At 38.7% G+C, this 230,686-nt stretch carries 217 protein-coding genes, 19 tRNA genes, 3 rRNA genes, 1 riboswitch and 1 other annotated feature (2 of these 241 only partly in view); of the genes, 167 read left to right on the forward strand and 72 right to left on the reverse strand.

All coding sequences use genetic code 11. The features are described 5' to 3' along the window. Nucleotides 1-370, reverse strand: the beginning of a protein-coding gene (locus tag NST66_RS01170; RefSeq protein ID WP_034268071.1) for an RluA family pseudouridine synthase. 542 nt of this gene lie to the left of the window's left edge; only the first 370 of its 912 coding nucleotides appear in the window; its start codon is at nt 368-370; its stop codon lies off the left edge, out of view. A 155-nt stretch (nt 371-525) separates the two neighbouring features. Between NST66_RS01170 and NST66_RS01175 the strand changes: the two genes are divergently transcribed. The 11 genes from NST66_RS01175 (at nt 526) to NST66_RS01225 (ending at nt 13,264) form a co-directional block, all read left to right on the forward strand. After that, nucleotides 526-918 (forward strand): YhcU family protein, encoded by a 393-nt coding sequence (locus NST66_RS01175; RefSeq protein ID WP_013081630.1) that lies wholly within the window; start codon nt 526-528, stop codon nt 916-918. Nucleotides 919-948: 30 nt separating this feature from the next. Beyond that, the gene (locus tag NST66_RS01180; protein ID WP_047751692.1) at nt 949-1,176 is read left to right on the forward strand and encodes a hypothetical protein; all 228 of its coding nucleotides are present in this window, start codon (nt 949-951) and stop codon (nt 1,174-1,176) included. 168 nt (nt 1,177-1,344) lie between these two features. Beyond that, a complete protein-coding gene (locus NST66_RS01185; RefSeq protein WP_028412595.1) occupies nt 1,345-2,337 on the forward strand; it encodes a Gfo/Idh/MocA family protein in 993 nt (330 codons plus the stop codon). Nucleotides 2,338-2,596: 259 nt separating this feature from the next. Continuing rightward, nucleotides 2,597-3,391, forward strand: a complete 795-nt coding sequence (locus NST66_RS01190) for a SurA N-terminal domain-containing protein (protein ID WP_033580669.1) — start codon at nt 2,597-2,599, stop codon at nt 3,389-3,391. Between the two features lie 189 nt (nt 3,392-3,580). Further along, complete coding sequence (locus NST66_RS01195; RefSeq protein WP_033580668.1) at nt 3,581-4,351, forward strand: L,D-transpeptidase; 771 nt, start codon at nt 3,581-3,583, stop codon at nt 4,349-4,351. Between the two features lie 357 nt (nt 4,352-4,708). Continuing rightward, nucleotides 4,709-6,247, forward strand: coding sequence for a carbon-nitrogen hydrolase family protein (locus NST66_RS01200; protein WP_013055260.1), 1,539 nt, complete (start codon nt 4,709-4,711; stop codon nt 6,245-6,247). Nucleotides 6,248-6,360: 113 nt separating this feature from the next. Further along, on the forward strand, nt 6,361-6,915 hold the full coding sequence (locus NST66_RS01205) for a glycerol-3-phosphate responsive antiterminator (protein WP_033580667.1): 555 nt from the start codon (nt 6,361-6,363) through the stop codon (nt 6,913-6,915). A gap of 177 nt (nt 6,916-7,092) precedes the next feature. Beyond that, complete coding sequence (locus NST66_RS01210; RefSeq protein WP_033580666.1) at nt 7,093-7,920, forward strand: MIP/aquaporin family protein; 828 nt, start codon at nt 7,093-7,095, stop codon at nt 7,918-7,920. A gap of 67 nt (nt 7,921-7,987) precedes the next feature. Next, nucleotides 7,988-9,478, forward strand: coding sequence for a glycerol kinase GlpK (glpK, locus tag NST66_RS01215; protein WP_033580665.1), 1,491 nt, complete (start codon nt 7,988-7,990; stop codon nt 9,476-9,478). A 186-nt stretch (nt 9,479-9,664) separates the two neighbouring features. Then, nucleotides 9,665-11,344, forward strand: coding sequence for a glycerol-3-phosphate dehydrogenase/oxidase (locus NST66_RS01220; protein WP_034268068.1), 1,680 nt, complete (start codon nt 9,665-9,667; stop codon nt 11,342-11,344). Nucleotides 11,345-11,509: 165 nt separating this feature from the next. Further along, complete coding sequence (locus NST66_RS01225) at nt 11,510-13,264, forward strand: phospho-sugar mutase (RefSeq protein ID WP_340843030.1); 1,755 nt, start codon at nt 11,510-11,512, stop codon at nt 13,262-13,264. A 34-nt stretch (nt 13,265-13,298) separates the two neighbouring features. Here the strand turns inward: NST66_RS01225 and NST66_RS01230 are convergent, their stop codons facing one another. After that, nucleotides 13,299-13,907 (reverse strand): biotin transporter BioY, encoded by a 609-nt coding sequence (locus NST66_RS01230; RefSeq protein WP_014461709.1) that lies wholly within the window; start codon nt 13,905-13,907, stop codon nt 13,299-13,301. A 211-nt stretch (nt 13,908-14,118) separates the two neighbouring features. Next, entirely contained in the window at nt 14,119-14,370 is a 252-nt protein-coding gene (locus NST66_RS01235; RefSeq protein ID WP_013055267.1) for a YhdB family protein, read from the reverse strand. A 321-nt stretch (nt 14,371-14,691) separates the two neighbouring features. On the opposite strand from NST66_RS01235, the gene NST66_RS01240 reads away from it, so the two are divergent. From NST66_RS01240 to NST66_RS01250, 3 genes are all read left to right on the forward strand, one after another. After that, the gene (locus NST66_RS01240) at nt 14,692-16,101 is read left to right on the forward strand and encodes a SpoVR family protein (protein ID WP_033580662.1); all 1,410 of its coding nucleotides are present in this window, start codon (nt 14,692-14,694) and stop codon (nt 16,099-16,101) included. Nucleotides 16,102-16,226: 125 nt separating this feature from the next. Next, nucleotides 16,227-16,556: an antibiotic biosynthesis monooxygenase family protein gene (locus tag NST66_RS01245; protein ID WP_033580661.1), complete on the forward strand. Its 330-nt coding sequence runs from the start codon at nt 16,227-16,229 to the stop codon at nt 16,554-16,556. Between the two features lie 66 nt (nt 16,557-16,622). Further along, nucleotides 16,623-17,054 (forward strand): Rrf2 family transcriptional regulator, encoded by a 432-nt coding sequence (locus tag NST66_RS01250; RefSeq protein WP_013081642.1) that lies wholly within the window; start codon nt 16,623-16,625, stop codon nt 17,052-17,054. Nucleotides 17,055-17,106: 52 nt separating this feature from the next. Here NST66_RS01250 and NST66_RS01255 read toward each other — a convergent pair whose 3' ends face one another. Beyond that, nucleotides 17,107-18,102: an NADPH:quinone oxidoreductase family protein gene (locus tag NST66_RS01255; protein ID WP_028412585.1), complete on the reverse strand. Its 996-nt coding sequence runs from the start codon at nt 18,100-18,102 to the stop codon at nt 17,107-17,109. A 179-nt stretch (nt 18,103-18,281) separates the two neighbouring features. On the opposite strand from NST66_RS01255, the gene NST66_RS01260 reads away from it, so the two are divergent. Continuing rightward, on the forward strand, nt 18,282-19,226 hold the full coding sequence (locus tag NST66_RS01260) for a nucleoside hydrolase (RefSeq protein ID WP_033580660.1): 945 nt from the start codon (nt 18,282-18,284) through the stop codon (nt 19,224-19,226). Nucleotides 19,227-19,260: 34 nt separating this feature from the next. Here NST66_RS01260 and NST66_RS01265 read toward each other — a convergent pair whose 3' ends face one another. From NST66_RS01265 to NST66_RS01275, 3 genes are read right to left on the reverse strand one after another with little or no spacing between them, the layout of a single operon-like run. Continuing rightward, the gene (locus tag NST66_RS01265) at nt 19,261-19,995 is read right to left on the reverse strand and encodes an amino acid ABC transporter ATP-binding protein (protein WP_034268049.1); all 735 of its coding nucleotides are present in this window, start codon (nt 19,993-19,995) and stop codon (nt 19,261-19,263) included. 30 nt (nt 19,996-20,025) lie between these two features. Then, nucleotides 20,026-20,730, reverse strand: a complete 705-nt coding sequence (locus tag NST66_RS01270; RefSeq protein ID WP_034268046.1) for an amino acid ABC transporter permease — start codon at nt 20,728-20,730, stop codon at nt 20,026-20,028. Next, the gene (locus tag NST66_RS01275) at nt 20,714-21,535 is read right to left on the reverse strand and encodes an amino acid ABC transporter substrate-binding protein (RefSeq protein ID WP_034268043.1); all 822 of its coding nucleotides are present in this window, start codon (nt 21,533-21,535) and stop codon (nt 20,714-20,716) included. The genes NST66_RS01270 and NST66_RS01275 overlap by 17 nt, the downstream gene beginning before the upstream one ends. Nucleotides 21,536-21,876: 341 nt before the next feature. On the opposite strand from NST66_RS01275, the gene NST66_RS01280 reads away from it, so the two are divergent. The 9 genes from NST66_RS01280 (at nt 21,877) to thiD (ending at nt 27,866) form a co-directional block, all read left to right on the forward strand. Next, on the forward strand, nt 21,877-22,275 hold the full coding sequence (locus NST66_RS01280; protein ID WP_028412581.1) for a fluoride efflux transporter FluC: 399 nt from the start codon (nt 21,877-21,879) through the stop codon (nt 22,273-22,275). Further along, the gene (gene crcB, locus NST66_RS01285) at nt 22,276-22,662 is read left to right on the forward strand and encodes a fluoride efflux transporter CrcB (RefSeq protein ID WP_028412580.1); all 387 of its coding nucleotides are present in this window, start codon (nt 22,276-22,278) and stop codon (nt 22,660-22,662) included. Nucleotides 22,663-22,713: 51 nt separating this feature from the next. Continuing rightward, nucleotides 22,714-22,929: a hypothetical protein gene (locus tag NST66_RS01290; protein WP_013055279.1), complete on the forward strand. Its 216-nt coding sequence runs from the start codon at nt 22,714-22,716 to the stop codon at nt 22,927-22,929. 158 nt (nt 22,930-23,087) lie between these two features. Further along, nucleotides 23,088-23,189, forward strand: a riboswitch (TPP riboswitch). 121 nt (nt 23,190-23,310) lie between these two features. Further along, entirely contained in the window at nt 23,311-23,934 is a 624-nt protein-coding gene (locus NST66_RS01295) for a thiamine phosphate synthase (protein WP_028412579.1), read from the forward strand. Next, nucleotides 23,918-25,045, forward strand: a complete 1,128-nt coding sequence (gene thiO, locus NST66_RS01300) for a glycine oxidase ThiO (RefSeq protein ID WP_340843031.1) — start codon at nt 23,918-23,920, stop codon at nt 25,043-25,045. The genes NST66_RS01295 and thiO overlap by 17 nt, the downstream gene beginning before the upstream one ends. Then, nucleotides 25,042-25,245 carry a sulfur carrier protein ThiS gene (gene thiS, locus NST66_RS01305; RefSeq protein WP_028412577.1) on the forward strand — a complete coding sequence of 68 codons (204 nt, stop codon included), beginning with the start codon at nt 25,042-25,044 and terminating at the stop codon, nt 25,243-25,245. Before thiO ends, thiS begins: the two co-directional genes overlap by 4 nt. A 5-nt stretch (nt 25,246-25,250) precedes the next feature. Then, entirely contained in the window at nt 25,251-26,018 is a 768-nt protein-coding gene (locus NST66_RS01310) for a thiazole synthase (RefSeq protein WP_013055283.1), read from the forward strand. Then, nucleotides 26,015-27,034 carry a thiazole biosynthesis adenylyltransferase ThiF gene (locus tag NST66_RS01315; RefSeq protein WP_028412576.1) on the forward strand — a complete coding sequence of 340 codons (1,020 nt, stop codon included), beginning with the start codon at nt 26,015-26,017 and terminating at the stop codon, nt 27,032-27,034. Before NST66_RS01310 ends, NST66_RS01315 begins: the two co-directional genes overlap by 4 nt. 22 nt (nt 27,035-27,056) lie before the next feature. Beyond that, nucleotides 27,057-27,866: a bifunctional hydroxymethylpyrimidine kinase/phosphomethylpyrimidine kinase gene (gene thiD, locus NST66_RS01320; RefSeq protein WP_028412575.1), complete on the forward strand. Its 810-nt coding sequence runs from the start codon at nt 27,057-27,059 to the stop codon at nt 27,864-27,866. Nucleotides 27,867-27,896: 30 nt separating this feature from the next. Here the strand turns inward: thiD and gpmA are convergent, their stop codons facing one another. Continuing rightward, nucleotides 27,897-28,622, reverse strand: a complete 726-nt coding sequence (gene gpmA, locus NST66_RS01325; protein WP_028412574.1) for a 2,3-diphosphoglycerate-dependent phosphoglycerate mutase — start codon at nt 28,620-28,622, stop codon at nt 27,897-27,899. Between the two features lie 181 nt (nt 28,623-28,803). Between gpmA and NST66_RS01330 the strand changes: the two genes are divergently transcribed. Further along, a complete protein-coding gene (locus NST66_RS01330) occupies nt 28,804-29,001 on the forward strand; it encodes a hypothetical protein (protein ID WP_016762958.1) in 198 nt (65 codons plus the stop codon). 38 nt (nt 29,002-29,039) lie between these two features. On the opposite strand, the gene NST66_RS01335 is transcribed toward NST66_RS01330, so the two are convergent. Then, on the reverse strand, nt 29,040-29,660 hold the full coding sequence (locus NST66_RS01335; RefSeq protein WP_049162840.1) for an NAD(P)-dependent oxidoreductase: 621 nt from the start codon (nt 29,658-29,660) through the stop codon (nt 29,040-29,042). A 184-nt stretch (nt 29,661-29,844) separates the two neighbouring features. Between NST66_RS01335 and NST66_RS01340 the strand changes: the two genes are divergently transcribed. After that, a complete protein-coding gene (locus NST66_RS01340; protein WP_340843032.1) occupies nt 29,845-31,110 on the forward strand; it encodes a hemolysin family protein in 1,266 nt (421 codons plus the stop codon). A gap of 65 nt (nt 31,111-31,175) precedes the next feature. Here the strand turns inward: NST66_RS01340 and NST66_RS01345 are convergent, their stop codons facing one another. After that, complete coding sequence (locus tag NST66_RS01345; protein WP_013055290.1) at nt 31,176-31,394, reverse strand: alpha/beta-type small acid-soluble spore protein; 219 nt, start codon at nt 31,392-31,394, stop codon at nt 31,176-31,178. Nucleotides 31,395-31,686: 292 nt separating this feature from the next. Between NST66_RS01345 and NST66_RS01350 the strand changes: the two genes are divergently transcribed. Beyond that, nucleotides 31,687-31,929, forward strand: coding sequence for a hypothetical protein (locus NST66_RS01350; protein ID WP_034268022.1), 243 nt, complete (start codon nt 31,687-31,689; stop codon nt 31,927-31,929). Nucleotides 31,930-31,952: 23 nt separating this feature from the next. Here the strand turns inward: NST66_RS01350 and NST66_RS01355 are convergent, their stop codons facing one another. The 7 genes from NST66_RS01355 to NST66_RS01385 form a co-directional block, all read right to left on the reverse strand. After that, entirely contained in the window at nt 31,953-33,062 is a 1,110-nt protein-coding gene (locus NST66_RS01355) for an ABC transporter ATP-binding protein (protein WP_340843033.1), read from the reverse strand. Between the two features lie 139 nt (nt 33,063-33,201). Continuing rightward, on the reverse strand, nt 33,202-34,104 hold the full coding sequence (locus tag NST66_RS01360; protein ID WP_033580652.1) for a PucR family transcriptional regulator: 903 nt from the start codon (nt 34,102-34,104) through the stop codon (nt 33,202-33,204). 29 nt (nt 34,105-34,133) lie between these two features. After that, nucleotides 34,134-34,343 (reverse strand): YheE family protein, encoded by a 210-nt coding sequence (locus tag NST66_RS01365; protein WP_028412569.1) that lies wholly within the window; start codon nt 34,341-34,343, stop codon nt 34,134-34,136. A gap of 66 nt (nt 34,344-34,409) precedes the next feature. Continuing rightward, complete coding sequence (locus NST66_RS01370) at nt 34,410-35,570, reverse strand: YheC/YheD family endospore coat-associated protein (RefSeq protein ID WP_028412568.1); 1,161 nt, start codon at nt 35,568-35,570, stop codon at nt 34,410-34,412. Then, nucleotides 35,567-36,916 (reverse strand): YheC/YheD family endospore coat-associated protein, encoded by a 1,350-nt coding sequence (locus tag NST66_RS01375; RefSeq protein ID WP_028412567.1) that lies wholly within the window; start codon nt 36,914-36,916, stop codon nt 35,567-35,569. Before NST66_RS01375 ends, NST66_RS01370 begins: the two co-directional genes overlap by 4 nt. A gap of 4 nt (nt 36,917-36,920) precedes the next feature. Then, nucleotides 36,921-38,000 carry a YheC/YheD family endospore coat-associated protein gene (locus NST66_RS01380; protein WP_028412566.1) on the reverse strand — a complete coding sequence of 360 codons (1,080 nt, stop codon included), beginning with the start codon at nt 37,998-38,000 and terminating at the stop codon, nt 36,921-36,923. Continuing rightward, the gene (locus tag NST66_RS01385; protein WP_033580651.1) at nt 37,997-39,343 is read right to left on the reverse strand and encodes a YheC/YheD family endospore coat-associated protein; all 1,347 of its coding nucleotides are present in this window, start codon (nt 39,341-39,343) and stop codon (nt 37,997-37,999) included. Before NST66_RS01385 ends, NST66_RS01380 begins: the two co-directional genes overlap by 4 nt. Nucleotides 39,344-39,530: 187 nt before the next feature. On the opposite strand from NST66_RS01385, the gene NST66_RS01390 reads away from it, so the two are divergent. The 6 genes from NST66_RS01390 to NST66_RS01415 all read left to right on the forward strand — a co-directional run bounded on the left by NST66_RS01390 (nt 39,531) and on the right by NST66_RS01415 (nt 45,709). Continuing rightward, nucleotides 39,531-39,881 carry a YlbF family regulator gene (locus NST66_RS01390; RefSeq protein ID WP_013055299.1) on the forward strand — a complete coding sequence of 117 codons (351 nt, stop codon included), beginning with the start codon at nt 39,531-39,533 and terminating at the stop codon, nt 39,879-39,881. 179 nt (nt 39,882-40,060) lie between these two features. After that, nucleotides 40,061-40,939 (forward strand): Cof-type HAD-IIB family hydrolase, encoded by an 879-nt coding sequence (locus NST66_RS01395; protein ID WP_028412564.1) that lies wholly within the window; start codon nt 40,061-40,063, stop codon nt 40,937-40,939. 344 nt (nt 40,940-41,283) lie between these two features. Beyond that, nucleotides 41,284-42,786, forward strand: a complete 1,503-nt coding sequence (locus NST66_RS01400; RefSeq protein WP_182029536.1) for a coproporphyrinogen III oxidase — start codon at nt 41,284-41,286, stop codon at nt 42,784-42,786. A gap of 114 nt (nt 42,787-42,900) precedes the next feature. Beyond that, on the forward strand, nt 42,901-44,514 hold the full coding sequence (locus NST66_RS01405; RefSeq protein WP_049162849.1) for a long-chain fatty acid--CoA ligase: 1,614 nt from the start codon (nt 42,901-42,903) through the stop codon (nt 44,512-44,514). Between the two features lie 6 nt (nt 44,515-44,520). After that, nucleotides 44,521-45,324, forward strand: a complete 804-nt coding sequence (locus NST66_RS01410; protein ID WP_028412561.1) for an enoyl-CoA hydratase — start codon at nt 44,521-44,523, stop codon at nt 45,322-45,324. Between the two features lie 112 nt (nt 45,325-45,436). Continuing rightward, a complete protein-coding gene (locus tag NST66_RS01415) occupies nt 45,437-45,709 on the forward strand; it encodes an HU family DNA-binding protein (protein ID WP_013055305.1) in 273 nt (90 codons plus the stop codon). A gap of 40 nt (nt 45,710-45,749) precedes the next feature. On the opposite strand, the gene NST66_RS01420 is transcribed toward NST66_RS01415, so the two are convergent. After that, on the reverse strand, nt 45,750-45,935 hold the full coding sequence (locus NST66_RS01420) for a YhzD family protein (RefSeq protein ID WP_049162851.1): 186 nt from the start codon (nt 45,933-45,935) through the stop codon (nt 45,750-45,752). Between the two features lie 141 nt (nt 45,936-46,076). On the opposite strand from NST66_RS01420, the gene NST66_RS01425 reads away from it, so the two are divergent. The 4 genes from NST66_RS01425 to NST66_RS01440 all read left to right on the forward strand — a co-directional run bounded on the left by NST66_RS01425 (nt 46,077) and on the right by NST66_RS01440 (nt 49,881). Then, nucleotides 46,077-46,976 carry an ABC transporter ATP-binding protein gene (locus NST66_RS01425; RefSeq protein ID WP_028412559.1) on the forward strand — a complete coding sequence of 300 codons (900 nt, stop codon included), beginning with the start codon at nt 46,077-46,079 and terminating at the stop codon, nt 46,974-46,976. Then, nucleotides 46,969-48,222, forward strand: coding sequence for an ABC transporter permease (locus tag NST66_RS01430; RefSeq protein WP_048020592.1), 1,254 nt, complete (start codon nt 46,969-46,971; stop codon nt 48,220-48,222). Before NST66_RS01425 ends, NST66_RS01430 begins: the two co-directional genes overlap by 8 nt. A gap of 469 nt (nt 48,223-48,691) precedes the next feature. Further along, nucleotides 48,692-49,633: a 3'-5' exoribonuclease YhaM gene (gene yhaM / locus NST66_RS01435; RefSeq protein ID WP_013055309.1), complete on the forward strand. Its 942-nt coding sequence runs from the start codon at nt 48,692-48,694 to the stop codon at nt 49,631-49,633. A gap of 65 nt (nt 49,634-49,698) precedes the next feature. Beyond that, a complete protein-coding gene (locus tag NST66_RS01440; RefSeq protein WP_013055310.1) occupies nt 49,699-49,881 on the forward strand; it encodes a sporulation YhaL family protein in 183 nt (60 codons plus the stop codon). A gap of 42 nt (nt 49,882-49,923) precedes the next feature. On the opposite strand, the gene NST66_RS01445 is transcribed toward NST66_RS01440, so the two are convergent. Next, the gene (locus tag NST66_RS01445) at nt 49,924-50,847 is read right to left on the reverse strand and encodes a peptidylprolyl isomerase (protein WP_013055311.1); all 924 of its coding nucleotides are present in this window, start codon (nt 50,845-50,847) and stop codon (nt 49,924-49,926) included. A gap of 307 nt (nt 50,848-51,154) precedes the next feature. On the opposite strand from NST66_RS01445, the gene NST66_RS01450 reads away from it, so the two are divergent. Both NST66_RS01450 and NST66_RS01455 read left to right on the forward strand, forming a co-directional pair. After that, on the forward strand, nt 51,155-51,244 hold the full coding sequence (locus tag NST66_RS01450; protein ID WP_074682953.1) for a YjcZ family sporulation protein: 90 nt from the start codon (nt 51,155-51,157) through the stop codon (nt 51,242-51,244). A gap of 36 nt (nt 51,245-51,280) precedes the next feature. After that, nucleotides 51,281-51,376 carry a YjcZ family sporulation protein gene (locus NST66_RS01455; RefSeq protein ID WP_016762974.1) on the forward strand — a complete coding sequence of 32 codons (96 nt, stop codon included), beginning with the start codon at nt 51,281-51,283 and terminating at the stop codon, nt 51,374-51,376. Between the two features lie 35 nt (nt 51,377-51,411). Here the strand turns inward: NST66_RS01455 and NST66_RS01460 are convergent, their stop codons facing one another. Continuing rightward, entirely contained in the window at nt 51,412-51,591 is a 180-nt protein-coding gene (locus NST66_RS01460) for a hypothetical protein (protein ID WP_013055312.1), read from the reverse strand. 476 nt (nt 51,592-52,067) lie between these two features. Here NST66_RS01460 and NST66_RS01465 point away from each other — a divergent pair, with 476 nt between their 5' ends. After that, nucleotides 52,068-52,412, forward strand: a complete 345-nt coding sequence (locus NST66_RS01465; protein ID WP_028412557.1) for a DUF1878 family protein — start codon at nt 52,068-52,070, stop codon at nt 52,410-52,412. A gap of 3 nt (nt 52,413-52,415) precedes the next feature. Here the strand turns inward: NST66_RS01465 and NST66_RS01470 are convergent, their stop codons facing one another. The 4 genes from NST66_RS01470 to serC form a co-directional block, all read right to left on the reverse strand. Then, nucleotides 52,416-53,012 (reverse strand): HTH-type transcriptional regulator Hpr, encoded by a 597-nt coding sequence (locus NST66_RS01470; RefSeq protein WP_014461677.1) that lies wholly within the window; start codon nt 53,010-53,012, stop codon nt 52,416-52,418. 113 nt (nt 53,013-53,125) lie between these two features. Then, complete coding sequence (locus NST66_RS01475) at nt 53,126-53,521, reverse strand: YtxH domain-containing protein (RefSeq protein ID WP_028412556.1); 396 nt, start codon at nt 53,519-53,521, stop codon at nt 53,126-53,128. Between the two features lie 549 nt (nt 53,522-54,070). Next, the gene (locus NST66_RS01480) at nt 54,071-54,601 is read right to left on the reverse strand and encodes a tryptophan transporter (RefSeq protein ID WP_033580647.1); all 531 of its coding nucleotides are present in this window, start codon (nt 54,599-54,601) and stop codon (nt 54,071-54,073) included. 124 nt (nt 54,602-54,725) lie between these two features. Then, entirely contained in the window at nt 54,726-55,823 is a 1,098-nt protein-coding gene (serC, locus tag NST66_RS01485; protein WP_340843034.1) for a 3-phosphoserine/phosphohydroxythreonine transaminase, read from the reverse strand. Nucleotides 55,824-56,076: 253 nt separating this feature from the next. Here serC and NST66_RS01490 point away from each other — a divergent pair, with 253 nt between their 5' ends. From NST66_RS01490 to NST66_RS01500, 3 genes are all read left to right on the forward strand, one after another. Continuing rightward, a complete protein-coding gene (locus NST66_RS01490; protein WP_028412553.1) occupies nt 56,077-56,631 on the forward strand; it encodes a PadR family transcriptional regulator in 555 nt (184 codons plus the stop codon). Between the two features lie 17 nt (nt 56,632-56,648). Next, entirely contained in the window at nt 56,649-57,092 is a 444-nt protein-coding gene (locus tag NST66_RS01495; protein ID WP_034267989.1) for a GNAT family N-acetyltransferase, read from the forward strand. 302 nt (nt 57,093-57,394) lie between these two features. Then, on the forward strand, nt 57,395-59,290 hold the full coding sequence (locus NST66_RS01500) for an acyltransferase family protein (protein WP_340843035.1): 1,896 nt from the start codon (nt 57,395-57,397) through the stop codon (nt 59,288-59,290). Between the two features lie 85 nt (nt 59,291-59,375). Here the strand turns inward: NST66_RS01500 and NST66_RS01505 are convergent, their stop codons facing one another. Then, on the reverse strand, nt 59,376-59,810 hold the full coding sequence (locus NST66_RS01505; protein ID WP_014461670.1) for an HIT family protein: 435 nt from the start codon (nt 59,808-59,810) through the stop codon (nt 59,376-59,378). A gap of 691 nt (nt 59,811-60,501) precedes the next feature. Here NST66_RS01505 and NST66_RS01510 point away from each other — a divergent pair. Together NST66_RS01510 and NST66_RS01515 are read left to right on the forward strand one after the other, a co-directional pair. Then, nucleotides 60,502-61,245 (forward strand): ABC transporter ATP-binding protein, encoded by a 744-nt coding sequence (locus tag NST66_RS01510; protein ID WP_034267986.1) that lies wholly within the window; start codon nt 60,502-60,504, stop codon nt 61,243-61,245. Continuing rightward, entirely contained in the window at nt 61,238-62,443 is a 1,206-nt protein-coding gene (locus NST66_RS01515; protein WP_328132352.1) for an ABC transporter permease, read from the forward strand. Before NST66_RS01510 ends, NST66_RS01515 begins: the two co-directional genes overlap by 8 nt. A 37-nt stretch (nt 62,444-62,480) precedes the next feature. On the opposite strand, the gene NST66_RS01520 is transcribed toward NST66_RS01515, so the two are convergent. Both NST66_RS01520 and NST66_RS01525 read right to left on the reverse strand, forming a co-directional pair. Beyond that, the gene (locus tag NST66_RS01520) at nt 62,481-63,200 is read right to left on the reverse strand and encodes an EcsC family protein (RefSeq protein WP_154992348.1); all 720 of its coding nucleotides are present in this window, start codon (nt 63,198-63,200) and stop codon (nt 62,481-62,483) included. A 113-nt stretch (nt 63,201-63,313) separates the two neighbouring features. After that, a complete protein-coding gene (locus NST66_RS01525; RefSeq protein ID WP_340843036.1) occupies nt 63,314-64,522 on the reverse strand; it encodes a M20 family metallopeptidase in 1,209 nt (402 codons plus the stop codon). Nucleotides 64,523-64,746: 224 nt separating this feature from the next. Here NST66_RS01525 and NST66_RS01530 point away from each other — a divergent pair, with 224 nt between their 5' ends. After that, complete coding sequence (locus tag NST66_RS01530) at nt 64,747-65,412, forward strand: phosphatase PAP2 family protein (RefSeq protein WP_028412547.1); 666 nt, start codon at nt 64,747-64,749, stop codon at nt 65,410-65,412. A gap of 47 nt (nt 65,413-65,459) precedes the next feature. Here NST66_RS01530 and NST66_RS01535 read toward each other — a convergent pair whose 3' ends face one another. Both NST66_RS01535 and NST66_RS01540 read right to left on the reverse strand, forming a co-directional pair. After that, the gene (locus NST66_RS01535; RefSeq protein ID WP_047751678.1) at nt 65,460-66,848 is read right to left on the reverse strand and encodes a hypothetical protein; all 1,389 of its coding nucleotides are present in this window, start codon (nt 66,846-66,848) and stop codon (nt 65,460-65,462) included. 83 nt (nt 66,849-66,931) lie between these two features. After that, a complete protein-coding gene (locus NST66_RS01540; RefSeq protein WP_013055327.1) occupies nt 66,932-67,438 on the reverse strand; it encodes an antibiotic biosynthesis monooxygenase family protein in 507 nt (168 codons plus the stop codon). A 185-nt stretch (nt 67,439-67,623) separates the two neighbouring features. On the opposite strand from NST66_RS01540, the gene NST66_RS01545 reads away from it, so the two are divergent. The 5 genes from NST66_RS01545 (at nt 67,624) to NST66_RS01565 (ending at nt 74,313) form a co-directional block, all read left to right on the forward strand. Next, complete coding sequence (locus tag NST66_RS01545; RefSeq protein WP_033580640.1) at nt 67,624-69,753, forward strand: transglycosylase domain-containing protein; 2,130 nt, start codon at nt 67,624-67,626, stop codon at nt 69,751-69,753. Between the two features lie 195 nt (nt 69,754-69,948). Next, nucleotides 69,949-70,992 (forward strand): uroporphyrinogen decarboxylase, encoded by a 1,044-nt coding sequence (gene hemE, locus NST66_RS01550; protein WP_013055329.1) that lies wholly within the window; start codon nt 69,949-69,951, stop codon nt 70,990-70,992. 97 nt (nt 70,993-71,089) lie between these two features. Then, on the forward strand, nt 71,090-72,022 hold the full coding sequence (gene hemH, locus NST66_RS01555; RefSeq protein WP_028412544.1) for a ferrochelatase: 933 nt from the start codon (nt 71,090-71,092) through the stop codon (nt 72,020-72,022). 137 nt (nt 72,023-72,159) lie between these two features. Beyond that, nucleotides 72,160-73,581: a protoporphyrinogen oxidase gene (gene hemY / locus NST66_RS01560; protein ID WP_013055331.1), complete on the forward strand. Its 1,422-nt coding sequence runs from the start codon at nt 72,160-72,162 to the stop codon at nt 73,579-73,581. Between the two features lie 162 nt (nt 73,582-73,743). Then, complete coding sequence (locus NST66_RS01565) at nt 73,744-74,313, forward strand: TetR/AcrR family transcriptional regulator (RefSeq protein ID WP_028412542.1); 570 nt, start codon at nt 73,744-73,746, stop codon at nt 74,311-74,313. Between the two features lie 52 nt (nt 74,314-74,365). Here the strand turns inward: NST66_RS01565 and NST66_RS01570 are convergent, their stop codons facing one another. Beyond that, a complete protein-coding gene (locus NST66_RS01570) occupies nt 74,366-76,543 on the reverse strand; it encodes a peptidoglycan D,D-transpeptidase FtsI family protein (RefSeq protein WP_033580639.1) in 2,178 nt (725 codons plus the stop codon). Between the two features lie 281 nt (nt 76,544-76,824). Here NST66_RS01570 and NST66_RS01575 point away from each other — a divergent pair, with 281 nt between their 5' ends. The 3 genes from NST66_RS01575 (at nt 76,825) to NST66_RS01585 (ending at nt 81,646) form a co-directional block, all read left to right on the forward strand. Continuing rightward, nucleotides 76,825-78,114, forward strand: coding sequence for an ABC transporter substrate-binding protein (locus tag NST66_RS01575; protein ID WP_033580638.1), 1,290 nt, complete (start codon nt 76,825-76,827; stop codon nt 78,112-78,114). A gap of 150 nt (nt 78,115-78,264) precedes the next feature. Further along, nucleotides 78,265-80,085, forward strand: a complete 1,821-nt coding sequence (locus NST66_RS01580) for a cache domain-containing sensor histidine kinase (protein ID WP_028412540.1) — start codon at nt 78,265-78,267, stop codon at nt 80,083-80,085. Beyond that, nucleotides 80,063-81,646 carry a response regulator gene (locus tag NST66_RS01585; RefSeq protein ID WP_033580637.1) on the forward strand — a complete coding sequence of 528 codons (1,584 nt, stop codon included), beginning with the start codon at nt 80,063-80,065 and terminating at the stop codon, nt 81,644-81,646. Before NST66_RS01580 ends, NST66_RS01585 begins: the two co-directional genes overlap by 23 nt. A 39-nt stretch (nt 81,647-81,685) precedes the next feature. On the opposite strand, the gene yhfH is transcribed toward NST66_RS01585, so the two are convergent. After that, the gene (yhfH, locus tag NST66_RS01590) at nt 81,686-81,817 is read right to left on the reverse strand and encodes a protein YhfH (RefSeq protein ID WP_013055337.1); all 132 of its coding nucleotides are present in this window, start codon (nt 81,815-81,817) and stop codon (nt 81,686-81,688) included. Nucleotides 81,818-82,045: 228 nt separating this feature from the next. Here yhfH and NST66_RS01595 point away from each other — a divergent pair, with 228 nt between their 5' ends. From NST66_RS01595 to aceA, 28 genes are all read left to right on the forward strand, one after another. After that, nucleotides 82,046-82,777, forward strand: coding sequence for an MBL fold metallo-hydrolase (locus NST66_RS01595; RefSeq protein WP_028412538.1), 732 nt, complete (start codon nt 82,046-82,048; stop codon nt 82,775-82,777). A gap of 15 nt (nt 82,778-82,792) precedes the next feature. Next, nucleotides 82,793-83,782, forward strand: coding sequence for a lipoate--protein ligase (locus NST66_RS01600; RefSeq protein ID WP_049162875.1), 990 nt, complete (start codon nt 82,793-82,795; stop codon nt 83,780-83,782). Between the two features lie 169 nt (nt 83,783-83,951). Beyond that, nucleotides 83,952-85,484, forward strand: a complete 1,533-nt coding sequence (locus NST66_RS01605) for a fatty acid--CoA ligase family protein (protein WP_028412536.1) — start codon at nt 83,952-83,954, stop codon at nt 85,482-85,484. 35 nt (nt 85,485-85,519) lie between these two features. After that, the gene (locus NST66_RS01610; protein ID WP_033580635.1) at nt 85,520-86,296 is read left to right on the forward strand and encodes an enoyl-CoA hydratase-related protein; all 777 of its coding nucleotides are present in this window, start codon (nt 85,520-85,522) and stop codon (nt 86,294-86,296) included. Between the two features lie 411 nt (nt 86,297-86,707). After that, nucleotides 86,708-88,259: ribosomal RNA gene (locus NST66_RS01615) — 16S ribosomal RNA — on the forward strand. 258 nt (nt 88,260-88,517) lie between these two features. After that, nucleotides 88,518-91,453: ribosomal RNA gene (locus NST66_RS01620) — 23S ribosomal RNA — on the forward strand. Nucleotides 91,454-91,516: 63 nt separating this feature from the next. Then, a 5S ribosomal RNA gene (gene rrf, locus NST66_RS01625) occupies nt 91,517-91,632 on the forward strand. The 16S, 23S and 5S rRNA genes sit together here with 19 tRNA genes alongside, the layout of an rRNA operon. 106 nt (nt 91,633-91,738) lie before the next feature. Beyond that, nucleotides 91,739-91,814 (forward strand) — tRNA-Val (locus NST66_RS01630). Between the two features lie 4 nt (nt 91,815-91,818). Then, nucleotides 91,819-91,894, forward strand: a tRNA-Thr gene (locus NST66_RS01635). Nucleotides 91,895-91,902: 8 nt separating this feature from the next. Then, nucleotides 91,903-91,986: transfer RNA gene (locus NST66_RS01640), tRNA-Tyr, on the forward strand. A 6-nt stretch (nt 91,987-91,992) separates the two neighbouring features. Next, nucleotides 91,993-92,067 (forward strand) — tRNA-Gln (locus NST66_RS01645). Nucleotides 92,068-92,071: 4 nt separating this feature from the next. After that, a tRNA-Lys gene (locus NST66_RS01650) sits at nt 92,072-92,144 on the forward strand. Nucleotides 92,145-92,153: 9 nt separating this feature from the next. Further along, nucleotides 92,154-92,228 (forward strand) — tRNA-Gly (locus NST66_RS01655). Between the two features lie 6 nt (nt 92,229-92,234). Next, a tRNA-Arg gene (locus tag NST66_RS01660) sits at nt 92,235-92,311 on the forward strand. Between the two features lie 4 nt (nt 92,312-92,315). After that, a tRNA-Pro gene (locus NST66_RS01665) sits at nt 92,316-92,392 on the forward strand. A 5-nt stretch (nt 92,393-92,397) separates the two neighbouring features. After that, nucleotides 92,398-92,473, forward strand: a tRNA-Ala gene (locus NST66_RS01670). A gap of 30 nt (nt 92,474-92,503) precedes the next feature. Then, a tRNA-Met gene (locus NST66_RS01675) sits at nt 92,504-92,580 on the forward strand. A 27-nt stretch (nt 92,581-92,607) separates the two neighbouring features. Next, nucleotides 92,608-92,700: transfer RNA gene (locus NST66_RS01680), tRNA-Ser, on the forward strand. Between the two features lie 25 nt (nt 92,701-92,725). Continuing rightward, a tRNA-Met gene (locus tag NST66_RS01685) sits at nt 92,726-92,802 on the forward strand. Between the two features lie 4 nt (nt 92,803-92,806). Further along, nucleotides 92,807-92,882 (forward strand) — tRNA-Asp (locus tag NST66_RS01690). An 8-nt stretch (nt 92,883-92,890) separates the two neighbouring features. Beyond that, nucleotides 92,891-92,966: transfer RNA gene (locus NST66_RS01695), tRNA-Phe, on the forward strand. A 10-nt stretch (nt 92,967-92,976) separates the two neighbouring features. Further along, nucleotides 92,977-93,052: transfer RNA gene (locus NST66_RS01700), tRNA-His, on the forward strand. An 11-nt stretch (nt 93,053-93,063) separates the two neighbouring features. Beyond that, nucleotides 93,064-93,137, forward strand: a tRNA-Gly gene (locus NST66_RS01705). Between the two features lie 6 nt (nt 93,138-93,143). Further along, nucleotides 93,144-93,220, forward strand: a tRNA-Ile gene (locus NST66_RS01710). Nucleotides 93,221-93,223: 3 nt separating this feature from the next. Further along, nucleotides 93,224-93,298 (forward strand) — tRNA-Asn (locus tag NST66_RS01715). 4 nt (nt 93,299-93,302) lie between these two features. Then, nucleotides 93,303-93,374, forward strand: a tRNA-Glu gene (locus NST66_RS01720). A 209-nt stretch (nt 93,375-93,583) separates the two neighbouring features. Then, entirely contained in the window at nt 93,584-94,843 is a 1,260-nt protein-coding gene (locus NST66_RS01725; protein WP_033578011.1) for a M48 family metallopeptidase, read from the forward strand. Nucleotides 94,844-95,235: 392 nt separating this feature from the next. Further along, entirely contained in the window at nt 95,236-96,519 is a 1,284-nt protein-coding gene (gene aceA / locus NST66_RS01730; protein WP_028412422.1) for an isocitrate lyase, read from the forward strand. A gap of 195 nt (nt 96,520-96,714) precedes the next feature. On the opposite strand, the gene NST66_RS01735 is transcribed toward aceA, so the two are convergent. Next, nucleotides 96,715-96,951, reverse strand: a complete 237-nt coding sequence (locus tag NST66_RS01735) for an IDEAL domain-containing protein (RefSeq protein WP_028412421.1) — start codon at nt 96,949-96,951, stop codon at nt 96,715-96,717. 176 nt (nt 96,952-97,127) lie between these two features. On the opposite strand from NST66_RS01735, the gene NST66_RS01740 reads away from it, so the two are divergent. From NST66_RS01740 to NST66_RS01775, 8 genes are all read left to right on the forward strand, one after another. Continuing rightward, nucleotides 97,128-99,107: a S9 family peptidase gene (locus NST66_RS01740; RefSeq protein WP_033578012.1), complete on the forward strand. Its 1,980-nt coding sequence runs from the start codon at nt 97,128-97,130 to the stop codon at nt 99,105-99,107. Nucleotides 99,108-99,271: 164 nt separating this feature from the next. After that, nucleotides 99,272-99,889 carry a TVP38/TMEM64 family protein gene (locus NST66_RS01745; RefSeq protein WP_028412419.1) on the forward strand — a complete coding sequence of 206 codons (618 nt, stop codon included), beginning with the start codon at nt 99,272-99,274 and terminating at the stop codon, nt 99,887-99,889. A gap of 580 nt (nt 99,890-100,469) precedes the next feature. Then, nucleotides 100,470-101,210: a 3-oxoacyl-ACP reductase FabG gene (gene fabG / locus NST66_RS01750; RefSeq protein ID WP_014461644.1), complete on the forward strand. Its 741-nt coding sequence runs from the start codon at nt 100,470-100,472 to the stop codon at nt 101,208-101,210. A 263-nt stretch (nt 101,211-101,473) separates the two neighbouring features. Further along, nucleotides 101,474-104,974 carry a helicase-exonuclease AddAB subunit AddB gene (gene addB / locus NST66_RS01755; protein ID WP_340843037.1) on the forward strand — a complete coding sequence of 1,167 codons (3,501 nt, stop codon included), beginning with the start codon at nt 101,474-101,476 and terminating at the stop codon, nt 104,972-104,974. After that, nucleotides 104,967-108,704 carry a helicase-exonuclease AddAB subunit AddA gene (gene addA / locus NST66_RS01760; protein ID WP_049162883.1) on the forward strand — a complete coding sequence of 1,246 codons (3,738 nt, stop codon included), beginning with the start codon at nt 104,967-104,969 and terminating at the stop codon, nt 108,702-108,704. The genes addB and addA overlap by 8 nt, the downstream gene beginning before the upstream one ends. Before the next feature lie 53 nt (nt 108,705-108,757). Then, nucleotides 108,758-109,942 carry an exonuclease SbcCD subunit D gene (locus tag NST66_RS01765; protein WP_033578015.1) on the forward strand — a complete coding sequence of 395 codons (1,185 nt, stop codon included), beginning with the start codon at nt 108,758-108,760 and terminating at the stop codon, nt 109,940-109,942. After that, nucleotides 109,939-113,331: an SMC family ATPase gene (locus tag NST66_RS01770; RefSeq protein WP_340843038.1), complete on the forward strand. Its 3,393-nt coding sequence runs from the start codon at nt 109,939-109,941 to the stop codon at nt 113,329-113,331. Before NST66_RS01765 ends, NST66_RS01770 begins: the two co-directional genes overlap by 4 nt. Before the next feature lie 14 nt (nt 113,332-113,345). Further along, complete coding sequence (locus NST66_RS01775; RefSeq protein WP_033578017.1) at nt 113,346-113,651, forward strand: HNH endonuclease; 306 nt, start codon at nt 113,346-113,348, stop codon at nt 113,649-113,651. A gap of 46 nt (nt 113,652-113,697) precedes the next feature. Here the strand turns inward: NST66_RS01775 and NST66_RS01780 are convergent, their stop codons facing one another. From NST66_RS01780 to NST66_RS01805, 6 genes are all read right to left on the reverse strand, one after another. Beyond that, nucleotides 113,698-113,916 carry a spore germination protein gene (locus NST66_RS01780; protein WP_013055353.1) on the reverse strand — a complete coding sequence of 73 codons (219 nt, stop codon included), beginning with the start codon at nt 113,914-113,916 and terminating at the stop codon, nt 113,698-113,700. Nucleotides 113,917-113,976: 60 nt separating this feature from the next. Then, the gene (locus tag NST66_RS01785) at nt 113,977-114,408 is read right to left on the reverse strand and encodes a spore germination protein GerPE (RefSeq protein WP_028412413.1); all 432 of its coding nucleotides are present in this window, start codon (nt 114,406-114,408) and stop codon (nt 113,977-113,979) included. A 12-nt stretch (nt 114,409-114,420) separates the two neighbouring features. Then, nucleotides 114,421-114,597, reverse strand: coding sequence for a hypothetical protein (locus NST66_RS01790; RefSeq protein WP_013055355.1), 177 nt, complete (start codon nt 114,595-114,597; stop codon nt 114,421-114,423). Then, a complete protein-coding gene (gene gerPC, locus NST66_RS01795; protein WP_047751663.1) occupies nt 114,594-115,310 on the reverse strand; it encodes a spore germination protein GerPC in 717 nt (238 codons plus the stop codon). Before gerPC ends, NST66_RS01790 begins: the two co-directional genes overlap by 4 nt. A gap of 89 nt (nt 115,311-115,399) precedes the next feature. Next, complete coding sequence (locus NST66_RS01800) at nt 115,400-115,675, reverse strand: spore germination protein GerPB (protein WP_029324687.1); 276 nt, start codon at nt 115,673-115,675, stop codon at nt 115,400-115,402. A gap of 30 nt (nt 115,676-115,705) precedes the next feature. Beyond that, nucleotides 115,706-115,927, reverse strand: coding sequence for a spore germination protein (locus tag NST66_RS01805; RefSeq protein ID WP_028412411.1), 222 nt, complete (start codon nt 115,925-115,927; stop codon nt 115,706-115,708). Between the two features lie 198 nt (nt 115,928-116,125). Here NST66_RS01805 and NST66_RS01810 point away from each other — a divergent pair, with 198 nt between their 5' ends. Together NST66_RS01810 and NST66_RS01815 are read left to right on the forward strand one after the other, a co-directional pair. Continuing rightward, entirely contained in the window at nt 116,126-117,298 is a 1,173-nt protein-coding gene (locus tag NST66_RS01810) for a DUF418 domain-containing protein (RefSeq protein WP_340843039.1), read from the forward strand. 78 nt (nt 117,299-117,376) lie between these two features. Then, nucleotides 117,377-117,724 carry a DUF1516 family protein gene (locus tag NST66_RS01815; RefSeq protein WP_014461635.1) on the forward strand — a complete coding sequence of 116 codons (348 nt, stop codon included), beginning with the start codon at nt 117,377-117,379 and terminating at the stop codon, nt 117,722-117,724. A gap of 41 nt (nt 117,725-117,765) precedes the next feature. On the opposite strand, the gene NST66_RS01820 is transcribed toward NST66_RS01815, so the two are convergent. Continuing rightward, nucleotides 117,766-118,326, reverse strand: coding sequence for a DUF2777 domain-containing protein (locus tag NST66_RS01820; protein ID WP_033578020.1), 561 nt, complete (start codon nt 118,324-118,326; stop codon nt 117,766-117,768). Between the two features lie 171 nt (nt 118,327-118,497). Here NST66_RS01820 and asnB point away from each other — a divergent pair, with 171 nt between their 5' ends. From asnB to NST66_RS01880, 12 genes are all read left to right on the forward strand, one after another. Continuing rightward, nucleotides 118,498-120,345 carry an asparagine synthase (glutamine-hydrolyzing) gene (gene asnB, locus NST66_RS01825; RefSeq protein WP_028412408.1) on the forward strand — a complete coding sequence of 616 codons (1,848 nt, stop codon included), beginning with the start codon at nt 118,498-118,500 and terminating at the stop codon, nt 120,343-120,345. Nucleotides 120,346-120,660: 315 nt separating this feature from the next. Beyond that, nucleotides 120,661-122,193: a phytoene desaturase family protein gene (locus NST66_RS01830; protein WP_034267744.1), complete on the forward strand. Its 1,533-nt coding sequence runs from the start codon at nt 120,661-120,663 to the stop codon at nt 122,191-122,193. After that, nucleotides 122,190-123,647 carry a phytoene desaturase family protein gene (locus NST66_RS01835; RefSeq protein WP_028412406.1) on the forward strand — a complete coding sequence of 486 codons (1,458 nt, stop codon included), beginning with the start codon at nt 122,190-122,192 and terminating at the stop codon, nt 123,645-123,647. Before NST66_RS01830 ends, NST66_RS01835 begins: the two co-directional genes overlap by 4 nt. Before the next feature lie 59 nt (nt 123,648-123,706). Further along, the gene (locus NST66_RS01840; RefSeq protein WP_034267741.1) at nt 123,707-124,555 is read left to right on the forward strand and encodes a phytoene/squalene synthase family protein; all 849 of its coding nucleotides are present in this window, start codon (nt 123,707-123,709) and stop codon (nt 124,553-124,555) included. A 185-nt stretch (nt 124,556-124,740) separates the two neighbouring features. Continuing rightward, complete coding sequence (locus NST66_RS01845) at nt 124,741-125,082, forward strand: P-II family nitrogen regulator (RefSeq protein ID WP_340843040.1); 342 nt, start codon at nt 124,741-124,743, stop codon at nt 125,080-125,082. 37 nt (nt 125,083-125,119) lie between these two features. After that, entirely contained in the window at nt 125,120-126,520 is a 1,401-nt protein-coding gene (locus NST66_RS01850) for an ammonium transporter (protein ID WP_034327384.1), read from the forward strand. Nucleotides 126,521-126,669: 149 nt separating this feature from the next. After that, nucleotides 126,670-128,184, forward strand: a complete 1,515-nt coding sequence (locus NST66_RS01855) for an alpha-amylase family glycosyl hydrolase (RefSeq protein ID WP_340843041.1) — start codon at nt 126,670-126,672, stop codon at nt 128,182-128,184. 57 nt (nt 128,185-128,241) lie between these two features. After that, nucleotides 128,242-129,276: a LacI family DNA-binding transcriptional regulator gene (locus tag NST66_RS01860; protein ID WP_028412401.1), complete on the forward strand. Its 1,035-nt coding sequence runs from the start codon at nt 128,242-128,244 to the stop codon at nt 129,274-129,276. A 345-nt stretch (nt 129,277-129,621) separates the two neighbouring features. Next, nucleotides 129,622-131,169, forward strand: coding sequence for an L-glutamate gamma-semialdehyde dehydrogenase (gene pruA, locus NST66_RS01865; RefSeq protein ID WP_028412400.1), 1,548 nt, complete (start codon nt 129,622-129,624; stop codon nt 131,167-131,169). Nucleotides 131,170-131,192: 23 nt separating this feature from the next. After that, the gene (locus NST66_RS01870; RefSeq protein WP_154991744.1) at nt 131,193-132,398 is read left to right on the forward strand and encodes an ornithine--oxo-acid transaminase; all 1,206 of its coding nucleotides are present in this window, start codon (nt 131,193-131,195) and stop codon (nt 132,396-132,398) included. A 103-nt stretch (nt 132,399-132,501) separates the two neighbouring features. Continuing rightward, entirely contained in the window at nt 132,502-134,181 is a 1,680-nt protein-coding gene (locus NST66_RS01875) for a M20/M25/M40 family metallo-hydrolase (RefSeq protein WP_154991742.1), read from the forward strand. A gap of 23 nt (nt 134,182-134,204) precedes the next feature. Continuing rightward, nucleotides 134,205-135,623, forward strand: coding sequence for an amino acid permease (locus NST66_RS01880; RefSeq protein WP_028412397.1), 1,419 nt, complete (start codon nt 134,205-134,207; stop codon nt 135,621-135,623). A 27-nt stretch (nt 135,624-135,650) separates the two neighbouring features. On the opposite strand, the gene NST66_RS01885 is transcribed toward NST66_RS01880, so the two are convergent. The 3 genes from NST66_RS01885 to NST66_RS01895 form a co-directional block, all read right to left on the reverse strand. Next, nucleotides 135,651-137,063, reverse strand: a complete 1,413-nt coding sequence (locus tag NST66_RS01885) for a sigma-54 interaction domain-containing protein (RefSeq protein ID WP_071276891.1) — start codon at nt 137,061-137,063, stop codon at nt 135,651-135,653. Between the two features lie 104 nt (nt 137,064-137,167). Then, a complete protein-coding gene (locus NST66_RS01890; RefSeq protein ID WP_028412395.1) occupies nt 137,168-138,031 on the reverse strand; it encodes an SDR family oxidoreductase in 864 nt (287 codons plus the stop codon). Nucleotides 138,032-138,169: 138 nt separating this feature from the next. Next, nucleotides 138,170-138,661: a YajQ family cyclic di-GMP-binding protein gene (locus NST66_RS01895; protein WP_014461618.1), complete on the reverse strand. Its 492-nt coding sequence runs from the start codon at nt 138,659-138,661 to the stop codon at nt 138,170-138,172. 255 nt (nt 138,662-138,916) lie between these two features. Between NST66_RS01895 and NST66_RS01900 the strand changes: the two genes are divergently transcribed. Next, complete coding sequence (locus NST66_RS01900; RefSeq protein WP_028412394.1) at nt 138,917-139,780, forward strand: CvfB family protein; 864 nt, start codon at nt 138,917-138,919, stop codon at nt 139,778-139,780. Nucleotides 139,781-139,814: 34 nt separating this feature from the next. On the opposite strand, the gene NST66_RS01905 is transcribed toward NST66_RS01900, so the two are convergent. Next, nucleotides 139,815-139,946, reverse strand: coding sequence for a DUF3941 domain-containing protein (locus NST66_RS01905; RefSeq protein WP_013055378.1), 132 nt, complete (start codon nt 139,944-139,946; stop codon nt 139,815-139,817). A 52-nt stretch (nt 139,947-139,998) separates the two neighbouring features. Next, complete coding sequence (locus tag NST66_RS01910; RefSeq protein ID WP_028412393.1) at nt 139,999-140,859, reverse strand: DegV family protein; 861 nt, start codon at nt 140,857-140,859, stop codon at nt 139,999-140,001. 255 nt (nt 140,860-141,114) lie between these two features. On the opposite strand from NST66_RS01910, the gene NST66_RS01915 reads away from it, so the two are divergent. Further along, complete coding sequence (locus NST66_RS01915; RefSeq protein ID WP_025749916.1) at nt 141,115-141,954, forward strand: YitT family protein; 840 nt, start codon at nt 141,115-141,117, stop codon at nt 141,952-141,954. Nucleotides 141,955-141,991: 37 nt separating this feature from the next. On the opposite strand, the gene NST66_RS01920 is transcribed toward NST66_RS01915, so the two are convergent. From NST66_RS01920 to NST66_RS01930, 3 genes are all read right to left on the reverse strand, one after another. Further along, nucleotides 141,992-142,753: a DUF3813 family protein gene (locus tag NST66_RS01920; RefSeq protein WP_028412392.1), complete on the reverse strand. Its 762-nt coding sequence runs from the start codon at nt 142,751-142,753 to the stop codon at nt 141,992-141,994. Nucleotides 142,754-142,756: 3 nt separating this feature from the next. Next, nucleotides 142,757-142,906, reverse strand: coding sequence for a hypothetical protein (locus tag NST66_RS01925; protein WP_162200718.1), 150 nt, complete (start codon nt 142,904-142,906; stop codon nt 142,757-142,759). Nucleotides 142,907-143,027: 121 nt separating this feature from the next. Then, a complete protein-coding gene (locus NST66_RS01930; RefSeq protein ID WP_028412391.1) occupies nt 143,028-143,840 on the reverse strand; it encodes a Cof-type HAD-IIB family hydrolase in 813 nt (270 codons plus the stop codon). A 235-nt stretch (nt 143,841-144,075) separates the two neighbouring features. On the opposite strand from NST66_RS01930, the gene NST66_RS01935 reads away from it, so the two are divergent. After that, nucleotides 144,076-144,384 (forward strand): metal-sulfur cluster assembly factor, encoded by a 309-nt coding sequence (locus tag NST66_RS01935; RefSeq protein ID WP_013055384.1) that lies wholly within the window; start codon nt 144,076-144,078, stop codon nt 144,382-144,384. Between the two features lie 31 nt (nt 144,385-144,415). Here the strand turns inward: NST66_RS01935 and NST66_RS01940 are convergent, their stop codons facing one another. Further along, nucleotides 144,416-145,114, reverse strand: coding sequence for a Crp/Fnr family transcriptional regulator (locus NST66_RS01940; RefSeq protein WP_033578032.1), 699 nt, complete (start codon nt 145,112-145,114; stop codon nt 144,416-144,418). A 352-nt stretch (nt 145,115-145,466) separates the two neighbouring features. Between NST66_RS01940 and argC the strand changes: the two genes are divergently transcribed. The 11 genes from argC (at nt 145,467) to NST66_RS01995 (ending at nt 159,162) form a co-directional block, all read left to right on the forward strand. Next, nucleotides 145,467-146,510: an N-acetyl-gamma-glutamyl-phosphate reductase gene (argC, locus tag NST66_RS01945; RefSeq protein ID WP_033578033.1), complete on the forward strand. Its 1,044-nt coding sequence runs from the start codon at nt 145,467-145,469 to the stop codon at nt 146,508-146,510. A gap of 45 nt (nt 146,511-146,555) precedes the next feature. After that, nucleotides 146,556-147,791 carry a bifunctional ornithine acetyltransferase/N-acetylglutamate synthase gene (gene argJ / locus NST66_RS01950; RefSeq protein WP_033578034.1) on the forward strand — a complete coding sequence of 412 codons (1,236 nt, stop codon included), beginning with the start codon at nt 146,556-146,558 and terminating at the stop codon, nt 147,789-147,791. Nucleotides 147,792-147,803: 12 nt separating this feature from the next. Then, on the forward strand, nt 147,804-148,628 hold the full coding sequence (gene argB / locus NST66_RS01955; protein ID WP_033578035.1) for an acetylglutamate kinase: 825 nt from the start codon (nt 147,804-147,806) through the stop codon (nt 148,626-148,628). Further along, nucleotides 148,594-149,748: an acetylornithine transaminase gene (locus NST66_RS01960; protein ID WP_028412386.1), complete on the forward strand. Its 1,155-nt coding sequence runs from the start codon at nt 148,594-148,596 to the stop codon at nt 149,746-149,748. Before argB ends, NST66_RS01960 begins: the two co-directional genes overlap by 35 nt. A gap of 70 nt (nt 149,749-149,818) precedes the next feature. Then, nucleotides 149,819-150,892: a carbamoyl phosphate synthase small subunit gene (locus tag NST66_RS01965; RefSeq protein ID WP_033578036.1), complete on the forward strand. Its 1,074-nt coding sequence runs from the start codon at nt 149,819-149,821 to the stop codon at nt 150,890-150,892. Further along, nucleotides 150,885-153,995, forward strand: coding sequence for a carbamoyl phosphate synthase large subunit (locus tag NST66_RS01970; RefSeq protein WP_033578037.1), 3,111 nt, complete (start codon nt 150,885-150,887; stop codon nt 153,993-153,995). Before NST66_RS01965 ends, NST66_RS01970 begins: the two co-directional genes overlap by 8 nt. Further along, entirely contained in the window at nt 153,992-154,942 is a 951-nt protein-coding gene (argF, locus tag NST66_RS01975) for an ornithine carbamoyltransferase (protein WP_028412383.1), read from the forward strand. The genes NST66_RS01970 and argF overlap by 4 nt, the downstream gene beginning before the upstream one ends. Nucleotides 154,943-155,044: 102 nt before the next feature. Further along, the gene (locus tag NST66_RS01980) at nt 155,045-155,689 is read left to right on the forward strand and encodes an SDR family oxidoreductase (RefSeq protein ID WP_028412382.1); all 645 of its coding nucleotides are present in this window, start codon (nt 155,045-155,047) and stop codon (nt 155,687-155,689) included. Nucleotides 155,690-155,822: 133 nt separating this feature from the next. After that, nucleotides 155,823-156,002, forward strand: coding sequence for a YjzC family protein (locus NST66_RS01985; protein ID WP_013055394.1), 180 nt, complete (start codon nt 155,823-155,825; stop codon nt 156,000-156,002). 115 nt (nt 156,003-156,117) lie between these two features. Then, nucleotides 156,118-158,721 carry an ATP-dependent chaperone ClpB gene (gene clpB, locus NST66_RS01990; RefSeq protein WP_033578038.1) on the forward strand — a complete coding sequence of 868 codons (2,604 nt, stop codon included), beginning with the start codon at nt 156,118-156,120 and terminating at the stop codon, nt 158,719-158,721. Nucleotides 158,722-158,910: 189 nt separating this feature from the next. Continuing rightward, nucleotides 158,911-159,162, forward strand: a complete 252-nt coding sequence (locus NST66_RS01995; protein WP_014461601.1) for a hypothetical protein — start codon at nt 158,911-158,913, stop codon at nt 159,160-159,162. Between the two features lie 28 nt (nt 159,163-159,190). On the opposite strand, the gene NST66_RS02000 is transcribed toward NST66_RS01995, so the two are convergent. Then, entirely contained in the window at nt 159,191-160,084 is an 894-nt protein-coding gene (locus NST66_RS02000) for a helix-turn-helix domain-containing protein (RefSeq protein WP_013081740.1), read from the reverse strand. A gap of 339 nt (nt 160,085-160,423) precedes the next feature. On the opposite strand from NST66_RS02000, the gene NST66_RS02005 reads away from it, so the two are divergent. After that, entirely contained in the window at nt 160,424-161,602 is a 1,179-nt protein-coding gene (locus NST66_RS02005) for a galactokinase (RefSeq protein ID WP_033578039.1), read from the forward strand. Nucleotides 161,603-161,632: 30 nt separating this feature from the next. Beyond that, complete coding sequence (gene galT, locus NST66_RS02010; protein ID WP_033578040.1) at nt 161,633-163,156, forward strand: UDP-glucose--hexose-1-phosphate uridylyltransferase; 1,524 nt, start codon at nt 161,633-161,635, stop codon at nt 163,154-163,156. Between the two features lie 42 nt (nt 163,157-163,198). Here the strand turns inward: galT and NST66_RS02015 are convergent, their stop codons facing one another. Further along, nucleotides 163,199-164,083: an NAD(P)-dependent oxidoreductase gene (locus NST66_RS02015; RefSeq protein WP_033578041.1), complete on the reverse strand. Its 885-nt coding sequence runs from the start codon at nt 164,081-164,083 to the stop codon at nt 163,199-163,201. A 203-nt stretch (nt 164,084-164,286) separates the two neighbouring features. Then, nucleotides 164,287-164,475, reverse strand: a complete 189-nt coding sequence (locus NST66_RS02020; RefSeq protein WP_028412377.1) for a YjzD family protein — start codon at nt 164,473-164,475, stop codon at nt 164,287-164,289. Between the two features lie 209 nt (nt 164,476-164,684). On the opposite strand from NST66_RS02020, the gene NST66_RS02025 reads away from it, so the two are divergent. The 3 genes from NST66_RS02025 (at nt 164,685) to NST66_RS02035 (ending at nt 166,762) form a co-directional block, all read left to right on the forward strand. Continuing rightward, on the forward strand, nt 164,685-165,425 hold the full coding sequence (locus tag NST66_RS02025; RefSeq protein ID WP_013055401.1) for a hypothetical protein: 741 nt from the start codon (nt 164,685-164,687) through the stop codon (nt 165,423-165,425). Between the two features lie 181 nt (nt 165,426-165,606). Further along, a complete protein-coding gene (locus NST66_RS02030; protein ID WP_328157109.1) occupies nt 165,607-166,491 on the forward strand; it encodes an NAD-dependent epimerase/dehydratase family protein in 885 nt (294 codons plus the stop codon). A 76-nt stretch (nt 166,492-166,567) separates the two neighbouring features. Continuing rightward, entirely contained in the window at nt 166,568-166,762 is a 195-nt protein-coding gene (locus tag NST66_RS02035) for a ComZ family protein (RefSeq protein ID WP_013081746.1), read from the forward strand. Between the two features lie 28 nt (nt 166,763-166,790). Here the strand turns inward: NST66_RS02035 and NST66_RS02040 are convergent, their stop codons facing one another. Beyond that, complete coding sequence (locus tag NST66_RS02040) at nt 166,791-166,991, reverse strand: hypothetical protein (RefSeq protein WP_028412375.1); 201 nt, start codon at nt 166,989-166,991, stop codon at nt 166,791-166,793. Nucleotides 166,992-167,247: 256 nt separating this feature from the next. Here NST66_RS02040 and NST66_RS02045 point away from each other — a divergent pair, with 256 nt between their 5' ends. From NST66_RS02045 to NST66_RS02090, 10 genes are all read left to right on the forward strand, one after another. Then, nucleotides 167,248-168,186, forward strand: coding sequence for a beta-ketoacyl-ACP synthase III (locus tag NST66_RS02045; protein ID WP_013081747.1), 939 nt, complete (start codon nt 167,248-167,250; stop codon nt 168,184-168,186). Nucleotides 168,187-168,225: 39 nt separating this feature from the next. Further along, on the forward strand, nt 168,226-169,467 hold the full coding sequence (fabF, locus tag NST66_RS02050; protein WP_028412374.1) for a beta-ketoacyl-ACP synthase II: 1,242 nt from the start codon (nt 168,226-168,228) through the stop codon (nt 169,465-169,467). Between the two features lie 106 nt (nt 169,468-169,573). Next, nucleotides 169,574-170,347: a DUF2268 domain-containing protein gene (locus NST66_RS02055; protein WP_016763040.1), complete on the forward strand. Its 774-nt coding sequence runs from the start codon at nt 169,574-169,576 to the stop codon at nt 170,345-170,347. Nucleotides 170,348-170,573: 226 nt separating this feature from the next. Further along, entirely contained in the window at nt 170,574-171,596 is a 1,023-nt protein-coding gene (locus tag NST66_RS02060) for an ABC transporter ATP-binding protein (protein WP_028412372.1), read from the forward strand. Next, nucleotides 171,596-172,579: an ABC transporter ATP-binding protein gene (locus NST66_RS02065; protein WP_328157107.1), complete on the forward strand. Its 984-nt coding sequence runs from the start codon at nt 171,596-171,598 to the stop codon at nt 172,577-172,579. The genes NST66_RS02060 and NST66_RS02065 overlap by 1 nt, the downstream gene beginning before the upstream one ends. A 43-nt stretch (nt 172,580-172,622) precedes the next feature. Continuing rightward, a complete protein-coding gene (opp4A, locus tag NST66_RS02070; protein WP_328157106.1) occupies nt 172,623-174,362 on the forward strand; it encodes an oligopeptide ABC transporter substrate-binding protein in 1,740 nt (579 codons plus the stop codon). Between the two features lie 28 nt (nt 174,363-174,390). Then, complete coding sequence (opp4B, locus tag NST66_RS02075; protein WP_013055410.1) at nt 174,391-175,356, forward strand: oligopeptide ABC transporter permease; 966 nt, start codon at nt 174,391-174,393, stop codon at nt 175,354-175,356. A gap of 11 nt (nt 175,357-175,367) precedes the next feature. Next, on the forward strand, nt 175,368-176,282 hold the full coding sequence (gene opp4C / locus NST66_RS02080) for an oligopeptide ABC transporter permease (protein ID WP_013081753.1): 915 nt from the start codon (nt 175,368-175,370) through the stop codon (nt 176,280-176,282). Nucleotides 176,283-176,394: 112 nt separating this feature from the next. Next, complete coding sequence (locus NST66_RS02085) at nt 176,395-176,553, forward strand: hypothetical protein (RefSeq protein ID WP_155017005.1); 159 nt, start codon at nt 176,395-176,397, stop codon at nt 176,551-176,553. Between the two features lie 28 nt (nt 176,554-176,581). Then, the gene (locus NST66_RS02090) at nt 176,582-177,331 is read left to right on the forward strand and encodes a YjbA family protein (RefSeq protein ID WP_028412368.1); all 750 of its coding nucleotides are present in this window, start codon (nt 176,582-176,584) and stop codon (nt 177,329-177,331) included. Nucleotides 177,332-177,358: 27 nt separating this feature from the next. On the opposite strand, the gene trpS is transcribed toward NST66_RS02090, so the two are convergent. Further along, on the reverse strand, nt 177,359-178,348 hold the full coding sequence (trpS, locus tag NST66_RS02095; protein WP_028412367.1) for a tryptophan--tRNA ligase: 990 nt from the start codon (nt 178,346-178,348) through the stop codon (nt 177,359-177,361). A gap of 76 nt (nt 178,349-178,424) precedes the next feature. Continuing rightward, nucleotides 178,425-178,629: a binding site (T-box leader), on the reverse strand. Between the two features lie 666 nt (nt 178,630-179,295). Here trpS and NST66_RS02100 point away from each other — a divergent pair. From NST66_RS02100 to NST66_RS02120, 5 genes are all read left to right on the forward strand, one after another. Then, entirely contained in the window at nt 179,296-180,942 is a 1,647-nt protein-coding gene (locus tag NST66_RS02100) for a peptide ABC transporter substrate-binding protein (RefSeq protein ID WP_014461587.1), read from the forward strand. Between the two features lie 97 nt (nt 180,943-181,039). Further along, nucleotides 181,040-181,975 (forward strand): ABC transporter permease, encoded by a 936-nt coding sequence (locus NST66_RS02105; protein WP_013055415.1) that lies wholly within the window; start codon nt 181,040-181,042, stop codon nt 181,973-181,975. 2 nt (nt 181,976-181,977) lie between these two features. Beyond that, nucleotides 181,978-182,904, forward strand: a complete 927-nt coding sequence (locus NST66_RS02110; protein WP_014461585.1) for an ABC transporter permease — start codon at nt 181,978-181,980, stop codon at nt 182,902-182,904. A gap of 14 nt (nt 182,905-182,918) precedes the next feature. Beyond that, on the forward strand, nt 182,919-183,989 hold the full coding sequence (locus NST66_RS02115; protein WP_028407470.1) for an ABC transporter ATP-binding protein: 1,071 nt from the start codon (nt 182,919-182,921) through the stop codon (nt 183,987-183,989). A 1-nt stretch (nt 183,990) separates the two neighbouring features. Beyond that, nucleotides 183,991-184,908: an ABC transporter ATP-binding protein gene (locus tag NST66_RS02120; protein WP_028412364.1), complete on the forward strand. Its 918-nt coding sequence runs from the start codon at nt 183,991-183,993 to the stop codon at nt 184,906-184,908. A 280-nt stretch (nt 184,909-185,188) separates the two neighbouring features. On the opposite strand, the gene NST66_RS02125 is transcribed toward NST66_RS02120, so the two are convergent. After that, on the reverse strand, nt 185,189-185,764 hold the full coding sequence (locus NST66_RS02125) for a GNAT family N-acetyltransferase (protein ID WP_028412363.1): 576 nt from the start codon (nt 185,762-185,764) through the stop codon (nt 185,189-185,191). A 435-nt stretch (nt 185,765-186,199) separates the two neighbouring features. Here NST66_RS02125 and NST66_RS02130 point away from each other — a divergent pair, with 435 nt between their 5' ends. The 6 genes from NST66_RS02130 (at nt 186,200) to madM (ending at nt 192,737) form a co-directional block, all read left to right on the forward strand. Beyond that, on the forward strand, nt 186,200-187,564 hold the full coding sequence (locus tag NST66_RS02130; protein WP_028412362.1) for an amino acid permease: 1,365 nt from the start codon (nt 186,200-186,202) through the stop codon (nt 187,562-187,564). Between the two features lie 487 nt (nt 187,565-188,051). Next, nucleotides 188,052-189,455 carry an amino acid permease gene (locus tag NST66_RS02135; protein ID WP_034267651.1) on the forward strand — a complete coding sequence of 468 codons (1,404 nt, stop codon included), beginning with the start codon at nt 188,052-188,054 and terminating at the stop codon, nt 189,453-189,455. 418 nt (nt 189,456-189,873) lie between these two features. Continuing rightward, on the forward strand, nt 189,874-190,272 hold the full coding sequence (spxA, locus tag NST66_RS02140) for a transcriptional regulator SpxA (protein WP_013055422.1): 399 nt from the start codon (nt 189,874-189,876) through the stop codon (nt 190,270-190,272). 201 nt (nt 190,273-190,473) lie between these two features. Next, nucleotides 190,474-191,370, forward strand: a complete 897-nt coding sequence (locus NST66_RS02145; protein WP_033578047.1) for a LysR family transcriptional regulator — start codon at nt 190,474-190,476, stop codon at nt 191,368-191,370. Between the two features lie 195 nt (nt 191,371-191,565). Then, a complete protein-coding gene (madL, locus tag NST66_RS02150) occupies nt 191,566-191,979 on the forward strand; it encodes a malonate transporter subunit MadL (RefSeq protein ID WP_033578048.1) in 414 nt (137 codons plus the stop codon). Further along, nucleotides 191,976-192,737, forward strand: coding sequence for a malonate transporter subunit MadM (gene madM / locus NST66_RS02155; RefSeq protein ID WP_049162932.1), 762 nt, complete (start codon nt 191,976-191,978; stop codon nt 192,735-192,737). The genes madL and madM overlap by 4 nt, the downstream gene beginning before the upstream one ends. 96 nt (nt 192,738-192,833) lie before the next feature. Here madM and NST66_RS02160 read toward each other — a convergent pair whose 3' ends face one another. Further along, the gene (locus NST66_RS02160; protein ID WP_028412357.1) at nt 192,834-193,499 is read right to left on the reverse strand and encodes a TerC family protein; all 666 of its coding nucleotides are present in this window, start codon (nt 193,497-193,499) and stop codon (nt 192,834-192,836) included. A 360-nt stretch (nt 193,500-193,859) separates the two neighbouring features. On the opposite strand from NST66_RS02160, the gene mecA reads away from it, so the two are divergent. From mecA to pepF, 4 genes are all read left to right on the forward strand, one after another. Further along, nucleotides 193,860-194,540 carry an adaptor protein MecA gene (mecA, locus tag NST66_RS02165; RefSeq protein ID WP_013055427.1) on the forward strand — a complete coding sequence of 227 codons (681 nt, stop codon included), beginning with the start codon at nt 193,860-193,862 and terminating at the stop codon, nt 194,538-194,540. A gap of 214 nt (nt 194,541-194,754) precedes the next feature. Continuing rightward, nucleotides 194,755-196,272 (forward strand): cardiolipin synthase, encoded by a 1,518-nt coding sequence (gene cls, locus NST66_RS02170; protein ID WP_025749882.1) that lies wholly within the window; start codon nt 194,755-194,757, stop codon nt 196,270-196,272. A gap of 119 nt (nt 196,273-196,391) precedes the next feature. Then, nucleotides 196,392-197,573 carry a competence protein CoiA gene (locus tag NST66_RS02175; protein ID WP_221817860.1) on the forward strand — a complete coding sequence of 394 codons (1,182 nt, stop codon included), beginning with the start codon at nt 196,392-196,394 and terminating at the stop codon, nt 197,571-197,573. Between the two features lie 163 nt (nt 197,574-197,736). Beyond that, the gene (gene pepF / locus NST66_RS02180) at nt 197,737-199,554 is read left to right on the forward strand and encodes an oligoendopeptidase F (RefSeq protein ID WP_049162938.1); all 1,818 of its coding nucleotides are present in this window, start codon (nt 197,737-197,739) and stop codon (nt 199,552-199,554) included. A 505-nt stretch (nt 199,555-200,059) separates the two neighbouring features. On the opposite strand, the gene NST66_RS02185 is transcribed toward pepF, so the two are convergent. From NST66_RS02185 to NST66_RS02200, 4 genes are all read right to left on the reverse strand, one after another. Then, the gene (locus tag NST66_RS02185) at nt 200,060-200,911 is read right to left on the reverse strand and encodes a ClpXP adapter SpxH family protein (RefSeq protein ID WP_028412354.1); all 852 of its coding nucleotides are present in this window, start codon (nt 200,909-200,911) and stop codon (nt 200,060-200,062) included. 26 nt (nt 200,912-200,937) lie between these two features. Beyond that, nucleotides 200,938-201,348 (reverse strand): globin domain-containing protein, encoded by a 411-nt coding sequence (locus NST66_RS02190; protein WP_013055433.1) that lies wholly within the window; start codon nt 201,346-201,348, stop codon nt 200,938-200,940. Between the two features lie 286 nt (nt 201,349-201,634). Beyond that, nucleotides 201,635-202,324, reverse strand: coding sequence for a lytic transglycosylase domain-containing protein (locus NST66_RS02195; protein WP_049162940.1), 690 nt, complete (start codon nt 202,322-202,324; stop codon nt 201,635-201,637). A 4-nt stretch (nt 202,325-202,328) separates the two neighbouring features. Further along, nucleotides 202,329-202,919 carry a CYTH domain-containing protein gene (locus NST66_RS02200; RefSeq protein WP_033578053.1) on the reverse strand — a complete coding sequence of 197 codons (591 nt, stop codon included), beginning with the start codon at nt 202,917-202,919 and terminating at the stop codon, nt 202,329-202,331. Nucleotides 202,920-203,135: 216 nt separating this feature from the next. Between NST66_RS02200 and NST66_RS02205 the strand changes: the two genes are divergently transcribed. The 4 genes from NST66_RS02205 to NST66_RS02220 all read left to right on the forward strand — a co-directional run bounded on the left by NST66_RS02205 (nt 203,136) and on the right by NST66_RS02220 (nt 205,952). Further along, on the forward strand, nt 203,136-203,522 hold the full coding sequence (locus NST66_RS02205) for a UPF0738 family protein (protein WP_014461567.1): 387 nt from the start codon (nt 203,136-203,138) through the stop codon (nt 203,520-203,522). A gap of 27 nt (nt 203,523-203,549) precedes the next feature. Continuing rightward, the gene (locus tag NST66_RS02210; RefSeq protein ID WP_014461566.1) at nt 203,550-204,185 is read left to right on the forward strand and encodes a GTP pyrophosphokinase; all 636 of its coding nucleotides are present in this window, start codon (nt 203,550-203,552) and stop codon (nt 204,183-204,185) included. Nucleotides 204,186-204,246: 61 nt separating this feature from the next. Then, nucleotides 204,247-205,044 carry an NAD kinase gene (locus NST66_RS02215; RefSeq protein WP_025749877.1) on the forward strand — a complete coding sequence of 266 codons (798 nt, stop codon included), beginning with the start codon at nt 204,247-204,249 and terminating at the stop codon, nt 205,042-205,044. Nucleotides 205,045-205,058: 14 nt separating this feature from the next. Beyond that, on the forward strand, nt 205,059-205,952 hold the full coding sequence (locus NST66_RS02220; protein WP_028412351.1) for an RluA family pseudouridine synthase: 894 nt from the start codon (nt 205,059-205,061) through the stop codon (nt 205,950-205,952). 33 nt (nt 205,953-205,985) lie between these two features. Here the strand turns inward: NST66_RS02220 and prpE are convergent, their stop codons facing one another. Then, complete coding sequence (gene prpE, locus NST66_RS02225) at nt 205,986-206,726, reverse strand: bis(5'-nucleosyl)-tetraphosphatase PrpE (RefSeq protein WP_033578054.1); 741 nt, start codon at nt 206,724-206,726, stop codon at nt 205,986-205,988. 177 nt (nt 206,727-206,903) lie between these two features. On the opposite strand from prpE, the gene mgtE reads away from it, so the two are divergent. The 4 genes from mgtE to NST66_RS02245 all read left to right on the forward strand — a co-directional run bounded on the left by mgtE (nt 206,904) and on the right by NST66_RS02245 (nt 211,741). Continuing rightward, complete coding sequence (mgtE, locus tag NST66_RS02230; RefSeq protein ID WP_014461563.1) at nt 206,904-208,280, forward strand: magnesium transporter; 1,377 nt, start codon at nt 206,904-206,906, stop codon at nt 208,278-208,280. Nucleotides 208,281-208,438: 158 nt separating this feature from the next. Beyond that, nucleotides 208,439-210,298, forward strand: a complete 1,860-nt coding sequence (locus tag NST66_RS02235; protein ID WP_033578055.1) for a monovalent cation:proton antiporter family protein — start codon at nt 208,439-208,441, stop codon at nt 210,296-210,298. 517 nt (nt 210,299-210,815) lie between these two features. Then, nucleotides 210,816-211,328, forward strand: coding sequence for a CotO family spore coat protein (locus tag NST66_RS02240; protein ID WP_047751645.1), 513 nt, complete (start codon nt 210,816-210,818; stop codon nt 211,326-211,328). 77 nt (nt 211,329-211,405) lie between these two features. Continuing rightward, on the forward strand, nt 211,406-211,741 hold the full coding sequence (locus NST66_RS02245) for a DUF1360 domain-containing protein (RefSeq protein ID WP_033578057.1): 336 nt from the start codon (nt 211,406-211,408) through the stop codon (nt 211,739-211,741). 47 nt (nt 211,742-211,788) lie between these two features. Here the strand turns inward: NST66_RS02245 and NST66_RS02250 are convergent, their stop codons facing one another. Beyond that, complete coding sequence (locus NST66_RS02250; RefSeq protein ID WP_033578058.1) at nt 211,789-212,622, reverse strand: hypothetical protein; 834 nt, start codon at nt 212,620-212,622, stop codon at nt 211,789-211,791. 139 nt (nt 212,623-212,761) lie between these two features. Then, nucleotides 212,762-213,499 carry a hypothetical protein gene (locus NST66_RS02255; RefSeq protein WP_028412344.1) on the reverse strand — a complete coding sequence of 246 codons (738 nt, stop codon included), beginning with the start codon at nt 213,497-213,499 and terminating at the stop codon, nt 212,762-212,764. A gap of 261 nt (nt 213,500-213,760) precedes the next feature. Here NST66_RS02255 and NST66_RS02260 point away from each other — a divergent pair, with 261 nt between their 5' ends. The 5 genes from NST66_RS02260 (at nt 213,761) to NST66_RS02280 (ending at nt 215,233) form a co-directional block, all read left to right on the forward strand. Beyond that, nucleotides 213,761-214,147 carry a hypothetical protein gene (locus NST66_RS02260; protein WP_098625915.1) on the forward strand — a complete coding sequence of 129 codons (387 nt, stop codon included), beginning with the start codon at nt 213,761-213,763 and terminating at the stop codon, nt 214,145-214,147. 67 nt (nt 214,148-214,214) lie between these two features. Next, nucleotides 214,215-214,391, forward strand: coding sequence for a hypothetical protein (locus NST66_RS02265; protein WP_167387307.1), 177 nt, complete (start codon nt 214,215-214,217; stop codon nt 214,389-214,391). Between the two features lie 61 nt (nt 214,392-214,452). Further along, a complete protein-coding gene (locus tag NST66_RS02270) occupies nt 214,453-214,632 on the forward strand; it encodes a hypothetical protein (protein WP_098625917.1) in 180 nt (59 codons plus the stop codon). Between the two features lie 87 nt (nt 214,633-214,719). Next, nucleotides 214,720-214,842, forward strand: a complete 123-nt coding sequence (locus NST66_RS02275; RefSeq protein ID WP_013055448.1) for a YjcZ family sporulation protein — start codon at nt 214,720-214,722, stop codon at nt 214,840-214,842. 133 nt (nt 214,843-214,975) lie between these two features. Next, nucleotides 214,976-215,233 (forward strand): stage VI sporulation protein F, encoded by a 258-nt coding sequence (locus NST66_RS02280; RefSeq protein ID WP_013055449.1) that lies wholly within the window; start codon nt 214,976-214,978, stop codon nt 215,231-215,233. Between the two features lie 47 nt (nt 215,234-215,280). Here the strand turns inward: NST66_RS02280 and NST66_RS02285 are convergent, their stop codons facing one another. Further along, nucleotides 215,281-216,069, reverse strand: a complete 789-nt coding sequence (locus NST66_RS02285) for a M48 family metallopeptidase (RefSeq protein WP_028412342.1) — start codon at nt 216,067-216,069, stop codon at nt 215,281-215,283. 342 nt (nt 216,070-216,411) lie between these two features. Further along, nucleotides 216,412-218,730, reverse strand: a complete 2,319-nt coding sequence (locus tag NST66_RS02290) for an ATP-dependent helicase (protein WP_340843042.1) — start codon at nt 218,728-218,730, stop codon at nt 216,412-216,414. Nucleotides 218,731-219,107: 377 nt separating this feature from the next. Here NST66_RS02290 and NST66_RS02295 point away from each other — a divergent pair, with 377 nt between their 5' ends. Next, nucleotides 219,108-219,359 carry a hypothetical protein gene (locus tag NST66_RS02295; RefSeq protein WP_033578061.1) on the forward strand — a complete coding sequence of 84 codons (252 nt, stop codon included), beginning with the start codon at nt 219,108-219,110 and terminating at the stop codon, nt 219,357-219,359. 75 nt (nt 219,360-219,434) lie between these two features. Here the strand turns inward: NST66_RS02295 and NST66_RS02300 are convergent, their stop codons facing one another. The 6 genes from NST66_RS02300 to NST66_RS02325 form a co-directional block, all read right to left on the reverse strand. Further along, nucleotides 219,435-220,112: a DUF421 domain-containing protein gene (locus NST66_RS02300; protein WP_154989573.1), complete on the reverse strand. Its 678-nt coding sequence runs from the start codon at nt 220,110-220,112 to the stop codon at nt 219,435-219,437. An 89-nt stretch (nt 220,113-220,201) separates the two neighbouring features. Continuing rightward, nucleotides 220,202-220,636 (reverse strand): GNAT family N-acetyltransferase, encoded by a 435-nt coding sequence (locus tag NST66_RS02305; RefSeq protein WP_154989571.1) that lies wholly within the window; start codon nt 220,634-220,636, stop codon nt 220,202-220,204. A 5-nt stretch (nt 220,637-220,641) separates the two neighbouring features. Beyond that, the gene (locus tag NST66_RS02310) at nt 220,642-221,154 is read right to left on the reverse strand and encodes a YjcG family protein (RefSeq protein WP_013055455.1); all 513 of its coding nucleotides are present in this window, start codon (nt 221,152-221,154) and stop codon (nt 220,642-220,644) included. Nucleotides 221,155-221,236: 82 nt separating this feature from the next. Further along, nucleotides 221,237-221,962: an alpha/beta hydrolase gene (locus NST66_RS02315; RefSeq protein WP_028412337.1), complete on the reverse strand. Its 726-nt coding sequence runs from the start codon at nt 221,960-221,962 to the stop codon at nt 221,237-221,239. Nucleotides 221,963-222,033: 71 nt separating this feature from the next. Further along, complete coding sequence (locus tag NST66_RS02320) at nt 222,034-222,300, reverse strand: hypothetical protein (RefSeq protein ID WP_154989570.1); 267 nt, start codon at nt 222,298-222,300, stop codon at nt 222,034-222,036. A gap of 95 nt (nt 222,301-222,395) precedes the next feature. Then, nucleotides 222,396-222,782: a hypothetical protein gene (locus NST66_RS02325; RefSeq protein ID WP_033578065.1), complete on the reverse strand. Its 387-nt coding sequence runs from the start codon at nt 222,780-222,782 to the stop codon at nt 222,396-222,398. A 172-nt stretch (nt 222,783-222,954) separates the two neighbouring features. On the opposite strand from NST66_RS02325, the gene NST66_RS02330 reads away from it, so the two are divergent. After that, nucleotides 222,955-223,491, forward strand: coding sequence for a phosphatidylglycerophosphatase A family protein (locus tag NST66_RS02330; RefSeq protein ID WP_028412335.1), 537 nt, complete (start codon nt 222,955-222,957; stop codon nt 223,489-223,491). Between the two features lie 125 nt (nt 223,492-223,616). Here the strand turns inward: NST66_RS02330 and NST66_RS02335 are convergent, their stop codons facing one another. Together NST66_RS02335 and NST66_RS02340 are read right to left on the reverse strand one after the other, a co-directional pair. Next, the gene (locus NST66_RS02335; protein ID WP_154989568.1) at nt 223,617-224,096 is read right to left on the reverse strand and encodes a GNAT family N-acetyltransferase; all 480 of its coding nucleotides are present in this window, start codon (nt 224,094-224,096) and stop codon (nt 223,617-223,619) included. A gap of 169 nt (nt 224,097-224,265) precedes the next feature. Next, nucleotides 224,266-225,111: a MurR/RpiR family transcriptional regulator gene (locus tag NST66_RS02340; protein ID WP_014461544.1), complete on the reverse strand. Its 846-nt coding sequence runs from the start codon at nt 225,109-225,111 to the stop codon at nt 224,266-224,268. 150 nt (nt 225,112-225,261) lie between these two features. Here NST66_RS02340 and gnd point away from each other — a divergent pair, with 150 nt between their 5' ends. The 4 genes from gnd to NST66_RS02360 all read left to right on the forward strand — a co-directional run. Continuing rightward, on the forward strand, nt 225,262-226,161 hold the full coding sequence (gene gnd / locus NST66_RS02345) for a phosphogluconate dehydrogenase (NAD(+)-dependent, decarboxylating) (protein ID WP_034269374.1): 900 nt from the start codon (nt 225,262-225,264) through the stop codon (nt 226,159-226,161). 25 nt (nt 226,162-226,186) lie between these two features. Next, a complete protein-coding gene (gene gntK, locus NST66_RS02350) occupies nt 226,187-227,728 on the forward strand; it encodes a gluconokinase (RefSeq protein WP_028412332.1) in 1,542 nt (513 codons plus the stop codon). Nucleotides 227,729-228,006: 278 nt separating this feature from the next. After that, on the forward strand, nt 228,007-229,533 hold the full coding sequence (locus NST66_RS02355; protein ID WP_033578068.1) for an NCS1 family nucleobase:cation symporter-1: 1,527 nt from the start codon (nt 228,007-228,009) through the stop codon (nt 229,531-229,533). A gap of 269 nt (nt 229,534-229,802) precedes the next feature. Beyond that, a protein-coding gene (locus NST66_RS02360) for a GntT/GntP/DsdX family permease (protein ID WP_034269380.1) crosses the window boundary here: on the forward strand, nt 229,803-230,686 show its 5' portion. The gene runs 445 nt beyond the window's last position; only the first 884 of its 1,329 coding nucleotides appear in the window; its start codon is at nt 229,803-229,805; its stop codon lies off the right edge, out of view.

Genomic DNA, 230,686 nt, shown 5'->3' on the forward strand with positions numbered 1-230,686 from the left:
TTTGAAAATAAGCAGCTACAGCATTTAAAAGAGTTTTTTGGTCCTGCTCTGATGAAGGATGAGTATTTAGGTTTATTGGTTTGTTTACAATTAGCACGTGTTCATCTTCAAACAAAATCTCTATATTAACATTGTAAGGTGTTATTTCATCAGGTTCTGCTTCAAAAAAAGGGAGTGACACTCTATCATTTTCCTTAAGAGTGTTCCTCCATGGTAAAGGTTCACCGTTTATAAGCACATTTTTATTCATCCGAAACTGATGCAGCGTTTTTTTAGGAATACGCCATTTCGTTTTTAAATAATCTTCAATTGTTTGCCCTGCATCATTTTTTGCAATTTTATCTCCTAGCCATTGGCCGTGTATACTCATATTTAATCCCTTCCTTACATACTAGTAAATATCCTTTAATCTTTAAAAAGAACTTGTAAATAATTAGGAGGAAATAACTACCTGAAGTTCTCGTTTTATGTTTATGTTATGCTAAATAAAGAGACATAAGTTAAGAGAAAAAAGGGGGGGTAACCATGAAAATTGCCCAAGCAGCTCCGCCAGAAATGGAGAATTACATAGAAGAGTTGACTGAACAGCTTCGCTATGACTTGTTACCTCGGTATGTATCTGTAGATAAGCTTAATCCTGATGAATTATTAAATCCAGATTATTGTACAGACCATTTATATAATGGCTTACTCGATGAAGCATTGCAAGTCATTAGTAGCCTTCAGACAATAATTGCCGTAATTGAAGCGATTCAACATCGGCCGATTGAAGAAAGCGACTGCGAGCAATTCGAAAAAAATATTGCAATTTTAAAAAAATACGGGTTTTTATTTCCTGTTTCCATTGAGTGTTTTGCAAAAGAAAACAATTTGATTACGTATTCGTATGAATCGTTTTATAATTCATACATAAATTAAAGAGGCTGGGAGAAAAGTATTTTAGCCTAAGTGAAAAACGAACTATTGATCAGCAAGTTTGATGAGTGGTTCGTTTTTTTTATGGTGAATACAACTTCATCTGTTTCGTCCTTCCAGCAGTTGATTGAAGGGCAAGGCGAAGACTCTTGCGGAAAAAGCGGGACAGATGAGACCCCGCAGGAGCGCAAGCGACGAGGAGGCTCAGCGCCCGCCCGCGGAAAGCGAAGCCTTGCATGGAAATCAACGGCGGTGTCATAAGCGGTTCAGTTCATGTATCTGATTTGTTCGTCTTTAGGTTGGATTCATTTAGTTCTGTACCGGCCTCTTTTTAATCATATATTTCAGACTTCTATTGGACATTCAAAAAGAGCTTGTGATATGGTCAAACTTGTATAAATCCATCAAAAAATAAATAGGAGCGAAAACATGACAAAAGCAAAATTATGTTTTATCGGTGCAGGCTTTCACGCATCAACGAACATTTACCCCTCTGTTATTGAAGCGGGAGCAGAAATTAAAGCAATTTCCACACGCAGTATCGAAAGATCAAAAACTGCTCTTCAACGATTTGGGAGCAGCGGTACGCCGTACGATGATTATAAGAAAATGCTAAAGCAAGAAAAGTGCGATGGAGTAGTGGTTGTGGCACAGCCTGAAGATCATCCTGCTTTGGTGCTGGATTGCATTCGAGCAGGACAAAATGTTTATGTGGACAAGCCTTTGGGGATGAATGAAAGAGAAGCAAAAGAGATTTCAGATGCTGCTAAGCAAGCTGGCGTAAAAGTTATGGTAGGTTTTATGAAGCGCTATGCGCCTTGTTATATGAAGTTAAAAGAATTAATTGAAGAAGGTAGCCTAGGAAGTGTCCGTTCATTTCAAGCAAGATTTGCTGTAGACAGTACCCCTTTTTGTAAAGATGAAGAGCAGTTTATGAAGCTTGCTGCCATACATATTGTTGATCTCGTCCGTCACTTGTTCGGCGAAGTCGTTCACGTGACAGGGTTCAGAAATAATCATGGTGAATATATTTCAAATAGTATTTCGCTGAAGTTTGACAATGGCACTGTAGGGAGCCTGTATTTTACTGGCATGACAGCATGGTCTCGAGAAAGTGAAAACTTATTAGTGACATTTGACGATGGCTTTGCTTTTGTTGACGAAATAAATTCATTAACTATTCATGAATCCCAGACTTTTGATGAATTACCGTGGAAATCATTAAAAGAAAACGATCGTGTGTTTACACCTTCTGCTTCACCGATGTCGGGAGCTTATCGAGATCTTTACCTTCGTGGTTTTGTTGGAGAGATGGCTCATTTTATTGAGTGTTGTACAAATGACCAAGAACCTCTTTCCAGTGGGAGCGACAATGTAAAAACGATGAGATTATGTGATCAAATACTGTCATCTTTAATGTAAAGAAAGCTTTAAAGAAAAGAATGTACGATGAATAGCTTACTGCAAATTATGTAAATCATACTAAATAATGTTATGATTAGACAGGTCGTATAAACGAAAGCATTTACCTTTCATAAGATTACAAAACGTTTCAATCTTATTACATATGTTTAAAATGAGCCTAAATGGTTTCTTTTTACGCCTATATCATATACAATGCCCCCTAGATGATTTTTTCGAATAGCTAATAATCGTTTGGGATTATGAAAGGAGATTAATCATGAGAAAACTGATGTATACATTGCTCATTGGGTTAATTGCTGCAGCTTTAACAGCTTGTGGTTCAAACGATGATGCAAAGCAATCAAAGAACGATGATCAAAAAACTGCACAAACTGAGAAGCAAAAAGAGGCTCAGGAAAAGCAGGAAAAGCAAGCAAAAGAAATGCAGAAGAAATTAGATAAACAAAAAGTAGATGAAAAGAAAACCGTAGCAGTTGTAAACGGTAAAAAAGTTTCGGGTGAAGAATATAATGCAGCCCTGGCTACATCACAAAATCAGTACCAACAAATGGGACAAGACCCAACTTCTAAAGAAGCAGCTAAACAAGTAAAGCAGCAAACAATTGACAATTTAGTAGGTCAAACGCTGCTATTGCAAGAAGCTGAAAACAAAGGCTATAAAGCAACTGATGAAGAAGTAAATAAAAAGTTAAAAGAAACGAAAAAGCAGTTCAAGACAGATAAACAGTTCAAAGCGGCTTTAAAAGATGCAGGAATCACTCAATCACAATTAAAGTCTGAGCTGGCTGACAGCATTAAATATCAGCAGTACGTAGATAAAGATATCCAAACACCTGAAGTAACAGATAAGGAAATTCAAGATTATTACGATCAATTTGCAAAACAAAGCCAAAGTCAAGCAAGCGGCAGTAAAGAACAATCTCAAATGCCAAAGCTTGAAGACGTAAAGCCTCAAATTAAGCAGCAGCTTGAACAACAAAAGAAACAAGAAGCATTACAGAAAAAAGTTGAAGAACTTAAGAAAAATGCAAAAGTTGAAGTGAAGCTTTAAATACAAATGAAACGGCCCTTTAAAGGGCCGTTTTTTTGTTATGTACATTTATTGCTTCTTGTCAGTAAAAAGGGGTGCGTGAAAGATTTTAATGTATTTTGACTTATAAGGTAAAAAGTGTTCTGATGGTTTGCCTTTCATCCTATACTTTTCTTATATAGATATAAGAGAAATTGGGGGAGTCGATAAATGAAAAAGGTGGCTGTTTTTTTTGTTGGGCTTGTTTTTTTACTCGCAGGGATGGGTCTGACAGGCAATGCTTCTGCGGCGTCAAATCAACTTATTATCATTAATAAATCTACTAACACCCTTGCTTTTTATAATGGAGGAAAATTAGTAAAGACGTTCAAAGTTGCGACAGGGAGGCAGATGAGTTATACACCAGAGGGTACTTTTAGCATTGTGAATAAAATTAAAAACCGGCCTTATTATAAAGACAACATTCGGGGAGGAGATCCTAGGAATCCACTAGGTGATCGCTGGCTAGGATTAAATGCGCGCGGAACGTATGGCACCACGTACGCTATTCATGGAAATAATAATCCAAGTTCTATCGGAACCTACGCAAGTTCAGGGTGCATTCGTATGTATGATGAAGAGGTACGCTGGCTGTTTGACCGCGTTCAAACCGGTACAAAAGTGGTTATTGGTCAATTTCATTCTCAAAGTTTTGATTCAATCGCTATGAAAAACAAATACAAAATAAGCAGTACTCCAGTTGCCCAGAATCTTTGTAAAACGAAAAAGCTCTCAAAAGGCCAAATTGGTTTTGTAACGATTCAATCACCGATGGTTTTGTTAAAAGAAGAACAAGGAAAATGGGTAAAGATTCGTACGTTAAATCGCGGTGAACGTTATAATGTATATAAAATAGATGGCATTAAAGTCTCTTTAGGACCAGGATTTATTGAAAATTATCCTAATAAAAAAACATCCATAAAATTAGATATTTGCAAATAGAAAATGAGGCTGGGACAAAAGTATTTTAGCCTAAGTGAAAAACGAACCATTGATCAGAATTTTGATTCTTGATTCTTGGTTCGTTTTTTTATTATGGTGAACGCCGGTTTCATCTGTTTCGTTCCTTCTAGCAGTTGATGGGAGGGTGAAGACTCCTACGGCCGCCCGCGGAAAGCGAAGTCTTGCAAGGAAGTCAACAGTGGTGTCACAAGCTAATGTATCCATTTGTTCGTCTTTAGATTGGATTTATTTCGTTATGTCTCAACCTCATTTTTTGAATTTTTAATAATGTTTATTATAATAAAAAACAGGGAAACTAATTGCCTAATGAAGAGAGAGAAAGGGTTGTTTTAGCGTATGTCTACAATAGATTTATCAAAATTCGAGAAAAAAATGATTATTCGTAACATCAAACCGGACGATATAGATGAAATTTTAGCACTTCAAAAGCTATCATTCCCGGGAATGGATCCGTGGAAAAAAGAACAGCTTGAAAGTCATCTGGCTATTTTTCCAGAAGGACAAATATGTGCAGAGTACGACGGGGAAATTATCGGATCTTGTTCAAGCTTGATTGTGAACTTTGATGAGTACGATGATCAGCATACGTGGGACGATATTACAGACGAAGGATACATTACAAATCATAACCCCGAAGGCTACAATCTGTATGGAATTGAAGTAATGGTTCATCCAAAGTATCGCGGCATGAAAATAGGACGCCGCTTATATGAAGCGCGTAAAGATTTAGCACGTGAATTGAACCTTAAAAGTATCATCATCGGAGGAAGAATTCCTAATTACCATAAGCATTCAGCTGAAATGTCGCCTAGAGAGTATGTAGAGCAAGTTATTCATCATAAAATTTATGATCCAGTACTATCTTTTCAGCTAATGAACGGATTTACGCTTATGCGTATAAACCCTGGTTATCTTCCTGATGACCTAGCTTCTAATAAGTATGCAACGCTGATGGAATGGAACAACGTAGATTATGTTCGCCGTTCAAAACGCCATTTTAAAACATCATTCCCAGTGCGTATTTGTGTTGTTCAGTATATGATGAAACAGATCAATTCATTTGAAGAGTTTGCAACACAGGTAGAATATTATACAGATGTTGCTTATGATGCAAAAGCCGACTTCTGCGTATTCCCGGAAATTTTCACAACTCAGCTCATGTCTTTCTTGAATGAAAAGATTCCAAGCAAAGCGGTTCAGCGCGTAGCAGAATATACGGAAGAGTACATTGAGTTATTTACTAACTTAGCGGTTAAATATAACGTGAATATTATTGGAGGATCCCACTTCGTCGAAGAAGATAATGGAGATATCTTTAATATTGCCTATCTATTCCGCCGAGATGGAACAATTGAAAAGCAGTACAAAGTGCATATTACACCTAATGAAAGAAAATGGTGGGGAATTAGCCCAGGAGATAAAGTTGAAGTGTTTGATACAGATTGCGGGAAAATTGCGATCCAAATTTGCTATGACATTGAATTTCCTGAGCTTGCTCGTATTGCTACAGATAAAGGTGCAAATATTATTTTTACACCATTCTGTACGGAAGATCGTCAAGGCTATCTGCGCGTAAGATACTGCTCTCAGGCTCGTGCGATCGAAAACCAAATTTATACGGTTATCGCAGGTACGGTTGGAAACCTGCCTGAAACAGAAAATATGGATATTCAGTACGCTCAGTCTGCTATTTTTGCACCGTCTGACTTTGAATTTGCACGAGACGGTATTGTAGGAGAATGTAACCCTAATATTGAAATGGTGGTTATTGGAGATGTAGATTTAGAAATTCTTCGTCGCCAGCGTCAATCAGGAACGGTTCGTCAATTAAAAGATCGACGCCATGACGTTTACAATATTAAATATAAAAAATAACGCAGTTTCTAAAAACATCATGCAAATGCATGGTGTTTTTTATTTCAACTTTTGCCATAATAAAAACTATTACAATGAATTTTGTGGACTAACCATGGAAAAGAGGGGAAAACATGAGTTTTCATGGACAATCGGTATTACCCGCTGTTCGAGATATGAAGCAATTGGAAAATTTTTTAGTAAGCAATTACGAGTACGGAGTTCTTTTAGACAATCAAGTGGGCATGCTAAAAGGAATTATGAGAGAGGTTCATAAGCATGAAAAAAAGCTAATCATTCATTTAGACTTAATTCATGGCTTAAAGCACGATGAGTATGCGGTTGATTTTTTGTGTCAGGAGTTTAAGCCTGCGGGGATTATTTCGACAAGAACAAACGTCATTTTAAAAGCTAAACAAAGAGGAATCTATGCCATTCAACGGGTCTTTTTATTAGACAGCACGGCTTTGAAGAAAAGCTACGAGTTAATGAAGAAAGTAAAACCCGATTATATTGAGCTTCTTCCTGGAATTGTGCCCACTTTAATCCAAGAAGTCAAAGCTGAAACAGGCATTCCGGTGTTAGCCGGAGGTTTAATACGAACCGAAGAAGAAGTTCGTAATGCTTTAGGAGCCGGGGCTTCTGCTGTTACAACATCAAATAGAGAACTGTGGAGTATTTCAACTTAAAAAAACTGTTTGACAACGCTTTCATCATCTAGTAAACTTCTAGATAAGTTAATAGTTGTGAGGGAGAATAGGAGATCCACGGTATAGCCTTTTAATGATTTTATTAGGGGGATGTATGGTGGATTTTCTTATTTTCTTGTAATGTTAACCGTGTTTATACAAAGGGGAGGTATTTATATGCAAGCATTTTTAGGAGAAGTAATTGGAACAATGATACTAATTATCCTTGGCGCTGGTGTATGTGCGGGCGTCAATTTAAAAAAATCGTTTGCTGCTAATTCAGGATGGATTGTTATCACAATGGGGTGGGGAATGGCAGTAGCCATGGCAGCATATGCGGTTGGTAATATGAGTGGAGCACACTTAAACCCAGCGCTAACAGTAGCGCTTGCTATTACAGGTGATTTTCCATGGTCGCAAGTACCGATGTACATTTTAGCTCAGTTTATTGGAGCGATTCTTGGTGCAACAGTTGTTTATTTACACTATCTTCCACACTGGAAAGAAACAAAAGATGCTGGTACAAAACTAGGCGTATTTGCAACGGGGCCAGCAATTGCGAACCCATTTGCAAACGTTTTAAGTGAGGCGATTGGAACATTTGTATTAGTAGTAGGAATTTTAGCAATTGGAGCAAATAAATTTACAGATGGATTAAATCCTTTAGTAGTAGGATTTTTAATCGTAAGTATTGGTTTATCATTAGGAGGAACAACAGGGTATGCTATCAACCCTGCTCGTGATTTAGGACCTCGTATTGCTCATGCTATCTTGCCGATACCTGGTAAAGGCAGCTCGAACTGGAAATATGCTTGGGTGCCAGTAGTGGGGCCTCTATTAGGGGGATCAATTGGCGCAGTCTTTTATCAAGCAGCATTCTTAAATAAAATGTCTAACAGCTTATGGATTGTCTTAAGTATTGCAGTGATTGTTTTAGCGGTTATCTACGCGGTTTCTAAACAAAAAGCAGCGCAAATTCAATCAGCAGTAGTACCGAAAAAATGAATGCGCTTTACCATCTAACTATGTACAATAAAGAAACGACACTATACAGAGAATAGGGGATATTGATATGGAAAAATTTATTTTATCTTTAGACCAAGGAACAACGAGCTCACGAGCAATGTTATTTAATAAAAAAGGTGAAGTTGTGCATGTAGCTCAAAAAGAGTTTACGCAGTACTTTCCAAAACCAGGTTGGGTAGAGCATAATGCAAGTGAAATTTGGGGTTCTATCCTTGCTGTTATCGCATCTTGTTTATCTGAGTCAGGCGTTCACGCGGACCAAATTGAAGCAATTGGGATTACGAATCAGCGTGAAACAGCCGTAGTATGGGAAAAAGCAACAGGAAAACCCGTGTATAATGCTATCGTATGGCAGTCTCGTCAAACGTCTGGTATTTGTGAAGAATTAAAGGCAAAAGGATTAAACGATACGTTCCGCGACAAAACGGGGTTATTAATTGACGCATACTTCTCTGGAACGAAAGTAAAGTGGATTTTAGATAACGTAGAAGGTGCACGAGAAAAAGCAGAAAACGGTGAATTGTTATTTGGAACAATTGATACATGGTTAATTTGGAAGTTATCAGGCGGAAAAGCGCATGTAACGGATTACTCAAATGCCTCTCGCACGCTTATGTTCAATATCTACGATTTAAAATGGGATGATGAACTACTAGATATTTTAGGAGTACCAAAATCTATGCTTCCGGAAGTAAAGCCTTCTTCTGAAGTATACGCTCATACCGTAGATTATCATTTCTTTGGTCAAAACATTCCAATTGCTGGAGCAGCAGGGGATCAGCAAGCCGCTTTATTTGGACAAGCGTGCTATGAAAAAGGAATGGCGAAAAACACGTATGGAACAGGTTGCTTCATGTTAATGAATACGGGTGAAAAAGCAGTTAAGTCGGATCACGGTTTGTTAACTACATTAGCATGGGGGATCAACGGCAAAGTAGAATACGCGCTTGAAGGCAGTATTTTTGTAGCAGGATCTGCTATTCAGTGGCTTCGCGACGGTTTGAGAATGTTTAAAAATGCGGCTGAAACTGAAAACTATGCAACACGAGTAGAGTCTACAGACGGCGTATATATTGTGCCAGCTTTCGTAGGACTTGGAACACCTTATTGGGATAGCGATGTACGTGGAGCGATGTTTGGATTAACTCGAGGTACAAAAAAAGAACACTTTATCCGTGCAACGCTTGAATCATTAGCTTATCAAACAAGAGACGTATTAAGCGCGATGGAAGCAGACTCTGGAATTACATTAAAAACATTGCGTGTAGACGGAGGAGCAGTTAAAAATAATTTCTTAATGCAGTTCCAAAGTGATGTGTTAGATGTTCCTGTTGAGCGTCCTCAAGTGAATGAAACAACCGCTCTTGGGGCAGCATATTTAGCGGGTCTTGCGGTCGGCTACTGGAAAGATTGTGATGAAATTGCGCAGCAGTGGAATATGGAAAAATCTTTCGAACCAAATATGGAAGAAGAACAACGTGAAGAATTATATAGCGGCTGGAAAAAAGCCGTACATGCAACAATGGCTTTTAAGTAATTATTTGATGAAAATCCTTTAATTAAAAGCGCATGTATGATATAATGTATCCAAGTTAATAAATTGGTTGGAGAATCGGAGAGACCACAGATCCATATGTAGGCATACTATATATGTGATTTGTGGTCTCTCTTTTTGTATATTGGAAAATTTTGATATCTTTGAAAAATGAAAGGGGAATGACGTATGTTTTCAAGTCAAACACGTTCGAATAAATTGGTAGACATGACACAAAATCAATATGATTTATTAGTAATTGGTGGGGGAATTACTGGGTCAGGTATTGCACTTGATGCGACTCATCGAGGCATGAAAACGGCATTAGTTGAAATGCAGGATTTCGCAGCAGGAACATCTAGTCGTTCAACGAAGCTTGTTCACGGTGGTCTACGCTATTTAAAACAGTTTGAAGTTAAAATGGTAGCCGAAGTTGGTAAAGAACGTGCCATTGTATATGAAAATGGCCCTCATGTAACGACTCCGGAGTGGATGCTGTTACCTTTCCATACGGGTGGAACATTTGGGAAATTCTCAACTTCAATTGGATTGCGCGTATATGATTTCTTAGCAGGAGTAAAACGTGCAGAGCGCCGCAAAATGTTTAGCGCAGAAGAAACGCTTAGACGCGAGCCACTAGTGAAATCTAAAGAGTTAAAAGGCGGCGGTTACTACGTTGAATATAAAACAGATGATGCACGTTTAACGATTGAAGTAGCTAAAGAAGCTGCCGCAAGAGGAGCAGATTTAGTCAATTACACAAAAGTGGAAAACTTCATCTACGATAAAGGAAAAGTAGTAGGGGCTGTTGTTCGCGATCAGCTTACGAATAAAGAATATAATATCTATGCAAAAAAAATCGTCAATGCTGCAGGTCCATGGGTGGACACGCTGCGTGAAAAAGATAATTCAAAAAAAGGCAAGCAGCTTCAATTAACAAAAGGAATTCACTTAGTTATTGATCAAGAGCGCTTTCCGTTAAAACAAGCCATTTACTTTGATACACCTGACGGACGTATGGTATTTGCAATTCCGCGTGATGGAAAAACATACGTAGGCACAACAGACACGGTCTATAAAGAAGACGCTAGACATCCGCGTATGACTGTAAAAGACCGTCAATATGTTATTGATGCGATTAACTATATGTTCCCAACGGTTGATATTACAGTAGACGACGTAGAATCAAGCTGGGCGGGTGTTCGTCCACTTATTCACGAACAAGGAAAAGATCCTTCTGAAATTTCGCGTAAAGATGAAATCTGGACATCAGAATCAGGTTTAATTACAATCGCTGGAGGGAAATTAACTGGGTACCGTAAAATGGCTGAAATTGTCGTAAATCGCGTAGCTGAAGATTTTAAAGCAGAAGGACGCGAATTTGAAAGCTGTCAAACTAAACATTTACCGATTTCTGGAGGTAATGTAGGAGGTTCAGGCGGGTTCCCAACGTTTGTAGAGCAAAAAGTCAAAGAAGGCATCAAACTAGGGTTATCACGTGACGCTGCTGAAAAGCTTGTAAAACGCTATGGCTCAAACGTAGACAAAGTATACCGCTACATGATTGAACGTCCGGATCAGCTAAAAAACAGCGACCTTCCAGCTAGTGTATTTTTGCAAATTCAATATGGCATAGAAGAAGAAATGGTTTCAAAACCAGTGGACTTCTTCATTCGACGTACGGGCGCTTTATTCTTTGATATCAACTGGGTAAGAAGCTGGAAAAAACAAGTGATTGCTCATATGGCCGAAGAGTTAAAGTGGACGCCTGAGCAAACAAAAGCTTATACCGATGAATTAGAACAGCACCTTCATGACGCAGTTGTACCAGTAGATGAAAAAGTTAACCGTATGACAGGTATTTCATGATAAAATAAAAAAGTACCTCAAAATTTGTCAATACAGCCATAATATAATAGCAGGAAGTCAAATTTTGACGAAGAAATATAATATGACTGTTAAAAAAAGAGAAAGACGATTACTCGTTTTTCTCTTTTCATACATATTTACATTTATATAAGGGGGCTTTTTTTTATGAGTTGGAAAGAAACGTATACATCTTGGATTAATCACCCAAATTTAGATCCTGAATTACGTCAAAATTTGGATGCAATCAAAGGTGATGAAAAACAATTAGAAGATAGTTTTTACAAAACATTGGAATTTGGAACAGGCGGAATGCGTGGAGAAATTGGAGCGGGTACAAACCGTATGAATACGTATACAATCCGAAAAGCTTCTGAAGGCTTTGCTGAGTACATTAAACAAGCTGGCGAAGAAGCTATCAAGCAAGGCGTAGTCATTGCATATGATTCTCGCCACAAATCGCCTGAATTTGCGATGGAAGCAGCAAAAACATTAGCAAGTCACGGAATTAAAACGTATGTATTTGAAGAGCTAAGACCAACACCTGAACTTTCATTTGCAGTGCGTGAGTTAAACGCATTTGGAGGTATTGTTATTACAGCGAGCCACAATCCTCCTGAATATAATGGATACAAAGTATATGGTCCAGACGGTGGTCAGCTGCCGCCAAAAGAAGCTGATGAACTAGTTGGCTTTGTAAATGCTGTGGAAAATGAACTTACATTAGCTGTTCAATCTGAAGCGGAGCTAAAAGAAAAAGGTTTTATTGAAATGATTGGTTCAGCGATTGACGAAGCATACAATGAGAAACTAAAAACGATTTTAATTAACCCAGAGCTAGCTTCTGAAACAGGTAAAAACTTAAAGGTAGTTTTTACACCTCTACATGGTACAGCTAATAAGCCAGTTCGCAACGCGCTTCAATCCATCGGTTACGAAAATGTTACGGTTATTGAAGAACAAGAACTTCCTGATCCGAATTTTTCGACGGTTAAATCTCCGAATCCTGAAGAGCCGGCTGCATTTGAATATGCTGTTCGTAAAGGAAAAGAAATTGATGCAGATCTCTTAATCGCAACGGATCCAGATGCAGACCGTTTAGGAATTGCTGTCAAAGATCCAAGCGGCGAATATGCGTTATTAACAGGAAATCAAACCGGTGCTTTATTGCTTCACTATTTGCTTTCTCAAAAGAAAGAAAAAGGCGTGCTGCCTGCTAATGGCGTTGTGTTAAAAACGATTGTAACGTCAGAAATCGGCGCACAAATTGCTCGTTCATTTGGATTGCAAGTTGTTGACACTCTAACAGGTTTTAAATTTATCGGTGAAAAAATTAAGCAATATGAGCAAACGGGCGAGTATACATTCCAATTCGGTTATGAAGAAAGCTACGGCTATTTAATTGGTGACTTTGCTCGTGACAAAGACGCTGTACAAGCAGCCATTCTAGCGGTAGAAGCTTGTGCTTATTATAAAAAGCAGGGCATGACGCTATATGAAGCGCTTCAGCAAGTGTTTACTAAATATGGTTTCTATCGTGAAGGTCTGAAATCTTTAACGCTTAAAGGAAAAGAAGGATCTGAGCAAATTCAGCATATTTTGGCTACATTTAGAAATGAGCCTCCTACTGACATTGCAAGGTTAAATGTTTCGGTTGTAGAGGATTATACATTAAGTGAGCGCCAGCATATTAAAGCAGGAAAAGTAGAAGAGATTACATTACCAAAATCAAATGTATTAAAATATATCTTAGAGGACGGTTCTTGGTTCTGCCTTCGTCCGTCTGGTACAGAGCCAAAGGTGAAGTTCTATTTTGGCGTTGTGTCAGAAGATGAAGCAACGAGCATTGCCCATTTAGAAGCTGTACAAACAGCTGTAATGGGTGAAGTGGAGCGTGTACTAGATAAAGTGAAAACGGTATAAAAATAAAGCCTGCTCAAACTTGAGCAGGCTTCTTTTATGATACTTTATTTGATTGCGTATTTGACAAATATGAAGAAGATCGTAGAGCTTTATAAATTCTCGGAGCAAGCATAGCCCCAAGAACAGTGAAAATAAGATCCTTTACAGCAAACCACGACATAATCTTCCAAGCAGCTGCATATGTCATTGCAGGAGCTTCAAGCCAGTAGTTAACCGCTATATACATATACGTAGTACCAATTAAATAAATAACGGCAATACCAACCAGCGATGAAATTAAAAAGATAGAAAAAGTCGGCTTGCCGCGCATTTCCATAATTTTTCCTGTGATAAATGCAGCGACAATATAAGAAAGCAAAAAGCCGCCGGTGCTTCCAAATAAAATACCAATTCCTGCTTTAAATTGAGCAAATACCGGAGCGCCGGCAATGCCAATTAATACATATACAATCATCGAAATAGAACCCATTCGGCTCCCAAGTAAAAGTCCTGCTAATATAACAAAAAAAGGCTGAAGCGAAAGAGGCACGCCGCCTACTTGTAAAAAAGGTGCCCAAGAAGTAATGTTTGCACCAATAGCCATAAGAGCTGCAAACATACCGGCTAATGTTAAATCTAATGTGCGAAACCTTTTAGTATTCATATATGTTCCTCCCAGTATGTACTGAAATATCTTAGCGTATGTACTGAAGATTGTACGTCGAATTCGCTTTTATGTCAACGATAAAAATAAATATGTTTACATATATTTATTTGATGTTTTTTGAAATGAAATATGCATATTTTTAATGCAACATAAAAAAATAAAGAAGGGAATTCATCCCTTCTTTGTCCAAGTGTGTGTATCAAAAATACTAGTACAATGATTCTTCCAGAAGCTCCGGGTTGTGCTCCGAATATTCCGTTGCATGATCAATGTAGCGTAGTAAAGAATAAAGCTCTTCTTGAATGATGCGGTAGTTTCGTTCAAAATTGTAGGCGTGCAAAAAATGTTCAATCTTTTTTGAAAGAAAATCGTCGTCTGTTCGAACCATTAAAATTAATAAGTTATCCCATTGTGAACGGTGTGTGTAATATAAAGCTCGATCATAATCAATTACATCCATTAATAACGTTCCTCCTTTTGAGGAGTTGAAATTAGTGTATGATATTTGCGGGAATTCTTACGCTGTAAATGTTGGGCAAAAGACCAGTGCATAATTAAAAGAGGTTGTAGTCATTATGTAAGAAGAATAAACGTACAGCACCGGATAAATGATAAGAAAGGCAAAGAATAACGAAGCGTAACAGTTACATTACATCCATTATTTAAGACAACTAAATAAAAATCCCCTTTTCTTGAAAAAATAAAGCTTCTTTTTGATGAAAACACATGAATTGACATGTTTGTACATAGATTGAAGTAAGGAGTGAAAGGGGGAGCTGTCGTGAAAGAAGCAGATTATAAGCAATTATACCGTGCGATTGATGAAATTACGGAAATAGCTAGCGGTTTCGGTTTGGATTTTTATCCGATGCGCTATGAAATTTGCCCGGCAGATATTATTTATACGTTTGGTGCATATGGGATGCCAACTCGTTTTTCACATTGGAGCTTTGGAAAACAATTTTACAAAATGAAATTACACTACGATCTTGGATTGAGTAAAATTTATGAATTAGTTATCAATTCAGATCCTTGTTATGCATTTTTATTGGATTCCAATGCGCTTATTCAGAATAAATTAATTGTAGCTCACGTGTTAGCTCACTGTGACTTCTTTAAAAATAACAGCCGTTTTGCCAACACTAAACGGGATATGGTAGAAAGTATGGCAGCGACCGCTGATCGAATTAAAGAATACGAAGTAAAGCACGGTAAGCGTGAAGTAGAAAAGTTTTTGGATGCTGTCTTATCGATTCAGGAACATATTGATCCGTCTCTTATGCGTGCCAAGCTTTCTTGGAGCATAGATGATGTAGAATCATCGGAAGAAGAAATCACTTCTCCTTATGATGATTTATGGAATTTGGATTATAAAGAAAAGAAAAAACCAAAACCTCCAAAGTCTTTTAAAAAATTTCCGCCTCAGCCTGAAAAAGACATCTTATTATTTATTGAAGAATACAGTCCTTATTTAGAGGATTGGCAGCGGGATATTTTAACGATGATGCGAGAAGAAATGCTTTATTTCTGGCCGCAGCTTGAAACAAAAATTATGAATGAAGGCTGGGCTTCTTTCTGGCATCAACGCATTATTCGAGAAATGGACTTAACGAGTGATGAAGCGATAGAATTCGCGAAGCTAAATGCAGGGGTTGTGCAGCCGTCCAAGACGGGAATCAATCCATATTATTTGGGATTAAAAATCTTCGAAGACATTGAAGAACGCTACAATAATCCAACCGAAGATATGATTCGCCGGGGCGTCGAGCCCGGGTCAGGAAGAGAGAAGATGTTTGAGGTACGTGAGGTTGAATCAGATATTTCCTTTATCCGCAATTACTTAACAAAAGATTTAGTTATGCGGGAGGATATGTACTTATTCCAAAAACAAGGAAAAGACTATAAAATCGTCGATAAAGAGTGGACAGAAGTTAGAGATCAGCTTGTTAATATGCGCGTAAACGGAGGATTTCCTTACATCACAGTAACCAATGGAGACTATTTAAAAAATGGAGAGCTCTATTTAAAACACTGGTATGAAGGAATTGAATTAGATGTTAAATACTTAGAAAAAGTGGTACCTTATGTTCATCAGCTTTGGGGCCGACCGGTTCATTTAGAAACGATGATGGAAGGCAAGCCAATTGCCTTCACGTATGATGGGAAAACAGTGCATCGAAAACATTTATAAAAAGGAGACCGCTTAAATAGCGGTCTTTTTGTGCTTCTGTAACTTGTTATCCGTATAAATTGAAAAAATAAAATGAGTATGTGATAATTAAATGAGAATTATTTTCAATTAGAAAGGAAGATAAGATGTTTGTTGTAAACGCAAGTTTTGAAACGGAAAAGAAATTTGAAGAACGGCTCAAGCAAAAAGCTAAGAAAAACAAAACAGAAATTGAGGAAGCCAAAGGAAATTTATCGTTCGAATGCTGGAAAAAAGATTCCGCGGATAAAGTCGAATATATCTTTGTATCCAAGTGGGAAGAAAAACAGTTCTTTCAAGCTTGGATTTCAAGAGAAGAACATGTGAATGAACATAAAGAAGCGAATAAAAAGAAAACGAAAGCATTTTCTGAAGCTATGGAAATCAAGAAAACGCTGCGTTTTTATGAGGCGGTAGAAGAAGACATTCTTTCCTAAAAAAGCACGCTTGACTTTCATAAATGTTGTAACTATAATGATTACAACAAAATAGGAGTGAGAGTAATGAAAATTAGCAGTCGATTCACCGTGGCCGTTCACATACTGTCTTTAATTAAAGTAGATAGCAGTCATCCTAGTACTTCAGAGTGGATTGCTAGCAGTGTAAATACAAATCCTGTTGTTATAAGACGAGTAATTGGGATGTTAAAGAAAGCTGGACTTGTGGGCGTAAAAGCCGGAGCTGGCGGAGCTTATCTATTGAAAGATTTAGAAGAGATAACGTTGTTAGACGTTTATCGAGCGGTAGCGGCTGTGGAAGAAGGAGAATTGTTTCAAATGCATGAAAATCCGAATGTGGAGTGTCCTGTAGGAGCCAATATTCAAAGTGTCCTTGAATTGATTTTAAAACGTTCTCAAGATGCCATGGAACAAGTCTTAGCCGATGTGACGATGAAAGAATTAGTGACGGATTTAATAGCAAAAATAGATGCATAATAACATGCGTCTGTTCGTAAAAAAACGGAGAAACCCAGGTTTCTCCGTTTTTTTATAGCTTCACAATTGTTCGTCCTCGAGCTTGTCCTTTTAATAAAGTAGGAAGAACCTGAGGGAGATCTTGTAAAGAAACTTCCTGCTGAATGAAAGGTTCGAAGCTTTCAGGTTTAAAGTCATTAGCGAGTCTATTCCAAATCTCTTTTCGAGTAGGCATTGGACAGTAAACAGAATCGATGCCGAGTAAATTAATCCCTCTCAAAATGAAGGGAAAGACCGTTGTTGGCACTTTGCCTCCAGCTGTTAGCCCGCTGACCGCTACAGAGCCTCCGTACTGAATTTGACTGAGGACAGAAGCTAGGGGCTCTCCACCCACAGGATCCACCGCAGCGGCCCATTTTTGCTTGCCTAATGCTTTTAATTTGCCGTTATAAACGTCTTCACGCGCTACAATAGAGGAAGCGCCAAGCTCTTTCAAATAAGCTGCTTCCGAGCTTTTTCCTGTACTTGCTTCCACTGTGTAGCCTAATTTTGAAAGAATGGCAACCGCAAAGCTTCCTACACCTCCCGTAGCCCCTGTTACAAGCACAGAGCCGTTAGATGGACTAGTATGGTTTTCCTCTAAGCGATGCACAGATAAAGCAGCTGTAAAGCCAGCTGTTCCGATAATCATTGCTTCTTTTAACGTCAAATTTTCAGGAAGAGGGACAATCCATTCGCTGCGTAAGCGCGCATACTCACTGTAGCCTCCAAAGTGTGATACGCCAATGTCATAGCTTGTTGCGATGACACGATCACCTTCTTTAAAATCAGGGCTGTCAGAAGATACAACGATTCCTGCTAGGTCAATACCTGGAACAAACGGATAGCTTGTCACAATATTGCCGTTTGCGATGCTGGCTAAGCTATCTTTATAATTCACCCCTGAATAATGAACGCGAATAAGTACATCGCCTTCTGGCAAATCGTTTAGCGTCAGTTCTTGGACAGACGCCTCCACTTGTTCTTCACCTGTTTTATCTACTACTAATGCTGAAAATGATTGCTTCATTTTATTTCTCCTTTCTATACTGAGATGTATATGCCTATACATAGATTACCTTATTTCTATACCCATTATAGAAAATAGTAAAAGAAGTTCATAATACTTTGATTACCAAAGAGGCCATTTCATTATAAAATAGCGGTATAGCTATTACGTAGCGATACATAGAAAAGAGGAGAAGAGACATGAGCACAAACATATATTTTAACCATGACGCAGGGATTGATGATTTAGTATCCCTTTTTTTACTGCTGCAAATGGATGATGTAAAGGTAACGGGGGTATCTGTCATTCCTGCTGACGGATACTTAGAGCCAGGTATCAGCGCAAGCCAAAAAATTATTGATCGTTTTGGAAGTTATGATATCGAGGTAGCCAAATCTACTTCACGTGGTATGAACCCATTTCCAAAAGAATGGCGCATGCATACGTTTTATGTAGATGCACTGCCGATTTTAAATGAAAAAGGGAAAGTGCAAACAAAAATAAGTCAGCTGCCTGCTCATGATCATTTAATTGAAACATTGCAGCACACAGACGGAAAAACGACTTTATTATTTACAGGACCGCTAACTGATTTGGCAAGAGCACTTGAAAAAGCGCCGGAAATAGAAGAGAAAATTGATAAGTTAGTGTGGATGGGCGGTACATTTCAAGAAGTAGGAAATGTGCAGGAGCCTGAACATGATGGAACGGCGGAATGGAATGCTTTTTGGGATCCAGAAGCAGTAGCAACAGTATGGGAAAGCAGCATTAAAATTGAGATGGTTGCTTTAGAAAGCACGAATCAAGTTCCATTAACTCCGGCTATTCGCCAAATGTGGGCTTCACTTCGCAGGTATGAAGGAGTAGACTTTGTAGGGCAGTGCTACGCGGCTTGCCCGCCGCTTGTGCATGTTGAAACCAATTCGACTTATTATTTGTGGGATGTACTCACAACAGCATTTACAGGGAATTCAACACTTGTGAAGGTAAAAACCGTTTCGAGTATTGTGTATACGGAAACACCAAGACAAGGAAGAACAGAAATTTCTGAAGAGGGGCGACCTGTAGACGTCGTGTATGACGTCACAGCTGAAGCATTCTTTACGTACATTACAGAGTTAATGAAAAAAGCAGTAGCCAAATAAAGAAAAAGGTTGCACGTGAAAATGTGCAACCTTTTTAATGAATCATATTCAAGAATTGACGTGTTCGCTCTTGTTGAGGATTTGAAAATATTTGATCCGGTGTACCTCTTTCCATAATGACACCTTGATCCATAAAAATAACTTCATCTGCTACTTCGCGGGCAAAGCGCATTTCATGAGTTACCACAACCATCGTCATTCCTTCTTTCGCCAGGTCTTTCATGGCCTGAAGAACGTCTCCTACAAGCTCAGGATCAAGAGCTGAAGTAGGCTCATCAAACAGCATAACTTTTGGGTCCATCGCCATTGCTCGAGCGATGCCGACACGCTGTTGTTGTCCGCCTGATAGTTGGAAAGGATAAAAGTCAAGCTTATCTCCTAAACCAACTCGTGTTAATAATTCTTTCCCTCTTTTTTCTGCTTCTTGAGTAGAAATGCCTTTTACAATTACAGGACCTTCCATAACATTTTCAAGCGCAGTTTTATGAGGAAACAAGTTATAGTTTTGAAAGACCATACCTGTTAGGCTTCGAAATGAAGTAATGTCTTTTTTACGAACAGGTTTGGTAAAATTCATGCTTTTTTTATCAAGTTCAATTGTACCGTCTGTTGGGATTTCTAACAGATTTAAGCAACGTAAAAAAGTAGTTTTACCCGATCCAGAAGGGCCGATTAATACAATTACTTTGCCCTGTTCAACTTCCAAATCAATCCCTTTTAATACTTGCAAATCACCGAATGATTTATGCAAATTTTTGATATTAATCATATAAAAAACTCCTTTAGCTACTTGAAACGGTTATTTAGACACGTAACGATCTAGTCTTATTTCAATACGTCCTTGGATAATGGATAAGATTGTACACATAACCCAGTACAAGAGCGCTGCTTCACTATAAAGAAGTAAAAACTCATAGTTAGTTGAAGCGATTTCTTGAGCTTGACGGAACATTTCAGAAACAAGAATAAGCGATGCAAGTGACGTGTCTTTAATAAGACTAATAAAAGAGTTAGATAATGGCGGAATCGATACACGTGCTGCTTGCGGTAAGATAATCCGTCTTAACGCTTGGGAATAGGTCATACCGAGTGAGTAGCCAGCTTCCCACTGTCCTTTAGGAATAGATTGAATCGCTGCTCGGATAATTTCAGATGCATACGCACCTACACTTAATGAAAATCCAATAACAGCAGAGATGAATGGATCAATTGTTATATCTAAGTTAGGTAATCCGTAGAAAATGATAAATAATTGCACAAGCAAAGGCGTTCCACGAATAATTGACACATATACACGTGCAATTATGTTTAATATCTTACTTGAAGACAAGCGAGCAAGTGCTGTTAAAACAGCTAACACAATGCCTATGGCAAAGCTTATTAATGTTAGTGGAATAGAATATTGAATAGCTCCCTTTAGCATTGGTAAGAGAGATGATTGAGCGATTGAAATCAATTGATTCAATCGCTCTCCATCAGGAAAAATATTATTTAGGAGAAACATCTTCGCCAAACCATTTCTTAGAAATTTTTGCGTATGTTCCGTCTTTTTTCATATCTTTCAATGCTTTGTTTACTTTATCCACTAACTTACCGCTGTCTTTTCTAAACATAAAGCCGCTTGCAGCACCATCGGATTTTTCATCCGCGATTTTGATAGGTGCGTTAGGGTGCTTTTTCTTATAGTCAAGGAACGATAATTTATCGTTGATTGTAGCATCAACACGGTTTGCGCTCATTAGTTCTACTGCTTGAGCAAAACCTTCAGCACTCGTAATGTTTGCACCATAAGATTGAGCCATGTCTTTGTAGTTACTTGTTAATGACTGTGCTGATTTTTTTCCTTTTAAATCTTTAAATGATTTGATATCTTTTTCGTCTTTACGAACAATTAATACGGCGCCTGACTGGATGTATGGGTCAGAGAAATCGTATTTCTTTTGACGATCTTCACGAATACCCACTTCATTAGCAATCATGTCAAAGCGTTTAGCATCTAATCCGGCAAACATGCCATCCCACTGTGTTTCTTTGAACTCAGCTTTTACGCCAAGACGTTTAGCTACTTCTTGAGCCAATTCTACATCAAACCCAGTTAGCTTTTGTTTGTCATCATGAAAAGTGAACGGAGGGTATGTACCTTCAGTTCCAATTGTTAATACGCCATCTTTTTTCACTTTATTATATAAATCCTCTTGTGAAGATTTATTGTCTCCATTGTTTGCTTCATTTTTTGAGCTAGAACCGCATGCGGCAAGCACAACTGTGAAAGCTAATAGTAGCGACAAAAGTGCAGCAAATTTCTTCATTTTCTAAACCCCCTAGTATTCTGATAGGAAATGATACTCTGTGATACTAAACAAGAACACAGCAAAAGTCAACAAAAAAAACTTATACGATTAATGTGACTTAAAATAAGGGAAATATACCTTCTATACACGGTTTGTCATAAGGATACAGAAAGATTTTAAAATTTGGATTAAGTGGATTTTTAAGGGATATTTGAGGAGTAAAAAGGAAGTTTCATGCGACGATTTTCTCTTTCATTTTTTCATGACTTTTGGTGCAATAAACATATAGTTAAATGTTAAGGTAGAAATAAATTCCTTATGGTACACTTAAAGAAGAATTTATGAAACGGAGCGATATGATGAAAGCCATAAACTTAATCTCAATTGCCTTTGGTGCTATCGCTGGTACATATGCGCGTTATTTGCTAAATCTTTCCTTATTATATACGGGCTATCCAATAGGAACGGTAATTGAAAACCTATTAGGAAGCTTCATACTAGGCCTATTAACAGGATTTTTTGCGTGGAAAAAGCCAAAAGAATGGATAAAGCTTGGACTAGGAGTTGGCGTGTGCGGCGGTTTTACAACGTATTCAACCTTTGCAGGAGACGTCATTTCTCTCACTCAGCACCATTTATTTTGGGGAGCCATTTATGTCATTGTCTCTTTAGTAGGTGGAATCCTTCTTGCTTTAGCAGGCTATCTATGCGGTGAAGCGGCAGGGAAAAATTTAGTGAAAGTACATGAGGTGAAGTAAATGAGCATAGTGAGCTTGGCACTTGGCGGGGCAGCTGGAGGAATATGCCGTTATCTTTTGGGTTTAAAAGTTACAAAAACAGTTTCAAACCCTCCTTTTCCAGTCTCAATGCTGTTTGTAAACTTGCTCGGTGCGTTTGGGCTTGGTCTTTTTTACGGTAGTTATTATGGAAAGGTTCCGAGTCATGCTTATGATGATTCAATATTTTTAATGATTGGCATTGGGTTTTTTGGTGCCTTTACCACTTTTTCAACGTTTAGTGTGGAAACCGTACAGTTAATTCGGGAAAAATCTTATCGGAAAATGTTGGCGTACGTGGGGATTTCAGCATTTGGAACAGTTGGTTTATTTACAGTCGGTTTACTGGCAGGAACGTTTTTATTATAAGTAAAGAGAACGTTTCTAGTAGGGAAAAACAAAAAGACGGAGAAGTAGAGAATGGATAGAAAAGCAGAAGTTTGGAAATACATTTTGTTGATTGTAGCTGTTGCAGGTCAGATCATTGGTTTTTTATTTTTATTTATAAATGTTGTGGCGGCATTTATTTTTTACGGTTTTTATATTCTAACTTTTATTATGTTACTCCTGCTGTTTATATGGGATCGGAAAAAGGAAAAAGACAAAGAAGAATTTGACGACTATACCGATTACTAACTATATAAAAAGCAGAATGATTCGGTGCGCCGGGCCTCTTAGTAAAGAAGCTTAAAAGATACATCTATAAAAGGAAGAGAGCCGTAAGAGCATAAAGAGATATTGTATTTACATTTAGTTGTGTTATAATTTTAAGTGCAAAAACAAAATCAATAAATAGCAATCACTAGGGGAGCTTTTTGAAGCTGAGACGGATGTATTTCGGACCCTTTGAACCTGATCTGGTTTGGACCAGCGTAGGGAAGTGGCGATCATGTTTACATAACGATGCATGCTAACCACTCTACGTTGTAGAGTGGTTTTTTGTATGTAATAAAGCCCTCTGCACAAGATGAAGTGATTGAAATTTCTCTTTATTCTGAATGGAAAGGTTTCGATCATGTGGATATTCCTAAATTTCATGTCATTACAACAGATAAGCAGCCAATCGAAGAGCTTCAAAAAATTTTAACGGCTATCGCGCCTTTTGCGGGCGCCATTCATATTAGAGAAAAAAAGAAAACGGCAAAGCAGATTCAATGTTTACTAGAAAGCCTACCATTTTGTCGCTCTAAAATTATTGTGAATGACCGAGTTGATGTAGCGCATGCTTTAAAAGCAAAAGGTGTACAGCTTGCCTATCATAGTTTAGACGTTTCGTTTGTTATAGACGCATTTCCTTCTCTTATTGTTGGAAAGTCAGTTCACTCTGTGGAAGAGGCTTTAGAAGCTGAAAAAGATGGTGCTCACTACATTTTATACGGACATATTTATTCAACACATTCAAAAAAAGAATTAAAAAGTCGAGGGATAGCGGCACTAAAAGAAGTAGTAGACGCTGTGCAGATACCGGTTATTGCCATTGGAGGAATTACACCTGTAAATGCCAAAGAGGTACTTCAAACAGGAGCACACGGTATAGCCGTGATGTCTGGTGTCATGCTTGCGCAAGATCCCCTGAAAGCGATTAAACAATATTCTCATATATGGACATCTGGAGGTGGAGAAAATGAAGCAGCATTATGATGTACTGTTAATCGGAGGAGGTATAATCAGCTCTTCTATCGCTTATCATTTGTCAAAACAAGGAGCGTCAGTAGCTATTCTTGAACGCAATCAAGTTGGTTGTGAAGCTTCAAGTGCAGCCGCTGGTATTTTAGGTGCTCAAGCTGAAATTGATGAAGAAGGTCCTCTTTTAGACCTTGCTATTAAGAGCAGAAGCATGTTTCCTGAACTGGTGAAGGAACTAAAAGAAAAAACGGCTATCGACGTAGAGCTCATTCAAAAAGGCTTATTAAAAGTCGCTGGAACAGAAGAAGATGCACACGTATTAAAGAAAAAAGCCGCTCAGCACCACCGGTGGGACAAAGATGTAAGATGGATCGATGTAAAAGAAGCGCGTTTGTTAGAACCCGGGCTCTCTCCAGACATATACGGAGCCATTACAATACCGGGAGACGGCCAGCTAGCTCCGGATAAGTTAACACAAGCTCTTGCTCATGGAGCCTTGTATCACGGAGCAGATGTATTCGAATACTGTGACGTTCACTCTCTTATTATGGAAAATGAAACAGTAAAAGGGGTACAGACGTCCAAAGGCTCTTTTTATGGAGAAAAAGTAGTGATTGCAGCAGGCTCATGGGCTAAACGCTTTATTTCTTCTGAACATTTAGGCGAGGTGTTTCCTGTAAAAGGAGAGTGTATTGCTCTGCAAAGTCATAAGCCCCTGCTTTCTAAAACGATTTTTTTAGATGAAGGTTTTTACTTAGTCCCTAAGACTGGTGGAAGAATCGTAATCGGGGCAACTAAGCTGCAGCATGATTTTACTAAGACCGTTTCTGCACAAGGTATTCAATTTTTGCTGAATAAAGCTTCTGCGCTTCTGCCGGCCATTAAAGAAGCCACATTTGAAAAAGCATGGGCTGGTCTTCGTCCACAAACGAATGATGGCTGGCCTTATTTAGGAGAGCACCCTGAAATAGCGAATCTGCACATGGCTTTTGGCCACTACCGAAACGGTATTTTATTAAGCGCTGCAACTGGAAAAATTATGGCTGATGCTTTGTTAGGGAAAAAGCCAAATCATTCATTCTTTACATCATTTCAGCTAACGAGAGCAATGGAGGGAGTTCATTGAATCTAATTATTAACGGTAAGACCGTCACTGTCGGAGATGAAATTGAAACGGTCGAGCACTTGCTGCAGGCTCAGAGTCTGCATGAGCGAGTTGTAATTGTTGAATTAAACAAGAATATTTTGCAAAAAGAAGAACATAGCGATGCATGCTTAAAAGATGGAGATACATTAGAAGTTGTTTCATTTGTTGGAGGAGGATGAAGAGTATGTTAAAAATTGGACAATATACATTTAATTCACGTTTATTATTAGGAACAGGGAAATTTCCGGACTTTACGACTCAGCGTCAAGCGGTAGAAGAGTCGGAAACAGAAATTTTAACATTTGCTGTTAGACGAATGGATATTTTTGATCAAAATCAGCCTAATTTATTAGAAGCACTTGATGTGAAGCGTTTCACTCTTTTGCCTAACACTGCTGGAGCAAAAAATGCAGAAGAGGCCGTACGTATTGCTAAATTAGCAAAGGCTTCTGGACTTTGTGACATGGTGAAAGTAGAAGTAATTGGATGTGATAAGACGCTGCTTCCTGATCCAGTTGAAACATTAAAAGCTAGTGAAGAACTGTTAAAAGAGGGCTTTACCGTTTTACCTTACACATCAGATGATGTTTTACTTGCGCGTCGTTTAGAGGAGTTAGGCGTACATGCCATTATGCCAGGAGCGTCGCCTATCGGTTCAGGTCAAGGTATTATTAATCCGTTGAACATGCGTTTTATCATTGAACAATCAACCGTTCCAGTAATTGTAGATGCAGGTATTGGAACGGCTTCAGACGCAGCTCAAGCTATGGAGCTAGGAGCAGATGGTGTGTTATTAAATACAGCTGTTTCAGGAGCAAAAGATCCTGTGAAAATGGCTCGTGCTATGAAGCTAGCGATTGAGGCAGGAAGAGCAGCATTTGAAGCAGGACGTATTGAAAAGAAACAATATGCAACGGCAAGCAGTCCAACAGAAGGGATGAGTATCGGTTGATTAATCGTTATTCCCGCCAAGAATTGTTTCAACCTATTGGAAAAGGCGGACAGCAGCAAATTCAAGAAAAGCATGTTCTGATTGTAGGAGCAGGTGCTCTTGGAACAGGGAACGCCGAGGCCCTTGCACGAGCGGGAGTAAAGAAAATAACGCTCATTGACCGCGATTATGTAGAGTGGAGCAACCTTCAGCGTCAGCAATTGTATAGTGAAAAAGATGCTGATAAAAGAATCCCAAAAGCAGTTGCCGCTAAAAAAAGGCTTCACGATATTAATCATGATGTAAAAGTAGAAGCCCACGTAGCGGACGGTACCCCTCAAGTTTTAGAACAGCTTGTTGAGGGGGTAGATGTTATGATTGATGCAACCGATAATTTTGACACACGCCTTGTAATGAATGATTTATCACAAAAATATGATATTCCTTGGATTTACGGAGCATGTGTAGGAAGTTACGGAATTAGTTATACTATCATACCAAGTGAAACACCGTGTTTATCCTGTTTGCTTGAATCTGTACCGCTTGGAGGGTTAACATGTGATACAGTGGGGATTATTAGTCCTGCTGTACAAATGGTAGTCGCTCATCAAGTAACAGAGGTGTTAAAAATATTAGTTGGAGACTGGAATGCGCTCAGGAGGGAACTTGTTTCGTTTGACGTATGGAAAAATGAGTATACGAGCATCAATGTGAACGTATTTCGCAAATCTGCTTGCCGCTCATGCGGCAGTGAACAAACGTATCCCTTTTTACAATATGAAAATCAAACGAAAACAGCTGTGCTATGCGGAAGAAACACGGTACAAATCCGTCCGGGCAAATCAGCCAAGCAGCCGCTGCAGTCTTTAGGTGAACGATTAAAAGAAAAAGGATATAAAATTGAACAAAATCCGTATCTGCTTTCTTTTTATGTAGATGATTACCGTTTAGTGATGTTTCAAGACGGGCGCGTCTTTGTCCATGGAACAAACGATATAGTAGAAGCAAAGTCACTTTATCATCGGTATATTGGGTAAGAAAGAGATGGAGGTTTCAAGCATGACAGTACCAAAAGCATTAACCATTGCTGGATCAGACAGCGGTGGAGGAGCAGGCATTCAAGCAGATTTAAAAACATTTCAAGAGCGTGACGTTTTTGGCATGTCTGTTATTACAGCTGTGACTGCACAAAATACAGTTGGCGTTCAAGGAGTTTATCCTTTAGAAGTAGAAGCAGTTGAAACGCAGTTAGATTCAATTGCGACTGACTTATTTCCTAATGCAGTGAAGACAGGTATGTTGTTCAGTGCTGATATTATTTACGCAGTGGCTCGTAAAATCAAACAGCACGGACTGCAAAATGTTGTAGTTGATCCCGTTATGATTGCAAAAGGCGGTCAATCTCTTCTTCAAAGAGAAGCTATACAGGCTCTAAAAGAATTATTGCCTCTTTGTGAAGTCATTACGCCGAACATACCGGAGGCGGAAGTCATCACGGGGAAAGAAATTCACACGATTGAAGACAGAAAAGAAGCGGCAAAACAGATGCATGAGCTAGGTGTAAAGCACGTGGTAATTAAAGGCGGACATGATCAATCTCATCAAGATATGATTGATCTAGTGTATGATGGTCATACGTACGTTGAAATCAAGCATGAAAAGATGAATACAAAGCATACACACGGGACGGGATGCACGTTTGCTGCTTGCGTCACGGCTGAACTAGCGAAAGGCAAAAGCGTAGTTGAAGCAGTTCAAACCGCTTCGGATTTTGTTCACTATGCGATTAAGCATACGCTTGAACTTGGTTCGGGACACGGTCCTACTAATCATTGGGCGTATAGAAAATACTTTCGTTCAAACATATAAAAAAACGTGCCTACAATCTAGGCACGTTTTTTATGAAGAAGGAATATGTGTCGGAATCTCTCCATCGATGCCTAAATAATAATGTCTAATGGGCTTTAAATTATCATCAAGCTCATAAACAAGCGGTACGCTTGTGGGAATATTCAAGTTCGCAATGCCATCAGGTGAAATGTTATCCAAATACTGCATCAGAGCTCTGATCGTATTACCGTGAGCGGAAATAATAACCTTTTTGCCAGCTTTAATAGAAGGAGCAATAGTTTTGTTCCAATATTCTAGAACCCGCTTTTCTGTATCGGCTAAGTTTTCCGTTACAGGAAATTGTCCCTTGGCTAATTCCTTATACTTAGGGTTGGAAGCTTCATAGCGAATATCTGTTGTCTCTAAAGCAGGAGGGCGTTCGTCCATCGACCTTCTCCACAAATGCACCTGCTCTTCTCCAAATTTTTTTGCGGTTTCTTCTTTGTTCAAACCTTGAAGAGCCCCGTAGTGTCGTTCATTCAGTCTCCAAGATTTATATACAGGAATCCACATGAAGTCCATTTGATGTAAGACAATCCATAGAGTACGAATGGATCGTTTTAAAACAGAAGTATAGGCGATATCAAAAGCATATTCGTTTTTCTTTAGCACTTTTCCGGCTTCTCGCGCTTCTTGCAATCCATTTTTAGAAAGGTCTACATCCGTCCAGCCTGTAAATTTATTTTCAAGGTTCCATACGCTTTGTCCATGCCTAATCAACACAAGTTTTATCATCATGTTCTCCTTTCAACAATGACTAAGGACTCTATTCTTTTTTATTATGAGAAGGAAAGTGTTTTTTATCCTAAAGCCGGGGAAAGGAGTTTTTAACATTTAGAAAAAGTGATGCTGAAAAGTAAAGCTTTAACTTTTTTACGCATATGATAAAAATAAAAAAGGGAAGGGAAGATAGTGGATGAGTGACCAAGAACGTCAGATTCAAGCGCTGCACGGCCAGATTGAAGATTTAAAAGAAGAAATGTATCAGATGAAGCTTGATATTAGCACATTAGAGAAAGAAAAAGGAAAGCCTGTTTTGACACCGGCTCTCGTTGGTCAAATAGGAGGTTTTGTTCTAGGTGGATTAGCTATAATTGGTATTTTTTGGATGTAGAACTTTTCGTTTTGAAAACGAAAAGTTCTCCTGATTTTTCAATAAGCAATTCCAACGCGGCATTTTGGGAATTTTTGAGCCCATATTTCATGGTAGGTAAAGTGAGCGGTATCTCCCGTTGAAATTTTAACGGCATCTGCTGGCAAAATATCTTTTTCCACTCGGTATGTGCCTGTTACTTCACCATCAGGCAAGTAGGTTGGGCATATAACGGTCCAGTTTAGGTCACTTTCCTTCAAGTGTAAGTATCCTTTTAAATGATCTTCTGCTGCTCCGGTCGTTTTACGCTTTGATTCATTTGATTGAAAACGATACTTTTCCGGTTCCGTTCGTGACTGTAAAATACCTGCAGTTCCGATAGTAAGAATACGATGAACGCCGTAATGCTTCATGCTGTTTATAATAAGCGGAATACTTTTTGAAATGGTCTCTGCACCATCTGTATTTAACGCGCTGACTACGATATCTTGGTGCTTGAGGGCAAAGCTGATATTTTCTTGATCAAGGACATCGCCTTGTAAGATATGTAGGTTTGGATGACTAATCTTTAGCTTATTGCGGTCTCTAACAAGTACCGTAACGTCGTTTTCATCTTTTAGCATCATTTTTAATAAAGACTGTCCAACTCGTCCTGTTGAGCCTAATAGTAAAATTTTCATTGGTTGCACCCCTCTATAAAAGATAGTATCTATTCTTTAGAATATACAATTTGTATACTTATTCATAATAAAAAGCATGCGTAGCATAAAGTAATACAAAGTTGATGAAGAAAATATTCAACATCAAAAAAATTTGATATGATAAAAAGACAGAAAAATCAAAAAATAGGAGAGTGAATGTCTTTTGGGAGACTTGCCTCTGAATCAAATGATGATATTAGTCGTTTTGCTTATGTTATCAGCTTTCTTTTCATCTGCTGAGACAGCCTTTTCAAGCGTAAATAAAATTCGTTTAAAACATTACGCTGAGAAAAAATATCGAGGAAGTAAAAAAGCGCTGCATATTGCTGAACACTTTGAGCAGACGCTATCGACAATTTTAGTAGGAAATGTTGTCGTAAACATTGCTGCGTCCTCTTTGGCAGCTAAAATTGCCCTCGATGTGTTTAAAGGAAACCTAGCACTTGTGATTAGTATCATCGTTATGACCATCATCATTTTGATTTTTGGTGAAGTCTTACCGAAATCGTTAGCGAAAGAGCATGCCGAATCTTTTGCGCTGATGATTTCTTCCTTGTTATTTCTTATTATTAAATTATTAACCCCGATTTCCTTCTTATTTTTACAGGTGAGAAAAGGAGCTTCTCACTTGTTAGCGTCTGCTCCCACACCAACGATCACAGAAGATGAAATTAAAGTGATGGTAGATTTAAGCGAAGAAGAAGGAACGATTAATAATATTGAAAAAGAGCTAGTTCATCGTTCACTCAATTTTAATGACATTGTGGTGGGGCAAATTTTAAAACCTAGAATAGATGTCACAGCAGTTGACGTAAATGCTGATATTGATTCGGTTTGTCAAATGTTTCTTGAAGAGAGATATTCGAGAGTCCCTGTATACGAAGATCATATTGATAACATTATTGGCATTTTATCAGAAAGAGAATTTTTAACCTGTTTAGTCCAAAGAAAAGAGATTTTTATTCGTGATTTGTTGAGACAACCTATTTTTGTAGTAGAATCCATGAAAATATCTGTACTATTGCCAGAGCTTCAAAAAAGTAAGGTGCACATGGCAATTGTAGTTGATGAGTTTGGTGGAACGGCCGGTCTTGTGACCTTAGAGGATATATTAGAAGAAATTGTGGGAGAGATTTGGGATGAACATGATGAAGCTGTTAAGTATGTACATCAGATAGGGGAAAAGGAGTACGAATTTAACGCAGACATCCCTATTGATGAATTTTTAACCTATGTAGCAGTTAGTTCTCCTGACAGTACGTGCCATACCTTAGGGGGATGGATATATGAGCAGTTTGATTATATTCCTGCTAAAGGAGACTTTTTCTCATATGAAGAGATATTGTTTACCATTAAGGAAGTAGAAAATCGACGCATTCGCAAAGTTTCTGTAAAATCATTTGCGAATAAGAATGAGGAAGCTGATTAAAAGAAATTAGAAAGCGCTCCAAGAGATCTTGGAGCGCTAAAGCCATAATATGAAATTAGTTAATATTAGTACTTGCCGCCTAAGTTTTGCTCAGCTAATTGTACTAAACGTTTTGTGATTTCGCCACCAACAGATCCGTTCGCACGAGCTGTTGCATCTGGTCCTAAGTTTACACCAAACTCACTAGCGATTTCGAACTTCATTTGATCGATAGCAGCTTGAGCACCAGGCGCTACTAACTTGTTTGATGAATTTCTGTTTGATGCGTTTTGATAATTTGCCATGTGTATTCATCTCCTCGTTAGATAAAATAGATTTAATGGTTGAGTTAGCTGGAGTTGAACCAGCCGAGCAGATGCATCGATTAGATCTGCTTGCCTACCGCGGCGTAACTCAATGTTTGCGAGCTGTTGTGCTCGGTTGTTACTAGTATTATGGCGAAAGAGAAAAAAACATATACATAGAATTTTATTGGTAATTTATAGAAATTTTTGTGTGGAGTTTGATAAAGAGTAAGAGAGTTTTATTCCGTGCATATTATAGGTACATATTGATCAGGTAAAGCGAGGTGTGCGGATGTCGATTTGTTCTTTATGTAATGGGTTTAGTGATGTACAAATGACGTGCAAAGCATGTGGAGAAGTGCTAGGGGATATGGGAAAAGTCAGCGATTATTTTGATGATTACAGTGCTTACATGGAAATCGATCAGTTAAAAGTAGAAAATGGGTATCCTAGTGATTTAGCAAATCACCAATGTATTCATCTCTTTTACTGCTCTACTTGTCACAGTGAGGAATTGAAGCAAATACAGGAATAAAAAAAGACCCCTAAGGGTCTTTTTTATTCGTGTTCAGCACGGATGCGCTGTTCGGATTCTGCATCAAAGAAATGAGCTTTGTTCATATCTAATGCTAAGTTTAGAGACTGAAGCGGTTTAATATCTGTTCTTGAATCTACGCGTGCTACAAAATCTTGTCCACCAAGTTTAGAATAAAGCATGGTTTCAGCTCCCATTAACTCGGATACATCGACTTTAATGGTAACTTTTGTGCCGGGTGAAGATTCAATAAATACAGGTTCATCATGGAAATCTTCAGGACGGATGCCTAAAATAATTTGTTTATTTAAATATCCTTGCTCGCGAAGTATTTTCATTTTACCTTCCGGAACTGCAAGAAGAGAATCGCCTACTTGAACCTTTCCGTCTTTTAACGTTCCGGTTAAGAAGTTCATAGCAGGAGAACCAATAAACCCGCCTACAAATACATTTTCAGGTTTTTCATATACTTCTTTTGGTGTACCAACCTGCTGGATAATCCCATCTTTCATAACAACCAGACGAGAAGCCATTGTCATTGCTTCGGTTTGGTCATGTGTTACGTAAATTGTTGTTGTACCCAAACGCTGGTGAAGCTTCGCAATTTCAGAACGCATTTGCACACGTAATTTCGCGTCTAAGTTTGATAAAGGTTCGTCCATTAAGAAGACCTTAGCATCACGAACGATTGCACGACCTAGAGCTACACGCTGACGCTGTCCGCCGGATAATGCTTTTGGCTTGCGCTCTAAGTATTGCTCAAGTCCTAAAATACGAGCGGCATCTTTTACGCGGCGTTCGATTTCATCTTTTGGTAATTTACGAAGTTTTAAGCCGAAAGCCATGTTGTCATATACGCTCATATGCGGATACAATGCGTAGTTTTGGAATACCATTGCAATATCGCGATCTTTTGGAGCAACGTCATTTACACGCTTGCTGTCAATATAAAAATCACCTTTGGAAATTTCCTCTAGCCCTGCAACCATACGAAGCGTTGTCGATTTCCCGCAGCCTGAAGGCCCAACAAATACAATAAATTCTTTATCTTGAATGTGAAGGTTAAAATCTTTTACCGCCGTCACATCTTTATCATACATTTTATAAATATGTTCTAAACGTAATTCAGCCATTTCCATTTCCCCCTTGTATGTACTCTGTGAAACCGTTTTCTTAACTCTAGTGTAATTTTTTTTAATGAAACGGTAAATGGCAAACATGCACAAAAAAAAGAAAGAGTTTTCGTGCACTATTTACGAAAACCCTTTCATTTTATTTTTTATCCTGCGAATTTTTTAACGCAAGAATAGCTAAGTAAGCAGACACAGCTCCTGTGAAGTGTTTGATATCAAGGTGTGTGCGATCAATAAATTTCTCAATTCTATACTGCAAGCTGTTGCGATGCATGTACAAATTCTTAGCAGCAAGAGATACGTTTAAATTACATTCTAAATAAACTTTAATCGTTTCTAAAAGATCTCCATCATCTTTTACTAAGTCAAGTAAATGTATCATATGATTTTGGATTGCCTCTGAAGACTCTTGCAGAACCAAATGGGGTAAAACGTCGGTAAAATGGATAACATGGTTTTGTTCGACTGTATGCTTAATTTGATAAAACCATTTCTTTTCACGCTCAAAAATTAATCGCGGTGAAGACGGAAAAAAGTGAATTTGTCCTTCAAAGAACTGAATTGAAGTTTCAAAATCATGACATAGCACCTCGATAGAATCTGATAAATTTTCAGTTAAGTCATTAGGATCATCAAAGGTTTCGATAACGATACCTGATTGTTTATCAATCCACAACACAGTAATCGAGGTAGAATACAAGGCGTGAAGCGCATTTTCAAACTCTATTTTTTGTTCAAACAAACGTTTAATTAAAAACTGGGTAAAGCGAAAAGAATGGTGCGTATGATGAGAGTGAATGACTTTTTCAGGTGCTTTAAATAACAGGTTTGACCAATACAATTGTTCTGGCGTCAGGAAAGAAACTTCCTCATCATAAGGCGTTAAAAAAGCAGAAAGTAATGCCTGCTCTTTTTGAGACAAAGCCGTGTGTTCAATTCCAATGAAGCCTTCATCACATGAAAACCATTTGTATCGTTCAAATTGAGAAGGGATTTTAGCCTTAATCATTTTATCCCCAAATAGTGTGTGCAGCTGTTTCATCTGTGCTCGTTCCCTTCGGTGAAAGCTTACTATTCATAAACGTGAAAAAGCATAAGCTCATGAATATAATCAATTAATTGTGTTTCATCTATTTGATTAGAAAGCGCAGTTTTCCATACAATTTGTCCATCTTTTAAATAATCAGCCTCGTAATAAACCCGATTCATATAAAACGAGATGTGCCAGCCCGGCATTCGATTATTTTGATACAGTGGTTTAACCTGAAAATGTGCAACCATAAAGAAAATCTCCTTTCTCAAGTAGTTATTATAAGCTTACCATGAGAAAAGGAGATGAAAAATCATTTAATCTAAAAATTTTGTTAATTTGTAAAATATGTTGCATATGTGTTTAGCACCTTGCGTTTGAATGTCTGTTTCATCAAAAATCATCGGTTTTGCATTCACTTCAAACAGATAATAATGACCTTGGACTGACTTTGCCATATCAAGAGAAAATTCTTCAATGAGAGGGAAGGACTTTTGAAGGACTTGCCCGCACGTATTTACAAAAGACGAAAGAAAGGAAGTATCTACTTCATCTTCAAGATCTTGAGAAGGTGAAATGCTTCCGCCGTTTAACGTATGTGTTGTAATGGAGTGATAGGGACTATGTCGAATACCGACGCCGCTAATAACATACCGGCTATCTTTGTGATGCGCTAAAATACGTAAGTCATAGCGCCGGTCTTTGAATGGCTGCGTCTCAATTGCTTCTTGAATGAGATAAGCAGACCTGGGAAGGTCAATTGCTTGTAAAGAAGAAAATTCTTCTTTGCGTGTATGATCTTGATAAATAATCGTATGCTTATCGGAAGATAATCGGAAAATTCCAGCGCCTTTACTGCTGTTAATAGGCTTAAAATAAAGAGAAGAGTGTTTTTGCAGAAGCTTAGCAATATCAATTTCTGGTGTTAAACGATAGGTTTTAGGAAGGTGAGAAGATAATAGTGGATGTTTTGAAAATAACTGATACACTTTCCATTTTGAAAAAAAAGCGGAATTAAAAAGGGGGATGTGCCTGCTTTTTATTTTTTTGTGTAAAGATTTCAGCTTTTTGGTTTCTGATTTTCTTCCTGGATAACGATTATATATAACGTTTGGCAGCGGCAAAGTTGTTTTGATCCACTGCTTTTTTGCCCCGTCAAAGCAATACCCTTCAAAGAAGTGATGAGACATTGTTTCTTCAGCGAATAAAGCAAGAAGCCCGCCTTTCTCTTGCAGGGTATGATGTAAGAGTTCTAATAAAGGACGCTGTTTTACATTCAGTTTTTCCAAAACAGCTTTGTTCGTTAAAACTCCCACAATAGGACCTGCTTTTTCTCCTTTTAAACGAAGAAAAGCTTGAGTAGAAGAAATGCTTTGAGTAAAGGGAAGTTCAATTTCTTGAACTCCCCATGTGTAAGATGCTGAAGGATTATTATGAAACCACTGCTGCTTTTCTTTGTGATAGTAAATTGTAATCATATGCTGATGCCTTCAGGTGTATTTAGATAGTATCCAGATAAGTAAATCGCATATTCTAGAGAAAGTTTTCTAGTTTGTTGATCCGCTTTTCGTAAGGCAGGGTGTGAAAAAATAGAGCGACCGGGCTTAGAGTTAGCTTCAAACAGCCACACGTTTCCTTGATAATCCACTCCAAAATCGAATCCAAGCTCTCCAATTAATCCGTTCAACTCCTGTTCAAGTATATGACTAATTGAGATAGCGGCATCTTTTAGCTTATTTTCGATTTCTTTTTTGTAAGAAGGGTTAGTGAATATTTTGGCTGTAGCTTCAATTTCTCCGCCGTAATCAAGATGCGTAGTGATGCTGTTGGGACCGGCTACTTTAGCAGCTAGAGCAGTAAGCACCCATTGGTTATTCCCGTCTTTATTCGTATGCACGCGAAAGTCTACACAGCGCTTTTCTTTTTTGATTAATGAAATACCTTGCTGAGCAATGTATGAAGGATTAGTAAGTAAATATTCAAATTCTGATAATAGTTCCTCTAAGGTTTCTTTTTCTTGAACATGAAGACCTTTTTCTCCTTTGTAAGTCAGCGTGTACATGGAATCTTTAAAAGCTAGCGTATAAATGCCGCGGCCTAAGCTTCCGTTTTTCGGCTTTAAATAAACGGTTTGATGAAGAAGCAGAAGTTTTTTTATTTGCTCACACGAAGGACTTTCAACCGTGTAAGGTAACAAATAGGCTGTCTGCTCGTTCAGTTTTAAAAGCTCATGAATTTCCCACTTGTTGAAAAAATCAGGATTAAAAAATGGAATGCCGTAATCAGTCATCATCTTTTCTTTAATGAACTTAAAAGGAGCTAACCCCTCTGTTTTTCGATTTGGCAAACGGTTATATACAACGTTAGGAAGCGGGACTTCATGCTGTGTCCAGCCGCTTTCCTCGTAAAAATAGCCGTTTATGGTCCCGGTTTCCCAGTTGATATGATGAGTTCCAAAAATAAAAGGAAGTCCCCCTGTTATACTTGCAGTAGAAAGAAGTTTAGCTAAGTGAAGGGAACGCTTTCCAATTGGCCGCAGCAGAGAACCAGTAAAACCAGCTGATAACACACCAATTAAAGGTCCTAAGTGAATGGTCTCATTCACAATAATAGGGTGCATCATATGAGCGAAAGGAATTTGCAGTTTTGTCATTAGCTCAGCTGAAATCTGAATTTCTTCACATTCTGAAGATTGTATAAGGCATGGAGCTGTCATTGTTCCAAAAGCTGCTTGTTTCAAGGAGTCTTTGTAAAGAGATGCAGGAACAGAAAGATCGCATCCTAGCTGCTCTACTACAACAAGGCGAGTAAGAGTTTTTTTCATAGCATTACTCCTTACGATACGATAGTGTGTTAGCTAAATAGATGCAGTAAGACAGGACATTTTTATACATGACTTCTTTTTGTTCAGGAGCTGTCTCCATTACGATTTTTCTTCCTGGTTTCGAATTTAAATCTAGAATCCAGATGCTGAAGTCTCTCGAGATACATAAATCAATACCTAATTCAAAAAGAGAAGGAAAATGATTTTCCAGCACGGACGGAATCGTTTTACAAATGGTGTTGATTTCATCCATTACATATTGACGGTGAACGCGAGGGATGCGAGGCAGCAAGTTCTCAAAAGGTACAATAGAGGCTCCTGAACTTACATTTGTTACGATGGAGTCTCGTTCACCTTGTCTAATTCCTCTTCCAATTTCTTTCCAAGCACCATCGTTTCCTTTTTGTAATAGCAGTCTTATATCAAAAGGAGTGCGCTCATAAGGGAAAAATGAAATATGGGGCTGAGCAATATACAATACATCACGGGTCGTTTTCGTAAACCAGTTCTTAAACTCCTGAAAAGAGGAAAATAGAATGGTGTTTACAATGTCATTTTGTTGATAAGAAGCTTCAATTTCACGTCCACGCTGTCTTAATTTCACAATTCCTTTACCTTGTGAACCGTTGGCAGGCTTAATCATTAGGCTATCATTTGTTCGAAGCAGCTGAACAAGCTGCTCTACACTTTCGATTGGAGTGGTAGGAGGAATATATGAAGATAAATAGCTATCTTTTTTAATTGCTTCATAGACATCTAGCTTATTGGGCAATCCATGGCCTAAAAATGTAACATCTTCCCGCTGTTTAAGCCAGTTTACAATAGGGCGAGCCTTATTAGACAGCGAGTCTTTTCGATAAAAGCAGCGATCGTAAATAAACGAAGGAAGTAAAAAGGAATCTTCTATCCATTTCTTTTGTTGTAAATCGTAGCGGAAGCCTTCAATATTTTCGGTGTTAGGATGAATGTTAAAAGGAGTAAAACGGTATATTTCAATTGAAAACTCAGAAGCATGTTTAGCAATTTCGGTCACATACTCCACTTCTTGCTGTGGGTGAATCGTTAAAAAGCCTAATGAAATCATCGTAAATCCTCCTTGGCAAATTGAAAATTCGTTGCATGCAGACAATAATCAAGCAGTGCTTTTGTTGAGGGACGAACAGAGAAAGCGCTTGAATCTAATTGTTTGGAAGGTTTGACATTTACTTCAATAATCCAAGGCTTTCCTTCTTGATCAATCGCTAAATCAATACCAAATTCTGCATAAAGTTCAGACGGGTGAGAAAGCTGTGTGCAAATTTCAATCGCAATCTCTTTTAAAAGTGAAAGGATATGGCGCGTCGTTTTTGAATCATAGAGCTGAGTTAAAACTTGCTGAGGAGGATGAATATCCCCTCCACGAGCAAGATTTGAGACGAAATTGCCGGGTTTTGATACACGTGTGACAATGGACGTGATTTTCCACGTCAAGTCGTCTTTTTTATGACAGAGAATGCGGAAATCAAAAGGGCACTGTTTGTATGTCTGCAGTGAAATTCCTTCTTGGATGAGAAATCCTTGCCTTTTTAATTGACTATAAAGCGTTTCAAATAAGTCATAGAGAGATTCATATTCTTTTTCATACGTCTGTGTAAACGTTGTATAGTCTAAAATATACTTCTCTTTCTTTGAAATTTTAAAAATATTTTTTCCTTGGCTACCATGAACAGGCTTCAGAAAAACATCGTCATGAAGTTCCAAAGCGTCAAGAAGATCTTGACGTGAACGAAGCTGATACGTTTTTGGCAAATATGGAAGCAAGTGTACAACATCTTTAAGCTGTTGAAAAACCGTCCATTTATTTAAGTAGCGTGCGTTAAAGAAAGGAACGTCATGCTCTTTCAAAAATGTTTTAAAGGTTTGAAAATCAGCGCTTTGCTCGGTTTTCCTGGCATGAATCCGGTTGTGTACGATTCCCGGAAAGGGAACGTCTGAATAAACCCATCGATCACCGCGATAAACATATCCTTTAGGGGACAATGACTTCACGTCGCTCAATTTGCTCACATAGCAAAAACACCCTAACTCCTTGCAAGCTTGAACAAATTCCTTACAAAATACAGAAATGGAGCCAAAGGGTTCTTCATCTTCTCGAACTTCTGTTACGATGCTAATCACGGGTCCCATCCTAAACGTGTTCTCTTCGTAAATGCCTCTCAGCTGATGCGTTTCATACGGAAAGCAAAAGTCTGCAAATAGAGCTTCCGACATCATGAAGCAGCATTCTCGATGCTGAAAAACAGTGGCTTTGACTTCTTTCGTGATGGAGCCTACTGTTAACGTAAACTCGTGCTTGCATTTCACACGTGAGAACAGAGCAGAACTAATGTAAATGTCGTCGCTCATATGGTTCTCTAGTGGTTTTAGAGAAATGGTAAAAGTATTCATAAACGAATCCTCTTTTTCTTTCCTTTAGTAGGCGAATGCTGATATATACTATGAGGAATTAGCCCAATCTGTGAAGAGAATTTATCGTTTTCTGAGAAAATAAAGGTCTTAAGCTGAATTTTATATAATAATTTGTTATAGTTAGGGAAGTCAAGAAATTATAGAACTGAATTAGGAGGAACTTAACGTGTCTGTAAACTTACATGATGTAGCAAATGATTTAGAAAAAGCAATTCGTCAAAGCGACGATTACACAAACTTAAAAAACTTATATGCAGCAGTAAACGCTGATCAAGGTTCAAAACAATTATTTGAGCGTTTCCGTACAATGCAAATGGAGCTGCAACAAAAGCAAATGATGGGCCAAGAGATCACTGAAGAAGAAGTTCAGCAAGCTCAACAAACAGTTGCAATCGTTCAACAAGATCAAAATATCGCGAAGCTAATGGAAGCTGAGCAACGTATGAGCATGGTAATTGGTGAATTAAACAAAATTATCATGAAGCCACTTGAAGAACTTTACGGTGCGGCTGAATAAGAGATAGAGAAAAGAGGAAAAGAGAAATCTTTTCCTCTTTTTTTATGCGGAAATTCCTTCTAATTGTGCAGTTCTGCTCATAAGCTTAGTAACAAGGCTACACATGCCGACTATCATGAAAAGGTCATTTATAACCGTATCCTAACGGATTAGACATCTATGAAAGAAGGGGTTTTCATATGGCTTATCGATTGCTAGCGTTGAATATTGATGGAACCATTTTAAATAGCCAAGGGCGCGTTACAAAAGAAACGAAAGACGCAATTCAATTTGTGAAAAATAAAGGGGTTTACGTTACGTTAGTAACAAACAGGCATTTTCCGTCTGCTAAAAAAATTGCTCGATCACTTAAAGTTCATCCAGCAATGCTCATTACTCATAGCGGTGCCTTTATCGGAACATCGATAGACAAACCGATACTAGATAAGAGAATTAGCGAGGAAAAAACATTTAATCTCATTCAGCTTTTTGAAAATTTTAATTGTCATGTCCGCATTTTGCATGAAAGGTTTTCAATTGGAAATCGTGTAAAGCTTCCTAATAATATCGTAGCTAAAAGCGTGTTAAAAACGGGAGAACCGCTCTTTTATCCCGTGCAGTTCGTAGATTCATTAGGAGATACGCTTCGTGATGAACCTGTTTCTACTCCAAAAATAGAAGTGTATTTTGCAGATCGTAGAGAAAAAGAATACGCTGAGCAAACAATTGCCAGTGCAGTTCCGGATATTGAATGGTTTTCGTATCCAAATGAAAATAGATGCTATATTACGCCAAAAGGAGCCACAAAAGCTGCCGGCGTTCGTTATGTAGCAAATCGTCTAGGGATACCGATGGAAGACGTAGTAGCCATTGGAAATTGCTATGATGATGTAGAAACGATTGAACACGCGGGAATGGGTGTGGCCATGGGCAATTCACCAACGGAATTAAAAATGCTTGCGGATTGGGTTACTCGTTCTAATAATGAAAATGGTGTAGCCTATATGGTGAAAGAATTATTTAGAAAGCAGCAGCGTCTTGGTTATCTTCATCAAATTGACAGCTTTCGTTTAAAATAAATAAAAGTATGTTAGTTGAAGGGAAATCCGAACGAAGAATCCAACTCGTTCGGATTTTTTTCATTGGTAGGATAAACGTCAGCTTCACGTATGTAGCTGTTTCTAACTGTTGATTGAAGGGCAAGGCGAAGACTCCTGCGTAAATCAACAGAAGTGTAACAAGCAATTCATATGAGCTTATTTATCCCATTTGTTCGTCTGTAGGTTGAATTAATGTAATTATGGCTCAATCTCTTTTTCCGTTTGTTTCCTGTCCGCGTATTCCCTTGAGCTGAGCACCTTGACCGGACATACGTAGGTTTTGTAAACTGATTACTTAGATAGAATTGATTTGAAAGGTGATTATATTGAACATTTATATAAAAGGTATAGAAGATGAGCGTTTTTTACGTCCGCTTCACCGAATTTCAGATTTGTTTTTTGAAGAAAGCAACGTCTCCTTTGAGGATGATAACGAAGCTCAGCTGAAGGTTGAAGTAGAGCTAAAAGTTCATGAAGAAATTTATGCGAAAGCAGTGCTGCATGATGCTGCAACGGACAAGGTGTTTACAGAAGAGCTTTCTAAATCGTTTACGCCGTATGAAACAGAAAAAGAAAAATTTAAGCAAATAAAAAATGTGGTGCTTCGCGTCTACTTATCTGTGTTACAGGAGTATACAAACATTGTTCAAAAATGGGGTATTTTAACCGGTATACGTCCAACGAAGTTGCTTCATATGAAACTGCAGTCAGGCAAAAGTAAAGAACAAGCACATCGTGAGCTAAAGGAAGAATATTTAATCACTGATGACAAAATTAATTTAATGCAGCATATTGTGGATCGTCAACTAGCAGCTATTCCCGATTTACATGAGTTAAAGAACGAGGTAAGCATTTATATAGGCATTCCGTTTTGTCCGACGAAGTGTGCATACTGTACATTCCCAGCCTATGCGATTAACGGACGTCAAGGATCTGTTACGTCATTTTTAGGCGGCTTGCATTATGAGATGCGTGAAGTAGGGAAATGGTTAAAAGACAATGACGTCAAGATTACAACCGTCTATTATGGCGGAGGCACACCAACGAGCATTACGGCTGAAGAAATGGACATGCTGTATGAAGAGATGTATGAATCGTTCCCTGATGTACAAAATATCCGTGAAATTACGGTAGAAGCAGGAAGACCCGATACGATTACGGAAGAAAAGCTAGCTGTTTTGAACAAATGGAATATTGACCGGATTAGTGTAAATCCGCAGTCTTATATTCAAGAAACCTTAAAAGCTATTGGACGTCATCATACAGTTGAAGAAACGATTGATAAATTTCATCTTTCTCGAAAAATGGGGATGAATAACATTAACATGGACTTAATTATTGGGCTTCCAAATGAAGGTGTAGAAGAATTTCAGCATACGCTAGACGAATCTAAAAAATTGCTTCCTGAATCTTTAACTGTTCATACGCTATCGTTTAAACGCGCGTCTGAAATGACTCAAAATAAACGGAAATACAAAGTAGCAGATCGCTATGAAATTGGTAAAATGATGGATTTAGCGACTGAGTGGACTCAAGAACAAGGATATGAACCTTATTATTTATATCGCCAAAAAAATATTTTAGGTAATTTAGAGAACGTTGGATATTCATTCCCTGGTCAAGAGAGCCTGTACAATATTATGATCATGGAAGAAAAGCAGACGATTATTGGCCTTGGGTGCGGGGCATCCAGTAAGTTCGTGCATCCAGAAACAGGCATTATTACAAGGTTTGCGAATCCAAAAGACCCAAAATCGTACAACGATGGATTCGAGCACTATACGCAAGAGAAACTCAAGATTTTAGATGAATTGTTTAGGAAATAAAAAGGTCACTTTTTAGTGATCTTTTTTATTTTCAGCAGGGAAATGTCGGAATCTGTTGAATATATAAGAAAGTTGTAAGCGTTTTCTTATTATGACGATGCGAGGTGCCGCTTAATGATGAATGTACAGTTAACCGTACCATCTATGATGGAAAGAGCTGAAAAGCTGTTTGGTAAAAAAGAAGTGGTTTCTAAATCTTCAAAAGGGATTCAACGTTTAACTTATAATCAGTTAATAAAACGGACTCGGCAGCTCTCTAGTATGCTAGAACGAATTGGAGTGAAGCGAGGAGAAAGAGTCGGAACGTTTGCATGGAATCATCATAGACATCTAGAGGCTTATTTTGCTGTACCGGGAATAGGCGCTGTGCTTCACACAATTAATATCCGGTTAGATTCTGAGCAAATTGTATACATCATTAACCATGCACACGATAAAGTCATTTTACTTGATGAATGCTTTTTACCTTTATTTGAAAGCATTCATCAAAGGCTTCCACATGTTGAAGCCTATATCCTTATGTCAGATGAAGGTGAGCTGCCAGAAACAGAGTTGCCAGTGTATCATTACGAAAATTGGATTCAGCAAGGGGATGCATCGCATTCCTTTGTTCAAGATTTAAGCGAAGAAGAACCAGTAGGCCTTTGTTATACCTCTGCTACTACAGGAGAGCCAAAGGGCGTTGTATATTCTCATCGCGCTATTTATTTACACTGTATGGCGCTAGGACTTGCTGATAGTGCTGGATTATCAGAAGGTGATACCGCTATGCCTATCGTTCCAATGTTTCATGTAAATGCATGGGGAATTCCTTTTGCTGCGGTCTGGTTTGGGACAAAGCTCGTGCTGCCGGGCGCTTTTTGTACCTCAGAGACGATTGCCTCTCTCATTGAACAAGAGAAAGTAACTCTTGCTGCAGCAGTACCTACCGTTTGGTTAAATTTTTTACAAGAGTTAGAAAAAAAGCCTTACGCAGTTGATAGTTTGCGGGCTATTTTATGCGGCGGATCAGCGGCCCCAAAAAGCGTCATTCGAGAATTTCAGGAAAAATATCAAATTGAATTTATGCATGCATACGGAATGACGGAAACAAGCCCTGTTGTAACCGTCTCCCGCTTAAAAAGCTATCAGTACAGCGAAGACCCTGAGTATCAGCTCAGCGTAAAAGCGAAGCAAGGTTTCTTAGTTCCTGGCGTTGAAATGAAAGTAATAGGTCAAAATGGAGAAGTTGCTTGGGATGGAGTGGAAATGGGTGAGCTATTACTAAAGGGGCCATGGGTAGCTTCTGAATATTACAAGGATAAAAGAACAGAAGATACGTTTAAAGACGGCTGGCTGTATACGGGAGATATTGTGACGGTTGACGAAGAGGGAACGATCAAAATTGTAGACCGAACAAAAGATTTAATTAAAAGCGGAGGAGAATGGATTTCATCGGTTGATCTAGAAAACGCGCTGATTGCCCATGAATCTGTTTTCGAAGCCTGTGTCATAGCAGTCCCTCATAAGGTGTGGCAAGAGCGTCCAGTTGCTTGTGTCGTGTTAAAAGATGCATATAAAGGTGTCGTTTCGTCAGAAGAGCTGCTCAAATTTTTAGCGCCGCAGTTCGCAAAATGGTGGCTTCCAGATGACATTTTATTTATGGATGAAATCCCAAAGACAACGGTCGGAAAGTTTTTAAAACGTACGCTTCGTGAACAAGTCCTCAATCATTATCAGAAAGGGTGAGTAAATATGACCGTCGAATTAAAAGTAGTAGAACTAGTTTTGCAAGAGCGTGTCGCCACAATTTCGTTTAACAGGCCGGATGCGTTAAATGCATTAAACGAAGAAGTGCTAGAGCAGTTTATTCAATGTTTAAAAGTTGTCGAAGAAAGTGAAGTGGACTTCTTAGTAGTAAAAGGAAACGGAAAAGTGTTTTCAGCAGGGGGAGATATTAATATGATGATGTCACCTTCACAATCAGAACGTTTTGAGCAGGTGATGGATTTAATTAATGAAGCCGTGCTGACTTTATACAGCCTGCCTCAAATGACGATAAGTGTACTGCACGGTGCGGCAGCAGGGCTAGGGCTCAGCATTGCGCTTGCTTCTGATTATATTATTGCAGAAAGACACACGAAAATTGCGATGAACTTTATCGGCATTGCTCTAATTCCAGACGGAGGCGGTCACTTTTTACTAGAAAAGCGCATCGGTTCTCATCGTGCGAAACAGCTGATTTGGGAAGGAAAGACATTAAAAGCAGAGGAAGCTCATCAATTTGGCATAATTGATGAAATAAAAGAAGGAGATTTGGCGAAGCGTGTAGAAGATTATCTCTCATATTGGCTAAAAAAACCTTCACGTGCTTTGAAGGAAACAAAGCGAATTTATGTGGAGACATCTATTTCACAATTAAAGCAAGTGCTTGCGCTTGAGAAAAGAAGTCAGTTTGCTATGAGCCAAAGTTCGGATCATAAGGAAGGTGTACGTGCGTTTCTGGAAAAGCGAGCGCCTGTTTTTAATCAAAGTGAAAAAGATATTTCCGAAAATTAAGTGAACTAGTTTAAAAGCCAATATTTTTGTCTATCATATTGATAGAGCATGTTTAAAAGTTGCAAAACAGTGGTAACACAAGATAATGTAGAAACTAATGAGGTGATTGGAAATGAACAAAACAGATTTAGTAAACGCAGTGGCAACAAAATCAGAGTTAACAAAAGCAGATGCATCTAAAGCAGTTGACGCATTACTAGAAACAATTTCATCAACGCTAGGTGAAGGTGAAAAAATTCAGTTAATCGGCTTCGGTACATTTGAAGTACGCGAGCGTGCTGCTCGTACAGGCCGTAACCCTCAAACGGGTGAAGAAATGCAAATTCCAGCATCAAAAGTACCGGCATTTAAAGCTGGTAAAGAACTAAAAGAAGCTGTAAAGTAATATAAAACGCCGGAAAGCTAAACCTTTCCGGCGTTTTGTATTAACGATGAAATAATACAAGTTTTCCGCTAGAGCTAACGCATCGATGTGTTTTTTCTAAGTAGGCAAGCTCTTCTAACTTTTTGGTGCTGATTGTCTTTGCTTCTGTTTCAGAAGCTGCTTCGAAGCTTTCATCTATTAATTTTTCTCCAGTCTTTTCAAAAGCGGTTAATGTATAAGTACTCATAAAATCTACTCTCCTCTTATAGTATAATTGTAAGCGTATTCAACATATTTCTCGTCTTATTCCTCTAAATCCTGCTAAGGTTTACAGATATCATTTTTTTCCATACAATAAACATAGGTTTATTTACAAAGGAGGAATTAAATGTCTCTTTCTATCCGTGAAGTTTCAAAAAGGTACGGTGAATTTACAGCTGTAAATGAACTATCCTTGCAAATTCCAAAGGGTGAAGTGTTTGGTTTTTTAGGTGCAAACGGTGCTGGCAAAACAACGACGTTTCGAATGATTTTAGGGCTCATTGAACCAACCTCAGGTCACATCCAATGGAATGATAAATCTTTAACTTACAGTAGAAGCCATCTAGTTGGTTACCTTCCAGAAGAAAGGGGATTATATCCGAAATTAAAAGTCAAAGATCAGCTTGTTTATCTAGGACGGCTGCGCGGGATGAAAAAAGCTAACGTGCTGCAAGAAATGGAGCGCTGGTTATCTCGATTTAATATTCCTCAATATGCTTCAAAAAAAGTAGAAGAGCTATCCAAAGGAAATCAGCAAAAAATTCAATTTATCGCTTCCGTTATTCATCGTCCCGAGCTGCTTATTTTAGATGAACCTTTTAGCGGCTTGGATCCTGTAAACGTAGAGGTACTAAAAGAAGCGGTACTTGATTTGAAAAAACGCGGGACGACGATTGTTTTTTCAAGTCATCGAATGGAACATGTGGAAGAACTTTGTGAATATTTATGTATTATGCATCATGGTACGCCTGTTGTATATGGAAGACTGCCGGAGATCAAGCGTTCATTTGGCAAGAAAAACGTCATTATACATGGGAAAGGTCCGTTTGAGAGAATTACGGAGCTTGAAGGTGTTGTAAAGGTGAAAAAAACGGTTGAAGGCATGATTGTTCAAATTCAGCATGAATCCGTATCGCAACTCATTTTTCAAGAACTTAAACATTTTTCATTTGTATCTAAATTTGCAGTGGAAGAGCCTTCATTAAATGATATTTTCATTGAAAAGGTAGGTGCTTCCTATGAATAAATTTTGGGTCATCGTTTTTCATACATATCTTAATAAATTAAAAACAAAATCTTTTATTATTACGACGATTATTACTGCTCTTATTCTAGTTGCTCTTACAAATATGGAGAAAATTATCGACGTTTTTAATTCAGACGATAATGGCACAAATGTGGGTGTCATCTATGAAGTGGAAAGCGTATATACGTTGTTCAAACAAAATGTAAATGCTATGGATTCAGACATTCATTTAAAAGAATTTACGTCTGAGGCTAAGGCAAAGCAAGCGGTAAAAAGCGGGCAGCTCGATAGCTATTTACTTTTATCTTTAAACGATAAGCAGCTGCCTCAAGCTGTGTACAAAGCTAACTCTTTGGCCGAATCAAATCTTTCATCTACCTTAGAACAGGCGGTACAGCAAACAAAAGTGGCTATGGCTACAGTGAAAATTGGTTTAGAAGAAAAGCAAATTGATCAGCTTTACAGCCCTGTTTCATTTAAAAAAGAAGCGTTAGTTGAAAATGCCAAAACAGAACAAGAGCTAAATCAAGCAAGAGGTCTTGTGTATGTTCTGCTGTTTGTTATTTATTTTGCCGTTATCATGTATGGGAGCATGATTGCGATGGAAGTAGCTACTGAAAAATCATCCCGCGTTATGGAGATCCTCGTATCGAGCGTATCACCTATTACACAAATGTTTGCTAAAATCATTGGAATTGCACTGCTCAGCTTAACACAGCTTGCAGTGATACTGAGCGTGGGCTACACATCGTTAAAAGCCAGTGTGGAAACAAATCATAACGGCATCTTTTCTTATCTCGGATTTAATGATGTTCCGCTGACTACATTCGTGTATGCATTTGTCTTTTTCATATTAGGGTACTTTCTTTTTGCTACGCTCGCGGCTTTTTTAGGTTCTCTTGTGAGCCGTATTGAAGATGTACAGCAAATGATTACGCCCATGACCCTTGTGATTGTGGCCGCTTTTTTAATTGCTATGTTTGGACTTGGTGATCCTGAAACCACAATCATTACGGTCACATCTTTTATCCCGTTTTTTGCTCCGATGATTATGTTTTTGCGTGTAGGTATGTTAAATGTTCCTATGTGGGAAGTGAGTGTATCGATAGGGATTTTGGTTGTGACGATTACTGCTTTAGCTATATTTGGTGCCCGTGTGTATAAAGGAGGGGTCCTTATGTATGGTCAATCTACCTCTTTTAAAGATATTAAAAAGGCGCTGCAGTTAACGAAAAAAGAAACATAAAGAAGTGAGAGGCTGAGACAAAAGTAGATTAGTTGAAGGGAGGTCCGGACGAACAATCTAGATTCTTGATGGAGAATCCAACTCGTCCGGATTTTTTTATTGGTATGGTGACCATAGTTTGCATGTATGTAGTTGTTTCAAGCTGTGTATTGGAGAGCAAGACGAAGACTCCTGGGGAGAAAGCGGAAGCGACGAGGAGGCTCAGCGGCTGCCGGAAAGAGAAGTCTTGCACGGAAATCAACAGCGGTGCCTCAAGCGATTCATACTAGCTCCTTTATCCAATCTGTTTGTCTTTAGATTGTATTGATTTTGTTGTGTCATAATCTCATCTCTTATGAAAAAGCGTCTACCCGTGCATTCGGTGCCAAGCGATGGTAAAATGAAATGTAAAGAGCTGTAAATAAGCGGACGAAGCGATAAGAGCTTTGCTATCAAATACATAGAATGAAGTGGTAAGGAGGAAAAGGGCATGACAAAAGGAATTGCTCAATACGAAGTAGGAGAGCAAGTTGATCTTTATTTTTTAATTAAATCCTCAACGAGAGGAATTGCAAGCAATGGAAAACCATTTTTAACGGTAATCCTACAGGATAAAACAGGTGATATTGAAGCCAAGCTGTGGGATGCATCTCCAGATGACGAGGAAAATTATGCTGCTCAAAAGATTGTGCGAGCTGCTGGAGAAGTAATGAATTACCGCGGGCGCAACCAGCTGAAAATACGCAACATTCGTCCTGCACAGCCCCAAGACGGAGTGCGCACATCTGACTTTTTAGAAGTGGCGCCTTTATCTCAAGAAGAAATGGTGGAACATATTACAAAGAGTATATTTGAAATGAAAAATTCAAATGTCCAGCGCATTACTCGCCATTTGTTTAAAAAATATCAAACGGAATTTTTAGAATATCCGGCAGCAACTAAAAATCACCATGAGTTTGTATCGGGGCTTGCCTACCATGTGGTGTCTATGCTGAAGCTGGCTGAGTCATTTTCAACCCTTTATCCAAGCTTAAACCGCGACTTGCTGTACGCTGGAGTTATTCTTCATGACCTTGGCAAAGTATTTGAACTTTCAGGTCCTGTTTCGACGATATACACAGTAGAAGGGAACTTGCTTGGCCATATCTCGATTATGGTGAATGAAATTGGAAAAGCGGCGGAAGAATTAGCGATTGAAGGAGAAGAGGTCATGCTTCTTCAGCACCTTGTATTATCGCATCACGGTAAGGAAGAGTGGGGAAGTCCGAAAAAGCCGTTAATTAAAGAGGCTGAGATGCTTCATTTGATTGACAATGTAGACGCTAAAATGAATATGCTGGACCGAGCATTAACAAAAGTGAAGCCTGGTGAATTTACAGAGCGTATTTTTGCACTTGATAATCGTTCATTTTATAAACCAACGATTGATTAAAAAGGTATAAGTCTTTCTTCCTTCGCATATAGTGGTTGTAAATAACTGTGATGGGGGATCAATATATGGTGACACTACCAATTTGGATTTATTTAGTTGTAGCAGGCATTTTCTTTAGTGGATTTATGGCAATTCGTGCTGCACAACATGATAAGCAAGTGGATGATTCGTTTATTGAAAAAGAGGGACAAGTCTTCATCGAAAGAATGCAAGTGGAAAAAGAAAGACGCAACAGCGATTCTATCTGATTATATAAAAGAGCCTGTCACATGAGTGACAGGCTCTTAGCATTACTGCTGAGGAGTTTCTACGCCAGATTGACTATCTGTCGCACCTTCTTCGAAAATTGGTTTTACATTTTTATCTTTGACTTCCACTTTTGCTTTATCAAGCTCTTTTTGAATCTTCTTGTTCGCTTCTGCTTGATCTACTTTTGAACGTTTGATTTGCTGCTCAAGTTCGGGTTTCTTTTTCTCAAACGATTCTACTTTCTTTTTATCGACTAGTTTAATGATATGGTAGCCGTACTCTGTTTTGATTGGTTTACTTACTTCACCTTTTTTCAGCTTGTAAGCCGCTTCTTCAAATTCTTTAACCATTTGGCCTTCACCGAAGTAGCCTAAATCGCCGCCGTTAGCTGCAGACTGCTGATCCGTTGAATATTCTTTTGCTAGACTAGCAAAGTCCTCGCCTTTTTTGATTTTCGCTTCTACTTCGTTTGCTGTCTTTTCGTCTTTTACTAAAATATGACTTGCGCGAATTTGAGGTTTTTGAGCTTTATATTCATCATAAGCTTTTTTCAGTTCTTTGTCCGATACCTTAATGCCTGCCGTAGCAGCTTTTTCACGGAGAATATCAACTTTTAGCATATCTTTGACTTCTTTTTCGCCTTTTTGCTTAATAACTGAATCCACCTGATCACCGTATTGTTCTCTTAGAATGTTCAGCTGCTGATCAAGCTCTTTATCCGTTACTTTATATTTTTTACTCAATACTTTTTCTTCGGTAACGCTTCGTACGAGTGTATTAAATTGGTCTTGTCCGATTGTATCTTTCATTTGCTTATACAAATCACCTTGAGTGATATTGCCTGCTTTTGTTTCTACAATTACTTTTGAAGAATCGTTAGCATTTGAAGCATCATTTCCCCCACTGCATGCTGATAAAGCAACGAGGCTGGCTGCCGTTGTTAGTGCAACTAAGCTTTTTTTCATACGTAAACACTCCTACTCATCATTTTTACTTATGTAGCTTGACTCAAGATTTACTATATCACATTTCCTGATGTTAGCAAATGAAGTTAAAACCACGTAAATTTACATTTATTTTCCACTAAGCATGGAGTGATTATACGCTTATGATGGCTTTTTTATAAAGCGTTTTCAAAATGGTGGACAAACTCACAGAGTAATCTCCAAACGAGAAGCAAGAGAAATAAATTATGGAGTTTGGGCTAAAAGCCTAGACGTTTTTTGAGCTGATGCATAAGATGCAGTATTAGTAAACAAAGGGGGTGCTCAAATGAGCGGATGCGGATATGGAGGCGGTTTTGCACTATTAGTTGTACTGTTTATCTTATTAGTCATTGTTGGTTGTGCATGTTACCACTAGGAAACAGGTGAATATAAAAGGAAAGGGGCGATAGATATGGGTTCTTACGGATGCGGATACGGCAGTGGATTTGCTCTATTAGTCGTATTATTCATCTTATTAGTTATCATCGGCGCTAGCTGTTTTTGCTAAGCCTATAAAAAAGCGGTGAGACATCTCACCGTTTTTTATGTAAATGATACTTCAATATAAGATGAAACTAATAAAATGGTAATTAATACATTAATCGTACGAAAAACTTTAGGCTGTTTTTCAGCTGGAATTTCTTTTTGAATACACAATGTATTTGTTAGTGCATTGATGTAGAATAAAATGAATAGTGCAAATACAATAAAGAATATGTACATAAAAATCCCCCTAACAAAATCAGTGTGACGAAGACAAAAAGTCTTATAGTCATTTATATAGTACAGCTTTGTATGAATTTACAAATATCTATATTAACATTACCAAAAAAGCGGTAAAATAGATAGTTATATATACAGTTGAGCAAAGAATTTCAAAAGGTATTTACACAGAAATGCGGTTTTTATTTTATAAAGGGTAGTTAAGAAGTTGAGAAATAGGTTTTAAACGAAATAGCAAAGTGAATGGATAAGAAATGAGTAACAATCAGCCATTGTGCAAAAGGATTGTTAAAAAGGACAGAGGGATTTATATTAATATATGCAGTGAGTACATAATCAGTATATGAAAATCTTTATACGGTGCTACTCAAACAGGAAATGTGATTGACGAAGAAAGAATTATTTGGAAGAACATGAATGAATCATGTACAATATGGAGTAGAGATATATGAACGTTGAAGGAGTAGGGGAAGCGGATGGAAACTTTAGAATCTCGAGTATCACGTTTAGAATATTACATAAAACTGTTATCTGGGACATCTGAACAAGAAGCTAAACCATTTATTGATTTAGTGGTAAGAAATCAGCTTACAAAGAGGGAAGTAGAGGAAATTTTAATTCTGTGTGAAGATACAAAAAACGAATATATTGAGCAAAAAGCGGAAGGCCTAACAGACTTTGTTCCGCTTCTTACACAATTTGTTGGTATGCTGAATTATAAATTAACTCCCAGAGAGACGGTCGAATCGCTTCGTTATCAACCTTCTTATCAAGATGTGATGAATGAATTTTTTGAAATTATTCAATGGATAAGGGACTAACCATTAAGAGTTTGAAATAGTCTCCTGGTGGTTCTCTTTATCTTTCTTGACAAGCTTGCCATCTTCTTCAGTGAATTCTTCTTCAATATGATGGAAAGATCGCTCGAAGATATCCATAAAATCTTCACCGTAAATTTTGCGGATGACGGTCATTAGTTCCATAAACTCAGGGAATTTGCCGTACAAGTCGCGCAACGGAAGTGCGCCGCTGAATACTGAATTATTAGAAGGTTCGTAATGTTCCATTAAATCCAGTAAAATGGCCTCGCCTTTATCTGTCAGCTGAATGTACGTATTTCGCTTGTCGCTTTCTTTTTTAGAAAACTCAAGTAAACCTCGTTCTTCTAGTTTTTTGGAGAAGTTAAATGCAGTAGAAACATGCATAACTCCAAACTTGGCAATTTCGGAAATGGAAGCCCCGTTTAAATGATATGAAATCCACAAAATATGATGCTCGTTAATATTAAGGTCATAAGGCTTAATCCATTGCTGCCAATCCTTCTCTACGGTTTTCCAAAGGGCTTTACTTAATTGGGCAATACGTTGGCTAAATAGAAGTGCTTCTTTCAAACTGTAATCCTGATCACTAGTCTTTTTCATCTTCTCCCACCTACTTAGTCTCTTTTTTTATTTATCTTCTATTATGCCAATAAAATAAAAAATTATAAAGATGTAAATTTACAAAATTTTAAAAAATTAAAAAAGAAGGCGCTTTAACCTTCTTTTTTGTCAATTTTTTCATTGGGATTTTTAGTTGTCTGTACATGTTCCTCTAGGTTTGACAAAGAATTTTGGATTTCTTTCAAATGATGCTGAATGGATTCCTTATGAGGGACAATTTCTTCTTTAAACTGACCAAGGGTAGTAGAAAGGTCACTTGCGATATTTTTCACTATAGTATTTCCTTCTCTGGCGGTCATTTGTACTTGTTGAGAAACAGCTTTTATTTTTGTTGAGAGCTCTTGTTGTGAAGCGTTAACTCGGTCTTTTCGAGAACTGACACGCTGTTTAAGTTCTCGTCCTGAATATGGAGTAATAAGAAGCGTTGTAATAGCGGCTACGGTGCTTCCGATTGCTGCTCCAGCTGCTAGTTTTTTCATTCTACTCATTATTTATTTCCTCCTATGTAGTAAAGTAATTGCTAACACTTCCTTCTGACATAATCATAAAAAAATAGCATAGATTTATACAAAAGAAGGAGGTTATCAACATGGGATAGCTTTATTCATTCTTTTGATGATTAGCCTGAGTTTTTTTCTCGCTGCTTTTAAATGGTTTAGCCTTACGACTAGAACGGCATCATATCCACCTAAACATGTGCTTAAACAAAAGTCTCTTACATGTGCGACAGTAGCTTTTGCGAGTTTTTTATTGGCGCTTATACTTTATTATGTAACCTAGGATGGGGAACTTAAACCTTTATTACATAGTAAGTCTTCATACCTATTGTATGAGCTGCAAATGAAATTTAAGTGAAAAGCATCCTGTATCATTTCTTTTTAAACAACAAGTTAAGAGCCGGACTTTAGATTGTCTCTAAAAGATCAGCAACATACTATAAATGAACCGTTTTATCTAAAGGTCCGCCACGCTTTGGCGGGCCTTAGCTTTTGGTGTAAAAAAAGAGCCTGATTCTTAACTAAATCAGGCTCTTGACGTTACGATAATTTTGCTTTGATGCTTGTGCGTTTTAGAACGGATTGAACAATTGGATAAATAACGACCATAACGATTGTATTCACTACTGTTGCAGGTAATACAACCGCAGCAACAAGCGCCATGACGCTGTTTCCGCCCGGTAAGCCGACGATTAGCGCGGCAGCAGACAAGAATACGGTTCCTGATACGAGCGTGCCAACAGCTGTTAAAGCAGCGGCAACTGGTGTTTTGATGCCTGTTGCTTTTTTCACAAGCATAAATAATGCAAAGAAAACAAATGCTGTAATTGGTTTATCAATTATGTTTGCAATATGTCCTCCCGGGAAACTAGACGTTAAAGCAGAAATAAAAGCTGTTGTGAAGCTTACTAGTACTACATTTTTTACGCTAGGAAACAACAGGATTGCTAAAAACATCATTGTTAACATCATATCTGGCTTCATTCCAAATAAAATAGGAGGTACCACCGTGTGGAGAACCGCTCCAATTCCGACTAATAACGCTAAAGAAACTAAAACTTTTGTATTCATTTCTCATCTCTCCTCTTCTAAGCTAAGCTCGAAATATACCAATAGTGCGTCTATGCCCATTGCATATATTTACATACTGATTATAACATATTTATGTGAAAAAAGAATCAGCTAATTCTGCCAATTACGCGTTTGCCTGCGCAAATTCATCCATAAAGACGGCAAGAGCTTCACACGCTTCAAGCGTCACAGCATTGTAAATAGAAGCGCGGCATCCGCCGATTGAACGGTGTCCAGCTAATCCTACAAAGCCTTTTTCTTTTGCTTGCTGTAAAAACTCAGCCGTTAGCTCATCGTTTGGTAAAGTAAACGTGACATTCATAATTGAACGGCTTTCCTCTGTAGCGTGAGGAGTATAGAAACCGTTTGAACGTTCCATGCTTGCGTAGAGTAACTTAGCTTTTTTATGATTTTGAGCTTCAATGGCTTTAACGCCCCCTTGTTCTTTAATCCAATCTAAAACAAGTGAAAGCATATAAATACCAAACGTTGGAGGAGTGTTGTAAAGAGAATTGCTCTTTACGTGAGTCTCATAGTTCAGCATTGTTGGTAAACCTTCAGGGATACGTTTAAGCAATTCTTTCTTCAAAATGACAACTGTTACACCAGATGGTCCGAGGTTTTTCTGAGCACCAGCATAAATGAGTGAGAACTTAGATACATCAATTTGACGGCAAAGAATGTCGCTTGACATGTCAGCAATTAAGTCTACTCCTTCAATAGAAGGGTAGTCAGCCCATTGTGTACCAAAAATGGTATTATTGGACGTGATATGCAAGTACCCAATCTCTTCTTTTGGAAGCTTTATATCATCTAAAGCTGGAATAGAGCGGTAGTTCTCTTCTTTAGTAGAAGCAACAACTGCTGTTTTTCCAAGTTTCTTTGCTTCTTTTAACGCTTTTTCCGACCATGATCCCGTTAGCACATATGCCCCGACTTGATCAGGAGCTAAAAAGTTCATTGGAATCATAGAGAATTGCAGGCTTGCTCCGCCCTGCAGGAATAAAATTTCATGTGTATCTGGAATATTAAGCAATTCCGTTAGTGTTTCTTTAGCATGTGTTAATACATCTTCAAACTCTTTGCTGCGATGTGATAATTCCATCACAGACATACCTGTATTTTTGAAGTTAACTAGCTCCTCTTGAGCAAGTTGTAAGACAGGTAGGGGAAGCGCAGATGGACCTGCATTAAAATTATAAGCTCTGTTTAACGTAATCACATTAATTCCTCCTCAAATTAGTTCGAACACTCATCATACAAAATGGCTAATGACTGATGTCAGAAAGAATATCATTATACTATCATGAAAACTCTTAGTTGTGGAGGTAACTTTTCAAAAATTTAAATTAATCTGTAAAGAGAAAATAATAGAAAAAAGATAAATAAAAAGTATACGTAAACATGTTTTGGCAAACATGTAAATGAAATGTTTATATGCTATACTGATGGAAGAAATAATGTGGAGGAACAGAATGAGAGTATTAAAATATGCAATATTAGGGCTCTTAAATCAGGAGGAGCTCAGCGGGTATGACATTACCAGACTTTTTAAAGAAGAGGTTGGTAATTTTTGGAGCGCTAAACACAGCCAGATTTATCCCGAGCTAAAGCGATTAACAGAAGAGGGATTTATTCGCTATGAAACGGTGATTCAAGGCAAAAAATTAGAAAAAAAGATGTATTCGATAACGGAAGAAGGAAGAGTGGAGCTAAGCAAGTGGCTCACTACGATTGATCCTATTCCTGAAACAACTAAAGATGAATTTATGTTAAAAGCTTATTTTGCTTCATCCATGTCAATAGAAGAGTTAAAGCAACAAATAGATAACCAATTATCAAGCAGGAAAATGAAGCTGACTTTTTTAAAGAAACGAATGGATGATCTTTTAGAAGAAGTTAATCACCACATTACCGTTTCTTCTCCTCAATTTGGTCATTACTTGGTGCTATCTCGCGCTCAAGACCGGGAGACAAGCTATATCAATTGGCTTGAACGTACGCTGAATTTAATTGAAAAAGAACAATAAGAAAAGGTGAGCAGATCATGAGTTGGTGCATAAAATCATTTCAAGAGCTGACAAATGATGAGCTTTATGAAATTCTACAGCTTCGCACCTCTATTTTTGTTGTGGAACAGAAGTGTGCTTACTTAGAAGTAGATGGAAAAGACAAATTTGCTTATCATTTGTTCAAAAAAGAAGATGAGAAAATTATCGCATACCTTAGAGTTTTACCAAAAGGAATTAGCTATAAAGAAGCTTCTCTTGGACGTATTATTGTAAAACAAGCACAGCGCGGTACAGGTCTCGGAAGAGAACTAGTGGCAAGAGGAATTGCTTTTCTAGAGAATGAATTGCACGAGAAGACAATTAAAATTCAAGCTCAAAGCAGACTTCAAACATTTTATGAATCGTTTGGTTTTAGACCTATTTCCGATATTTATTCAGATGAAGGACTCCCACACGTCGATATGCTAAAGACACCTTAGAAACTTCACCATTTGTGTGAAGTTTTTCTATTTTTAAAACGGGTAAGGTGAAAGAAACGTGTAGGGTTTAGTGGCATGCAGATAGAATCGATATGACTACTACTAAATTAGTAATTTATGAATAAGATAGATAGTGAATTTGTTTCTTTTTACTTATTCTTTGATTTTCAGTAAGTGATATATTGAAGAAAGTAATAATATTGTATATAATGATTTTTGTAACAAAAATGTAACAATTACGTAATATTCTTAATATTTGTTGAGAAAGAAATTTGTTGTACATATTGCTTGGAGGCATTTTTATGAGTGCAAAAGAAAAGAAAAATAGGTATATATATAGTTTGGACGGACTTCGGGCCTTTGCTGTCATGGCTGTGATTGCTTATCACTTAGGCTTTGGATGGGCGTCTGGAGGATTTTTAGGAGTTGACGTTTTCTTTGTATTATCTGGGTATTTAATTACCTCAATTTTACTGGTGCAATCTTGGGAAAATCCTTTAAAGAATTTGAAGCATTTTTGGGTTAGCCGTACGAGAAGACTTCTTCCAGCTGTGTATGTGATGGTCGTATTAACTGCAGCGTGGGTTATTTTATTTAACCGACCATTGTTAACAACGCTACGAGGCGATGCATTATCGTCTATTTTTTATATGAGTAACTGGTGGTTTATTTTTCATAAAGTTTCATATTTTGATAGTTTTGGATCACCGTCACCATTAAAGAACTTATGGTCACTTGCTATTGAAGAGCAGTTTTATATTGTATGGCCACTTGTTTTATTGTTGGGTTTGAAATTTATTAAAAAGAGAGGAATTCTTTCGCTATTTATTTTAGCTGGAGTAATGGCCTCAGCCATTCTGATGTCTTTTTTATATGAGCCAGGAGGAGATCCTAGCCGCATTTATTATGGAACCGATACTCGGCTGTTTGCCCTTTTAATCGGTTGTTTACTTGCATTTGTCTGGCCGATGTATCGTTTATCATCAAAAAATCTTCCAGCTGTAGGCAAGCAAGTATTAAACGCAGTAAGTATGGTAAGCTTCTTTGTATTTATTCTCTGCGTATGGAGCGTTGATGAGTATACGCATGCATCTTTTCTTTATCAAGGTGGCATGCTGCTGATTTGTTTAAACGCTGCTGTGCTGGTTGCAACGATTAGTCACCCTAGTAGCTTTTTAGGAAAAGCTTTGTCGTTTAAACCGCTTCGCTGGCTTGGTACTAGATCATACGGTATCTATTTGTGGCATTATCCGGTTATTGTTCTTACAACACCTGTAGCCGAGATTGGCCGCCCGGTCTATTGGCATGCGCTGTTACAAGTAGGAATTACATTTATCATTGCTGAACTTTCGTACCGTTACATCGAGGTGCCTATTCGCACACGCGGTTTTCGCTATTATTTCCGGCATTACCATCCGAGAGAGCTTTTTAAATGGCGTAATCTCTCTCGTTCGAGACAAGCGGTTTTGGGCAGTCTCATTTTCTTTTTGGCGTTGTTTACAGCGGATATGACAAGCTTTGCTATTAGTACGCAGCAAAAGGATGAGACCGAAGCAAAACAAACAGAGGTTAAAATTCAAACGAATCATAAAGAAAATGCTTCAACTTCTGTCAAAGACAAGAACAAAGCGGAGGATGAAAAAACAAAGAACGCGGAAAAGAACTCCGCAGAAGAAAAATCTGATGCAAAAGAAGAACAGCAGCCGAATTCTTACAGAGATGTTCTTGCGATTGGAGATTCGGTCATGCTGGATATTGCTCCTAATCTTAAAGAGATGCCGCTTAGTATTACGATTGACGGAAAAGTAGGAAGGCAGCTCAATGAAGCACTGCAGCTAACTCCTAGTTATCAAGCATTTAATAATCCGAACAGCGCAGTGATTATTGAGTTAGGAACGAACGGTTATTTTACCAATGAAGAACTTGAACAACTGTTAAAAGCTTTTTCACAAGCGGACGTTTACTTAGTGAATACGCGCGTTCCTCGTTCCTGGGAAAGCACCGTGAACAAGAACTTGAAAGCTGCTTCTGAAAAGTTTGATCACGTCACGCTTGTAGATTGGTACTCTGAGGCTTCTAAGCACCCTGAATACTTTACATCAGATGGTGTCCACTTGGTAACTGAAGGATCAAGAGCATTAACAAAATTGATTGAAGAGCGTATGAATTTAGAATTTAAGGAAGAAAATGGTTCATAATGAGCGAGAGACGTATTGAGTTTTATATCATAAACTGATTAATAGATAAAACAAAAAAAGCTTACATGTGTAAGCTTTTTTTGTTTCAAGAAAGGCGAGAAGAAATATTGCCAGCGATTTCTTGAAGTTTTTCAGGCGTGTATTCGCTTGTATGCTCTTTCCATACAGCACCGAATCCATCGCCTTCCCCGTAGCGTGGAATAATGTGCATATGATAATGAAACACGGATTGACCAGCTTTTTCACCATTATTATTTAAGATGTTTAAGCCGATTGGGCTGTATGTTTCTTTAATTGCATTTGCAATTTGAGGAACCACTTCAAATAAATTGCGCGCAATTTCCGGTGTTAGTTCGTGAATGTCTTTTTTATGTACTTTTGGAATCACCAGCGTATGACCTTTTGTTACTTGACTAATGTCTAAAAAAGCTAATACATGTTCGTTTTCAAATACTTTTGCACCTGGAATTTCACCGCGAATAATTTTGCAAAAAATACAGTTTTCATCATGTGTGCTCATTATGTTCACCTTCCGTTACTAATATAAATGTATGGGTATACATGTACGTTTATTTTACCACAAAGTAGAAATGCAATCAGCAGGCAAGAAATAGCCACTCATATTTTATACACAAAAACGGGATGCAAACGATTATGCATCCCGTCATGTGAAGAAGGAAAAAATAGCTTTTAATGCAGCATATGATCTTTAAGGAACACCTCATTTACGTAATTACATTGCCTAATGAAACAGTAACTTGAAAAAGTATATTCTCTTTAACAAACACCTCATTTAAGCATTGAGCTAAAAAAATATACAATGTGAACGAAATCGTTCTTGGTCTTTGACAAACACCTCATTTACACAGTAATAAATGAACATTATTGTCTACCCATTATATATATTCTTACTACGTTCATGACTACCATCCCCTTATGAATCAAACATACATCGATTTACAATAAGGTTTTCTGAAATATGCCTGCTGTAGACACCTCATCCCAAATGTAAGAAGCTTTGTAATGATTAGTTGTAATCAATAACTTGTTTTCCTTCTTCCCTATATAGAATGTCCCGATATTTCGATTATATTCTGGAAAAATTAACCGAAAAGAATTGAAAACGATGTGAGGACGAAAAAGATTTGGTACAATAGAGCAAATAGCGCTTGCGCTTGTAGACAAAAAAGAACAAATAAAAGGAGATCGTGATGGGTTCTTTATTGCAAATTAACAATATTACAGGGGGATATACGAAAACTCCCGTCTTAAAAGATGTATCGTTTGATGTAAATGCAGGTGAATTAGTTGGGTTAATCGGCTTAAACGGAGCCGGAAAAAGTACAACGATTAAACATATCATTGGATTAATGGAAGCAAAAAAAGGAAGTGTATCCATTAATAATAAAACCTTTCAACAAGACCCAACAGGCTATCGAAGTCAGTTTACGTTTATTCCAGAAACTCCTGTGCTCTACGATGAATTAACATTAAAAGAACATTTGGATATGACAGCTATGGCTTATGGACTTGAGCCTCAAGCATATGAAGCACGTCTGCAGCCGCTTTTAAAAGAATTTCGTTTAGACCGGAAGTTAAAATGGTTTCCCGCGCATTTTTCAAAAGGGATGAAGCAGAAGGTTATGATTATGTGCGCTTTTTTGGTTCAGCCGTCTCTTTATATTATTGATGAACCTTTTTTAGGTTTAGACCCGCTTGGTATTCAATCTTTACTTGATTTGATGACGGATATGAAAAAGCAAGGTGCAGGCATTTTAATGTCCACACACATTTTGGCGACCGCGGAGCGCTACTGTGATAAATTTGTTATTTTACATAACGGAGAAGTAAGAGCGCAAGGAACGCTTAAAGATCTTCAAGAAGAATTTCAGATGCGCAATGCTACTCTTGATGAAATTTATATTGAATTAACAAAGGAAGAAGGCTATGAGTAAGATTGACGCATTATGGAAGCAACGATTTCAGCAGTATTTAGTGGATGTAAGAAGATATACAAAATATATCTTAAATGACCACATTAAATTAGTGTTAATTTTTGCGATTGGCGGCTTGGCCTACTATTATCAACAGTGGTTGAGTACATTAACACCTGCGTTTCCTTCGGCTGTAGTGATTGCGATCCTTATGGGATTGATTTTAACAATGGGCCAAATTCAAACGTTTTTAAAACGACCTGATTTAGTCTTTTTGCTTCCTTTGGAGACGAAGCTGCAGCCTTATTTCAAAAAATCTTTTTGGTTTACCTTTACGATTCAGCTTTATATTTTATTATTTGCAACGGGTGCAGCAGCGCCTCTTCACGTAAAAGTAATGCATGATTCTTACTCAAATATTTTTGTGTTTTTTCTGCTATTACTCATTCTGAAAGTTGTAAACTTAGGCATGTCTTGGTGGGCCGTATGGTTTGAAGAAAAGTGGGCGAAGTGGACAGATTATATCGTCAGGTTTTTCTTAAACGCAGTTTTTACTTATTTCTTATTTTCGCATGCATACGTATTTTTCACAGGGATTGTAGCGGTAATTATGATTGCGCTAGCCGTTTATTATCGCTCTCTTACAAAAAGGAAGCCGATTAAATGGGAAAAGCTAATTGACTTAGAAGAAAAGCGCATGGGCTATTTTTATCGATTAGCTAATTTATTTACGGATGTTCCACAAGTCAAAGAACGAATCAAACGCCGTAGATATTTAGATTGGCTAGTAACACGTATTCCATTTCGTCAAAATGCTACTTACCATTACTTGTACACCAGAACATTTTTGCGATCAGGAGATTATTTAAGCTTGCTCGTTCGCTTAACTGTCATTGGCGGATTTTTAATTGTAGCTGCGCCGTTTCAATACGGCAATATAGTGGTTGTTTTATTTGTTGTATACATGACGGGTTTTCAATTACTCCCGCTTTGGAAGCAGCACAAGCAAATTTTATGGCTTTCTCTTTATCCAGTCGAAGCTAAAGAACGAAAAAGGGCATTTTTGGATGTATGGAAAAAAGCGCTGTATGTACAAATTCTTGTGCTCGCCATAGTGGTGGCTTTTTCTAATATAGTTGCTGCACTGCTTTCCTTGGCAGCAGGTGCTATATTTATTCACTTATTTGTAAATTCATATGTAAATAAAAAATTAACGTAAAAAAAGCTCCGAATGGAGCTTTTTTTACGTTTTTAGACTACTTTTGAGACGAAGATAATATCCGAAAGCGATAGACGTTCATCGCTACTTTTGTGAGATGATCAAGAAGCTGATAATTCGCATACGCACCTACAACAGCTCCAATTCCCGGCATCAGCTGAAACATTTTCACAACATCAATGTAATCGCGATATTCTTGTTGAAAAGCTTTCCAATCAAGCTCAAGAAGTTCCTCTTTCTTTTCCTCCCAGCTTTCTACTACTTCGAGCAGCTTCGTTCTATGGTCGTCGCTGCAAAAGGCAAGATGAAAAATATATAGCATATAAATGCGTTCTTCTTTTTCTTTTACATCAAAACCATACGTCGCGGCAATGTCAAATAAGCACTTCATTTTTATGGAAAGAAGAAGTGGGAAATCTGCTGCGCCTAAAAGGAGACCACCTGCACCAGTACCAGCTCCTTCTACAGCAGCTGTTTTTTTGTACTTAGGTATGAGCTCCAAAATTCTTTTCTCTTTTTCTTCAAACGAAAGACCGCTGACATCTCTTTTTTTAGTCGTGAAATCGGACCCAACAAGCGTGGTTTCAACCATTTTTTTTATACTTTCAGTTATAATTCTATGGACTTTAGCAGGGATTTTTTCATTTAGTTTAAGCTGTAAGGCTTTTGCGGTACGCTGAAATTTAGAAGGTCGTTTCAACATGCTAAATTTCCAATGTTCAGCTTCTCGTAACACTTTTTCTTCATACGTATTCAAAAAAGTCACCTCTTTTCAGTCGATATAAATACTACGTTTTAAGTGAGAAAAAGTTTCCTAAAATAAAACAGCAAGCAATCGTCTGTTTATCTGTACGAATGCTTGCTGAATGATTAATTCGCTTTTATTGCGTTTTTAGAATGAGCTTGTTCTCTTAAATACTCAACAGCAGTCGTACCAAGCGTTTTCGCTGCGATAAGCATTGCTTTTTCGTTAAAATCAAATTTAGGATGATGATGAGGATAAGGAGCATCTACACCTTCTGGCTGAGCTCCTGTAAAGAAGAACGTTCCTTTAATCTGCTGCAAATAATAAGAGAAATCTTCTCCAGTCATGTGAGGCTCCGTTTCTTCGACTGTATGAACTTCATCGATTTGAGAAGCAGCAGAAGCAAGAAAGGCCGTTTCTTCCGGGTGGTTTACGACGGAAGGATAGCCGCGCGTATAACTCAGCTCATAAGAAGCATCAGCCGTTAAGCATGTACCTTGGACAATTCGTTCGATTTCTTTTTCGACATCATTTCGTACATCTTCATTAAATGTTCTTACCGTTCCAATTAGTCGAGCAGAATCAGCGATAATATTAAATGCATTTTCCGCTACAAAAGAACCTATGCTTACAACTGCTGAATCAATTGGATTTACACGTCTGCTTACAATTTGCTGTAAATTAACAACAAGCTGAGAGGCGATGACGATTGAGTCTTTTGTTTTGTGGGGCTGTGCACCGTGTCCGCCTGCTCCTTTGATCGTAATTTCAAAGCGATCAGCAGCAGCCATAATAGGGCCCGTTCGATATTGAACCACACCAGTGGGAGTTAATGACCATAAATGCGTTCCGAATATCGCGTCTACATCGTCTAAGCATCCGTCTTCAATCATGGACTTGGCGCCTCCGGGAGCATACTCTTCGGCGTGCTGATGAATGAAGACGATTTTACCAGGGAGAGAATCTCTTATTTCAAAAAGCGCTTTAGCAAGGACTAAAAGAGTAGCCGTATGACCATCGTGGCCACATGCATGCATCACGCCCGGAACAGTTGATTGATAGGGTACATCTTTTTCATCTTGAATAGGAAGGGCATCAAAGTCGGCTCTCAAAGCTACAGTAGGACCAGGTTTTCCTCCTTGAATACTTGCTACAATGCCGTTTCCTCCTACATTTGCTCGGTAAGAAATACCGATCTTGTCATAAAAAGACCGAATGTAGGCAGCAGTTTGAAATTCTTTAAAAGACGGTTCTGGATACTGATGCAGATATCGGCGAATTTGAACCATTTCATCAAATTTTTCTTCAAGTAAAGTATGTAGCTTGGAGTTCACATAACCATATCCTTTCTGTGTAAGTTGAATAAAGTTTTGAATTTTTTGACATTTAAATCATTATATCATTATCTATAAAAAAGAAAAGAATGTAAGCGTTGTTATTGAAAAAAGTAATTGAATCATGAAATATCTTATATACATAATAGATACATAAGATGAGAAATAGGGACAAAGAATGAGTTTTTTACCAATTTTCTCGTGAGATAATAGGAGGTAACGATATGGTAGATTCACAAACTGTATCTCTGTACAAAAAATTGATGTGGGCGTTTGGGATTGCGGGTCTCGTTTTTTTAGGAGTGTTGTTTGCTGTGTCGACAGATTCTTTTCAAGGAGACCGCTGGCTTGTTTCAGCTATAGATGACAGCACTATTCTTCAGTCAGCGTCATCTGTTTTTCACGGCCTGTCTTTTTTAGCTTCAAAAGTGATGATTATGGTTCTTTTAGCTGTACTTATTGTTTTTTTATTTTTAAAAAAAGACTATATTGGCATGATATCCTCATTTTTACTTATTTTAAGCGGCGATATTATTAATAAAGCAGTTAAAGATGCGGTAGAACGAGCCCGTCCTCTTGAAGGCATCGAAGGCTACAGTTTTCCAAGCGGCCATGCAATGATGGGAATTCTTATCTACGGTCTGATTTTCTTTTTTCTGATCAAGCATATAAACAATCAAAAGGTGGCCAAGTGGTATCAGCGGGCAATTACTTTAATTGTTTTGTTAATCGGCGTGAGCCGTATTCTGTTAAGAGAACACTTTTTAACAGATGTATTAGCTGGCTACAGCTTAGGGCTTATGTGGCTAATTGTAGGTATTTTCTTCTATACGCTTGTTTATGCGTATGTAAGGCCGTCAGCGGAAAAAGAGTTTCCAAAAGGTATGTAACAAATATATACATATAACCCCCTTCATCAAAAGAAGGGGGCTTTTGTTTAAACTAGGAACATTGCGACAATCGTTGTAACAACTAATCCAATCGCTACAGGTTTTAAATTGCGTCTAGCGAGTTCAAACGGACTGACTCCACAAATCGCAGCAGCTGGAATGAGCGCCCATGGAATCAACGTTCCCCCTCCAACCCAAATCGCAGCAATTTGCCCCAAAGCAGTTAGCGTGGCAGCGCCCGATCCTAAAGCAGATGCAAATAAATGAGAGACAGAGCCTACGAGTGAAATACCTGAAAAGCCTGAACCGTCTAACCCTGTAATAGCTCCTAGCGCAGTTATCGTCACAGTAGCGACCTGTGCAGTTAACGGTACAGTCGAAGCAAGCGCAACGCCTAGGTCATTGACAAGTCCATGTGATCCTTTCGGAAGAAAGTCACCAATGATTGTTTTGAATCCAGCATCTCCTAAATAGAAAAAAGCGGCAATCGGAATAACGGGACCGAATACTTTAAACCCAAACTGCAAGCCTTCAATCAAGTAGGAAGTTGTTTGTTCGAGACCTTTTCCTTTGTGAGCAATAAGCGACACCACTACTAAAATAAATAGAGCTGTACCTCCAACGAGAGCAGTGGCATCTCCTCCCTGTAAATGAAGGGCGAACATTGCCCATACGTCTATAGCAAAGAAAAGAGGAACTATAATGGCTAAAGCCCGGCGTAATGAAGGAGAAAGAGGTGTGGATTGGTTAGAAGAGCTGCTTGTTAAAATTGTCGGTTGCGCCTGAATTTTATTGTGCTTCATATCTTGTTTTAGAAAGTAAAAAGCAGAGAGTGTGGTAACGACTCCCATCACAATGACAAGAGGGACACTTGCTTGAACAACCTCGTGAACCGGAAGACCTGCTGCGTCAGCGGTTATCTTAGGGGCAGCTTGAATAACAAAGTCTCCTGAAAGCGCAACGCCGTGGCCGAATAAATTCATCGCTACAGCTACGCCTATAGCTGGAAGCCCTACGCGGATGGCAACTGGTAAAAGCACGGCTCCAAGTAAAGCAACGGCTGGAGAAGGCCAGAAAAAATAGGAGATGGTCATCATAACTAATCCAATAACCCAATAGGCAAGAGTAGGTGTTTTAATGAGGCGAGCAAAAGGTGAAATCATCGATTCATTTATTCCTGTAGCCATTAAGACTTTACTCATGGATACAATAATTGAAATAATTAAAATGGTAGGAAGCAGTTCTGTAATGGCATAAATGAAGCTGGAAAAAACAGCGCTGACGGAGTGGCTTAACGAAGAGGTAGCCGTTAAGGAAAGCAAAAAAATCCCGAGTATACAAAGGATACTCGTATCTCGCCGCATAATCATAAAGCCAATAATGAAGGCGATAAAAAGGACATACATCCAATGAAGAGCTCCAAGCTCTATGCCCATAAAAATTCCTCCCAATAGGTGATGTAGTATACAATATGACGTTTGTGCCTATTGTGATACTCGCCTACTAGGAGGATGTTTACTTATTTAACTACGTGGTATGAGGTCACATAAGAAGGGCGAGAGAAAATCGATGGCTGCTGATCCACGCCTTCTGACGTACCGCGTTTTTTGTGTGCTTCATTATAGGCTTTTGAAGACTGCCAATCGCTAAATGAACTTTCATCTTTCCATCCTGTAAAGATAATGTATGTGTCATTTTGCAGTGGACGAAGCACACGAATAGCTGAAAAGCCTGCTTCATTTTCAATTAAACGAGCGCGTTGGCTAAATCGCTGTTCAAACAAAGGACGACCTTCATCTGTAACTGAAATATTATTTAGTACAGCAAATCCGCTATCTGCAAGATCTCCAGAAGCATCTAATACTTCATAAGCATGTCCTTCTTTAAAAATTGTATCTCCATCTGTTTCGTGGACTAGTGCAAATTGATCGTCATCTTTGTGAAGCAGTAATAAACGTTCACTCGGATGTTCGTCGATCAACTTTTGAAGGTAAGGGCCTGTTCCGTAAGTAATAAAGATCTTCATGGATTATACTTCCTTTCTAATTGGGAATTGCATACAATTTACAATTGTAAATCATACTAAAATTATAAAATTTTACACACAAAAATTCAAAAATTGTGAACTTCTAATGAAGATGGTAAAGTAAAACATTGATGAAGTTGTTTTCCATATTATCAAAAGTTTAGCGGAAGAAAAGGGGTGGCACGATGTACAAAAAAGGCTTATACGCAATTGCTGCCTTAGTTGGAATTTTTCTATTAGGATTGATTGGATATATTATCATCTTGTTTCTTGGAAACTATGTAATTGATGAGAAAAAAATCGTCATGGACTCGGCTACAAGATTAGTCGATGAAAATGGAGACGAATTAACAAAGCTCTATGTGAAAAATCGGGACTTGGTTTCAATTGACAAGATTCCAAAGCATGTGCAACAAGCATTTATTTCAATTGAAGATGTTCGTTTTTATGAACACCACGGAATCGATTTTAAATCTATTGGCCGAGCATTATACCGAGATATATTGGCTGGAGGAAGTGTTGAAGGAGGAAGTACTTTAACACAGCAGCTGGCTAAAAATGTGTTTTTATCGAATGATAAAACGCTGCTTAGAAAAACAAAAGAAGTAGTGGTGGCTATTAACCTGGAGCAGCGTTACAGTAAGCAAAAACTGCTTGAAATGTATTTGAATCAAATATACTTTGGACACGGAGCCTATGGAATCCAAGCTGCATCCAAGCTTTACTTCAATAAAGATGTCTCCGAATTAACGGTAGAAGAAGGTGCACTTCTCGCTGCACTGCCAAAAGCACCGAATTCCTATTCTCCTATTTTACATCCAGAAAAAAGTATAGAACGTAGAAATGTTGTGTTAAATGCCATGCAAAAAGCAGGTTATTTATCAGCTGAAAAAAATGTCCGTTTGCAAGGAAGAACGCTGGGGTTGAACATAAAGGAGCAGGCTAAAAATCCAGCGTATTTAACCTATATCGATATGGTTATCCAAGAAGCAGAGAAGAAATACAGCATTTCGGGCAATGAGCTTCTGCGCGGAGGTTATACGGTCAAAGTACCGATGAATATAAAAGTACAAGAAGCCGCCTACGAGCTGATGAAAGAAAATCGTTATTTTCCAGGTACAGATAACAGTGCCCAAGGTGCTTTTGTATTAGTCGATAACAAAAGCGGAGGAGTTTTATCTGTTATGGGAGGACGAGATTATGTACAAAAATCGCTCAACCGCGTAAATGTCAAAAGACAGCCAGGTTCTACGATGAAACCTATTGCGGTATATGGCCCTGCATTAGAAGAAGGTCAATTCAAGCCTTATTCGTTGCTGCAAGACAAGCTTAGAAGCTACGGGGGATACACACCTAAAAACGTAGACGGCCAATATGCTAAAAAGGTAACGATGTACGATGCCTTAAAAGATTCTAAAAACGCAGCTGCCGTCTGGACATTGAATCAGCTAGGAGTTGAAACAAGCAAGCAGTATCTCACAAAGCTAGGAATTCCGTTAGAAGATAAAGGGCTTGCGATTGCTCTTGGAGGATTAAAGGAAGGAATTACACCGCTTCAATTAGCAGGAGCGTACCGGGCATTTGCTGAAAATGGAGAAAACATCCAACCGTACTTTATTCAAGAGATAAAAGATCAAGATGGAAAAGTGATTGCAAAAGCTGTTCCCGACACTCACAAAGCATTTTCAAAACAGACGGCTTGGTATATGACAAAAATGCTTCAAGGAGTTGTTAAAGAAGGAACGGCAAAAAATGGAGAGTTTAAAGGAGAGTTAGCAGGAAAAACAGGGTCTACTTCGTATACGAATGTTAAAGGAGCCACAAGAGATGCTTGGTTTGTTGGATATACCCCAGATGTTGTAGGAAGCGTGTGGATGGGATATGATTCTACAAATGACCAGCACTATTTAACAAAAGGAAGTTCTTATCCAACTCTATTATTTAAAGACATTCTAACAAGAGCTGGTTACGACGAAGCTGCATTTCAAAAGCCAGCAGGCGTTAAAGATCTGCCAAAACCAATACGTTTAGAGCAAGTTAAAGATTTAAAACAAGAATTAACATTCCATCCATTTGGTTTGCTAACGGTAAGTTTATCGTGGACACCTTCACCTGATAAAAGAGCTGTTTATTATGTTTATGAGAAAAAAGGGGATAAAGCCGAATTGATTGGCAAAGTGAAGGGAAAAGGAGCATTTGAAAAAGAGCGTGTGAATCTGCTCGACAGTCCTACTTATTATGTAGTTCCTTACAATTCCCAAACACAACAAAAAGGAAAAAAATCCAACGAAGTAACACCTGCTCTTTTTCAATAAAAAAGGAAGAGTAGGGCGATTTTTTGACATTTTTAGCAGGTGGCTATACAAGTCGTAAAGAAATGGGTATAGTGACAAGTAGAGAATATAACGTGAAACTTTAATCAGTAGAGGAACCGGTATGTTCCTTTGCTGATTATTGTCTGTCTAATCGAAGAAAATACGGATGGAAGACAATCGAGAAAGGTGGAAATTATGAGTCAAGGAACGTTTAACGATACTTTTTTAAAAGCCTGTAGAGGGGAAAAAACGGATCATGTTCCGGTTTGGTATATGCGCCAAGCAGGGCGTTCACAGCCGGAATACCGAAAGCTAAAAGAGAAGTACTCTCTATTTGAAATCACTCATCAGCCGGAGCTTGGGGCATACGTAACACGCCTGCCCGTTGAACAGTACGGAGTGGATGCAGCTATTTTATATAAAGATATAATGTCACCGCTTCCTTCAATTGGAGTGGATGTTGAAATCAAGTCAGGAATTGGTCCTGTCATTTCTAATCCAATTCAATCTTTAAGCGATGTAGAAAAGCTAGGAGAAATTACCCCGGAAGAAGATGTTCCGTATGTATTAGATACGATTAAGCTGTTAACAACAGAACAGTTAAACGTACCTCTAATTGGTTTTGCCGGTGCTCCTTTCACAGTAGCAAGCTATATGATTGAAGGAGGACCTTCAAAAAACTATAATAAAACAAAAGCATTTATGTACACGGAACCTAAAGCATGGTTTGCGCTAATGGATAAGTTAGCAGATATGACGATTACATATGTAAAAGCGCAAATTGACGCTGGAGCAAAAGCCATTCAAATCTTTGATTCATGGGTGGGGGCTTTAAATGTAGCGGATTATCGTTATTTTATAAAGCCTGTTATGGAGCGGATTTTTACCTCTTTGCGCGAAAAAAATGTACCTCTCATTATGTTTGGAGTAGGAGCAAGTCATTTGGCAAAAGAATGGCATGATCTGCCGCTGGATGTAGTGGGATTAGATTGGCGAACACAGCTGGATGAAGCACGCGCACTAGGCTTAACAAAAACACTGCAAGGAAACTTAGATCCTGCTATTTTGTTAGCTCCATGGGAAGTTATTGAAGAACGTGTAACAGAAATATTAGATAAAGGGATGGCCAGTCCTGGTTACATCTTCAACTTGGGGCACGGCGTCTTTCCACAGGTTCAGCCGGAAACGTTGAAGCGTTTAACAACCTTTATTCATGAATATTCTGCAAATAGACAATAAATTGTCAAATAATTTGGAGCGCTAAACTTTGAATTTTTCTTTTTATTCATGGCAAAATGAAGACAAGTATTGAATCTAACAAAGAGGTGTCGAACACATGAGTAAAAAAGTAATGGGATTACTTGTAATGGCATATGGAACACCATATAAAGAAGAAGATATTGAACGTTACTATACACATATCCGCCGCGGACGTAAACCTTCACCGGAAGCCTTGGAAGATTTACAAAACCGCTACGAAGCAATTGGGGGCATTTCACCTCTTGCAAAAATTACGCAGCAGCAAATGGAAAGTCTAGAAAAGCGCTTGAATGAAGTACAGGATGAAATTGAATTTAAAGCGTATCTTGGCTTAAAGCATATTGAACCGTTTGTTGAAGATGCAGTAGAAGCCATGCATAAAGACGGAATTAAAGAAGCGGTCAGCATTGTTCTTGCACCTCACTTTTCAACGTTTAGCGTAAAATCTTATAATGGACGCGCCAAAGAAACAGCTGAAAAATTAGGAGGACCAATCATTCATTCCGTAGAAAGCTGGTACAGTGAGCCAAAGTTCATTCAGTACTGGGCTACACGTGTTAAACAAACGTTTGATTTAATAGACGAAGAGAAACGCCAAAAAGCCGTATTGATTGTTTCTGCGCATAGCTTGCCAGAAAAAATTATTGCAGCAGGAGATCCATATCCAAATCAGCTTCAAGAAACAGCGGATTTAATTGCACAAGCAGCTGGTATTGAACATTACGAAATTGGCTGGCAAAGTGCTGGAAATACGCCTGAGCCATGGATAGGTCCTGATGTCCAAGATTTAACAAGAGAACTGCATGAAGAAAAAGGCTATACGTCGTTCGTCTATACCCCGGTTGGATTTATCGCGGACCACTTAGAAGTACTTTATGATAACGACTACGAATGCAAAGTGGTGACAGATGAAATTGGGGCTGATTATTACCGTCCTGAAATGCCGAATGCACAGCCTGAATTTATCGATGGGTTAGCTACAGTTGTGTTAAAACGAATTGCCCGTTAAGTCAATATAGATTCTTTGTACGTTGAACAGGGACGAAAAGTAACTTATAATCAATATAAAGAAAAGTAAGAAGCGAGCTATGGGTTTCCATAATCGCTTCTCTTTATATTGAATTTTACAGAAAAGGCGATGATAACATGACGGATAGACGAAAAAAGGTTGTCATCATCGGTGGAGGAATAACAGGTCTTTCAGCTGCCTATTATTTGCAAAAAAAAATAAAGGATCATCAGCTGCCTATTGATCTTCAACTAATAGAAGCGACGCATCGGCTTGGCGGGAAAATTCAAACGGTCAAACGAGACGGTTATTTATTTGAAAAAGGTCCTGATTCATTTTTAGCGCGTAAGCTAGCTGCTACAAAACTGGCAAAAGAAGTGGGGCTAGGTCGGGAGCTAGTCGGAAATGAAAAGGGAAAATCCTATATTCTGGTAAAAGATACACCGCATGCGCTGCCTGATGGTGCTGTAATGGGGATACCAACCAAGTTATCTCCTTTTATCACAACAGGGCTATTTTCGCCTGTTGGCAAGCTGCGCGCAGCAGCTGATTTTTTTATACCGAAGACAAAAAATCAGGATGACCGTTCGCTAGGCGTATTTTTTAGAAGACGGTTTGGTGATGAAGTTGTTGAAAATTTAATTGAGCCTCTATTATCAGGAATTTACGCAGGAGACGTTGATCGTTTGAGTTTAAGATCAACATTTCCACAGTTTTTGCATGCTGAACATAAGTACAGAAGCTTAATTGTTGGAATGAAAAAGCTAAAAGAAATTCACCCACAGCACGGTGATGATTCGGAGTTTAAAAAAAATAGCGTCTTTTTAACATTAAAAGAAGGTCTTCAATCGCTAGTAGATGGGGTAGAAAAAGCAATAGATCCTGATATTATTACAAAAGGAATAAAGGTAGAGAAAATTTATAAAGAAGATACCACATATGAATTATCCTTAAATAGCGGGAAAGTAATAAAAGCAGACAGCGTTATTGTAACTTCTCCTCATGCAGCTGCTCAGTCTATGCTCTCGGAATATAAAATATTCGAACCGTTAAAGCATATGCCTTCCACTTCAGTAGCTACTGTTGTGATAGCCTTTGCACAAGAAGCGCTGCAAGACAATCTAGATGCAATGAACATCGCCGTTTCCAGAAATAGCGATTACACGATTACGGCATGCACGTGGCTAAATAAAAAGTGGCCGCATGCGGTTCCGGAAGGAAAAGTGCTGCTAAGATGTTTAGTTGGACGAACCGGGGATGAAGCTGTGGTGGATCAGCCTGACGATGAAATTTTTAAAATTGTCCTGGAGGATTTGAAGAAGCTCATTACGATTTCTGCGGAGCCTGAATTTTACGCGGTAACGAGATGGAAGCAGTCAATGCCTCAGTATACGGTCGGACATCACGATATGCTAGATACAATGAATGAACAGCTTGAAAAAGAGCTTGCCGGTCTTTATGTAGCGGGAAGCTCGTACGAGGGTCTAGGTATACCAGAATGTGTAGAGCAAGGAGAAGATGTGGCTAAAAAAGCGGTTAAATATGTGCAGCAACTGTAGAAGTGGAGCGGTGAATCAATGCTCCGCTTTTTTGTCTACTACCCGTAGAGAAAGGTTATACTAAGAGAAGAGATTGTGGTTGAAAAGCAAAAGAAACTTGTGCTATAGTAAAACCGTACTTGTTGACTGAAATATTCATTTGGTCAGAAAGAAGGGGATAACGTGGCGATAGACCGAAAGCAATCAGTTGTTGATGCAGCGTCAAAATCATTTGCGCTGTTTGGATATAAAGCAACGACTATGGAGCAAGTGGCGAAGCTTGCAAATGTCGGAAAAGGAACGATTTATACTTTTTTTAAAAACAAAGAAGAGTTATTCGATGAAATTGTGACACGAATGATTCGAGAAATGACAGATGCAGCTGAAACTGTCATTGACAGCAGCCGTCCTTTTTTTGAAAATGCCCAAGCAGCCATTTTTCGAATCTTAGAATTCCGCACTGAGCATCAGCTCATGCTGAAGCTGGTACAGGAACAGCAGTTAGGCACTACAGCAGTGCAAGAAGTGCTTGTGCGAGTAGAAGAAGAGATTTTGACTTATATAAAAAACAAAATCGAAATTGCGATTTCTAAAAAAGAAATCAAACCGTGCAACCCGGAGCTCACAGCTTTTTTACTATTTAAAATGTACATTGCACTCGTCTATGATTGGGAAAAACGGCATGAGCCGCTTTCAGAAGAAAAAATTGCTGAATTAATTGAACTATACTTTTTACGCGGTCTGTCTCAGTGAGATAGGCTTTTTTCATAGAAAAAACAAAAAAGGTCTCATGACGAGACCTTTTTTATTGTTCATTATCATCTTTTTTTACGCCGTTTAATTCTGTATTTCCTGTTTTTGCATCTTCTTCTTTTTGTTCTACTTCTGTATTTCCTTGCTTTTTAAGTTTGAAGTAGGCATCAATAACATCACCTGTAATAGTTTTACTTTGTCCGCCAGAATTCGCTCCAGCAACATACGCAGAAGGAATAACAACTGCTACAGCTACTTCAGGATTGTCATAAGGTGCATAAGAGACAAAAGTGGAGTTACGTACGCTTACGCCTTGATTATAGGTTTCAGCTGTTCCTGACTTGCCTGCTATATTATATTTTCTGTATTTTGGATTTGTATACAAGGCGTGTCCAGTACCACCTTGAGCAGTAACAACACGACGAAAACCACGTTTTACAATGTCAATTTGCGACTGATTCATTGTAATACGGTTTAATACTTGTGGTTCCACGGAACTTTGTATACTTCCTTTTAGCTCACTGTCAAGTTCAGGCTCACGAATTTCTTTCACAAGGTGAGGTTTCATTCTGTATCCACCATTGGCAATTGTTGAAATGTATTGAACAAGCTGAAGCGGTGTATACGTATCGTATTGACCAATTGCAAAGTCGAGAGCTTTACCAGGTTCGTTTGTCACGGTGTTACGAATACCGGTTGATTCGTTTTCTAAATCAATTCCCGTTGGAATTCCAAGGCCAAACTGACTGTAGTATGAACGCATTTTATTAAAAATAGAAGGCGAGATATGCAATGATCCGCCAGGTCGATAAGTTTCACCAGCCATGTTTAGAATTGTTCTATACATAAAAACGTTAGAAGATTGCTCGAGAGCTTTTTCGATACCTGTAGCTCCCATATTGTGAGAAGATTTCTTCGGTTTAGTACCAGCAAACTTCATTGGTGCGTCATAAAAAACAGTACCAGGCTGAATTGCACCTGAGTCAAGTCCGGCTAGAACGGTCGCTCCTTTAACCGCGGAACCTACTTCATAAGAAGTTGTAAGATTTCCAAGCGCGAAGTCTTGAACTTTGCGTGCTCCTGTTTGTTTGTCAGTAACAAGCTGTTTTCCTCCCATTGCTAAAATGTCTCCCGTATGTGGGTCCATCATAATAGCAAACGCTCGGTCCATTAAGCGGTTCCTCGCAGAGCCTTCAAGTACAGCTTTCGTTAAAACATCTTCGACTTGTTTTTGCAGTTCCATATCAATCGTTAAAATTAAGTCACTGCCGCGCTGACCTTCAGTAACGGTCTCTTGACTCACTAAGTTGCCGGAGCGATCGGTTACGTTTTGTATGCGCGCTTTTTGACCACGAAGAACGTCTTCGTACTGCTTTTCTAAATAACTTTTTCCTACTCGGTCATTTCGGCTGTAGCCGTGGGACAAGTAGTACTGTAAGTTTTCGCTTGGTAACCCTTCGTCTGCCGATGTGATTTTACCAAGCAGCGTGCTAAGTAAGTCATCGTATGTATACATACGGTCCCAGTAAGTTGTCGTATCGACGCCAGGCAAGTCACTCAGCTGCTCACTAATAACGGCAAGCTCTTTATCAGTTAAGCCGCTTTTAATAATTTGAGCAGTTAACGCATACCCGCCTTCCATCTTGCTTTTAATGGCAATCACTTCAAGGTCGTCTTTCACCGATAAAAGTTCATTTTTAGTGATGCGCTTCAGCTGAAGAGGATACAAATCATCTTCAGAAATTTTTTCTTCTTTTACTTTTTGCTTATCTGCTGCGGTAATTTTTTTCGCTGCTGCTTTTGGATGAGTTGCAATCCAATAATCTTTTAAGTCGCGTTCTGTTAGCTTAATCGTATTTTTATCTTTCTTTTTATCCGATTTGCCAAACACGTCTGTTGTAACAGGAACATCAATAAGAGTGGCAAGCTTTTTAGCTACTTTTAGCTTGTCTTCTTGAGTGACGCCCTTCAAACGCGTGTACGTGACAGCGTTCAACGGTTTATTATCCACGATAACGCGGTCATAGCGGTCTAGCATCTTTCCGCGAGGAACCGGTGAATCTACCGTTTCATCTTCTGTTTTTTCAACTTCTCGTTTATAGTTCTCTCCGTACACAATCTGTACGAAGCCTAATCGTAAAATGAGTGCAGAAAAAAGCAGGAAAACCACAATAAACAGCCAGTTAATTCGAAATGAGACATGTGTTTTTTTGCGCTTTTTAGTTTTCATGTAAACCCCTTCACTTTGTTTATACAAGTTAAAAAAATTCATAAATTTTCTTATGAATCTATCACTCTACATATTAACATAATTTTGTCTATAAATGTTATTAGGTGGAATAAAACAGATAAAAATTTTATAGAAATTTTTGCGAAAGAAGAGAGAGCTGTCGAAGGGTGCTGAAGGGGGGTGTTCAATATTTTCCACTCGGTTGTTCAATATTGTTACCTGTTCAAATGTCCTAGAATCGGTAAAATAAAGAGAGATAGATATCAAGGGGGGCAAAACGAATGAAAATGAAAAGGCTTTCAATAATGTCTGGCGTGTTAGCAACATCACTTTTATTTGCGACAGCATGTTCAAACTCAGGTACGGATTCAAAAGCAAGTAAATCAACAGGCTCAGGTGATCAAGTTGTTATTGATATGTTCCAGTTCAAAGTGGAAATTGCAGATCAGCTGAAAGAATTGACGGATGAATATACAAAAGAACATCCAAACGTAAAGTTTAACATCCAAACAGTCGGCGGAGGAGCGGACTATGGTGCAGCATTAAAAGCACAGTTTGCCTCTGGAAATGAACCTGATATCTTTAATAATGGAGGGTTCCAAGAAGCGCAAACGTGGAAGGATAAATTAGAAGATTTGTCTGATCAGCCGTGGGTAGATAATCTGTATGATATCGCTAAAGAACCGATGACAATGGACGGGAAAATCTATGGTCAGCCGCTAAACTTAGAAGGTTATGGTTTTATTTATAATAAAGATTTATTTGAAAAAGCAGGCATTAAAGAATTGCCTAAGACGCTGTCGGAATTAGAAGCAGCTTCTAAAAAGCTTAAAGCAAAAGGCATTACGCCATTTTCTAACGGATACGGCGAGTGGTGGGTGCTAGGTAACCACTTATTTAATATTCCAATGGCGCAGCAAGATGATCCAGATGCGTTTATTAAAGGTCTAAACGAAGGAAAAGCAAAATTTGAAGGCAATGAAACGTTTAAGCAATTTATGAATCTGTTCGATTTAACGTTAAAGTATGGAAATAAAAATCCATTAACGACAGATTACAATACACAAGTTACTCAATTTGCTTCTGGTGAAACAGCGATGATGCAACAAGGTAACTGGACGGTAAATATGATCACGAAAATCAATCCGGACATGAAAATGGGCTTTATCCCAATGCCGATCAGCAACGATGCGAAGAAAAATGATAAATTAGCAATCGGAGTTCCAAATAACTGGGTAGTGAACAAAAATGCACCAGATGCAGATAAAAAAGCAGCGAAGGAATTCTTAAATTGGATGGTTTCTTCTAAAGAAGGTCAAAAATTCTTAGTTGAAAAGTTCAAGTTCATTCCAGCGTTCAAAAACATCGATGGAAAAGGAATCGATTCTTTATCTGATGATATCTTAAAATACTCTGAAGAAGGCAAAACATTATCTTGGAACTGGTTTAAGTATCCAGAAGGAACGGTTCAAGAAGTAGGCGCAGCAATGCAGTCTTACGCAGGCAAACAAATGACGGAAGAAGAGTTTATGAAGAAATTAGATGCAATTTGGGCAAAAATGAAAAAATAACCAAAAAGTCCGCGTGGAAAACGCGGACTTTTTGGTGTGAAAAAAATAGCTGGTTAGATTCATAGTTATGAAAAAATAATAGTTAATTGAAAGCGCTTTTAATGTATAATAATAGTCATAATGTATGACATTAGTCAAAGGAGGTTAGTTGTGAAAGGCTGGAGCATACGCAAGAAATTAATTTTGTTTTTCTTATTCGCAACCGTTATTCCCTTTTTAATTTCAACGATTTTTACGTATCAATACACAAAAGAAACGGTTAAGAATCGATTTATTTCTACCAACTATCAAGTTATTAAAAATGGAAGCAATGATTTGAGTGATTACTTAAATGAAATTGCTAATATTACAAAAAGGCTGTACGGCTACCACCCATTTATTAAAGTGTTAGATGAAGGCGTATCAAGTGACTTAGGAGCCAATCAACTGGAAATATCACGCACTCTTCTTTATTTATATAATACTCGTCCAGAGATTGAACAGCTCCATCTTTATATTGAGAACGGGCATGACTCGTATACAGCTTATAATTCGAAAGTGAGCAGCAGAGGGAAGTACGATGATATTTACACTCAGCCTTACTATTCTTATTTAAATAAACATCATAAATTTCTTGCCATTGAGCCTACCCATGAAATTTATAGCTACAATAATTTATCAACGTTAATTGACTCACTGCCGAATCAAGTTATTAGCTTTCATCAGCGGATTGATGAAATTCCATCAGACAAGTTGTTAGCTTATCTATCTTTAGACATTAACATGACACAAATTCAATCTATATCGCAGCGCTTATATAATGAAGAGTCAGAAGATTTTTATTTAATGAACAATAAAGGGAAGGTTTTGTATTCTTCGGATTCAAAGGTTATTGGAAAAAACGAAAACTACCCGTGGCTAAAGGCGCTTACGTCTCAAGAGGATCACAGCATGGAATGGGAAGATAAAAGCTTCTCAGGCGTATTAATGTATGAAAAGCTTAAACAGCCTTTTGAGGACTTATACATTGTGAAGCGAATTCCTTACAGTGTTTTATATGAAGATGCAAGAAAGACAGCACTTATGAATGTATTAATTGGCCTGCCATTTTTGTGTATGCTCGTTATCGCGACGCTTTTTATATCGGTCCGTTTTACCCAGCCGATTAACGTATTAATTCGCAATATGAAAGAAGTGGAAAAAGGATCATTTGAAGTCCGGTTTAAATCGCTTGGAAACGATGAATTTGGTGTTTTAGGAAGGCACTTTACCTCTATGGTGGAAACAATTAATGACTTAATTGAACGTAAATTCCGATTGGAGTTAGAAAATAAATCAACGCAGCTAAAAGTGCTGCAGTCACAAATTAATCCGCATTTTTTATACAACGCATTTCAATCGATTGGAACTCTTGCCCTTAAGCATAAAGCAGTTGAAGTATATTCTTTATTAACCTCACTTTCTCACATTATGCGTTACAGCATGAATATGAAAGAGGATATCGTTAGCTTAAAGCAAGAAGTCGATCACGTAAAAGCTTTCTTGAGTCTGCAGAAGCAGCGGTTTGGTTCAAAGTTTGAGTATGAGTTAAATATCGAAAAAGAGGCAGAGCTTATGCGAATACCGAAAATGGTCTTGCAGCCTCTTGTTGAGAATTCTTTTAAGCATGGATTCGAAACCCGCACAGGAAGCGGAAAGCTGTTGATTTCAGCGAAGTTAAACGGAGAAGAACTGATTCTAACTGTTTCTGATAACGGAAAAGGGATAGGAGAGAAAGAGTTGAATCAATTAAAAACGAGACTTCAGCAATCGTATAATCAAACAGATGAGCATATTGGGTTACAAAATATTTATGAACGACTTCGCATCTACTATGGAGATCATGCTTCAATGCAAATTAGCAGTCAAGAAAATCACGATTTTACCGTTGTCATAAAGCTAACAACAATTGAAGAAAAGAGGGATAGTGATGAAAGTATTAATCGTGGATGATGAAGAGCATGTAAGAGAAGGAATAAAGCTGCTTGGACAGTGGGAAGAGCATGAAATTACAGATGTGATAGAAGCTGATAGCGGTGAGCAAGCGATTGCGCTTATTGAGGATCACGGACCTGAAATCATTTTTACTGATATGAAGATGCCTAATATCGATGGAATTGCTTTGTTGGAGTGGATTAAAGAGAATTCACCTTCTAGCAAAACGATTGTGGTAACAGGGTATGATGACTACCACTATATGCGTAAAGCTATTCATTTTGGAAGTACGGATTATATTCTAAAGCCAGTGGATCCTTCGATTTTAAACGATACGCTTGTACGAGCTGTAACTCAATGGAAAAAAGAAGAAGAGTCCAGAAAAGTCCATAATAGCAGCTATCGTTTAATCAATGAAATGAAGCCGATTTATCGAGATCGAAAACTGACGCAGTTAATGAACAATTATTTGCTAAATCAATCAATCTATGAAGAGTTTGGTTTCCATCTGACTAGAGAATATGAAGTGGGGATTGTACGTGTAGATGAATCCATTATTCGTTCTTTTGGCGGTGACCGGGATTTAGCCTATTTTTCAATTTTAAATGTAATCAATGAAATGCTGATGGCAGAAGAAAATGGGGTAGCCTTCCGTTATTTATCAAATAAGTGGGAAATTATCATTATATTTTGGAATGATTTTGAACGCATAACTTCTTTGCTGACGACTTTACATACAGCAATTCGTCGTACGTTAGACGTGAGCTGTCGGATTGCAAGAGGATGCAAAGTCTCTTCTATTGATCAGCTAATGAAATCCTATGAACATGCGAAAAATTCGCTTTTATTAAGCAATGTTCTTGATCAAAATAAAGTGAAGGTCTACGGCGAGCAAGACGTTTTAGCAAGTGCTTTATTAATAAATATGATGGATTATAACAGTAAAATTGAAGAAGCGCTGCAAGTAGGGAAGTTTGAAGCCTTTTTGCCGGTATTCAACGAAATTATCACAGCTTTTGAAGCACAAAATTATCTATCATTAAAGCAAATTCTGCATTTTGAGCAGGAATATCAGCTGTTAAGCCAGCATTGGTTAAAAAGATATCACATTCCTTATACGATAAGTAATGGTCCTGAATATGTTCTTTCTCTTTTCTATAACCAAGATGGGCAGTTTCAGCTAGCAAAGTATGTAGAGAGAAAAAAGCGTGAAGTAAAGCGCTTTTTAAAAGTAATAAAAAGGTATAGCAAGCAAAACAATCGCGACGTTATTTATGAGATCGAACAATTTTTGCAGCAAAATTTTCATCGAGATGTGAAGCTTCAAGAAATATCGGAACGTTTCTATTTAAGCCGTGAATACATTTCGAGAAAGTTTAAGCAAGAATTTCAAGAAAATATTTCAGATTATATGGTGAAAGTCAGAATGAATAAAGCCAAATCACTTTTACTAAATGAAGAACTAAAAATCTATGAAATTGCGAATATGATTGGATATCATGATGATAAATACTTTCGAAAAGTGTTTAAAAAAGTAGAAGGCATTACGCCAAACGAGTATCGCAGTTTGACCGTATAAAAAAAAGCTGAAACTGTTATAAAACAGTTTCAGCTTTTTTTATTTCATGATATCTAGGCAGTGATCGCATTTGTTTCCGTAGCACTCATGCTGTTCCTCGATGTCGTTTCCGCATTCTACGCACTTTTTATTGGGTAATCTTTTGAAAAATTCAGTCATTTTTTCTAACATTTAAATCCCCTCCGTTGTTTTTTGTTACTAACATTGTATTATAACAGATGTTGAAATGTCAATTATGTTTTATAACAATTTAGCCTATTTTGCTATTCTAAGTGGTTATTTGTTATATAACAATGAGTTATTTCGATAAAATAGGCAAAATGAGTATCTTTCAGTTAGTTTTCAAAAAAAAGTAGGGTATACTGAACGTAATAAAAATAGTACGAAAGGGTGATTGAAATGAAAGTAACTGTTATTGGTTTTTGGGGAGGATATCCTGCTGTTTCAGAAGCTACTTCTAGCTATTTAGTTGAGCACGATGGATTTCAGCTGCTTGTTGATTGTGGAAGCGGTGCATTGGCTCAGCTGCAAAAATATGCAAAACCAGAAGAAATAGATGCGATGATTTTATCTCATTACCATCATGACCACGTGGCTGATGTCGGAGTATTTCAATATGCTCGCCTCATTCAGACTCATCTAGGGAACGCTGTTAAGGAACTTTCTATTTACGGACATACATATGATCAGGAAAGCTTCAACAAACTTACTCATAAAGGAATTACCAAAGGAGTAGAGTACGATCCGAGTCAAAAACTTGACGTTGGGCCTTTTACAATCGAATTTATGAAAACGAAACATCCAGTCGTTTGTTATGCCATGAGAATAAGTGCTGGCAATCAAACCGTCGTGTACACAGCGGACTCGAGCTATTTAGAAGAATTTGTTTCTTTCTCAGAAAATGCAGATCTTCTTATTTGTGAATGTAATTTTTATGCTAGCCAAGATGGAAGCGGTGCTGGACACATGACAAGTACAGAAGCCGGTACACTTGCTTCTAAAGCAAGTGTCAAACAACTCATGCTTACTCACCTTCCACACTACGGAGAACACCAACAGCTAGTAGAGGAAGCTGCTGCTCGTTATGGAGGTACGCTTACGTTAGCTGAATCAGGATACGTATGGGAATAACAAGGAGGAAAATGAATGTTATTTATTGATAATCAAAAAAATTATGATCCCCGAATTAACTTAGCAATTGAAGAATATGCGCTCAAGCATCTAGATATTAATGAGACATATCTGCTGTTTTATATTAATGAACCTTCTATTATTATTGGAAAAAACCAGAACACCATTGAGGAGATTAATACAAAATATGTTGAAGATCAGCATATTCATGTAGTGAGACGTCTATCTGGAGGCGGTGCCGTTTATCATGATAAAGGAAATTTAAACTTCAGCTTTATTACGAAAGACGATGGAAATAGCTTTCATAATTTTAAAAAGTTTACCGAGCCAGTCGTGGAAGCGTTAAAGAAATTAGGAGTCAATGCTGAGTTAAGCGGACGAAATGATTTAATGGCGGAAGGACGTAAAATTTCTGGAAATGCTCAGTTTTCGACGAAAGGAAGAATGTTCAGCCATGGAACTCTTCTTTTTGATTCAGAGATTGAAAACGTGGTATCAGCGTTAAAAGTAAAAAAAGATAAAATTGAATCCAAAGGCATTAAGTCTATTCGAAATAGAGTAGCGAATATCAGTGAATTTTTAGAACAGAAAGTAACGGTGGAAGAATTTAGAGAAATGCTGCTTCGGTATATCTTTGAGGGAGAAGAAAATATAACAGAATATAAACTAACGGAAAAAGATTGGGAAACGATTCATCAAATTTCTAAAGAGCGCTATCAGTCATGGGATTGGAACTATGGAAAATCACCTAAATTTAACTTACAGCACTCTCACCGCTTTCCTGTGGGACAAATTGACGTTCGTTTGGAAGTGAATAAAGGGAAAATCGATGCTTGCACCATCTATGGAGATTTCTTTGGAGTGGGAGATGTCCAGGAAGTACAGGAAAAATTAACAGGTGTTCGTTATGAAAAAGCTTCTATTGAACAAGCCTTAGAGGACATCGATATTCCACATTATTTTGGTAATATTACAAAAGAAGAGTTTGTTGAATTAATCTATTAAGAAAAAAGTCTGCCACATCAGGCTTTTTTTCTTTTTAAACAGATGAGTCTTGTCAATAGAACAGCAGTAACATTATAATAGAATAGAAGAAGTAAGAATTTTTCCATTATTATGACTTAATAATGAATGGTTGTTCATTCATTCGTTATTAAAAGGAGGAAGTTATGAGATGAATTTGTCAGCACAGCTTCATAAAACAGCTGAGCAATTTCCGCAAAAATCGGCATATGTTTTTATGGATCAGGAAACATCTTATGCAGATCTTGATGCATCGGTATCTAAATTTGCTAATGGTCTGAAGCAATTAGGTGTAAAAAAAGGAGATCATATCGCTTTAATTGTCGGCAACTCGCCTCATTTTGTTATTGGATTGTACGGTGCTCTTCGAGTGGGAGCTACTGTTATACCCATTAATCCTATTTACACAGCGGATGAAATTAGCTACATGCTTCAGGATGGAGATGTAAAAGCAGTTATTGCGGTTGATTTACTTCTCCCTGTTTTAAAAAAAATCATTGGACACACTCCATTTTTGGAACACGTTATCTTATGTGAAACGACAGATACAGTGGAAAGTATACCTTCTTATTTTCACACGTTTTCGCAAGTTGTAAACAGAGGGGAAGCTACATATGATTTTCTCGAGTTAAAAGAAGAAGATGTGGCCATCATTCTGTATACGTCAGGAACGACTGGAAAACCAAAAGGAGCTATGCTTACGCATAAGAATATTTATTCAAACGCTCAAGACGTAGCAGATTATTTAAGTATAAATGGGAATGACCGAGTCGTAGCTGCTTTGCCGATGTTTCACGTATTTTGTTTAACTGTTTCATTGAATGCGCCTTTAATGAATGGAGGAACGATATTAATTGAACCAAAATTCAGTCCATCTTCTATATTTGAATTAATTCAAAATCGACAAGCGACTATTTTTGCTGGCGTTCCGACAATGTATAATTTTTTACTTCAGCATGACAAAGGGAAAAAAGAGCACTTTCACACGGTAAGGCTTTGTATATCAGGCGGGGCATCAATGCCGGTGGCACTTCTAACCCATTTTGAACGTAAGTTTGGGGTCATGGTAGCAGAAGGTTATGGATTATCTGAGGCTTCTCCTGTGACGTGTTTCAATCCGATTGATCGAGAGAGAAAAGCAGGTTCTATAGGCACATCTATTATGAATGTTGAAAATAAAGTGGTAAACGAACTAGGAAAAGAAGTAGAAGTAGGACAAGTTGGCGAACTTATCGTCAAAGGCCCTAATGTGATGAAAGGGTATTATAAGCTTCCTGAAGATACGGAATATGCTCTCCGAGATGGTTGGCTGTATACAGGTGACTTAGCAAGAATGGATAAGGAAGGTTATTTTTATATCGTTGACCGTAAAAAAGATTTAATTATTGTAGGAGGATATAATGTTTATCCTCGCGAAGTAGAAGAAGTGCTATATGCGCATCGGGATATTGTAGAAGTGGCTGTTATCGGAGTTCCTGATCCTTCTTTAGGTGAATGTGTGAAGTGTTACGTGGTTTGCAATAATCAAGAGATAACGGAAGAGAAGCTTATTGCCTACTGCAAAGAGCACCTTGCTAAATATAAAGTGCCAAGTGAAATTGAATTTTTAAAAGAACTTCCTAAAAATACAACGGGAAAAATTTTAAGGCGTGCACTGAAGCAGCAGGTATCTCAGGAGCGATAAAATGAAAGCGATTCCAATTTGGAGGTGGTAAAAGAATGTCATCTATTTCTAATGAAATAAAGGGACACGTCGCCCATGTGATACTGAACCGTCCGGAAGCGATGAATGCTTTTAATTACGATATGCTTAAAGAATTGGAAGAAGCAATTGAAGGAATTCGTATTCAAAAAGATATTCGAGTTGTGACGTTTAAAGGGGCAGGTGAAAAATCTTTTAGTGTAGGTGCGGATTTAAAAGAACGTAAAACCCTCTCTGATCAAGAGGTAAAGCGCAATATTTACAAAATAGGAGAAGTGTTTTCTAAGATAGAGCAGCTTCCTCAGCCAACGATAGCAATCATCAACGGATATGCATTTGGAGGAGGAATGGAGCTGGCTTTAGCATGTGATTTCCGGATTGCTTCAACAGAAGCGCTTATGGGTTTAACGGAAACAAGCTTAGCGATTATACCAGGCGCAGGAGGAACACAGCGTCTCCCTCGCCTAGTTGGTGAAGCAAAAGCAATGGAACTAATTTTAACAGCTCAGCGCCTCACGGCATCAGAAGCAAAAGAATGTGGTCTAGTAACGAAGGTAGCTCCTGGATATCAAATAGAAGAAACAATAGATATTTTTATCTCGCTTTTATTAAAAAATGGGCCAATTGCACTTCAGCAAGCAAAATTTGCTATCAAAGAAGGAATGAAGGCCGATTTGCAGACTGGCTTGCAAATTGAACGAAAAGCATATGAGTTAACGATTCCGACAGAAGATCGTCTAGAGGCGCTTCAAGCATTTGCTGAGAAGAGAAGACCTAGTTTTAAAGGGAAATAAGAAGGGGCTGTCTAATGGACAGCTCTTTTTTAATTTCTTCGTATAATGAAGAAATTAAAAAAAGTAAAGGGTTCAAGAATAGAGAAGGCAAAGTTTAAACCTAGCTTTTGCCTATAATATGATGATATGATCTAGATAAAACAGCTATCTGAATCAAAAAGTAATGATTTCGAATTTTTTTGTTAAAAACTGTTGACTTTAATAAAGATATATTTTATTATTATAAAGCGTCGTTGAGACATAACAGTAACAACGAAGCTGAAAAAAGAATTTCAAAAAGTTGTTGACATTACGTCGGTAACTTGATAAGATAATAAAGTCGCTTAAGAGCGGCGGTTGAACTTTGAAAACTGAACGAAGCGACAAACGTCAACGTTAATTTTTATTTTTTAAATGAGCAAGTCAAACATTTCTTCGGAGAGTTTGATCCTGGCTCAGGATGAACGCTGGCGGCGTGCCTAATACATGCAAGTCGAGCGAACTGATTAGAAGCTTGCTTCTAAGACGTTAGCGGCGGACGGGTGAGTAACACGTGGGCAACCTGCCTGTAAGACTGGGATAACTTCGGGAAACCGAAGCTAATACCGGATAGGATCTTCTCCTTCATGGGAGATGATTGAAAGATGGTTTCGGCTATCACTTACAGATGGGCCCGCGGTGCATTAGCTAGTTGGTGAGGTAACGGCTCACCAAGGCAACGATGCATAGCCGACCTGAGAGGGTGATCGGCCACACTGGGACTGAGACACGGCCCAGACTCCTACGGGAGGCAGCAGTAGGGAATCTTCCGCAATGGACGAAAGTCTGACGGAGCAACGCCGCGTGAGTGATGAAGGCTTTCGGGTCGTAAAACTCTGTTGTTAGGGAAGAACAAGTACGAGAGTAACTGCTCGTACCTTGACGGTACCTAACCAGAAAGCCACGGCTAACTACGTGCCAGCAGCCGCGGTAATACGTAGGTGGCAAGCGTTATCCGGAATTATTGGGCGTAAAGCGCGCGCAGGCGGTTTCTTAAGTCTGATGTGAAAGCCCACGGCTCAACCGTGGAGGGTCATTGGAAACTGGGGAACTTGAGTGCAGAAGAGAAAAGCGGAATTCCACGTGTAGCGGTGAAATGCGTAGAGATGTGGAGGAACACCAGTGGCGAAGGCGGCTTTTTGGTCTGTAACTGACGCTGAGGCGCGAAAGCGTGGGGAGCAAACAGGATTAGATACCCTGGTAGTCCACGCCGTAAACGATGAGTGCTAAGTGTTAGAGGGTTTCCGCCCTTTAGTGCTGCAGCTAACGCATTAAGCACTCCGCCTGGGGAGTACGGTCGCAAGACTGAAACTCAAAGGAATTGACGGGGGCCCGCACAAGCGGTGGAGCATGTGGTTTAATTCGAAGCAACGCGAAGAACCTTACCAGGTCTTGACATCCTCTGACAACTCTAGAGATAGAGCGTTCCCCTTCGGGGGACAGAGTGACAGGTGGTGCATGGTTGTCGTCAGCTCGTGTCGTGAGATGTTGGGTTAAGTCCCGCAACGAGCGCAACCCTTGATCTTAGTTGCCAGCATTTAGTTGGGCACTCTAAGGTGACTGCCGGTGACAAACCGGAGGAAGGTGGGGATGACGTCAAATCATCATGCCCCTTATGACCTGGGCTACACACGTGCTACAATGGATGGTACAAAGGGCTGCAAGACCGCGAGGTCAAGCCAATCCCATAAAACCATTCTCAGTTCGGATTGTAGGCTGCAACTCGCCTACATGAAGCTGGAATCGCTAGTAATCGCGGATCAGCATGCCGCGGTGAATACGTTCCCGGGCCTTGTACACACCGCCCGTCACACCACGAGAGTTTGTAACACCCGAAGTCGGTGGAGTAACCGTAAGGAGCTAGCCGCCTAAGGTGGGACAGATGATTGGGGTGAAGTCGTAACAAGGTAGCCGTATCGGAAGGTGCGGCTGGATCACCTCCTTTCTAAGGATTTTTACATGACGTACGTTTTGACACTTTGTTCAGTTTTGAGAGTTCAATCTCTCATTAATAATTGCGCCTGCGATTACTCGGCGCAAACCTGCACGTAGATATCACAGTGATGTTCATCATGATGTGATTGAAGTCAGTTGTTTTGTTCTTTGAAAACTAGATAACAGTAATTGCTGAGGAAAAGTGAAACTTTTCTTTAATCAAACCAATAAATAACACAACTTTATGTTGTACCATTTATTCGCTAATGGTTAAGTTAGAAAGGGCGCACGGTGAATGCCTTGGCACTAGGAGCCGATGAAGGACGGGACTAACACCGATATGCTTCGGGGAGCTGTAAGTGAGCTTTGATCCGGAGATTTCCGAATGGGGAAACCCACTGTTCGTAATGGAACAGTATCTTTATCTGAATACATAGGATATTGAAGGCAGACCCGGGGAACTGAAACATCTAAGTACCCGGAGGAAGAGAAAGCAAATGCGATTTCCTGAGTAGCGGCGAGCGAAACGGAATTAGCCCAAACCAAGAGGCTTGCCTCTTGGGGTTGTAGGACACTCTATACGGAGTTACAAAGGAACGAAGTAAATGAAGCGACCTGGAAAGGTCCGTCGAAGAAGGTAACAACCCTGTAGTTGAAACTTCGTTCCCTCTTGAGTGGATCCTGAGTACGGCGGAACACGTGAAATTCCGTCGGAAGCTGGGAGGACCATCTCCCAAGGCTAAATACTACCTAGTGACCGATAGTGAACCAGTACCGTGAGGGAAAGGTGAAAAGCACCCCGGAAGGGGAGTGAAAGAGATCCTGAAACCGTGTGCCTACAAGTAGTCAGAGCCCGTTAACGGGTGATGGCGTGCCTTTTGTAGAATGAACCGGCGAGTTACGATCCCATGCAAGGTTAAGCTGATAAGGCGGAGCCGTAGCGAAAGCGAGTCTGAATAGGGCGTTTAGTATGTGGTTGTAGACCCGAAACCAGGTGATCTACCCATGTCCAGGGTGAAGTTCAGGTAACACTGAATGGAGGCCCGAACCCACGCACGTTGAAAAGTGCGGGGATGAGGTGTGGGTAGCGGAGAAATTCCAATCGAACCTGGAGATAGCTGGTTCTCTCCGAAATAGCTTTAGGGCTAGCCTCATGTTGTAAGAGTCTTGGAGGTAGAGCACTGATTGGACTAGGGGCCCCCAACGGGTTACCGAATTCAGTCAAACTCCGAATGCCAAAGACTTATCCATGGGAGTCAGACTGCGAGTGATAAGATCCGTAGTCAAAAGGGAAACAGCCCAGACCACCAGCTAAGGTCCCCAAGTATACGTTAAGTGGAAAAGGATGTGGAGTTGCTTAGACAACCAGGATGTTGGCTTAGAAGCAGCCACCATTTAAAGAGTGCGTAATAGCTCACTGGTCGAGTGACTCTGCGCCGAAAATGTACCGGGGCTAAACGTATCACCGAAGCTGTGGATTGACATCTTTGATGTCAGTGGTAGGAGAGCGTTCTAAGTGCAGCGAAGTCAGACCGTAAGGACTGGTGGAGCGCTTAGAAGTGAGAATGCCGGTATGAGTAGCGAAAGACAAGTGAGAATCTTGTCCACCGAATGCCTAAGGTTTCCTGAGGAAGGCTCGTCCGCTCAGGGTTAGTCGGGACCTAAGCCGAGGCTGAAAAGCGTAGGCGATGGCCAACAGGTTGATATTCCTGTACCACCTCCCCGCCGTTTGAGTAATGGGGGGACGCAGTAGGATAGGGTAAGCGCGCTGCTGGATATGCGCGTTCAAGCAGTTAGGCTGATGAGTAGGCAAATCCGCTCATCATAAAGGCTGAGCTGTGATGACGAGGGAATTATAGTACCGAAGTTCCTGATTCCACACTGCCAAGAAAAGCCTCTAGCGAGGCGGGAGGTGCCCGTACCGCAAACCGACACAGGTAGGCGAGGAGAGAATCCTAAGGTGATCGAGAGAACTCTCGTTAAGGAACTCGGCAAAATGACCCCGTAACTTCGGGAGAAGGGGTGCTCTGGTAGGGTGTATAGCCCGAGAGAGCCGCAGTGAATAGGCCCAGGCGACTGTTTAGCAAAAACACAGGTCTCTGCGAAGCCGCAAGGCGAAGTATAGGGGCTGACGCCTGCCCGGTGCTGGAAGGTTAAGAGGAGGGGTTATCCTTTGGGAGAAGCTCTGAATCGAAGCCCCAGTAAACGGCGGCCGTAACTATAACGGTCCTAAGGTAGCGAAATTCCTTGTCGGGTAAGTTCCGACCCGCACGAAAGGCGTAACGATCTGGGCACTGTCTCAACGAGAGACTCGGTGAAATTATAGTACCTGTGAAGATGCAGGTTACCCGCGACAGGACGGAAAGACCCCGTGGAGCTTTACTGTAGCCTGATATTGAATTTTGGTACAGCTTGTACAGGATAGGTAGGAGCCTGAGAAGCCGGAGCGCTAGCTTCGGTGGAGGCGTCGGTGGGATACTACCCTGGCTGTATTGAAATTCTAACCCGCGGCCCTGATCGGGCCGGGAGACAGTGTCAGGTGGGCAGTTTGACTGGGGCGGTCGCCTCCTAAAATGTAACGGAGGCGCCCAAAGGTTCCCTCAGAATGGTTGGAAATCATTCGTAGAGTGTAAAGGCACAAGGGAGCTTGACTGCGAGACCTACAAGTCGAGCAGGGACGAAAGTCGGGCTTAGTGATCCGGTGGTTCCGCATGGAAGGGCCATCGCTCAACGGATAAAAGCTACCCCGGGGATAACAGGCTTATCTCCCCCAAGAGTCCACATCGACGGGGAGGTTTGGCACCTCGATGTCGGCTCATCGCATCCTGGGGCTGTAGTCGGTCCCAAGGGTTGGGCTGTTCGCCCATTAAAGCGGTACGCGAGCTGGGTTCAGAACGTCGTGAGACAGTTCGGTCCCTATCCGTCGTGGGCGTAGGAAATTTGAGAGGAGCTGTCCTTAGTACGAGAGGACCGGGATGGACACACCGCTGGTGTACCAGTTGTCTTGCCAAAGGCATCGCTGGGTAGCTATGTGTGGACGGGATAAGTGCTGAAAGCATCTAAGCATGAAGCCCCCCTCAAGATGAGATTTCCCATAGCGCAAGCTAGTAAGATCCCTGAAAGATGATCAGGTTGATAGGTCAGAGGTGGAAGCGTGGCGACATGTGTAGCTGACTGATACTAATCGATCGAGGACTTAACCAAACTTTTAAAAGCGTAAGCTTTACTCAGCAAATTGTTATCTAGTTTTGAGAGAGCAATCTCTTGTCTGGTGGCGATAGCGAAGAGGTCACACCCGTTCCCATACCGAACACGGAAGTTAAGCTCTTTAGCGCCAATGGTAGTTGGGACTTTGTCCCTGTGAGAGTAGGACGTTGCCAGGCAATGAATAAGACCCCTTTTTATGCTCTTGTAAAAGAGTCTAGGGGTTTTTTATTTGGCTCATTTGTAAAAAACTTATATACACATTTAATGTTGTGTATGATATTTGGAGGATTAGCTCAGCTGGGAGAGCACCTGCCTTACAAGCAGGGGGTCGGCGGTTCGATCCCGTCATCCTCCACCACCGTGCCGGTGTAGCTCAACTGGTAGAGCAACTGACTTGTAATCAGTAGGTTGGGGGTTCAAGTCCTCTTGCCGGCACCATTTATATCGGAGGGGTAGCGAAGTGGCTAAACGCGGCGGACTGTAAATCCGCTCCTTCGGGTTCGGCAGTTCGAATCTGCCCCCCTCCACCATTTTATTGGGCTATCGCCAAGCGGTAAGGCAACGGATTTTGATTCCGTCATGCGTTGGTTCGAATCCAGCTAGCCCAGCCATAGAGAGCCATTAGCTCAGTTGGTAGAGCATCTGACTTTTAATCAGAGGGTCGAAGGTTCGAGTCCTTCATGGCTCATTTTAATAAGCGGAAGTAGTTCAGTGGTAGAACACCACCTTGCCAAGGTGGGGGTCGCGAGTTCGAACCTCGTCTTCCGCTCCATATAAAGCGCCCGTAGCTCAATTGGATAGAGCGTTTGACTACGGATCAAAAGGTTAGGGGTTCGACTCCTCTCGGGCGCGCCATAAACGGGAAGTAGCTCAGCTTGGTAGAGCACTTGGTTTGGGACCAAGGGGTCGCAGGTTCGAATCCTGTCTTCCCGACCATTTATGGGGCCTTAGCTCAGCTGGGAGAGCGCCTGCCTTGCACGCAGGAGGTCAGCGGTTCGATCCCGCTAGGCTCCACCAATGAAATTAAATAATTGTAACGAATAATATGGCGGTGTAGCTCAGCTGGCTAGAGCGTACGGTTCATACCCGTGAGGTCGTGGGTTCGACTCCCTCCGCCGCTACCATATAAGTTACATTTGTTATAAATATACGGAGGAATACCCAAGTCCGGCTGAAGGGATCGGTCTTGAAAACCGACAGGGGTGTTAAAGCCCGCGGGGGTTCGAATCCCTCTTCCTCCGCCATTTATTTATATCATATTCATATCATCGCGGGGTGGAGCAGTTCGGTAGCTCGTCGGGCTCATAACCCGAAGGTCGCAGGTTCAAATCCTGTCCCCGCAACCAAAGTGGTCCCGTGGTGTAGCGGTTAACATGCCTGCCTGTCACGCAGGAGATCGCGGGTTCGATTCCCGTCGGGACCGCCATTTTGTTTGGCTCGGTAGCTCAGTTGGTAGAGCAAAGGACTGAAAATCCTTGTGTCGGCGGTTCGATTCCGTCCCGAGCCACCATTTTAAGACGGCGATTGTGGCGAAGTGGTTAACGCACCGGATTGTGGTTCCGGCATTCGTGGGTTCGATTCCCATCAGTCGCCCCATCTTAAGTAACGCGGGTGTAGTTTAGTGGTAAAACCTCAGCCTTCCAAGCTGATGTCGTGAGTTCGATTCTCATCACCCGCTCCAAATAATGGGCCTATAGCTCAGCTGGTTAGAGCGCACGCCTGATAAGCGTGAGGTCGGTGGTTCGAGTCCACTTAGGCCCACCATATTCCACAGTAGCTCAGTGGTAGAGCTATCGGCTGTTAACCGATCGGTCGTAGGTTCGAGTCCTACCTGTGGAGCCATACTGGCCCGTTGGTCAAGCGGTTAAGACACCGCCCTTTCACGGCGGTAACACGGGTTCGAATCCCGTACGGGTCATCTCAAAAGCAGTTTGCATATGCAAACTGCTTTTTTTGTTTGTAAACAGAGTTTAGACAAAAGAATAAACTCTGTTTTTCGTTTTTCTATGATTTTCTCTTCACAATTTGCATTTCCTATAGCACATCTCTAAACGCTTGTTCTAAATTTCGAAAAAAAACCTACAATAGTAATAACAGAATACTGTTTGTACAAAAGGAGGGGAATGCGTGAAAAAAATTGTTTTGTGGTCCATCGGAGTTTTTCTTGTGTATGCAGCTTGTATATGGGTGTATTTATTTTATATAAGTGACACCTCTATTCCACAATCATTAAAAGGTACCAGCGTGGATCCGGCTACGTTTATGAATGCAAGAGAACTTATGTTAACCGAAAAATATTCAAAGATTAGAGATGCGCTCTTTTTTATCCGAATTCCATATGAGTGGTTAGGGTTTATTTTAATTTTAGTGTTAGGTGTGTCTAAGAAAGTGAATAAGTGGTCTAAAGACGTCAGTCGTTTCAGTCTTCTCCAAACTGCTATTTATGTATTTTGGTTATCTGTTCTGCTGCTGATCTACTCTTTTCCTATGGACTGGATTAGCTATAAGCTTTCAACGGCTTACCATATTACGACGCAACCTTTCCAAGGATGGATGAAAGATCTTTTTACAGATTTTTGGGTGAACTATGCCACGATGTTTTTAGTGATTGCTGTGTTGTATGCATTCATTCGTAAGTTTTCAAAAAGATGGTGGCTGTATGCGTGGCTAGTATCTATTCCATTTACGCTATTTTTGACGTTTATTCAACCAGTGGTTATCGATCCGTTATATAACGATTTTTATCCATTAAAGAATAAAGAGCTGGAGACGAAAATTTTGCATTTAGCAGATGAAGCTCATATACCTGCTAAGCATGTATATGAAGTAAACATGTCTGAAAAAACGAACTCTCTCAATGCATATGTAACGGGAATAGGTTCTAATTCAAGAATTGTGTTATGGGATACTACTCTTAATAAATTGACGGAACGTGAAATTTTGTTTATCATGGCGCACGAAATGGGTCACTATGTGAAGAAACATATTTATGTAGGGATTGCTTCAGCCTTAGTTTTATCGATTGTAGGTTTATGGCTAACGAAACATTTAGCTAGCTTTGTGATTAAGAGATGGGGGAAAGCATTAAAAATCACTTCTCTTAGTGATTTAAATTCATTACCGCTTATTCTACTTATTTTTTCTGTGCTCACATTTGCTGTAAGTCCTTTAACAAATATGCAGTCGCGTCATCATGAACTTCAATCTGACACGTACGCCATGGACTTAACAGGAGATAAACAAGCTGCTATTAAAACATTTCAGGATTTAACAAAATCAGGACTGTCCCAGGTGAATCCGCCGTATTTAGTGAAAATTTTTCGATATGGTCATCCAACAATATTGGAAAGAATTTCATTTGTTGAGAAGTATGAAAGAAATGAATAAGTGATATAAGAAAAAGTAAAGGATATATGAAGCCTTTTATACGTAGGTATTAATAGAAAAGCCTCCTTGCGAGTAGGAAAAAAATTCTAAAAGGAGGTTTCATTTTCGAAAGTACTGTTATATAATAACGTATGTAAAATAAAAACTGTTTTATAACAATAGGGAGGAATAGTTATTTGTGATTGAAAAGATAGCAGTCAAACTTATCAGCGTATATTCACCTCAGCAAAGTCTTACTACATGTCCTTCAACTATTTACTTATTTCATCTACGTTCTTACTAACACTATGGCAAACTGCTAATTTACTTCATCATGAAACAGACATATTCTCACTGCTGCGTTTTATATTTTTATGAATATAGAATTTTAAATTCATTAGGGGGTATAAAGAATGAAAGAGATTCGTGTAAAAAACCTTGAAGAGAACTGGAAAAGCGATGAGCGTTGGAAAGGAATTGAACGTCCATATTCTGCAGAAAAAGTCATTGGACTGAGAGGATCCATTGATATTGAACACACGCTTGCTAGAAGAGGGGCCGAAAAGTTCTGGAACTTATTAAAAACAGAGCCATACGTTCATGCATTAGGAGCTTTAACAGGAAATCAAGCAGTACAACAGGTAAAAGCAGGGTTAAAAGCCATTTATCTCAGCGGATGGCAAGTAGCTGCAGATGCAAACCTTTCAGGAAATATGTATCCTGATCAAAGTCTATATCCAGCAAACAGCGTGCCGCATGTTGTGAAACGAATCAATCAAGCGCTGCAGCGTGCCGATCAAATTCAGCATTTAGAAGGAGAAGGGGACATTGATTACTTTGCTCCAATTGTAGCAGATGCAGAAGCAGGGTTCGGAGGACAGTTGAACGTATTTGAATTAATGAAAGGAATGATTGAGTCAGGAGCATCTGCGGTACACTTCGAAGATCAATTGTCATCTGAGAAAAAGTGTGGTCATCTTGGCGGCAAGGTATTGCTTCCAACTCAGACAGCTGTGAAAAACTTGATTGCTGCTCGTTTAGCTGCTGATGTAATGGGTGTTCCAACACTTCTGATTGCTCGTACCGATGCTGATGCCGCTGATTTAATTACAAGTGATGTTGATCCTGTAGATCGCCAGTTTATTACAGGTGAACGCACCGCTGAAGGTTTTTATCGCACGAGAGCCGGAATCGATCAAGCTATCGCTCGTGGCTTAGCATATGCGCCATATGCTGATCTAGTATGGTGTGAGACGTCTGAACCAAACTTGGAACAGGCACAAAAATTTGCAGATGCTATTCATGAAAAATTCCCAGGTAAAATGCTTGCTTATAACTGTTCACCATCTTTCAACTGGAAGAAAAAATTAGATAAGAAAACGATTGAAAAGTTTCAAAGAGAAATCGCAAAAATGGGCTACAAATTCCAATTCGTTACGCTTGCTGGCTTCCACGCTTTAAATCACAGCATGTTTGAACTGGCACGAGGATATAAAACAAGAGGAATGGCAGCTTATTCAGAGTTACAAGAAAGAGAGTTTGCTAGTGAAATAAATGGATATACTGCTACAAGACATCAGCGTGAAGTAGGAACGGGTTATTTTGATGAAGTGGCGCAAGTAGTTTCCGGTGGGACTTCCTCTACAACAGCTTTAAAAGGTTCAACAGAAGAAGAGCAGTTTCAGGCGCATAAATAACAAAAAATCTATGAGTGGAACGGTTGTTTACTTCCACTCATAGAAAAAATTCTAACAAAAAAGATTCTTACATCTGTAAGAATCTTTTTTTATGTAGTAAACACGATTTAACAGACAGCTGTTCTTCCTGAGAAGAAAGGTTCTGCCTGTTAAACGTACATATAAATCATTAACATGAATGAACTTCTTGAAATATTAAGTAGATGTTTGAAGTAAGGATTGGTACTGTGCTGATAGCTCATAAAAAGCAGTTTCATCACGTTGATCTAATGCCGTGTTAATGTTTGTTTCTAACAGTTCTTTTTGACGCTTAAAAAGCGATTCATCAATTACCATTTCGATATAAACATCCAACATACTCACAGTATCAATTACTTTTTTCTTGCGAGCGAGGGACTTCATCATTTCCGTGTACGATTTTTCATTGTTCATACCTCATCACCTCTGCACCCTTTTTATTATTATATAGATTAAAAGAAGAAAAAACAACTAATTTTCTAAATTTTTAGATTTTTATTTTTAGAAATGATAAAGTAAGAGGGAAACGCTACTTTCGTTTTTATCGATTGGCTATTTGGTTTAAAAATGAATCCTTGGGGGCGAAGAAATTGAATCATGTAAAAAAGCGTACGGTAACGGTAGAGGATTTGTATGAATTGAAGTCTGTGTATAACCCTCAGATTTCTCCAGATGGAAAAAGTGTAGTTTATACGGTTCGAGAAACGAAAAAAATAGAAAACGGTTATGAGACGCAGCTGTTTATGTTAGATCTTGAAACAAAAAAAACAAAGCAATTGACGTATTATAAAGGAAATAATCACTCTCCTGCATGGTCTCCTGACGGCAGGTGGATTGCTTTTTTATCAGATCGCAGTCAAACCGTTCAGCTCTATCTATTAGCAGCGACAGGCGGGGAAGCAGAAGCACTCACAGATTGTGAAAAAGGCGTTAGTAATCCCGTATGGTCTCCTTATAGTGACGAAATTATGTTTTCTACAAAAGTGGAAGAAAAAGCTGTAAGAGTTGAACAAAATCATGAGCATCCTCAGCCATACGAAGTGGAACGTTTGTTGTATAAATCCGATGCTAGTGGCTATTTAAAAGGTGAATATACGCAAGTTGCGGTCGTTAAACTTAAAAATAAAGAAGTGACGTTTTTAACGGATGGACCTTATCATCACTCTGTAGGATGCTGGGCCCCTGATGCAAATTCAATTGTATTTTGCAGCAGCCGAGGAGAGAATCCGGATTTATCGTTAACCATGGACGTGTTTATTTTGCATCGTGATACTAAAAAGTTAACATCTATTACAGCAGAAACAGGATATTTTCATCAAGTTTCGTGGTCACCAGATGGGGCATACATAGCTTACATTGGAAATGAACGTACATACGGATCGGCTTCAATGAATGACATATATATTTATCAGGTCTCCAATCAAAAAACAGCTTGTATCACTGCAGGTATAGACTTAGAAATAGGAGATATGGTAGCAGGAGATTTTCACTTTGGAAGAACAGCAGCGGGAATTATGTGGAGCAGTAAGGAAGAATTTTATTTTGTCGTAAGTGAAAAGGGTTCTGTAGGCATATATAAAGGAAATGTAAATGGAAAGTTAGACTCTGTGCTTATGGATAATGCTCACGTATACGGGGTATCTGTTCTTCCCAACGGTGAGGAAGCTATCGTAGCAATCAGTACATTTACACATCCCGGAGATCTTTATTCTTTAAATTTAAAAACAGAGGAACTAGTGAAGCTGACAAACGTTAATGATTCATTTTTAAAGCATGTGCAGTTAACGGAAGCAGAATCTTTTTGCGCGACTGCCACGGACGGTATACATATCCACAGTTGGGTCGTAAAAGCGGCTGCTGCCAACGATGTATCTCCAACCATTTTAGAAATTCACGGAGGTCCGCATCTTATGTATGGTCATACATTTATGTTTGAATTTCAAGTGCTTGCATCAAAAGGGTTCAATATCCTCTTTTCTAATCCAAGAGGCGGAAGAGGATATGGTCAAGCCTTTACAGATGCCGTTCGAGGAGATTACGGAGGCATGGATTATATGGATTTGATGGCAGTAACCGACGAAGCAATTAACCGCTACTCTTATATTAATGAAGATAAACTTGGCGTAACAGGAGGAAGCTACGGAGGATTTATGACAAACTGGATTGTAGGAAGTACAAATCGGTTTAAAGCAGCGGTGACGCAACGGTCTATTTCAAATTGGACGAGTTTTTACGGCGTTAGTGATATTGGCTATTATTTTACCGAATGGGAATTGAAAGCTGATATTTATGAGAATCCGGAAAAACTTTGGAACCACTCGCCGCTTCGTTTAGCGGAGAACGTGAAAACACCGCTGTTAATCTTGCATAGCGAACAGGATTATAGATGTCCAATTGAACAAGCTGAACAGCTTTATGTGGCACTAAAAAGAAAAGATAAAGAAGTAGAATTTATTCGTTTTCCTCAGTCTAACCATGAACTTTCTAGAAGCGGTAAGCCTAATTTACGAACGGCGAGACTAAAATATTTAACCAGCTGGTTTAAACGTTATTTGCAGCAGTCTAAGTAAAAGCACATGTTGTTCTAGAGGTTCTGTTCGTGTAAGTAAGGGCTGGCTATATGGCAAGCGCAACAGGGCAGGAAAGATAAAACGCTGTAAAACTTTTGTTTGGTAAAGGAAAGTAGTACAATAAGTGAAAAGTAGCACAGTTGTTTAAATAAGGAGAACATTCGATGGATTTTGAAACATTAAAGCATTATTTGACATTAGACGGCGTCCTCGAGTTATTAAAACAATATCAATCATTTGGGATCATTCCCGGACTGCTGTTGCCTATTTTAGAAGCGTTTATTCCTATCTTGCCGCTTTTTGCGTTTGTAATGGCTAATGCTGCTGCCTTTGGCTTATGGTTAGGCTTTTTAATTTCATGGATCGGGAGCTGCGTTGGATCACTGCTTGTCTTTTTGATTTTTAGAAAATACGGACAGGCGAGGTTTTTACATTTTATCAGCCGCCATGCGCAAATTCGAAAGATTATGATTTGGGTGGAAAGACACGGTTTTGGACCGCTGTTTATTATGCTTTGTTTCCCTTTTACGCCGTCTTCAGCGATTAATGTAGTAGCTGGACTATCACGTGTCAGTATGGCTCAGTTTATGCTTGCTGTATTAGCGGGTAAAATGGTCATGATATTTATGATGAGCTTTATTGGGGCCGATTTTGTTTCATTTGTGAAACAGCCTTTAAAAGCAGTACTTGTTTTAGTGATCATTTTTGTCCTATGGCTTGTTGGAAAGCAAATTGAACGAAGATTAAATGAAAAATCTAAAGTGAAACAGTATGACAAATAGTTTGTTTATATATAACAAATAGTGATGAAAGACTGCTTTTTAATAGGCAGTCTTTTGTTATACATACAGCAGAAGAGGGTATTGTAAACTATGGAAAAACCTTTTCTTATAGGAATACAGCAGCATTTTTGAAAGGCTTTTTGCCTTTTTCTTAAAGAAGTTATTTGTCTGTTTATTCGGTTGGTAGAACAATGCACATACAGAGTATCTGTCTAGTAATGAACAAGTTTTTTGTTTATCAATTGTGAAAAATATGCTAAAATAAAAGAAAAAACTGGGAATAAATTAGACGTCTATTCCTAGTTGCACCTAAGTAATGAACCCTTTGTTTTCTAGAGATATACATGTTTTTTCTCAACATGTATTATCACCTCATGTATTTCAAAACGTTTTCTTAAAAATTATATGAATGATTTTTGAGCTTGACTACTAAGATGTAAGTAGAGGGATCATTACTAGAAAAGCACCGAATGATCATTAAGACGTGCTTGGCGTCGTTTTGAGGAGGGGAATGCGCTACTAAGATTCAAGCGACTTGCTGATTAATCGTTGTTAGTAAGCGTCTTATAGCGCGGGTGACATGAGATTAAAAGATAAAGTGGCAATTATTACGGGTGCAGCAAATGGGTTAGGGTTCGAAGCTTCTCGAATTTTCGCACAAGAGGGTGCAAAGGTCGCTATGGTTGACTACGATGCAAAAGTAGGAGAAGAACGAGCAGCTCAGCTAAAAGAAGAAGGCGGAGATGTAGCATTCTTTCAAGTAAACGTAGCGGATCGAGACAGTGTAGATGCAATGGTAGAAGAAGTCGTGAAACGCTTCTCTAAAATAGATATTTTAATTAATAATGCAGGTATTACCAGAGATGGAATGCTAACTAAATTATCAGTTGAAAATTTTCAAGCGGTCATTAACGTAAACCTTACAGGCGTTTTTCACTGTACGCAAGCCGTTGTACCGCATATGATTGCTCAAGGTAAAGGGAAAATTATCAGCACATCTTCGGTATCCGGCGTATATGGAAATGTTGGTCAAACAAACTATGCGGCGACAAAAGCCGGCGTAGTGGGAATGACAAAAACATGGGCTAAAGAGCTTGGGCGAAAAGGAATTAATGTAAACGCTGTAGCTCCCGGGTTTATTGAGACGGATATGGTGAAGGCGATGCCGGACAAAATCATTGATCAAATGAAATCCACTATTCCTTTACAAAGGTTAGGTCAGCCTTCTGACATTGGTTATGCTTATCTTTATTTAGCCTCTGATGAGTCCAACTATATTAACGGCACAACACTGCATGTAGATGGTGGAATCATGATGTAAAAGTAGAAAATAACTCGCTTTTCTAAAACTTTTCAGTGGTCATTTGGCTACTGAAAAGTTTTTTTGTTGCATCCAGCATTTCACATATGTGCAAAGTGGAATTTTGTCTGCAAGTTCAGTAAAATAATAAGGAGAGAGATAGAGAGATTTAGCTGATTATCACTATAAAATTTTGACGACTGCGTCACGTGTTTGCGTGGCGTTTATCCATTTTGCACTTAAACAACTAAAAATATAGAGAAGAAAAATGAAGGGGTGAAAACGTGGGGCTACAGTTTTTATTAGGACGTTCAGGAAGCGGGAAAACGGAATATCTTTTAAATAGCATGCGCCAAGAGCTGTTAAATGCTCCGCTTGGGCATCCACTTATTTATATTGTACCTGAACAGATGACATTTCAGTCGGAGTATGCGCTTGTTCAAACACCTGGGTTAGAAGGCATGATGCGTGCTCAAGTTTATAGTTTTACACGTCTTGCGTGGCGTATCCTGCAAGAAGTCGGAGGTATTAGCCGCTATCATGTGGATCAAACAGGTATTCATATGATGCTTAAAAAAATTATCGAGCATCAAAAAAAAGAGCTTCGATTGTTTGCGAATTCTTCAGAACAAGCAGGGTTTATTGAAGAACTAGAAAAAATGGTTAAAGAATTTAAACAGTACACGGTAGATGCACCGTCTCTCGAAGAGATGAAGCAAAAACTTCAAGCAGAAGATGAGAAAGTCCTTGCTGATAAATTACATGATTTACATCTCATTTACGGAGAATTAGAAAAACAGCTGATGACAAAATATGTAGATGGAGAAGATTATTTGAAGCTGCTGAGTGAAAAAGTAGTCTCTTCTGCGTACCTTGCTCAAGCAACGATTTATGTAGATGGATTTCATCACTATACTCCTCAAGAATTAACGGTATTAGTAGAGCTGATGAAAGTTTGTAGAGAAGTGAAAATAGCGGTTACTTCTGATTATTCATATCAAGATTTTATTCCAAATGACCTGCACTTGTTTCGATTAACGAGCGAAACGTATCAAGAAATAATGGGCCTGGCGGCTGAAAACGGGATAGAGATTCAAGAGCCAAACGTATTTAATGAACAAAAAAGGCATCAAAACAGTCCGGAGCTTGCCTATTTAGAACGATATTATGATGAACGGCCAACGCCGGAATTTCAGTCAGAGCCCGAGCACATTCAGCTGCTGCCTGCTGTTAGCCGAAGAGCAGAGGTAGAAGGGATTGCGAGAGAAGTGCTGTCGCTTGTGCGTGATCACGGCTATCGCTATCGTGATATTGCCTTGATTGTTAGAAATGCAGAAGACTATCATGACTTGCTTCAAACCATTTTTCGAGATTATGAAATTCCGTACTTTATTGACCAAAAGCGAGCGATGTTTCACCATCCACTCGTTGAATTTATTCGCTCAGTCTTAGAGGTGGTAAGCGGGTCATGGCGATACGAAACCATCTTTCGGGCAGTGAAAACAGACCTTTTATTTCCTTTGTCATCTGATGTGCACCAGCTTCGCGAAGAGATGGATGAATTAGAAAATTACGTACTTGCTTACGGTATTCAAGGATCTAAGTGGACGAGTAAGGAGCCATTTACCTACAGAAAATATCGTTCGCTTGAAGACATGAACCTTGGGAAAACTGACGAAGAGCTTGCTTTTGAGCAAAAAATAAATGAATTAAAAAATATGATTGTTCCTCCTATTTATTCGCTTCAGCAAAAATTAAAACAAGCGAAAATAGGAAAAGAAAAAGCAGAAGCACTCTATCATTTTTTAACGAACTTAGATATTCCACAAAAGATAGAAGCGCTGCGCAATCGATGTGAAGAAGAAGGTAAGCTTCAAGAAGCAAGAGAGCACGAGCAGGTATGGAAAGCAATTCTTCACTTATTTGATCAGTTTGTTGAAATGATGGGAGAAGAGAAAGTATCGATTTCTTTGTTCGCGGATCTATTTGAGACAGGGCTTGACAGCATGCAGTTTGCACTTGTTCCGCCTGCACTGGATCAAGTGGTTGTGGCAAGTTTTGAGCGTTCGCGTTTATCCGATATCAAAGCAAGCTTTGTGCTAGGCGTAAATGACGGTGTGATTCCAGCTAAACCAAAAAGCGATGGCCTGTTATCTGAGAAAGAGAGAGAGCAGCTGCTTGAATCAGGCTTATTACTTGCGCCAACTGGAAGGCAAAAGCTGTTTGACGAACAATTTCTCATTTATTTAGCACTTTCCAGCTCTTCTGAAAAACTTTATGTTTCGTATCCTCTTGCCAATGAGGAAGGGAAGACTCTGCTGCCTTCACTCGTTATTAATCGATTAAAAGAGCTATTTCCGCTCCTGCAGGAAAAGCTGTTAATGACGGAGCCTACGGATTTAGAAGAAGAAAAGCAAGTTGATTATATAACAAATCCCTTAACGAGCATCGCGCATTTAGCCAGCCAGCTGCAAGGGTGGAAACGCCATTATCCGATGAGTTCCGCTTGGTGGGATGTATATAATTTTTATGTAGAAAATTCAGATTGGAACTCATACAGCGAGAAAGTACTAAGCAGTTTATTTTATAAAAACGAAGCAAAAAGGTTAACAAAGAAAACGAGTCAGCGTCTGTATGGAAAGCATATTCAAGCAAGCGTATCGAGAATGGAGAAATTTGAAGCCTGTCCGTACGCTCATTTTGCTTCTCACGGGCTTAAGCTTAAAGAACGAAAAGTTTTCAAATTAGCAGCTCCTGACATAGGCGAGTTATTTCACGCGGCGCTGAAGATGATTTCAGACGAGCTACGGGGCGGTCAAAAAGAATGGAAGAACTTAACGAGAAAAGACTGTCAGCAGCTTTCTACGGCTGCGGTGCACGAACTTGCTCCGCGCTTACAAAATGAAATTTTATTGAGCTCTAATCGCCACCACTATTTAACACATAAGCTGCAGCAAATTATTGAACGTGCGTCGCTTGTGTTAAGTGAGCACGCTAAGGTGAGCGGGTTTGTTCCTGTTGGATTGGAATTAGGGTTTGGTCCTAGCGCGGAGCTGCCTTCTATGCAGTTTACACTGCCAAATGGCCATACGATGGAACTTGTTGGCCGAATTGACAGAGTGGATAAAGCGGAAAGCTCCAAAGGACTTTTACTGCGTATTGTCGACTATAAATCAAGCGATAAAGCATTAAACTTAGTGGAAGTGTACTATGGTTTATCTCTTCAAATTTTAGCTTATTTAGACATAGTCGTGACGTATGCTGAACAGCTTCTTCATGATAATAGAGGAGCATTGCCTGCTGGCGTTCTTTATTTCCACGTTCATAATCCAATGATCAACAGTACTAAAGCATTACAACCCGATCAAATTGAAGCCGAAATCTTCAAGAAGTTTAAAATGAAAGGACTGCTTTTAGGGGACGAGGAAGCAGTCCGATTAATGGACGAAACGTTAGAATCAGGGCGCTCACAGGTTATATCGGCGGGTATTAAAAAGACAGGGGGCTTTTATTCCAATTCTTCGGTTGCGAGCGAAGAAGATTTTACACATCTCCGTCAGTATGTGCGAGGTAAGTTTGTAGAGGCAGGTACTGAGATTACAAATGGAAAAATTGATATTTCGCCTTATAAGCTAAAAGATAAAACACCATGTGCGTTTTGTGAATACCGCTCAATCTGTCAGTTCGATGAATCAATGGAAAACAACGAATATCGTCAGCTTAGTACAGAGAGTCAAAATGTTATTTTAGATAAAATTCGAGAGGAGGCCAAACGAGATGAGTGAAGATATACACGTAAAACCGGCCGACTCCCAGTGGACGGATGATCAGTGGAACGCCATTGTTTCATCCGGTCAAGATATATTAGTAGCCGCGGCGGCTGGCTCAGGAAAAACAGCGGTTTTAGTCGAACGTATTATTAAAAAGATTACGATGGGCGAGGAACCAATTGATGTTGATAGATTACTAGTTGCTACGTTTACAAATGCTTCTGCAGCCGAAATGAGAAATCGAATTGGAGAAGCATTGGAAAAAGAGTTAAAAAAGAATCCATCTTCTTTACACTTGCGCAGACAGCTTAATTTATTAAACCGTGCGTCGATTTCTACGCTCCATTCTTTTTGTTTAGAAGTCATTCGAACGTATTATTATTTGATCGATGTAGACCCTGGTTTTCGAATTGCAGATGATACGGAAGCGGATCTTCTGCGTGAAGAAGTATTAGAAGAATTGTTTGAAGAGCAGTACAGTATTGAACAGAACGAGCGATTCTTTGATTTAATTGATCGTTATACAAGCGACAGAAATGACTTAGATATTCAGCTTATGGTAAGAAAGCTATATGACTTTGCACGATCTAATCCCGACCCAAACGGCTGGCTTAAAATGATTGTGAGTCAATATGATGTCACAGAGAACTCTTCTATTGATTCACTTCCGTTTTTGTCTTTTCTTTTACAAGAAGTAACAACGCAGCTCGTGGGCATTGAGTCGATTTTAAAACAGGGCTTAGAGCTAACAAAGCTGCCGGGAGGGCCTGCTCCTCGCGCCGTTAATGCAGAGGAAGACCTGGCTCAAATTCATCGGCTGATCAGCGCTTCTAAGCATTCTTTTGCTGATTTGCATGAGGAAATGCAGAATTTGAATTTTACTCGTTTAAAGCCATGTAAAGGAGATGCATACGACTCGCAGCTTTTAGATGATTTCGGAGAGCTTCGCAAAAAAGCGAAAACAAGCCTTGAAAAGCTTCATGCTGATTTGTTTTCTAGGCCTTTGTACGGCTACATGGCTGATTTTGAAAAAATGAAGCCCGTTATTGAAACGCTAATCTTTTTAGTTCAGCGCTTCGGTGAACGATATGAACACATCAAAAAAGAGAAAGGGTTAGTAGACTTTTCTGATTTAGAGCATTATTGCCTGCAAATCTTGAGTGTAAAAGAAGACGGGGTGCTTAAGCCTTCGTCCATTGCTCAAAAATATCGCACTCAGTTTGAAGAGGTGCTTGTTGACGAATATCAAGATACAAATATGGTTCAAGAAACACTAATTAAATTAGTGACGAGAGATAGTGAAGAACAAGGGAATTTATTTATGGTTGGAGATGTAAAACAATCCATTTACCGCTTTCGTTTAGCGGAGCCATTTTTGTTTTTGACGAAGTACAAGCGATTTACGCAAGATGGACGACAATTTGGAAAACGTATTGACTTAAATAAAAACTTCCGAAGTCGTTCTCAAGTGCTTGACGCCACAAACTTTATTTTTAACCAGCTGATGGATGAAGAAGTAGGAGAAATTGCATATGACGATGATGCTTCTTTAAAATTAGGAGCATCGTATCCAAAAGTGGAAGGAATGGAAACGGAGCTTCTGCTGATTGCAAAAGAAAATGCAGAAGAAGGAGCGGAAGAAGAATCGGATTCTTCTCTCGTCGCTTTTTCAGAAGCAGAGCTTGAAACCGCTCAGTTAGAGGCAAGAGCAATGGCGCGCAAAATCAAAGAACTCGTTCAAAACCGTTTTCAAATATATGATCGCAAGCTCGATATCATGAGAAACGTAACGTATCGTGACTTTGTTATTTTGCTTCGTTCCATGCCTTGGGCTGCGCAGATTATGGATGAATTTAAACAAGAAGGCGTGCCGATTTATGCGGATTTATCAACAGGCTATTTTGATGCTACTGAAGTGATGATTATGATGTCTTTATTAAAAGTAGTAGATAACCCGCATCAAGACATTCCGTTAGCTTCTGTTCTTCGCTCACCGGTAGTAGGGCTTTCAGATGAAGAGTTGGCTACACTGAGAGCAGAGCAAAAGAAAGGAACGTATTATGATGCGTTAAAAACGTACTTAGCGGCTTCAGATGATGAAGAACTTCGCGATAAAGTGAAATATTTCTATGAGCAGTTAAAAGCATGGAGAACACAAGCTAGACAAAGCTCTTTGTCAGAACTAGTATGGCAAATTTACCGCGACACGGGTTTCTTTGAATTTGTTGGCGGACTTCCTGGCGGGAAACAGCGTCAAGCCAATTTACGTGCTCTTTACGATCGCGCTCGCCAGTATGAGGCGACTTCATTTAGAGGTCTGTTCCGCTTTTTACGCTTTATTGAACGGATGCAGGATCGAGGGAACGATTTAGGAGCTGCTCGAGCGCTGGGAGAACAAGAAGATGTGGTGCGTTTGATGACGATCCACAGCAGTAAAGGTCTTGAATTTCCTGTTGTTTTCGTAGCTGGTCTTGCTCGTCAGTTTAACTTAATGGACTTGAATAAAGCTTATTTACTCGATAAAGAACTAGGTTTTGGATCTAAATATATTGATCCGAAACTGCGTATTACGTACCCAACTCTTCTTCAGCAGACCATGAAGAAAAAAATGAAAAAAGAAAGCATGGCAGAGGAAATGCGGGTATTATACGTAGCTTTGACGCGTGCGAAAGAAAAACTTATTTTAGTTGGAACAGTAAAAGACGCACCAGAAAAGCTCAGACAATGGAGCTCCGTTATGGGACACGAAGATTGGACGCTTCCAGCTCACGTGAGAAGAGATGCAAAATGTTATTTAGACTGGATTGGACCTTCTTTAATTCGTCACAAAAATGTTAGTCATATGGTTGAAGGAGAGGTCCGGCCGGCCGAGATGATTTATCAGCATGCTTCAAGCTGGAAGCTTTCAACGTTATTAGCAGGTGATTTAGCCGAACAGCCTCTTGAAGAGCAGCAGCATCATGAAGAGCTTTTGAACGCTCTTCAAAAGCATGAGCCAGTTACAGAATCCAGCGATTATAAAGAGGAAGTGTATAGACGCTTAAATTGGTCTTATGATTATCGTGTAGCTTCCGTTCATCGTTCAAAGCAATCTGTTTCTGAACTAAAAAGGCAGCAGCAGCTGACGGATGCAGGTGCAAGCAATGATCTTGTTCGGGGAGCTAAAGCACCTCTTGAAAATCGTCCGCTGTTTCTTCAAGAGAAATCTCTCACAGGAGCTGAAAGAGGAACAGCTACACATGCCGTTATGCAGCAGCTTCCATTAAATAAAGCTTATACCCTCGAAATGGTTCAAGACTTTATTCAATCAATGGTTACTAAAGAATTGTTGACGCAACAGCAAGCGGATGCCGTTGATGCAAATGATGTAGCAGACTTTTTAGACAGTGACATTGCACAAGGTATTCGAACGGCTCGCACGGTTTATAGAGAGATGCCTTTTAGTTTAGGTGTCTCCGCTAAAGAAATCTATGATCATTGGGAGCAGGAAGATGAAACGATTTTAGTACAAGGTATTATTGATTGTTTATATGAAACGGAAGAAGGCCTCGTTTTACTTGATTTTAAAACAGATAATATTTCGGATCGTTTTCAAGGGGATTTTGAACGAGCAAAACCATTTCTAATTGAAAGATACCGCATTCAGTTAGAGCTTTATGCAAAGGCCATTGAGCGGATTGTGAAACAACCTGTTCAGCATCGCTATCTTTACTTTTTAGATGGTGGACATGCTGTTGAAATATAAGAAAAGAAGAAGGCGATAGTCTTCTTCTTTTTCACCAATAAGGAGAGAGTAACATGCGTTTATTACATACAGCGGATTGGCATTTGGGGCGAACGTTAGAAGGTCGAAGCCGTCTAGCTGAGCAAGCACAGTTTTTAGATGAACTGGCAGACATTGTGGAAGAAGAAAAGATAGATGCTATTCTCATGGCGGGAGATGCCTTTGATACGGTTAACCCTCCAGCAGCGGCAGAGCAGCTCTTTTACGAAAGTATGTCTAGGTTGAGCAACAATGGAAAACGTCCAATTATTGTTATTGCAGGTAATCATGATAACCCAGATCGGCTGTCGGCGGCTTCTCCATTAGCTGTTCATCAAAATATTATACTTCTTGGTTTGCCTACTACCGATGTAGAAAGCATTCACATTCCTACATCAGATGAAATATTAAAGGTTGCGGCTCTTCCTTACCCATCTGAATCAAGGTTAAAGGAACTGTTAGCAGAAGAAAATGATGAGCTGGCTCTTCGAAATTCATACGATGCCAGAGTAAAAGGTATTTTCGATAAAATGAGTGAGCAGTTCACAACAGATACCGTTAATATTGCGATGAGTCATATTTACGTAGCAGGCGGAAGTTCAACGGACTCAGAACGTCCAATTGAAGTAGGAGGAGCTTATACGGTGGCGGCAACTAGTTTGCCTGCTAATGCTCAATATGTAGCTCTAGGACATTTGCATCGCCCGCAAATGATCAATCGCGCCAACACCTTTGCAAGATATTCTGGGTCACCTCTTGCCTATAGCTTTTCAGAGTCAGGATATGCAAAGTCTGTTACCATTTTAGATGCTCAGCCAGGAAAAGAGGTTGAAATGACGGAAATTCCATTATCTAGCGGAAAGCCTTTGACGCGTTGGAAAGCAAAAAACGGATTGGCAGAAGTATATACGTGGCTTGATGAACAGAAAGATGCGCAGGCATGGGTTGATTTAGAAGTTCACGTAGAAGATGCACTTTCACTAGAAGAAATCCATCGACTTCGCAAGCTTCATCCAGGCTTTATTCATATTCGTCCGGTATTCAAAGCAGAAGAACTAGCACATGAAACACGTTCACAGCGCGAAGTGCCGATCGAAGAACTGTTTACAAAGTTCTACAGCAGGCAAACCGGCGGAGGGGCACCTGATGATGAGTTAGTCAAACTGTTTTTAACCTTGATTAACGATGAAGAAGTATCGGGAAAGGAGGATGAAAAATGAAACCTATTAACTTGACCGTTTCGGGGCTTCACAGTTTTAGAGAAAAACAAACTGTCGACTTTGAAGCGCTGTGTTCAGGCGGTGTGTTTGGAATATTTGGTCCTACTGGAAGCGGGAAATCCTCCATTTTGGATGCCATTACACTAGCTTTATACGGAAAAGTAGAGCGTGCAGCCAATAATACACAAGGAATTTTAAATCACGGGGAAAATGAACTGAAAGTATCGTTTACGTTCGAGCTGGAAAACGCTAGTCATAAAAAACGCTATACTGTTGAACGAAGCTTTAAACGGACAGATGAGCTGCGTGTGAAATCAGCTTCCAGTCGATTGATTGAAATCGAAGATGAAACGTACGTATTAGCGGATAAAACAAATGATGTAAACCAGCAGGTACAGGAACTTCTTGGTTTAACAATTGATGATTTTACAAGAGCTGTTGTATTACCACAAGGAAAATTTGCAGAGTTTTTATCGTTAAAAGGGACGGAACGTCGTCAAATGCTTCAGCGTCTTTTTAATCTCGAGCAGTACGGAGATCAGCTTAGTAAGAAAATACGCTATCAAGTTCAGCAGCTAAAAACAGACCTAGATAAAATCACGGCAGAACAAACGGGATTAGGTGAAGCTTCAACAGAGAAAGTAACAGAAGCCGAGCAGCTTGTAAGTGATAGCATTGTACTTTTGGAAAAACGAGAAAAAGAAGCGGCTGATTTGCAGGAACGATACGATCAGCAGGCATCTCTTTGGAAAGCGCAGCAGGAAAAAACACTGTTAGAAGAAAAACTAGTGCATGCTTCTAAGCAGGAAGAGGAGATTAAACAAAAGCAAGATTTGCTGACGAAAGCGCAGCAGGCAGAGCGTCTTTTTCCTTATTTAGAAACATTTGAACAAGCTGAAAAACAGCAGAAGCTTTATAAAGATAAAGTAGAAAAATTAAAAGTGCAAATTGTTCAGCAAAGAGAGGAATATAAGCGATCGAATAGCTTATATGAGCAGGCTCGCTTACAAAAAAATGAACAGCAGCCCAAATTAGTTGTTCAAAAAGAACAGCTTCAACAAGCTTCTGATCTTCAAAAACAAATTAAAGATGGGCAGCAAGAAGTAAAAGAAGCGGAAGTTTCTCTTCAGCAAAAGCAGCAGGCACTTCAAACGAAAAATGATGAATTAATAGAAGCGGATAAGCGGTATCAGCAGGGTCTGAACCTTCAAAAAGAGTTAAAAGAAGCATTAACAAAAGTGGAGATTCAACCTGATTATCGGCAGGCTGTTCAGCAAGCATTCTACCGTTATCAAGTATGGAATAATGATAAAAAAAATCTAGATGAAGGCCAAAAAACGTATAAAGAAAAAGCGGAACAGCTTCAGCATTTGCATACACAAAAACAAACACACCAAGAGAGATATCAGCAAACAATAGAACGAAGTAAAGAGTTATTTTCGGATATTCAAGGCTTGTATCACACTGTATGTGAGCGGGAAAAAGAGTTTCAGCAGCTTTTTCAACAAGCGGATCATTTAATGAGTGATCTAAAAAGACGCAAGGAAAAAGAATGGTCACATCGTCTGGCTCATCAATTAGCTGAGCAGCTGACTAAAGGAGAGCCTTGTCCAGTTTGTGGCTCTGAGCATCATCCTAACCCCGTGTTAAACCAAAAAGAAGAAAATGGTACAGTAGAATCAGCGGATCAGTTCGAAGATCAAGTCAATCAGTTGCGTGAACAGCGATTTAGCTATTCGTCGCTTAAAATGCAGCTTGAACAGCTTGCTAAACCTCTTGTTGAAAAAATACCTGATTTAGCTGGGTTTATGAATGAAGCTGGCCAAGTTCCTGCTTTAGGAGAAATGGGTACAGATGCCTTTGGTCAGTATGCTAAGAAAATAGAAGTTGAAATTAAATCTCTTGAGCAGGATTATTTGCAGGTAGGCGAAAAACAGCATGCAATTCTCGGGCAGGTACAAAAGGTCCAGCAAAGTCTTGAAAAGATTGAATTAGAGCTTGCTCATTATCAAAAAGAACAAGCTGAATTGGAAAGAAAAGTCACTCAGCAAAAACAAGCGTTACAAGCAGGAAGAGAAGCTTTTCAACAAGATTATCCTTCCTTTGTATTTGAAGAGATGGAAAAAATTAATGAACAGCTAAACGAGCGAGAAAAAGAAGAGCAGACAATAAAGGCTCGAATTGAAAAAAGCAGCGTATTTTTTGAAAATCAGCAAAAGAAAATCGAACGTCTAAAAGAAGAAAAATATGCGGGCGAAAAAGAATTTACAGAATTAAAAGCAATGCTGTCTCATAAACAATCTCTTGTTCACTCGCAAATTGAACGCTTGCGTACGCTTACAGATCAAGAGGATATTGAACAAGCGCTGCAAAAAACAGTTCACTTACTTGCGGAGTTAGAGACGAATGAACAGCAGGCGTATCAACATTGGCAGACTGTTCAAAAAGCGTATCAAACGCTGCAAATGGATGAAAAAGCAGCGAGCGAATCTCTAGAAACAGCTCATATCCAGTATAAAAAAGCAGCTGGAAAATGGGAAGAAGCGATAGGGAATTCTTTATTCAGCGAAGAAAAAGAAGTTCAGCAAGCTTTGTTATCACACGATGAGATGAAATTGTTGGATGAAACTGTTCAGGCTTATTGGGACAACATAAAACAGATGAAGTCATCAGTTGAACAGTTAAATATCCAGCTGAATCACCAGTCCATAGAAGAGCAGCAATTTGAAGAAACTCAGCAGCTGCTTCATGATATAAAAGCCGCTGTAAAAGAAGCCGTTCAGCTCAAGGGAGCAGCTGAGCAAACGTTAAAAAGCGTCAAAGAACGGCATGAGCGATTTTTAGTGCTTGAACAGGACCGTGAAGAAAAACAAGCGTTATTTGAACAGTATCAAAAGCTTCAAACAGTATTTAAAGGAAATGCTTTCGTCGAATATATTGCTGAAGAACAGCTGATGTCCGTTAGCCGAGATGCTTCAGAGCGTCTGGGTATATTAACACGTCAGCGCTATGCGATTGAAGTTGATTCACAAGGCGGCTTTATCATGAGAGATGATGCAAATGGAGGCGTAAAACGTCCGGTTTCAACTTTATCGGGAGGGGAAACATTTTTAACTTCCCTCGCTCTGGCCCTTTCATTATCTGCACAAATACAGCTAAGAGGAGAATATCCACTGCAGTTTTTCTTTTTAGATGAAGGATTTGGAACGCTTGATGGAGAGCTTCTTGATACCGTGGTTACGGCGCTTGAAAAACTTCAGTCCAATAATTTATCAATTGGAGTCATCAGTCACGTACAAGAACTTCGTGCTCGTCTGCCAAAACGTTTGATTGTTGAGCCGTCCGAGCCTTCTGGCAAAGGAACTAGTGTAAGAGTAGAAACTTTATAGGGAAGGAAATCTATATGAAGAAAAAAGACAGGCGAATAGGAACATGCGAATTATGCGGAAGGCAGGATGTCTTGACGACCGTACATCATTTAACGCCAAAGGAAATGGGCGGAGCGTTTGAACCGACGGCAAACTTATGTATTCCGTGTCATAAACAAATTCATGCGTTATACACAAATGATGAATTAGCCATTCGTCTTAATACGATTTCTTTATTACAAGCTGATTCTAAAATTAGCTCTTTTATTAAATGGATTCGTAAACAGCCTTCTTCTAAATTACCTAAAACCAAAAAATCAAACAGCCGAAAATCCAGGTGAATAACAAACCCCTTATCCGCTTTAATAGCAAAGATAAGGGGTTTTTTTAAGCATTTGCCGCTATATTTTGATCGAATAAATCTGGATCTAACGTATTTGTTCCTGAAATGCCGTTATTTGTATTAACAAAGTTACCTGTATTTAAAGAACCGGAGCCTGAGGCTGTTTTAGCAGCGCTTTTTGGAGAAACATAGAACGTATCTCCAAACGTTACGACACCGCCCCCGACGCTCGTGATACTAACGGGTCCGATTATTGCTGGCATGAGGTTCACACCCTTTTTTTCGTGATATTAGTTTAGTATATGAGCAGTTTCTTAAAAGGTTCACTCACTGCCGCTAGCTTCTGAAGCAGCTTTCTTTGAAGCTCCTGTTTCAGCTTCCTTTGAAGGTTCATCGTTGATCAGTTCACGAATATGCTTAATGCGAGCTTCTGCATAAACATTGCACGTTGAGCCCACATGAATAACTGACGAGAATGAACATCCTTTTATATCAATTCTGTTAACGCGTATCAAAGGTATTTCATTCCATGTTTGAACGGGAATAGGTTCGTAGTCGCCATGGGGAATAGGCTCACTAAAGATAGCATAATCATCAAAATTTCCTTCTCTGCCGTAGAAAAATGGATACTGTCTCCGATCAGCTAACGCTTTATTAAGTAGGTGAATTTCTGTTGAATCTCCAATTTGGCAAAAAGAGCTCGCTGACAAGGAATTAATTTCTATATAATTAACAGAAGATGTGCGTGAAAGCATACATAAGCTCCTTTATGATAATGATAGTGGAACATAAGGACCGATAATCAAAGATTCCGCTGGCGTATCAAATGTTGAAGAGAGAGAGATGTAATTTGCATCACCAATTAAAAAAAGAGAAGAAGAAGATACGCCTGTAATACTAACGTCTCCAACAAGCAATTCACGGTTTACAACGTTAAAGTTCATGAAGGGGGTCCACCTTTCTTTAAAGATTCAGGTAAATATGTTAAAAATGCGTCAATTCCTTTTTTCATATCTTCATAAAGTTTACCGATAATTTGCGGTTTAATTTGTTCAAAATTCCGTTCCATTTCCTCCGGCTGAACTTGCTGTATATAAAAAGTAATCCGCTGCTGCAGCTGCTTTTTAATATCTTCTAAAATAAACTCGTAGTACGATTCATCAATCATCATCGAGCGCTCATCAAGCACATGTTGAACCATAGAAAATCCATATTGATTAAGCTCATTTAAAATCGTTTCATGAATATCAGAGACCCACTGCTTTTCTAGCTGGCGATCCAATGGTTTTAAGCTGGGGTTTTGCGGTCCAGGACCTCCGGGTTGTCCCGGCTGCTCACCTTGAGGCTGCTGACCTTGTGGCTGAGCTCCTTGCGGAAATGTTACTTCTGGTTTCTCATTAATAATGATATCTTCTAAATTATCGGGTGTAAGAGGGTTTAATCCAATATTTAATGTTCCATCTAAAGAATCAATTTTTAACTGTTCAAATTTATATTCAATTTTATCAATTTTAATAGGTGGCTGTTCACCTAACTCTTTTATTTTTTGCTGAAGTTCTTGTACGTTTTTTTCAAGCTGAGCAATGCGTTCTTCTTGCTGCTGAATATACGAAGACATTTGCTGAACATACTGATGAACCTGCTGAATATAGTTCATGTTATCCACCTTCAATCACCTCGATTCCCTTATCTCCCGATAAAGAAAATAGTTATATATATACATATGGCGATGAAGGTTGTAACATGTCAGTCGTTGTCTCGAGCTGGGGGAGTTAACGACTGTGAAAAAGGAGCGGGTGCAGTGCCAGCACCGGTTCCGGGAGTAAAGGTAGAGGGAGAAACAGATCCAAGAATGCCTTTTTTTGTTTCGGTAGGTGCAGCGCCTGTAAATCCTCCTGTATTAAAGAGATTTGAGTTCGGTTTAATAACACCTACGCTTCCAATTTGAAGTACCGAAGAGTTACTTACGGCACTGATTTTCATACTTTGAATACAGATACTTTGATTCACGTAAAAGTTCATAAGCATCCTCCTGTATGAGCTTCATTTCTATTATAGATTTCCAGCAACATTTTGGTCATTTACGTCATTGTCTGACGTATTGGTTGAGCTCTGCTGATTCACAACATATAATCCGTCACCTGTATTAAACGAACCTGCGCCAGCATATGTTTTAGCAGTGGAAATAGGGGCTATTGTATAAACATCTCCAATATGAAAGACGCTGGCTGAACCAACACTGTTAAGATTAACAACACCAACAATGGCAGGCATAGGCAAACACCCTTTTAATTTAGTCTAGTAACAGCATATGAAGCCTAGATAAAAAGGTGATTAATGCTTTTTCCTTATCTATATGCAGAGGAGAAGTAAAACATTAAAAAGAGGAATGGAAATAGTAAACATTGAAGAAAAACTTTTGCGTTCGATATAATGTGAAGGCAATAATGAAATCATGTAAGGTGTGAAAGAATGAAACGTTTTAAAATGAATGCAGCTGATAAAGAACAGCGTATTGAAGCGGCGGATGTATTAAAAGGAATTGCGCTTATCGGTATTTTGCTCATAAACATGCCGAATTTTTATTCGCCTGCTTCGTATTACGACAATAATTTGTTGGACGGTTCAAGAATGAATTATGTTGCTAACGGATTAGTTGATATAGTTGTAGGGCAGACAGGATACGCGCTGCTTGCTATTTTGTTTGGGTTTGGTTTTATGAAAATGTTCGAGCGTACATATGAAAGACAAATAAGTTTTACTCCTTTTTATGTACGAAGAATGGCGGCTTTGCTTATCGTTGGAGCCATTCATGCTTTATTTATTTGGCATGGTGATATGATTGTGATATACAGCTTTTTTGCTTTGATTATGCTGTTTTTTCAAGAAGCAAAGAAAGAAGTGTTATTAGCGTGGGGAACCGGAATATTTAGTATTTACGCTGTAATTATGACTGTTATTTTAACAGTAGCTGCTTTTGCTAATGAAGGAGAGACAGCGGCAGGAATTTACCAGCCAATTATTGATAAAGCTCTTCAAGTATATGGACACGGAAGTTTTGAATCAATCTTTCATCAGCGCCTGCTTGATTGGTACTACGCGTATAATTTAAATACGGTTCCTTTTATGTTTTTATCACTATTTCCGCTGTTTTTATTAGGCGGCTTTATAGCAAAAAGCGAATGGTTTAAAGAAATAGAAGAATATATAGTTGAGACAAAGTGGATTTGTCTTATTTCATTCATCGTATATGGAGCATCATCTGTATTGCCTTATGCTTTAGATCACAATGTAGCCACATCTTATATTCACGATACAATTGGAGGAACGGCAGGAGCAATTTTTATTGTAACGTTGGTTACATTAGCTATGCGAAGTGTATCTATTCAAAAAGTCATGCAGCCATTTGCTTTTTTGGGAAGAATGATTTTAACTAATTATATTGTCCAGTCTATTGTATGTACATTTCTTTTTTACTCATATGGGTTAGGATACTATGGGCATATTTCAATTGTAGAAGGGTTGTCTATTGCGGCGATTATCATTTTTATTCAACTGCTGGGAAGCTGGATATGGATGAGCCTATTTTTAGATGGGCCCCTTGAAAAACTCATTCGGTATGCTACTTATGGACGAAGTTGCTAAAAATCCTTTTCCTTCCTTTTATTATTGGTGAAGGAAAGGTTTTCATGATATGATATTTTCAGAAAGGACGTGAGATGAATGGCTCCACTACATATTCATGTAACGCTTTGGACATTATTGATTATCTCGTTTGTGGTTTCGTTGATTTTACATCGAGCAGGTAAAGCTAAAGGTCAAAAAATCTTACATATGGTAGCGAGACTTTTATACTTATTAGTATTAGTGTCAGGTCTGCATATGTTAGCAGCTTGGTATCATTTTCAAGGCGCAGCTCTTATTAAAGGAATTGCCGGAGTGTTAGTGCTTGTGGGAATGGAAATGGTACTTGTTCGTACTGAAAAAGGCAAGCGTACAGGCGTTGCTTGGGCAGTTCTTGCAATTGCGCTTATCTTAGTGTTCTATTACGGATATGTTGTACTAGGATAATAAAAAAGCTATCTTAAACAAGATAGCTTTTTTATTTTGCTTTAATCTAAAAAAAGATTCATTGAACGTTCTCCATCGTTAACGGTATATTCAAATCGGTCTAGGTAATGCGTGCCTCGTTCGAATAAATGCTGAACGGCACAAATTTTTTCCTCATTGTCATAAATGATAAAATTAGCACCTTTTGTATCACCGTCTGTCGGTAAAAAACATAATGTGTTGTGACAGTAAATACAATCATAAAGAGAGAATTTTAATGAATTTAAGTGCTGAGTGAATGATAAAAAGGTCTCTTTCGGTAGTGATTGAAGAAGCTGTTCGTATGCATAAGGTAGCTTTTTAGTCAGTCTTAGCTTATCCCCATTTCGCAATAAATACGTTCCATCGTGAAGCTTTATTTGACGGTCATCAACCATAATGGCTTTTTCCCAGCGTGTATCAATAAGAAGTTCTAATGTCTCATCCATTACTTCATGAAGCATGGAAGCTTCGTCACTTTCATCTTCAAAGAAAATCCACTGTGAATCAACACATTCAACCGTACCAATCACGAAGGAACGCGGCTGATTGTTCATAGCTTGTTGTTTAGAATAATGATTCATAATCAAACCTCCGTGTGAAATTTATCCATATTTTTTTATTGCCTAAAAAAGCTCTCTTTATAACTGAAAAGTAAAAATAAAATATAAGGACAATTCAACTGTAACTACTGCGTGCATACAATGGCATTATTTCATTCATAAACAAGAGCGTGAAAGAAAGGATGATAAACGATGTGTGGTATAACGGGTTGGGTCGATTTAAAGCGATCGCTTTTAAATGAAACAGCAACAATAACAAAAATGGCTGACACTTTATCGAAAAGAGGTCCTGATGACACCAACGTATGGACACAGCAGCATGTTGCTTTTGGGCACAAACGCTTAGTTGTAGTAGATCCTCAAGGCGGAAGACAGCCGATGACGCGAGAAAAAAATGAACAGCTCTACACGCTTTGCTATAATGGAGAGCTTTACAACACGGAAGATATTCGGAAAGAATTACTAAAAAGAGGTTATCAATTTCAGGGACATTCAGATACGGAAGTACTTCTAACATCTTATATAGAATGGAAAGAATCATGCGTAGATCATTTTAACGGTATCTTTGCTTTTTCGATCTGGGATGAAGCCAATGAAAAGTTATTTATAGCACGCGACAGAATGGGAGTGAAGCCCTTATTCTATCGATCTTATGAAGGTGGAATTCAATTTGCATCAGAATTAAAGGCGATATTAGCTCATCCTGAGGTAAAAGCAGAAGTAGGATTAGATGGATTAGCAGAAGTGTTTGGCTTAGGACCTTCTCGATCTCCCGGCCACGGCGTATTTAAAAATATAAATGAATTACGCCCGGCTCACGCGCTCACGCTTACGCGTAACGGATTGAAGATTTGGCGATACTGGAACGTAAAAAGTGAGCAGCATACAGATAATTTGGCTGAAACAACAGAAAAAGTTAAATTTTTAGTGCAAGACGCGATTGTAAGACAGCTAGTGTCGGATGTCCCGGTTTGTACATTTTTATCAGGTGGAGTGGACTCAAGCGCCATTACAGCAATTGCTGCAAATGCGTTCAAAGAAAGCGGCAAGGGCTCCCTTCATACGTATTCTATCGACTATGAAGACAATGATAAATTTTTTAAAGCAAATGAGTTTCAGCCAAATTCTGATGGAACTTATATCAAGCTCATGTCCGATACGTTTCAAACAAATCATCATCGCTGCATTATTTCAACGGAGGACCTTGTGCAGCATTTAACAGAGGCTGTAGAGGTGAGAGATCTTCCTGGAATGGCTGATGTAGATTCATCGTTGCTTTGGTTTTGCCGTGAAATCAAACAAGATTTTGTCGTGAGCTTATCAGGAGAATGTGCAGATGAAATTTTTGGAGGATATCCGTGGTTTCACCGAAAACACGATTTGTCTTCGGATACTTTCCCGTGGATGCGCTCATTAGATGCTCGAATTGATTTGCTGCAAAGTTCATGGAGAAAGAAATTACAGTTAGAAGATTATGTACGTGCAAGATATGAAGAAACGTTAAAGGAAGTGCCTGAATTAGAAGGTGAATCGTTAGAAGATGCGCAGCGGAGAAAGCTGTTTTATTTAAATCAGGTTTGGTTTATGACAACTTTATTAGATCGTAAAGATCGTATGAGCATGGGAGCGAGCTTAGAAGTACGCGTACCTTTTGCAGATCATCGCCTTGTGGAATATGCATGGAATATTCCATGGGAGATGAAAATGACGGGCAATAAAGAGAAGGGGATTTTACGCAAAGCGCTTGAAGGAATTTTGCCTCATGACGTTCTTTATCGCAAGAAAAGCCCTTACCCTAAAACGCATAACCCAGCTTATACAAAAGCTGTAACTGTATGGCTTCAATCTCTTTTACAAGATAAACAGTCACCTCTTTATGAATTTTTTGATAAGCAGCAGTTAAAGCATATTATTGATACAGGCGGAGAAGGATTTAAAGCGCCGTGGTTTGGTCAATTAATGACAGGGCCTCAGCTGCTAGCTCATCTAGCTCAAATTCACGTCTGGTTTACTCACAATAATATTCAAATTGTTGAATGACAGGACCCTCTCAGTACAGAGGGTTTTTTTTATGAAATCAGTCATCCATTTCTCTTTTTTATACGTTTAAGTAGAGAAGAAGACCGCAGTCTATTTTTGTATAACTTTACATAGATATAAAATAAAAGCTTGAAAGCACCGAATAAAGGGAAAGTGTACTGAAACCCTGGAAAAATGGTACAAACGTCATATTTTCATGGTTTAGTTATTGGTAATTTTATGATTCGAATAAAGACAAGCAGTTTATCGTTGTGTTTAATAATAAAGCTTTGTATAATGTTTGTATAACTATTGTATAAGATTAGGAGTGTATGTATGCAAAAAAACGTAATCGTGATTGGAGCAGGTCCAGGAGGACTAGCGGCAGCAATGCTGTTAGCAAGTCATGGCTATAAAGTAGATGTATATGAAAAGCAAGGATACGTGGGCGGGCGAAATTCAGCGATTAAAATGTCAGGTTATACGTTTGATATGGGTCCTACATTTTTGAGCATGCCACAGATTTTTGAAGAATTATTTCAAGCTGCTAATCGCAATGCGCATGACTATATGGACTTAAAACGTCTAAATCTCATGTATGAGCTTATCTTTGATGATGCACAGATTCAGATGACGGATAACCATAAAAAGATGAAAGAAGAAATCGAACGTTTATACCCAGGAAACGGGGAAGGCTATGAGCGCTTTATGAAAGACACCGAAGCAAAGATGGCGGCTTTGCTGCCTTTATTGCAAGGCCAGATGGATCGTTTTCATCACTATTTAAAGCCTGAAGCAATTCGAGCACTGCCGCATTTATCCTTAGGTAAAACGCTCTATGATGTACTTGGCAAGTATTTCACTGATGAGAAATTGAAATTAGCTTTTACTTTTCAATCGAAGTACTTGGGAATGTCCCCTTGGGAATGTCCAGGAGCCTTTTCTATTTTATCGTTTATGGAACATGCCTACGGTATCTTCCATCCGATAGGAGGAGTAAATCAGCTATCTCAAGCAATGGCAAAAGTAGTGGAAGAACATCAAGGGCACATCCACTTAAACCAAGGTGTTCAAAAACTATGGATTGAAAATAAGAGAGTAAAAGGAATTATTCTAGAAAATGGAGAGCGAATAGGGGCAGACGACGTCATTATCAATGGAGATTTTGCTCATGCCATGACGAATTTAATAGATGAAGGTACGCTTAAAAAATATGCAGTTAAAAAACTTGAAAAGAAAAAATACTCTTGTTCCACTTTTATGATTTATCTAGGCATAGACAAACAGTACAAAGATCTGCCTCATCACACGATTGTGTTCGCTGAAGATTATAAAAAAAATGTAGAAGAGATCACAAAAACGTTAGCTCTTTCAGAAGACCCTTCCATCTACATTCAAAACCCAAGTGTAACAGACCCAACTTTAGCACCAGAAGGAAAGTCTGCTCTTTATATTTTAGCGCCGGTTCCAAATAATTTCAGCGGTGTAAACTGGGATGAAAAACAAAAAGCTTTTCGAGATGCAGTATTAAAAATTGTAGAAAAGAAAACGGGTTTCAAAGATTTAGAGAGTCATATTGAAGTTGAAAAAATCATTTCACCAAAGCAGTGGGAAGAAGACGTGCTGGTCTATAAAGGAGCGACATTTAACCTTGGACATCAGCTCACTCAAATGATGGTACTGCGTCCGCATAATAAATTTGAAGAATTAGAAAATTGCTGGCTAGTTGGAGGAGGAACTCATCCAGGGAGCGGTCTACCAACTATTCTGGAATCATCCCGCATTACGACAAAGCTCATCTTAAAAAGAGACGGACAATTACTGAATGAGCCGTTTAAAACCATGAAGGAAATGGAGAGTGCATTATGAGAACAGCAATTGTTGGAGGCGGCATAGGCGGTTTAATTACCGCTTTGTTATTAAGCAAACGAGGTTTTTCTGTTGATATTTTCGAAAAAGAAAACAAGCTGGGCGGCCGGCTGGCGTTTGTAGAAAAAGACGGTTATAAAATTGATGAAGGTCCCACGATTGTCTTGCTGCCTTTAATGCTTGAACGTATTTTAGATGAAGCGGGCATTTCTGCTTCTCAATATGAACTAATACGCTGTGATCCACTTTATGATATTCATTTTCCAGACGGTACGACCTATACAAAAAAAGCGACTGAAAAAGATCAGTTAGAGGAGATTAGCCGTTTGTTTCCAGGCGAAGAGCAAAACTACCGGCGTTTTATGACTGAATTAAAAAAGCGATTTGAATTAGGAAGTAATGCATTTTTGGAAAAAACATTTGTAAATAAACGAGATTTTTGGACATGGCAAAACATTAAGGCATTAAAAAAAATGAATGCAAATAAATCAATGAGAAAATTTGTTTCAACGTATTTCCATGATGAACGTCTAGTAGATGCCTACTCGCTGCAATCTCTCTATATTGGAGGGAATCCTTATTCGGCACCAGCTATTTATTCCCTTGTTCCTTACAGTGAGCATGCTCATGGCATCTATTACGTAAAAGGGGGATACGCAAGTCTTGTGCCACTTCTTGAAAAGGCGCTGATAGAGCAAGGTGTAAGCATTCATTTGAATAAGGTGGTTCAAGAGCTTTCTATATCAGGAGACAAGACAGAAGGGGTTATTGTTGACGAAAAACTTCACCCATTTGATCAAGTGATTTTAAATGGCGACTTTCCTAATATGGCGAAAATTGCTCAAAAAAAAGAAAAGAAGTATGTGCCTTCGTCCAGCTGTCTGCTGCTTTATCTTGGTTTGAAGAGAAAATATGATCATCACAATGTGCATCAATACTTTATGGGCAATGATTTGGCTAAACATATGGAAGCAGTGTTTAAGCATAAAACGATTCCTGAAGATCCCGCTATTTATACATTTAATCCCTCTGTTATTGATCCATCCCTAGCTCCCGAAGGAAAAAGTGTGCTATATGCACTTGTACCGGTTCCATCAGGTGGCCACATTGATTGGAGCAATCAGCAAGATTTTGTTGATGGAATCATTCGAACTTTGGAAGAAAAAGGGTTTGGGGAGCTGCGTAAAGAAATAGAATGGGTAAAAGTACGCACGCCAAATGATGCTCAAGCATTTGGACTTTACGAAGGCGGAAGCTTTGGTATTGCTCCTGAGCTGTTTCAGTCAGGTGTATTCAGACCTCAGTACCAGCCGTACGAATATAAAAATGTTTTTGCGGTGGGAGCATCTATACATCCAGGCGGAGGCGTGCCAATTGTTATGCAAGGAGCAAAAATGTTGGCTGATCATCTTATTGAACAATCGTCTATTCAAACGGTTGCAAAGCTCTCTTAAGATCTTGTGAAGCCATAAGGAAATGATGGTTTATCCTTTAATAGAGAAAGGGGTCCTATATGATGAACATTTCGTTAGACAAAGCGTACACTCAGTGTGAAGAAATTATTAAAGAAAACTCAAAAACGTTTTACAAAGCTTTTTCCATGCTGCCGTCAAAACAAAGAAAGGCAGTATGGGCGGTATATGCATTTTGCCGTCAAGTCGATGATATTGTAGATGAAGGAAGTAATCCTGAAATAGAGCTGCAGCAATTCGAAGGAGAATTTGCTCGGTTTAAAAATGGAGAACTATTAAACGAAAGCGCCATGTGGGTAGCTCTGCGCAATGTATTTGAACAATATGAAATGAATGTTCAAGCATTTGACGATATGATTACCGGTCAGCGAATGGATTTAGTAAAAAAAGAATACGATACGCTTGATGAAGTGAAAACATACTCCTATCATGTAGCGAGTACGGTAGGGCTAATGCTTTTACCGATTTTAGCTCCAACTACTCATAAAGAATTAGAAGAAGAAGCAGTTGCGTTAGGCATTGCGATGCAGCTGACCAACATTTTAAGAGACGTGGGGGAAGACTTAGAGCGAGGGCGCATTTATTTACCGAAAGACCTTATGAATTCTTACGGATATACGCGCACGCTATTAGAGAACCGGTGGGTCACTTCTGAATTTATAGAAATGTGGGAGCACCTGGCCAAAGAAGCAGAAATGTATTATATAAAAGGGCTTCAGTCGATTCATAAATATCCCGTGGCTTCTCGTTTACCTCTTACAGGAGCGGCGCATTTATACCGAGCGATTCTTGATAAAATTCGAAAAGAACATTATGAAGTATTTACAGAAAAGCATTTTGTCACAAGTCAAGTGAAAAAGCAAATTATGACATCTATTTCTACGGGGTAACGCAAAGGAGCTACTTTTCCTTTGCGTTACTTTTTTTTGAAGAGATATGAAAGCGTTAACTATTATGTAAATAAGAAAAAAGTCTCATTTTTATCACATATTAACTTGAATATTCAGAAAATTATCTATATGATAATATATATAACGTTAAATGTTAATAAAACTAACATGAAAGAGGGGTTACAATGAAAAAAGTGGAAGCTATCATTCGTCCAGAAAAATTTCAAGCACTGCGCGTAAAATTAGAGGAAGTAGGAATAAACGGATTAACAGTCTCAGAAGTGGCAGGCTGCGGTCAGCAAAAAGGAGAGCAGGGACTGTTCAGGGGACAAAGTTTTGAAATCAAACTAGTACCTAAAGTCAAGGTAGAAATGATTTTAGAAGCAGAACAAGTTGATGAAGTCATTAAGATCATTCAATCAATTTGTTCTACGAACCAAATAGGCGACGGAAAGGTTTTTGTCTATCCGGAAGAGGATGCTGTACGAATTAGAACAGGAGAAGCAGGTGTAGAGGCTATTTTATAAAAAGAGAGTGTTATTTTAATAGAGGGGGAGTTAAGCGTTGAAAAAGAAAATTAGTGCGGTTTTGTTTATTAGTTTGTTGGCGGCAACACGCGTTAATGCAGCTGATCCAACTGTCGAATCAGTCAGTGCATCAATTGACATGATGTGGGTAATGTTTGGGGCAGTGCTTGTGTTTTTAATGCACGCAGGGTTTGCGATGGTTGAAACAGGTTTCACTCGTTCGAAAAATTCGCTTAATATCTTAATGAAAAATATGCTAACGGTAGCTGTATCTTCCGTATTGTATTTTGTGATTGGTTTTGCCCTTATGTTTGGAAATTCAAAAGGAGGGTTTATCGGTTCAAGCGGTTTCTTTTTAAATGGAGAAAGCGATCAAATGAGCTTTTTTGTCTTCCAAATTGTTTTCGCAGCAACGTGCGCTACGATTATTTCAGGAGCGGTAGCGGAACGTATGAAACTATCCAGCTATATGATGCTCACGATTGCGATGGTAGCTGTGATTTATCCAGTTGTAGGTCACTGGGTATGGGGAGGAGGGTGGTTGTCCAAACTAGGCTTCGTAGATTTTGCAGGATCGACAGTTGTTCATTTGACTGGGGCTCTTGGTGCGGCTGTAGCAGTTACTTTTCTGGGAGCACGTCTAGGAAAGTATGGAAGCGATGGAAAAGTCAATGCTATTCAAGGGCATAACATTCCGCTTGGCGCATTAGGTGTATTTATCCTCTGGTTTGGCTGGTTTGGATTTAATGGAGGAAGTACATTAGCAGCCGATCCTGCTCTTGTCCCGGGAATCATTGCAACAACATTAATGTCTGGATCATGCGGAGTCCTGTCTTCTGCTTTATACACAAAGTTTCGCTACAAACGTATTGACGCTAGCTTAACATTAAACGGTGCCTTAGCTGGACTTGTAGGGATTACAGCTGGAACAGCAAACGTATCGATCCCGGGTGCGATCGTCATTGGGCTGATTGCAGGAATTATTCTAGTAGAAGCTGTGCATTTTATCGATAGCAAAATGAAGTTAGACGATCCAGTTGGCGCTATTACTGTTCATGGAATTTGCGGTATTTGGGGGACGTTAGCAGTGGGGCTGTTTGATACAGCTAACGGTTTATTTTATGGTGGCGGCGTACAGCTATTAGGTATTCAAGCTCTTGGAATTATAGCTGTGATGGGTTGGACAATTGGAACGGTTGGGTTATTCTTATTTGTTCTCACGCGTTTTTCTTCCATTCGAGTATCAAGCGAAGAAGAAATTGCTGGTTTAGATTTTGCTGAACACGGTTCATCCGCATACGAATTTCGTGAAAGTTTTGTAGCGACAGGAGACGGCAATCTTCATCCTGAATTTGGTGTTGGATTGATTGATCGATTAAATAAAGTGGGTAAAGTATCGGATAAACCTCATATATCGAACGTAAATGAGACGATATAGCAGTATATAGATAGAAAAAAGTGATTAAAAGTAAAAACTTTTAATCACTTTTTTTGTTTTTATCAACTTATTTAACAATAATGTAAGCGTTAACGTTATAATGGAAACAAAAGTGAGTTTGAAACAGTTCGTCTATAGGAGGGGAATAGATGAAATGGAAAAGGACAAGTATGCTACTTATACTATTATTGCTTTTTGGAAGCAGCGCCTCAGCGCAAGATCATAAAGATATACGTGATGAGGTGATATACTCATTGGTGATTAACCGTTTTTATAACGGAAGTGAACAGAATGATCGAAATGTTAACTATGAACGCTCAGATGCCTATTATGGAGGCGATTTACAGGGAGTAGCACAAAAGTTAGACTATATTCAAGAGATGGGATTTACCGCTGTTTTATTGACTCCTTTTATGGAAAATGATGAGACAGGCTATCATGGATATGCGGTGACCGACCATTATAAAATAGACGATCATTTTGGAACGTTAAAAGACTTACGAAATCTTGTGAAGAAAGCACATGAGTGCAATATAAAAATTATGGTCGAATTTCCTTTGACAATCAGTAACAATCATACCTGGATAGCAGATAAAGGAAAACAAACATGGGTAAGTAATGAATCCGGTACGGATAACGAAGTAATTAAAGCATTGCCTCACCTTAACTTAAAAGAAAGCGCCGTGCAGAAATACCTTATTAAAAATGCTGCCTGGTGGAGCAAACAAACAGATATTGACGGATATTACGTTAAAGATATCGATCAAGCTCCTTCTGCATTTATTTCATCTTTTTCTCAGACGTTAAAAAGCATGGATCCTTCCTTTCTATTAATAGGAGAAATAAACGGGCATTCATTAAAAAAAAGTGAGCAGGCTGATTCATTAGGAATGGATTTGCTTGTAGATAGAACGCTAGCCGAAGCCACTGCTGCTACGTTTAGCGGTACTAATCGTCCGCAGAAAATGTTGTATGACAAGTGGGAAAAAGGAAGTAATTTGCCTTTAGCCAATTTTTTAGATGATGTTCATAGCACACGTTTTACAGCAAAAGCATTAAAGAGTGAAAACCATCCTGGAGCCCGAACAAAGCAAGGGCTTTCCTACCTTTATACTTCGCCGAGTGTACCGATCGTTTTTTATGGAACAGAAATTGCGCTGAATGGGGGAAAGGGAGCAGAAAATTATGGCATGATGAATTTTTTAGCTAATCCCGATATTATAGATCATTTAAAAAAACTGGCTGAACTTAGAGCGAAATCGCCTTCTCTTCGAAAAGGAAGCTTTACCATTGTGTCTGAGCAAAAAGGTGTGGCCGTATACAAGAGAAGGTATAAGGACGAAACGACGTTTGTGGTGATTAATAATACAAAGGAAACGTCAGCCATTAATGTCCCGCTTAAAAAAGTTGGAAAAGAAAATGAACTAAGAGGGTTAATAACGGAAGGAATTATACGACCAGTTGACGATGTATACAACATTTCATTGGAGCCTGAGACGACAAATGTATATAAAGTAGTGAAAAAGTCAGGGCTCAATATAGGATATATCGCAGCGGTTGCCGCTGTTTATACGGGATTTGGCATCTTTTTGTACAAAGCATCGTCAAAAAGAAGAAAAGAAAAGAAAATTTCTCAATCTCATAAAAAGGACAGCGCGTCGTAGTTGTCAAACTATATTGGATAAGTAGTAATGAAGAAAACATAATTAAGAGGTGGAATTATGGGTGTAACAATAAAAGATGTGGCAAATTTAGCAAATGTAGCCCCTTCGACGGTATCTCGCGTCATTGCAGACAGCTCAAGAATTAGTGAAAAAACAAAACAGCGCGTGCGATCGGCTATGAAAGAACTTGGTTATCACCCAAATATTATTGCGCGAAGTCTAGCAAATCAAACGACAGAGGCAGTCGGCCTAGTGATGCCGAGCTCAGCAGACAAGGTGTTTCAAAATCCATTCTTCCCAGAAGTGCTAAGAGGAATCAGCACCGGAGCTCACGAAAACAAAAGAGCGATTTATATGTCAACTGGAGAAACGGAAGAAGAGATTTTTGCAGAAGTTGTTCAAATGGTACAGGGAAGACGAGTGGATGGATTAATTTTGCTGTACTCCAAAGTTGATGATCAAGTGCTTTCTTATTTGCAAGAACAGAGCGTTCCGTTTGTAGTTATTGGAAAGCCGTTTAAGCATAGTGAAAGCATCACGTTTGTTGATAACGACAATTTTAAAGCTGGAAAAGAAGCGACGGAATATTTAATTGAATCTGGTCATGAGCGTATTGCTTTTATTGGTGGAAGTCTTGAATTAGTCGTTACCATTGACCGTTTAACAGGCTATGATAAAGCGATTCAAAAAGCAAACATTCCTTACCGGGATGAGTATGTGATTCATGAAGAATTTCTACAGAAGGGAGGAAAAGAAGCTGTTTGCGAACTTTTATCTCTAAAAGAACGTCCAACGGCTCTAGTAGTAGCAGATGACTTAATGGCATTAGGTGTTTTAAATACATTGGATGAAATGGGAATTTCGGTTCCTGAAGACATCTCTATTGTCAGTTTTAATAATGTCTTAATCGCTGAAATGGCTAGACCAGCTCTTACATCAATTGATATTAATATTTTTGAACTTGGTTATCAGGCTGTAAGCTGCTTGATTAAGCAGATTGAAACGCCATATGCTGTTGCAGAACAAGTGCGCGTTCCTCACAAAATGATTAAAAGACAGTCCTGCAAAACCATTCAAATGACGAAAAGATAACGTAATACACAAATAGAAAGAGGCTGAGACAAAAGTAGTGTAGTTGAAGGAAGATCCGAACGAGTTTGATTCTTGATGGAGAATCAAACTCGTTCGGATTTTTTCGTTTTTAGATTGAATTGATTTAGGTATGTCTCAACATCCTCTTTACGCAAAAAAAATTGGCATTTTAAGCGCCAAAAAAATATACATATGCCAATTATTTTTTCTTTTATCAAAAAGAAAGAATGATATAAGTAGTGAAAGCCTTGATGATAAAGAGGCTGTAAAGTTTTATTAAAAGTTGGCACGCTACTTGCATAACTATAAAGTAAACAAAGATTTGCATACTAGGAGGCATATATCATGGTAGTTTCTTATTCTCATGAACCATTTACAAATTTTAAGGACGAAAACAATAAACAGGCATTTCAAGAAGCATTAACATATGTGAATACACAGCTTGGCAAGACGTATCCACTTGTAATCAACGGTGAAAAAGTGGAGACCGAAGAGAAAATTACGTCTGTTAACCCAGCAAACATAAAAGAAGTAATTGGATATGTATCTACAGTAAATAAAGATCTAGCAGAGCAAGCAATGCAGTCAGCTCTAAAAGCTTTTGAAACGTGGAAAAAGTGGAAAGTAGAACACCGAGCAGATATTCTTTTCCGCGCAGCGGCCATCATTCGTCGAAGAAAGCATGAATTTTCTAGTTATCTTGTAAAAGAAGCAGGAAAGCCTTGGAACGAAGCAGATGCTGATACAGCAGAAGCAATTGATTTTTTAGAGTACTATGCACGTCAAGTCCTGACGTTAAAAGACGGTTCTCCAGTACAGAGTCGAGACGGTGAGTATAATCAGTACAATTATATTCCGCTTGGCGTAGGTATTATTATTTCACCATTTAACTTCCCGTTAGCTATTATGGCTGGAACGGCAGTAGCAGCTATTGTCACCGGAAATACGATTTTATTAAAACCAGCTGATGCCACTCCTGTAGTAGCAGCGAAATTTGTAGAAGTAATGGAAGAAGCAGGATTACCAAAAGGCGTATTAAACTTTATTCCTGGTGCTACACCTGAAATTGGTGACTACTTAGTGGAACATCCAAAAACACGCTTTGTTTCATTTACCGGCTCGCGTGCAGTGGGTTGCCGCATTTACGAAAGAGCAGCAAAAGTACAGCCGGGGCAAAAATGGCTAAAACGTGTTATAGCTGAAATGGGCGGAAAAGACACGGTGGTTGTAGACAAAGATGCTGATCTTGATTTAGCAGCTTCTTCAATCGTATATTCTGCATTTGGTTTTGCAGGGCAAAAGTGCTCCGCAGGTTCTCGTGCTGTTGTGCATCAAGATGTATATGATGAAGTGCTTGAAAAAGCAGTTGCGCTAACAAAAACATTAACTGTTGGCAACCCGGAAGAAGTTTCGACTTATATGGGACCTGTTATTCACGAGGCTTCGTACAATAAAGTATTATCGTATATTGAAATTGGAAAAGAAGAAGGGCGTCTCGTTGCGGGAGGAGAAGCAGACAATTCAACTGGATACTTTATTCAGCCAACTATTTTTGCGGATGTAGATGAAAAAGCTCGTCTCATGCAAGAAGAAATTTTTGGTCCGGTAGTAGCATTCTCTAAAGCGCGAGATTTTGATCATATGATGGAGATTGCAAACAATACAGAATATGCATTAACAGGCGCTTTATTATCAAATAACCGCGAGCATATTGAACGCGCCCGTGAAGAGTTCCATGTTGGAAACCTGTATTTTAACAGAGGATGTACAGGAGCGATTGTAGGGTACCAGCCTTTTGGCGGATTTAATATGTCAGGAACGGATTCAAAAGCAGGGGGACCGGATTATCTAGTTCTTCACATGCAAGCAAAAACAACATCTGAAACATTTTAATTGGAAAATAAGGAGGAATAAATATGACAACTGAAACACAAAAAACGGTGAAAATTATTGAGCAAACAGAAAAGTTTGGGGCACATAACTATCATCCGCTGCCGATTGTAATTGAAAAAGCAGAAGGCGTATGGGTACACGATCCAGAAAATAATAAATATATGGATATGCTAAGCGCGTATTCCGCTGTTAACCAAGGACATCGTCATCCGAAAATTATTGAAGCATTAAAACGTCAAGCTGATAAAGTAACGTTAACGTCACGAGCGTTTCATAATGATCAGCTTGGTCCATGGTATGGAAAGATTTGTAAATTAACAAATAAAAATATGGCTCTGCCAATGAATACGGGAGCAGAAGCGGTTGAAACAGCCATTAAAGCTGCACGCCGCTGGGCTTACGATGTGAAAGGTGTTGCTGAAAATCAAGCACAAATCATCGCATGTGTGGGCAACTTCCACGGTCGTACAATGACAGCTGTTTCATTATCATCCGAAGCAGAATATCAACGTGGTTTTGGACCGATGCTTCCAGGGCTTCAAACGATTCCTTACGGTGATTTAGAAGCGTTAAAAGCCGCTATTACACCAAATACGGCCGCATTTTTAATTGAGCCAATTCAAGGCGAAGCAGGTATCGTTTTACCTCCAGAAGGCTTCTTAAAAGCTGCAGCTGACTTATGTAAAGAACATAATGTGTTATTTATTGCGGACGAAATCCAAGTCGGCTTAGCGCGTACAGGCAAAATGTTTGCTTGTGATTGGGAAGGCGTAGAACCAGATATGCTGATTTTAGGTAAAGCGCTTGGAGGAGGAGTTTTCCCTATCTCTTGCGTAGTTGCTAACGAAGACATTTTAAGTGTCTTTAACCCTGGTTCTCATGGTTCAACGTTTGGCGGAAACCCGCTTGCTTGTGCCGTATCATTAGCTGCTTTGGAAGTAATTGAAGACGAGGAACTTCCAGCGCGTTCATTAGAATTAGGTTCTTATTTCAAACAGAAGCTCCAAAGCTTAAGCAATCCAGTTGTGAAAGAAGTGCGCGGCCGCGGTCTATTCATCGGGGTAGAATTACACGAAGAGGCTCGTCCTTATTGTGAAAAATTAAAAGACCAAGGTTTGCTTTGTAAAGAAACGCACAGTACGGTTATTCGTTTTGCTCCGCCGTTAACGATTTCAAAAGAAGAGTTAGACTGGGCAATTGAACGAATTGAAAAAGTATTTGCTGAGTAATCGGTTTAAAATAAATAAAAGTAGTACGATATGTATATATCGTACTACTTTTATTCATATGCAGCTAAATGAAGTTTTTATTTGATAGGCAGGAGGAATAGAAGTGTATACCCAACTCTCACGGCTAAGCATTGAAGAGCAAGTTGAATGTTTAACACAAGCGTTAGTGAAAATCAAAAGTATCAATGGGACAAGCGGCGAAGTAAAGATTGCTGATTTTATTAAAAATACGCTTCAAAGTTTTCCTTATTTCAAAGACAATCCGCTTCACGTCTGGGAACAGAAAATTAATGGCGATACGCTAGGCAGAAAAAATGTATTTGCTTTTATTCAAGGCAGCCAAAAAAATGCTCAAACAATTATTTATCACGCTCACTTAGATACGGTTGGCATTGAAGATTTTGGTTCATTAAAAGATATAGCGTTAGATCCAGAAGCGCTTCAGCGCTATTTCTCTATGCATAACATTAATGAAGATGTACAGCGAGATGCTCAATCAGGTGAATGGATGTTCGGAAGAGGAAGCGTTGATATGCAAAGTGGAATTGCTGTACACTTAGCCAATGTGCTGCATTTTACTAAGCATCGAGATCAATTAGAAGGAAACGTGCTTTTTATGGTTAATCCTGATGAGGAAAGCCAGCATGCTGGAATTATTTCTGCTGTTTCTGAGCTGAACCGTTTGAAAAAAGAAAAAAATCTTTCGTATACAGCAGCGATTAATACCGACTTTATTACACCTCTTTACGATGGAGATTCCACGCGCTATATTTATACAGGAGCCGCTGGGAAGCTGCTTCCATGTTTTTATATTTACGGAAGGGAAGTGCATGTAGGAGATACGCTTGCTGGCATAGATCCTAATTTGATTGCATCTGAGATTACGAGAAGCATCCATAACAATATTAACCTGGCTGAAAATATTGAAGGAGAGCTGGTACTGCCGCCTTCTTGCCTGTATCAACGAGACAGTAAAGAGGCTTATAATGTGCAAACCGCTGTAAGCAGTCATTTGTATTTTAACTATTTCATCTACGAACGAACGGCAAAAGAAGTGATGAGTCAATTAATTGGATTATCAATCGAAGCATGTGAAAAAGTAGAGGGAAAACTTTCTGATTATTACGAACTTTTTGTTCAAAGAACGAATTTACCAAAGCGAAACTTGTCTTGGAAAGTGGATGTTGTGAGTTTGGAAGATTACCTGGAAGAATTAGATCAAAAAGGAATAAATACTCATGGTTGTATTGAACGAGCTTTCGAACAGTATGCGCATTTAGAACTTAGAACAAGATGCTTTAAAGTAATCGAAGAACTTCAAAAGCTAGATCCGCATCAAAGTCCGCGTGTAATTGTCTTTTTTGCACCGCCTTACTTGCCTCATAATCACTTGAAGAAAGACGAAAGCAGAGATCAGCAGCTTCTTTATACCTTACAAGCGGCGGTGGAGAAGGTTGGAAACCAGACGGGAGAGACGTTTCAATTTAAAAAATTCTTCCCCTATCTAGCGGATGGCAGTTTTTTATCTCTTCACGAGACAGATGAGGAAATTGATGCTTTTACACGTAACTTTCCGGGGTGGGGTATTGCAGGTGCGATTCCTTTCCGTGAAATTCGAGAGTTAAATATTCCGTCCATTAATATGGGGGTATATGGAAAAGACGGCCATAAGTGGACAGAGCGAGTGTACAAGCCTTATTCGTTCGGCGTCCTTCCTAAGTTGATTCAAGAAACAACTCTTCATATATTAAAAAGTGGTCATGCTTGTACAAACACCATATAAGAAAATGAAGAATGGAGGTACCGATGAATAGACATACAGAACAAAACCAATTACAGAGAACAATGAAAAGCAGACATTTATTTATGATAGCGTTAGGAGGCGTGATTGGGACAGGACTATTTTTAGGTTCGGGTTTTACTATTAGCCAGGCAGGCCCTGGAGGAGCCATTCTTGCTTATATAATAGGCGGCTTTCTCATGTACTTAGTTATGCTTTGTTTAGGAGAGCTAGCCGTAGCCATGCCGGTTTCAGGTTCCTTTCAAGAATACGCTACAAGATTTTTAGGACCTTCTACTGGCTTTATGATTGGATGGCTATACTGGTTTAGCTGGGCAAATACGACAGGGCTTGAATTTACGTCAGCAGGAATTTTAATGCAAAGGTGGTTTCCTGATGTACCTGTATGGTCATGGTGCTTAATTTTTGGCGTCATTACGTTTTTAATTAACGCTCTTTCCGCTCGAAGCTATGCTGAAACTGAATTTTGGTTTTCGAGCATTAAAGTTACCGCTATCATTCTATTTATTTTAATTGGAGGAGCTGCTGTTTTTGGTTTTATCGACTTTAAAGGAGGAGAATCCGCACCGTTTCTTTCGCATTTTACCCAAGGCGCAGGTCTTTTTCCAAATGGGATACTGGCAGTTCTATTAACTTTAGTAACGGTTAACTTTTCGTTTCAAGGAACGGAGCTTGTCGGCATTGCAGCAGGAGAAAGTGAAAGCCCTGAGAAAACGTTGCCGAGATCCATTCGAAACGTCATTTGGAGAACGCTGTTTTTCTTTGTGTTAGCTATGTTTGTGTTAGTCTCTATTCTTCCATATAAAACAGCGGGAGTTATTGAAAGTCCGTTTGTGGCCGTATTAGATCAAATTGGCATTCCATATGCAGCGGATATCATGAACTTTGTCATTTTAACAGCTGTGTTATCCGTGGCGAACTCCGGGGTCTACGCTGCTTCTCGTATGCTTTGGTCACTGTCAAACAATAATATGGGACCAAAACCTTTGAAGAAGTTGTCTTCAAAAGGTGTTCCAATTAACGCATTAATTGTGACGATGATTATTTCAGGGTGCTCGCTGATTACAAGCGTCGTGGCTGCCGAAACCGTATATCTTTGGTTTATTTCGATTTCAGGAATGGTGACCATTATTGTTTGGATGTCCATTTGTGCCTCTCAATTTATGTTCCGCCGTCGTTTTTTAGCGGAAGGAGGAGACGTAAAGGAGCTTAAATTTAAAACGCCGCTTTATCCGTTTGTGCCTATTCTAGGTTTTTGTTTGTATGGACTTGTATTAATCAGCTTAATTTTTATCCCAGATCAACGAATTGGTCTTTACTGCGGGGTTCCTTTAATTGTTGTACTCTACGTGTATTATCACATAGGAATCAAGAAAAATATTAATCAAAAACAATCGGATTCACCGGTTTATAAAGCAAAATAAAAAAGAAGTGCACAGTGCACTTCTTTTTTATTTAGATCGGATGCTTAATCGTTTCATACGATACTGCAAGCTTTGTCTAGTCAGCCCTAGTATCTTAGCGCTTTTTGAGATGTTGTGGTTGTGTTGTTCAAGCGTTTGTTTAATACATTCTGCTTCAAACGCTAACAGCTGTTCCTTTAAAGGAAGAGGAGGGTGAAAAGCGCTTGGATAAGAGGGTGCTTCACCGCTTGTTTTATCTTCAAAATGTTCATGCTGCTTTAGCTGGAACTTTGTTCTGTATTGAAAAGGAAGGTGAGAATAGTGAATAACATCTTCATCCATCACCAAGTTCATTGCACCTTCAATAATGTGCTCTAATTCCCGTACGTTTCCTGGCCAGTCATAAGAGAGAAAAGAAGACATGACTTGGTGATCTACGGTTTTTACATTCATCTGAAACAAATCATTGTATTTTTTGATGAAAAACTTTGTTAATTCAATAATATCTTCTTTTCGTTCACGAAGAGGAGGAATAAAAAGCGTCACGACGCCAAGTCGATAATATAAGTCTTTACGTAATCGATTTTCTGCAATCGCATCGATTGGGTCTTCATTCATGTTCGCGATGACTCGAACGTTCACCGGTTTGTCTACTGTATCCCCAATTCTTCGTACGGTTTTTTCTTGCAGTACTCGAAGAAGCTTAGCCTGCAGATTTGGATTCAACGAGTTGATTTCATCTAGCAGTAATGTGCCTCCTTGCGCTTGTTCGAAAAGACCAGGATTATCCATTGCACCTGTAAAAGCTCCGCGTTTCGTACCGAACAAAAGGCTTTCAATTAAATTATCCGGTAGCGCAGCGCAGTTTTGTGAAATAAAAGGAGCGGAAGAGCGGCTGCTGCCATTATGTATGCTTTGGGCAAACAGTTCTTTCCCCGTGCCTGTTTCTCCAATAATTAAGACATAAGAAGGAGTTCTAGTGGCGCGCTTAGCGTCTTCAATAACATCGTGAACGGCTTGACTGCTTCCGATGATGCTATCAAACGTAAAGCGTGTGTTTCCTTTTTGCCTAATGTTTTGCCGGATTAGACGCTCTAGTTTCGTCACGTCTTGAGCAATTTCAACCGCTCCTTGAATGACACCGTTTTTTAAAATAGGGAAGGTATTATTAATCGTCGTGATTTCTTGTCCTTGATTGTTGAAATACGTTTGCTTGACGTTAACCGTTTCTTTTCCTTTTTGCAGCGCCTGTACAAGTGTGCTTTGCTGATTTTCTTTGAACATAAACACATCTAACAAGTTTTTATGTAAAACGTCTTGTTCATCCATCAGCTCCATCTTTGTCATCTTTTCATTGTAAATAATGGTTTTTCCTGTTTCATCGACCGCATGGATACCGGCATCGACTTTATTTAAAATGGTTTCATATATATGTTTAAGAGTGCTTAATGTATCGGTCATTCAAATACTCTCCTTTAGCGGTGTTCATATCTCTATTTAAACAAAAATAGCTGAATTCTGATAGTGTTTCCATAGAAAAATAAATGAATGACCGAAGAGAAATGTTATCCGTTTACAATGGATCCTCCATTAATGTGAAGGACTTGCCCGGACATATAAGAAGAATCAGAGCTTGCCAAATATACATAGGCCGCTCCGAGCTCAGAAGGCTGTCCTGCTCGTTTCATAGGTGTGTTAGACCCAAATGTTGCAACTTGCTGTTCGTCGAACGTAGACGGAATAAGAGGTGTCCAAATAGGTCCTGGAGCTACGCCGTTTACGCGAATGCCTTTTGTTGCGAGTGAAGCTGACAAAGAACGTGTGAAAGCCACGATAGCACCCTTGGTTGAAGAGTAATCAATTAATTGGTCATGCCCATGATAAGCTGTCACAGAAGTTGTGTTAATAATCGCGCTTCCTTGTTTTAAATGAGGCAATGCAGCTTTGGTTAAATGAAAAATTGAAAAAATATTCGTTTGAAACGTACGGGTAAGCTGTTCAGTGGTGATATCCGTAATGCTTTTTTGAGGATGCTGTTCAGCTGCATTATTGACTAAAATGTCTATTTTTCCGAAAGTCTGAATGGCCTTTGAGACGACTTCTTGACAAAAATGCTCATCTCCTATGTCACCAGCAAGCAACAAACAAGAAGCCCCCATTCGTTCAACTTGTTTTTTAGTTTCATTTGCATCATCATGTTCATTCAGATAGGTTACGACAACATTTGCGCCTTCTTTCGCGTAATGATAAGCGACAGAACGTCCAATCCCGCTGTCTCCTCCGGTGATAACGGCTACTTTATTCTGTAATTTTCCGCTTGCCTTATAGTCTGGAGCGATAGAGGTAGGGACTGGATGCATATCTTTCTCAATACCTGGCTGAGTTTGCTGATGCTGAGGAGGGAAGTTTTGTTTTTGATTTTGATTCATTAGTATACACTCCTTAATTAATATGAGTATGTAAGCGTATACTAGTATTTGTTAAGAGAGTGTATCTATGCATAGGGATAAGCCTAAACGGATAAAAAAGGCTTTAAAAGAAAAAATGAATGCCGGGGGCATCCATTTTTAGCGGTAATTAATAAATTGTACGTCAATAGGTAAATCAGCGCTGCGAATAGCTGAAATAATTTGCTGCAGGTCATCACGATTTTTACCGCTTACGCGAAGCTGATCATCTTGAATTTGGCTTTTTACTTTTAAACCGGTATTTTTAATAATTGTATTTAGCTTTTTAGCGTTGTCTTTGTCGATACCTTGAATTAACTTAGCGCGCTGTCTAACCGTTCCTCCAGAAGCATTTTCAATTTTACCGTAGGAGATATTGCGTGTAGGTACGCCGCGTTTGATGAGCTTAGAAATCAGTACGTCTTTTAACTGTTCAAGCTTAAATTCATCATCAGAAATAAGAACAAGCTCTTCGTTTTCGAGCGAGATTTCGCTTTTACTGCCTTTAAAATCATAGCGGGTTTTAATTTCCTTTGTTGCCATGGTAATGCCGTTTGTTACCTCTGATAAATCAACTTGTGACACAACGTCAAATGAACTATCTTTAGCCATAATAACCTCCATATGTAAAGAGTTTGTTCTTTTATTATAAATAAAACACAAACTGTATACAACTGATATTGAATAGAGAGCCGGTAATTGATACAATACAAGTTATGCTTTTTGTTGTAAGCTATAGAAGCAGCTTTTTTAAACAATGCATGCATTTTAGTTGATTTGAAATTTGAAATGCTGTTTGATGCAAAGTGAGAAGGTATGTGGTGAAGGAACAATCACTACTAATTTATATAAAGGATGGATAGAACGATGAATGTAGAAGCTGGGATGAAAGCGTATTTAACAGTAAACCGCGAAACGCCGATTGGTTATATGTTAGCAGAAGGTGAAGAAGAAATTTTGCTACATAAAAATGAAACAACAAGAGAACTTGCTGAAGGAGAAGAAGTAGAAGTTTTTCTATACCTTGATCAGCACGACCGCTTAACGGCAACGATGCACTTACCCCTTGTTGAAGAAGGTGTCTATGAGTGGGTTGAAGTCGTAGATGTTAATCCGGGTTTAGGCGTGTTTGTAAATATCGGCATGAACAAAGATATGTTAATTGGTTCAACAGATTTACCTGCGCTAGAAGAGCTGTGGCCAGAAGTTGGAAACAAAGTTTACTGTACGATGAAGATTTCAAAGCGCGGTAAGATGTACGGGAAAATTGCTACAGACGATGTGATGAAAGCAATGGCCTTAGATGCTCCACCTGAACTTTTTAATCGTGAAGTGAGCGGATATATCTACCGTGTCCTGCGCGTAGGTTCATTTATTATGACAGATGAAGGATATGTTGGATTTATTCACGAAAGCGAAAGACGTAAAGAACCGAAGCTTGGTACGCATGTAACTGGCCGCGTCATTAATGTAAAAGAAGACGGAACGCTAAACGTATCGCTTCTTCCGCGCAAACAAGAAAGCATGGATGAAGATGCACAAGTACTATACGATTACATGGAAAGCCGCGGTGGCGTTATGCCATTTTGGGATAAAAGCTATCCAGAAGATATTCGTGAGCGCTTTAATATGAGTAAAGCTGCGTTCAAACGTGCGCTTGGTAAATTGATGAAAGAAGGAAAAGTTTATCAAGAAGAAGGATGGACATATTTTAAAAAAGAAGAAAACTAAAAGGAGAAGCCGCTGAAAATTCAGCGGCTTCTTTTTATAAGTGATCAGTTTTTTTAGAAAATGAATGTTTTCCAAGCTCACGGTTGTGCTTAGCTTGCAGATTCTTTTCGTGAAGCTTTGCGTTATTATCTTTTGCTTTTTTATCGTTATCGCTCGTTTTTGGCATTGTGATACACCCCTTTTTGATCGTACCTTTAGAATGCCCTGACCTCTTTAAATTATTCGATGGTTTCGTTCAAAAAGAAGACTGCAATTGTCCCTGGGCCAGAATGAGAACCTATGGCTGCACCAATAATATTAATAATAAAATGTTTGGTGCCAAAACGTTCTTGAATCATCTCTTTCAGCTGAAGAGCTGTTTCTAAATCATCTCCATGGCTAATTCCAATGGTTTGAGAAGAGAGATTTTTTCCTCGCTCTTCCATCACGTCAAGCATGCGTTTAAATACTTTTTTACGGCCGCGGATTTTTTCGATTGGAATCAATTTTCCATCTTCCACATGAAGCAGCGGCTTAATATTAAGCAGACCTCCTACAAAAGCAGAAGCTTTGCTCACGCGGCCTCCTTGAGCAAGAAAATCCAAGTCATCAACCGTAAAAATATGCTCCATATGCAGAGCGTATTGCTTTATTTTTTCTGTCATTTCTACTAGCGAGAGGTTTTGGTGTAATAATTGTGCTGCATAATAAGTAACTACTCCCTGGCCAAGAGATGCACATTTCGTATCGATTATTTCTAATTGGAAATCGGGATACTTTTCTAGGAGTTCTTCTCGAATCATCATTGCTGTTTGATATGTACCGGACAATTCCGAAGAAAAAGCTAAATAAATGCACGAATCACCTGATTTAGCTATGTTCTCAAAGACTTCATACATAGTAGTTGGAGCCGCTTGAGACGTTTTCGGCATCTTGCCTTTACGGATGGCTTCGTAGACAGAAGCTGGTTCAATCGTTTGTAGATCTAAAAATTCTTGATTATCCAAGCTTACGCGAAGCGGTAAAAAGCCAACGTTATTTTCTTGAAAAAAGGATAAAGGCAAATCGCTTGCACTATCGGTTAAAAGTTTAATTGACATAAATGTCACCTTCCTAATTGCATTTATAAAATATGAAATGAGTTTGATGTATAAACATTGAAAAGCGTTATATACGACATAGTATTAGTGTATAAGCACTTGGAGGAAAATACAATTTTTGAATAAGTTTTTTTAATTCTGCCAAATCGTACATACTATATGTACTAACTATTTTAAAGATGCTGACTTTATTCATTTTATAAATGGGTATAAGGAAGTAAGAAGTTTTAAAAAGCGGAGGTCGGTCATTTGAATATGTGGCTTGAAACAAAAAAAGCGATAGTCGTCTTAGTAGGAGCATTATTGAATGCGCTTGCGCTCAACTTGTTTTTGATACCTGCTAATGTATATTCGAGCGGCTTTACGGGAGTAGCACAGCTTGTTTCGAGTATCGTGACAGATTACACTCCTTTTACTATTTCCACTGGAGTGCTGCTGTTGTTGTTAAATATTCCTGTAACTATTTTAGGGTGGAAAAAAGTGGGGAAGTCATTTACTGTTTACAGTTTTATCAGCGTTGCTGCAACAACTTTGTTTCTTGGAATTATTCCTATTCAAGCACTTTCTAAGGACATCATCCTTAATGCAGTTTTTGGAGGCGTTATTTTAGCGGTAGGGGTAGGAATTACGTTGAAATTTGGAGCTTCAACTGGTGGGCTCGATATCATTGCCCTGATTTTGTCCCGAGTAAAAGACCGACCAATTGGCACTTATATGTTCATATTAAATGCAATTATTATCGTGCTAGCAGGTCTTTTATATGGTGCTGAGAAGTCACTTTATACGCTTGTGACGCTTTATACGACCACTCGCGTCATTGATGTTATTCATACGCGTCATGTCAAACTCACAGCAATGATCGTAACGAAAAAAGGAGTGGAGCTAAGAAAGGCGATTCATGCCAAACTCGTGCGAGGGATTACGGCGGTACCGGCTAAAGGAGGCTTCACAAACGAAGATAAAGAAATGCTAATGATTGTTTTAACTAGGTATGAATTATTTGACTTGGAACGAGTAATTAAAGAGGTGGATCCTAAGGCATTTACTAATATCGTTCAAACAACGGGAATCTTTGGTTTGTTTCGCAAAGATTAAAAAGAGTCCAGGTATTCATTACCTGGACTCTTTTTTATTAATGTGTGCCTTTTAAGTCATTAGAAAGTTCTTGAAGCTGAGCTTGTTCTTCAGGAGAAGCATTTTGCTGCGCATGAGACAGCATATCAGCTGCAATGTTTTCATCAGAAGCTGCAGACGTATGAGCCTGAGACGTTTGATGATTTTGACCAGCAGCTCCCAATGTATTCTGAAGCTGTTGAAGCTGAGCTTGTTCTTCAGGAGAAGCGCTTTGCTGTGCATGAGACAGCATATCAGCTGCCACGTTTTCACTAGACGTGTGAGCTTCACCGTGAGCGTGAGACTGACCGCCTTCTAAAGTGCTTTGAAGCTGTTCAAGCTGGCTCTTTTCTTCAGGAGAAGCATTTTGCTGTGCATGAGACAATATATCAGCTGCCACGCTTTCACTGGACGTGTGAGCTTCACCGTGAGCGTGAGACTGACCGCCTTCTAAAGTGCTTTGAAGCTGTTCAAGCTGTGCCTTCTCTTCGGAAGAAGCATTCTGAACGATATGAGACAGCGTATCGGACGTAATGTCTGCGCTTTTCTCTTTTGAATGTGATTCTCCATCTGTATCATACGCTTGATGCAATGAGTTTTGGAATTGCTTCAGCTGCTCTTGCTCCTCAGGAGAAGCGTTAGAAGCAATACTATTTAATACGCCTTCTGAAATATCAAGTTCACCGTTGCCGTGCTTTTGACGATGAAGCTGATCTTCTGAATGGCCGGATACTGCGTTTCGAATCGCATCTTTTACTTGACCAAAAAGTGAATTTTTCATAAGTTACTGTCCTCCATGAGGAGTTTGGCGCTGGTGAGCTTGAAATGCTTCTGCCTCCGCCATAGTCATATGATAAGGAATTCGTTCATCATGTTTTTGAACTGCGTCTGCACCTTGTTTCACAAAACGTTTTGATCGATTGCCTCTGCCCATCATAAATTCCTCCTCGTAATATAAATAAAACCGACACCTTAAGAAGTGTCGGTTATAGTGTGTGCTAAATAAAAAAAATGATAGCGATAAAAATTTACCTTGCTTTTCAAAAAAAGCTAAGTTATAAATTTAACGTTTTTTCCAAATAATAAGCAATACCATCATTTTCATTCGATTTTGTTACTTCACGCGCTAGCTGCTTTAATTCGCTAATACCATTTTCCATGGCGATACCGTGTCCTGCAAATTTAATCATTTCAAAATCATTGTCTTCATCTCCAAATGCAATAATTCGTTCGCGAGGAATTTGATAATGATTAGCTACGCGCTCAAGACCTACAGCTTTATTAAGTCCTTTTTTTACAATTTCAACGACATGCCAAGGTGCTCCCCAGCGTCTATGTTCTAGTACTTCTGCATGAACATCTGAAAGGTGAGAGCGTATATCTTGTACATGTTCTTCATCTGCGTGAATTAAAATAGACGTTGGATCGTGCTGCAGCGTATGACGCAAATCACCCGTTTGTAATTTAGGATCCCCTAGGCTGAGTACATCCATTAATTTTCGATCTTCAAAATGAAGATACACATCATCTTGTACTTCTGCCATGATATTGTTGATGCGATAGTCTTGCATAGCTGTCACAATGTCATGAACAGTTCGGCGATTTAAAGGTTCGTGATGCGTGCCAAAATCAGGCTGAAGGGGATGATGGACAAGCGCTCCGTTAAAGTTTACGATAGGCGTGGATAAATCTAATTCGCTGTAATACATAGCACTGGAACGATAAGGTCTTCCAGTTGCAATCATTACAATATGTCCGTCTTGTTTGGCTTTTTCTAACACCCGTTTTGTTTTAGGTGAAATGGTTTTTTCATTCGTTAACAATGTTCCATCCAGATCTAAGGCGATTAAGTGTTGATCGTTTCTCATATAGGGCTCCTTTTAAATTGAAGTAGTTATACGATTATATTGAATTCTACTAATATTCATGCTTGTATTCCCATATTTTACACAACTTTTCCTTATGAGCAAAGCAGAACGATTGACATGCAAAAGTTGTCTTGTTACGGTGTAAGACATAGTTATTGATTGCTTACGATAAATTGTTTAAGGGTATATTTAATACGTGAAGATAATTACGGAAGTAAAAGAAAGGAGAATGAATATGGATAAACAGTTAGAAGATAAAATCATGGAATCACTAGAAGAAGTAATTGATCCAGAGCTTGGCGTTGATATCGTAAATTTAGGCTTAGTTTACGGGGTGGAAATGGAAGAAAACAACACGGTTATCGTGACGATGACGTTAACTTCTATTGGGTGCCCGCTAGCGGGTGTGATTGGCGAACAAGTGAAAAAACAATTAATTTCTCTTGAAGAAGTAGAAAATGTAGAAGTGAATATCACATTTAACCCGCCATGGGATAAAGATCGCATGACGCGCTACGCTAAAATTGCATTAGGTGTTCAATAAGAAAAAAAGCCATCAACGATGGCTTTTTTTCTTATTCAATTCTGCACAATTCCACAGGGCAGTCTTCACAGTCTATTTCTTTCTTTAAAAAAGAGAGCTTATGAATGATAATTTTTCCATCTGTCATTGAGATTACTTCATTTTTTCGCAACTCAGCGAGCATACGATTGACCACTTCTCGGGATGTCCCGCATAGATTAGCGATCTCTTGATTTGTCAACGTTACGTTTAATAAAATACCATTTGGCTTCATTACCCCAAAACTATTGGACATGCGAATCAGAGTAGAATAGAGAGCTCCTTTTTTTCCATTTAGAATTAAGTCTCTAAACTTTGTCTGCATTCGCTTAATTTGAAGTCCCATCCACTTCATGTACTCCATGGAAAGAGCAGGGTATTGTGCTAGTTCGTTTTCTAACACCCGTTTTTGAATGCTGATCGCTGTACAAGGTTCAATGGCTTTTGCTTGAAGCATATGGGGAGTAGATCCGCAAAACAGCATAACTTCCCCGATTAAGTCTCCTGAACTTGCCAGCTGAAGCGTCAGTTCGCGTCCTTCCGGCGTCACTTTACTTACTTGTACAGCTCCAGAAGTAATAAAAAATAAATGAGTTGAAGGTGAACCTTCTTGAAAGAGAAAGTCACCTTTTTTAAACGAAATTTTATGATCAAAGTCCATAAAAAATTGCTGCAGCTCATTTGAAAAAGAATCCGTTGTGATGTTCATCATGTTATCACCTTTTACTCAAAATTTTTGCGACTGTTACTTATTAATCTATTAAGTTAGAACAGTCTGTATATCCTGTACGTCCACTAGCCGTATGAAGAAATGTCATACGGATGATTTTTATCGATACTCTTATTATACACAAAAACAACCAGTGTTTTCCAAAACTATCTGTGAACAATTTCTAAACAAAAATAGAAAGATAGTTATAAAAATAAAAACTTATGAATAAATAAAAACGTTTAAAAATATAGAATAAAGTGTTGGTTTTTTTAAATATTCATTTGATTTTATTTTTATACGGTATTATAATGATAAATAATTCAAATAGATACGTGGAAAAAGGAGTTTTAAAATGAAAGAATACAAGGTAGGAATTGTTGGAGCAACAGGGTATGGAGGAGTAGAACTGATTCGTTTGTTAGCGAATCACCCGCATTTTCATGTTTATGCAGTTTATTCATCCTCTCAGGATGGGATGGAACTAGCAGAAGTTTATCCTCACCTTTCTAATACTGTATATACACTGCAAGATATAAACCCTAAGAACATGGCCAAAGAATTAGACTTAGTGTTTACAGCAACTCCGTCCGGTGTTTCTAGCAAACTTGTACCTCAATTAATAGAAGAAGGAATAAAAGTGGTAGATCTATCTGGAGATTTTAGATTAAAAACAGAAGCTCTTTATGAAAAGTGGTACAAAAAGCCTGCTGCAGCCGAAGCGTTTTTACAACAGTCCGTGTATGGGTTAGCGGAATGGTTTGCAGAAGAAGTTGAAAGCAGTACGTTCGTTGCGAACCCGGGTTGTTATCCAACAGCTACACTGCTTGGGCTAGCTCCTCTCGTTAGTAAACAAATGGTGAAATCAAACTCTATTATCATTGATGCAAAGTCCGGAATTTCAGGAGCAGGACGTGGTCTTTCGCAAATGGCTCATTATGCTGAAATCAATGAAAATATGAAAATATACAAAGTTAATCAGCATCAGCATATCCCAGAAATTGAATCTATTTTAGAAAAGTGGGATGAGGAAATTGGCCATGTTACGTTCAGTACGCACTTAGTTCCAATGACGCGAGGGATTATGAGTACGATATACGCTGAACTTTCTGAAGAGAGCTCAGTACAAGAGCTTCATCAGCTATATGTAGATACATATCAAAACTCCCCATTCGTTCGCGTTCGAAAAGCTGGTGAATTTCCGTCTACTAAAGAAGTAAGTGCATCAAATTATTGCGATATTGGTATTGCATTTGACGAACGAACAAAGCGTGTCACGATTGTTTCTGTCATTGATAACTTAGTTAAAGGGGCAGCCGGTCAGGCCATTCAAAATGCCAATATCATGATGGGATTTGAACAGCAAACGGGTATTGGACTACTGCCTGTCTTCCCATAAAAGCACAGCATCACTAATCACGATAAAAGCAGGAGGGAACGTATAGTGATTACGGTTAAACAAACGAAAGAAAAGATAAAGAAAATAGAGAACGGTACAATTGTAACGCCGCTAGGTTTTTCAGCAGATGGCGTTCACGCTGGTTTACGTTATGCTAAAAAAGATTTAGGAGTTATTGTAAGTGATGTGCCAGCTAATTGCGCAGCTGTTTACACGCTTAATGCTTTCCAAGCAGCGCCTTTAGCTGTTACAAAAGAAAGTGTAGCAGTAGAGCAGAAGCTGCAAGCGATCGTTGTGAACAGCGCATGTGCAAATGCATGTACTGGAGAACAAGGATTAAAAGATGCATACCAAATGCGAAATACATGTGCAGAAAAGCTTAATATTCTACCTCATCATGTAGCGGTAGCTTCTACAGGGGTAATTGGAGAGCTTCTAGATATGGAAAAAATCGTGAAGGGCATTGGGTTATTAAGTCCTTCGTCGAACAAAGAAAAAGCAGAAGAATTTCAAACGGCTATTTTAACAACAGATACCGTAATGAAGTCAGCTTGCTATCAAACAGCCATTGACGGCAAAACGGTTACGATTGGCGGCACAGCGAAAGGATCAGGTATGATTCACCCGAATATGGCTACGATGCTTAGCTTTATCACAACGGATGCTAAGGTTGAAGCTTCAGTACTACAAGATGCGCTGGGTTCTATTACAAATAAAAGCTTTAATCAAATTACAGTAGATGGTGATACGTCTACGAATGATATGGTTGTTGTTTTAGCAAATGGAAAAGCTGATCACCAGTCGCTTACACCAGATCATCCTGAATGGACGTCATTTTATGAAGCACTGCGCTTGACGTGTGAAGATTTAGCCAAACAAATTGCACGCGACGGTGAAGGAGCAACAAAACTAATTGAAGTAAACGTATCTGGTGCTCATACAAACGAAGAGGCAAATGTGATTGCTAAACAAATTGTAGGCTCGAACTTAGTGAAAACGGCCATGTATGGAGCCGATGCCAATTGGGGACGAATTATTTGTTCAGTTGGCTACAGCGGCGTAGCGCTTAATCCAGAAGCAGTGAACGTTTCGTTAGGTGATATCCAAATGCTAAAAAACAGCCAGCCTGTTTCATTTAGTGAAGAAGAAGCAAAAGCTTATTTAGAAAATGATACGGTTGAAGTCTATGTTGACTTGCAGCAGGGAAATGGAATTGGCAAGGCGTGGGGCTGCGATTTGACTTACGATTATGTGAAAATCAACGCCAGTTATCGAACGTAAGGAGAGAGTGAAATGAGCAGTGAAAAAATCGTCGTTGTAAAATGCGGAGGCAGCATTATCAATCAGTTAACAAGCGCTTTTTTTGAAAGTATTCAGCAGTTAAAAGCGAGTGGATATCAGATCATTGTTGTGCACGGAGGCGGGCCTGATATTCAAGATACGCTTACCAAGCTTCACATTGAAACGGAATTTGTAGATGGGCTTCGAAAAACGTCCAAAGAAGCATTAGAAGTTGTGACGATGGTATTAGCAGGCAAAGTTAATAAGCATCTTGTAAAAGAACTACAAAAAGCGAACTTAAAAGCAGTAGGACTATCAGGAATTGATGGATCTTTGCTTAAAGCAGAGGCTATCGATGTTGAACGTCTAGGTTACGTTGGAGAAGTAAAAGGCGTAAACGATACATTATTAAAACAACTAACTGACAGTCAGTACATTCCGGTTATTTCTTCCATTGGAGCCGATGAAGAAGGTAATAGCTATAATATTAATGCTGACGTGGCAGCCGGAGCCGTTGCACAAGCAGTAAATGCTGAAAAGCTGATGTTTGTGACGGATGTAAAAGGTGTATTAAAGGATGGAGCATTGCTTCCTGAACTTACAAAGTCAGAGATTGATGCACTTATTGAAGAAAAAGTAATTTACGGCGGAATGATTCCAAAAGTGACATCAGCGGTAAATGCGTTATCTCCTTTACTTGAAGAAGTTCATATTATTAGCGGAACTGATGGATTTTTAGATAAGGAAGGAAAGCTGATTGGTACAGCAATTAAATATAGTGGAAAAGGTGGAGAAGATAGCGATGAGTTCATTGTTTCCAACATATCAACGGTTTGATATCCATGTGGAAGAGGCGCAAGGAACAAAATTAATAGATAACAAAGGAAATGAGTATTTAGATTTTATTTCAGGTATCGCTGTCTGTAACGTAGGCCATCGTCATCCTGATGTTCAAAAAGCGATCGAAGAGCAGTTAAATAAAGTGTGGCACGTGTCAAATTTATTTCATCAATCGATTCAAGAAGATGTAGCAGGTAAGCTTGTGGAACATTCAAACGGTGATGCAGTATTCTTCTGTAACAGCGGTGCAGAAGCCAACGAAGCGGCGATTAAATTAGCGCGCAAGTACACGCAAAAACATAAAATCATTACCTTTACAAAATCATTTCATGGACGTACATTTGCTACCATGACAGCTACAGGGCAGGCAAAAATTCATGATGGCTTCGGTCCTCTTGTTAATGAGTTTGTTTACGTGCCATACAATGATGAAGAAGCATTAAAACAGGAAATGGACGACAGCGTAGCAGCAATTATGGTTGAAGTCATTCAAGGAGAAGGCGGAGTTGTTCCAGGAACCGAAGCATTTTTATTAACTATTCAAGAGCTGTGTAAAAAGCACGAAGCACTGTTTATAGTCGATGAAGTGCAAACTGGAATCGGCAGAACAGGAAAACCATTTGCCTATCAGCATTTTAATGTGTCACCAGATATTATTACAGCAGCTAAAGGGTTAGGAAGCGGAATGCCGGTTGGTGCGATGATTGGAAAAGGCTATCTCAAAGAAGCGTTTGGACCTGGTACTCACGGAACAACCTTTGGAGGAAATCCAATTGCATTAGCTTCAGCTAAAGCAACTTTAAACATTATTTTTAACGAAGCATTTTTAGCAGAGGTTGCAGAAAAAAGCCTTTATTTTACCAACGCTTTGAAAAATAGCGTAGCAGATTATTCATTTGTAAAAGATGTTCGCGGAAAAGGTTTTATGATTGGAATTGAATGCGGAGAACATCAGTCGGCATTGCTTGCAGCTATGCGTGAAAAAGGATTGCTAGCACTGGGAGCAGGACCGCATGTAGTACGATTGCTGCCGCCTTTAACTGTAACAAAAGAAGAGTTAGACCAAGCGATTCATATCATTGAAGAAGCGTTTAGCCAAACAAAAATTACTTCATAATACAAATTTTTTTGAATATGTTTGTATAAAAATTCTGTTTTATAAATAATTATTCGAAGAGGGATGCACAATGAACGGATATTTACACTTAGCAAACGGCGATTCGTTCGCCGGACACATTGAACATACAGCAACGCACCAGGCAGAAGGAGAAATTGTTTTCTTTACTGGAATGACTGGTTATCAAGAAGTTGTGACTGATCCATCTTACAAAGATCAAATTATCGTCTTTACGTACCCTTTGATTGGGAACTATGGTATCAATGAGAAAGATTATGAAAGCAAAAAGCCTCACGTAGCAGGCGTTGTCGTATACGAATGTTCAGATGAAGGGTTCCATTACGAAGCGATGTACAGCTTCAAACAATATTTAAAGAAATGGAACATTCCGCTTATTACACATGTGGATACGAGAGCGGTCGTAAAACGAATTCGAAAAGAAGGTACGATGCAATCTGCCTTTTCGGCATCTGCTGAGGCGCCAGCATTTACTGCTGAATGCGATGGATATGTAGTAAAAGAAGTGTCAACAAAAGAGCCTGTTACTTACGGAAACGGTGAAAAACACGTTGTATTAATGGACTTTGGCTATAAAAAATCAATTTTACAAGAGCTGCTAAATCGAGAGTGCAAAGTAACGGTTGTTCCTTATTCTACAAGCTCTTCAAAAGTAAAAGAGCTGCAGCCGGATGGCATTGTCTTATCAAACGGACCTGGAGATCCAACTCAAGTAAGCAGTCAGCTGGATGAATTAAAAGAAATTATTTCAGCGTATCCAACTTTGGGAATTTGCTTTGGACATCAGTTAATTGGGCTTGCTTTTGGGGCAGAAACCAAAAAGCTGGCGTTCGGTCACCGAGGAGCTAATCAGCCTGTAATTGATTTAACGACTAACAAAGTGTGTATGACGTCTCAAAACCATAGCTATGTCGTAGATGAACAGACGATTACGTCTACGCCATTAAGCGTTCGATTTAAAAATGTGAATGACGGATCGGTTGAAGGTTTAATGCATAAAGACCTTCCTGTTATTTCGGTTCAATATCATCCAGAAGCACATCCTGGACCAAGTGACAGCACGTATATCTTTGATGAATTTATGACGAAAGTACAGCAAGTAGGGAGCGGAAAAGTATATGCCTAAAGACCAAACATTAAAAAAGATTTTAGTAATCGGATCAGGACCAATCGTAATTGGGCAAGCAGCAGAATTTGATTATTCAGGAACTCAGGCATGCTTGTCATTAAAAGAAGAAGGTTATGAAGTTATCTTAATCAATAATAATCCAGCTACGATTATGACGGACACTCACGTAGCAGATCGAATCTATTTTGAACCATTAACAGTAGACTGCGTAGAGAAAATTATTGCAAAAGAAAAGCCGGATGGTTTGTTAGCTACATTAGGCGGACAGACGGGTTTAAACTTAGCCCTTGAGCTTCATGAACAAAATATTTTGCCAAAATACGATGTGAAACTTTTAGGAACACCGATTGAATCAATCAAAAAAGGTGAAAGCCGTGAAGAGTTCCGTGCATTAATGAATGAACTAAATGAACCGGTGCCGGAAAGTGAAGTTGTCACAAAAGTAGAAGAAGCATTAGCTTTTGCCGAGAAAATTGGTTTTCCTGTTATTGTACGTCCTGCTTATACGTTAGGCGGAACGGGCGGAGGAATTGCTCATTCTATGGAAGAACTTGAAAAACTTTCAGCGTCAGGTTTACGTGAAAGTGCTATTACTCAATGCTTAATTGAAAAAAGCATCGCTGGATTTAAAGAGGTTGAGTACGAGGTTATGCGTGACGTGAACAATACGTGCATTACAATTTGTAACATGGAAAATATTGATCCCGTGGGTGTTCATACTGGAGATTCGGTAGTCGTTGCTCCTTCTCAAACGTTAACCGACGTGGAATATCAAATGCTTCGTTCAGCTTCAGTTAAAATTATTTCATCGCTTGGCATTATTGGAGGTTGCAACATTCAGTTTGCGCTTGATCCAAAAAGCAAGCAGTACTATTTAATTGAAGTAAATCCGCGTGTGAGCCGTTCGTCTGCTCTTGCATCAAAAGCAACGGGCTATCCGATTGCTAAAATTGCTGCAAAACTATCAGTAGGCTACACGCTTCATGAGTTATTAAATCCTGTAACAGGAGACACATATGCAAGCTTCGAACCAGCTCTTGACTATGTAGTAGTGAAATTTCCAAGATGGCCGTTTGACAAGTTTTTCTACGCGGAGAGAACGCTTGGCACGCAAATGAAAGCAACTGGAGAAGTAATGGCTATTGACCGTAACTTTACACGTAGCTTCCAAAAGGCACTGTCTTCTTTAGAAATTGATTTACAAGGATTGGAAGTAGAAGAACTGCAAGAACTTTCAACGGATGAATTAAAAAGCAAGCTTGGCGAACAAAGCGATGAGCGTATTTTTGTTATCCTTGAGCTTTTACGTCGCGGTACAACGCCTGAGTATATCCATGAAGTAACGCAAATTGATTATTTCTATTTAACACACTTTACGCAGCTGATTAAAATGGAAGCCTCTTTGAAGGAAGTACGTTTTGATTCCATTACAGCTGAACACTTCAAGCAAGTGAAGGAGCATGGTTTTACAGATGCGTATCTAGCAAGCGTATGGAACGTGCCAGAGCTTGACGTAAGAGCGAAACGTAAAGCACTACATATTACGCCAAGCTACAAAATGGTAGATACATGTGCAGCGGAGTTCGAATCCTCTACGGCTTATTTCTACTCTAGTTATTATGGCGAGAGTGAGATTGAACCATCAACGAATAAAAAAGTTGCGATTATCGGTTCTGGACCGATTCGTATCGGCCAAGGAGTAGAATTCGACTACAGCTCTGTACACGGTGTGTTAGCTCTTGAAAAAGAAGGATACGAAACAATTTTAATTAACAACAATCCAGAAACGGTAAGTACGGATTTTGAAGTAGCAGACCGCTTATATTTTGAACCTGTAACAGTAGAAGATGTGCTAAACGTTCTTGATGCTGAAAATGTGACGGATGTAATTGTTCAATACGGAGGTCAAACGGCTATTTCGCTTGTTAAAGGGCTAGAAGAAGCTGGCGTCAATTTACTAGGGATTACAAATGATGTTATTGATGCACTTGAAGATCGCGACCTGTTTTATAAGCTCTTAGACGACTGTGATATTCCGCATATCCCAGGTGAAATGGCGAAAGATGAGCAAGAACTTGTACAAAAAGCAAAAGCTATGGGATTCCCATTACTTATTCGTCCTTCTTACGTCATTGGCGGAAAAGGAATGCTGACAATTCAAAATGAAACGGAGCTGCAGGCTTGTTTACCAGCTATTAAAGCGTCTCATTTCCCAATGCTTATTGATGCTTACTTCCCTGGAAAAGAAGCAGAAATTGATGTTGTAGCAGACGGAAAAGATGTGTTGATTCCGACAATCGTTGAACATATTGAAAAAGCCGGCGTTCATTCAGGAGACAGCTATGCGCTTTTACCAGCAAAAACAGTAGAAGCAGCACATAAAGAAAAAATGGTGAGCTACGCTCAAAAAATTGTAAACAAACTTCAATATAAAGGGATTATGAATATCCAATATGTTATTTACAACGATGAAGTCTACATGCTGGAAGTTAATCCGCGTGCCAGCCGTACAGTGCCTGTAGTAAGCAAAGTGTGCAACACGCCGCTTGTTTCGCTATCAACTCAAATATTGCTTGGGAAATCATTGTCGGAAATTAGCGAGAAGCTAGGTTTATTGCCGGATCCGGCTTATACAACTATTAAGTTTCCAGTGTTTTCGACAAGTAAATTATCAGGAGTTGATCCGCTTGTTGGACCAGAAATGAAGTCAACTGGTGAAGGAATTGCGATTTCTTCAACGATTGAAGAAGTAGCAAAAAAAGTATTCCATCAGTATGTGTTAAGTAAAAAAGGTGCTGCAGAAGTGTATATTAACGGAGAAGCACAGGGCCTTGAAGAACTTGCGCAAAGCGCGGGATTAACTCTTGTTAAAGATAAAGAAGTTAGTGAATGGGTAAAAACGAAAGAAGCTTTATTATATGTAAGTTTACAGCCTGAAGATAAAGAAAGCCGTATGTCAGCATTAAAACACGGTTTAATGGTTATGACGGAGGCAGAAACGGCTTCGCTATTTTTCCAATCGTTCCAAGTCGAGGAATATCACGTTTCATCACTGCAAGAATGGTTTCAAAAAACTAAAAAGGAAGTGACAGTATCATGAGTACAGTATCGGTAAATACGAATTTAAAGGGAAAAGATTTGCTTACGCTTAAAGATTTATCATCAGACGATATTATGTCACTTTTAGAAAGCGCCATTGAGCTGAAAGAAAAGCATAAAAATGGTGAAATCGTCACATCGTTAAAAGGAAAAACGCTGGGGCTCATTTTTGAAAAATCTTCAACAAGAACAAGAGTCTCATTTGAAGCGGGAATGATGCAGCTTGGAGGAAACGCCCTCTTTTTAAGCAGCCAGGATTTACAAATTGGACGCGGAGAAACGATTGCTGATACAGCACGCGTACTATCTGAATTCATCGATGCTATCATGATTCGTACGTTTGAACATAGCAAGATCGAAGAGCTTGCAGATTACGCATCCATTCCCGTTATTAATGGTTTGACAGATGATTATCATCCTTGTCAGGCTCTAGCTGATTTATTAACGATTTACGAGCACAAGAAATCATTTGATGGGCTAAAAGTAGCTTATGTTGGAGACGGAAATAATGTAGCGCATTCCTTAATGATTGCATGTGCAAAAATGGGAATAGATATTTCAATTGGATGCCCTGACGGATATGAGCCAAAAGACTTTGTAACAGCTTATGTTAATGAAGTAGCTGCTAAAACGGGTGCGAAGGTTACGATTACAAAAGATCCTGTAGAGGCTGTAAAAAATGCCGATGCTATTTATGCAGACGTGTGGACAAGTATGGGACAGGAAGAAGAAGCACAGCAGCGCTTGAAAATATTTGCTCCTTATCAAGTAAATGAAGAGCTAGCTGCCCATGCGAAGTCAGACTATTTATTTCTCCACTGCTTGCCTGCGCATCGTGAAGAAGAAGTGACAGCAAGCATTATTGACGGACCAAATTCGGTTGTTTTCCAGCAGGCTGGAAATCGTATGCATGTACAAAAGGCCTTGCTTCAAGCAATTTTAGGCTAAGAAAAAAACCTTTCTGAGAATATCAGAAAGGTTTTTTTGTTTAAAGGGAATTAATTGTGGGAACACCAGTTGTATACTAAACAGAACGAAAGGTGATTTATGATGAAAGTATTAGTTGTTGGAGCAAACGGAACAACGGGAAAACAAGTGGTAGAAAAAGTCGCAAACAGCAAGCAGCATGAAGCTTATGCGATGATTCGCGACGAAAAACAAGCAGACGCTTTAAAAAAGCTGGGCGCTAACGTTGTACTTGGTGACTTGGAGCAAGATGTTTCAGATGCTTTAAGAGGTATGGATGCTGTCATATTTGCAGCAGGTTCTGGAGGACATACGGGAGACGAAAAAACAATCGCTGTGGATCAAAACGGTGCTAAAAATATCATTGATGAAGCAAAAAATCAAGGTGTGAAGCGCTTTGTTATGTTAAGTTCAATGGGAACAGATGCACCTGAACAAGGACCAGAAGGCTTACAACTTTACCTGCGTGCTAAAGCGATAGCGGATGAATACTTAAAGCAGTCTAATCTGCAATATACAATTGTACGACCAGGAACTTTATCGAATGATTCAGCTACTGGAAAAATTGATATCAATAATGATATTGAAGATAAATCTCAGACGATTCCTCGAGCAGATGTAGCAACCGTGCTTGTAGAATGCCTAAACGAAGAAGCTACGATAGGAAAAACGTTTGAAATGTTAGCCGGAGAAACTGAAATTGAACAAGCTATTAAATTTACTCATTGATACAAAAGGGCAGATCTAAAGGTCTGCTCTTTTCTGTTCTGTTCCTAATATGAAAACATCTCCATTATGAAACGGAAATCTTAAGGGAATAGTATAGGAGAACATTTCATTTCAGGAATGAGGAGGCAGGACAATGGGACAAAATCGTCATTTCACACCGGGTCAAAAAGCTCCTAATAACGGAGTGTATATTGAAATTGGTGAAACAGGAAGCAACGTAAATAATCCTCAAAAGGTTAAATTAAAAGCAGGAGAGCGTTTTCCAGAGACGGCAAACGATGACCGCCACTGGACATACATGCGCAAGCCTTAAATAGTAAAAAAATAAAGAAGCCATTCTAAATTGAATGGCTTTACTTGTTTTCCCATTGCTGGGTATAATGAAATAAAGGTCAATAAAGGTCAAATGTATCGAAGGAGGATGTTCAATGGACATAAATAAAATGACCCAAAAATTGCAAGAAGGCGTGATGGAAGCGCAGTCCGAAGCTATTAAACGAAATCAGCAGGAAGTGGATATTGCTCATTTGCTTTATACGCTTATTCATCAGCAAGATGGTATTGCTCCTCGCATATTAGATCATTTACATATAGATCATCAATCTTTTCAGCAGCAGGTAAATCAACTGCTTGCGAAAAAACCTGCTGTTACAGGAAGTGGAGCTGAAGTAGGGAAAGTTTATATTACAAATAAACTCCAGCAGCTGTTTGTCAAAGCTCAAGAAGAAGCATCTCGTCTGCAAGATGATTATGTTTCAGTTGAGCACATCTTTTTAGCCTTAGCACAGGAACCGTCTTCTAGTGAATATGGCAAGTTATTTTCAAGTCACGGTATAACAAAAAAAGCTTTGCAAGATGTGCTTACTAGCCTTCGAGGAAATCAGCGAATTACAAGTCAAAATCCGGAAGTTACATATGAAGCGTTAGCTAAATATGGAAGAGACTTAGTGGCAGAAGTACGAGCAGGGAACATTGATCCAGTCATTGGACGAGACGGAGAAATTCGCCGCGTTATCCGCATTTTATCGCGAAAAACAAAAAACAATCCAGTTTTGATTGGAGAACCTGGCGTTGGTAAAACAGCGATTGTTGAAGGTCTAGCACAGCGAATTGTTCGTAGAGATGTGCCTGAAGGATTAAAAGATAAAACCATCTTCTCATTAGATATGGGAGCTTTAGTAGCAGGAGCGAAGTTCAGAGGCGAATTTGAAGAGCGTTTAAAAGCTGTTCTTCAAGAAGTTAAGAAAAGCAACGGTCAAATTCTTTTATTTATTGACGAACTTCATACAATCGTTGGAGCAGGTCGTACGGACGGAGCGATGGATGCAGGGAATATTTTAAAACCAATGCTTGCTAGAGGAGAACTTCACTGTATAGGAGCTACAACTCTTGATGAGTATCGTCAGTATATTGAAAAAGATCCAGCTCTTGAAAGACGCTTTCAACAGGTGCTGGTTGAAGAACCTTCAGTAGAAGATACAATCTCTATCTTACGTGGTTTAAAAGAACGATTTGAAATTCATCACGGTGTAAATATTCATGACCGGGCGATTGTTTCAGCAGCGGTTATGTCGGATCGTTATATCTCAGATCGCTTTTTACCTGATAAAGCAATTGATTTAATTGATGAAGCATGCGCAACTATTCGAACAGAAATTGATTCGATGCCATCAGAATTAGATGAAGTAACGCGACGTGTCATGCAGCTTGAAATTGAAGAAGCGGCATTAAGTAAAGAAACAGATCAAGCAAGCATCACAAGGTTAGAGGCAATTCGAAAAGAAGTCTCTGATTTAAAAGAACGTGCAGATATAATGAAGCTGCAGTGGGAAAAAGAAAAGCAGTCGATTCAAACGGTGCAAGATGTCCGGGAGCAGCTTGAAAAAGCGAAGCGAGACCTAGAAGAAGCTGAAGGGAAATATGATTTAAATAAAGCAGCCGAACTTCGCCACGGACGCATTCCAGCTCTTGAAAAAGAACTAAAACAGCTGGAAGAAACAGCTGCTGAAAAAGCACAAGAAAACCGTTTGTTAAGAGAAGAAGTAACGGAAGAAGAAATTGCTGAAATTGTAGGAAGATGGACGGGAATTCCGGTGTCGAAACTAGTTGAAGGAGAAAGAGAAAAGCTGTTGAAGCTTGAGTCAATTTTACAGCAGCGTGTGATTGGACAGGACGAAGCCGTATCCTTAGTTACAGATGCTGTGATTCGCGCAAGGGCAGGTATTAAAGACCCGAACCGCCCAATTGGATCATTTATTTTCCTAGGACCTACCGGAGTAGGAAAAACGGAGCTAGCCAAAACGTTGGCACATTCGTTATTTGACAGTGAAGAACAAATGGTTCGTATTGATATGTCTGAATACATGGAAAAGCATGCGGTCTCTAGGCTTATAGGAGCGCCTCCTGGCTATGTAGGGTATGAAGAAGGCGGACAGCTAACGGAAGCGGTGAGACGCAAGCCTTATTCAGTCGTTTTGTTAGATGAAATTGAAAAAGCTCATCCTGAAGTATTTAACGTGCTCCTTCAAATACTGGATGATGGAAGAGCAACAGATTCAAAAGGAAAAGTCATTGATTTTAAAAATACAGTCATTATTATGACGTCAAATATTGGTTCTCAATTTTTATTAGATGGTTTAACAAGTGAAGGCGAGATTACTGAAAAAGCCAGAGAGCAAGTGATGGCTCAATTAAGACAGCATTTTCGCCCAGAATTTTTAAATCGAGTAGACGACACGATTTTATTCAAACCGCTAACTGTTCATGAAGTAAAGGGAATTATTGATAAGCTATTGCTTCAGCTTGAAAAGCGTTTATCCGATCGTCATATTTCGTTAATGTTAACAGAAGAAGCAAAAAATCATATTGCAGCCTCCGGGTTTGATCCGGTATACGGAGCGCGCCCTTTAAAAAGGTTTATTCAAAAATATATTGAAACAAAAATTGCCAGAGAATTAATTGCAGGGCAAATTGAAGATTATAGTCAAGTGACAGTTGATGTAAAAGATGATGAGTTTGTTGTCAGCGTATAAGTTTTCTAAAAAGGCCATTCATGATAATTTGAATGGTCTTTTTTTGCTATTAAGAGCAGCATCCCTTTTAAAATAAATAAAAAAAAATACGTGAGAGCTAAGCGTAAAAACTTATTCAGTTTTAGGTTGTAGAATATATCTAATTCATTTATGATAATACAAAATGGGCAAAGGAGCATGAATGAGCACATGAAGGACCGTATAGAGCTTATATATGACGAAGCATACGATTTTATAGATCAGGCATTAACTAAAATAAGAGCGCTGGATAAAAATGATCTTCAAGCTGAAAATGAAGAAGTGCAGGAAAAGGCAGAACGGACAGAGTTTGCACTTCAAGCTGCACGAGATATTTTAGAAAATATGATTATCCCGGGTAAAAAATTGACTTTTATTTACGAAAAAGGTTCTGTGGTAGTAGAAATTCCCGATAAAAAATAAAAACGACTTCCTTTTATGGAAGTCGTTTTTATTTTGGTAATGCAAAGTGTTCATCAATGGATGCATCACTTTTTCGATACTGCCCGGGTGTCATATTGGTTGTTTTGCGAAATACTTTTGTTAAATAATTGGCATTTGCATAGCCGACGTTTTCAGCAATTTCTTCGATTGAATACTTGGTTTGATGCAATAGCTCGGCCGCTTTTTGAATGCGAAGCTTCGTTAAATATTGAATCGGCGTAATCCCTGTTGTTTGTTTGAATAACCGGCTAAAATGATAGCGAGATAAATGAGCTGCATCTGCCATTTCATCCGGACCGATTTCTTCATGATAATGATTGCGGGCAAATAAAATAGAGCTAATGATACTTTCAGGCCAATCCTCTGTAAAACTGTCCATGCTTTTAATATATTGATACAGCTCCATTACAAAGCGGTAAGATAAGCTTGAGGCATGAAATGGATCTGCTATATGTTTTTCACTTGCCCTCTTATATATCTGAGCAAGCAGCTGAACAGGTGCTGATTCAGGGTGAAATCGAATTACAGGGGAGTGGGTTGACTGAATATAATCCCAGCATTTTTGTACTTCATCTCCGTATAATGTAAGAAAAATAAACTCCCAGTTTTCACTTTCCTTTGGTAAGTAATAGCGATAATTTCCAGGTATATTGACGATGAATGCTTTTCCAGCATCCACTTTATATTCTTGTCCATCTATTTCAATCATCCCGTACCCAGAAACCGTGTATTGAAAAATATATTTTCCTACATCTTTTCGCTGATTTCCGCTCCAGTTATAAAGGGGCGAGAAAACTTCATCCCATCCAACCGACCAGAGCTGCGCAACTTCGTTTGTGCGGGATTCTAAAAACCTGTATGCGTACGTTGAATATTCTTGAGCTTGGAAATGTGAGAGCAAATTTTCACCTTCTTTTTGAAATAAAGTAGTACTTAATTCTTACTTTAACGTAATCGCTTTCATTTTTCTATAATTTTTTGAAAATATCATGATTATTTTTAGTGAATGTCTCTAAATCTATTATTTTCTTATAATTTGCAAGTCAAGGCTCCCATGAAGATAACACCTTTTTGGCGCAAGAGCAGTTCATCATCAATTTAAAAGAATCATTTTTAAAGTGATAAGCAAAAAAGTACCGATTATCGATAGGAATTTTACCATTGAGGCAAGGAAAATTGGACTTTACAATGTACATATGAATCCGTTTCCAAAAAAACTACTTAAAATAGGTGATAATAAATGCTGGAAAAATTAATCGAAGAGTTCAAACAAATATTTCATTCGTCAGAAGCTATTCGCTGCTTTTTTGCACCAGGGCGTGTCAATTTAATTGGAGAACATACTGATTATAATGGAGGGCATGTTTTTCCTTGTTCATTGAGTATAGGAACGTATGCGGTAGTACAAAAACGTCATGATCGAAAAATACGTATGTACTCTAAAAACTTCTCTGAAGCAGGCGTTATTGAATCCTCTTTAGAGCAATTAACGTACAAAACCGAGGATGATTGGGCTAATTATCCAAAAGGAGTAATGGACACCTTTAAAAAGCACGGATATGATCTTCCTTTTGGTTTTGATATCTTGTTTTTCGGCAACATTCCTAACGGAGCAGGGCTTTCATCGTCGGCATCAATTGAGTTAGTCACATGCGTACTTTTAAATAAAATTCTTGAATTGAATATTGATATGATGGACCTTGTAAAAATGGCGCAGCAAGCTGAAAATGAATTTATCGGCGTAAGCTGCGGGATTATGGATCAGTTTGCAATTGGAATGGGAAAAGAAAATCAAGCCGTATTGTTAAACTGCCAGACTCTTGAATACCAGTATAGCCCGCTGCAGTTAACAGATGCTGTGCTCGTTATTTCTAACACAAATAAGCGAAGAGGGCTGGCAGATTCAAAATATAATGAGCGCCGTATGGAGTGTGAAAGAGCACTATCAGATTTGCAAACTTCACTTTCCATTGATTCGCTTGGTGATTTAACGAAAGAACAATTTGAAAAGCACAAATCTTTAATACAAAACGAAGTAGATTGTAAGCGCGCTAAACATGCGGTATATGAAAATGAACGCACAAAAGAAGCGGTTGCTAAATTGCAAAACGGCGATTTAAAAGGATTTGGTCAATTGATGAATGAGTCGCACTGTTCGCTGCGAGATGACTATGAAGTAAGTGGAAAAGAATTAGATGCTCTTGTAGAAGCAGCCTGGTTGCAAGAAGGTGTGATTGGATCACGCATGACGGGTGCAGGCTTTGGCGGCTGTACAATCAGTATCGTAAAAAAAGCACAGGTTGATAGATTTATTGAAGAAGTAAAAGACGCTTATTATAAGCAAACGAGTTTAGAAGCTGAATTTTATGTGGTTACGGTTGGAGAAGGAGCGCGTGAACTCACATTAGAAGCAGTATAAGAGAAAACAGATAGAGAAAGGAACGAGTGTATGTCAGTCAACATTCATGAAGAAATCACCCGACTTATTCAATATGGTTTACAAAAGAATCTAGTAACAAAATGGGATATAGATGTGGTGAGAAATAAACTGCTGGAAGTGTTAGAACTCGACGAATGTATTACGGTAGAAGTTAAAGAAGAACGTTTGGAACATCCAGCTGCTATTTTAGATAACATGCTTGATTGGGCTGCCGAAAACAATCGAATCGCCGATAATTCTATCACATATAGAGATTTATTCGATACCAAAATAATGGGATGCTTTGCAAGCATGCCTTCAGAGGTTAATCGAACCTTTTACGATCACTATCAGCAAAACCCTCAAAAAGCCACAAGCTATTATTATAAGCTGTCAAAAGACATTCACTATATTCGCAGAGATCGAATTGCTAAAAACGAAAGATGGGTAACAAACACTGACTTTGGAGAACTTGAAATTACTATCAACTTATCTAAGCCGGAAAAAGATCCAAAAGCAATTGCAGCAAGCAAATCACTGAAAGAAAGCAACTACCCGCTATGCCTGCTCTGTAAAGAAAATGCTGGCTATGCAGGCCGCATTAACCACCCAGCTCGCCAAAATCACCGGATTATCCCTGTGGAATTGCAGGAAGAGCTGTGGTACATGCAGTTTTCACCTTACGTTTATTATAATGAACATGCCATTGTTTTTGCGAGTGAGCATACACCTATGCATATTTCAAAGCAAACGTTTAAGCGGCTGCTTGCCTTCGTTGAACAATTCCCACATTATTTTTTAGGGTCAAATGCAGATTTACCCATCGTAGGAGGATCTATTTTAACGCATGATCACTTTCAAGGAGGCTATCATGAGTTTCCTATGGCTAAAGCAAGAATAAATAAATTGTTCTCTCTTGAAGCGCATCCAAACGTGAAAGCTGGAATTGTTCATTGGCCAATGTCGGTCGTTCGTCTTCAAAGTTCGCACCTTGCACCATTAGTGGAAGCAGCGGATTTCATTTTGAAGAAATGGAAATCATATAGTGATCAAAGTGCTGGTATTTTAGCTTTTACAGATCAAACTCCTCACAATACGGTCACGCCTATTGCTAGGAAAAGAGGGGATTTATACGAATTAGATTTAGTACTGCGAAACAATCGAACAAACAGCAAGCATCCAGATGGCATTTATCATCCGCATGCAGAAGTTCATCATATCAAAAAAGAGAACATAGGTTTAATTGAAGTAATGGGGCTTGCGGTTTTACCCGGTCGTTTGAAAGACGAAATGAGTCTAGTGGCCAAAGGGTTAGTTCAGAATAACCTGAGTGAAGTAGCCAGCAGGCATGATCAAGTGAAAAAACACGTGAAGTGGGCTGAACACATCAAGAAAAAATATCCGCATATTGAAGTGGAAAATGTCCAAAGCATTCTTCAACAAGAGCTCGGTTTGATCTTTGCGACTATTTTAGAGCATGCAGGTGTGTTTAAACAAACTGCTGAAGGGCAGCTCGCATTCAGTCGTTTTATGAATTCGTTAAATGAAGCGTAAATCATTAATAAAAACAGGCAGCTCGTAATGAGCTGCCTGTCTTTATACAGTTAGGGCATGCTGTTTTAAAAGGGTATACAGAGCCTGTGTTCCTTTATTATCCTGGCCTTGTTTTTCGAGCTGTTCATAAAGCGATTTTGCTAATTTTAGCCCGGGTGTATACAGCTCCATTTCTTCAGCTGATTCAATGGCAATCTTCATATCTTTAATGAAGTGTTTAATATAAAAGCCTGGTTCGAAGTCTCCTTTAATCATGCGAGGAGCTAAATTGCTTAACGACCAGCTTCCCGCTGCGCCTGTTTCAATACTTTTTAGAACGGTATTCGGATCTAATCCGGCTTTTTCAGCATAAAGTATCGCTTCGCAGACACCCATCATATTAGAGGCAATAGCAATTTGATTGCACATTTTTGTATGTTGACCAGCACCGGCGCTTCCTTGAAGAACGATATTTGTCCCCATTTTTTCAAGAATAGGCGTAACGGCAGAGAATGCTTCAGAATCGCCTCCTACCATAATCGCTAAGGTTGCTTTCTGAGCCCCAATATCTCCTCCTGAAACAGGAGCGTCAAGCGCATGAATGTGCTTCTCTTTTGCTGCTTGATAAATCTCACGAGCAAGTATAGGGCTTGATGTCGTCATATCAATTGTATAGCAGCCTTTCTTTGCATTATGTATAATGCCGTCTTTTCCCAAATAAATCTCTTTTACATCGTGAGGATAGCCTACCATGGTGATAATAACATCAGATTGTTCGGCCACTTCTTGAACGGTTTCTTTCCATTTGGCCCCTTTTTCAAGTAGTGCTTGAGCACGAGTTTTTGTTCGTGTATAAACAAGGACTTCATATCCTGCGTCAATTAAATGCCCGGCCATGCTTTGACCCATAACGCCTGTTCCGATAAAACCAATTTTTTCTTTAGTCACAGCAGTATTCACTCCTAAAGTTAATAGTTTGATTATTCTAAAATTATATAGTTAAAGTTTGGGATAATCAATGATTCCGACTATATATAGATAGAGAAAAGCACTCTCAGTCCTATGTCTTGAATACGAGGTAAGGAAAGAAAGTACTGAGAAGAACCTATGCCAAAAAATAAAAAAAGCGCTGGCTTTACAGCCAACACTTTTTAGTGTTGATTATTTGCTGGTTTATTCGGTACACCCAGTTCTCCAATCAAAATTACAACTAGCGTGAAAACTACTCCAAGGATGGAAGCGGTTGCGAAACTGTAAGTACCGCCCGTCATTGCAGAGATTACGTACACTGCCATATTCATTAGTAAAAAGCCCCAAACAAAAGCCATTACGACACGCATTCTATTCACCTCGTTTACAGTACAGTTTGATTTCATTTTAGCATATAGCAGTCAAATAAGAAATTGAATTTTTTATGAATAAATAAGGGGCGTGCTCCCATGCAGAAACAAAAGAGCAATAAGTCAGAAATAGGCATTATTCTAGTGCGCTTTTTTATGGTTCTATCATACACTGTATGGAACAACTAGTAAGTTACGGAGGAAGAGCTATGATACATCGACGCTTTTTTAGCTTAGATACGCAATGGAATGTCGTACATGTCCCTGAACGACCGAATGGTTTCGGTGTGTTAGTACTGGGTGATAAAGATCATTTTGTTGAAAGTTCAACTAGCTTATGGATTCAGCACGGCGGAAGGTCACAGCTGTTGCAATGTTTACAAGATGAAGGATACACAGTATTTTATTCCAATTTATATGGCCGGCATTGGGGGTCTCCTGAAGCATATCACCTTGCAAAACAACTTTATCATTTAGTAATGAAACAAGAAATTTTAAATAAACGAATTCATATTTTAGCTGAAGGAATGGGGGCTCTGTTAGCGCTGCAGCTAATGGAAAATGACGGGAATACGTTCATTCGATCAGCTGGTTTACTAAATCCGTGTATTGATCTTCATACGCATGCAGAACATGAAAAAAACAATAAATTCTTTTATAAACAATTCACGAAGGACTTGACTCAAGCTTATAAAGTGGAGCGGAAGCAAGTATCAAAGCTAATTAAGGAATACCCTTCCGTTACGGAATTAAAATCAACGCTGCCCGTGAAGATATGGACCGCGCCTAATGCCTCTACTCATTATCCAATTGCACACAGTAAAAAATATGAACTACATCGTGAAGAACTTCACTCTCCGATTATGCTTTCACTTTATTTGCCTGAAAAAAACTATTTATTTGAACGGTCCCTTCTCCAATTTTATAAACAGCATGAAAAAGTGTTATAAGCAAAGCTTCTATGATTATACATATCATAGGGGCTTTTTGTATAAGAGATAAAAGGAAAAAGAGAGTTCATGATGTTTTTAGGGATGAACTACTTTGAAATAAGGAATGAGTACTCTCTATAACTATAGGGCTTTAAGCTTTTGTTTAATAAATGATGAATGAAGAATTGGAGGAAGCGATATGGGAAATGTAGTAGTAATAGGGGCAAACCGCTTTATTGGTTTTCATTTATGTATGACTTTTTTAGACGAAGGTACAGAAGTAAAAGGATATACACATTCTGCTCATAAAGAAGAAGATGATTTGCAGGAAGAGATGAAATTTTTCTTAGGGCGAAACGCTAATTATGTATCGACTGAAGTAGGCGATTCATTAGATATGATTACCTCAGAAACGGATATTGTCTACTTCACGTATTTCGATGGAGGAGATTTTTATCATCCTGATTTTTTAAGACAAGAAATGCAAAAAGCGCAGCAAGTACTCATTCAAGCACTTAATAAATGCCGTCAATTCAACATTCGATTTGTGTTTGTTTCTACCATGCGCGTATTTGGAGACCAGCAGCGAAAGATTGAAGAAACAACGATTCCAGAACCGGACAGTAGTGAAGGAAGGCTATACGTTCATTTTGAGCGAATGATAGAAAAATATAAAGATGGTGGATGGCCCATTATGATTGTCAGAACGCCCACTCTTTACGGACCTTGGCAGCCTTTGTCAATGTGCTATTCTAAAAATATTGCCGGGTACGAGGAAGATTTTACCATTATGGAAGGCACGGATTTTATTATTTATATTGAAGACGCCGTCAGTGCACTCAGACGCTGTAAAACTGGTGCATATTCATATGAAGTGGTTCATTTAGTTGAAGAAAAATTACAGCCTTGGAGCGCTGGAGCAAACATTACTCATATGGAGGTGAAGGAAGAAGCGGCTCAAGAAAAATATGAAATCAGCAGGAAAGCGAAAGAACTGCTACATTTTTCTTCCAAAGTAACGGCTAAAGAAGGCATTTACCTGCAAAAAAAACATATGAGAACATTCTTTTTACCTCTTCATTAAAGGAGAAAGTTGTACTTATAGAATAGATTCGCTAATATAAGGAGGAATAAATGTTTTTAATAAAGGAGATTTCACTATGGAAGAGCAAAATATGCAATTCATGCAAATTGCAATGAAGTACTTGCCAGAAGCAAAGCAGATTTTAGATGAAACAGGCGTTGAGTTATCAATGGAACACGTACAGCCGGTATTGACATTACTGACAAAAGTAATGAACGACGCCTATGAGCTTGGCAAGCAAGATGCATTAGCTGAAAATGAAAACAACTAAAGAAAACAGCTCGGTAGAATCCGAGCTGTTATTTTTGTTTGTAAAATAAATCGACTAAAGGGGCAAACTGTTTAAGAAGAGGAGCTAGTTCTTCAACGGCGAGTACAATTTCATCGATTTGTTTGAATAATCTTTCCCACTCCTCTCGCTCTCTTTCTTCTCTTGATTTTCTGCGCCCAGCTCCAAACATAAAATCAGAAAAAGCTTCATTTCTTTGTCTTCTTGCCATGATACTCATTCCTTTCACTATTTTAATGGTGGGTAAGTTCTTACCTAATGTCCCATACTAGAGTAAGAGGGACCCGTATGATTACTATATGTAGCATGATAGATACCTGAGTAGGACGAACACCCATATAGACAAAAAATAAAAAATGAAGTAAAATTAGTACCAACTCATAATAATTGATTATATAATCGGTAAATGAAATGACAGATATAGGTTTTATAGGAATATAAGCCTTTTATTTAAAGGAGAGGTTGATATGAACGCTGGTGTTCTAGGAATTGGACGTTATGTACCAGAGAAAGTTGTAACAAATTTAGATCTTGAAAAAGTAATGGATACATCAGATGAGTGGATTCGTACGCGCACAGGTATTCAAGAGCGCCGAATTGCAGCCGATAACGAGGACACATCTGATTTAGCTTATAAAGCAGCAGTTGAAGCTTTACATAAAGCTAACGTCGAGGCAGAAGATATTGACATGATCATTGTTGCTACGGTAACGCCAGATCAACCGTTTCCTACAGTATCATGTATGCTGCAAGAAAAATTGGGAGCAAAAAAAGCAGCTTCTTACGATGTGAGTGCAGCATGTGCAGGATTTATGTACGGCATGATTACAGCTAAGCAATTTATTGAAACTAATGCTTACAAGCATATATTAGTGGTCGGTGTAGAAAAGCTTTCTAAGATTACAGATTGGGACGACCGTAACACGGCTGTTTTATTCGGAGACGGAGCAGGTGCAGTTGTAATGGGACCTGTGTCAGAAGGACGAGGTATTTTATCCTTTGAACTAGGATCCGACGGTACAGGAGGCAAGCACTTGTATCAAAACGAGCTTGATCATATTGTCATGAACGGACGTGAAGTATTTAAGTTTGCTGTTCGACAAATGGGGGAATCTGCTGTTAATGTAATTGAAAAAGCAGGTTTAACAAAAGAGGATGTTGATTTTCTTGTACCTCATCAAGCGAATATTCGTATTATGGAAGCTGCAAGACAGCGATTAGACTTGCCTGAAGAAAAAATGTCTAAAACAATCCAATACTACGGCAATACATCAGCAGCATCGATTCCAATTTCAATTGTTCATGAGCTTGAAGCAGGGAAAATTCAAGACGATGATTTAATTGTAATGGTTGGCTTCGGAGGCGGCTTAACATGGGGAGCTATTGCCATTAGATGGGGAAAATAACACTACATTTTTAAAGCAACTGAAGGAGATGAATGTACGATGAATAAAAAACGTGTAGTTGTAACAGGACTTGGTGGGCTTACACCAATTGGAAATGACGTAGAAACAGCTTGGAAAAACGCAGTAGCAGGCGTGTCTGGCGTTGGTCCTTTAACAAGACTAGATGCAGATGAATTTCCTGCTAAAGTAGCGGCTGAAGTAAAAGATTTTAACGTGGAAGATTTTATTGACCGCAAAGAGGCTCGTAAGATGGATCGCTTTACTCAATATGCGATGGTAGCTGCATTGGCGGCTGTTAAAGATGCGAATTTGACTATTACGGAAGAGATTGCTCCAAACGTCGGGGTTTGGATTGGATCTGGAATTGGCGGTATGGAAACGTTTGAAAATCAATATTCAACGTTATTAGAAAAAGGTGCCCGCCGTGTAAGTCCATTCTTTATTCCGATGATGATTCCTGATATGGCAACAGGACAAGTTTCTATTGCTTTAGGGGCGAAAGGCGTGAACTCTTGTACGGTAACGGCGTGTGCAACAGGTACAAACTCTATTGGTGATGCATTTAAAGTCATTCAACGCGGAGATGCAGACGTGATGGTGACGGGCGGTACGGAAGCACCAATCACGCGTTTATCTATTGCTGGTTTCTGTGCGAATAAAGCACTTTCTACAAATCCAGATCCTGCAACAGCATCTCGTCCGTTTGATAAAGACCGCGACGGCTTCGTTATGGGAGAAGGTGCGGGTGTTATTGTGCTTGAAGAGCTTGAACATGCATTAGCACGCGGCGCACGTATTTATGCTGAAATTGTGGGCTATGGTTCAACAGGAGATGCTCATCATATCACAGCGCCAGCTCCAGGAGGAGAAGGCGGCGTTCGTGCAATGCGTCATGCGATTGAAGATGCAGGTCTACAGCCAAGTGATATTGATTACATCAATGCTCACGGTACAAGTACAGGGTACAACGATAAATTTGAAACGATGGCTATTAAAGAAGTATTTGGTGACCACGCTCAAAAAGTAGCAATTAGTTCAACAAAGTCAATGACTGGCCACTTGCTAGGAGCTGCTGGTGGAGTAGAAGCTATTTTTAGTGTGAAAGCAATTCAAGACGGTATTCTTCCTCCAACAATTAACTATCAAACACCCGATGAAGAGTGCGATTTAGACTACATTCCAAACAAAGCGCGTAAGCAAGAAGTAAAAGCGGTGCTAAGCAACTCACTTGGATTTGGCGGTCACAATGCAACAATCATCTTTAAAAAGTACGAAGCATAATGAAAAATTCTAGGCTGACGCCTAGAATTTTTTTTATTTTTAATAACCAAAAGAGTAGCTGTGAACATATCATGAAACAAAAGGATGAAGAAAGAGAGGGGAAAACATGCCGATTGTTTCAACTTCTACTTGGACGGAGCCGAAAGAAATAAGCCGTTATCTTGCGCGCTATTTTAAGAAATTAAAAGAAAAAGAATATATGGAATTACTTTTTAACTATGGAATGTGTCCGCCTTCTTTAATGTTTATAAAAGAATTAGAAGAAATGAAGAAAAGGCAGGTTTGGAAGAAAGTAAAAGCACATTATGAAAAGCTTAAAAAAGCATGGAATGGGCCGGATGTAGCGGTGCTAGTGCTTCCAAGCAATCCTCGAAATCGAAAAATGCAGCGTGAATTTAACGGAAGAGCAGGTGTCGCTTTTACCGATAAATTATTTGTGTTTATGACAAGTCATACATCCGATGAAGAAATGTTAGCGGTGCTTACCCATGAATATCATCACGTTTGCAGGCTAAAAGCCATTAACAAATCTGATGAAACGATTACTTTGTTAGACGCTATGATGATGGAAGGGTTAGCTGAAAGAGCAGTGGAGGAATATTGTGGTAAAAAATATTTAGCCCCTTGGACAAATTATTATACCATTGAAGAAGCTAAAAAAATGTGGGAAAAGCATGTTAAACCTTATTACAATCTGCGCGCTGACGAAAAAAAATATGATCAACTGTTATTCGGCCAAAATTGGTATCCAGAAATGATGGGCTACAATATCGGTTATCATCTTGTTACTTCGTGTATGAAGCCTCACACTTTAACTACTACCCAGCTGCTTCCTCTTAGTACCAATACTATCTTAAAAAAATCTGCGTTCCAACTGTAAAAAAATAAGTTCTATATACCCAAAATAAAAAATAGTAAATTTTATCCTGTTTTCAACAAAAAATTAGGAGGTTTATGCGTTAAAGTGCTGAAGAGATATTCAAAAATAATTATTTTAAAAATAAAAAATATAATTAATTTTCAAAATATATTGATTTTGTAATGAAATTGTAATAATATCTTATTCAAATATAACAATTTTTAGAAAAATGAGGTGTGCACTATAAATGGATAAAAAGCCCGTCGAATCAACACCTTTACTAGAAGTGAAAAATTTACAAACTGCTTTTTCCATTAATGATTCCTGGCATAATGCTGTGGACGACGTGTCGTTTCAAGTCGGACGAAAGCGAATTGTAGGAGTTGTAGGAGAATCTGGCTGTGGAAAAAGCGTATTGTCTTTATCCGTTATTGGGCTATTACCTAAAGTAAATAGTCAAATTAGAAGCGGAAGCGTTGTATTTAACGGAAAGAATCTTACACACTTATCAGAAGATGAGATGAATGATGTTCGGGGAAAAGACATCTCAATGATTTTCCAAGAACCGATGACATCTCTCAATCCTGTTTTAACCATTGGGTATCAGCTGCAGGAAGTATTGTTTAACCATATGAATATATCGAAAGCGGAAGCGCGTGAAAAAAGCATTGCGCTTTTAAAAAGCGTTGGTATTTCGAGATCCGAAAAGCTCATCGATGAATATCCGCATCAGCTATCGGGAGGAATGAGACAGCGCGTCATGATTGCCATGGCGGTAGCTTGTCAGCCTAAACTTTTAATTGCGGATGAGCCGACAACCGCCCTGGATGTTACGGTTCAAGCTCAAATTTTAGAATTGTTAAAAGAAATTCAAGAAAGCAATGATATGTCTATTATTATGATTACTCATGATTTAGGAGTCGTTGCTGAGATGTGTGATGAAGTGATTGTCATGTATGGCGGGAAAATTGTTGAGCATACAGATGTTGATACGTTATTTTATGCCCCAAAACATCCGTACACGAAAGCTCTTCTTCACTCAATTCCACGCATGGAAGATGATGTAGAAGTATTAAATACAATCAAAGGAATTGTGCCTTCTCTTGTAAACATGCCGAGGACAGGCTGTCGTTTCGTTAACCGATGCCCTCATGCAATGGAAGACTGCAGTTCCGTTACGCCTGTTCTTCGCGAGGATTCACAGGGGCATGACGTCGCATGTCTGCTGTATGAAAACAGCTATCCGTCAAAAGGAGTGAAGACAAGCTAATGACTAAAGCAGTGAAAGATGTATTGCTAGAAGTTCAGCATTTAAAAACCTACTATCCTATTCACGGGGGATTTTTTCGAAAGAAAATTGGTGATGTAAAAGCAGTTGACGGTATTTCCTTTGCGATTCGAAAAGGAGAAACGCTCGGTCTGGTAGGAGAATCTGGCTGTGGAAAATCCACGGCAGGAAGAACGATTCTAAGACTGTTGGAACCAACTAGCGGAAAAATTATTTTCGATGGTAAAGATATCACAGAAGCAAGAGGAACTTCTCTCCGTAAAATTAGACAAGATTTCCAAATGGTTTTTCAAGATCCCTATGCTTCCCTCAATCCAATGCAAATGGTTGGAGATGTTATTTCTGAACCAATTCGGAATTTTACAGGAAAATCAACCAATCAATTAAAATCAGAAGTTATGAATCTACTTACAAAAGTAGGGTTACCGGAAGATGCATACTATAAATATCCTCACGAATTTTCCGGTGGACAGCGTCAGCGTATTGGAATTGCACGTGCACTTGCACTTCGTCCAAAACTTATTATTGCTGATGAACCGGTGTCGGCACTTGACGTTTCTGTCCAATCACAAGTTTTAAACCTTCTTAAAGAACTTCAACAAGAATTCGACCTAACCTTTTTATTTATTGCCCATGATTTGAGTGTTGTTAAACATATGAGTGACCGTATCGGTGTTATGTACCTAGGCGGTTTAGTGGAAATTGCTGATAAGAAAAGTCTATACGCAGAGCCATTGCACCCTTATACGCAAGCGCTTGTATCGGCTATACCTGAACCAGATCCACGAAAGAAAAAACAGCGCATTATTTTACAGGGAGATGTGCCAAGTCCAATTGATCCGCCAAAAGGCTGTGCGTTTCATCCTCGCTGTATATATGCCATGGCAGAGTGCAGCCAAACGAAACCTGCCTTAAAGGAGGTGAGACCTGGCCATCAAGTAGCTTGCCATTTATATAACTCGTAAAAGCTACATACGAACAGATTATTAGTTAAATAGGGGGAACGTCATGATGAAAAAGAAATCGTTTTTATCACTTGTTTCCATTTTGCTTGTGCTATCGCTTTTTCTAGCGGCATGCAGCGGTGGAAGCAGTTCTTCATCTTCTAGTAATAAAGAAGGCGGAGAAGCAAAAACTGAAGGTGCAAAAACAGACAAGCCAAAAGGTGGCGGAACGATTACGTATGGGATTGACGGAGCGCCGGAAGGGCTTTTTGAGTACGCATTGTATGGTAGTGCGTATGATAGCCAAATCTTAGAATTTATCAATGAAGGTCTTTTTACTTATGATAAGAAATTAAAAATTAAATCTGACTTAGCTACTTGGGACGTGAGTGGTGATAAACTAACTTACACGTTTAAATTAAAAAAGGGGATTAAGTGGCATAACGGAGATCCATTAACTGCAGATGATTTTAAATATACGTATGAAACGATTGCTGATAAAGACTATACAGGTCCACGCTATGTAAACGTTGAGCATATTAAAGGCGCTCAAGAATATCATGACGGCAAAGCGGATTCTATTTCCGGAGTTGAAGTGGTAGATCCGCAAACATTTAAAGTAACGTTTAAAGAAGTTCGTGTAAATAACTTAGATAATCTATGGCCGTATCCAATGCCGAAAAAGTACTATGAAGGAATTGCTGTAAAAGATCTTGCAGAGTCCAAACAAGTTCGTAAAGAGCCTATTGGTGTTGGACCATTTAAAGTGAAAAAAGTGGTAGCAAGTGAATATGTTCAGATGGAACGCAATGATGACTATTGGAAAGGTAAGCCTCATCTTGATGGCGTTGTTGTAAAAGTACTGGATCCATCTGTTTCCGCCGGAGCATTGAAAAAAGGCGATGTCGACATTATGGATGTTCGCCCAGCTGATTTAGGGCAAGTTGAAAAAGCAGAAAACTTAGACTTTTTGGAAGGGAAATCAACTAGTTATTCGTATATTGGTCTACGATTTGGACATCGTGATAAAAACGCTGGTAAAAACGTAGATGATTATGATAAGTTCAAAGATCTAAAACTTCGTCAAGCATTGCTTTACGCAATAGATAGAAAAGCAATGGTAAAAGCATTTATGAACGACAAAGCGGTTGTTTCTAACACAGTTATTCCGTCTGTATTCTGGATTGCTGCTGACCAAAAAGATTTAACAAAGTACAAGTATAGTCCAGAAAAAGCTAAAAAATTGTTAGCTGAAGCTGGTTATAAAGATAAGAATAATGACGGTTTTGTAGAAGATCCAAACGGAAAACCATTTACAATCTCATTTGGTCACTATGCTGGTCCAGCCAACTTCGAGGGTCGTGCGAAGGCTATTATGCAAGCATGGAATGATATTGGTATTAAAACAAAATTAGCAACGGGTTCACTTGTTGAATTTAACTTGTACAATGAAATGAAAGATAACGACGATAAGGCGTTAGAAGCGTTCTTCGGTTCTTGGGACACTGGTTCAGATCCAGATCCTACAGGATTATGGAGCTCTAATGCTGAATGGAACTATGGCCGTTGGGTAAATAAGGAATCTGATGAAATGCTTAAAGACGGTTTGAGTGAAAAATCATTTGATGATAAACACCGTAAAGATGTATATGTAAAATGGCAAAAATTCTTTAACGAGCAGCTGCCAGCACTTCCTTTATGGGAAAATATCAATATTTATGCTGTGAATAAGCGTGTGAAAAACGTAACTCTAGATCCATCAACGGTAGTTGTAGATCCGGAGAAATGGTCTGTAACGGAATAAGTATTTTACATGTAAAGGAGAGTCAACGATGCTGCAATACTCACTAAGACGTATTTTAGGGATGATTCCAATGTTGATTCTGATCTCCTTTGTTGTGTTTTCCCTGGCAAAAATGATGCCAGGGGACCCTTTTGGGGGAGAAATCAACCCCAGTAATACAGATCCAAAATACATTGAGGAAATGCGTGATAAGCTAGGATATAACGATCCTATCTACGTTCAATATTGGAACTGGGTAAAGGGAGTGGCACAAGGAGATTTAGGAAAGTCAACAACTCATAAGTTACCGACATTAGATATTATTTTAGAGCGTATGCCTAATACGATCTTTTTAGCTTTGACTTCGCTTTTGATTACGTATGTGTTTGCATTTATTTTAGGTATGTATGCAGGAAGAAAACCGTATACCTTAGCAGATAACTTTATTGCAGGATATAATTACTTTGCATTAGCGGTTCCATCGTTTATCGCAGGGATCGTAGGCATTTATTTATTTTCCTTTCAGTTAGGCTGGTTTCCGTTTAGCGGTTCTGTTGAAGTAGGATTAAAAGAGGGATCATGGGAATTTATTCAAAGTAGAATTCATCACGTTATATTACCTGCACTGATTCTTGGCTTGATGTCGACCGCGCAGTATACCCAATTTTTGCGCAATGATATTATTGAAAACAGTCGCAAAGATTTTGTGCGCACAGCTAGAGCAAAAGGAACAAAAGAATCTAAAATTTATAATGTTCATATCTTACGCAACTCAATGATTCCTCTTATTACGTTTTTAGGGTTTGATCTTGTAACAATCATTAGCGGTTCTATCATTACAGAGACAATCTTTACGTATCCAGGAATCGGAAAGTTGTTTGTTGACTCTGTAGCAACTCGTGACTACTCAGTTATGATGTCGCTTACAATGCTGTTTTCAATTTTAACACTAGTTGGGAATCTGGTTGCTGATTTGTTATACGGCGTAGCAGATCCGCGTATTCGTTTGGATTAGGAGGAGAAAGTATGGAAATTGTAACGAAAAAAGATGTACAGCCAGAAGTGAATATGAAAGCTCCTAAAAACCTTTCTCCATGGGCGATTGCGCGAAAGAAGTTTGTTAAAAATAAACTAGCTATGATAAGTTTGGCTTTCATGATTGTGATTACGCTTCTTGCCATTTTTGCACCGCTGCTTACAAAAGCAGATATTACACGTATCGACTATATGGCGATGAATGCAGCGCCTTCCAGTGAGCATTGGTTTGGAACGGATACAAATGGTCGAGACGTATTTGCACGTACATTGTATGGAGGAAGAACTTCGTTACTGATTGGAGTTGCTTGTACAACACTCGTTATTTTAATCGGAACTCTTATTGGTTCGATTGCGGGTTATTACGGAGGCAAAGTGGACCAATTCTTAATGCGTTTTACAGACTTTGTCTTAAACTTTCCGCTCATTGTTTTTGTTGTAGTGTTAAATACAATTCTAATTGGAAAAATCTCAGGCGTTTGGACGCTCATCCTAGTTGTTAGTTTCCTAAGCTGGGGAAGTACGGCCCGGCTGGTGCGAAGCAAAGTCTTGGCTGAAAAAGAAAATGAATATGTGCTTTCAGCTGTTTCCATTGGGTGCAGCCCGTTTAAAATCATCTTCAAACATTTGCTGCCAAATGTGTTTTCAACGATTGTGGTTCAAGCCAGTTTGCAGATGGCCATCCTTATCGTGTTTGAGTCAGCGATTAGCTTTATCGGTTTTGGCGTGCCGGCTGATACGCCGAGCTGGGGGAATATGCTGACAGAAGCAAGGGAATCAGATGTGCTGCAGAATAAGCCTTGGATGTGGGTTCCGCCAGGTTTAGCTATTACATTTACGATCCTGGCTATCAACTTCATTGGTGAAGGATTAAAAGATGCTTTAAATCCAAAATCTCTTCGTTAAAAATCTATCACAAAAGTGTGATAGGTTTTTTTAGGTTTGTCAGACCTCCTGACAAACCTATTACTATAGAAGAAACTCGGATTTTTTCTGCTTATAGGGGTGGATATAGTTCATGAAGCCTGTAGCAATCATTAGCACTGGCGTTATGTCTGAGCTTCGAAATAAGTGCATTTGCATAATAACCAAAAACGAAGGTATTTTACAATTAATTTTTAGAAAAATAACATCATTTGGAATAAAAATTCCTTTCTCTGCCTATACTGATGGATAACAAACAGATAGTAAGTGAGGGGTAAATTATGCTATATCTTCATGATGTATGGGTTAATTGGTTTGAAGGCGAAGAAAACGGTTATAATGTGTGTCATTTCCATGAGTGGAGAAAAGACGATTGTGTAGAACTGCTCGATCAAGCACCGTTATTAAAAGTAAATCCGCTTTTATTTCATTACATTGAAAATGATCTTTCCGAGCTACCTCAACAACTACTACAAGATGTCTATCAGAAAGCATACATTCGGAAAAATCATGAGCGCACGCAGGTTGAATATTGTTTTATTGTTACAGATGGAACGAATATTTTAGCAATTGATACGATGGGCTATCATATCCCAATTCGAAAAAGCCGCTTAATTCCAAGACAAGAACAGTTAGTTTATGAGATGATTGCGGATCAAGAAGAGCTAGAATATAAGTTCAGTGAAGACGAGCTAACTAAAAAAGAGCATCATATTCTTTCGCCGTCTCCTGAAACGATGAGAGGGCTAACACGTAAAGAACGTCAGCTAAAACAGCTGTTATTTATGGCACTTGATCAGCTACATACAACAAAAAATACAGCTCAAATCCGCTACTGGTACACAGAGTGGAATCCAACGAAATACGAAGACATTCAAGAGATGCCGTTTCAAGACGTATGGAATCAGCTATACGATGAAACGAAGTCAGGGTGGTCACCGAAACATAAATTATTATGCGAGCGCTTAGTAAAAGGACAACCTTTCTTTGAAAAACTTTGGGAAATTGAACAAGAGCCAAAAGTGAATTAAAAAAACGACTGCATAGCAGTCGTTTTTTTAACGTTTACGGCCAATTCCCATTGCGTTTCGCATTTTGCGAAGCATTTTATTAGCCGTTGCATTTGCTTTATCGGCACCTTGATCTAAAATATCATCTAACTCGCTAGAATCAACTAATTCATAATATCTTTCTTGAATTGGAGCAAGTGCTTCAGCTACTACTTTAGCTGTGTCAGCTTTAAAGTCACCATAACCTTTGCCTTCGTACATTGCTTCAATGTCTTCGATTGATTTATTTGCTAGGATTGAATAAATGCTTAATAAGTTTGAAATACCTGGCTTATTTTCTTTATCGTAGCGAACAATACCTTCTGAATCCGTTACGGCACTTTTGATTTTCTTTTCAATCGTTTTAGCGTCATCCAAGAGCGTAATAAAAGCTTTTTGGTTTGGATCGGACTTGCTCATTTTTTTCGTAGGATCTTGAAGAGACATGACGCGTGCGCCCACTTTTGGAATACGTACTTCGGGAATAGTGAAGATATCATTGTATTTTTTGTTAAAGCGCTCAGCTAAGTCACGCGTTAATTCTAAATGCTGCTTTTGATCTTCACCAACTGGAACCAAATCGGTGTTGTATAAAAGAATATCAGCTGCCATTAGTGGAGGATAAGTTAATAATCCTGCTGATACTGCTTCTTTTCCAGCGGACTTATCTTTAAACTGAGTCATACGCTCAAGTTCACCGATATACGCTACGCACTGTAACATCCATCCTGCTTCCGTGTGGGCGGGCACTTCTGATTGAATAAATAAAGTTGATTTTGCTGGATCAATTCCTACTGCTACATACAGAGCAGCAAGGCTGCGAATGTTTTTACGAAGTGCTAAACGGTCTTGAGGCGCTGTAATTGCATGCTGATCTACAATACAAAAATGACAGTTATAGTCATGTTGAAGTTCAACAAATTGCTTCATCGCTCCAATGTAGTTACCTAAAGTGATTGTACCGCTTGGTTGAATACCTGAAAAAATTGTTTTCATCAAATCTTCCTTTCATCTGCACATATATGATGCTAGTTTACGTATACAACATAAAAAGGCCCATCCGCTCCTAGCATAAGCTAGGGGCGAATGGACCGCGTTGCCACCCTAATTAGCACACATTATTGTGAACTATCTTTATTCATGTAACGTTGAGATCAACGTTCAAGCTTTGCACTTGAAAGCTCCAAAGTCCATTCTGCAGGTTTCAATGTTTGTTCTCACCAGCCACAAACTCTCTAAAAATGAAAATTCTGCATACTACTCTTTTTCACAGCTTTAATTATATAGTTATTCGTTATTATAACGCGAAAAAGCAGGAATTTAAACATCTTATCGCTAAAAAGTTTTATAAGACAATTTACTGGAATTTTTCTTCGGCAAAAAAAGACAAGAACCTTTTAATTAAAGCATTTCTTGATGAAAATTTGGTGGAGGATTTGGTAAAAATCTTTTATTTAGTATTTCTAATGCCTTTGTAATACTATTGTAATACCTATACTACAAAAAAGATTTTAGACGTCTGACAAGTAGGCACAATCCTTATAAGATAAGGTTTTTTCCCTCATGACAAAAAAATACCATTAAATAATAGTATTGCAATAAATTTTTAAAATATTTATAATAGGCGTAACAAACATATTTTTTACAAAGGTATTACAATTTCTTAATTTTTCAGAAAAAACAAAATAGCCAATGTTTTGTTTCAATTAGCGAATTTTGTAATGAATGAGTCTTCTACATATTAAGCGCATACATTGGATTTACAGCATGTAAACAATTGATGACAGTTTCATAGGGTAGAAGAATAATTTTGCAGTGAGGTCTTTAGCACTCTACTACGTGAAAAAATAACTGATTATTTTGTATTGAAAGAGGATTAAGAAATTAGTGCATATCAAAAAAATATGGTTGCCACACAAACAAAATTTAATAGGGGGTAACACGCAATGAAGAAAAGGTTGTCAATTCTTTTCAGTTTGCTGCTTGTAATGAGCTTGTTTTTAGCTGCATGTGGATTTAACAAAGAATCTGGTGGCAGTGAAAATGCTAGCAGTGATGGCGGCGACAAGAAAAAAGAGCAAGAGCTTCGCGTAAACATTAAAACTGAGCCTTTCTCACTGAACCCAGGCTTAGCTAATGATTCAACGTCATCAAACGTATTATTACAAACATTTGAAGGTTTAACTCGTATTGGTAAAGATGGGAAACCTGAAAATGCCATGGCGAAAGATGTAAAGGTCAGCGATGATCAAACTAAATATACGTTTACGATTCGCGACGATGCAAAATGGTCAAATGGTGACCCTGTAACAGCAAAAGATTTCGAATATGCATGGAAATGGGCGTTAGATCCTAAAAACGAATCTCAATATGCATATCAATTATACTATGTTAAAAATGCACAGGCTGCTAATGAAGGAAAAGGTTCATTAGATGATGTTGCCGTTAAAGCAACAGATGATAAAACGCTTGAGGTAACATTAGAAAACCCAACGCCATATTTCTTAGAATTAACAGCTTTCTATACGTACTTCCCAGTGAATACGAAAATTGCTGAATCAAATGAAAAATGGTACACAAATGCAGGCGAAAACTATACGTCAAACGGTCCTTTCAAGCTTAAAACTTGGAAACATAACGACAAAATTGAGTTAGTTCCTAATGAAAACTATTGGGATAAAGATGCTGTAAAACTTAAAAAAGTTGAAATGTACATGATCAATGATAACAACACTGAACTTTCAATGTTCAAAAACGGTGAATTAGACTGGGCGGGTATGCCTACCGGTCAATTACCAGCTGATGCACTTCCTGAATTAAAGAAAGACGGTTCATTAAACATTCAAGAGATTGCAGGTACTTACTGGTACAAGTTTAATACAGAACAAAAACCTTTAGACAACGTGAACATTCGTAAAGCATTAGCTTATGCAATTGATCGTAAAGGTATTACAGAACAAATTACAAAAGACGGTTCAGTTCCAGCGATGGCGGCTGTACCACCAACAATGTTTGAAGATAACAAAAAAGGCTACTTCAAAGACAATGATGTGAAAAAAGCAAAAGAATATTTAGAAAAAGGCTTGAAAGAAATGGGCCTTAAAGATGCTTCAGAACTACCAGCAATTAAGGTTTCATACAACACGGATGAAAAACATGCAAAAATTGCACAAGCTGTTCAAGATATGTGGAAGAAAAACCTTGGTATTAAAGTACAGTTAGACAACTCTGAGTGGGCTGTTTACATTGAAAAGTTACACCAAGGAGATTATCAAGTTGGGCGTATGGGCTGGTTAGGAGACTTTAACGATCCAATCAACTTCCTAGAGTTATTCCGTGACAAAAAAGGCGGAAACAATGATACAAACTGGGAAAATCCAGAATATAAAAAGTTATTAATTGACTCTCAAAAAGAAACAGATCCTAAAAAACGTCAGGCAATGTTGAAAAAAGCAGAAGGTATCTTCATGGATGAAATGCCAGTGGCACCAATCTACTTCTACACAAATGCTTGGGTACAAGACAAGCAGCTGAAAGATGTTGTGATGTCTGGTCTTGGAGACATTCAGATTAAGTGGGCTCATTTTGAGTAAGTAACATCAATTATGACAAAGGGTATATGGGGCCTGGTGCTCCATATACTTTTCTTTCTTGTGCGCGAATTTTGTAAAAATATGGAGGTGTGTCAGGGTGTTCAAATATATAGGAAAACGACTTATTTATATGTTTCTATCATTATGGCTGATCGTAACAGCGACCTTTTTCTTAATGCGTGCTGTTCCAGGAGGTCCATTCACATCAGAAAAGCAGCTTCCCCCTGAAATTCAAAAAAATCTAAATCAGTATTACGGTTTAGATCAGCCTTGGTACCATCAGTACTTTGATTACTTAACATCAATTTTAAAGTGGGATTTTGGTCCATCTTTCAAATATAAAGGCCAAACGGTAAATGATTTGATTAACGGCGGATTCCCTGTTTCATTCATGCTAGGGATGGAAGCTATTTTAATAGCGATTGCTATTGGCGTAGTACTAGGTGTTATTGCTGCTTTAAAACATAATAAGTGGCAAGATTACACGGCGATGGTTATTGCAGTTCTAGGAATCTCAGTTCCAAGTTTTATCATGGCAGCGGTATTACAATACGTTCTGGCTATGAAACTACAAATTTTTCCGGTTGCACGCTGGGAATCTTGGGCACACACGGTGTTACCAGCTCTCGCGCTTGCTTCAACCCCTATGGCGTTTATCGCACGATTAACTCGGTCGAGTATGCTTGAAGTATTAAGCAATGATTATATTCGTACAGCGAAAGCAAAAGGTTTAAGCAGAGGCGTTATTACAGTTAAGCACGCCATGCGAAATGCGATGCTTCCAGTCGTATCCTATATGGGACCTTTAGTAGCAGGGATTTTAACGGGTAGCTTTGTTATTGAAAAAATATTTGGTATCCCGGGATTAGGTTCACACTTTGTACTCAGTATCTCAAACCGAGATTATACAACGATTATGGGCGTAACGGTGTTCTACAGTATTTTACTACTTTTTTGTATCTTGCTTGTAGATATTGCATACGGCTTCATTGACCCTCGAATTAAACTTACAGGTGCTAAGAAAGGAGAGTAACTATGCAGCAACTTCCGAAAATTCCTAAAGAAATGTTTGAAACAGCAGGGATTGACCACGCTCAGGCAGAAAAGATTGAAAAACCGAGTCTTTCATTCTGGCAAGATGTTTTTATTCGTTTTCGCAAAAATAAGCTTGCTATGTTTGGTGTAGTACTAATGGTTCTCCTTGTTTTTATGGCTATATTTGGTCCATTGATGGTGAAATATGATTATGCAACCAATGATTTGCTGAATGCTAATCAGGCTCCATCTTCTGAGCACTGGTTTGGTACAGATGAATTAGGGCGTGATGTTTTTGCTCGTACGTGGGAAGGCGCTCGTATTTCATTATTTATCGGGTTAGCAGCAGCTTTAATTGATTTATTCATCGGCGTAGTTTGGGGAAGCATCTCTGGATACCGCGGCGGCCGTACGGATGAAACAATGATGCGTGTTGCGGATATCTTATATGGTGTTCCTTACCTTTTACTGGTTATTATTTTAATGGTTATGCTTGGCCAAGGGTTAGGTACGATGATCTTGGCGATGACCATTACCGGCTGGATTAACATGGCCCGTATTGTACGTGGACAAGTATTGCAGTTGAAAAACCAAGAGTACGTAATGGCTTCACAAACATTAGGAGCAACAACAAAGCGTATTTTATTTAAACATCTTATTCCGAATGCAACAGGTCCAATTTTAGTAACAATGACACTAACGATTCCTTCAGCAATCTTTACAGAAGCATTTTTAAGCTACTTGGGACTAGGCGTTCCGGCACCGCTTGCAAGCTGGGGAACAATGGCTTCAGAAGGCTTACCTGCTTTGGAATACTATCCTTGGCGCTTATTTTTCCCAGGTTTGTTTATCTGTTTAACAATCTTAGCGTTCAACGTAATTGGTGATGGATTACGAGATGCGTTAGATCCAAAACTACGTAAGTAAGGAAGTGAACTCATATGTCACGTTTATTAGAAGTAAAAAATTTAGCTGTATCATTTAAAACATATGGCGGAGAAGTTCAAGCTGTTCGCGGCGTTAACTTCCACTTAAATAAAGGTGAAACGCTAGCAATTGTTGGTGAGTCAGGATCTGGTAAAAGTGTAACTTCACAAACAATCATGCGCCTTATCCCGATGCCTCCTGGCCGAATTAAAAGCGGTGAAATGCTGTTTGACGGCATTGATTTAGCAAAGAAGACGGATAAAGAAATGGAAGCTATTCGCGGTAAGGATATCGGTATGATTTTCCAAGATCCGATGACTTCTTTAAATCCAACAATGAAGGTTGGAGCTCAAATTGGTGAAGTCGTAATCAAGCATTCCAAAGTATCTAAAGCGGAAGCGAAAAAACGTGCAGTCGAGTTATTAACGCTTGTAGGCATTCCTTTTCCAGAACAGCGTGTGAATCAATATCCGCATGAATTCAGCGGAGGGATGAGACAGCGTGTTGTCATTGCGATGGCTCTTGCTTCTAATCCGAAATTACTGATTGCTGATGAACCAACAACGGCGCTTGATGTAACAATTCAAGCTCAAATTTTAGAGTTGATGAAAGACATTCAGAAAAAAACGGATACATCTATTATCTTTATCACCCATGATCTTGGTGTAGTAGCAAATGTAGCAGATCGAGTAGCCGTTATGTACGCTGGTCAAATTGTTGAAACGGGCACAGTGGATGAAGTGTTTTACGACCCAAAACATCCGTATACGTGGGGACTCCTAGCTTCTATGCCAAGCTTAGATAACGAGGCGGAAGAAGAGCTGGCTGCTATTCCTGGAACGCCGCCAGATTTAACGAATCCTCCAAAGGGAGATGCATTTGCAGCGCGAAATCCGTACGCAATGAAAATTGATTTTGAGCAAGAACCTCCAATGTTCAAAATATCGGATACGCACTATGCAAAAACATGGCTCTTACATCCGGATGCACCAAAAGTAGAGCCGCCTGCTTCAGTTCAGCGCCGCATGCGTAAAGTTGATAATGTATACAGTACACCTGTACTCGTAGCGAAGGATGGTGAATAACATGACAGATAAATTATTAGAGATTAAAGGCTTAAAGCAACATTTTTTCACAAGTAAAGGAACAATTAAAGCGGTTGATGGTCTGACGTTTGACATCTTCCGCGGAGAGACGTTAGGTCTTGTAGGTGAATCTGGTTGCGGAAAGTCAACGACAGGCAGAACGATTATTCGTTTATATGACGCTACTAGCGGTGAGGTGCTATTTAATGGCGAAAATGTACATGGTCGCAAATCTCGCTCGGAGCTTAAAAAATTCAATCGTAAAATGCAAATGATTTTCCAAGATCCATATGCGTCACTTAACCCTCGTATGACCGTAGCAGATATCATAGCAGAAGGCATTGACATCCACGGTTTAGCTAAGACGAGAAAAGAGCGTATGGCAAAGGTTCACGAGCTTCTTGAAACAGTGGGGCTCAACAAAGAACATGCAAATCGCTATCCACATGAGTTTAGTGGCGGCCAGCGTCAGCGTATCGGTATCGCAAGAGCACTGGCAGTAGAACCTGATTTTATCATCGCAGATGAACCAATCTCAGCTTTGGATGTATCTATACAAGCTCAAGTTGTTAACTTAATGAAGAAGTTACAGCGTGAACGTGGACTAACCTATTTATTTATCGCCCATGATTTGTCAATGGTAAAATACATTAGTGACCGCATCGGCGTGATGTACAGAGGTAAGATTGTAGAGCTTGCACCAAGTGATGAACTTTATCGAAACCCTGTTCATCCATATACAAAAGCGTTACTTTCAGCTATTCCGCTTCCCGATCCTGACAGTGAAAAAACGCGTCAGCGCAAAATTTATGATCCAAGTATCCATGATTATAACGGTGAAGAACCGGAGCTTAGAGAAGTATCTCCAGGTCACTACGTGTCTTGTTCTCAAGCAGAGTTTGCCGCATATACAACCTAACAAAAACGATCTCACAACGAGGTCGTTTTTTATTTAGTTATCAAAGAACGCTAAACTTTAAATTGGAAAAAACATGTAAGAACAAGTGACATTAGCGCTTTACAGGTATTATACAATACAGGATTAGAAAATACTATTAAAAATTTTCAGAATTTTATATTTAAGACAAAATATCTATGTTAAAACCTTATAACTAAAGGAATATAAGTGATTAATAATGTTGTGTGTTGAATAATAATTCAGAAATATAAAAGAAGGTAGACGTATGCCTACCTTCTTTTTATAAATCTGCTAAGATATCGCCGTCTTTACGATTTTTGTCAATTTTTAACACTTGATCTGCCGGCTGATAAGACGCACCATATATTTCTTTGTCTTTGTAAGTATGAATTAACTCGTACGTTTTTTTCATTTTATTTAAAATGCTTTCCTCTGTTTCAGAGGTAGGAGACCAGTATAGAATTTCCATCTGATTAACTTCATTTGTAGCTAATGAGCGGCGGTTATAGCCGATTGTTTGAGCATGCTTAAAGTCTGCACGTTTATAAAAATGCAGTCTTTTTGCTGAGTCTGAATCTTTATAGTCTATAGGCTCTACTTCTAGGATAATTGGTTTGTTATGTTGTTTTAACTCATCAATTAATTTACCGCCAAGCCCTTGACCTCTAGCGTCTTTTGAAACAAAGAGGTAATCAATAAAGATAAATTGGTCTGTTTCCACGTACATTAATACGTGATGAGGTCCTTCATTTTTATGATAAATATCGCTGCGTTCTTGTAAAAGCGTTTCGATATGCTTCTTTGATTTCATTTCTTCAATGGGAAAATATTGACTTAGTTTTTCATACCAATTCATAGCACCCTCCTACTGATCTTTTCATGATGATGTTCATAATAGTGTTTAAACAGTTATCTTATCTTTACCCTTTTTAGGGAAAAGTAAGCATCTATAATTGAAAATAAGGAAAAATAATAGATTTATTATTCTTAATAGTTAGAAAATTATAGTGGAATAAGAACATATAATGTAAAAAATGGTTTTTATTATATTTTTATTGTAAGTTTATTTGTGAAAATCACAAAAAACTATCGCATTTTTTGTGATTTTTGATAAAATGAACAAAGTGAAGTTTTTTTAATATTGTATTTTATAGATGTGATAGCGGTAAAAATGCAGGTGTGGAACTTGCAATATCAGATTTTTAGTACATACACTGCCTAGAATTATTTGTTTGAAAAATAAGTTAATTAGCCGCTATTAAATGAAATGGACATGTTAGGAGAGAGAATTATGCAAGGGAACACGCAAGAAAAAGAATTAAGCCGTGGACTTGAGGAAAGACATATTAGCTTAATGTCTTTAGGCGCAGCTATCGGAGTTGGACTGTTTTTAGGTTCTGCATCCGCTATTCGGTTAGCAGGTCCTGGTATTCTTATCATGTATGGAATCAGTGGTCTTATTATGTTTTTTATTATGAGAGCGTTAGGTGAAATGGCAGTACAAAATCCAGTAGCCGGTTCTTTTAGTAAGTATGCTAACGATTATTTGGGACCACTCGCTGGTTATTTAACAGGCTGGAACTACTGGTTTATGTGGATTATTACATGTATGGCTGAAATTACAGCCGTTGGAGTATATATGGATTTTTGGTTCCCGGGTGTGCCCCAGTGGATATGGGCACTTGCAGCGCTCGTTATCATGACAGGCGTTAACTTTTTAGCTGTAAAAGCATATGGTGAACTAGAGTTTTGGTTTTCTCTTATTAAAGTAGTAACGATTATCCTTATGATTGTGCTTGGTCTAGGCATGATTATCTTTGGAATTGGAAATGGCGGCATTGCAACAGGAATCAGTAATTTATGGAATCACGGTGGCTTTTTCCCGAATGGTATGAAAGGTGTTCTTCTATCACTTCAAATGGTTATGTTTGCTTACCTCGGTATTGAAATGATTGGGGTAACAGCAGGAGAGGTGAAAAATCCGGAAAAGACGTTAACAAAAGCAATTGATAATGTACTGTGGAGAATTTTGATTTTTTACATCGGAGCTTTGTTTGTTATTATGTCTATTTATCCTTGGCCAGAGATCGGAACACAAGGAAGCCCATTTGTTTTAACATTTGATAAAGCTGGAATTCCCGCTGCAGCAGGGATTATAAACTTTGTAGTGTTAACAGCGGCTTTATCTTCTTGTAACAGTGGGATTTTTAGTACAGGCCGTATGTTATTTAATTTAGCTCAGCACGGGGAAGCACCAAAACGCTATGCCAATTTAACAAAAGGCGGCGTGCCTGGTGCAGCAGTTATTGCTTCAGCTGTTGTACTGCTACTCGGAGTTGGCTTAAACTATGTTGTTCCTGATAAGGTGTTCACGTGGGTGACAAGTATCGCTACTATTGGAGCGATTTGGACATGGGGAATTATTTTACTTTCTCAAATTCGCTTCCGCAGAGGATTAAGTGATCAGCAGGTAAGTGATTTAAAATATAAGCTTCCGTTCTTCCCGTATACGTCGTATCTCGCTCTTGCTTTCTTAGCGGGGGTAGTAGTGGTGATGGGTTTCTCCTCTGATACAAGAATAGCCCTTATTGTAGGTCCGATATGGTTTATTTTGTTGGTTATTATTTACTATTCAAAAGGTTTTCATAAAAGATAAAAAATAAGGCTGAGACAAACCTATTTTTGTTGAAGGGAAATCCGAACGCGTTGAATTCTTGATTAAGAATCTAACGCGTTCGGATTTTTTTGTTTGTAGGGTGAACGTAGGTTTACTGTATGTAGGGGCTTCTAGCTGTTGATTGGAGGACAAGGCGAAGACTTCTGCGGGAAAAGCGAGACAGGCTCACCGCCCGCCCGCGGAAAGCGAAGTCTTGCATGGAAATGAACAGCGGTGTCACAAGCGCAATCCACACGAGCTCATATATCCCGTCTGTTCATCTATAGATGAATGGAGTTATGTCTCAGCCGCATTTTTTTCCAAAAGAAAATGAAGGATTTATTATTTCACTTTTTGCTTTAGTGTGCTAATATATTATATTGTTAAACAAATGAAGAAATAAATAATTTCTATGTTTTAATAGATTAGCATCGAGCTTTCTATGTCAAAAGTTTAAGCTTTTAGAAAGCAAAAGGAGACACAGCAAATGAAAGACAAAAAATGGGGACTTTGGTTTTTAACAGCCTTTGTAGTTGGTAATATGGTAGGCGGCGGAGTATTTATGCTTCCTTCTAATTTAGCAAACGTATCAAGTCCAATTGGTTCAACACTTGCTTGGATTGCAACAGGTCTTGGCGTGTTCATGATTGCTCTTGTGTTCGGGAACTTAGTTATGAGAAAGCCTGAATTAAAAGGAGGGCCTCAAAGTTATGCAGCGAACCTTTTTTCATCGCCTAAAGCAGGTAAAGTAGCTGGGTATAGCATGGCTTGGGGTTATTGGGCAGCAAACTGGGCTGCAACAGCATCTGTCATCATATCGTTTGCGGGATATTTAACAACGTTCTTTCCAGTAATGGAGAGTAAGGATATTTTATTTTCAGTCGGAGATTTTCAATTAGAAGCTGGGAAATTTATTACGTTTTTAGTATGTTCTGTTGTATTATGGGGAATTCAAGCTATTTTGCAGCGAGATATCAATAGCGCCGGTAATATTAACTTTATCACAACGGCAGCTAAAATTATTGGATTCGGTTTATTTATTGTTGTGGCGCTATCGCTATTTAGCGCATCCAACCTCGTTAGTACAGAATTTGTTAATTCAAAGGGTATAAATGTAGGATTAGGAAGTCAGGTCAATGGAGCAGCCATTGCTACGCTGTGGGCATTTATCGGAATTGAATCAGCTGTACTGTTATCTAATCGTGCAAAATCACAAAAAGTAGTAAAGAAAGCAACGCTGCTTGGATTATTAATCTCAATGGTTATCTATGTGGGGATTACGCTTCTAGCTATGGGGATTCTTTCGACAGCTCAGCTTCAGCAGTCTCAAAAGCCTTTGGTAGATACGTTAGAAATGGTTATTGGACATAAAGGTGCTTACGTAATGGCCATTTTAGCACTTATATCTTTATTAGGTTCTACTGTTGGATGGATTGTTGTTAGTGCAGAAGTTCCTTATCAAGCAGCAAAATCAGGGTTGTTTCCACAGTGGTTTGCTAAAACGAATCAGAACAATAGTCCAGCCCGCTCACTAACATTAACAAATGGCTTAACACAGTTGTTTTTGTTTGCGACTATTTCAGGCACAGTTTCGCAAGCCTATAATTTCGCTATCGTTGTAGCTACTCTTGCCTATTTAGTTCCTTATTTCGTGACGACAGTTTATCAATTAAAGCTTATTGTGACGGGTGAGACGTACGACACGATTAAAGGATCGCGAGTAAAAGACGGAATTATTGCTTCGTTAGCACTTATTTATTCGCTATGGGTGATTAAGACAGGGACAGCTGATTTAAAAACATTTTTCCTAGGTATTGGATTATTTGTAATCGGGCTTTTACTGTATCCTATCTTAATGAGACGAGGAAAAAACACATCAGCTATTAAATAAATAAGAGATTATCTCAAAAGCTTTGCAGAAAAGTCATTTCTTCTGCAAGGCTTTTTTAGTGACTGAAAAGTTCGAGGAATTTGTGAAAGAAAAAAATAATAAAAAAATGAAACTAATCTACAGGTTTATTCGTAATAGTAGTGTGGTAAATAAATAATGAAGAAAATCGGTAATGAAAATAATGACAGTGAAGGAACGAACTAATGTACTAGTTCACTTTAAAAAGTATATCATTCCGATGAAGTTTATAGTATAATGCAAATAGATATTATTTTTTAAAAGTAATTATAAAGTAGTATCGATTTTCATTATCAGTCATTAAATATTTACACTCGTTGAAGTTTGTATAAAACAACATGATTTACAGTTCATGTTTTGAATGTTATGACCGATTATGATAGAAGGAGTGAAGGAGTAAATGGTTACATTATATACATCACCAAGTTGTACATCTTGTCGTAAAGCGAAAGCTTGGTTAGAGGAAAATGATATTGGATATACAGAGCGTAATATCTTTTCAGAGCCGTTATCAATCGATGAGATTAAAGAAATTTTACGTATGACAGAAGATGGAACAGATGAAATCATTTCAACACGTTCGAAAACTTTCCAAAAACTAGACGTTCAGGTAGACGCTATGCCTTTACAAGATTTGTATGAATTAATTCAGCAAAATCCTGGCTTATTGCGCCGTCCGATTATCATTGATGAAAAACGTCTACAAGTTGGTTATAATGAAGACGAGATCCGTCGTTTCTTACCACGTAAAGTGCGTACTTTCCAACTTCGCGAAGCTCAAAGACTTGTGAATGGTTAATTTTTATATTTGTCTGTTTAAGATTTAAATACGAAACCAACCAAGTAACGTTTGCTTGAAGTTGGTATATAAAAAATAAGCAGCAGGGAGCCAAATGGCCTCTGCTGCTTATTTTTTGTCGAAATAGCAGGGAAAATGAAGTATATATGTAATTAATAAAGAAAGAGAGTAATTAAACATATAAAAGTGGTGGTGAACGGATTGGAGCTTTTACAGCTAAAATATTTCCAAGTAGTTGCTAGACTAGAACATATCAGCAAAGCGGCTGAAGAGCTATACGTATCTCAGCCTGCGCTCAGCAAAACGATTTCACAGTTGGAAAAAGAGCTAGGCATTCGTTTGTTTGATCGAAACGGTAAATACATTAAATTAAATCGCTACGGTAAAGCGTTCTGTTCCAAAGTAGAACGTGCTTTAAAAACATTAGAAGACGCAAAGCATGAGCTAAAGGATATGTCGAACGATCCATGTGAAGAAATTCGTCTTGTTGTGTTAGCTAGTTCACATTTACTTCCAGAGCTATTAAGCAGGTTTCGTGAGCAATATCCTCAGGTGCGTTTTCGGCTAATGCAGCATTTGACTAATAGCTATTCACAGCCTGATTTTGATTTATGTATTTCAGCTTTTCCATTAACAACCCGTCAGATTGAACATACTCCTTTACTTCGTGAATCGATTTTGCTTGCAGTCCCTCTTGATCATCATTTAGCCAAGCAATCACGTGTAAAGTTAAATGAACTTAAAAATGAGAAATTCATTGTGCTAAAGAAAGGGAAAGAGCTAAGAAAAATAACGGATGCGATTTGTAAGGAACAGAATTTTGTACCTCAAATTACGTTTGAAAGCGATGATCCAGCAACAGTGAGAGGCTTGATTAGAGCAAAGCAAGGAATAGGTTTTATTCCTGAAGTGACGTGGGGAGGTTCTACAGGAAAGGATGTAAAACTGCTAAAAATTGAAGAAGAAACATTTGAACGTACAATCTTTTTAACTTGGAACAATGGAGGCTACGTGACGGATTTACAACAAATCTTCAGGCAGTTTGTGATTGATTATTTTAAACATTTACCCTCGGATATGCCTCATGAATACATATAAGAATCATGACTAAATGTCATGGTTTTTATTTCTTTTTCGAATAAATCTAAAATGAACAGTAGAGAAAAACTGCATTATGTCATTTTTGATATAAGTATATAACTAAAAATGCATAGGTTATTCAACTTTTTTCCTTTACACTATTTTTAAACCATAAAGTAAACGCTTTCAATAATGGGTTGGGGAGGAAGTAATATGATAATCTTCGGTGTAGCGCTGCTGTCTATTTGCATGTTAATAGGAGTAATTGTAGGGGACGCATTAGGAGGGCTGATGGGAGTAGAAGCCAACGTTGGGGGAGTAGGGGTATCCATGCTTCTTCTTGTACTAGCGGTGGATTATTTAAAGAAGAAAAATAAGCTCCAAGTAAAATCCGAAGAAGGCATTGCTTTTTGGGGAGGAATTTATATTCCTATCGTGGTAGCGATGTCTGCACAGCAAAATGTTGTAGCTGCTCTTGATGGAGGAGGCATGGCGATTCTTGCAGGGGTGGTAGTAGTCGTAGTAGGCTTTTTATCCATACCATTTATCAGCAGAATAGGAGAGAAAGCGAAGGTGAATGAACAAGAAATAGAGCTTTCTATTTTACCTAAGGAGCAGATAAAATGATGAATATGATTAAAGAAGGATTAGAAAATAACGGACTGATTACGGCATTTGCTATTATTGGGATTGTCATGTATATTGCTTATTTTTTATCAGATAAATTAACAAAAGGAAGAGTTCACGGATCTGCTATTGCTATTATGTTTGGGTTAATCCTTGCTTATATCGGTGGAATGAATACAGGAGGAGAAAAAGGGATTTCTGATATACAGTTATTTTCAGGAATTGGTTTAATGGGCGGGGGGATGCTGCGAGATTTTGCCATTATTGCTACTGCGTTCGGTGCCAATTTTAGCGAAGTCAAAAAAACGGGAATCAGCGGGATTACGGCTTTGTTTTTTGGGGTTTTCTATTCCTTTGTACTAGGTGTAATTATTGCTCTTTGTTTTGGGTATAGAGATCCCGTTGCTTTGACTACAATCGGAGGAGGAGCTGTGACCTATATTGTGGGACCGGTTTCTGGAACTGCGATTGGAGCCTCTTCTGATATTATCGCGTTAAGTATAGCTGTAGGATTAATTAAATCCATTTCAGTTATGATTTTGACACCGATATTTGCTAAGAAAATCAAATTAAACAACCCTCGTACAGCAATGATCTATGGAGGAGTTATGGGGACGACGAGCGGTGTAGCAGCTGGTTTAGCGGCGACAGATGTAAAACTTGTACCTTACGGAGCCATGACAGCTACATTTTATACAGGTCTTGGTTGCTTACTCGTACCATCTATTCTTTTTTTACTCACAGAGATTATTTTTTAAGTGTACAAAGTGTTTTATGAATAAAAGACTGCTGTGCTCATTAAACTAAAGAAAAGGCCATACTAAATAAAAATGTTTAGTATGGCCTTTTCTTTATCATTTAGTTGAACGAAAGCTATTAACAGCCATGCCGCTTATCAGCACAACAGCAATTGTTATAAACGGAATAAATGTTCCTAGAGATGTATGGTCTGCAAAGAATGAATGTAAGTTCTTTTCATGTCCAATCATATTTCCAGCAGTATAAGCTAAAATAGCTGCTCCGCCGTAAACAAGCAGGGGAAACCGTTCCATCAAATACAAAATGAGCTTGCTTCCCCAAACAATAATAGGGACGGATACGAGTAGTCCCGTGACAACCAAGATAATATTTCCATGAGCTGCGCCTGCCACAGCTATTACATTATCTAGTCCCATTACAATATCAGCAAATACAATCGTTCTCACAGCGGCGCCTAACGTCACACCTGCACGAATTGAAGATGCATCGTCACCTTCTGATACAAGCAGCTTAAAGGCAATGATCACTAATAAAAAACCGCCGATGAGCTGCAAGTAAGGAATAGTTAGTAAATAAACAGCTAAAATAGTAAGTACAATGCGAACGATCACAGCTAAGCCAGTCCCTAAAAAAATAGCTTTATTTCGTTGATGTTCAGGTAAATTGCGGCTTGCTAAGGCAATAACAATAGCGTTGTCTCCACCTAATACAATATCGATACCGATAATAAGAAGAATGGAGGTTATTAATTCTAAATCCAATAGTCTTCCCTCCCAATATGTAAGGATAAGTAGCTCATATTGCTTTATCTGTGTTCATTTTTAACAAAAAGCGTTCATAGGGTAAAGAGATTATGTATATAACAAAGTAAGGTGTAAGGTGGCTATGAGTTGTCAGAGTATTTTTTATTTCCTTTCTTTCGCATTTTGTCATAAAATAGATATACAAGGTTCACTCAAATAGTGTATGCTTGTATATCCCAAGTTAGAATGCTTTACAAAGTGAGAAAGTACATGTAATATTGCTTTAACACGGGGGTAAAATAGTCCCTTCATCGTTTAGGGGTAATGTTCGAAATGGCCGGATTACCTTCACTGATTTTTCCGAAGGGAGAGATGATAATGGAAATCGAACGCATTAATGAAAACACAGTAAAATTCTTTGTCACTTACGTAGATATTGAAGAACGTGGATTTGATCGCAATGAAATTTGGTTTAGCCGTGAGCGCAGTGAAGAGCTATTCTGGGAGATGATGGACGAAATTCATCAAGAAGAAGAGTTTGTAGCAGAAGGTCCTCTTTGGATTCAAGTACATGCGCTTGAGAAGGGGCTAGAGGTTATCGTAACAAGAGCACAAGTTTCAAAAGACGGTCAAAAGTTCGAAGTACCTGTTGGTGAAAATGATAAAATCGATATCCCTGTAGATGGAAAAATTGAAGCGTTGCTTGATCATCAAGCGAATCAAAATAAAAAAGCTGATTTTGAAGAAGAAATTATAGAAGACGAAGGGCTACAGTTCGTCGCACGCTTTCAAGACTTAGAACATTTAATTTCCTTAAGTCACCATTTAGAGTTAGATGATATCATCAACAGCATGTACGTGTTTGAAGGGAAATATTATTTATACGTTGAGTTTACAGATGATGAAGACTTTGTAGCTGAAATTGATAACATTTTAAGTATCATTTTAGAATATGCAAATGAATCAAATGTAACAGTTCATCGTTTAATGGAATATGGAAAAGAATTAATCAGTGAAAATGCACTTGAACAAGTAAAACAGTATTTTCCTTTACGATAATAGCAGCCGATTTCATGTATATGAAATCGGTCTTTGTTTTGTCCTCTTTTTTGGAAAAGCTCTCCGCTCATGTCGAACAGTATAGGTAGAAAAAGCAGGCGGCTGGTTCCTACACGGGAAAGTGTAGTGTTAAAATACCAAGTTTGAGGATAATAACAGTATAGAGACCTGTTATGAATGATGAAAGATTGGTTTTAGGATAGGTGAAAACAAGTTGAAAAATAGATTACAGCTTTTAATTTTTGTTGTTGGTATTATTGCCTTGCTTTATTTTACAAAAGGGTATTGGGACGGTAAATTTATTGGCGTGCTAAGTATCTTAATTACGATTAGTGTTGTTTTCATCGGTCTTGTTATTTCATTAGAAAACCGTCATCCAACTCAAACGCTAACGTGGCTCGTAGTATTAGGCGGTTTTCCAGTAATAGGGTTCTTTTTTTATTTGTTATTTGGACGCAATACGCGAAAACGGCGTTTATTTGCTAAAAAAGCAAAGCTGGATGAACAGGTGCTTTTAAAGATGGAAAGAGATTCTGGTATATTAGAAAATCACTTTGAACAGTTGGGCACCAGTAGGAAGCAAATGCTGAAGCTAGCCGTGAGGCTTGGCAAGAGTCCCATTTCTTTTTCTTCAGATACGCGCGCATTGACGAATGGAAAAGAGACATTTCACGAAATTATGGAATCTTTAAAGCATGCAAGGCATCATATCCATTTAGAGTATTACATCGTACGACATGATCACTTAGGAGAACAAATTAAAGATATTTTAATTCAGAAAGTACAAGAAGGAGTTTATGTACGTTTCTTGTATGATGCCGTGGGCAGTTTTCAGCTTTCACCGCATTATATTCATGAGTTAAGAAACGCGGGCGTAGAAATGATTCCGTTTTTGCCGGTGAGACTTCCATTTCTCAATAATAAAATCAACTTCCGTAATCATCGTAAAATTGTAGTCATTGATGGAACAATTGGATTTGTAGGAGGTTTGAACATTGGTGATGAATATCTCGGAAAAAGTCGGCATTTTGGCTTTTGGAGAGATACTCATTTGATGGTGAAGGGTGAGGCAGTCCGTTCATTACAGCTTATTTTCTTGCAAGACTGGTATTATATGACAGGACAGACGATGCTTACTCAAACGTATCTATCGCCGGATTTAATTGACATTGATATGGAAAAGTGCGGCGGTGTTCAAATGATTGCCGGCGGACCAGACCGTGAGTGGGAAATTATTAAACACTTATTTTTTTCGATGATTACGTCTGCGAAAGAGTCCATTTGGATTGCTTCTCCTTACTTCATACCTGATGAAGATATTTTTACTTCTCTCAAAGTAGCTGCTTTAAGCGGTATAGATGTAAGGCTTCTTGTACCTCAGAAGCCCGATAAAAAAATTGTTTTTCATGCATCACGCTCTTATTTTCCTGAGCTGCTAGAAGCAGGTGTGAAAATTTACGAGTATAAAAAAGGATTTATGCACAGCAAGATTGTGATTGTTGATAGGGAAATTGCCTCTATTGGAACAGCTAACATGGATATGAGAAGCTTTCATCTGAATTTTGAAGTAAATGCTTTTTTATATCGCACAGCTAGTACCCAAAAGCTCGTATATGAATATATGCAAGATTTAGAAGAAACGAGTGAGCTTCACTTTAAAGACTTTGAAAAGCGGCCATTTATACAGCGGCTGTTTGAATCAACAGCTCGTTTGCTTTCACCGCTATTATAATCGCTGTAAACCACATTGCGTATGCTGCAATGTGGTTTTTTTCTGAAAGAAAAGGGTTTAGTAGAAAGGTGTCGAATACAAGGATATAGCTCGCTACTATAGGAAGGAGAAATGTACGATTGTTAGTTGCCCGAACAGAAGAAGGCCTCATTTCACTAGCTCAGCGCTTTTCGCTTGAACAGCTTAAGCTGTGGAAAAAAGAAAAGCAGTTCTACTGTCCCTCTTGTCAATCCCCTGTACAGTTAAAGATAGGTACAAAAAAAATCCCTCATTTTGCTCACCTGAAAAAAACGTGCGTCGCTCAGCATGAAGGTGAAACAGATTATCATCTTGACGGAAAGCGAAAGCTGTTTCACTGGTTTAGTTCTCATCTTGAAGTCGAGTTAGAAAGTTACCTTCCTGACATTATGCAGCGTCCAGATCTTCTTATAGATACCCCTTCGCAAAAATATGCAATCGAATTTCAATGTGCGTCCTTATCTTCCTCAGTGCTAACCAAACGTTCTATTCATTATGAGAAAGGAAATTATATGCCTCTTTGGATTATGGGAGCAAAAAGAATGAAACGCTTATCCACTTATATGTATCAACTTTCTTTTCAAGAGTGGCAGTTTCTCACTCTTTCCGATTATACGCCCACACTTCTTTATTTTTCACCTTCTACTAATCAGCTGTTGAAACTTGAACATCTTATGCCTTTTTCATCTCAAATTTGTTATGCACAGCTTGTCGTGCTCTCTCCTCACGAGCATACCTTTCATGATCTTTTTTCTACACATACACAGCCTCAATTTTTCTCTTCATGGGTAAAGAAAAAGAAGGCATGGAGAACGCATTATACCCTCTATCCTAATCAGAAGCTTCAGCCTTTTTTACACGCTCTCTATGAAAACAATATTCCTCCTTCTCATATTCCAGCAGAAGCTGGCATGCCGCTGCCTTCTTTATACATGATTGAAACGTCTGCTACTATATGGCAAACGTGGCTGCTTCTTGATTTAATGCAGCAGAAGCAGGTAGGGGATTTAGTTACAGAAAAAGAGTTATGCAGGCTATGGCTCTACAGAATTCATCAGAGGCATATTGTGTTTCGGTCTTTGCCGATGGCCCCTGTTGTTGTGGAACAGCCCTTGTTTGAGTATATAGAGGTATTATGCCGGTTAGGGATACTAACGTCTATAACTTCTGGGTTATACAAAATCAGAAGGCCTTATACGATTCCAAAGCAAACATCCGATGCTTTTTTAGAAGATGGACAGATGATGAAAAAGTGGTTAAATCAAGCAAAAGAAGTGACATAACCACTGAAAATCAGTACGCTTAAGAAAGAATCCTTTTTTCAAAAGCGTACTGACTTTTGATTAATTCTTTTAAAACAACATACAATAACCAAAGAAATAAAAAGGATTCGCCTTAGAAAAAGCGAACAGTTATAGACAGGTAGAAAAAGATGGAGGGATGACCATGAGTGAACAATCAAAAGTAAAAAAGTTACCAAGTAGAAGCGAGATAAAAGTAGAAGATACGTGGAAACTAGAGGATATTTTTGCTTCAGATGACGCATGGGAAAAAGAATTTGAAGAAGTAAAAGCTCTTATTCCAAAAATGGAAAAATTCAAAGGGAAACTTGGAGAGTCTGCTCAAACTTTATACGACGCTCTTCAAGAGCAAGATGAGCTCACAATGCGCGTTAGTAAACTTTATACATATGCTCATATGCGCTACGATCAAGATACCACTAATTCTTTTTATCAAGGGTTAAATGATCGTATCAAAACACTTTATACTCAAATTGCAAGTGCACTATCTTATGTAACACCAGAAATTTTGTCTATTGAAGAATCAAAAATTAAACAATACATGGCGGAACATAAAGAGCTAAAGTTATATGCTCATGCATTAGATGAAATTACTCGCGAGCGTCCACACATTTTATCAGAAAGCGAAGAAGCGCTTCTCGCTCAGGCTTCTGAAGTATTAGGATCTTCAAGCAACACGTTTGGAATGTTAAACAACGCGGATTTAGAATTTCCTTCTATTAAAGACGAAAATGGAGAAGAAGTAGAAATTACGCACGGACGCTATATTCGTTTTTTAGAAAGCAGCGATCGCCGCGTACGAGAAGAAGCGTTTAAAGCGGTGTACGAAACGTACGGTAAATTTAAAAATACGTTTGCAAGTACATTAAGCGGCACGGTGAAGAAAGATAATTTTAGCGCCCGCGTTCGTCACTATAATTCAGCTCGTCACTCAGCTCTTAGCACAAATAATATCCCAGAAGAAGTATACGATAACTTAGTTAAAACAGTGAACGATAATTTGCATTTATTGCATCGATATATTGATTTACGTAAGAAAGTATTGGGAATTGAAGAGCTTCATATGTATGATCTCTATACGCCTTTAGTAAAAGACGTAAAAATGGAAGTAACGTATGAAGAAGCAAAAGATTATATTTTAAAAGGTCTGAAACCACTAGGTGAAGACTACCTTAATGTGTTAAAAGAAGGATTTGAAAATCGTTGGGTAGATGTTCATGAGAACAAAGGCAAGCGAAGCGGTGCTTATTCTTCAGGAACGTACGGCACCAATCCTTATATCTTAATGAACTGGCAGGATAATGTAAATAACTTGTTTACACTAGCCCATGAATTTGGCCATTCTGTACACAGTTATTACACAAGAAAAACGCAGCCATATCCTTATGGAGATTATTCAATCTTTGTGGCAGAAGTAGCTTCCACGTGTAATGAAGCGCTTCTAAACGATTATTTACTAAAAACGATTGATGATGAAAAGCAGCGTTTGTACTTGCTTAACCATTATTTAGAAGGGTTCCGCGGTACGGTATTCCGTCAAACGATGTTTGCTGAATTTGAGCACGGTGTGCACGTGCGTGCTCAAAACGGAGAGCCGCTTACACCTGAATTATTAACAAAATTATATTATGACTTAAATAAAAAATATTTTGGAGACAACTTAGTAATTGACGAAGAGATTGGGTTAGAATGGGCTCGTATTCCGCATTTCTACTACAATTACTACGTTTATCAATATGCTACAGGATTCAGTGCAGCAGCGGCATTAAGCAAGCAAATCCTTGAAGAAGGAGATGCAGCTGTTGAGCGCTATGTAGGTTTCTTAAAGTCAGGAAGCTCTGATTATCCAATTGAAGTGTTGAAAAAAGCAGGAGTGGACATGACAACATCTCAGCCTATCGAAGAAGCGCTAGCCGTATTTGAAGAGAAGTTAACGGAAATGGAACGTTTATTAAATCAATAAAATTAAAATGAAGCAGGAGCTGTATCCTGCTTCATTTTTTAAATCCCCGAAATTTGTTGTGATTGTTAAGCAATGTAAAAATAATAAGAATAGCTAAAAATAAGAGAGGGCCTGCGATAATGAGAGGAACAAGCTGCATAAGAGATAAAATATAGAATAAAAAAGAAAACAAAAGAATCACAACCCCTAGAGTAATTCCAGCAATTTTCATAGTTAACACCTCTATTAAAAGCATAATTGGTTGTACTATATGAGTGAATCTGGCTGTTTATGAAGTTTTTTTATAAAAAAGTGAATAAAATTGAAAAAAGGGGTTGCCAAAAGTCGACATAATTTGCTATAGTATTAATCGTGAAGTTTATCACAAAACAAACATATACCCCTTTGTTTGACCGTGAAAAATTTCTCCCATCCCCTTGTTGTCTTAAGACAAACGAAAAGACTTGGCGAAAGCCAAGTCTTTTTTGTGTAGTTGATGCTTAGGATAAGCATCAACATTTAATAATTAACAGCTCTTTTCAGTACTTCTCCAAAAGGTTCCATATTTGACAGGAACTCTTTCAACAACCTGCTGAAGCTGAAGTTTTTTCAATTCTTTTTCAGCCTCTTCTAATGATAAACCATACACAACTGCAACTTCTTTTGAAGCAACAAATTGAAAATAGCTTAAAAATGAACGAAGAGGCGGAAGACAAGCTGGATCTGGGTCAATTTCTAACATCTCTTTAATGATGTGTACATATGTTTCGTACGAATAGTATCCTGATATCTTAATGCCTTCTTCTTCAACTTTTTCGTTAAAGAACACAAGAGTTGGAATCTCATCGACATCCATTTCCGATGTGATTTTTAAATCACATTGAAAAGCCTTCGCAGCGTAATCTGAATGCAAATCTTTTACAAATTCATTAACATCTAGCCCCACATGTTTTGCACATTGTATTAAGACAGATTCTTCTGTAACATTTTGTTTTTCTAAAAATACTACTTCTTGAAGTCTTCTCAAAAAGCGAATGCCCTGTTTCTTTCCTTGCAGCCCGGCCGCTTTAATTGCAATTGATGCAGCGTAAGGAGTATCGATGGGGTTTTCAAGCCACAGGTTGCCGTCACATGACATGCCGGAGCGGCTTCCAGTTTTCTCCCACGATTTTGCAATATGTTCAAATCTCTGCTGTGCTCCAATATTTAATTGCTGCAAGTTTCCGCCAAGCACATGCTTGAGGGATAACAGCTGACCATATTCTATTTGTAACTTCTTTAGAATAGGCTCGAGTGCCCAGCACTCTGGACAAAGAGGGTCAACAAATACATAGATTTCAAGCGGTTTTTTATTTGAACCTTGACAAAGCTGATGCAAGGATGGGTATTGGCTGTTTAGATTACTCAATGTGAAAATCCTTTCTCATCTGTCTGTTCCGGTGAATTAATCATGTGTTGGGCAGTTAAAATAAGACGATGATAAAGTTCATCTCTCTCAGGGCCTTCTAAATTAATTTCGTCCATTGCTTCATGCATACACGTCAGCCAGGCTTTGGCTCTTGACGGTGTAATTTCAAAAGGAAGATGCCTAGCTCTCAGCATAGGGTGACCATGCTCTTCAGTGTATAGCGAAGGCCCTCCTAAATATTGTGTCAGAAATTGCTTTTGCTTTCGTGCTGTTTCTGTTAAATCATCAGGAAAAATTGGCGCGAGCTCAGGATGTTGTCCAACGCGTGTATAAAAAGCATCAACAAGTTTTGAAATCGTATGTTCACCGCCTAATAATTCGTAAGGGGAGTGGATTTTTTCTCTCATGTTGATAACTCCTTTGTTATAAGAAATATACGTCTTAACTCTTTGGTGTTTTTTACTTTCCTTAATTTTAGCAGTGTCATTTCGTTAACTCAAACTATCCGCTTACTTCTTCTACTGGAAAAGAGATAAAGTGGAATTTTACATAAGAAAAGTCTATGATGCTGTGGCGAATCACTTAGTATGAGAAACAAAGGAATCCTTTCACAAACGTTTCCTTCTATTTATATAGTGTAACCTCGACAAACTACAGTCATTCCATGGTCGAGTCGCGAATGATTGGACTCTTTTACACGAGATAAGAAGACATAATTTTATTTACATATTTTTGCGTTTCTTGAAAAGGAGGTACTCCGCCGTATTTATCGACATTACCTGGTCCAGCATTGTAGGCTGCCAACGCCAATTTCACGTTTCCGTCGTATTTATCTAACATTTGTCGAAGATATTTGGCTCCTCCAAATACATTTTGCTTGGAGTCATACGGATCTTCTACACCAAGAGCTTTAGCGGTTGCTGGCATTAGCTGCATAAGCCCAGCCGCTCCGACAGAACTTTTGGCAGAGGGATTAAAATTTGACTCTTGTTTAATAACAGAACGAATAAGTTTAGGATCCAGCTGGTAGCGTGCAGCTGCTTCATTAATTATCGTTTGTACATCCTGAGAACTGGCCTTTGCCGTTTCGTTTTTTTGTGCAGATAAGGCAGCAGTTGAAGCGGCTGCCTTATCTGAAGAAGAAACAGATGGCTGGGATTGCGTTTGAACCGCTGTAGCTGGAAACATCTGCGCTGCCTGCAAGTAAAGGTTGGTACTCATTTGAGGCTCTTGATTGACGTAGTCTTGAAAAAGCTGAGCAAATACAGAGAGTAAAGTTGTACCAAGCATCACGTTAGCTGTTGGCAGCTGGTTGTTAACTGAAAATGGCTGAGTTCCAGGAAATTGAACGGAAGACATGTAATGGTTAATATTCATGCTCATGAATTTATTCTCCATCCATTAACGTATACTTTCGCTTGTAAAACCGTCGAATTTTGTTTTCCGTTGGTTTCTTTTTAATATCAAGCTCCATAAGCAATTGCTCAAAATATTTTGCCCCTTCATTGGCATCGGTTACTTCGTATTCGAGTTCATAGTCCTCAGCACCTAGATAAAAGCTATGATCGAGTACAAGTAACCCGTTCTTATATGGAATTTCTGCTCGACTTGTACGCAAAGTGCCAAAATAAGTTAGCGAATGGCTATCGACTTGTAAATCAGTAATAAGCTGTTGAATCGTTGACGGAATCTTGGCGCTGCCATCTAGCAATTCTTTAGCTTGTTCATTTGTTAATGCTTCATGTGTTTCTAAAAGGCCCTCTTGATGAGGCTGTTTTAGCGTGAGAACGAATTTATTTTTTTTGCTTCGAATTCGCAGGGCAGCTCCGCAGTCTTTCAATGAGAAAGCAGGTGTATCAAAATAGTGGTTTTCTTGAGAAATAAACTGATTTTCAGTTAATTGAAAATGTGAGCGGAGACGATCAAACTCTTCTTTCGTTACTATATTTTTAAATTCAATTTCAATTTCTTGTTTCAATGAAATCATCCTTTTAATTTAGGTCTTTTGGTAAGGCACTTTCCATCTTAATTTATCACACTTTTTGAGACAGTAAAACTACATTTCCTAACAGGAATATCCATATGGGGAACTTGGAAAATGAAGAAATACGGATTGTTTAGGTTTTACCTTTATTAAACGTTCCTGGAATGTGTTAAAATAGTAACGAATTGTATAGTTGGAAGGAGTTTATTTATGCACAATCGAATTGACATCACTACCTGTGTGATGAAATCAAATGAATTACATTTAAAAGCAGACCCTATTGAGACGGAAATTGAACAATTGGAAGATACAAAACAAATGCTTGTTGACTCAGATAACATGTCATTTGTATATGTTGTAGATATTAATGATCAATTTATGTATGTTGGCCTTAGTGATAATATTTGGGCGAATTTAAAGCACGTCTTACATAAAGATATGAAAGTATTTTTAGAAATTAATAAGGAAGTAATTGAGCTATCAGCCGTTAAAGAAGAGCTGTCTTATCTCATCAGTAACATCGAAGGAAATGTGAATTATGGAGACGAGATGGTAGCAAGAGTAGAGGAAGTTTTTTTAGATAAAGAAAATAAGTAACAGAGAGAAAAAAGGGGGGTGTTATTAATGATCAGGCATTGGGATTTATTTTTAGCACCGTATAAACAAGCCGTTGAAGAACTTAAGGTGAAATTAAAAGGAATTCGTTCACAGTATGATATGAAGTCTACGCATTCACCTATTGAATTCGTGACGGGACGAGTAAAGCCTATCGCCAGTATTTTGGATAAAGCGACTCGAAAAGGAATTTCTCTCGATCGCTTAGAGGAAGAGATGCAGGACATTGCAGGACTCCGTATGATGTGTCAATTTACGGACGATATTAAAGCGGTCGTAGAGCTCCTTCGTCAGCGCACAGACTTTGAATTGATTGAAGAAAGAGATTATATTCTTCATAAAAAAGAAAGCGGCTATCGTTCATATCATGTGGTCGTATGTTATCCTGTTCAGACAATTAAAGGTGAAAAGAAAATTTTAGTGGAAATTCAAATTCGTACACTGGCTATGAATTTTTGGGCTACAATTGAGCATTCTTTAAATTATAAGTACAGCGGGAAATTTCCTGAGAATATCAAAAAGCGACTTCAGCGTGCTTCTGAAGCGGCTACTCAGCTCGATGAAGAAATGTCTCAAATACGAGGTGAGATTCAAGAAGCCCAGGCTATCTTCTCACGAAAAAAAGAATCGGCGGAAGAATCTTAGGTATGACTCAGCAACAGCTTTGTACACTGGATGGATAGGGGGAGAGAATTAGGTGGAGAAAATAAAATTTGCTATTACATCAAAAGGCAACCAAATATCAAATACGCTTATGCAAAAAATGAAAACGTATTTATTAGATTTTCATTTAGAATATGATGAAAACCAGCCTGATATTGTAGTGTCAGTAGGGGGGGATGGAACGCTTCTCTACGCGTTTCACCGCTATCGAAACCGACTTGACAAGACGGCTTTTATTGGGGTTCATACCGGTCATTTAGGCTTTTACGCAGATTGGACACCTGATGAGATTGAGAAGCTGGTGATTGCTATTGCAAAGACACCCTATCAGACTGTAGAGTATCCACTGCTCGAAGTGATTATCCGCTATACGAACGGTGGACGCGAAGCTCGATATTTAGCTCTGAATGAATGTACGGTGAAAAGTGTAGAAGGCTCTTTAGTAATGGATGTGGAAATTAAAGGGCAGCGATTTGAGACATTCCGAGGAGACGGCCTTTGCGTATCCACTCCCTCAGGAAGTACAGCTTATAACAAATCCCTTGGAGGCGCGATTTTACATCCTTCGCTTCAAGCTATTCAAATTGCTGAAATGGCTTCTATTAACAATCGAGTGTTCCGTACGATAGGTTCTCCATTGGTTCTTCCTGGACATCATACAGCGCTGTTAAAGCCTGTTAACGACGCAGACTTTCAAATTACCATTGATCATTTAACTCTTTTACATAAAGATGTAAAGTCGATTCAATTTCGGGTAGCAAGCGAAAAAATTCGATTTGCTCGCTTTCGCGCGTTTCCTTTCTGGCAGCGTGTCAGAGACTCTTTTGTATGTGATGATTAAAGGCAGGGAAGAGAATGAAACAAGTTTTTACGTTGAGTTGGACCGTAGATCATTCTTTCGAGGGTGTAGCGGTTCGTGAATTTTTAAAAGAACATGATATTTCCAAAGCTTCGCTGACGGACATTAAGTTCAGAGGAGGAGCGATTGAAGTAAATGGAAAGCATGCAACGGTTCGATATATTCTGCAAAAAGGTGACGAAATCAAGGTGGCGTTTCCACCAGAAAAAGCAAGTGAAAGTCTTCTTCCTAAAGCTATACCTTTGGATATTGTATACGAAGATGAGTATATATTAGTTTTGAATAAGCAGCCAAACATGCCAAGTATACCTTCTCGAGAACATCTAACGTGGTCACTAAGTAATGCTGTGCTCTATTATTATGAGAAAAATAACATTAACTCGACTGTTCATCTTGTGAACAGGTTAGACCGAGACACATCTGGGCTGCTTATTGTCGCTAAGCATAGGCACGTTCATTACTTATTCTCTAAAGCACAAAAAGAACATGAAATTAAACGCGTGTACCGAGCTTTTGTTCATGGTAAGCTTGTTGGCAAGGAAACGATAGAGGCACCGATTGGCCGAAAAGAGTCAAGTATCATCGAACGGGAAGTAAGAGAAGATGGGCAGTTTGCTATTACACACTATACGGCGCTTCGTCCGTATTCTTCTTTTACAGAAGTTGCTCTTTCGCTTGAGACGGGGAGAACTCACCAAATTCGTGTTCATATGGCTTATAAAGGATATCCACTGCTTGGAGATACCCTATATGGCGGAACGAATCATCTTATTTCTCGTCAAGCTCTCCACAGCTATGAGCTCACTTTTTTTCATCCTTTTTTACAAAAAACGTTGTCTTTTACAGCACCTTTGCCGCCAGATATGCAGAAACTTCAAATCGTAAGATAAAAGTCGCTTTTTAAATGAAAAGCGACTTTCTTTTTACACGAAGTGATTAAATTTTTCCTCTACATAAGGCATAGATGAAGGCACCGATATAATATTCCCTTCAGGATACTGAAACGCCGTTAAAGCCCCTCCAAAAACTGCGCCCGTATCAATATTAATGGTATTATGAATTTTTCTGGCTTTTACTACGGGTGTATGCCCATACACGATAAAAGGTTTTCCGTTATAATGTTGGGCCCAATCCCGTCGGACAGGCATACCGTTTAGATGTTTTTCACCCGTAATGTCTCCGTATAGCACAAAGGTTTTAACTTTTTTATCTGTTCTGCCGATGTATTCAGCTTTAAGGCCGGCGTGAGCAATAATTAATTGATTTTGATCAAGCTGCACATATAGAGGTGATTGCTCATAAAGCTCAATAAACTTTTTTTTAATGAATTTCTGTTCTCTTGAAGGCAAGGCTTCGTACTCAGCAACGGTCGTTTCTAACCCATGAGTAATTTCCACTTTGTTACCGCAAAAGAAGCGATATAGCTTATTACAGTGATTGCCTGGACAGTAGTAAGCTTGCTGATGCTTGATTACAAGTGACCATACGAGCTCAATCACTTTTAGTGAATGAGGTCCTCGGTCTGTTAAATCACCTACAAATCCAAGGCGCCGTCCGTCAGAGTGGATAGGAATCCCGTCTTGCCACTCATACCCAAGTTTTTCTGTTAACGCTTTTAATTCATCATAACATCCATGGATATCGCCTATTATATCTACTTTCATCTTTTATCCACATCCTTAAAAGGTTTTTCCTTTGACGATATAAAATTACCCTTATATGGAGCAAACTATGTGTAGAACTTATATATTATTGGGAAAAGAGTAAAGAGCTATGAGTTGAAAAAAAACAAAATTCATCATAAAGTTAAATGAGTTTTGTGCGACAGGGAGGTCGAAGACATGACAGATTCAATTGAAAAAGAAGAAAAAGCATGGTTCGCCGAACATTTATTATCACTTCTAGAAAAAAATGAAATCGATGCATTTCGTGAAGAATTTTTACATATGCATACGTATGACCAAGCTCAATTTTTTGAAGAATTAGATGAGCCTTCTAGGTTTGCGCTGTACGAGATGTTATCTCCGGAAGAAATGGCGGATATCTTTGAAAATGTAGAGATACGAGAAGAAGATTATCAAGAAATTCTCTCAGAAATGCATCCCAATTTTGCAGCAGACATGCTGTCGGAAATGTCGGCGGATGATGCCGTTGACGTATTAAATGAATTGGATAAAGAACAAGTGGCGAGCTATTTAACGATTATGGATGAAGAAGCAGCCGATGAAATTAAAGAGCTGCTTCATTACGAGGAATATACCGCTGGAAGTATTATGACGACTGAGTTTGTGGCCATTCGTGAAAATCAAACCGTACATTCAGCTATGCACATTCTACGCAGGGAAGCTCCAGAAGCGGAAACGATTTATTATGTATTTGTTATTGATGAACAAAAGCATCTAGCAGGTGTTATTTCTCTTCGTGATTTAATTATAGCAGATGAAGATACGATGATAAGCGAAGTTATGAATGAACGAGTTGTATCCGTGTCAGTAGCAGAAGACCAAGAAGAAGTTGCGCGCATTATGCGCGATTACAACTTTCTTGCGCTTCCAGTTGTTGATTTTCAGCAGCATCTTCTAGGGATTATTACGGTTGATGATGTGATGGATGTTCTTGATGAAGAGGCATCGGATGACTATTCTAAATTAGCCGGTATTAGTGATGTAGATGATACGATTGACCACAATCCCTTAGTAGCGGCCAAAAAGAGGCTGCCTTGGCTGATCATTTTGCTGTTTTTAGGAATGATGACAGCGAGTTTAATTGGACGTTTTGAAGATACGTTGAATCAAGTAGCTATTTTAGCTGTATTTATACCTTTAATTGGCGGTATGGCTGGTAATACAGGAACACAGGCACTAGCCGTTGCGGTTCGCGGACTGGCGACGGGAGAAATCGAAGAAGAAAGCAAATTTAAGCTGTTAATCCGAGAAGCAGCTACCGGAATGATTACGGGCGCATCGTGTGGACTTTTAGTTGTATTAATTGTTTATATTTGGCAGGGAGATCTGATTTTAGGCGCTTTGGTAGGCGTCTCTGTATTTTCAACATTGATTGTGGCTACACTAGCAGGAGCGTTTATCCCGCTTCTCATGCACAGATTCAAAATTGACCCTGCAGTCGCATCAGGACCATTTATTACAACGATCAATGATCTTATCAGTATTTTAATTTACTTCGGTCTAGCCACAACATTTATGAGTTATTTAAAATAATGAAGGGACTTTGGAATTCGACATGAGTAATCATGTCGGATTTTCATTATCAGTTCATATAGTTGACAGAGAACCTTCAAGCTTTTATGATTAACCTTTAATTTTGAATACTAACGTCTTCGTTTTATAAATAGCGAAGGTAAAAGGAGGGGAATCTAATGGAACAGCACGCGTCCTTTACATCACTTGTTATCGTCATTAGTTTGGCCTTTTTAACGCCTATACTGTTGCATCGGTTTAAACTCAACATTATACCTGTAGTCGTAGCTGAAATTATTATGGGATTAATTATAGGGAAAAGTGGTTTTGACCTTGTGGAGCAGGATATGTGGCTTGAAACACTTTCCACTTTAGGCTTTATCTTTTTGATGTTTTTAAGTGGTTTGGAAATTGATTTTTCTGCTTTTGCTGGAGGAAATTCAAAAGACAAAAAGGCATCAGGAGCGAAGGTGCCAAATGCTTTTTCCATTTCTATACTAGTGTTTGCAGCTATCTTTGCGGTTTCACTATTTTTGTCCTATGTTTTTGTATGGACCGGTTTTATTGATAATGCCTTTTTGATGACGCTTATTATTTCTACCATTTCACTAGGAGTAGTAGTGCCGACTTTAAAAGATGCACAGATTATGAAAAAGCCAATTGGACAAACCATTTTATTGATTGCGGTTATTGCGGACTTAGTCACGATGATTTTACTAGCCGTATTTGCTTCCGTCTATGATAAATCAGGAAATAGTAATACATGGTTGATTTTAATTTTATTTGGAGTAGGAGTGATTTTATACTTCATAGGGAAGCAGTTTAAAAACCGATCGTTTCTTGAGACAATGTCTAAAGGTACAATTCAAATCGACACGCGCGCCGTATTTGCACTCATTATCATTCTAGTGGGCCTTTCGGAGTCAATTGGTGTTGAAAACATTTTAGGCGCTTTTTTAGCGGGATCACTCGTTTCTCTTCTTGCGCCTAATAAAAACTTAGTTCATAAATTAGATTCGTTTGGCTACGGTTTTTTAATTCCTATCTTTTTTGTGATGGTAGGAGTGAAGCTTGACGTTTGGTCATTGTTCAGTGATAAAAAAGTGCTGATTTTAATGCCTTTATTATTCATTGCATTATTAATATCCAAGCTAGTTCCAGCGTTAATCTTAAGAAAATGGTATGATATGAAAACCGTTTTGGCATCGGGTTTTCTTTTAACATCGACTTTATCACTCGTTATTGCGGCAGCAACGGTTGGTGAAAATATTGGTGTGATTGATTCACAAATGTCCGGTGCGCTGATTTTGGTGGCGATTATTACATGTATTATTACACCTATTATCTTTAGAAAGCTGTTTCCAAAGCCAGAAATCAGTGATAGAAAGCTGAAGGTTAATATGCTTGGTGCAAATCAATTTACACTCCCGGTTATTCGAGAAATGGATCTTGATTTATATGATGTGACGATTTATCATCCTACTCAGGACAAAATTGAAAACCGTACGTCGGATTCCATTTTTAATATCGTCGACATCGATGGATATAGTAAGGAAACGTTAAGAAATATGGGGATTTTAGATGCGGATGTATTAGTTGTAACAACAGGGGAAGAAGAAAGAAATAGCGACATTGCTCTATTTGCAAAAGAGTATGGTACAGAACGGGTTATTGCCCGCGTAGAAAGTCCTGTCTTAGATGAAAAGATGAAAGAAAATAACATTGAAGTTTTTTCTGTGCTGTTATCTACAACGGCATTGCTAAAAGCTTTAATCGAATCGCCAAATATTTTAAATATCTTAACGAATCAAGAAACAGCACTTTATCAAATTAATATGCGTAACCCTAAATACGAGGGGGTAGAGCTTCGTAAGTTCCCGTTTACAGGAGATGTGATTTTTGTTCGAATCTTCAGAGGTAAAGATTCTATTGTACCTCATGGCGATACAGAGCTTGAATTTGATGATCGCTTGATTGTAACGGGGTCTCGTTCGTATGTGAATGAATTGCGTATGCTTCTTGAGTATAAAATTAGATAAAGGTATTTAGCTGGATTTAGTTTTCTACCTGATTGAATGAGAGGAAGAGACTGAGACAAAAGTATTTTAGCTCAAGTGAAAAACGAACCACTGATCAACATGTTTGATTAGTGGTTCGTTTTTTGTTGTTTTGAAAATAAGTTTCATCTGTTTAGCTCTTTCTAGCAGTTGATTGGAGGGCAAGACGAAGACTCCTGAGGGGAAAGTGGAAGGGGTGAGGCCCCGCAGGAGCGCAAGCGACGAGGAGGCTCATTGGCCGCCCGCGGAAAGCGAAGTCTTGCATGGAAATCAACGGCGGTGTAGCAAGCGGTCAGCTCATGTATCCTATTTATGCGTCTTTAGATTGAATTAATTTAGTTATATCTCAACTTCTTTTGTGGTATTTTCCTAAATTATATAAAAAAGTATAGTGCTGCTTTTATTTCTAAAAAGGCTGCCGCAAAAAAATAAACAAGTTTTTCCGTGTGCAAGCATACATTTTTAAAAGAACGATAACAAGCAATTGGAGGTATGCTTCATGACTAACTCAAAATCTAAGTCAGAAGAAAATGAGCCGCTAATGTACATTGTCCAGCCAAACGCTACGCAAAACCAGCGTTCTATGCAATATTATTTTAGTTCAAAACAGCAAGACAATAAAGGAATAGAGAAAGAGCATGTGTTAAAAGAAGAGCCCAGCTTTTCTTCTATTCAAGAAGTCAAAGAGCCTGACATAGAAAAAGTGGAAGAGATTAAGAATGAAAAAAAGGAAGAGCGTTCAATTGTTCCTGTGGATATACCGCAATCAGAGAATAAAAAGCCAAATAAAATGTTTCAGTCTATGACGATTAAAGAAAAAGTTGAATTTCTATGCAGCTTCCCGCCTCATATGTCTCAGCCAATTTGTGAAATTACGTGCCAAAATCAAAAATATATAGGAACAATCTTAGAATTAAAAGAAGGAAGTTTATACGTAAGCGTTCCTCCTAATAAAGAGAAAACAGTATTGACATTTCATGATATTCAAACCATATCTATCGTTAAAATTTAAGTGATTTTAAAAGCTAACAGTGAAGAAGCACGTTAGCTTTTATTTTCATAAGTTTGTGAATGTACGGAGGAATGAAGATGACATGGATTTATCTAACGCTATTTATCTTTGCAACGTTTCGACTTACTCGTCTAATTGTTTTTGATAAAATTACGGCTTTTATTCGGAAGCCGTTTCACAAAATTGTAGAAGATCAAGATGAACAAGGAAATACGGTAACGTACCTGGAGATAAAAGGGAAGGGGCTGCAAAGGTGGATTGGAGAACTGCTCAGCTGCTATTGGTGTACAGGCATATGGTGTGCGGTAGGGATTTATTTTAGTTATGTAGCGGTCCCGCACATTGCTATTCCTATTATTACGATCTTAGCTATTGCAGGGTGTGCAGGAATTATAGAATCTTTTATGAAATAAATGGACGAGTTAAAAGACATATTGATCGTCAATATGTCTTTTAATGATTAAGGGAAATTTAGCACAACTTTATTTAAAAAAGGAATACCTTCCTGCCACTCTTCACTATAGAAAAAGCCTTCTAGAATAAATGAAGTTGTATCAGTGGAGAGCGGAATGACTACTTGAAAAGAGTCAAATAGTAATTTGCCTTTGGGCTTTAATACTGTTTGCTTAATGGGTTTAATCCAATATTCACCGTCATTTTGAATTTTTTCGTTCCATTTTGGATGAGCGTAGCGCCATTCTAAAGAAGAAGAGGGGACACTAGAAGCTTCAATATCTTTTTCATCAATGATCTTCCCGCTTAACATAGCAGAAGCAGTAGGCTTCATTTTTAAGCAAAGTGTTGGAGAGTATAAAGTACTGCTCGTTTGATTTTGAATAATTACGTTGCCGAACATCATCAGCTCGCTTTCATCTTGTTCTGGCAGCAGTATGGAATGTTGGAAGAAACAGAGGATATCGCTTTTTTCGAACCTTTCTATGGGTTTTTCTACAATCTTTTCAATTACTTTCTCCACGATTTTTTCTTCAATAACGGGCTGTTTCCTTGAAGCTTTTTCTCGAAACGCTTCGGCAATAATTTTTTGTTCGGAAAGCTCGTTTCTCAGTAGATCCAGTTCTTTTTCTAATTCTTCAATTTCTACTTCTTTTTCAGATGTAGAAAGCGTCTCAGCGTGTTTCTTTTTCCAAAACGATGTATTTTCTTTTTCTCGCTCTAAAGCTCGTTCATAGCTTTTTAGTTGGTTTTGCACGTTTCGAATTTCTGATTTATAGTGTATGAGCTTTTGTTTTAATTGAGTTAGATCATCTTTAGGGGAAGGGGAGTTACGACTCATCTAGTAGTCTCCTTTCCTGCTGAGCTATAAATTAATCTGGTCGTTAGAGCTGCCCATAGCAGTTTTATTTATATGTATGCAGAAAGCGCGTAAAGGATGAAAAAAGAGGAGAAATATTCTCCTCTGGCTTTTTATCTTGTTAATCAAATTCGTGATGGTCGAAGCCTGACTCTACATCGTCTCCATCAAAATCATCGTGATGTGGTCTTCCAGGGAAAATAGCATCACATTGAGGTGGATATTCAATAGGTGAGCAGCTGCTTGTAGAAATGATTTCAGGGCGAGGGTAGCAGAAGCTTCCTTCTACTTCAACTTTAACATCTTTTTCAATTTGAACACTTAGGCATAACATAAGATCAAAGCTTAATTGCTGTAAGTGACAATCTGATAATCTGAGAGAACCGTCAGTTCCTTCAAAAGATTCAAGGTGGACAACAGGTTCTGTTCCTTCCGGGGCGCATAAATAGAATGTTTGATGTATTTTCCAAGGAATAACGCTAGATTCAACCTCATCGTGTTTGTGATGTCCATTCAATTCAATTAACTTAACTCGGTAAAAGCCGCTAATTGATAATTTTACTTCATGAAGAACAACAACTTCTCCATCTGGTAACACAATTTTTTTAGGTCTGCGACCACCGTGCGGCACAAGCTCAATCACGTTATCAAGTGCGTCTTCATCTGAAGGATCTACAGGGTGACCTTCACTATCTGTTAAAACAATTTCCACTTCTACGTCATGGCCTAAATCTTTAAGTGCTTCTTCTTCAAATAATGAAGTGTCGTTCGTAAAGATTTGTGGTAAAACAACTTGACGTCTAACCCAGTCGTACACTTTAGGTACGCGGATACATAATGATTCAAAAAGTTCTGCCATTTTTAAACCTCCTAATTGTAATTGTCCTTCCTTTACGCTTTTCGTTACTAGGTATCGGACTACTATAGTGTATGAATGACCTGCTTTTATGTTCCTTAGTAAAAGCGGAATTTATCGGAATAAATCCTAGTTGGAGCGAGCATAAAAAATGAAGGAAATAATAAACTCAATTACAGCATATTCATGTTAATAAAAAGTGTTATTCATCTTTAACTGATTTTTTAGAAGCTGTGGGTTATTTATAATGGAGGAGTGAAGGGCATGAGCGAGGAAAAAACAAAACAATATATTGCTTCATTGAAGTCGGAGTTGGCTTTTTATAAAGAAGAATATCAAAAATTCAAGCACCAAGAATTTGAATATGAAGATATGAAGGAAGAGTTATTGGAATTACAGCAAAAGCATGAAGAAGAAAAAAAGAAGCTAGAGGAAAAAATAGATTGGCTTAAAGCATGCGTCAATGAACAAAAATCAAAAACCGAACAGTCTATTGTACAGTACAATCATCAAGCTCAAGGGACAATTCAAGAACTGCAAAATCGGCTGCGTGAAGTGACAGAGCAAAAGGGAGGAGAAAGACCGAGAGTGAGGAAACCAAAAAACAGCACGGATTTATTTTTGTCCCTGCAGCGCAAAATGGACAAATAAGATAGAACGTCTTTCTTTAGTCCTGAATATAATGTTATAGATAGGATGCTGTGAAAAGGAGGGAAACATGATGTATTATCATTATAATTATAATCCTAATCAATACCCTCAGCCCCTGCCTTATCATCCACAACCAATGACAAAACAATCGGTGAAGAAAGGGCATGCCATTCCTAAGCCAGTCCAGTACCCTTCTCCAAAACAAGGTGGTTGCGGCTGCGGTTCAAAGTTACCAAAGCGATAAGCAATAGAAGCATTGTCAATCAGACAATGCTTTTTTACATGGAGTGGAGAGAGGTGTAGAGATGCCAGATTTTTTCGATGAATTTGAACGGTTTTTTGAACAGCATATGATGGGGGAACATCGAAAGAGAATGAAAGAAGTAGAAAAAGCAGAAAAGCAGATGGAACAGCAGGAAAGGAAACTGCAGCATAATGTAAAAAGACTTGATGAGCAAGATGCTGAAGATCCGTTTGGACAATGAAATTTAATGTACACAGTTGAAAAGCCCATACAAAATCATATTATTGAACATACAGTATAGAGAGTAAAACAGAGGGGGTGTAATATTATGGGCTGCGGATTTGGCTACGGTGGTTGTGGTTACGGTGGTGGCTACGGCGGTGGTTTTGCGTTAATCGTTGTATTATTCATTCTATTAATTATTGTTGGTTGTGTTTGTTTTTACAATTAATCCCTTCTATGAATAAGGCACCGAAAAGTGCGGGTGAAGTTTCACTCGCACTTTATTTTTTTATTAAATGTAAAGGGCACCATCTAGGCACATGGTGCATACGATGAAGTATAAATAAAGGAGGTCATGCAAAATGGATAATAATATGTTTAAAAATATAGAAAAGAAAACAGGCGTTAATATGAAGGATATTTTTGAACTTGCGAATTCTGTACAAAATGCTAATTTTAAAGATGAGCAAACGGTGCGTAATATTGTGAAGCGAGTAGCACAAATTGCGAATAAGCCAATTTCAAAACAAAAAGAAGAACAAATTGTTAAGGCGATTGCAAACAATAATCAATCCATTGATTTTGCGACCATCGCTAAAATGCTAAATGAGAAAAAATAATTTAATATTTTTATATAAAGCCCTGAGGTGTCAGGGCTTTTTTCCATTTAGGCAATTTCATTTGTTTGAAATGCGTTAGAATCAAGATCAAACAGTTCGGGATGCTGTGCTAAGTAATTAATTTCTTTAATACGATGAGCGATAGGAGGGTGAGTTGAAGTAGCTTGATTCAACCACATAAAAAAACCTTTTTCCTGTGAGTGCGTATGAACAAATTCTTCCTGATTTACTTTTTTATTTAGACAATGACCAACCGCAAGTATAGTGAGTGCTTGAGTGGCAGCTTTTGCATCACCAATCGCAACGGAAGCTATGCGATCACATGTATATTCACAGGCCCTAGAGTAAGCTTTTCCTAAAAAAGGAACCCAAAGAGCAGGTAGAATAAGTGAGTGGTAGAGTGTGTGCTTACGTTTGATATGAACTAATTCGTGGGCAATGATAAAAGAAAGTTCTTTTTCTTGATTATCTTCAATCATTTCAACAATGTCGGAGTATAAAACGACAAAGTGACGTCCAAAAAAACGTGTAGCAAACGCGTTTAATAAGCCGCCTGATTGAACAATATAAATATCGGGCAGCTCTAAATCCAGCTCTGAAGATAAATGTTTTGCCTGATGATAAGTATGCGGGAACTGCTTCTCTGTCAATCTAACTCCATTATTGCGAATTTGAGCAATAGAGAAACCGTGTAGCATAAATGTAATGAAAAAACCGATTGCAATGTAGAGAATGCCGACGAGTGAAATAATTAAAAACAAATAGGTTAATAAGCTGATAACCATACACAAAATGAAAAAAATCTTTTCATTTTCATGAATAAGCTTTGCGTTCAATAATGGAACCTCCTAAAATATAGTAATGAAGTACATAACGTAGTGTAACGCATCTACTTATGAATATCTACCTCTTAGTGGAATGTTTGGTTAATAATAGAGGTTGAAACGTAACGAAATCAATCCAATCTAAAGAGGAGAAAATTGGATACATGAGCTCCTACGGGGTCTCATCCCTTCCGCTTTTCCCCAAAGAGCCCTCCAATCAACAGCTAGAAGCAACTAAATATATTAACTCTACATGTACATGACAATAAAAAGTACGAACGGTTAATCAATAATTTTGATTAACCGTTCGTACTTCAATTTGACTAAAATACTTTTGTCCCAGCCTTTTTTGCTTTATACTTTTTTTATAAAAGACTTCAGAAATCTCGAAGGATAAGCGGTTTTACCTCTTCTAGTTTGCGGAACAGATAAGTAAAGTGAATTCTGTGCACGCGTCATAGCTACATATAAAAGGCGGCGTTCTTCTTGAAGCGGCACATCATCTCCGCCTCGATAAGCTTCGAGTGCATAATCATGAGGCAATCCTCCGTCTACGCTGCTCAGTACGTATACATGCTTATATTCAAGACCCTTTGCTCGGTGAATGGTGGTTAGCTGAATACTTTCATTAAATTGCTTGCTTAAAGCTTTCATCTCTGTGTTCATGGCAATCATATGATCCACATGATCTAACAGTTCAGGTACGGTTTTGAATTTACGTGCTACAACTTTTAAATCCCGCACGTCATCCGAACCTTTTTCCATCATATTTCCTTCATTTCCGCGTTTTTTGACAAAATCATCGAATCCCATATCCTTAGAAATCGTCTCAAGTGCCAAAGAAGGAGACATTGATTTTAGCGACTTGAATAAAGGAATTACTTTCTTGAGCTTTTTTTGCTGAAACGGTTTTAAATCTTGAAGATATTCAAGCGCATCAATAAATGTACCGTCATGAAGAATACTTGCTGCTTTTAAGTCATTGACTGCTGTTTTCTTTAAAAATAGCGCGTTCACTAAATCTTGCAGCGAACTTGCATCATTTGGATTCACGCTCAAGCGTAGAAATGAAAGTAAACTTCGAACCATTCGTCTTTTATAAAACGAATCCGCATCTTGTTCGATTGAAAATGGCAGGTTTGACTGCGATAAACGTTCAAAGATGGCGCGTGAAGAAGCGTGAGTTCGGTACAAGACCGCGAAGTCAGTTGGAGAAGCGCCTTGCTTAATCTTTTCTTTCATATCCGTTACAATCATTGTTGCTTCTTCTTCTTCGTCGTATGGAAAGAAGAAGGTAGGTCTCAACTCATTATCAAACTGGGCAGCCATTTCTTTTTGTCGGCGCGCTGTATTTCGTGCAATCACTTTATTAGCGGAAGAAACGATGGCGTGAGCTGAACGATAATTTTGGTTTAACGTAATAACAGTTGTATGAGCAAAATCTTTTTCAAAGTTTAAGATGAACGAAGGATCGCTTCCGCGGAAAGCGTAAATTGATTGATCATCATCTCCTACGACACACAAGTTTTCAGAGTCTTCACTTAGCATTTTCATAATTTTATATTGAACTTTATTGATATCTTGAAATTCGTCAATTAAAAAATAGCGAAATCTTTTTTGATAACGAGTTAGCAAATCGGGATTTTGTTTTAGCATTTCATAACATCCATACAGCATGTCATCAAAATCGAATAGCTGTTTTTGCTTCTTGACTTCTTCATAGCGACGATATAAAAAGTGCACATCTTGTTCCCATTTGTCTTTTGGGCGAACATCTTTCACGCCAACAAGCGTGTTTTTCCAATAGCCGATTTGCTGAAGTGCCTGATCAAACGGGAAATCTTTTTCATCCACGTGGAGCTCTCTTGCTGCTTCTTTCACGATCTGTTCTTTTTGCCAATCCCATTTCAGCAGGCGATCCATTTGCCACGCTTGAGGATTGTGGTGAACAATCATACGTAAGAAAATGCTGTGAAAAGTTCCAACTAGCATTTGACGAAGATGTAAGCCGGACATCTTTGGATATGTAGCCAATCGTTCTTTCATTTCTTTAGCTGATTTAGCCGTGAAAGTCACCAGCATAATGGATTTTGGATCAATTTGTTTTTCTTGTATCATATATGCGGTGCGAGCTGTTAACACACGCGTTTTTCCGCTTCCTGCACCGGCTAGAATAAGAAGAGGTCCTTCTGAATGTGTAACAGCTTTCCATTGGTTCGAATCTAATTCAATACCGCTCTCTTTAAACTCATTTAAATAAGGAGAGTCAGAGTGTTTAGGAACAGGTGGTTTTGAGCGAAAAGCAGGAACACTTGAAAAAGGCGCGGAAGACCTCCATGTCGCTTTCTCTTTTACAGTTGAATTTTTCTCACCAATAGCTCGTCCTTTAGGAATACGAAATCCATTGGTTTCTCTGTATTCAGCCGGAGTTTCTTTTATTTGTTGTACAGCTGTTGTTTCTGATAGTGTGTCTGAACACTCTTCTCTTTCATGAGGAACTTGAGCATGATAAAAGTAAGGAGAATGTTCAATCCCCAGATATAATTTAACTGGTTCTCCGCAGTGAGCACATGTTATTTCTCCTCGGAGACTAGCTTCATATAAATATTGAAATCGGTCTCTAGCCGTTATAGCAAGATTAAGTATCTGTTTTTGATAAAGTGCACGTTGCAAAAAACATGGCCTCCTTTGTAAAACATGAACAATCAATAGTAAATAAGAGGGAGTTAAAGCAAGAAGCCGCTCTTGTTCTACATCGATATAGATGTGTATATACGCACAGTTTTTATTCTATAATCAAAGTCTATCATATCAAAATCATCTTTTTTTAAAAAGAGTACGGATATTTTTGGAGGGATACGATGTAAAAAAGGGTATATATTGAGTAAGAGATCACATATGTTCAAAAAAAGGCGGTATAGATACAAAGTGCTATCTGTTTTGAACAAGTCTAGAAGAGGGCGTAAGTGAGCTGATTCAATGTCGATACTTCTTGCGAAAAATACTGAGGTCTGGGAGTAGAAGGTATCTTGAAAAAGAGGAGGGTTCATATGGGATATATACTGCCCGTCACACCTTATCAATCTATTCAATATGCAAATCGCCTTCAAAAAAATAATGCTTCTTTTTCAAATCGTATTTGGCCTGTCCAGAAAAAAAGCTTTGACGAAGAGTTTGAATCGCGTTCTCACTCATTGGAATTGACGCCAAGTTCCGTACAAAAGCGAAAAAAGCTTCAAGCAGCAGAGCGTGTATACAGCAAGCTAACAAATAAGGGCCTAGTGATTAATACACGGGTATAATAGAAAAAATCGTGAACGCAGCAGAATGAATGCGCTCACGATTTTTAACAAAGTAATGAACAAGTAAAAAACACCTTAGTAAGATTCAATAAAAAGTGTACGGCCCTGCTGCCATTCAGCATACAGCACCTGTTTATAATCGGTAAATCCCTGTTTTTTTAACTGTTTCTTTAGCCAGTCTTCATCAAAGCCTGACTGAATTAAGTTTTTCAAAAGCAAACGTCCATCACTGACGAAGGCGATAGATAAAACAGGTTCAGAAGGAGGCAGCTGCAGATCGCTTCTTGTTGGTTTAGCATAATCAGATTTTGGCAATACGCTTAGCGAGCCATCTGTTTCTAAAATTGCATATTCAACTTCACGAATGGAAAATATGTCTTTTGAACGCAGCATATGAAGAAGCTGATCGATATCTAATCGGTTTTTGCTAAGTTCTTTGTACGAAATTTTCCCTTTTCGAATAATAATAGATGGCCGTCCTTCTAAAAACAAGCGCAGGCGAATATTTTTTTGAGTAACAACTTCGGTGACATAAATAAGCGTTCCCCAAAAGATAACAGCAAATAAAATTTTGCCTATGCCTACTTCTGAGTCATATAACGCATTTCCTACTAACTCTCCTAATACAAGAGCAGAGATAAAATCAAAAGTGGTAAGCTGAGTGATCGTCGCTCTGCCTAAAAATTTAGTTAAGATAAACAAGCAGATAAATCCGATAAAGAGTTCTAGTGCAATTCCGATAAGTTCATCCATATTTTCACCTAATTCACATGATTAGGTATTAGTATAAGCAAAGCAAAGGTTCTTATCCTTTAAAAAAGCAAAAACACCAGGTTCAATTCCTAGTGTTTTTTACTTAGTTTCTTTACCATCTCTACATGTGGAATTCCAGCATCCATAAATTCACCTGAAACCGTTACGTAGCCTAGCTTTTTATAAAATCCTTCCGCATGCGTTTGAGCATGCAGCTTAATCTTTTCAATCTCATGCTCTGCTGCGATCTCTTCTAATTTATCCATCAAAAGCTTTCCTACACCGTCTTTTCGATAAGAAGAAAGAACGCAGATTCGTTCGGCTTTTCCATAGTCCTCTACCATACGGAAGCGTCCTGCCCCAATTGGTGCAGTTCCTTTGTATACAACTAAATGCAGGGCTTCGCAATCGTATTCATCGATTTCTTGCTCTACATCAACCTGCTGTTCTTCTACAAATACTTTTTGACGTACGAAGTAAGCATCAGAAGGATCTTGTTTGTTCGTTAGTACTTTGATGTTCACGTATCTTATCCCTTTCCAAGACGAAATGTTTCAAACACAGTCCATGTTTCATTTTCAAGCTGGTACATTAAATGAAAGCGATCAACTGTTTCTTCATGAGCGACATCTACAAGCTTCAACTGGCTATACACATCTAAGTGCTCATCATCTGAAAGTCGTTGACCAATTGTAATATGTGGAATAAATGAATACTCAGTTGGCTGTTCGAGATTGCCTTCATGAAGTTTATTGTAAAGTGACGTCAGTTCTGGCTTTTGTTCCACTTTTAAGTAAATAACGTTATTGGCTGGTGAAAATGAGCTTACTTTCGTTACATTTAATGTAAATGGATTTGTTTCTTCGGCAATTTTACGCAAATTAGCCGCAATTTCATCAATTTGGTCTTCTGTAGCTTCAAAGACTTCTTTTAATGTAAGATGAGGCGGAATTAATGAATAGTGAGAATCATAGCGCTTTCGATAAGAATTCGCTACATCTTGCAATTTTTTAGATGGAAAAAGTACAACGCCAAATTTCATAAAAAATCCCTCCAAAGTAAGATCATAAAATATGTATAAAGCGAGCTTATTATAACAAATTTTCAAAAAATATGATATCTTTCTACTTCAACATATATTGAAGCGACCGCTTTACGTCTTTTTGCCAGTATTTCCACGTATGATTTCCATTAAATTCTTCGTAGAAAACAGAATATCCACGCTGCTTCATTTGTTCGTGCAACAGGCGGTTAGGCTCAATAAAGTTCAATATACCGTCTTGTGTTGTTTTGACATCCGTTTCTTCCGTTCCAATAACATGATACAAATCCAGAAGTGAAGGAGAAGCAAATGAGTTGACCGTTTGTAATACAGCATCGTTCACGAAAGGAGAATGCATAATTACTTTCCCGAACGTGTGAGGATACGCAATGGCCGTCAGCAGTGAAACTGTAGCAGCAAGCGAATCACCAATTAGAACACGCGATTTTCCCATTTGATATGTAGGATATGTTTTATCCAAAAATGGCACAAGTTCATGTGCTAAAAAGCGAATGTAAGCATCTACCTGCTTTCCTTCTGGATGATACTTATCGCGTCTGTCTTCCACGCTTTTATATGGAATTCCAACAAAAATAGTACGATCGATTTCTGACTCGTTCATTAAATCATCGATTAAACGAGGTGTACGTCCGTACATAACATAATCTTTTCCGTCTTGGGCGATAAGTAGAGAATACTTATAGAGCGTAGAATAGTTTGACGGCAAATAGACTAGTAACGTGACATCTTCTTGCAGTGCGTCACTATAAAAAGAAATTTCTTCTAACTTCCGCTTACTTTCTGACATGAATAATCGACTCCTATGCATTTGAATGAAAGCGTTACCTTTATTGTAACACATTTTCTAAAAATCGTTCTTTATTTTATTGTAACGAATTTTTTAGCGAATGACGAGAAAGAGGCATGCGTTGCTAAAAAAAGAGGTTGGGACGTAACGAAATGAATTTCATCCAAGCATGAACAATCTGGATATATAATCTGGGCAGCTTGCTCGGCCGCAGTTGATTTCCGTGCAAGACTCCGCTTTCCGCGGGCGGGCGGTGAGCCTCCTCGTCGCTTGTGCTCCTGCGGGGTCTCACCTGTTCCCATGTTTCCGCAGGAATCTTCGCCTTTCCCTCCAATCAACTGCTAGAAGGAATGAAACAGATAAAACCTGCGTGCACTTTAACAAAAAAAACGAATCATCAATCAAACAGTTTGATTGATGATTCGTTTTTTTGTTAATCTAATTTTTTCATCTTTTTAAACATATCCTTTTCTGCTTGAGTGGCTTTTTCTAGCGGTTTTTTCGTATATTCCTCTTCTTTTTCATCAATCGAAACCAATTCTGTGTCATTTTTTACATAACTTCGGATATTGCGAGCACCGAAATAGCCGTTTACATCTTTCAAAATAGGCTTGTTTTCTTTTTGATCATAAAGAGTATATGAATTCTCTTCTTTAACGATAGCATAGTGATTTCCTGCGAGCAGAGCCACAGCTTCTTTTTCGCTTTTTCCAAAAGTAGACATGAGAAACAGAACGATTAAGACGATAAAGAAAAGGGCTGTTGCGCCAATGAAAAATAATAATAAGCCTCTGCTAAATTTACTTTGTTTTTCTTCCACAGTAGACAAACCTCCTGATTCGATAATTTCATTATAGCAAGTAAATGTAATGAGCGCCTAAAGAGATATGTGACGAGTTTATGAACTCAGGAGGATGAACAAAAAAGGTTTTTAGCGGCTCTCATCGAATTTAGTATAAAGAGAGACAACAACTTGAAAAGGAGAGAGAGACATGACAGCGAAAAAAATCCCAACGAGCAAAGAAGTAGCAAAGGCAACATTTAATTTGCTGGAAGAGCGTGGCGTAACAGTTTTGGATATTGCTGAAATTGTGTATGATTTACAGCTTCCTTATCATCCAGCTCTAACCATTCAGGAATGCGCTGAAAGCGTAGAGAGAGTACTGCAAAAGCGAGAAATTCAGCATGCCCTTCTAGTTGGAATCGAACTTGATAAGTTAGCTGAGCAAAATAAATTATCAGAACCTCTTCAAAGTATTGTAGAACAAGACGAAGGGTTGTTTGGCGTTGACGAAACGATTGCTTTAGGTGCCGTTTTAACCTATGGCAGTATCGCTGTTACGACCTTTGGCTATTTAGATAAAGTAAAAGTAGGTATTATTGAAAAGCTGGACTGTAAAAAAGAAAAAGGAGTTAATACCTTTTTAGATGATTTGGTAGCGAGCGTAGCTTCTAGTGCGGCAAGTCGTTTGGCTCACCGTCAGCGTGATGAACAAGAACAGCTTCAAGAAGGCAATCCGGCTACGTAATAAACTTCTTTTAGTATGTATATAAGCTGCGTAAATTAACGCGTTAAAATGATTTAGTCTTTTATTTGAATAACGGAGGCTAGGCACGTAGGAGATACGTGCCTAGCCTCCGTTAATGGAACGATTTATGGCTGTAGTGAAGTAGTCATAAGATAGCTTAAGTTTTCCAGTCCAAGACTTTCATAAAAAGCACGTGCTTTTTCGTTAAATGCCCATACGGTAAGCTGGAGGTCATTTGCTCCTTTTTGTACAGCCCACTGTTTCGTAGCAGAAAAAAGACCTTTTCCTACCCCATAATTTTGAAAGCCTTTTTTTACACCAAAATATTGGATGTATGCTGTGTAGGAAAGCGTAGCTAACGTGGTGGGAGGGTTATATTTTAATTCAACAACAGACGCTCCAATAATTTGATTTCGATATTGAGCTACAAGAATATCAATGGTTGCATAATAAAGGGTAGCTTGATATTGTTCTGGAGATAAAACAGCCATTTGGTTATCAAACATAGAAGGAAGCGCATTTGCGTGGAGTTCTAGTGATTCCCCTAATATTTTATTTACTTCTGTATAATCATCTAGTTTTGCAGTGCGATAGATAATATCCATACACACTTCACCTACTTTTTAAAAGTTGTGCTTTATCATATGTAGCAACTTAGAAAATGTTAAATGAGAATGAAAACCTGAAAATTTTAAGTGAAGAACCGCACTAAACAGAGCATATATTTTATGCTCTGTTTGATGTTGTAGTTGAAGAATATATAAGGGCGAAACATTAAATTCTAGTTTCAGCAATAGCATCGCGTACTTTTTCAAGCGAGTGTTTAGAGGTGTCTTTATTCGCAATCATTACATTAACATACAAAGCATCAATGAGGCTTAGCTGTCCAATTCTCGAGGCGAGAGCTTCAGATCGATATTCGGTTTCTTCTGAACTTGTATAAAGAGAAACGTCAACGTTTTGACTTAATGGAGATTTAGGAAAACCCGTGATCCCGATCGTTTTGGCACCGTTCGCTTTTGCTGTATTTAAAATGTTCATCGTGTCTTTATTTGTTCCAGAATGAGAAATCACTACCGCTACATCTTGTTTCGTCAATTGAGAAGCGGACATAAGCTGGAAATGGGAATCGATAAATGCAAACGTTTTAATTCCTGTTCGCACAAATTTATGAAAAGCATCCATAGCCACGACTGAAGAGCCTCCCGTGCCATAAAATTGAACTTTATCGGCCTTCATTAAAAGTTTGACGGCTTTTTCAATAGCATTGCCCTCTAGTATTTGTAATGTATTCTCAAGCGTTCGCACGTTGGAGCGAAAGATTTTTTCAGCGATCGTTTTTTCATTATCCGTTTCAGCAATTTCCTCGTGAATCTGCTGAATAGGCGTCATAATTTCAGCAGCCAGCGCTATTTTCATCGCCTGATAGCCCTTGAAGCCAATTCGTTTACAAAAGCGAAAGACTGTTGCATCAGCTACATTTAAATCGTCTGCTACTTCGTTAATGGTACTGTGAATAATTTGTTCCGGCTGTTCTAAAATATAATTTGCAATTTTTTTCTCTTTTTCACTGAATCTAGCATAGTGAGAACGAATTTTTCCTAAACAATTTTGCGTCATAACTGATGTTCCTTTCCACGAATTTAGTAGTAAAAAGAGTATAGCACAAAAATATGTGTGAAAAAAATTTTCTTGTAAACGATTGCAAAATGAAAAATAATTCGTATAATGGAGGTAATGTGAAATTTTTTTTCAAAGGGAGTTTGTAAAATGAAAATTGGATTAATCGGGTTAGGAAAAATGGGATATAATTTATCATTAAATTTAATGGACAATCATCATGAAGTTGTAGCTTATGATGTGAATAAAGAAGCGGTAGAAAAACTTTCAAATGAAGGAGCAGCTGGTGCCTTTACTATTGAAGAGTTAGTCAACGAACTGCCTGCTTCACCTAAAGTTGTATGGGTTATGGTTCCGGCTGGAGAAGTAACGGAAAATGTGATTACAGAACTAAAAGAACTTCTGTCAGAAGGAGATATTGTAATAGATGGAGGAAACTCTAATTATAAAGAATCTGTTCGACGTGCTCAGGATCTTCAGGAAAAAGGTATTTACTTCTTTGATGTAGGGACAAGCGGCGGAATGGAAGGTGCAAGAAACGGAGCATGTACAATGATTGGCGGAGATGCAGAAGCATTCCGTACAATTGAACCAATTTTTAGTGATATTTGCGTAGAAAATGGATTTATGTACGCAGGCAAAAGCGGAAGCGGTCACTTTTTAAAAATGGTTCATAATGGTGTAGAATATGGAATGATGCAATCCATTGCTGAAGGATTTGAAGTTCTGGAAAAAAGTCAGTTTGATTTCGACTATGAAGCCGTAGCGCGCGTTTGGAATAACGGATCTGTCGTTCGCTCTTGGTTGATGGAACTAACGGAAAATGCGTTTTCAAAAGATCCTAAACTAGATAGTATTAAAGGAGTCATGCAGTCTTCTGGTGAAGGGAAATGGACCGTAGAGACTGCCCTTGATCTTCAAACGGCAACTCCTGTTATTGCTTTATCGCTAATGATGCGCTATCGTTCATTAGAGGAAGATACATTTACAGGAAAAGTTGTAGCAGCACTTCGAAATGAATTCGGCGGTCACGGTGTTGTAAATAAGTAAAGTAGTAAAGTAGGGGGACAGCAGCATGAGCAAAAAATATGCAATAGGTGTAGATATCGGAACAACGAGTACAAAGTCTGTATTATTTTCAGTAGACGGTACAGTCATTGCTAACCATGGGATTGAGTATCCACTATACTCGCCTACGCCCGCGATGGCTGAGCAAGATCCTGAAGAAATTTTTCAAGCAGTTGTACGTACCATTCAAACGGTTGTAAAAACAAGCGATGTAAAACCTGAGGATATTTTATGCGTTTCATTCAGCTCAGCTATGCACAGTGTTATTGCCGTTGATCAGCAGGGAAAGCCGCTGACAAAATGTATTACGTGGGCCGATAATAGAAGTGCAGAATGGACGGAAAAAATTAAAAATGAATACAACGGCCATGAGATTTATTTACGTACAGGCACGCCTATTCACCCGATGTCGCCACTTTCCAAGCTAACATGGCTTTCTAATGAACAGCCTGAATTAGTGAAGGGAACACATAAGTTTATTTCAATTAAAGAATATGTATTCTTTAAGTTGTTTAACGAATATGTGATTGACTATTCGATTGCATCAGCAACAGGTTTATTTAATCTGAAAAATCTTGCGTGGGATGAAGAAGCATTAAAAGTAGCAGGTGTGACGACAGATCAGCTATCCACTCCTGTTTCAACTATGCATCAAGTGAAAGGGCTAAACACAGAGCTTGCAGTTGAGATGCACTTACTGCCGGATACGCCCTTTATTGTAGGTGCAAGCGATGGCGTATTATCAAACTTAGGTGTAAATGCGATTGAACCAGGCGTTGTTGCAGTAACAATTGGGACAAGCGGAGCTATTCGAGCAGTCACTGACAAGCCAGTAGTCGATCCTAAAGGTCGTATTTTCTGTTATGCGTTGACAGAAGACCACTGGGTAATTGGCGGCCCTGTAAATAACGGAGGCATGATTTTTAGATGGGCTCGTGATCAATTTGGAGCGTCGGAAGTCGAAACAGCTAAACGTCTTGGAAAAGATCCATATGAAGTATTAACGGATATTGCGGCTTTAGTGAAACCTGGAGCAGACGGCTTATTGTTTCATCCATACCTGTCAGGAGAGCGTGCGCCGCTTTGGGATGCAAATGCTAAAGGTTCGTTCTTTGGCCTAGGTTTGCATCATAAAAAAGAACATATGATTCGCGCCGTATTAGAAGGCGTTATTTTTAACTTGTATACGGTATTATTAGCACTTGAAGAGTTAATTGGAGAACCTACAAAAATTCAGGCAACAGGCGGATTTGCACGTTCCGCACTTTGGCGCCAAATGATGGCAGATATTTTTAACCAAGAAGTATCCGTGCCGGAAAGCTTTGAAAGTTCATGTCTAGGAGCAGTTATTCTTGGCTTATATAGCCTTGGCGAAGTCGACTCATTAAACGTTGTTTCCGATATGGTTGGAGCGACTAATCATCATTATCCAATCAAAGAAAACAGTGAAGTATATAAAGAGTTAACGACTATCTATATTCGTTTGGCTCGTTTATTTAAAGAAGAATACGAAAGCATTACGGCTTTTCAAAAAAAATACGTACATTAAGTTCAAAAATCATCGCTTGAAGCTTTCAGGCGATGATTTTTTGTGTGTTAGGTTATCTAACAACCAAAAGAGTTAACACTACACAATATATAAAAGTTCCCTCAAATAATGTTACAATTTGTCCAGTGTATCCCTGTTTCGCATTAAATATAATAAGGAATAACGTTAGTATTGATCACATACTAGAAGGAATCGTCACAAACGCCTTTATATTTCAGAAAATTCAAATAAAATTTGTTTTTTGAAATGAACTTATTTTATGAAAAGGAGTTTTATGGATGAAAACACAAATCGAGCAAGATGGAATTGTGACGCTCACAGATGAGACGCACAATCAGCTGAGCGGCAGCGATCTTTGGAATGAAGATTTACGTCCTACTACGATGAAAGAACATTCTTGGAAAGGAGTTAACTTTGCCACGCTTTGGATTGGGATGTGTCTGTGTATTCCAGCTTACACAATGGCGAGCGGAATGATGACGCTTGGAATGAACTGGTGGCAGGCAATTGGTACAATCTTTTTAGGAAATGTAATTGTTCTTATTCCTATTTTGCTTAATTCTCACGCTGGAACCAAGTTTGGCATTCCTTATCCGGTATTTGCCCGCCTGTGGTTTGGAGATAAAGGAGCACACATCCCAGCACTGGCTAGGGCTATTGTGGCTGCTGGATGGTTTGGAATTAATACATGGATTGGAACGGAAGCAATTGATACACTGCTAAGCGCTTCATTTTCATCTTGGAATGGTTTAGCTGGTCATACAGCCATTGTATTTGCTCTCTTTTGGCTTTTAAATGTAGGAGTGGCGTATAAAGGACCGCAAGCAATTAAAGTGTTAGGAGCGATTGCTGCTCCGGTTATTGGTATTTCAGCTATTATTCTTTTTATATGGGCTTATACAAACTCAGGAGGGTGGGGACCCATTTTATCTACGCCTTCTAAATTTACATCCACCGGAGAATTTCTAGCTGTATTTTTCCCTGCTTTAACCGGAGTCATTGCATTTTGGGCTACGCTCGCTTTGAACATTCCGGATTTTTGTCGATATGCTAGAAGCCAGAAATCCCAAATGGTTGCGCAAACCTTCTCCTTGCCGTTGACGATGAGTGTTTTTTCATTTATTGGAATTGCTGTTACCTCGGCAACCATCGTTATATTCGGAGAAGCTATTTGGGATCCAGTGGCGTTAGTAGCTAAATTCCCTCCGTTTATCATTTTCTTAGGAACAATCGTTATCGTGCTTTCTTCTTTAACGATTAATGTGGGAGCAAATATTGTGGCGCCGGCCCGTGCAATTGAGAATCTGAATCCAAAGAAAATCACGTTTGCGATGGGAGCGCTAGTAACCGGTATCTTTGCTATTTTGCTTCAGCCATGGTACATCATGTCTAATTTCGGGAATTATATCTTTGGATGGCTTGGAACATACGGAGCGCTGCTTGGTCCTATAGACGGCATCGCCATTGCTGACTACTGGCTTGTAAGAAGGAGACAGATGGCATTAAAGGATTTATACGAGGTAAACGGTCGCTATAGTTATTCAACTGGTTTTAATAAAAACGGTATTTATGCATTAGTAATTGGCGTGGCCATACCTGTTTTAGGCTTACTGATTCCTGGACTGCGCTTTTTATGGGATAATGCCTGGACATTTGGTCTATTCATTTCTATCATCGCCTATACGTATCTCATGAGAGGAGATAAAAGTGTATTAGCGCCGGGAGAATATGAAGAAATAACGTTAAAAACAAGCGAAAAACCAATTATCGACAGTCAAACCGCTGATCCCACCATCACTAAATAAATAAGATAAATCCAATCATTAACATGATTGGATTTTTTTATGCGTTTAAACTCTATGGAAGAAAATTGATAAAATTTTTTTGAGTTTTTTTATTGATTTAAGAATTTTTTTTTCATATAATTTAAGTAATAAAAAGATGAAATCGTTTTCTGATTTAATTAATGTAAACGATTTCGATAATTAAAACGTATTTTTTAAAAAATTAACAGGTTTAGAGCTTTTTTGCTACATAAAGAAAGCGTTTACTTAAGGGGAAGGTGGAAAGCAAGATGGATGCATACTTATTAGCTATTACGGTTGTCGCAATTGTTATTGTTATTGTAGGTGTTTCAGTTTTTAAATGGCATGCGTTTATCAGTTTAACGGTTGCGAGTTTGTTTTTAGCAATTGCTTCTGGGTTATCAATGGATAAAATTGTTGCCGCTTACGAAACGGGAGTGGGCGGTGTTTTAGGACACTTAGTAGGAATTTTAGCACTGGGAACAATTTTAGGTAAGCTGATGGCTGATTCAGGCGCTGGCATGCAGGTAGCGGATTATTTTGTAAGAATATTCGGTGTGAAAAGATTGCCGTGGGCAATGCTAGTAGCAGGTTTCATTATTGGTATTCCTGTTTTCTTCGAAGTAGGAATTTTAATCTTACTGCCTTTAGTTATTTCGATTCATAAAACAACAAAACAAAATATATTATTGATTGCTCTGCCAGTTATTGCAGGATTATCAATTGTTCACGGTCTCGTTCCTCCTCATCCGGGAGCGATGGCAGCTATTAGTATTTACGGAGCAAATACGGGGAAAGTGCTTTTATACGCGTTAATCATTTCAATTCCAGCAGCAGTTATCGCTGGACCAGTTTTTGCAAAATGGGTTAACAAACGAGTAATTCCAGAAGGAGAGCCGGATTTAATTCGTATCACGACAACATCTAAAGATCTTCCTGGTACAGGCGTTTCATTCTTTGTTATTTTACTTCCTGTTTTATTAATGGTTTTAGCAGCAATAGTGCCTATTATTAACGGATTGCCAAGCGGCGTAGTGAAGTTTGTAGAATTAATAGGAAGTCCATTAATTGCACTTTTAATTTCTTGTTTTGCAGCGTTTTACCTGCTTGGAAAACGTCAAGGTATGACAAAAGATGTGATTAAAAAACTAAC

It is taken from the genome of Priestia sp. FSL W8-0524 (assembly GCF_038005965.1).
Taxonomy (GTDB): domain Bacteria; phylum Bacillota; class Bacilli; order Bacillales; family Bacillaceae_H; genus Priestia; species Priestia zanthoxyli.

Excerpts from the sequence above, each read along its gene's own strand:
- NST66_RS01175 (WP_013081630.1), top strand. The coding sequence starts at position 526 with ATGAAAATTGCCCAAGCAGCTCCGCCAGAAATGGAGAATTACATAGAA.
- NST66_RS02045 (WP_013081747.1), top strand. The coding sequence starts at position 167,248 with ATGAACGCTGGTGTTCTAGGAATTGGACGTTATGTACCAGAGAAAGTT.
- NST66_RS01445 (WP_013055311.1), bottom strand. The coding sequence starts at position 50,847 with ATGAAAAAAAGCTTAGTTGCACTAACAACGGCAGCCAGCCTCGTTGCT.
- NST66_RS01745 (WP_028412419.1), top strand. The coding sequence starts at position 99,272 with ATGGATTTTGAAACATTAAAGCATTATTTGACATTAGACGGCGTCCTC.
- NST66_RS01965 (WP_033578036.1), top strand. The coding sequence starts at position 149,819 with ATGAACGGATATTTACACTTAGCAAACGGCGATTCGTTCGCCGGACAC.
- NST66_RS02280 (WP_013055449.1), top strand. The coding sequence starts at position 214,976 with ATGGATAATAATATGTTTAAAAATATAGAAAAGAAAACAGGCGTTAAT.
- NST66_RS02220 (WP_028412351.1), top strand. The coding sequence starts at position 205,059 with ATGAAACAAGTTTTTACGTTGAGTTGGACCGTAGATCATTCTTTCGAG.
- NST66_RS02245 (WP_033578057.1), top strand. The coding sequence starts at position 211,406 with ATGACATGGATTTATCTAACGCTATTTATCTTTGCAACGTTTCGACTT.
- crcB (WP_028412580.1), top strand. The coding sequence starts at position 22,276 with ATGAGCATAGTGAGCTTGGCACTTGGCGGGGCAGCTGGAGGAATATGC.
- NST66_RS02210 (WP_014461566.1), top strand. The coding sequence starts at position 203,550 with ATGATCAGGCATTGGGATTTATTTTTAGCACCGTATAAACAAGCCGTT.
- NST66_RS01820 (WP_033578020.1), bottom strand. The coding sequence starts at position 118,326 with ATGAATCATTATTCTAAACAACAAGCTATGAACAATCAGCCGCGTTCC.
- yhfH (WP_013055337.1), bottom strand. The coding sequence starts at position 81,817 with ATGTTAGAAAAAATGACTGAATTTTTCAAAAGATTACCCAATAAAAAG.
- NST66_RS01380 (WP_028412566.1), bottom strand. The coding sequence starts at position 38,000 with ATGATTTCATTAGGCTTTTTAACGATTCACCCACAGCAAGAAGTGGAG.
- glpK (WP_033580665.1), top strand. The coding sequence starts at position 7,988 with ATGGAAAAATTTATTTTATCTTTAGACCAAGGAACAACGAGCTCACGA.
- thiD (WP_028412575.1), top strand. The coding sequence starts at position 27,057 with ATGACAGTACCAAAAGCATTAACCATTGCTGGATCAGACAGCGGTGGA.
- opp4C (WP_013081753.1), top strand. The coding sequence starts at position 175,368 with ATGGAAATTGTAACGAAAAAAGATGTACAGCCAGAAGTGAATATGAAA.
- NST66_RS02055 (WP_016763040.1), top strand. The coding sequence starts at position 169,574 with ATGCCGATTGTTTCAACTTCTACTTGGACGGAGCCGAAAGAAATAAGC.
- NST66_RS02040 (WP_028412375.1), bottom strand. The coding sequence starts at position 166,991 with ATGGCAAGAAGACAAAGAAATGAAGCTTTTTCTGATTTTATGTTTGGA.
- NST66_RS01765 (WP_033578015.1), top strand. The coding sequence starts at position 108,758 with ATGCGTTTATTACATACAGCGGATTGGCATTTGGGGCGAACGTTAGAA.
- NST66_RS01930 (WP_028412391.1), bottom strand. The coding sequence starts at position 143,840 with ATGAGAAACGATCAACACTTAATCGCCTTAGATCTGGATGGAACATTG.
- NST66_RS02135 (WP_034267651.1), top strand. The coding sequence starts at position 188,052 with ATGAAAGACAAAAAATGGGGACTTTGGTTTTTAACAGCCTTTGTAGTT.
- NST66_RS01515 (WP_328132352.1), top strand. The coding sequence starts at position 61,238 with ATGAGTAAGATTGACGCATTATGGAAGCAACGATTTCAGCAGTATTTA.
- NST66_RS01900 (WP_028412394.1), top strand. The coding sequence starts at position 138,917 with ATGAATGTAGAAGCTGGGATGAAAGCGTATTTAACAGTAAACCGCGAA.
- NST66_RS01535 (WP_047751678.1), bottom strand. The coding sequence starts at position 66,848 with ATGGGCATAGAGCTTGGAGCTCTTCATTGGATGTATGTCCTTTTTATC.
- NST66_RS01195 (WP_033580668.1), top strand. The coding sequence starts at position 3,581 with ATGAAAAAGGTGGCTGTTTTTTTTGTTGGGCTTGTTTTTTTACTCGCA.
- NST66_RS01355 (WP_340843033.1), bottom strand. The coding sequence starts at position 33,062 with ATGGCTGAATTACGTTTAGAACATATTTATAAAATGTATGATAAAGAT.
- hemE (WP_013055329.1), top strand. The coding sequence starts at position 69,949 with ATGAGTCAAGGAACGTTTAACGATACTTTTTTAAAAGCCTGTAGAGGG.
- NST66_RS01205 (WP_033580667.1), top strand. The coding sequence starts at position 6,361 with ATGAGTTTTCATGGACAATCGGTATTACCCGCTGTTCGAGATATGAAG.
- NST66_RS01735 (WP_028412421.1), bottom strand. The coding sequence starts at position 96,951 with ATGAACAATGAAAAATCGTACACGGAAATGATGAAGTCCCTCGCTCGC.
- hemH (WP_028412544.1), top strand. The coding sequence starts at position 71,090 with ATGAGTAAAAAAGTAATGGGATTACTTGTAATGGCATATGGAACACCA.
- NST66_RS02025 (WP_013055401.1), top strand. The coding sequence starts at position 164,685 with ATGATACATCGACGCTTTTTTAGCTTAGATACGCAATGGAATGTCGTA.
- NST66_RS01600 (WP_049162875.1), top strand. The coding sequence starts at position 82,793 with ATGTTATTTATTGATAATCAAAAAAATTATGATCCCCGAATTAACTTA.
- NST66_RS01840 (WP_034267741.1), top strand. The coding sequence starts at position 123,707 with ATGATGAACATTTCGTTAGACAAAGCGTACACTCAGTGTGAAGAAATT.
- NST66_RS02030 (WP_328157109.1), top strand. The coding sequence starts at position 165,607 with ATGGGAAATGTAGTAGTAATAGGGGCAAACCGCTTTATTGGTTTTCAT.
- NST66_RS02125 (WP_028412363.1), bottom strand. The coding sequence starts at position 185,764 with ATGAATTGGTATGAAAAACTAAGTCAATATTTTCCCATTGAAGAAATG.
- NST66_RS02130 (WP_028412362.1), top strand. The coding sequence starts at position 186,200 with ATGCAAGGGAACACGCAAGAAAAAGAATTAAGCCGTGGACTTGAGGAA.
- NST66_RS01350 (WP_034268022.1), top strand. The coding sequence starts at position 31,687 with ATGTCGATTTGTTCTTTATGTAATGGGTTTAGTGATGTACAAATGACG.
- NST66_RS02100 (WP_014461587.1), top strand. The coding sequence starts at position 179,296 with ATGAAGAAAAGGTTGTCAATTCTTTTCAGTTTGCTGCTTGTAATGAGC.
- NST66_RS01470 (WP_014461677.1), bottom strand. The coding sequence starts at position 53,012 with ATGAAAAAGACTAGTGATCAGGATTACAGTTTGAAAGAAGCACTTCTA.
- NST66_RS01570 (WP_033580639.1), bottom strand. The coding sequence starts at position 76,543 with ATGAAAACTAAAAAGCGCAAAAAAACACATGTCTCATTTCGAATTAAC.
- NST66_RS01365 (WP_028412569.1), bottom strand. The coding sequence starts at position 34,343 with ATGGTTGCACATTTTCAGGTTAAACCACTGTATCAAAATAATCGAATG.
- NST66_RS01925 (WP_162200718.1), bottom strand. The coding sequence starts at position 142,906 with ATGGGCAGAGGCAATCGATCAAAACGTTTTGTGAAACAAGGTGCAGAC.
- NST66_RS01500 (WP_340843035.1), top strand. The coding sequence starts at position 57,395 with ATGAGTGCAAAAGAAAAGAAAAATAGGTATATATATAGTTTGGACGGA.
- NST66_RS01815 (WP_014461635.1), top strand. The coding sequence starts at position 117,377 with ATGGCTCCACTACATATTCATGTAACGCTTTGGACATTATTGATTATC.
- NST66_RS01360 (WP_033580652.1), bottom strand. The coding sequence starts at position 34,104 with ATGAAACAGCTGCACACACTATTTGGGGATAAAATGATTAAGGCTAAA.
- NST66_RS01430 (WP_048020592.1), top strand. The coding sequence starts at position 46,969 with ATGAATAAATTTTGGGTCATCGTTTTTCATACATATCTTAATAAATTA.
- gnd (WP_034269374.1), top strand. The coding sequence starts at position 225,262 with ATGAAAATTGGATTAATCGGGTTAGGAAAAATGGGATATAATTTATCA.
- hemY (WP_013055331.1), top strand. The coding sequence starts at position 72,160 with ATGACGGATAGACGAAAAAAGGTTGTCATCATCGGTGGAGGAATAACA.
- asnB (WP_028412408.1), top strand. The coding sequence starts at position 118,498 with ATGTGTGGTATAACGGGTTGGGTCGATTTAAAGCGATCGCTTTTAAAT.
- NST66_RS02020 (WP_028412377.1), bottom strand. The coding sequence starts at position 164,475 with ATGCGTGTCGTAATGGCTTTTGTTTGGGGCTTTTTACTAATGAATATG.
- NST66_RS01375 (WP_028412567.1), bottom strand. The coding sequence starts at position 36,916 with ATGAAAAAAACTCTTACTCGCCTTGTTGTAGTAGAGCAGCTAGGATGC.
- NST66_RS02260 (WP_098625915.1), top strand. The coding sequence starts at position 213,761 with ATGAGCGAGGAAAAAACAAAACAATATATTGCTTCATTGAAGTCGGAG.
- NST66_RS01275 (WP_034268043.1), bottom strand. The coding sequence starts at position 21,535 with ATGAAGAAATTTGCTGCACTTTTGTCGCTACTATTAGCTTTCACAGTT.
- NST66_RS02335 (WP_154989568.1), bottom strand. The coding sequence starts at position 224,096 with ATGGATATTATCTATCGCACTGCAAAACTAGATGATTATACAGAAGTA.
- NST66_RS01780 (WP_013055353.1), bottom strand. The coding sequence starts at position 113,916 with ATGCCAGCAATAATCGGACCCGTTAGTATCACGAGCGTCGGGGGCGGT.
- NST66_RS02060 (WP_028412372.1), top strand. The coding sequence starts at position 170,574 with ATGGATAAAAAGCCCGTCGAATCAACACCTTTACTAGAAGTGAAAAAT.
- NST66_RS01800 (WP_029324687.1), bottom strand. The coding sequence starts at position 115,675 with ATGAACTTTTACGTGAATCAAAGTATCTGTATTCAAAGTATGAAAATC.
- NST66_RS01790 (WP_013055355.1), bottom strand. The coding sequence starts at position 114,597 with ATGAACTTTAACGTTGTAAACCGTGAATTGCTTGTTGGAGACGTTAGT.
- NST66_RS01185 (WP_028412595.1), top strand. The coding sequence starts at position 1,345 with ATGACAAAAGCAAAATTATGTTTTATCGGTGCAGGCTTTCACGCATCA.
- NST66_RS01505 (WP_014461670.1), bottom strand. The coding sequence starts at position 59,810 with ATGAGCACACATGATGAAAACTGTATTTTTTGCAAAATTATTCGCGGT.
- NST66_RS01920 (WP_028412392.1), bottom strand. The coding sequence starts at position 142,753 with ATGAAAAATTCACTTTTTGGTCAAGTAAAAGATGCGATTCGAAACGCA.
- NST66_RS01845 (WP_340843040.1), top strand. The coding sequence starts at position 124,741 with ATGAAAAAAGTGGAAGCTATCATTCGTCCAGAAAAATTTCAAGCACTG.
- argF (WP_028412383.1), top strand. The coding sequence starts at position 153,992 with ATGAGTACAGTATCGGTAAATACGAATTTAAAGGGAAAAGATTTGCTT.
- NST66_RS01870 (WP_154991744.1), top strand. The coding sequence starts at position 131,193 with ATGACAACTGAAACACAAAAAACGGTGAAAATTATTGAGCAAACAGAA.
- fabG (WP_014461644.1), top strand. The coding sequence starts at position 100,470 with ATGAGATTAAAAGATAAAGTGGCAATTATTACGGGTGCAGCAAATGGG.
- NST66_RS02275 (WP_013055448.1), top strand. The coding sequence starts at position 214,720 with ATGGGCTGCGGATTTGGCTACGGTGGTTGTGGTTACGGTGGTGGCTAC.
- argB (WP_033578035.1), top strand. The coding sequence starts at position 147,804 with ATGAGCAGTGAAAAAATCGTCGTTGTAAAATGCGGAGGCAGCATTATC.
- NST66_RS01415 (WP_013055305.1), top strand. The coding sequence starts at position 45,437 with ATGAACAAAACAGATTTAGTAAACGCAGTGGCAACAAAATCAGAGTTA.
- NST66_RS01540 (WP_013055327.1), bottom strand. The coding sequence starts at position 67,438 with ATGAAGATCTTTATTACTTACGGAACAGGCCCTTACCTTCAAAAGTTG.
- NST66_RS02035 (WP_013081746.1), top strand. The coding sequence starts at position 166,568 with ATGGAAGAGCAAAATATGCAATTCATGCAAATTGCAATGAAGTACTTG.
- NST66_RS01880 (WP_028412397.1), top strand. The coding sequence starts at position 134,205 with ATGAATAGACATACAGAACAAAACCAATTACAGAGAACAATGAAAAGC.
- NST66_RS01595 (WP_028412538.1), top strand. The coding sequence starts at position 82,046 with ATGAAAGTAACTGTTATTGGTTTTTGGGGAGGATATCCTGCTGTTTCA.
- NST66_RS01265 (WP_034268049.1), bottom strand. The coding sequence starts at position 19,995 with ATGATTAATATCAAAAATTTGCATAAATCATTCGGTGATTTGCAAGTA.
- NST66_RS02065 (WP_328157107.1), top strand. The coding sequence starts at position 171,596 with ATGACTAAAGCAGTGAAAGATGTATTGCTAGAAGTTCAGCATTTAAAA.
- NST66_RS01225 (WP_340843030.1), top strand. The coding sequence starts at position 11,510 with ATGAGTTGGAAAGAAACGTATACATCTTGGATTAATCACCCAAATTTA.
- NST66_RS01935 (WP_013055384.1), top strand. The coding sequence starts at position 144,076 with ATGGATAAACAGTTAGAAGATAAAATCATGGAATCACTAGAAGAAGTA.
- NST66_RS02340 (WP_014461544.1), bottom strand. The coding sequence starts at position 225,111 with ATGACGCAAAATTGTTTAGGAAAAATTCGTTCTCACTATGCTAGATTC.
- NST66_RS01775 (WP_033578017.1), top strand. The coding sequence starts at position 113,346 with ATGAAGAAAAAAGACAGGCGAATAGGAACATGCGAATTATGCGGAAGG.
- NST66_RS01770 (WP_340843038.1), top strand. The coding sequence starts at position 109,939 with ATGAAACCTATTAACTTGACCGTTTCGGGGCTTCACAGTTTTAGAGAA.
- NST66_RS02300 (WP_154989573.1), bottom strand. The coding sequence starts at position 220,112 with ATGGATGAACTTATCGGAATTGCACTAGAACTCTTTATCGGATTTATC.
- NST66_RS01860 (WP_028412401.1), top strand. The coding sequence starts at position 128,242 with ATGGGTGTAACAATAAAAGATGTGGCAAATTTAGCAAATGTAGCCCCT.
- NST66_RS01290 (WP_013055279.1), top strand. The coding sequence starts at position 22,714 with ATGGATAGAAAAGCAGAAGTTTGGAAATACATTTTGTTGATTGTAGCT.
- NST66_RS01835 (WP_028412406.1), top strand. The coding sequence starts at position 122,190 with ATGAGAACAGCAATTGTTGGAGGCGGCATAGGCGGTTTAATTACCGCT.
- NST66_RS01585 (WP_033580637.1), top strand. The coding sequence starts at position 80,063 with ATGAAAGTATTAATCGTGGATGATGAAGAGCATGTAAGAGAAGGAATA.
- NST66_RS01610 (WP_033580635.1), top strand. The coding sequence starts at position 85,520 with ATGTCATCTATTTCTAATGAAATAAAGGGACACGTCGCCCATGTGATA.
- pruA (WP_028412400.1), top strand. The coding sequence starts at position 129,622 with ATGGTAGTTTCTTATTCTCATGAACCATTTACAAATTTTAAGGACGAA.
- NST66_RS01910 (WP_028412393.1), bottom strand. The coding sequence starts at position 140,859 with ATGTCAATTAAACTTTTAACCGATAGTGCAAGCGATTTGCCTTTATCC.
- spxA (WP_013055422.1), top strand. The coding sequence starts at position 189,874 with ATGGTTACATTATATACATCACCAAGTTGTACATCTTGTCGTAAAGCG.
- opp4A (WP_328157106.1), top strand. The coding sequence starts at position 172,623 with ATGATGAAAAAGAAATCGTTTTTATCACTTGTTTCCATTTTGCTTGTG.
- galT (WP_033578040.1), top strand. The coding sequence starts at position 161,633 with ATGTCAGTCAACATTCATGAAGAAATCACCCGACTTATTCAATATGGT.
- NST66_RS02255 (WP_028412344.1), bottom strand. The coding sequence starts at position 213,499 with ATGGCAGAACTTTTTGAATCATTATGTATCCGCGTACCTAAAGTGTAC.
- NST66_RS01235 (WP_013055267.1), bottom strand. The coding sequence starts at position 14,370 with ATGGATGTAATTGATTATGATCGAGCTTTATATTACACACACCGTTCA.
- aceA (WP_028412422.1), top strand. The coding sequence starts at position 95,236 with ATGAAAGAGATTCGTGTAAAAAACCTTGAAGAGAACTGGAAAAGCGAT.
- NST66_RS01345 (WP_013055290.1), bottom strand. The coding sequence starts at position 31,394 with ATGGCAAATTATCAAAACGCATCAAACAGAAATTCATCAAACAAGTTA.
- NST66_RS02115 (WP_028407470.1), top strand. The coding sequence starts at position 182,919 with ATGTCACGTTTATTAGAAGTAAAAAATTTAGCTGTATCATTTAAAACA.
- NST66_RS01200 (WP_013055260.1), top strand. The coding sequence starts at position 4,709 with ATGTCTACAATAGATTTATCAAAATTCGAGAAAAAAATGATTATTCGT.
- NST66_RS02270 (WP_098625917.1), top strand. The coding sequence starts at position 214,453 with ATGCCAGATTTTTTCGATGAATTTGAACGGTTTTTTGAACAGCATATG.
- NST66_RS01460 (WP_013055312.1), bottom strand. The coding sequence starts at position 51,591 with ATGTACATATTCTTTATTGTATTTGCACTATTCATTTTATTCTACATC.
- NST66_RS01455 (WP_016762974.1), top strand. The coding sequence starts at position 51,281 with ATGGGTTCTTACGGATGCGGATACGGCAGTGGATTTGCTCTATTAGTC.
- NST66_RS01230 (WP_014461709.1), bottom strand. The coding sequence starts at position 13,907 with ATGAATACTAAAAGGTTTCGCACATTAGATTTAACATTAGCCGGTATG.
- NST66_RS01395 (WP_028412564.1), top strand. The coding sequence starts at position 40,061 with ATGGCTTATCGATTGCTAGCGTTGAATATTGATGGAACCATTTTAAAT.
- NST66_RS01885 (WP_071276891.1), bottom strand. The coding sequence starts at position 137,063 with ATGACCGATACATTAAGCACTCTTAAACATATATATGAAACCATTTTA.
- NST66_RS02005 (WP_033578039.1), top strand. The coding sequence starts at position 160,424 with ATGCTGGAAAAATTAATCGAAGAGTTCAAACAAATATTTCATTCGTCA.
- NST66_RS01475 (WP_028412556.1), bottom strand. The coding sequence starts at position 53,521 with ATGAGTAGAATGAAAAAACTAGCAGCTGGAGCAGCAATCGGAAGCACC.
- NST66_RS01940 (WP_033578032.1), bottom strand. The coding sequence starts at position 145,114 with ATGATGAACATCACAACGGATTCTTTTTCAAATGAGCTGCAGCAATTT.
- NST66_RS02310 (WP_013055455.1), bottom strand. The coding sequence starts at position 221,154 with ATGAAATTTGGCGTTGTACTTTTTCCATCTAAAAAATTGCAAGATGTA.
- NST66_RS01605 (WP_028412536.1), top strand. The coding sequence starts at position 83,952 with ATGAATTTGTCAGCACAGCTTCATAAAACAGCTGAGCAATTTCCGCAA.
- NST66_RS01425 (WP_028412559.1), top strand. The coding sequence starts at position 46,077 with ATGTCTCTTTCTATCCGTGAAGTTTCAAAAAGGTACGGTGAATTTACA.
- NST66_RS01210 (WP_033580666.1), top strand. The coding sequence starts at position 7,093 with ATGCAAGCATTTTTAGGAGAAGTAATTGGAACAATGATACTAATTATC.
- NST66_RS01960 (WP_028412386.1), top strand. The coding sequence starts at position 148,594 with ATGAGTTCATTGTTTCCAACATATCAACGGTTTGATATCCATGTGGAA.
- NST66_RS01440 (WP_013055310.1), top strand. The coding sequence starts at position 49,699 with ATGGTGACACTACCAATTTGGATTTATTTAGTTGTAGCAGGCATTTTC.
- NST66_RS01905 (WP_013055378.1), bottom strand. The coding sequence starts at position 139,946 with ATGCCAAAAACGAGCGATAACGATAAAAAAGCAAAAGATAATAACGCA.
- NST66_RS01995 (WP_014461601.1), top strand. The coding sequence starts at position 158,911 with ATGAAGGACCGTATAGAGCTTATATATGACGAAGCATACGATTTTATA.
- madM (WP_049162932.1), top strand. The coding sequence starts at position 191,976 with ATGATGAATATGATTAAAGAAGGATTAGAAAATAACGGACTGATTACG.
- NST66_RS02090 (WP_028412368.1), top strand. The coding sequence starts at position 176,582 with ATGCTATATCTTCATGATGTATGGGTTAATTGGTTTGAAGGCGAAGAA.
- opp4B (WP_013055410.1), top strand. The coding sequence starts at position 174,391 with ATGCTGCAATACTCACTAAGACGTATTTTAGGGATGATTCCAATGTTG.
- NST66_RS01260 (WP_033580660.1), top strand. The coding sequence starts at position 18,282 with ATGAGCACAAACATATATTTTAACCATGACGCAGGGATTGATGATTTA.
- clpB (WP_033578038.1), top strand. The coding sequence starts at position 156,118 with ATGGACATAAATAAAATGACCCAAAAATTGCAAGAAGGCGTGATGGAA.
- NST66_RS01465 (WP_028412557.1), top strand. The coding sequence starts at position 52,068 with ATGGAAACTTTAGAATCTCGAGTATCACGTTTAGAATATTACATAAAA.
- NST66_RS02250 (WP_033578058.1), bottom strand. The coding sequence starts at position 212,622 with ATGAGTCGTAACTCCCCTTCCCCTAAAGATGATCTAACTCAATTAAAA.
- NST66_RS02265 (WP_167387307.1), top strand. The coding sequence starts at position 214,215 with ATGATGTATTATCATTATAATTATAATCCTAATCAATACCCTCAGCCC.
- NST66_RS02085 (WP_155017005.1), top strand. The coding sequence starts at position 176,395 with ATGAAGCCTGTAGCAATCATTAGCACTGGCGTTATGTCTGAGCTTCGA.
- NST66_RS01980 (WP_028412382.1), top strand. The coding sequence starts at position 155,045 with ATGAAAGTATTAGTTGTTGGAGCAAACGGAACAACGGGAAAACAAGTG.
- NST66_RS01810 (WP_340843039.1), top strand. The coding sequence starts at position 116,126 with ATGAAACGTTTTAAAATGAATGCAGCTGATAAAGAACAGCGTATTGAA.
- NST66_RS01280 (WP_028412581.1), top strand. The coding sequence starts at position 21,877 with ATGAAAGCCATAAACTTAATCTCAATTGCCTTTGGTGCTATCGCTGGT.
- thiO (WP_340843031.1), top strand. The coding sequence starts at position 23,918 with ATGAAGCAGCATTATGATGTACTGTTAATCGGAGGAGGTATAATCAGC.
- mecA (WP_013055427.1), top strand. The coding sequence starts at position 193,860 with ATGGAAATCGAACGCATTAATGAAAACACAGTAAAATTCTTTGTCACT.
- NST66_RS01270 (WP_034268046.1), bottom strand. The coding sequence starts at position 20,730 with ATGTTTCTCCTAAATAATATTTTTCCTGATGGAGAGCGATTGAATCAA.
- NST66_RS01310 (WP_013055283.1), top strand. The coding sequence starts at position 25,251 with ATGTTAAAAATTGGACAATATACATTTAATTCACGTTTATTATTAGGA.
- argC (WP_033578033.1), top strand. The coding sequence starts at position 145,467 with ATGAAAGAATACAAGGTAGGAATTGTTGGAGCAACAGGGTATGGAGGA.
- NST66_RS02120 (WP_028412364.1), top strand. The coding sequence starts at position 183,991 with ATGACAGATAAATTATTAGAGATTAAAGGCTTAAAGCAACATTTTTTC.
- NST66_RS01530 (WP_028412547.1), top strand. The coding sequence starts at position 64,747 with ATGGTAGATTCACAAACTGTATCTCTGTACAAAAAATTGATGTGGGCG.
- NST66_RS01420 (WP_049162851.1), bottom strand. The coding sequence starts at position 45,935 with ATGAGTACTTATACATTAACCGCTTTTGAAAAGACTGGAGAAAAATTA.
- NST66_RS01490 (WP_028412553.1), top strand. The coding sequence starts at position 56,077 with ATGAGAGTATTAAAATATGCAATATTAGGGCTCTTAAATCAGGAGGAG.
- gntK (WP_028412332.1), top strand. The coding sequence starts at position 226,187 with ATGAGCAAAAAATATGCAATAGGTGTAGATATCGGAACAACGAGTACA.
- NST66_RS01220 (WP_034268068.1), top strand. The coding sequence starts at position 9,665 with ATGTTTTCAAGTCAAACACGTTCGAATAAATTGGTAGACATGACACAA.
- NST66_RS02195 (WP_049162940.1), bottom strand. The coding sequence starts at position 202,324 with ATGAGCATGAATATTAACCATTACATGTCTTCCGTTCAATTTCCTGGA.
- NST66_RS01830 (WP_034267744.1), top strand. The coding sequence starts at position 120,661 with ATGCAAAAAAACGTAATCGTGATTGGAGCAGGTCCAGGAGGACTAGCG.
- NST66_RS01370 (WP_028412568.1), bottom strand. The coding sequence starts at position 35,570 with ATGATTACAATTTACTATCACAAAGAAAAGCAGCAGTGGTTTCATAAT.
- NST66_RS02295 (WP_033578061.1), top strand. The coding sequence starts at position 219,108 with ATGGGATATATACTGCCCGTCACACCTTATCAATCTATTCAATATGCA.
- NST66_RS01545 (WP_033580640.1), top strand. The coding sequence starts at position 67,624 with ATGTACAAAAAAGGCTTATACGCAATTGCTGCCTTAGTTGGAATTTTT.
- NST66_RS01245 (WP_033580661.1), top strand. The coding sequence starts at position 16,227 with ATGTTTGTTGTAAACGCAAGTTTTGAAACGGAAAAGAAATTTGAAGAA.
- NST66_RS01985 (WP_013055394.1), top strand. The coding sequence starts at position 155,823 with ATGGGACAAAATCGTCATTTCACACCGGGTCAAAAAGCTCCTAATAAC.
- prpE (WP_033578054.1), bottom strand. The coding sequence starts at position 206,726 with ATGAAAGTAGATATAATAGGCGATATCCATGGATGTTATGATGAATTA.
- NST66_RS01970 (WP_033578037.1), top strand. The coding sequence starts at position 150,885 with ATGCCTAAAGACCAAACATTAAAAAAGATTTTAGTAATCGGATCAGGA.
- NST66_RS01330 (WP_016762958.1), top strand. The coding sequence starts at position 28,804 with ATGAGTGACCAAGAACGTCAGATTCAAGCGCTGCACGGCCAGATTGAA.
- NST66_RS01510 (WP_034267986.1), top strand. The coding sequence starts at position 60,502 with ATGGGTTCTTTATTGCAAATTAACAATATTACAGGGGGATATACGAAA.
- NST66_RS01255 (WP_028412585.1), bottom strand. The coding sequence starts at position 18,102 with ATGAAGCAATCATTTTCAGCATTAGTAGTAGATAAAACAGGTGAAGAA.
- madL (WP_033578048.1), top strand. The coding sequence starts at position 191,566 with ATGATAATCTTCGGTGTAGCGCTGCTGTCTATTTGCATGTTAATAGGA.
- NST66_RS01480 (WP_033580647.1), bottom strand. The coding sequence starts at position 54,601 with ATGAATACAAAAGTTTTAGTTTCTTTAGCGTTATTAGTCGGAATTGGA.
- NST66_RS01895 (WP_014461618.1), bottom strand. The coding sequence starts at position 138,661 with ATGGCTAAAGATAGTTCATTTGACGTTGTGTCACAAGTTGATTTATCA.
- NST66_RS01890 (WP_028412395.1), bottom strand. The coding sequence starts at position 138,031 with ATGAATCAAAATCAAAAACAAAACTTCCCTCCTCAGCATCAGCAAACT.
- addA (WP_049162883.1), top strand. The coding sequence starts at position 104,967 with ATGAGTGAAGATATACACGTAAAACCGGCCGACTCCCAGTGGACGGAT.
- NST66_RS01250 (WP_013081642.1), top strand. The coding sequence starts at position 16,623 with ATGAAAATTAGCAGTCGATTCACCGTGGCCGTTCACATACTGTCTTTA.
- NST66_RS01805 (WP_028412411.1), bottom strand. The coding sequence starts at position 115,927 with ATGCCTGCCATTGTTGGTGTTGTTAATCTTAACAGTGTTGGTTCAGCC.
- NST66_RS01385 (WP_033580651.1), bottom strand. The coding sequence starts at position 39,343 with ATGAATACTTTTACCATTTCTCTAAAACCACTAGAGAACCATATGAGC.
- NST66_RS01335 (WP_049162840.1), bottom strand. The coding sequence starts at position 29,660 with ATGAAAATTTTACTATTAGGCTCAACAGGACGAGTTGGACAGTCTTTA.
- NST66_RS02110 (WP_014461585.1), top strand. The coding sequence starts at position 181,978 with ATGCAGCAACTTCCGAAAATTCCTAAAGAAATGTTTGAAACAGCAGGG.
- NST66_RS01855 (WP_340843041.1), top strand. The coding sequence starts at position 126,670 with ATGAAATGGAAAAGGACAAGTATGCTACTTATACTATTATTGCTTTTT.
- NST66_RS01410 (WP_028412561.1), top strand. The coding sequence starts at position 44,521 with ATGACCGTCGAATTAAAAGTAGTAGAACTAGTTTTGCAAGAGCGTGTC.
- NST66_RS02330 (WP_028412335.1), top strand. The coding sequence starts at position 222,955 with ATGACAGCGAAAAAAATCCCAACGAGCAAAGAAGTAGCAAAGGCAACA.
- NST66_RS02240 (WP_047751645.1), top strand. The coding sequence starts at position 210,816 with ATGACTAACTCAAAATCTAAGTCAGAAGAAAATGAGCCGCTAATGTAC.
- NST66_RS01450 (WP_074682953.1), top strand. The coding sequence starts at position 51,155 with ATGAGCGGATGCGGATATGGAGGCGGTTTTGCACTATTAGTTGTACTG.
- NST66_RS01915 (WP_025749916.1), top strand. The coding sequence starts at position 141,115 with ATGTGGCTTGAAACAAAAAAAGCGATAGTCGTCTTAGTAGGAGCATTA.
- NST66_RS02315 (WP_028412337.1), bottom strand. The coding sequence starts at position 221,962 with ATGTCAGAAAGTAAGCGGAAGTTAGAAGAAATTTCTTTTTATAGTGAC.
- pepF (WP_049162938.1), top strand. The coding sequence starts at position 197,737 with ATGAGTGAACAATCAAAAGTAAAAAAGTTACCAAGTAGAAGCGAGATA.
- NST66_RS01405 (WP_049162849.1), top strand. The coding sequence starts at position 42,901 with ATGATGAATGTACAGTTAACCGTACCATCTATGATGGAAAGAGCTGAA.
- NST66_RS01785 (WP_028412413.1), bottom strand. The coding sequence starts at position 114,408 with ATGCTTTCACGCACATCTTCTGTTAATTATATAGAAATTAATTCCTTG.
- NST66_RS01495 (WP_034267989.1), top strand. The coding sequence starts at position 56,649 with ATGAGTTGGTGCATAAAATCATTTCAAGAGCTGACAAATGATGAGCTT.
- NST66_RS02235 (WP_033578055.1), top strand. The coding sequence starts at position 208,439 with ATGGAACAGCACGCGTCCTTTACATCACTTGTTATCGTCATTAGTTTG.
- NST66_RS01575 (WP_033580638.1), top strand. The coding sequence starts at position 76,825 with ATGAAAATGAAAAGGCTTTCAATAATGTCTGGCGTGTTAGCAACATCA.
- gpmA (WP_028412574.1), bottom strand. The coding sequence starts at position 28,622 with ATGATAAAACTTGTGTTGATTAGGCATGGACAAAGCGTATGGAACCTT.
- NST66_RS02355 (WP_033578068.1), top strand. The coding sequence starts at position 228,007 with ATGAAAACACAAATCGAGCAAGATGGAATTGTGACGCTCACAGATGAG.
- fabF (WP_028412374.1), top strand. The coding sequence starts at position 168,226 with ATGAATAAAAAACGTGTAGTTGTAACAGGACTTGGTGGGCTTACACCA.
- NST66_RS02205 (WP_014461567.1), top strand. The coding sequence starts at position 203,136 with ATGCACAATCGAATTGACATCACTACCTGTGTGATGAAATCAAATGAA.
- yhaM (WP_013055309.1), top strand. The coding sequence starts at position 48,692 with ATGACAAAAGGAATTGCTCAATACGAAGTAGGAGAGCAAGTTGATCTT.
- NST66_RS02190 (WP_013055433.1), bottom strand. The coding sequence starts at position 201,348 with ATGAGAGAAAAAATCCACTCCCCTTACGAATTATTAGGCGGTGAACAT.
- NST66_RS01190 (WP_033580669.1), top strand. The coding sequence starts at position 2,597 with ATGAGAAAACTGATGTATACATTGCTCATTGGGTTAATTGCTGCAGCT.
- gerPC (WP_047751663.1), bottom strand. The coding sequence starts at position 115,310 with ATGAACTATATTCAGCAGGTTCATCAGTATGTTCAGCAAATGTCTTCG.
- mgtE (WP_014461563.1), top strand. The coding sequence starts at position 206,904 with ATGACAGATTCAATTGAAAAAGAAGAAAAAGCATGGTTCGCCGAACAT.